This is a genomic window from Sphingomonas sp. CFBP 13720 (assembly GCF_014842075.1).
In the GTDB taxonomy this organism is placed as follows: Bacteria; Pseudomonadota; Alphaproteobacteria; order Sphingomonadales; family Sphingomonadaceae; genus Sphingomonas.
The window spans coordinates 399,263-625,516 of sequence record NZ_JACYVA010000001.1 but is presented as its reverse complement, the minus strand read 5'-3'; the positions used below and the strand labels follow the sequence as shown (position 1 = coordinate 625,516).

The 226,254-nt window shown below is 66.6% G+C and carries 214 protein-coding genes, 2 tRNA genes, 1 other RNA gene, 3 pseudogenes and 1 other annotated feature (2 of these 221 only partly in view); of the genes and pseudogenes, 126 read left to right on the top strand and 94 right to left on the bottom strand.

The annotated features are described in order from the left end of the window. Positions 1-503, top strand: the 3' portion of a protein-coding gene (locus IFT55_RS03065) for an AIM24 family protein (RefSeq protein ID WP_192088969.1). Its footprint begins 292 nt before the window's first position; the window shows 503 of its 795 coding nt (coding positions 293-795); its start codon lies beyond the left edge, outside the window; its stop codon occupies positions 501-503. Between the two features lie 3 nt (positions 504-506). On the opposite strand, the gene IFT55_RS03060 is transcribed toward IFT55_RS03065, so the two are convergent. Both IFT55_RS03060 and IFT55_RS03055 read right to left on the bottom strand, forming a co-directional pair. Beyond that, the gene (locus IFT55_RS03060) at positions 507-992 is read right to left on the bottom strand and encodes a hypothetical protein (protein WP_249403537.1); all 486 of its coding nucleotides are present in this window, start codon (positions 990-992) and stop codon (positions 507-509) included. Between the two features lie 132 nt (positions 993-1,124). Then, the gene (locus IFT55_RS03055; RefSeq protein WP_192088967.1) at positions 1,125-1,982 is read right to left on the bottom strand and encodes a toxic anion resistance protein; all 858 of its coding nucleotides are present in this window, start codon (positions 1,980-1,982) and stop codon (positions 1,125-1,127) included. 292 nt (positions 1,983-2,274) lie between these two features. Between IFT55_RS03055 and IFT55_RS03050 the strand changes: the two genes are divergently transcribed. Both IFT55_RS03050 and IFT55_RS03045 read left to right on the top strand, forming a co-directional pair. Further along, on the top strand, positions 2,275-4,317 hold the full coding sequence (locus tag IFT55_RS03050) for a TonB-dependent siderophore receptor (protein ID WP_192088965.1): 2,043 nt from the start codon (positions 2,275-2,277) through the stop codon (positions 4,315-4,317). An 85-nt stretch (positions 4,318-4,402) separates the two neighbouring features. After that, on the top strand, positions 4,403-4,669 hold the full coding sequence (locus tag IFT55_RS03045; protein ID WP_342029217.1) for a DUF3253 domain-containing protein: 267 nt from the start codon (positions 4,403-4,405) through the stop codon (positions 4,667-4,669). A gap of 368 nt (positions 4,670-5,037) precedes the next feature. Here the strand turns inward: IFT55_RS03045 and IFT55_RS03040 are convergent, their stop codons facing one another. From IFT55_RS03040 to IFT55_RS03025, 4 genes are read right to left on the bottom strand one after another with little or no spacing between them, the layout of a single operon-like run. Next, the gene (locus IFT55_RS03040; RefSeq protein ID WP_192088963.1) at positions 5,038-5,613 is read right to left on the bottom strand and encodes an SAM-dependent methyltransferase; all 576 of its coding nucleotides are present in this window, start codon (positions 5,611-5,613) and stop codon (positions 5,038-5,040) included. Beyond that, positions 5,610-6,215 (bottom strand): PIG-L deacetylase family protein, encoded by a 606-nt coding sequence (locus IFT55_RS03035; RefSeq protein ID WP_192088961.1) that lies wholly within the window; start codon positions 6,213-6,215, stop codon positions 5,610-5,612. Before IFT55_RS03035 ends, IFT55_RS03040 begins: the two co-directional genes overlap by 4 nt. Positions 6,216-6,244: 29 nt before the next feature. Next, on the bottom strand, positions 6,245-7,237 hold the full coding sequence (locus IFT55_RS03030; protein ID WP_192088959.1) for an acyl-CoA dehydrogenase: 993 nt from the start codon (positions 7,235-7,237) through the stop codon (positions 6,245-6,247). Next, positions 7,234-8,262, bottom strand: coding sequence for a glycosyltransferase (locus IFT55_RS03025; protein WP_192088958.1), 1,029 nt, complete (start codon positions 8,260-8,262; stop codon positions 7,234-7,236). Before IFT55_RS03025 ends, IFT55_RS03030 begins: the two co-directional genes overlap by 4 nt. 150 nt (positions 8,263-8,412) lie before the next feature. Here IFT55_RS03025 and IFT55_RS03020 point away from each other — a divergent pair, with 150 nt between their 5' ends. The 3 genes from IFT55_RS03020 to IFT55_RS03010 all read left to right on the top strand — a co-directional run bounded on the left by IFT55_RS03020 (position 8,413) and on the right by IFT55_RS03010 (position 11,063). Further along, positions 8,413-9,705 carry a cation:proton antiporter gene (locus IFT55_RS03020; protein ID WP_192088956.1) on the top strand — a complete coding sequence of 431 codons (1,293 nt, stop codon included), beginning with the start codon at positions 8,413-8,415 and terminating at the stop codon, positions 9,703-9,705. Between the two features lie 171 nt (positions 9,706-9,876). Then, a complete protein-coding gene (locus IFT55_RS03015) occupies positions 9,877-10,323 on the top strand; it encodes a hypothetical protein (protein WP_192088949.1) in 447 nt (148 codons plus the stop codon). After that, positions 10,320-11,063, top strand: coding sequence for a TorF family putative porin (locus IFT55_RS03010; RefSeq protein ID WP_192088947.1), 744 nt, complete (start codon positions 10,320-10,322; stop codon positions 11,061-11,063). Before IFT55_RS03015 ends, IFT55_RS03010 begins: the two co-directional genes overlap by 4 nt. A gap of 31 nt (positions 11,064-11,094) precedes the next feature. Here the strand turns inward: IFT55_RS03010 and IFT55_RS03005 are convergent, their stop codons facing one another. Both IFT55_RS03005 and IFT55_RS03000 read right to left on the bottom strand, forming a co-directional pair. Beyond that, the gene (locus tag IFT55_RS03005) at positions 11,095-11,958 is read right to left on the bottom strand and encodes an exonuclease domain-containing protein (protein WP_192088945.1); all 864 of its coding nucleotides are present in this window, start codon (positions 11,956-11,958) and stop codon (positions 11,095-11,097) included. 54 nt (positions 11,959-12,012) lie between these two features. Beyond that, positions 12,013-12,603: pseudogene (locus IFT55_RS03000) on the bottom strand (IS5 family transposase). Between the two features lie 837 nt (positions 12,604-13,440). Between IFT55_RS03000 and IFT55_RS02995 the strand changes: the two are divergent. Further along, positions 13,441-14,526 (top strand): metallophosphoesterase, encoded by a 1,086-nt coding sequence (locus IFT55_RS02995; protein ID WP_342029216.1) that lies wholly within the window; start codon positions 13,441-13,443, stop codon positions 14,524-14,526. A gap of 36 nt (positions 14,527-14,562) precedes the next feature. On the opposite strand, the gene IFT55_RS02990 is transcribed toward IFT55_RS02995, so the two are convergent. Further along, a complete protein-coding gene (locus IFT55_RS02990; RefSeq protein WP_192088943.1) occupies positions 14,563-16,044 on the bottom strand; it encodes a SulP family inorganic anion transporter in 1,482 nt (493 codons plus the stop codon). A 72-nt stretch (positions 16,045-16,116) separates the two neighbouring features. Further along, positions 16,117-16,172: a sequence feature (sul1 is cis-regulatory element that is thought to sense ions involved in sulfur or methionine metabolism; They are found in Alphaproteobacteria), on the bottom strand. Positions 16,173-16,613: 441 nt separating this feature from the next. On the opposite strand from IFT55_RS02990, the gene IFT55_RS02985 reads away from it, so the two are divergent. Genes IFT55_RS02985 through IFT55_RS02975 form a run of 3 tightly spaced genes read left to right on the top strand, consistent with a single transcriptional unit; the run spans position 16,614 to position 19,284 of the window. Continuing rightward, positions 16,614-18,368, top strand: coding sequence for a TadG family pilus assembly protein (locus tag IFT55_RS02985; protein ID WP_192088941.1), 1,755 nt, complete (start codon positions 16,614-16,616; stop codon positions 18,366-18,368). Continuing rightward, a complete protein-coding gene (locus tag IFT55_RS02980) occupies positions 18,365-18,874 on the top strand; it encodes a TadE/TadG family type IV pilus assembly protein (protein ID WP_192088939.1) in 510 nt (169 codons plus the stop codon). The genes IFT55_RS02985 and IFT55_RS02980 overlap by 4 nt, the downstream gene beginning before the upstream one ends. Continuing rightward, the gene (locus IFT55_RS02975) at positions 18,874-19,284 is read left to right on the top strand and encodes a TadE/TadG family type IV pilus assembly protein (protein ID WP_192088937.1); all 411 of its coding nucleotides are present in this window, start codon (positions 18,874-18,876) and stop codon (positions 19,282-19,284) included. Before IFT55_RS02980 ends, IFT55_RS02975 begins: the two co-directional genes overlap by 1 nt. Here IFT55_RS02975 and poxB read toward each other — a convergent pair. Beyond that, on the bottom strand, positions 19,281-21,029 hold the full coding sequence (gene poxB, locus IFT55_RS02970) for a ubiquinone-dependent pyruvate dehydrogenase (RefSeq protein ID WP_192088935.1): 1,749 nt from the start codon (positions 21,027-21,029) through the stop codon (positions 19,281-19,283). The two genes, IFT55_RS02975 and poxB, sit on opposite strands and share 4 nt — an antisense overlap. Positions 21,030-21,217: 188 nt before the next feature. Here poxB and IFT55_RS02965 point away from each other — a divergent pair, with 188 nt between their 5' ends. The 3 genes and pseudogenes from IFT55_RS02965 to IFT55_RS02955 form a co-directional block, all read left to right on the top strand. Then, a complete protein-coding gene (locus IFT55_RS02965; RefSeq protein WP_192088933.1) occupies positions 21,218-24,097 on the top strand; it encodes a TonB-dependent receptor in 2,880 nt (959 codons plus the stop codon). Positions 24,098-24,140: 43 nt separating this feature from the next. Next, positions 24,141-25,232 carry an arabinan endo-1,5-alpha-L-arabinosidase gene (locus IFT55_RS02960; protein ID WP_192088931.1) on the top strand — a complete coding sequence of 364 codons (1,092 nt, stop codon included), beginning with the start codon at positions 24,141-24,143 and terminating at the stop codon, positions 25,230-25,232. Positions 25,233-25,243: 11 nt separating this feature from the next. Then, a pseudogene (locus IFT55_RS02955) lies at positions 25,244-26,281 on the top strand (glycoside hydrolase family 43 protein); the annotation flags it as partial. Positions 26,282-26,314: 33 nt separating this feature from the next. Here IFT55_RS02955 and IFT55_RS02950 read toward each other — a convergent pair. Further along, entirely contained in the window at positions 26,315-27,031 is a 717-nt protein-coding gene (locus IFT55_RS02950; protein ID WP_342029215.1) for a FadR/GntR family transcriptional regulator, read from the bottom strand. 241 nt (positions 27,032-27,272) lie between these two features. On the opposite strand from IFT55_RS02950, the gene IFT55_RS02945 reads away from it, so the two are divergent. The 3 genes from IFT55_RS02945 to IFT55_RS02935 all read left to right on the top strand — a co-directional run bounded on the left by IFT55_RS02945 (position 27,273) and on the right by IFT55_RS02935 (position 33,882). Then, positions 27,273-29,501: a hypothetical protein gene (locus tag IFT55_RS02945; protein ID WP_342029214.1), complete on the top strand. Its 2,229-nt coding sequence runs from the start codon at positions 27,273-27,275 to the stop codon at positions 29,499-29,501. A gap of 17 nt (positions 29,502-29,518) precedes the next feature. Next, entirely contained in the window at positions 29,519-30,889 is a 1,371-nt protein-coding gene (locus IFT55_RS02940; protein ID WP_197976277.1) for an oligogalacturonate lyase family protein, read from the top strand. 161 nt (positions 30,890-31,050) lie between these two features. Then, complete coding sequence (locus IFT55_RS02935) at positions 31,051-33,882, top strand: TonB-dependent receptor (RefSeq protein WP_192088928.1); 2,832 nt, start codon at positions 31,051-31,053, stop codon at positions 33,880-33,882. A 33-nt stretch (positions 33,883-33,915) separates the two neighbouring features. Here the strand turns inward: IFT55_RS02935 and IFT55_RS02930 are convergent, their stop codons facing one another. Beyond that, positions 33,916-35,313 carry a glycoside hydrolase family 28 protein gene (locus tag IFT55_RS02930; RefSeq protein ID WP_192088927.1) on the bottom strand — a complete coding sequence of 466 codons (1,398 nt, stop codon included), beginning with the start codon at positions 35,311-35,313 and terminating at the stop codon, positions 33,916-33,918. A 136-nt stretch (positions 35,314-35,449) separates the two neighbouring features. Between IFT55_RS02930 and IFT55_RS02925 the strand changes: the two genes are divergently transcribed. The 4 genes from IFT55_RS02925 (at position 35,450) to IFT55_RS02910 (ending at position 39,807) form a co-directional block, all read left to right on the top strand. Then, positions 35,450-37,702, top strand: coding sequence for a glycoside hydrolase family 88 protein (locus IFT55_RS02925; protein WP_197976276.1), 2,253 nt, complete (start codon positions 35,450-35,452; stop codon positions 37,700-37,702). Positions 37,703-37,726: 24 nt separating this feature from the next. Then, a complete protein-coding gene (gene pelA, locus IFT55_RS02920) occupies positions 37,727-39,022 on the top strand; it encodes a pectate lyase (protein WP_192088925.1) in 1,296 nt (431 codons plus the stop codon). Positions 39,023-39,145: 123 nt separating this feature from the next. Further along, positions 39,146-39,221: transfer RNA gene (locus IFT55_RS02915), tRNA-Thr, on the top strand. 157 nt (positions 39,222-39,378) lie between these two features. Continuing rightward, a complete protein-coding gene (locus IFT55_RS02910; protein ID WP_192088918.1) occupies positions 39,379-39,807 on the top strand; it encodes a hypothetical protein in 429 nt (142 codons plus the stop codon). Between the two features lie 81 nt (positions 39,808-39,888). Here IFT55_RS02910 and IFT55_RS02905 read toward each other — a convergent pair whose 3' ends face one another. The 3 genes from IFT55_RS02905 to IFT55_RS02895 are packed head-to-tail and all read right to left on the bottom strand — an operon-like array spanning position 39,889 to position 42,424. After that, complete coding sequence (locus IFT55_RS02905) at positions 39,889-40,779, bottom strand: hypothetical protein (RefSeq protein ID WP_192088917.1); 891 nt, start codon at positions 40,777-40,779, stop codon at positions 39,889-39,891. Further along, a complete protein-coding gene (locus IFT55_RS02900; protein ID WP_192088915.1) occupies positions 40,779-41,150 on the bottom strand; it encodes a hypothetical protein in 372 nt (123 codons plus the stop codon). Before IFT55_RS02900 ends, IFT55_RS02905 begins: the two co-directional genes overlap by 1 nt. Next, entirely contained in the window at positions 41,120-42,424 is a 1,305-nt protein-coding gene (locus IFT55_RS02895) for a replication-associated recombination protein A (protein ID WP_192088914.1), read from the bottom strand. Before IFT55_RS02895 ends, IFT55_RS02900 begins: the two co-directional genes overlap by 31 nt. A 100-nt stretch (positions 42,425-42,524) precedes the next feature. Between IFT55_RS02895 and IFT55_RS02890 the strand changes: the two genes are divergently transcribed. From IFT55_RS02890 to IFT55_RS02880, 3 genes are read left to right on the top strand one after another with little or no spacing between them, the layout of a single operon-like run. Next, positions 42,525-43,064, top strand: a complete 540-nt coding sequence (locus IFT55_RS02890) for a PadR family transcriptional regulator (protein ID WP_192088913.1) — start codon at positions 42,525-42,527, stop codon at positions 43,062-43,064. Continuing rightward, positions 43,061-43,378 carry a DUF2218 domain-containing protein gene (locus IFT55_RS02885; protein ID WP_192088911.1) on the top strand — a complete coding sequence of 106 codons (318 nt, stop codon included), beginning with the start codon at positions 43,061-43,063 and terminating at the stop codon, positions 43,376-43,378. Before IFT55_RS02890 ends, IFT55_RS02885 begins: the two co-directional genes overlap by 4 nt. Before the next feature lie 31 nt (positions 43,379-43,409). Further along, positions 43,410-43,676, top strand: a complete 267-nt coding sequence (locus IFT55_RS02880; RefSeq protein ID WP_192088910.1) for a UvrB/UvrC motif-containing protein — start codon at positions 43,410-43,412, stop codon at positions 43,674-43,676. Positions 43,677-43,707: 31 nt separating this feature from the next. Here the strand turns inward: IFT55_RS02880 and IFT55_RS02875 are convergent, their stop codons facing one another. The 3 genes from IFT55_RS02875 to IFT55_RS02865 all read right to left on the bottom strand — a co-directional run bounded on the left by IFT55_RS02875 (position 43,708) and on the right by IFT55_RS02865 (position 45,256). Beyond that, entirely contained in the window at positions 43,708-44,664 is a 957-nt protein-coding gene (locus tag IFT55_RS02875) for an aldo/keto reductase (RefSeq protein WP_192088909.1), read from the bottom strand. After that, positions 44,661-44,843, bottom strand: coding sequence for a hypothetical protein (locus tag IFT55_RS02870; RefSeq protein ID WP_192088907.1), 183 nt, complete (start codon positions 44,841-44,843; stop codon positions 44,661-44,663). The genes IFT55_RS02875 and IFT55_RS02870 overlap by 4 nt, the downstream gene beginning before the upstream one ends. A gap of 71 nt (positions 44,844-44,914) precedes the next feature. After that, positions 44,915-45,256 (bottom strand): hypothetical protein, encoded by a 342-nt coding sequence (locus IFT55_RS02865; RefSeq protein WP_192088905.1) that lies wholly within the window; start codon positions 45,254-45,256, stop codon positions 44,915-44,917. A gap of 133 nt (positions 45,257-45,389) precedes the next feature. On the opposite strand from IFT55_RS02865, the gene IFT55_RS02860 reads away from it, so the two are divergent. The 10 genes from IFT55_RS02860 (at position 45,390) to IFT55_RS02815 (ending at position 55,518) form a co-directional block, all read left to right on the top strand. Beyond that, on the top strand, positions 45,390-46,337 hold the full coding sequence (locus tag IFT55_RS02860) for an ArsR/SmtB family transcription factor (RefSeq protein WP_192088903.1): 948 nt from the start codon (positions 45,390-45,392) through the stop codon (positions 46,335-46,337). After that, complete coding sequence (gene metF, locus IFT55_RS02855) at positions 46,334-47,275, top strand: methylenetetrahydrofolate reductase [NAD(P)H] (protein ID WP_192088894.1); 942 nt, start codon at positions 46,334-46,336, stop codon at positions 47,273-47,275. Before IFT55_RS02860 ends, metF begins: the two co-directional genes overlap by 4 nt. Positions 47,276-47,431: 156 nt before the next feature. Then, positions 47,432-48,481, top strand: coding sequence for a homocysteine S-methyltransferase family protein (locus IFT55_RS02850; RefSeq protein ID WP_192088891.1), 1,050 nt, complete (start codon positions 47,432-47,434; stop codon positions 48,479-48,481). A 171-nt stretch (positions 48,482-48,652) separates the two neighbouring features. Beyond that, the gene (gene metH / locus IFT55_RS02845; RefSeq protein WP_249403535.1) at positions 48,653-51,343 is read left to right on the top strand and encodes a methionine synthase; all 2,691 of its coding nucleotides are present in this window, start codon (positions 48,653-48,655) and stop codon (positions 51,341-51,343) included. 210 nt (positions 51,344-51,553) lie between these two features. Further along, positions 51,554-51,937: a MerC domain-containing protein gene (locus tag IFT55_RS02840; protein WP_249403534.1), complete on the top strand. Its 384-nt coding sequence runs from the start codon at positions 51,554-51,556 to the stop codon at positions 51,935-51,937. Between the two features lie 40 nt (positions 51,938-51,977). Next, on the top strand, positions 51,978-52,454 hold the full coding sequence (locus tag IFT55_RS02835) for a Fur family transcriptional regulator (protein WP_192088885.1): 477 nt from the start codon (positions 51,978-51,980) through the stop codon (positions 52,452-52,454). Positions 52,455-52,537: 83 nt separating this feature from the next. Continuing rightward, positions 52,538-54,460, top strand: coding sequence for a 1-deoxy-D-xylulose-5-phosphate synthase (gene dxs / locus IFT55_RS02830; RefSeq protein ID WP_192088883.1), 1,923 nt, complete (start codon positions 52,538-52,540; stop codon positions 54,458-54,460). Next, the gene (locus IFT55_RS02825) at positions 54,457-54,876 is read left to right on the top strand and encodes a hypothetical protein (protein ID WP_192088881.1); all 420 of its coding nucleotides are present in this window, start codon (positions 54,457-54,459) and stop codon (positions 54,874-54,876) included. The genes dxs and IFT55_RS02825 overlap by 4 nt, the downstream gene beginning before the upstream one ends. A gap of 28 nt (positions 54,877-54,904) precedes the next feature. Continuing rightward, entirely contained in the window at positions 54,905-55,123 is a 219-nt protein-coding gene (locus tag IFT55_RS02820) for an AbrB/MazE/SpoVT family DNA-binding domain-containing protein (protein WP_192088879.1), read from the top strand. After that, a complete protein-coding gene (locus IFT55_RS02815) occupies positions 55,120-55,518 on the top strand; it encodes a PIN domain-containing protein (RefSeq protein WP_192088877.1) in 399 nt (132 codons plus the stop codon). The genes IFT55_RS02820 and IFT55_RS02815 overlap by 4 nt, the downstream gene beginning before the upstream one ends. A 3-nt stretch (positions 55,519-55,521) precedes the next feature. Here the strand turns inward: IFT55_RS02815 and IFT55_RS02810 are convergent, their stop codons facing one another. Continuing rightward, positions 55,522-56,193 carry an RBBP9/YdeN family alpha/beta hydrolase gene (locus tag IFT55_RS02810; protein WP_192088875.1) on the bottom strand — a complete coding sequence of 224 codons (672 nt, stop codon included), beginning with the start codon at positions 56,191-56,193 and terminating at the stop codon, positions 55,522-55,524. 171 nt (positions 56,194-56,364) lie between these two features. Between IFT55_RS02810 and IFT55_RS02805 the strand changes: the two genes are divergently transcribed. From IFT55_RS02805 to proC, 5 genes are all read left to right on the top strand, one after another. Continuing rightward, positions 56,365-57,183 (top strand): TlyA family RNA methyltransferase, encoded by an 819-nt coding sequence (locus tag IFT55_RS02805; protein ID WP_192088873.1) that lies wholly within the window; start codon positions 56,365-56,367, stop codon positions 57,181-57,183. Next, positions 57,180-57,734 (top strand): TspO/MBR family protein, encoded by a 555-nt coding sequence (locus IFT55_RS02800; protein WP_192088871.1) that lies wholly within the window; start codon positions 57,180-57,182, stop codon positions 57,732-57,734. Before IFT55_RS02805 ends, IFT55_RS02800 begins: the two co-directional genes overlap by 4 nt. A gap of 39 nt (positions 57,735-57,773) precedes the next feature. Further along, positions 57,774-58,082 (top strand): accessory factor UbiK family protein, encoded by a 309-nt coding sequence (locus IFT55_RS02795; protein WP_192088869.1) that lies wholly within the window; start codon positions 57,774-57,776, stop codon positions 58,080-58,082. Positions 58,083-58,159: 77 nt separating this feature from the next. After that, positions 58,160-58,660 carry a YbjN domain-containing protein gene (locus IFT55_RS02790; protein ID WP_192088867.1) on the top strand — a complete coding sequence of 167 codons (501 nt, stop codon included), beginning with the start codon at positions 58,160-58,162 and terminating at the stop codon, positions 58,658-58,660. Further along, positions 58,657-59,460, top strand: a complete 804-nt coding sequence (gene proC, locus IFT55_RS02785; RefSeq protein WP_192088863.1) for a pyrroline-5-carboxylate reductase — start codon at positions 58,657-58,659, stop codon at positions 59,458-59,460. Before IFT55_RS02790 ends, proC begins: the two co-directional genes overlap by 4 nt. Positions 59,461-59,469: 9 nt before the next feature. On the opposite strand, the gene IFT55_RS02780 is transcribed toward proC, so the two are convergent. Further along, positions 59,470-60,252: a GDSL-type esterase/lipase family protein gene (locus tag IFT55_RS02780; RefSeq protein WP_192088861.1), complete on the bottom strand. Its 783-nt coding sequence runs from the start codon at positions 60,250-60,252 to the stop codon at positions 59,470-59,472. Between the two features lie 11 nt (positions 60,253-60,263). Continuing rightward, positions 60,264-60,764, bottom strand: a complete 501-nt coding sequence (locus IFT55_RS02775; RefSeq protein WP_249403533.1) for a MarR family winged helix-turn-helix transcriptional regulator — start codon at positions 60,762-60,764, stop codon at positions 60,264-60,266. A 58-nt stretch (positions 60,765-60,822) separates the two neighbouring features. On the opposite strand from IFT55_RS02775, the gene IFT55_RS02770 reads away from it, so the two are divergent. Beyond that, positions 60,823-61,911: a branched-chain amino acid aminotransferase gene (locus IFT55_RS02770; RefSeq protein ID WP_192088857.1), complete on the top strand. Its 1,089-nt coding sequence runs from the start codon at positions 60,823-60,825 to the stop codon at positions 61,909-61,911. 16 nt (positions 61,912-61,927) lie between these two features. Here the strand turns inward: IFT55_RS02770 and IFT55_RS02765 are convergent, their stop codons facing one another. The 3 genes from IFT55_RS02765 to IFT55_RS02755 form a co-directional block, all read right to left on the bottom strand. Continuing rightward, complete coding sequence (locus IFT55_RS02765; RefSeq protein ID WP_192088855.1) at positions 61,928-62,467, bottom strand: hypothetical protein; 540 nt, start codon at positions 62,465-62,467, stop codon at positions 61,928-61,930. A gap of 83 nt (positions 62,468-62,550) precedes the next feature. Then, on the bottom strand, positions 62,551-63,729 hold the full coding sequence (locus tag IFT55_RS02760; RefSeq protein WP_192088853.1) for an acetyl-CoA C-acyltransferase: 1,179 nt from the start codon (positions 63,727-63,729) through the stop codon (positions 62,551-62,553). Between the two features lie 129 nt (positions 63,730-63,858). After that, positions 63,859-64,887 (bottom strand): DNA topoisomerase IB, encoded by a 1,029-nt coding sequence (locus IFT55_RS02755; protein ID WP_192088851.1) that lies wholly within the window; start codon positions 64,885-64,887, stop codon positions 63,859-63,861. 110 nt (positions 64,888-64,997) lie between these two features. Here IFT55_RS02755 and IFT55_RS02750 point away from each other — a divergent pair, with 110 nt between their 5' ends. Next, positions 64,998-65,552: a type 1 glutamine amidotransferase domain-containing protein gene (locus tag IFT55_RS02750; RefSeq protein ID WP_192088849.1), complete on the top strand. Its 555-nt coding sequence runs from the start codon at positions 64,998-65,000 to the stop codon at positions 65,550-65,552. Here the strand turns inward: IFT55_RS02750 and IFT55_RS02745 are convergent. From IFT55_RS02745 to IFT55_RS02740, 3 genes are read right to left on the bottom strand one after another with little or no spacing between them, the layout of a single operon-like run. Next, positions 65,515-66,933 (bottom strand): DUF5935 domain-containing protein, encoded by a 1,419-nt coding sequence (locus IFT55_RS02745; protein WP_192088847.1) that lies wholly within the window; start codon positions 66,931-66,933, stop codon positions 65,515-65,517. The genes IFT55_RS02750 and IFT55_RS02745 overlap by 38 nt on opposite strands. Continuing rightward, positions 66,926-67,054 (bottom strand): hypothetical protein, encoded by a 129-nt coding sequence (locus IFT55_RS17555; RefSeq protein WP_274604013.1) that lies wholly within the window; start codon positions 67,052-67,054, stop codon positions 66,926-66,928. The genes IFT55_RS02745 and IFT55_RS17555 overlap by 8 nt, the downstream gene beginning before the upstream one ends. 36 nt (positions 67,055-67,090) lie before the next feature. Continuing rightward, entirely contained in the window at positions 67,091-68,239 is a 1,149-nt protein-coding gene (locus tag IFT55_RS02740; RefSeq protein WP_192088845.1) for a glycosyltransferase family 4 protein, read from the bottom strand. 100 nt (positions 68,240-68,339) lie between these two features. Between IFT55_RS02740 and IFT55_RS02735 the strand changes: the two genes are divergently transcribed. The 7 genes from IFT55_RS02735 (at position 68,340) to IFT55_RS02705 (ending at position 73,510) form a co-directional block, all read left to right on the top strand. Continuing rightward, the gene (locus IFT55_RS02735) at positions 68,340-68,555 is read left to right on the top strand and encodes a DUF2945 domain-containing protein (RefSeq protein ID WP_192088843.1); all 216 of its coding nucleotides are present in this window, start codon (positions 68,340-68,342) and stop codon (positions 68,553-68,555) included. A 49-nt stretch (positions 68,556-68,604) separates the two neighbouring features. Further along, positions 68,605-69,972 (top strand): DNA repair protein RadA, encoded by a 1,368-nt coding sequence (gene radA / locus IFT55_RS02730; protein ID WP_192088841.1) that lies wholly within the window; start codon positions 68,605-68,607, stop codon positions 69,970-69,972. 70 nt (positions 69,973-70,042) lie between these two features. Next, a complete protein-coding gene (locus IFT55_RS02725) occupies positions 70,043-70,564 on the top strand; it encodes a CvpA family protein (RefSeq protein WP_192088840.1) in 522 nt (173 codons plus the stop codon). Positions 70,565-70,603: 39 nt separating this feature from the next. Next, positions 70,604-71,041 (top strand): iron-sulfur cluster assembly scaffold protein, encoded by a 438-nt coding sequence (locus IFT55_RS02720; protein WP_192088838.1) that lies wholly within the window; start codon positions 70,604-70,606, stop codon positions 71,039-71,041. Further along, the gene (locus IFT55_RS02715; RefSeq protein ID WP_192088836.1) at positions 71,041-72,828 is read left to right on the top strand and encodes a cation:proton antiporter domain-containing protein; all 1,788 of its coding nucleotides are present in this window, start codon (positions 71,041-71,043) and stop codon (positions 72,826-72,828) included. Before IFT55_RS02720 ends, IFT55_RS02715 begins: the two co-directional genes overlap by 1 nt. Further along, positions 72,825-73,178 (top strand): diacylglycerol kinase, encoded by a 354-nt coding sequence (locus tag IFT55_RS02710; RefSeq protein ID WP_192088834.1) that lies wholly within the window; start codon positions 72,825-72,827, stop codon positions 73,176-73,178. Before IFT55_RS02715 ends, IFT55_RS02710 begins: the two co-directional genes overlap by 4 nt. Next, positions 73,175-73,510 (top strand): DUF423 domain-containing protein, encoded by a 336-nt coding sequence (locus tag IFT55_RS02705; protein WP_192088833.1) that lies wholly within the window; start codon positions 73,175-73,177, stop codon positions 73,508-73,510. The genes IFT55_RS02710 and IFT55_RS02705 overlap by 4 nt, the downstream gene beginning before the upstream one ends. Before the next feature lie 369 nt (positions 73,511-73,879). Here the strand turns inward: IFT55_RS02705 and trpE are convergent, their stop codons facing one another. After that, positions 73,880-75,379: an anthranilate synthase component I gene (gene trpE, locus IFT55_RS02700; protein ID WP_342029212.1), complete on the bottom strand. Its 1,500-nt coding sequence runs from the start codon at positions 75,377-75,379 to the stop codon at positions 73,880-73,882. Then, positions 75,376-77,325 carry a peptidylprolyl isomerase gene (locus IFT55_RS02695; RefSeq protein ID WP_192088832.1) on the bottom strand — a complete coding sequence of 650 codons (1,950 nt, stop codon included), beginning with the start codon at positions 77,323-77,325 and terminating at the stop codon, positions 75,376-75,378. The genes trpE and IFT55_RS02695 overlap by 4 nt, the downstream gene beginning before the upstream one ends. A gap of 127 nt (positions 77,326-77,452) precedes the next feature. Here IFT55_RS02695 and tpiA point away from each other — a divergent pair, with 127 nt between their 5' ends. The 3 genes from tpiA to ffs all read left to right on the top strand — a co-directional run bounded on the left by tpiA (position 77,453) and on the right by ffs (position 78,841). Beyond that, positions 77,453-78,208 carry a triose-phosphate isomerase gene (gene tpiA / locus IFT55_RS02690; protein WP_192088831.1) on the top strand — a complete coding sequence of 252 codons (756 nt, stop codon included), beginning with the start codon at positions 77,453-77,455 and terminating at the stop codon, positions 78,206-78,208. Positions 78,209-78,302: 94 nt separating this feature from the next. Next, a complete protein-coding gene (locus IFT55_RS02685) occupies positions 78,303-78,707 on the top strand; it encodes a hypothetical protein (RefSeq protein ID WP_192088830.1) in 405 nt (134 codons plus the stop codon). Positions 78,708-78,744: 37 nt separating this feature from the next. Next, positions 78,745-78,841, top strand: an RNA gene (ffs, locus tag IFT55_RS02680) — signal recognition particle sRNA small type. 1 nt (position 78,842) lies between these two features. On the opposite strand, the gene IFT55_RS02675 is transcribed toward ffs, so the two are convergent. The 3 genes from IFT55_RS02675 to IFT55_RS02665 form a co-directional block, all read right to left on the bottom strand. After that, on the bottom strand, positions 78,843-80,186 hold the full coding sequence (locus IFT55_RS02675; protein ID WP_192088829.1) for a serine hydrolase: 1,344 nt from the start codon (positions 80,184-80,186) through the stop codon (positions 78,843-78,845). A 62-nt stretch (positions 80,187-80,248) separates the two neighbouring features. Continuing rightward, positions 80,249-82,231, bottom strand: a complete 1,983-nt coding sequence (parE, locus tag IFT55_RS02670) for a DNA topoisomerase IV subunit B (protein ID WP_192088828.1) — start codon at positions 82,229-82,231, stop codon at positions 80,249-80,251. A gap of 166 nt (positions 82,232-82,397) precedes the next feature. After that, complete coding sequence (locus IFT55_RS02665) at positions 82,398-83,162, bottom strand: GcrA family cell cycle regulator (RefSeq protein WP_192088827.1); 765 nt, start codon at positions 83,160-83,162, stop codon at positions 82,398-82,400. A gap of 69 nt (positions 83,163-83,231) precedes the next feature. On the opposite strand from IFT55_RS02665, the gene IFT55_RS02660 reads away from it, so the two are divergent. The 7 genes from IFT55_RS02660 (at position 83,232) to queE (ending at position 89,444) form a co-directional block, all read left to right on the top strand. Beyond that, entirely contained in the window at positions 83,232-84,068 is an 837-nt protein-coding gene (locus tag IFT55_RS02660; RefSeq protein ID WP_192088826.1) for an ABC transporter permease, read from the top strand. Between the two features lie 103 nt (positions 84,069-84,171). After that, positions 84,172-85,362, top strand: a complete 1,191-nt coding sequence (locus IFT55_RS02655) for an aspartate aminotransferase family protein (protein WP_192088825.1) — start codon at positions 84,172-84,174, stop codon at positions 85,360-85,362. Between the two features lie 132 nt (positions 85,363-85,494). Next, positions 85,495-86,412 (top strand): ornithine carbamoyltransferase, encoded by a 918-nt coding sequence (gene argF / locus IFT55_RS02650; RefSeq protein WP_192088824.1) that lies wholly within the window; start codon positions 85,495-85,497, stop codon positions 86,410-86,412. A gap of 192 nt (positions 86,413-86,604) precedes the next feature. Then, entirely contained in the window at positions 86,605-87,519 is a 915-nt protein-coding gene (gene hslO, locus IFT55_RS02645) for an Hsp33 family molecular chaperone HslO (protein ID WP_192088823.1), read from the top strand. 22 nt (positions 87,520-87,541) lie between these two features. After that, complete coding sequence (locus tag IFT55_RS02640) at positions 87,542-87,964, top strand: hypothetical protein (protein ID WP_192088822.1); 423 nt, start codon at positions 87,542-87,544, stop codon at positions 87,962-87,964. A 149-nt stretch (positions 87,965-88,113) separates the two neighbouring features. Beyond that, positions 88,114-88,809: a 7-cyano-7-deazaguanine synthase QueC gene (queC, locus tag IFT55_RS02635; RefSeq protein WP_192088821.1), complete on the top strand. Its 696-nt coding sequence runs from the start codon at positions 88,114-88,116 to the stop codon at positions 88,807-88,809. Continuing rightward, positions 88,809-89,444: a 7-carboxy-7-deazaguanine synthase gene (gene queE, locus IFT55_RS02630; RefSeq protein WP_192088820.1), complete on the top strand. Its 636-nt coding sequence runs from the start codon at positions 88,809-88,811 to the stop codon at positions 89,442-89,444. Before queC ends, queE begins: the two co-directional genes overlap by 1 nt. 7 nt (positions 89,445-89,451) lie before the next feature. On the opposite strand, the gene IFT55_RS02625 is transcribed toward queE, so the two are convergent. Both IFT55_RS02625 and IFT55_RS02620 read right to left on the bottom strand, forming a co-directional pair. Further along, positions 89,452-90,975 carry a sensor histidine kinase gene (locus tag IFT55_RS02625; RefSeq protein WP_192088819.1) on the bottom strand — a complete coding sequence of 508 codons (1,524 nt, stop codon included), beginning with the start codon at positions 90,973-90,975 and terminating at the stop codon, positions 89,452-89,454. Between the two features lie 71 nt (positions 90,976-91,046). Beyond that, on the bottom strand, positions 91,047-91,220 hold the full coding sequence (locus IFT55_RS02620; protein ID WP_342029211.1) for a NepR family anti-sigma factor: 174 nt from the start codon (positions 91,218-91,220) through the stop codon (positions 91,047-91,049). A 242-nt stretch (positions 91,221-91,462) separates the two neighbouring features. Here IFT55_RS02620 and IFT55_RS02615 point away from each other — a divergent pair, with 242 nt between their 5' ends. The 3 genes from IFT55_RS02615 to IFT55_RS02605 all read left to right on the top strand — a co-directional run bounded on the left by IFT55_RS02615 (position 91,463) and on the right by IFT55_RS02605 (position 93,178). Continuing rightward, positions 91,463-92,266 carry a response regulator gene (locus tag IFT55_RS02615; protein ID WP_192088818.1) on the top strand — a complete coding sequence of 268 codons (804 nt, stop codon included), beginning with the start codon at positions 91,463-91,465 and terminating at the stop codon, positions 92,264-92,266. A gap of 41 nt (positions 92,267-92,307) precedes the next feature. Then, positions 92,308-92,445: a hypothetical protein gene (locus IFT55_RS02610; protein WP_192088817.1), complete on the top strand. Its 138-nt coding sequence runs from the start codon at positions 92,308-92,310 to the stop codon at positions 92,443-92,445. Between the two features lie 97 nt (positions 92,446-92,542). Continuing rightward, a complete protein-coding gene (locus tag IFT55_RS02605; protein ID WP_192088816.1) occupies positions 92,543-93,178 on the top strand; it encodes a sigma-70 family RNA polymerase sigma factor in 636 nt (211 codons plus the stop codon). Between the two features lie 300 nt (positions 93,179-93,478). Here IFT55_RS02605 and IFT55_RS02600 read toward each other — a convergent pair whose 3' ends face one another. Then, positions 93,479-93,652: a hypothetical protein gene (locus IFT55_RS02600; RefSeq protein WP_192088815.1), complete on the bottom strand. Its 174-nt coding sequence runs from the start codon at positions 93,650-93,652 to the stop codon at positions 93,479-93,481. A gap of 88 nt (positions 93,653-93,740) precedes the next feature. Between IFT55_RS02600 and IFT55_RS02595 the strand changes: the two genes are divergently transcribed. The 6 genes from IFT55_RS02595 to IFT55_RS02570 all read left to right on the top strand — a co-directional run bounded on the left by IFT55_RS02595 (position 93,741) and on the right by IFT55_RS02570 (position 100,187). After that, positions 93,741-96,422, top strand: a complete 2,682-nt coding sequence (locus IFT55_RS02595; RefSeq protein ID WP_192088814.1) for a bifunctional [glutamine synthetase] adenylyltransferase/[glutamine synthetase]-adenylyl-L-tyrosine phosphorylase — start codon at positions 93,741-93,743, stop codon at positions 96,420-96,422. Further along, the gene (locus IFT55_RS02590; protein ID WP_192088813.1) at positions 96,409-96,894 is read left to right on the top strand and encodes a peroxiredoxin; all 486 of its coding nucleotides are present in this window, start codon (positions 96,409-96,411) and stop codon (positions 96,892-96,894) included. Before IFT55_RS02595 ends, IFT55_RS02590 begins: the two co-directional genes overlap by 14 nt. Positions 96,895-97,075: 181 nt before the next feature. Further along, positions 97,076-98,269, top strand: a complete 1,194-nt coding sequence (locus IFT55_RS02585; protein WP_192088812.1) for a M23 family metallopeptidase — start codon at positions 97,076-97,078, stop codon at positions 98,267-98,269. Positions 98,270-98,315: 46 nt separating this feature from the next. Further along, entirely contained in the window at positions 98,316-98,657 is a 342-nt protein-coding gene (locus IFT55_RS02580; RefSeq protein ID WP_192088811.1) for a HesB/IscA family protein, read from the top strand. A gap of 1 nt (position 98,658) precedes the next feature. Next, positions 98,659-99,429: an exodeoxyribonuclease III gene (gene xth, locus IFT55_RS02575; RefSeq protein ID WP_192088810.1), complete on the top strand. Its 771-nt coding sequence runs from the start codon at positions 98,659-98,661 to the stop codon at positions 99,427-99,429. Next, the gene (locus IFT55_RS02570; RefSeq protein WP_192088809.1) at positions 99,411-100,187 is read left to right on the top strand and encodes a transporter; all 777 of its coding nucleotides are present in this window, start codon (positions 99,411-99,413) and stop codon (positions 100,185-100,187) included. Before xth ends, IFT55_RS02570 begins: the two co-directional genes overlap by 19 nt. Before the next feature lie 4 nt (positions 100,188-100,191). On the opposite strand, the gene IFT55_RS02565 is transcribed toward IFT55_RS02570, so the two are convergent. Continuing rightward, positions 100,192-101,127 carry a glutaminase gene (locus IFT55_RS02565; protein WP_192088808.1) on the bottom strand — a complete coding sequence of 312 codons (936 nt, stop codon included), beginning with the start codon at positions 101,125-101,127 and terminating at the stop codon, positions 100,192-100,194. Positions 101,128-101,225: 98 nt separating this feature from the next. Here IFT55_RS02565 and IFT55_RS02560 point away from each other — a divergent pair, with 98 nt between their 5' ends. Continuing rightward, complete coding sequence (locus IFT55_RS02560) at positions 101,226-102,224, top strand: glycosyl hydrolase (RefSeq protein ID WP_192088807.1); 999 nt, start codon at positions 101,226-101,228, stop codon at positions 102,222-102,224. 2 nt (positions 102,225-102,226) lie between these two features. On the opposite strand, the gene mutS is transcribed toward IFT55_RS02560, so the two are convergent. Further along, positions 102,227-104,797: a DNA mismatch repair protein MutS gene (gene mutS / locus IFT55_RS02555; protein ID WP_192089673.1), complete on the bottom strand. Its 2,571-nt coding sequence runs from the start codon at positions 104,795-104,797 to the stop codon at positions 102,227-102,229. Positions 104,798-105,023: 226 nt separating this feature from the next. Here mutS and IFT55_RS02550 point away from each other — a divergent pair. Beyond that, positions 105,024-107,239, top strand: a pseudogene (locus IFT55_RS02550) (NADP-dependent malic enzyme); the annotation flags it as partial. 178 nt (positions 107,240-107,417) lie between these two features. On the opposite strand, the gene IFT55_RS02545 reads toward IFT55_RS02550, so the two are convergent. Further along, on the bottom strand, positions 107,418-109,415 hold the full coding sequence (locus tag IFT55_RS02545) for a TonB-dependent receptor domain-containing protein (protein ID WP_192088806.1): 1,998 nt from the start codon (positions 109,413-109,415) through the stop codon (positions 107,418-107,420). A gap of 162 nt (positions 109,416-109,577) precedes the next feature. Here IFT55_RS02545 and IFT55_RS02540 point away from each other — a divergent pair, with 162 nt between their 5' ends. Both IFT55_RS02540 and IFT55_RS02535 read left to right on the top strand, forming a co-directional pair. Continuing rightward, entirely contained in the window at positions 109,578-110,789 is a 1,212-nt protein-coding gene (locus IFT55_RS02540; RefSeq protein ID WP_192088805.1) for a TIGR04063 family PEP-CTERM/XrtA system glycosyltransferase, read from the top strand. Further along, positions 110,786-111,655 (top strand): hypothetical protein, encoded by an 870-nt coding sequence (locus IFT55_RS02535; RefSeq protein WP_192088804.1) that lies wholly within the window; start codon positions 110,786-110,788, stop codon positions 111,653-111,655. Before IFT55_RS02540 ends, IFT55_RS02535 begins: the two co-directional genes overlap by 4 nt. 56 nt (positions 111,656-111,711) lie before the next feature. On the opposite strand, the gene IFT55_RS02530 is transcribed toward IFT55_RS02535, so the two are convergent. Next, on the bottom strand, positions 111,712-112,011 hold the full coding sequence (locus tag IFT55_RS02530; RefSeq protein WP_249403532.1) for a hypothetical protein: 300 nt from the start codon (positions 112,009-112,011) through the stop codon (positions 111,712-111,714). After that, positions 112,008-112,193 carry a hypothetical protein gene (locus tag IFT55_RS02525; protein WP_192089754.1) on the bottom strand — a complete coding sequence of 62 codons (186 nt, stop codon included), beginning with the start codon at positions 112,191-112,193 and terminating at the stop codon, positions 112,008-112,010. Before IFT55_RS02525 ends, IFT55_RS02530 begins: the two co-directional genes overlap by 4 nt. A 99-nt stretch (positions 112,194-112,292) precedes the next feature. Between IFT55_RS02525 and IFT55_RS02520 the strand changes: the two genes are divergently transcribed. Beyond that, positions 112,293-112,907, top strand: a complete 615-nt coding sequence (locus IFT55_RS02520) for a S24 family peptidase (protein ID WP_192088803.1) — start codon at positions 112,293-112,295, stop codon at positions 112,905-112,907. A 15-nt stretch (positions 112,908-112,922) separates the two neighbouring features. On the opposite strand, the gene IFT55_RS02515 is transcribed toward IFT55_RS02520, so the two are convergent. Beyond that, positions 112,923-113,213 (bottom strand): hypothetical protein, encoded by a 291-nt coding sequence (locus IFT55_RS02515; RefSeq protein ID WP_192089752.1) that lies wholly within the window; start codon positions 113,211-113,213, stop codon positions 112,923-112,925. A 57-nt stretch (positions 113,214-113,270) separates the two neighbouring features. Here IFT55_RS02515 and IFT55_RS02510 point away from each other — a divergent pair, with 57 nt between their 5' ends. From IFT55_RS02510 to IFT55_RS02500, 3 genes are read left to right on the top strand one after another with little or no spacing between them, the layout of a single operon-like run. After that, complete coding sequence (locus IFT55_RS02510) at positions 113,271-113,489, top strand: hypothetical protein (RefSeq protein ID WP_192088802.1); 219 nt, start codon at positions 113,271-113,273, stop codon at positions 113,487-113,489. 56 nt (positions 113,490-113,545) lie between these two features. Further along, complete coding sequence (locus IFT55_RS02505) at positions 113,546-115,468, top strand: autotransporter assembly complex protein TamA (RefSeq protein WP_192088801.1); 1,923 nt, start codon at positions 113,546-113,548, stop codon at positions 115,466-115,468. After that, positions 115,465-119,628 carry a translocation/assembly module TamB domain-containing protein gene (locus tag IFT55_RS02500; RefSeq protein WP_249403531.1) on the top strand — a complete coding sequence of 1,388 codons (4,164 nt, stop codon included), beginning with the start codon at positions 115,465-115,467 and terminating at the stop codon, positions 119,626-119,628. Before IFT55_RS02505 ends, IFT55_RS02500 begins: the two co-directional genes overlap by 4 nt. 548 nt (positions 119,629-120,176) lie before the next feature. Here the strand turns inward: IFT55_RS02500 and glnA are convergent. From glnA to map, 3 genes are all read right to left on the bottom strand, one after another. Then, a complete protein-coding gene (gene glnA / locus IFT55_RS02495; protein WP_192088800.1) occupies positions 120,177-121,589 on the bottom strand; it encodes a type I glutamate--ammonia ligase in 1,413 nt (470 codons plus the stop codon). Between the two features lie 89 nt (positions 121,590-121,678). Then, positions 121,679-122,017: a P-II family nitrogen regulator gene (locus IFT55_RS02490; protein ID WP_192088799.1), complete on the bottom strand. Its 339-nt coding sequence runs from the start codon at positions 122,015-122,017 to the stop codon at positions 121,679-121,681. Between the two features lie 213 nt (positions 122,018-122,230). Beyond that, positions 122,231-123,058 (bottom strand): type I methionyl aminopeptidase, encoded by an 828-nt coding sequence (map, locus tag IFT55_RS02485; RefSeq protein ID WP_192088798.1) that lies wholly within the window; start codon positions 123,056-123,058, stop codon positions 122,231-122,233. Positions 123,059-123,121: 63 nt separating this feature from the next. Between map and IFT55_RS02480 the strand changes: the two genes are divergently transcribed. The 3 genes from IFT55_RS02480 to IFT55_RS02470 all read left to right on the top strand — a co-directional run bounded on the left by IFT55_RS02480 (position 123,122) and on the right by IFT55_RS02470 (position 125,570). After that, on the top strand, positions 123,122-123,877 hold the full coding sequence (locus IFT55_RS02480) for a competence/damage-inducible protein A (protein WP_192088797.1): 756 nt from the start codon (positions 123,122-123,124) through the stop codon (positions 123,875-123,877). Positions 123,878-123,883: 6 nt separating this feature from the next. Continuing rightward, entirely contained in the window at positions 123,884-124,591 is a 708-nt protein-coding gene (locus IFT55_RS02475) for a FadR/GntR family transcriptional regulator (protein WP_192088796.1), read from the top strand. A 61-nt stretch (positions 124,592-124,652) separates the two neighbouring features. After that, entirely contained in the window at positions 124,653-125,570 is a 918-nt protein-coding gene (locus IFT55_RS02470) for a Gfo/Idh/MocA family protein (protein WP_192088795.1), read from the top strand. A gap of 260 nt (positions 125,571-125,830) precedes the next feature. On the opposite strand, the gene IFT55_RS02465 is transcribed toward IFT55_RS02470, so the two are convergent. The 7 genes from IFT55_RS02465 to IFT55_RS02435 all read right to left on the bottom strand — a co-directional run bounded on the left by IFT55_RS02465 (position 125,831) and on the right by IFT55_RS02435 (position 129,845). Beyond that, positions 125,831-126,562: a lysophospholipid acyltransferase family protein gene (locus tag IFT55_RS02465; protein WP_249403530.1), complete on the bottom strand. Its 732-nt coding sequence runs from the start codon at positions 126,560-126,562 to the stop codon at positions 125,831-125,833. 4 nt (positions 126,563-126,566) lie between these two features. Next, positions 126,567-126,989 (bottom strand): Fur family transcriptional regulator, encoded by a 423-nt coding sequence (locus IFT55_RS02460; protein ID WP_192088794.1) that lies wholly within the window; start codon positions 126,987-126,989, stop codon positions 126,567-126,569. A gap of 74 nt (positions 126,990-127,063) precedes the next feature. Further along, entirely contained in the window at positions 127,064-127,477 is a 414-nt protein-coding gene (locus IFT55_RS02455; protein WP_192088793.1) for a MucR family transcriptional regulator, read from the bottom strand. A gap of 104 nt (positions 127,478-127,581) precedes the next feature. After that, the gene (locus IFT55_RS02450; protein WP_192088792.1) at positions 127,582-128,061 is read right to left on the bottom strand and encodes a GNAT family N-acetyltransferase; all 480 of its coding nucleotides are present in this window, start codon (positions 128,059-128,061) and stop codon (positions 127,582-127,584) included. Then, positions 128,058-128,675 (bottom strand): tRNA (adenosine(37)-N6)-threonylcarbamoyltransferase complex dimerization subunit type 1 TsaB, encoded by a 618-nt coding sequence (gene tsaB, locus IFT55_RS02445; protein ID WP_342029210.1) that lies wholly within the window; start codon positions 128,673-128,675, stop codon positions 128,058-128,060. The genes IFT55_RS02450 and tsaB overlap by 4 nt, the downstream gene beginning before the upstream one ends. 4 nt (positions 128,676-128,679) lie before the next feature. Beyond that, on the bottom strand, positions 128,680-129,270 hold the full coding sequence (locus IFT55_RS02440) for a malonic semialdehyde reductase (protein ID WP_446740697.1): 591 nt from the start codon (positions 129,268-129,270) through the stop codon (positions 128,680-128,682). Continuing rightward, positions 129,270-129,845, bottom strand: a complete 576-nt coding sequence (locus IFT55_RS02435; RefSeq protein WP_192088790.1) for a NifU family protein — start codon at positions 129,843-129,845, stop codon at positions 129,270-129,272. The genes IFT55_RS02440 and IFT55_RS02435 overlap by 1 nt, the downstream gene beginning before the upstream one ends. Positions 129,846-129,968: 123 nt before the next feature. On the opposite strand from IFT55_RS02435, the gene IFT55_RS02430 reads away from it, so the two are divergent. Together IFT55_RS02430 and IFT55_RS02425 are read left to right on the top strand one after the other, a co-directional pair. After that, on the top strand, positions 129,969-130,688 hold the full coding sequence (locus IFT55_RS02430; protein ID WP_192088789.1) for a helix-turn-helix domain-containing protein: 720 nt from the start codon (positions 129,969-129,971) through the stop codon (positions 130,686-130,688). 136 nt (positions 130,689-130,824) lie between these two features. Then, positions 130,825-133,737 carry a M16 family metallopeptidase gene (locus IFT55_RS02425; protein WP_192088788.1) on the top strand — a complete coding sequence of 971 codons (2,913 nt, stop codon included), beginning with the start codon at positions 130,825-130,827 and terminating at the stop codon, positions 133,735-133,737. A 554-nt stretch (positions 133,738-134,291) separates the two neighbouring features. Here IFT55_RS02425 and IFT55_RS02420 read toward each other — a convergent pair. From IFT55_RS02420 to IFT55_RS02410, 3 genes are all read right to left on the bottom strand, one after another. Beyond that, positions 134,292-135,470 carry an MFS transporter gene (locus IFT55_RS02420; RefSeq protein WP_192088787.1) on the bottom strand — a complete coding sequence of 393 codons (1,179 nt, stop codon included), beginning with the start codon at positions 135,468-135,470 and terminating at the stop codon, positions 134,292-134,294. A 279-nt stretch (positions 135,471-135,749) separates the two neighbouring features. Continuing rightward, positions 135,750-136,070 (bottom strand): phosphotyrosine protein phosphatase, encoded by a 321-nt coding sequence (locus IFT55_RS02415; protein ID WP_192088786.1) that lies wholly within the window; start codon positions 136,068-136,070, stop codon positions 135,750-135,752. Further along, positions 136,067-137,860, bottom strand: a complete 1,794-nt coding sequence (locus IFT55_RS02410; protein WP_192088785.1) for an AMP-dependent synthetase/ligase — start codon at positions 137,858-137,860, stop codon at positions 136,067-136,069. Before IFT55_RS02410 ends, IFT55_RS02415 begins: the two co-directional genes overlap by 4 nt. A 156-nt stretch (positions 137,861-138,016) precedes the next feature. Between IFT55_RS02410 and IFT55_RS02405 the strand changes: the two genes are divergently transcribed. Next, the gene (locus IFT55_RS02405; protein ID WP_192088784.1) at positions 138,017-139,738 is read left to right on the top strand and encodes a gamma-glutamyltransferase family protein; all 1,722 of its coding nucleotides are present in this window, start codon (positions 138,017-138,019) and stop codon (positions 139,736-139,738) included. 232 nt (positions 139,739-139,970) lie between these two features. Here the strand turns inward: IFT55_RS02405 and IFT55_RS02400 are convergent, their stop codons facing one another. Then, on the bottom strand, positions 139,971-140,957 hold the full coding sequence (locus IFT55_RS02400; protein ID WP_192088783.1) for a quinone-dependent dihydroorotate dehydrogenase: 987 nt from the start codon (positions 140,955-140,957) through the stop codon (positions 139,971-139,973). A gap of 294 nt (positions 140,958-141,251) precedes the next feature. Between IFT55_RS02400 and IFT55_RS02395 the strand changes: the two genes are divergently transcribed. The 11 genes from IFT55_RS02395 (at position 141,252) to IFT55_RS02345 (ending at position 150,050) form a co-directional block, all read left to right on the top strand. Beyond that, on the top strand, positions 141,252-141,680 hold the full coding sequence (locus IFT55_RS02395; protein WP_192088782.1) for an SUF system Fe-S cluster assembly regulator: 429 nt from the start codon (positions 141,252-141,254) through the stop codon (positions 141,678-141,680). Continuing rightward, entirely contained in the window at positions 141,680-143,152 is a 1,473-nt protein-coding gene (gene sufB / locus IFT55_RS02390; protein ID WP_192088781.1) for a Fe-S cluster assembly protein SufB, read from the top strand. The genes IFT55_RS02395 and sufB overlap by 1 nt, the downstream gene beginning before the upstream one ends. After that, positions 143,149-143,445, top strand: a complete 297-nt coding sequence (locus tag IFT55_RS02385; protein ID WP_192088780.1) for a hypothetical protein — start codon at positions 143,149-143,151, stop codon at positions 143,443-143,445. Before sufB ends, IFT55_RS02385 begins: the two co-directional genes overlap by 4 nt. Before the next feature lie 37 nt (positions 143,446-143,482). After that, on the top strand, positions 143,483-144,226 hold the full coding sequence (gene sufC / locus IFT55_RS02380; RefSeq protein ID WP_192088779.1) for a Fe-S cluster assembly ATPase SufC: 744 nt from the start codon (positions 143,483-143,485) through the stop codon (positions 144,224-144,226). Further along, positions 144,223-144,561, top strand: a complete 339-nt coding sequence (locus tag IFT55_RS02375) for a hypothetical protein (RefSeq protein WP_192088778.1) — start codon at positions 144,223-144,225, stop codon at positions 144,559-144,561. Before sufC ends, IFT55_RS02375 begins: the two co-directional genes overlap by 4 nt. Next, on the top strand, positions 144,558-145,640 hold the full coding sequence (locus IFT55_RS02370; RefSeq protein WP_192088777.1) for a SufB/SufD family protein: 1,083 nt from the start codon (positions 144,558-144,560) through the stop codon (positions 145,638-145,640). The genes IFT55_RS02375 and IFT55_RS02370 overlap by 4 nt, the downstream gene beginning before the upstream one ends. A gap of 136 nt (positions 145,641-145,776) precedes the next feature. Beyond that, complete coding sequence (locus IFT55_RS02365) at positions 145,777-146,991, top strand: cysteine desulfurase (protein WP_192088776.1); 1,215 nt, start codon at positions 145,777-145,779, stop codon at positions 146,989-146,991. Further along, positions 146,988-147,449: an SUF system Fe-S cluster assembly protein gene (locus IFT55_RS02360; protein ID WP_192088775.1), complete on the top strand. Its 462-nt coding sequence runs from the start codon at positions 146,988-146,990 to the stop codon at positions 147,447-147,449. Before IFT55_RS02365 ends, IFT55_RS02360 begins: the two co-directional genes overlap by 4 nt. After that, positions 147,449-147,796, top strand: a complete 348-nt coding sequence (locus tag IFT55_RS02355) for a HesB/IscA family protein (protein ID WP_192088774.1) — start codon at positions 147,449-147,451, stop codon at positions 147,794-147,796. Before IFT55_RS02360 ends, IFT55_RS02355 begins: the two co-directional genes overlap by 1 nt. 23 nt (positions 147,797-147,819) lie before the next feature. After that, the gene (locus IFT55_RS02350; protein WP_342029209.1) at positions 147,820-149,850 is read left to right on the top strand and encodes a TonB-dependent receptor; all 2,031 of its coding nucleotides are present in this window, start codon (positions 147,820-147,822) and stop codon (positions 149,848-149,850) included. 47 nt (positions 149,851-149,897) lie between these two features. Beyond that, complete coding sequence (locus IFT55_RS02345) at positions 149,898-150,050, top strand: hypothetical protein (RefSeq protein ID WP_192088773.1); 153 nt, start codon at positions 149,898-149,900, stop codon at positions 150,048-150,050. 4 nt (positions 150,051-150,054) lie between these two features. On the opposite strand, the gene IFT55_RS02340 is transcribed toward IFT55_RS02345, so the two are convergent. From IFT55_RS02340 to IFT55_RS02310, 7 genes are all read right to left on the bottom strand, one after another. Continuing rightward, a complete protein-coding gene (locus tag IFT55_RS02340) occupies positions 150,055-150,411 on the bottom strand; it encodes a hypothetical protein (RefSeq protein ID WP_192088772.1) in 357 nt (118 codons plus the stop codon). A gap of 47 nt (positions 150,412-150,458) precedes the next feature. Continuing rightward, positions 150,459-150,668, bottom strand: coding sequence for a hypothetical protein (locus IFT55_RS02335; RefSeq protein WP_192088771.1), 210 nt, complete (start codon positions 150,666-150,668; stop codon positions 150,459-150,461). A 62-nt stretch (positions 150,669-150,730) separates the two neighbouring features. Beyond that, positions 150,731-150,943: a cold-shock protein gene (locus tag IFT55_RS02330; RefSeq protein WP_192088770.1), complete on the bottom strand. Its 213-nt coding sequence runs from the start codon at positions 150,941-150,943 to the stop codon at positions 150,731-150,733. 225 nt (positions 150,944-151,168) lie between these two features. Continuing rightward, complete coding sequence (locus IFT55_RS02325) at positions 151,169-151,594, bottom strand: hypothetical protein (protein WP_192088769.1); 426 nt, start codon at positions 151,592-151,594, stop codon at positions 151,169-151,171. A gap of 273 nt (positions 151,595-151,867) precedes the next feature. Further along, positions 151,868-154,828, bottom strand: a complete 2,961-nt coding sequence (gene uvrA / locus IFT55_RS02320) for an excinuclease ABC subunit UvrA (protein WP_192088768.1) — start codon at positions 154,826-154,828, stop codon at positions 151,868-151,870. Between the two features lie 65 nt (positions 154,829-154,893). Further along, positions 154,894-155,199: a GCN5-related N-acetyltransferase gene (locus IFT55_RS02315; protein ID WP_192088767.1), complete on the bottom strand. Its 306-nt coding sequence runs from the start codon at positions 155,197-155,199 to the stop codon at positions 154,894-154,896. A 3-nt stretch (positions 155,200-155,202) separates the two neighbouring features. After that, complete coding sequence (locus IFT55_RS02310; RefSeq protein ID WP_192088766.1) at positions 155,203-156,012, bottom strand: DUF1206 domain-containing protein; 810 nt, start codon at positions 156,010-156,012, stop codon at positions 155,203-155,205. A 121-nt stretch (positions 156,013-156,133) separates the two neighbouring features. Here IFT55_RS02310 and IFT55_RS02305 point away from each other — a divergent pair, with 121 nt between their 5' ends. After that, positions 156,134-156,940, top strand: a complete 807-nt coding sequence (locus IFT55_RS02305) for an energy transducer TonB (RefSeq protein ID WP_192088765.1) — start codon at positions 156,134-156,136, stop codon at positions 156,938-156,940. A 1-nt stretch (position 156,941) separates the two neighbouring features. On the opposite strand, the gene IFT55_RS02300 is transcribed toward IFT55_RS02305, so the two are convergent. Next, entirely contained in the window at positions 156,942-157,412 is a 471-nt protein-coding gene (locus IFT55_RS02300) for a vgr related protein (protein WP_192088764.1), read from the bottom strand. A gap of 140 nt (positions 157,413-157,552) precedes the next feature. Further along, positions 157,553-158,242: a hypothetical protein gene (locus IFT55_RS02295; RefSeq protein WP_192088763.1), complete on the bottom strand. Its 690-nt coding sequence runs from the start codon at positions 158,240-158,242 to the stop codon at positions 157,553-157,555. A 172-nt stretch (positions 158,243-158,414) separates the two neighbouring features. Between IFT55_RS02295 and IFT55_RS02290 the strand changes: the two genes are divergently transcribed. Beyond that, a complete protein-coding gene (locus IFT55_RS02290) occupies positions 158,415-159,497 on the top strand; it encodes a helix-turn-helix transcriptional regulator (protein ID WP_192088762.1) in 1,083 nt (360 codons plus the stop codon). 26 nt (positions 159,498-159,523) lie between these two features. On the opposite strand, the gene IFT55_RS02285 is transcribed toward IFT55_RS02290, so the two are convergent. Beyond that, entirely contained in the window at positions 159,524-159,958 is a 435-nt protein-coding gene (locus IFT55_RS02285; RefSeq protein WP_192088761.1) for a copper chaperone PCu(A)C, read from the bottom strand. Between the two features lie 158 nt (positions 159,959-160,116). Here IFT55_RS02285 and dnaK point away from each other — a divergent pair, with 158 nt between their 5' ends. The 3 genes from dnaK to IFT55_RS02270 all read left to right on the top strand — a co-directional run bounded on the left by dnaK (position 160,117) and on the right by IFT55_RS02270 (position 163,751). Continuing rightward, positions 160,117-162,024: a molecular chaperone DnaK gene (gene dnaK / locus IFT55_RS02280; protein ID WP_192088760.1), complete on the top strand. Its 1,908-nt coding sequence runs from the start codon at positions 160,117-160,119 to the stop codon at positions 162,022-162,024. A gap of 127 nt (positions 162,025-162,151) precedes the next feature. Further along, entirely contained in the window at positions 162,152-163,276 is a 1,125-nt protein-coding gene (dnaJ, locus tag IFT55_RS02275) for a molecular chaperone DnaJ (RefSeq protein ID WP_192088759.1), read from the top strand. Next, positions 163,269-163,751: a GNAT family N-acetyltransferase gene (locus IFT55_RS02270; protein WP_192088758.1), complete on the top strand. Its 483-nt coding sequence runs from the start codon at positions 163,269-163,271 to the stop codon at positions 163,749-163,751. The genes dnaJ and IFT55_RS02270 overlap by 8 nt, the downstream gene beginning before the upstream one ends. A gap of 18 nt (positions 163,752-163,769) precedes the next feature. Here IFT55_RS02270 and IFT55_RS02265 read toward each other — a convergent pair whose 3' ends face one another. Then, positions 163,770-165,299 (bottom strand): DUF389 domain-containing protein, encoded by a 1,530-nt coding sequence (locus tag IFT55_RS02265; RefSeq protein ID WP_249403528.1) that lies wholly within the window; start codon positions 165,297-165,299, stop codon positions 163,770-163,772. Positions 165,300-165,349: 50 nt separating this feature from the next. Continuing rightward, positions 165,350-166,660 carry an adenylosuccinate lyase gene (purB, locus tag IFT55_RS02260; RefSeq protein WP_192088757.1) on the bottom strand — a complete coding sequence of 437 codons (1,311 nt, stop codon included), beginning with the start codon at positions 166,658-166,660 and terminating at the stop codon, positions 165,350-165,352. A gap of 209 nt (positions 166,661-166,869) precedes the next feature. On the opposite strand from purB, the gene IFT55_RS02255 reads away from it, so the two are divergent. Continuing rightward, on the top strand, positions 166,870-167,358 hold the full coding sequence (locus IFT55_RS02255; RefSeq protein WP_192088756.1) for an EF-hand domain-containing protein: 489 nt from the start codon (positions 166,870-166,872) through the stop codon (positions 167,356-167,358). A gap of 59 nt (positions 167,359-167,417) precedes the next feature. Here the strand turns inward: IFT55_RS02255 and IFT55_RS02250 are convergent, their stop codons facing one another. Together IFT55_RS02250 and radC are read right to left on the bottom strand one after the other, a co-directional pair. Continuing rightward, on the bottom strand, positions 167,418-167,996 hold the full coding sequence (locus IFT55_RS02250) for a sugar O-acetyltransferase (protein WP_192088755.1): 579 nt from the start codon (positions 167,994-167,996) through the stop codon (positions 167,418-167,420). Further along, positions 167,993-168,676: a RadC family protein gene (gene radC, locus IFT55_RS02245; protein WP_192088754.1), complete on the bottom strand. Its 684-nt coding sequence runs from the start codon at positions 168,674-168,676 to the stop codon at positions 167,993-167,995. Before radC ends, IFT55_RS02250 begins: the two co-directional genes overlap by 4 nt. A gap of 139 nt (positions 168,677-168,815) precedes the next feature. Between radC and IFT55_RS02240 the strand changes: the two genes are divergently transcribed. The 12 genes from IFT55_RS02240 (at position 168,816) to uvrC (ending at position 179,797) form a co-directional block, all read left to right on the top strand. Next, entirely contained in the window at positions 168,816-171,980 is a 3,165-nt protein-coding gene (locus tag IFT55_RS02240) for a YdbH domain-containing protein (protein ID WP_342029208.1), read from the top strand. A 29-nt stretch (positions 171,981-172,009) separates the two neighbouring features. After that, positions 172,010-172,171: a YnbE family lipoprotein gene (locus IFT55_RS02235; protein WP_249403527.1), complete on the top strand. Its 162-nt coding sequence runs from the start codon at positions 172,010-172,012 to the stop codon at positions 172,169-172,171. 2 nt (positions 172,172-172,173) lie between these two features. Continuing rightward, positions 172,174-172,557, top strand: coding sequence for a YdbL family protein (locus IFT55_RS02230; protein ID WP_192088752.1), 384 nt, complete (start codon positions 172,174-172,176; stop codon positions 172,555-172,557). A gap of 245 nt (positions 172,558-172,802) precedes the next feature. Further along, positions 172,803-173,123: an AtpZ/AtpI family protein gene (locus IFT55_RS02225; protein WP_192088751.1), complete on the top strand. Its 321-nt coding sequence runs from the start codon at positions 172,803-172,805 to the stop codon at positions 173,121-173,123. Positions 173,124-173,159: 36 nt separating this feature from the next. Further along, positions 173,160-173,945: a F0F1 ATP synthase subunit A gene (locus tag IFT55_RS02220; protein WP_192088750.1), complete on the top strand. Its 786-nt coding sequence runs from the start codon at positions 173,160-173,162 to the stop codon at positions 173,943-173,945. Between the two features lie 40 nt (positions 173,946-173,985). Further along, positions 173,986-174,213: a F0F1 ATP synthase subunit C gene (locus IFT55_RS02215; RefSeq protein WP_192088749.1), complete on the top strand. Its 228-nt coding sequence runs from the start codon at positions 173,986-173,988 to the stop codon at positions 174,211-174,213. Between the two features lie 116 nt (positions 174,214-174,329). Continuing rightward, entirely contained in the window at positions 174,330-174,821 is a 492-nt protein-coding gene (locus tag IFT55_RS02210) for a F0F1 ATP synthase subunit B family protein (protein WP_192088748.1), read from the top strand. Beyond that, positions 174,814-175,446 (top strand): F0F1 ATP synthase subunit B family protein, encoded by a 633-nt coding sequence (locus IFT55_RS02205; protein ID WP_192088747.1) that lies wholly within the window; start codon positions 174,814-174,816, stop codon positions 175,444-175,446. Before IFT55_RS02210 ends, IFT55_RS02205 begins: the two co-directional genes overlap by 8 nt. 123 nt (positions 175,447-175,569) lie before the next feature. Then, entirely contained in the window at positions 175,570-175,890 is a 321-nt protein-coding gene (locus IFT55_RS02200) for a DMT family transporter (protein ID WP_192088746.1), read from the top strand. A gap of 599 nt (positions 175,891-176,489) precedes the next feature. Further along, positions 176,490-176,807, top strand: a complete 318-nt coding sequence (locus IFT55_RS02195; protein WP_192088745.1) for a hypothetical protein — start codon at positions 176,490-176,492, stop codon at positions 176,805-176,807. Between the two features lie 4 nt (positions 176,808-176,811). Beyond that, complete coding sequence (locus IFT55_RS02190) at positions 176,812-177,801, top strand: oxidoreductase (RefSeq protein WP_192088744.1); 990 nt, start codon at positions 176,812-176,814, stop codon at positions 177,799-177,801. 58 nt (positions 177,802-177,859) lie between these two features. Further along, entirely contained in the window at positions 177,860-179,797 is a 1,938-nt protein-coding gene (gene uvrC / locus IFT55_RS02185; RefSeq protein WP_192088743.1) for an excinuclease ABC subunit UvrC, read from the top strand. A gap of 13 nt (positions 179,798-179,810) precedes the next feature. Here uvrC and IFT55_RS02180 read toward each other — a convergent pair whose 3' ends face one another. Further along, a complete protein-coding gene (locus tag IFT55_RS02180; protein WP_192088742.1) occupies positions 179,811-179,981 on the bottom strand; it encodes a hypothetical protein in 171 nt (56 codons plus the stop codon). 248 nt (positions 179,982-180,229) lie between these two features. Between IFT55_RS02180 and IFT55_RS02175 the strand changes: the two genes are divergently transcribed. Together IFT55_RS02175 and IFT55_RS02170 are read left to right on the top strand one after the other, a co-directional pair. Further along, the gene (locus tag IFT55_RS02175; protein WP_446740696.1) at positions 180,230-182,548 is read left to right on the top strand and encodes a TonB-dependent receptor; all 2,319 of its coding nucleotides are present in this window, start codon (positions 180,230-180,232) and stop codon (positions 182,546-182,548) included. Between the two features lie 35 nt (positions 182,549-182,583). After that, positions 182,584-184,236, top strand: a complete 1,653-nt coding sequence (locus tag IFT55_RS02170; RefSeq protein WP_192088740.1) for an alkaline phosphatase D family protein — start codon at positions 182,584-182,586, stop codon at positions 184,234-184,236. A 3-nt stretch (positions 184,237-184,239) separates the two neighbouring features. Here the strand turns inward: IFT55_RS02170 and IFT55_RS02165 are convergent, their stop codons facing one another. Continuing rightward, complete coding sequence (locus IFT55_RS02165) at positions 184,240-185,100, bottom strand: glutamine amidotransferase-related protein (RefSeq protein ID WP_192088739.1); 861 nt, start codon at positions 185,098-185,100, stop codon at positions 184,240-184,242. Between the two features lie 153 nt (positions 185,101-185,253). Here IFT55_RS02165 and IFT55_RS02160 point away from each other — a divergent pair, with 153 nt between their 5' ends. Further along, on the top strand, positions 185,254-185,625 hold the full coding sequence (locus IFT55_RS02160; RefSeq protein ID WP_192088738.1) for a cupin domain-containing protein: 372 nt from the start codon (positions 185,254-185,256) through the stop codon (positions 185,623-185,625). A gap of 57 nt (positions 185,626-185,682) precedes the next feature. On the opposite strand, the gene IFT55_RS02155 is transcribed toward IFT55_RS02160, so the two are convergent. From IFT55_RS02155 to IFT55_RS02110, 10 genes are all read right to left on the bottom strand, one after another. Next, a complete protein-coding gene (locus tag IFT55_RS02155) occupies positions 185,683-186,309 on the bottom strand; it encodes a DUF4198 domain-containing protein (protein WP_192088737.1) in 627 nt (208 codons plus the stop codon). 138 nt (positions 186,310-186,447) lie between these two features. Then, positions 186,448-187,245: a hypothetical protein gene (locus tag IFT55_RS02150; RefSeq protein WP_192088736.1), complete on the bottom strand. Its 798-nt coding sequence runs from the start codon at positions 187,243-187,245 to the stop codon at positions 186,448-186,450. A gap of 350 nt (positions 187,246-187,595) precedes the next feature. Then, on the bottom strand, positions 187,596-188,558 hold the full coding sequence (locus IFT55_RS02145) for a Csu type fimbrial protein (protein ID WP_192088735.1): 963 nt from the start codon (positions 188,556-188,558) through the stop codon (positions 187,596-187,598). After that, a complete protein-coding gene (locus tag IFT55_RS02140; protein WP_192088734.1) occupies positions 188,555-190,969 on the bottom strand; it encodes a fimbria/pilus outer membrane usher protein in 2,415 nt (804 codons plus the stop codon). Before IFT55_RS02140 ends, IFT55_RS02145 begins: the two co-directional genes overlap by 4 nt. Continuing rightward, positions 190,947-191,678 carry a fimbrial biogenesis chaperone gene (locus IFT55_RS02135; RefSeq protein ID WP_192088733.1) on the bottom strand — a complete coding sequence of 244 codons (732 nt, stop codon included), beginning with the start codon at positions 191,676-191,678 and terminating at the stop codon, positions 190,947-190,949. Before IFT55_RS02135 ends, IFT55_RS02140 begins: the two co-directional genes overlap by 23 nt. A 19-nt stretch (positions 191,679-191,697) precedes the next feature. Continuing rightward, positions 191,698-192,195 carry a Csu type fimbrial protein gene (locus IFT55_RS02130; protein WP_192088732.1) on the bottom strand — a complete coding sequence of 166 codons (498 nt, stop codon included), beginning with the start codon at positions 192,193-192,195 and terminating at the stop codon, positions 191,698-191,700. 448 nt (positions 192,196-192,643) lie between these two features. Continuing rightward, on the bottom strand, positions 192,644-192,988 hold the full coding sequence (locus tag IFT55_RS02125; RefSeq protein ID WP_192088731.1) for a hypothetical protein: 345 nt from the start codon (positions 192,986-192,988) through the stop codon (positions 192,644-192,646). Between the two features lie 139 nt (positions 192,989-193,127). Next, a complete protein-coding gene (locus IFT55_RS02120) occupies positions 193,128-194,879 on the bottom strand; it encodes an NAD-dependent malic enzyme (RefSeq protein ID WP_342029207.1) in 1,752 nt (583 codons plus the stop codon). Then, positions 194,809-196,371: an alginate export family protein gene (locus IFT55_RS02115; protein WP_192088730.1), complete on the bottom strand. Its 1,563-nt coding sequence runs from the start codon at positions 196,369-196,371 to the stop codon at positions 194,809-194,811. Before IFT55_RS02115 ends, IFT55_RS02120 begins: the two co-directional genes overlap by 71 nt. Positions 196,372-196,453: 82 nt before the next feature. Next, the gene (locus IFT55_RS02110; protein ID WP_192088729.1) at positions 196,454-197,791 is read right to left on the bottom strand and encodes a dicarboxylate/amino acid:cation symporter; all 1,338 of its coding nucleotides are present in this window, start codon (positions 197,789-197,791) and stop codon (positions 196,454-196,456) included. Between the two features lie 239 nt (positions 197,792-198,030). Between IFT55_RS02110 and IFT55_RS02105 the strand changes: the two genes are divergently transcribed. From IFT55_RS02105 to IFT55_RS02090, 4 genes are all read left to right on the top strand, one after another. Beyond that, the gene (locus IFT55_RS02105) at positions 198,031-199,746 is read left to right on the top strand and encodes a sensor histidine kinase (protein WP_192088728.1); all 1,716 of its coding nucleotides are present in this window, start codon (positions 198,031-198,033) and stop codon (positions 199,744-199,746) included. After that, a complete protein-coding gene (locus IFT55_RS02100) occupies positions 199,743-201,044 on the top strand; it encodes a sigma-54-dependent transcriptional regulator (protein ID WP_192088727.1) in 1,302 nt (433 codons plus the stop codon). Before IFT55_RS02105 ends, IFT55_RS02100 begins: the two co-directional genes overlap by 4 nt. A gap of 158 nt (positions 201,045-201,202) precedes the next feature. Further along, positions 201,203-201,763: a sigma-70 family RNA polymerase sigma factor gene (locus IFT55_RS02095; protein WP_249403526.1), complete on the top strand. Its 561-nt coding sequence runs from the start codon at positions 201,203-201,205 to the stop codon at positions 201,761-201,763. Next, positions 201,756-202,466 carry an anti-sigma factor gene (locus tag IFT55_RS02090; RefSeq protein WP_192088726.1) on the top strand — a complete coding sequence of 237 codons (711 nt, stop codon included), beginning with the start codon at positions 201,756-201,758 and terminating at the stop codon, positions 202,464-202,466. Before IFT55_RS02095 ends, IFT55_RS02090 begins: the two co-directional genes overlap by 8 nt. An 87-nt stretch (positions 202,467-202,553) precedes the next feature. Here the strand turns inward: IFT55_RS02090 and IFT55_RS17660 are convergent, their stop codons facing one another. After that, entirely contained in the window at positions 202,554-203,279 is a 726-nt protein-coding gene (locus IFT55_RS17660) for a helix-turn-helix domain-containing protein (RefSeq protein WP_192088725.1), read from the bottom strand. Positions 203,280-203,430: 151 nt separating this feature from the next. Here IFT55_RS17660 and IFT55_RS02080 point away from each other — a divergent pair, with 151 nt between their 5' ends. The 4 genes from IFT55_RS02080 to IFT55_RS02065 all read left to right on the top strand — a co-directional run bounded on the left by IFT55_RS02080 (position 203,431) and on the right by IFT55_RS02065 (position 206,895). Further along, entirely contained in the window at positions 203,431-204,396 is a 966-nt protein-coding gene (locus IFT55_RS02080) for a ferritin-like domain-containing protein (RefSeq protein ID WP_192088724.1), read from the top strand. A 17-nt stretch (positions 204,397-204,413) separates the two neighbouring features. Continuing rightward, the gene (locus IFT55_RS02075) at positions 204,414-205,415 is read left to right on the top strand and encodes a ferritin-like domain-containing protein (RefSeq protein ID WP_192088723.1); all 1,002 of its coding nucleotides are present in this window, start codon (positions 204,414-204,416) and stop codon (positions 205,413-205,415) included. A 169-nt stretch (positions 205,416-205,584) separates the two neighbouring features. Further along, on the top strand, positions 205,585-206,196 hold the full coding sequence (locus IFT55_RS02070) for a TetR/AcrR family transcriptional regulator (protein WP_192088722.1): 612 nt from the start codon (positions 205,585-205,587) through the stop codon (positions 206,194-206,196). 309 nt (positions 206,197-206,505) lie between these two features. Continuing rightward, positions 206,506-206,895 (top strand): hypothetical protein, encoded by a 390-nt coding sequence (locus IFT55_RS02065; protein ID WP_192088721.1) that lies wholly within the window; start codon positions 206,506-206,508, stop codon positions 206,893-206,895. 95 nt (positions 206,896-206,990) lie between these two features. On the opposite strand, the gene IFT55_RS02060 is transcribed toward IFT55_RS02065, so the two are convergent. Beyond that, positions 206,991-207,067 (bottom strand) — tRNA-Arg (locus tag IFT55_RS02060). A 56-nt stretch (positions 207,068-207,123) separates the two neighbouring features. Here IFT55_RS02060 and IFT55_RS02055 point away from each other — a divergent pair. Further along, complete coding sequence (locus tag IFT55_RS02055; protein ID WP_192088720.1) at positions 207,124-207,852, top strand: queuosine precursor transporter; 729 nt, start codon at positions 207,124-207,126, stop codon at positions 207,850-207,852. On the opposite strand, the gene purQ is transcribed toward IFT55_RS02055, so the two are convergent. After that, positions 207,853-208,521, bottom strand: coding sequence for a phosphoribosylformylglycinamidine synthase subunit PurQ (gene purQ, locus IFT55_RS02050; protein WP_192088719.1), 669 nt, complete (start codon positions 208,519-208,521; stop codon positions 207,853-207,855). Next, a complete protein-coding gene (gene purS, locus IFT55_RS02045; RefSeq protein ID WP_192088718.1) occupies positions 208,518-208,748 on the bottom strand; it encodes a phosphoribosylformylglycinamidine synthase subunit PurS in 231 nt (76 codons plus the stop codon). The genes purQ and purS overlap by 4 nt, the downstream gene beginning before the upstream one ends. Before the next feature lie 124 nt (positions 208,749-208,872). Between purS and IFT55_RS02040 the strand changes: the two genes are divergently transcribed. Both IFT55_RS02040 and IFT55_RS02035 read left to right on the top strand, forming a co-directional pair. After that, positions 208,873-209,343, top strand: coding sequence for a PH domain-containing protein (locus IFT55_RS02040; RefSeq protein WP_192088717.1), 471 nt, complete (start codon positions 208,873-208,875; stop codon positions 209,341-209,343). Then, on the top strand, positions 209,337-210,773 hold the full coding sequence (locus IFT55_RS02035) for a PH domain-containing protein (protein WP_192088716.1): 1,437 nt from the start codon (positions 209,337-209,339) through the stop codon (positions 210,771-210,773). Before IFT55_RS02040 ends, IFT55_RS02035 begins: the two co-directional genes overlap by 7 nt. Before the next feature lie 18 nt (positions 210,774-210,791). Here the strand turns inward: IFT55_RS02035 and IFT55_RS02030 are convergent, their stop codons facing one another. The 6 genes from IFT55_RS02030 to IFT55_RS02005 form a co-directional block, all read right to left on the bottom strand. Further along, the gene (locus IFT55_RS02030) at positions 210,792-212,105 is read right to left on the bottom strand and encodes a cell wall hydrolase (protein WP_192088715.1); all 1,314 of its coding nucleotides are present in this window, start codon (positions 212,103-212,105) and stop codon (positions 210,792-210,794) included. After that, on the bottom strand, positions 212,102-213,022 hold the full coding sequence (cysK, locus tag IFT55_RS02025; protein WP_192088714.1) for a cysteine synthase A: 921 nt from the start codon (positions 213,020-213,022) through the stop codon (positions 212,102-212,104). The genes IFT55_RS02030 and cysK overlap by 4 nt, the downstream gene beginning before the upstream one ends. Continuing rightward, a complete protein-coding gene (locus IFT55_RS02020) occupies positions 213,019-214,356 on the bottom strand; it encodes an MFS transporter (RefSeq protein ID WP_192088713.1) in 1,338 nt (445 codons plus the stop codon). Before IFT55_RS02020 ends, cysK begins: the two co-directional genes overlap by 4 nt. A gap of 109 nt (positions 214,357-214,465) precedes the next feature. Continuing rightward, the gene (locus IFT55_RS02015; protein ID WP_192088712.1) at positions 214,466-215,293 is read right to left on the bottom strand and encodes an alpha/beta fold hydrolase; all 828 of its coding nucleotides are present in this window, start codon (positions 215,291-215,293) and stop codon (positions 214,466-214,468) included. A gap of 86 nt (positions 215,294-215,379) precedes the next feature. Beyond that, positions 215,380-215,580 carry a hypothetical protein gene (locus tag IFT55_RS02010; protein WP_192088711.1) on the bottom strand — a complete coding sequence of 67 codons (201 nt, stop codon included), beginning with the start codon at positions 215,578-215,580 and terminating at the stop codon, positions 215,380-215,382. Positions 215,581-215,682: 102 nt separating this feature from the next. After that, positions 215,683-217,971 carry an ATP-dependent helicase gene (locus IFT55_RS02005; RefSeq protein WP_192088710.1) on the bottom strand — a complete coding sequence of 763 codons (2,289 nt, stop codon included), beginning with the start codon at positions 217,969-217,971 and terminating at the stop codon, positions 215,683-215,685. Between the two features lie 192 nt (positions 217,972-218,163). On the opposite strand from IFT55_RS02005, the gene IFT55_RS02000 reads away from it, so the two are divergent. Next, positions 218,164-218,472, top strand: a complete 309-nt coding sequence (locus IFT55_RS02000; protein ID WP_192088709.1) for a UrcA family protein — start codon at positions 218,164-218,166, stop codon at positions 218,470-218,472. Positions 218,473-218,534: 62 nt separating this feature from the next. Here the strand turns inward: IFT55_RS02000 and rsmD are convergent, their stop codons facing one another. Both rsmD and IFT55_RS01990 read right to left on the bottom strand, forming a co-directional pair. Then, positions 218,535-219,074 carry a 16S rRNA (guanine(966)-N(2))-methyltransferase RsmD gene (gene rsmD, locus IFT55_RS01995; protein ID WP_192088708.1) on the bottom strand — a complete coding sequence of 180 codons (540 nt, stop codon included), beginning with the start codon at positions 219,072-219,074 and terminating at the stop codon, positions 218,535-218,537. Next, the gene (locus IFT55_RS01990) at positions 219,074-220,720 is read right to left on the bottom strand and encodes a pseudouridine synthase (protein WP_342029206.1); all 1,647 of its coding nucleotides are present in this window, start codon (positions 220,718-220,720) and stop codon (positions 219,074-219,076) included. The genes rsmD and IFT55_RS01990 overlap by 1 nt, the downstream gene beginning before the upstream one ends. A 200-nt stretch (positions 220,721-220,920) precedes the next feature. Between IFT55_RS01990 and IFT55_RS01985 the strand changes: the two genes are divergently transcribed. Beyond that, positions 220,921-221,358 carry a response regulator gene (locus tag IFT55_RS01985; protein WP_192088707.1) on the top strand — a complete coding sequence of 146 codons (438 nt, stop codon included), beginning with the start codon at positions 220,921-220,923 and terminating at the stop codon, positions 221,356-221,358. Positions 221,359-221,401: 43 nt separating this feature from the next. On the opposite strand, the gene IFT55_RS01980 is transcribed toward IFT55_RS01985, so the two are convergent. After that, positions 221,402-225,952: a Calx-beta domain-containing protein gene (locus IFT55_RS01980; protein WP_192088706.1), complete on the bottom strand. Its 4,551-nt coding sequence runs from the start codon at positions 225,950-225,952 to the stop codon at positions 221,402-221,404. A 168-nt stretch (positions 225,953-226,120) separates the two neighbouring features. On the opposite strand from IFT55_RS01980, the gene IFT55_RS01975 reads away from it, so the two are divergent. After that, positions 226,121-226,254: the start of an AmpG family muropeptide MFS transporter gene (locus IFT55_RS01975; protein WP_249403524.1), read on the top strand. 1,498 nt of this gene lie beyond the right edge of the window; the window shows 134 of its 1,632 coding nt (coding positions 1-134); its start codon is at positions 226,121-226,123; its stop codon lies off the right edge, out of view.

Below are 226,254 nucleotides of genomic sequence, written 5' to 3'. Positions count from 1 at the left end.
TCTTCTCGCGTGCGATGACCTCTGCCGGGTCGGGCGAAAGCGCCTTCGCGACGCGCTATGCCGGGCATGGCGAAGTCTGGACCGATGTCACGACCAAGCATTTCATCCTCGCGGCAATGGACGGCCCGCAGGACTCGTTGATCCTCGATGACGGTGCATTCTATGCCTGCGACGCCAATGTCGCGGTATCGACCCACGTCCACCGGTCGGTGCAAGGCATGCTGTCGGGCAACGGCCTGATGCAGCCCAAACTGACCGGGGCGGGCGCGTTCGTGGTCGAATCGCCGGTGCCGGTCGACGAGATCGAGGTCATCGAACTCGATGGGCAGAAGGAACTGATCGTCGATGGCGACCTGATGCTGATGTTCTCGGCCGGACTGCAGGTCGAACTGCGACCGCTGGTGCGCGGCCTGCGCAACGCGATGCGCACCGGCGAAGGGCTGGTCTATGTCTTCAACGGTCGTGGGACGGTGTGGCTGACGCCGACGAAGCGGCTGGGCTAGGGCTTACCGCGACGGATCGTCGTTGCCGTACCGGTGCTCGATGAAGCGCAGATTGTCGGCGAAGCTGTCGATATCGTCTTGCGCGAGCGACCGCGACAGCGTTTCGAGCCGTTCGATCATCCGCTCGAACCCCTGATTCAGGTTGTAGCTTGCCGACCGGCCCGTCCTGCGGAAAATCTCCGCACGGTGCGCGGCGGGAATTTCGGCATAGCTCGTCACCAGCCGGGGGAGATGATCGTCGCGCATCTGGCGCACTTCGGTCAGCGCGGACACCAGCACCGCGTCGTCCTGCGTGCGGGCCTCGATATCGGCAATCAGCGACAGCAACCGGGCGACCAGCGGGCGCGACGCTTCGGGCAGGCGTGCGTCGTCGGGCAGGATGGACGGACGTGACGGCACCGCAGCCGCCGATACCGGTTCGGGCAGGCCCGACGGCGGCGGTGGCGGTCCGCCGAGCCATGTTACCAATCTGTCGAGAAATCCGGCCAATCCGACGTCCTGTACCAGCGCCTTGCCCGGACACGATAAAGCATCGCATCGGGGCGGCGCTAGAGCGCTTTTGAATCAGGTCGCGTCATCGGCAAGCAGTGCCGGACAGCATGCGATGACGCCCCGGTAAATTTACGGAGCGGGATCCTGCGCAGCGATGGCGCGTCGTGCCTGCGCGATCGCGTCGTCCAGCGCACGATGCAACGCTGGGCGCACATGCCCCTCACGCTCCGCCGCCGCGGCAGTCTGGTCGAGTGCCGCCGCCTGTGCGGCGAGCGAGGCGCTGCCCGTGATCGCACCGCGCGCGGCGATCGCGGTACGCAACGCCGCGATGCTCGTATCGCGGGCACGGCCAAGAGCCTGCAACAGTGCATCATGACTTTCGACCAGCAGGCCCAGTGTCAGGACCCCCTGTTCGGTGACCGCTGCCTGAGTGACGATGTCCTGCTCGCGCGCAAGCAGGCGCGCTGTCGCCACGTCGCGCAGAAAGTCCGCCCGCGCCGGGCGATCGCGGACGATCTCGCGCGCCGCCGCTTCCACGGCGGCGGCGCAGGCGCGGACCAGCGCCAGCGCTTCGGCCAGCGCGTCGGCGGCTGCGCGTAACCGCGTCCGATCCGTCTCGATCCCCAGCAGCGCGCGTGCGACGTTGTCACGCTCACGCTCAAGCTGGCCGACCAGCGCTTCGATCGTCGGGCCGGGTGATGCGACCGGATCGGGAGCGCGTCCGAAAAACGATCGTGGCCGGGGCGGGGGCGCGTCGATATCGCGGGCCAGCGCCTCCAGATTGCGTAGCCCCTGTTCCGACGCCTGCAACAGCGCGACGCCCCGGCCCAGCCGCGCGCTGGCGTCTGCCGCCGATGCGATCGCGCGACGTCCGACCGCATCGATCGCGGGCAGCATGTCGGCATCCGGCATCGCCAGCCATTGCCGCAGCAACGCTCGCGCGTCGGCGCGGAAATCACGGTGCGGTGGCGATGCGGGGGCGGGCACGGGTTCGGGTCTCTCGGCGGATCGACATGGGGCTGCACCTATCATGGTGCCGCGAGCGGCGGTCCGCAATCCGCCGCCGCCGGCAGGATGCGGCGGTCGCGCCACGTGCCTGCCATCGTACCGGCGGCATTTTGACCTTGCGTACGTGAAGCAGCTGACTATGAGATAATGTAACATATCGCGAGGCGGAGCGTCCTGCGTCTTCCAGAAAATCAAGAAAAGGGTAATCGTGCCAGTGTTCAGTATTGCGCGGAAATCAGGGCAGGCACGCTATTCGTCGGTTGCAAGTGCCATGCGCATCGCGTTGTGTGCGATCGCCGTCCCGTATGGGTCGGCTTCCGCGCAGGAAATCGCCGGGCCGGAATTGACGGCGGACGATGAGATCGTCGTGCTCGGTACGCGCAACACGGTGGATCGCACCCTTTCGTCCGATCGCGTGACCGAACGCATGTCGCAGTCGAGCCGATCGATCGAGCGGGACATCCTCGATGCAGCCGGAACGTATCGGCTCAGCGATGCGCTGGAACTGGTCAGCGGCTTCAGCCAGCAGAATAATCGCGGCGGGGTGATCGATAATTTCGCGGTTCGCGGGTTTCTGGGCACGCCGGACGGCGGCGCGGAATATTATGTGAACGGCTTCCTCGCCAACCGCGGCATGGCACCGCCGCGCGATCCCGCTACCACCGAACGGATCGAAGTTCTGAAAGGGCCGGCAGGCGCGCTGTTCGGGGATATCGACCCCGGCGGCCGGGTAAACATCGTGACCAAGGTGCCGCGTTTCACGCCGCATGCCGCCGCCGTCGTCCGGTACGGATCGTTCGATACCCGCCGGATCGAACTGGATGCCACCGGGCCGCTGACCCGAACGCTGGCGGCGCGGATCGTGGTGGCCGGGGAGGACAGCGACGGGTGGCGCGACACCGTTTCGATCCGGCGGCGCGTCGTTTCGCCGTCGCTGACGTGGCAGCCGTCCGACGCGGTGCGGATCACCTACACCGGCGAATTCAGCCGGTTCGATACGCCGTTCGATCGCGGCATTCCGGCGATCGATGGCGACGCGAACGCGCTGCCGCGATCGAATTACTACGGCGAACCGTCGAACGGGATCACCCGGTCGAGCAACGACCAGCATCAGCTCACCGGGTTGGGGGAACTCGGTGGCGGATGGACGCTGAACGGCGGGGTCGTCTGGCGCACGGGAACGCTGAAGGGGCTGTCGGCGGACCAGTCGCGGATCGTCGGTACGGCACTGTGGCGACAGCGCCGGTCGCGCGATTTCCGCGTCGACGATCTGTCGGCACGGCTGGAGCTTGCCGGCCAGCTCGGTCGGCATCGCGTCAGCGTCGGCGTGAAAGGCTATCGTTTCCGCTATGGCGAACGCTGGATGCGGATCAATCCGTCGGTCGACGCGCCCTATGCGATCGATTTGTTCGATCCGGTCTATGGATCGGTCGCCGCACCGCTTCGCCCGTTCACGAATAACGACGAGGATCGCGTTGCGGGCACCGTCTATGTGCAGGACATGTGGGACGTCACCGACCGGCTGACGCTGGTCGGCGGCGCGCGGATCGACCCGTACCGGCAGCAGATCGTGAACAACAACACCGGCAGTAAAGGGCGCGGGGTTGCCGAACCGGTGAACTTCCGCCTTGGCGGTCGGTATCGCGTGACCGACGTGATCGCGGTGCATGCAAACTGGGGTCAGAACTTCTCGTTGAACACCGGCACCGACCGCAACGGCATCGGCTTCGGCCCGGAAACCGGCAGCGGGTATGAAGCTGGCGTCGCCGCCAGCCTGCCCGGCATCGACGTGGCGCTGACATGGTTCGATATCCGAAAGCAGGATATCCTCACGACCGATCCGGTGGACGCCAACTTCCTCGCACCGGTGGGCAGTCTGGCCAGTCGTGGGATCGAACTCGACGCTTCGGTGCGGGTCGGGGACCGGTGGCAGGTCGTGGCGAACTATGCGTGGATCGATGCGCGGGCGGACGACACCGCCTTCCCAGCGCCCGACGTCCTCGGCGTGGCCGAGCATGCGGCCACGTTGCTGGTCGTGCATCGGATACCGACGGCGATCGGCGACTGGCGGTTGAGCGGCGGCGTGGCCTATGTCGGCGACCGCGCCGGATCGCTGACGGCGACGCCACTGGTCCTGCCCGAATATGCGAAAGCGAAAGCGGCCATAGAAGCCCCGCTTGTCAATGGGCTACGGGCGCGGATCGAGGCCGACAACCTGTTCGACGCCCGCTATGCCGCGAGCTCCTACAGCGCGCTGTGGATCTATCCCGGTGCGCCACGGACGGTGCGGGCGTCGCTTAGCTACGAGCTTTGAGGCGGGTTCGTGCGGGGGGCGTTTCGTTGCGCCCTGAACCCCCGAACGGGGCTGCCCGTCCATTGAAGCGCGGAACCAGTCCGGTATGACTGCGGCGATGGATGCGCAAACTGCCATACGGACGTTACTCTCCGCCCGCGCACCGAAGGCTACGATCTGTCCCAGCGAGGCTGCGCGGGTATTGGCCACTGCCGCCGGTGGCGGCACGGACTGGCGTATGATGATGCCCACCGTGCACGCGGCAGTCGATCGACTGGTGTTGGAGGGCACGGTCCGTTTGAGCTGGAAGGGGCAGGCGTTGCGATCGCGCGTTGGCCCGTACCGGATCGGCCGCGGCACGGGGGAGGATTGATCGCCGGTCCCGAGGGCAGCGGCATCCCGGCGCCTGTGTCCGGTTCGAGGCGAACCCATCATCGCCGCAACCCTCGAAACGATTCCTCCTGCCCGAGCACGTCCAGCGGAATCCACTTACCGGGCTTTCACGCGCCGCCAGCGAGTGATGGTGGACCACGACCAGATCGAACGCCTTCCCGAACAGATCGGAATACTGCCGACTGATCACCCTGCACGGGCCGGTGGGTCAGCGCGGCCGTGCGATGCTGCTGTCGACGATCGGCACCCGACATATCCCGTTCGGTGTCGAGGCTTCCGACCGGGTCGCGCCTGTATTCCGCCGCGCTGGCGTCGAAGGCCGGCCCAACGTTGGCATAATGATGCGATCTACACCCGTGTTGCGGACAGCACCTGCCAACGGGTGTTATGCGCCACTTCGCGAACCAGCCATTCGCGACCGGTCTCGTGCAGGAACCGGTGCTGGATATGCCGCGATCGCTGGACGAAGTCGTAAAAGTCGATTTGATGATGCGCAAGGACCAGCCGTCCGCCGGGGGCAAGTGCCGCCGCACAGTCGCGCGCGACCCGTGCCATCGCGCGGGGTGACAGGTAATAGAGCAGCTCGGCCACTACGATGGCATCGTATCGGCGGCGCGGCAGGTGCGCGGGTAGGGCGAGGCGGATCGCCCGCGCGCGCGGCTGGCCGTCCAGCGCGCGAACGGTCAGCCGTGTACCCTCGATGGTTCCTTCGGTCGCATCCAGCCGCAGTGCGCGTCGGGCGATCGCGACGCTGTTCGATCCGTTGCCCGACGCCAGTTCCAGCACCCGGCCCACCGGTCCCGGTCCCAGCGCGTGCAGTATCGCCGCGCGCTTGGTCGCCTCGTCACGGTCGGTGAACGTCCGCCACGGATCGTCCGCCTCCGCGAACTTCCGCTCGAAGCCATCCAGCGTGATCGCGCTCATCGGTGGAAGCCGTGACGTTCGGGCGACCGGGCGAAGGCGTCCAGTTCGTGCCGCGCGATCGTGAAGCCCGTTGGATCGTCGCCGATCGCCCCCAACTGCGTCCGGTGCACCCGGATCAGCGATCGTTTGGTGGCCACCGCGATCGGCAGCGCCAGTATCGGCCCCGCCATCCGCGTGGCGGGCGGCCATACCTGATGGCTCAGGCGCCGGGCGGGATGCCTGCAGGTCCGCAGCGCGGCGGCAACCGCGCGGTGATCGGGATGCCCGTCCGCCGCCGCTGGCCCCGCGATCAGGTCGAGCCGCCCGGTCCGCCGCACTTCGCGATGAAGCGCGCGGTCGCATGCCATTTGGTCGACCCGTCCGTCGGTCAGCGACAGAAACGTCACGTCATCCGCCCTGATGCCCAGCCGCCGTAGCGCCAGCCGGCTTTCGCGCCGTCGGGCTGCGACCAGCCGCCGCCGTGGCCAGCGCACGCTGCCGGGATGCGACGCCGCACCGTCGGTCACCACGACGACGCGGACCGTCGTGCCCCGCCGCGTCAGGGCGCGGATCAGCGCGGCGGCGCCGATCACTTCGTCATCCGGGTGCGGTGCCACGATCATCGCGACCCGTGGCCGGCCGACCCCAAAGGTCACAGCGCGGGCGACAGCAGCCGCGCGGCGACCGCACCGCCGACGCGCAGCCGCTGTGCATCGGGGGCCGGCTGACGCAGATAGACCGAAAGGTCGGCGATGGTCGCGGCCAGCGGATGGCCGACGAACATTCCCGCCAGTCCGACCGCTTCCCGCGCAACGACGATCGCCCGTTCGGCGGCGGCCGTCACCGTCAATCGTGCGGCGGCGACCCGAGCCAGACGCGCCTCCCCGTCCTCCTCGAACCACCGTGACGCAACGTGCCGCACCGCCGCCGCCGCAGTATCGGCAAGCGCAAACAGCTCCGCCAACCTAACCGACTGGAACGGATCGCCGGCCCGGTCCGTCGCCACCAGATGGTCGCACGTCCGGTCGCACAATGCCGCCACGCCACCGGCATGGACTGCAACGAAGCGCAGCGCACCGCCGCTGAAAAACGGCTCGCGCGGATAGTCGCCCGGGCGACCGATCGGATCGTTCTCGCGTAGCGGTGCATCCTGCCACCGGACCAGATGCGTTTCGGATCGCTGCATGCCGGTCGTCTTCCACCAGTCGCGATCGATCGTCGGTGGGACGCGCGCAAGATCGAGGAGCAGCAATTGCGGACCGTCCGGGGTGTCGGTCGTCGCCAGCGCATGGCTGAGCGTGCCGGCACCCGACGCGTGACTTTTCCCGCCGGTCAGCCGGCGATCTTCCATCCGAAGTCCTGCACCGGGCAGACCGGCGTTCCACACGCCCAACGTCGCGCCGCCGGCCAGCGCCGCCAGCAACGCCGCAACCTGCACGTCGCTGCCATAGCGCTGCACGATCTGCACGGCATCGACATGTCCTTCCAGCAAGCGGCCGAGCGGAAGGTCGCGCCGCCCGGTGGCATAGAGCGTACGCAACAGCGTCAGCCACTCGAAGGAATCCACCGGGTCGGCGACGGGCTGAACGTCCCATTCGGCATCGCGGATCGCGTCGCGCAGAGCTTGCCCGATCGGCACCGTCATGCCGCCAGCACGCAGCGCGCCGCTTCGATCCGGGTCAGCGCGACCTCCGCATCCGCCAACTGCACGCGGACCCCGGCATCGGGCGCGGCGGGGACCACCCTCATGCAGAATGCCTCCGCGTTCGGGCAATCGCGCGCGACGCCCAGCACATGGTCGCCGTTCGATCCGATCACCTGGCCCAGCCGTTCGCGCGTTTCCCGGTCGCCGATGGTTGCGAAGGTCCGGCGAGCCAACGCCTGCATCCGATACTGCCAATCGGCCGCCATGGGGTGTTCCACCAGCGGAAGCCCGTTCGCATCGATGTCGTTCAGCGCGGTCGCGAGGCCGCCCATCGCGCGACCCGTCCGCCGGGAAGAGGTGTGGACCCGCATCGCCGAGTCGTGGCGGACGCGCCAGCCAGCACGCGCGGCATCGTCGAGTAGCAAGGCATCCTCGCCTGACGGTACCGGGCGGAACCCGCCCAGTGAGCGATAGGTGGATGCGCGGATCGCCATGTTCGCCCCGCCGCCGAAATGGCACCCTCCCATCTCCCACGCCACGGGGTCGGTCGCCCGGCGATGCGCGTGCAGGCGATCGTAATAGCGTTCGACCCGCGTCTGGCTCAGATCCGCCGCGCCATCAGACCGTATCACCCGTCCGGCGGCAACATCCGCCAGCGACAGTGCTACGAGCGCAGCTTGTACCCAGTCGGGTTCGGGCTGGCTGTCGGCGTCGGTCGACAGCAACACGCCGGCATCGTCGTCCAACAGGTCCAGCCCCAGCGCCATCGCCGCCGCCCGCGCCCGCCCGGCATTCGCCTCTGAATGACGATCACCCGACCGGCAGACGACCGGCAAGGACAACCTCTCCGCGCTTTCCTCGGCCAGCAACCGGCTGCCGTCGGTGCATCCGTCGAAATACAGGCACAGCGCGGCCGACGTACCGGCAACGTCGAGCGCACCGCAGGCGCGGAGCAAGTGCGGCAGCAACTCTTCTTCGTTCCGTACCGGAACACATATCGCGATTGCGGGCAGTGGCAGCTCCATCGTTGCGCGCAGCCCTTGCTGACTTTGCTCTAGGTTACAATGGGATGCCTGGTATGTGTTCGATCTGGACCAAGCGACTGGTGGCAACATCGCTGGCCCGCCGGAACGATGGTCCGGGTCCGATCCCGCTCGCCGGTCGTTTCGCTCCCCATGCCCATTCCGCCGTTAAGCCCCGATCCCTACATTCTTATTCTCACTGGCTTCGGCGCACTGACCGCGTTGGTCGTCTGGCTGCCCCTAGTCCTGCGTAAGTTGCCGTTATCGTTGCCTGTTGTTTGTGTTGGGCTTGGTGCGGCGATATTCTCGTTGCCGCAGGTGACGTTGCAGCCGCTGCCGTATCTTTATCCAGAGATTACAGAGCGTTTCAGCGAGTTCGTCGTCATCATCGCGTTGATGGGTGCGGGGCTGAAGATCGACCGCGTGTTCGATTGGCGGCGCTGGCGAGTGACGTGGCGACTATTGGCGATCACCATGCCGCTGGGAATCCTGGCCATCACCGCGATCGTCGGGTGGGGTCTGGGGATGCCATGGGCGATCGCGCTGCTGCTGGCGGCCAGCCTGGCCCCGACCGATCCGGTGCTGGCCGCCGACATCCAGGTCGGCCCGCCCAAGACCGGCGAAGAGGACGAAGTGCGGTTCGGGCTGACGTCCGAAGCCGGGCTGAACGACGGTTTCGCCTTCCCGTTCGTCCATCTGGCGATCGCACTGGCCGCCGTTGCCACGACCGGCGAACCATGGTTCGGCGAATGGCTGAGCTACCGCGTGCTGTGGGAAATCGGTGCGGGCGTCGGCGGAGGCTGGCTGATCGGACGGATGTTCGGATGGCTGACCTTCCATGTGTCCGCCGAATCGAAACTGGCGCAGACCGGTGACGGGCTGATCGCACTGGCGGCGACCTGCATCTCCTATGGCCTGACCGAGATCATCCATTGCTATGGCTTCCTCGCGGTCTTCGTCACCGCGCTGACGTTTCGCAGCACGCACCGCGACCATGATTTCCATCACGACATGCACGACGTGACCGAACAGATCGAACGGCTGGCGATGATGGTCCTGCTGCTGCTGTTCGGCGGTGCGATCGTCAGCGGACTGTTCGCGGCGGTGGGATGGACCGACGTCGTCGTGGCGATCGCCATCCTGCTGGTGGTGCGCCCGTTGACGGGACTGATCGGGCTGACGGGGCTTCGTGCGGACTGGTCCGAGAAGCTGACGCTGGCGTTCTTCGGCATTCGCGGGGTCGGTTCGATCTATTACCTTGCCTATGGATTGAACCATATGGAGGTGGCCGGCGCCGAACGACTGTGGGGGCTGGTCGGCATGGTCGTGCTGCTGTCGGTCGTGTTGCACGGGTTGACCGTGACGCCGATCATGCGCTCGCTCGACCGGATGCAGGGCCGCGATCCCGACCGCGACGATCCGATCGCGGGCGAGCACGCCGCCTGACAAGGTTGCAGCTCGGTACGTCGAACCGACAGCGCCAAGGCAGCAATTTTTCCAAGCCAGGGGAACCGCAGCCTGACGCAACAACCGTCCGTTTCGTACATTTATGGAGGCGTCGACCCGGTCGGCTTCGTCATCGGCCAACATAGGTCGAGGCACCGCAAGGAGAAGAAAATGAACGTTATCGCCACAGGGTTCGCGATGAGCATGTTGGCCGCGACCAGCGGATATGCCGCCGAACATCGCACGCAGATCCAGCATGCAACGGGCGCAACCGACGTCCAGTATCGAGGAAGCGTCGACATCCAGCACAAACAGTCCGGCGCGGTCGCACCCGGTGGTGCGCCATCAAGCCTGCGGTGCAGCTGGAAAGCGAACGTCACCGTCGAACGCGACGCGCGGCACGCGTCGGGCACGCGGATGGCGCGTTCCTTCGCAACGCCATATGTCATGCAGGGCAGCCGGCCGGGTTGGTGCACCGCGAACCGCGATCGCATCGCGCAGGAAGTCGCGCAGCGGACCGCCGATATCAAACGCTACCTGATGGCGGCGGCAGAGGACGACCATCCCGTACTGACCGCCGAGATCGATCGCCTGCACGGATCGGCGGAGGCGGGATGATCGACCGGATCTGGTTCGGGGCTGCGAGCGCCGTGTTGGCGATGCAGGCCGGCAGCCAAGCCTACGCCCAGTCGGCGACGGTCGTTGCCGTCGAGGCAACGACCGACGAAACGCGCCGTGGTTTGAGTTGGAGCGGCGGCAAGGCTTCGGTGTCGGGTGACATTTCCACCCGGATCGGCCCCGTCGAAGCATCGGCAAGGGTTGCCGCGCTGCGCGAGGCAGCGCGGCACGGCGATAGCGATGCCGTCGCCGATCTGAGTCTGGGCACCCGGTTCGACGTGTCGGCGCTGACACTTGGGTTGAAGGCGACAGGGTATGTGTTTGCCGGCGGCCGTGGTCCGCTGAACTATGCCGAGGTTTTGGGAAGTGCTGGCTACACCTATGGACCGGTACAGTTCGAGCTTGTCGCCGCATATGCGCCGGAACAGTCGGCGATCGGCGGCGACAACCTGTACCTGAGGGCGGAAGCGATTGCCGGGATACCGTCGACGCCGTTTACCGTCGTGGCGGCGCTCGGCCGTTCGTCGGGTAGCGACGACGGCAGCGGGCGATCGAACAGAGTACGGCCCGGCGGGGACTATTCGGATTGGCGGCTGGGTGTCGACTATGTTCGACGTCCGCTGGTGCTGACCGTCGAATATGTCGGGACGGACACGAATGACGACGCGATTCTACCCGGACGCTACGACGCCCGACATGACGGCGATCGGGTGCTGGGGCGCGTTCGCTACGCGTTCTGACGTCGAACGTCCCCGGTGCGACGGTTCCGGGTCAGGCGCTCACGGACTGGCCCAGCGCCGCGATCGTGGCGGCGGTCACGACGCGGATCGGACGGCCGGCGGCGGTAAGCTGTTGCACGCGTTGCCATAACGGGCTGCGTCGGATCGACAGCGGATAGGGTTCGGCGGCGGCGACGACCAGCATCGTCGTGGTCGATCCCGGCGCGGTCATCACGGTGCCGCCCATCGCCGCAACGGTCCGCGCCACTGCGCCGTCGCGCGGTTCGCCGAGGATCGCGATGCGTTCGCCGCGCAGCGGGCCATCGGCGGCGGGGCGGGGTGCCGGTCCCGGCGGGCGCGGCGGGGCCATCCAGTCGGCCAGCGACAGGCCGGTATGGTCGATCGCCTTGACGATCACCCAACCGGCGGCGCGGGCATCGCTCAGCGCGTCATGGTGGCGGTGCGCGATCCCCAGATAACGCGCCAGTCCGCCAAGGCGGTGGTTGGGAAGGTCGGGCCATGCCCGCTTCGCCACGCGCACGCTGTCCAGCCAGCGCGTCTCGATCGTCGGGCGATCATGGATGCGGCATGCGGCGGCGAGCGCGCCCTTGTCGAAATGCGAATGCGCCACGGTGATGCGCCCGGTCAGATGCCCGTCGATCGCCGCATGGAGTTGCGCGAAGGTCGGCTGGCCGATCACCCGTTCGGCAGCGATGCCATGGATGCGGATATTGGCGGCGTGAAATTCGTCGCAAGGGTCGACGAGCGTTTCATAGGCAAAGGTTTCGCGACCGTCGCGAAAGCCGACGATCCCGACCTGACAGATGCTGCTGACGCGCGAACAGGCGGTTTCAACGTCGATGACGACGAAATCGGGCGCCGGATCGGCAGCGGTCGCGAAGGGGGCAGGGCGCATTGCCCCCGATATAGCAACGTGCGCGCCGGGTGCCAGATCGGTGACGCCGCCGCGTTAGGCTGTAGTCTCATAAGCGCGCAGCCAAAGGCGTATCGAGGCAAGTTGGACCATAACGAGGAAGTTGGCAGCAAGCTTGTCGTAGCGAGTGGCTAGGTATCGGAAGCGCTTCAGCTTAGAGGAGAACCGTTCGACCAGGTTGCGGTCGCGGTAGAGCCGCTTGTTGAAGCACGGCTTTCATTTGCGTAGCGCCCTGATCCTGGATCAACTCGCGAATGCGGTCGGCGTGGATGTCGGTCGCGAGCCCGCGTCAGCTGCTGCCGAGACAATGATCTGGCCCCCCTTTTTTTGCCGTCCCGTTCTGCTGACCCGCTCGGATGAAGGTGCTGTCGATCATTTCAATTGGCCGTCGTGCGTTGCGATGATCGCGTTCATTAGCCGGTCCCACACAACTGCCCGCCGCCATCGGTTGAAGCGGTTGTAGCAGGTGGTGGGTGGACCATACCGCTCCGAAAGGTCGCGCCACGGCGCACCGGAGCGTAGCACCCAGAAGATGCCGTTCAGCAGGCGGCGATCATCGACGAGCGGCACGCCTCGCGGCTTGTCGGGCAGCAGCGGCTCGACCACGCGCCACCCGAAGTCGGTCAGATCCTATCGGCTCATACCGACGCTGAAGCAGAAGTCAGCGCACTGCGAAAGGTCCGCTGACGCGATTGCGGACAGTGAACGGGAGGGTATGGTGCACGTATGTGGAGACTCGCTGTCCTTTCTTTGGCGTCCATGGTCCCTTCCGGACAACACAATCTGACCTTCGACGGCGAAGCCTTCGGAGCGCGCCGCGCTCTTACCTGCACTTGGTTCACCAACTTTGAGAACAGTCGGTTCGAGCAATGTCAGGACACCACGGGAAAACTGCTGCAAGATGGCGATCACGCATCTATCAAGTGTGCCCGAGGTGTATGCGAACAATTGGACGCAGCGGCCCGCAAGTCAGCGCGGTGGAAAAAGCCTGAGCCACCATGGGGAACGTTCAAGGTGGTGCTGGTCGGGCGCGTAAGTCTCAACACCCACGAAAAACGCTATCTTGGCGATGCCACCAGAACCGTCCTCGTCGAGAAGCTCACAAGCGTCCGCCCGTCCAAATAACGGCGGAGGCGTTTATGGGTTCGCGACTTCGATGGCGAAGGTGGGCGGCGTCGAGGCCGGACTGACATTCGACGAGGGATCGGCCTCCTTTCATCACCTCTCAGGAGTTCCGGGGTCCACCCGACCGCAAGCGATGCTGACAGTGGGTCGACCGCCTACTATGGTTGCACGGTGGACTCCTGAACAGGTGCGGGGCAACGCTCGTACGGGCGGCAGAAGCACCCTCGCGCCGAATGGCGATCCGGCCTATTGCTCGCCATCGTGGTGGCCCCGCAGCATAGTGCGGCCGACCCGCCGCCAGCCGACCGGAGACGACCGATCTTTCACCTTGTTTTCGCCGTGCCCTGCCTGCTCGTCATCGTGCGATGGCTGTTGCCGCTGACGATGCTGGGTTCGGCGAAGGTCGCGATCGCGATCCTACTGCTGGCGGCATCGCAATATCATTTCTGGAGCCGCCTTTCGTCGGGATCGGTGTTCGCGCCGGAGTTTCCGCGCGAGGTCGTGATCGCGTTCAACTGGGCATTCGGCACGATGGTGCTGCTGGCGGTGTTGCAGCTGGTTCTGGACGTCGGAACGCTGGTGCTGCGCGGCGGAGCGGGCGTGCCCGATGCGGTCCGTTATACCATTGCGGGCGTCGCGGGGACGCTGGCCGCGATCGGTGTCGCCAATGCGTTGCGCGTGCCGCCGGTCCGCGACGTGGTGGTCGAGGTGCGCGGCCTGTCGCCCGCGTTCGACGGATATCGCGTGCTGCAACTGACCGACCTGCACCTCAGCCGGCTGTTCACCGCCGACTGGGCGACGCGGATGGTCGAGCGCGCGAACGGGGCGGGGGCCGACCTGATCGTCGTTACCGGCGACTTCATCGACGGATCGGTCGCGATGCGGCGCGACGAGGTGGCGCCGCTGCGCGCGCTGCGTGCCACGGACGGCATCTATGCCATTCCGGGCAATCATGAATATTTCTTCGATTACGGCGCATGGATGCGGCACCTGACCGGCCTTGGCTTTCGGATGCTGCCCAACCGGCATGTCGTGCTGCGGCGGGATGAGGGTCAGTTGACGCTGGCGGGTGTGACCGACCTGTCAGCGCCGTCGGTCGGAGAGGCCGGGCCGGACCTGAACGCGGCGCTGGCCGGTGCGCCGGCGGGGGTGCCGATCGTCCTGATGGACCACCAGCCGCGCGAGTCTCCGCGTGCGGCGGCACGCGGTGTCGCGCTTCAGATGTCGGGCCATACCCATGGCGGGATGATCGTCGGGCTCGACCGGATCGTCGCGCGCGCCAATGGCGGGTTCGTATCCGGGCGATATCAGGTCGGCGGCATGACGCTGTACGTCAGCAACGGCACCGCATTGTGGCCGGGCTTTGCGTTGCGCCTTGGCAAGCCGTCCGAAATGACCCGGTTCATCCTGCGCCCGGCACGCTGACCGCGACGGCGCTTCCCGCCGCGCGGCCGGCGCGGTTCAGATGGCGGGATCGCGCACCAGTGGCGCATGACGGTCGACGAGGATCGCGCTGGCGGCGTTCAGGCCGATGACCTCCACCGCGATGCCGTGTCGGCGCATGCGCGCGACGATATCCTCCAGCGCGCCGACCGCCGTGACGTCCCACAGATGCGCGTGCGTCAGGTCGATGCGGACGTGTGCCGCCGTGTCGCGCAGGTCGAAGCGGTCGGCGAAGATATCGGCGCTGGCGAAGAAGATCTGGCCGGTGACGCGGTAGGTCCGGCGGTCGGCGGTGGCGTCATAGTCGACCGCGACGTCCATCAGCCGCGTGACCTTGAACGCGAAGAAGACGCCGCTGAGCAGCACGCCGACCGCGACGCCCGCCGACAGGTCGTGCGTTGCGACCGTCACCGCCACCGTCGCCAGCATCACCACGCCCGACACGCGCGGGTGGCGGACCAGATCGCGCAGCGACGTCCATGAAAAGGTGCTGATCGACACCATGATCATGATCGCGACCAGCGCCGCGACCGGCACCTGCGCCACCCATGGGCGCAGCGGCACCATGACCACCAGCAGGAAAACTCCGGCGACCAGCGTCGACAGCCTTCCGCGTCCGCCATAGCGGATATTGCCGACCGTCTGGCCGATCATGCCGCACCCCGCGATGCCGCCAAACAGCCCGGCGGCGACGTTGGCGAGGCCGAGGCCGCTGCATTCGCGCGCCTTGGAACTGGTGGTTTCGGTCAGGTCGTCGACGACGCTGGCGGTCATCATCGATTCGAGCAGCCCGACCGCCGCCATCGCCAGCGCATAGGGCGCGACGATCACCAGCGTGTCCCATGCGGCGGGCACGGACGGCAGCGCGAACGCGGGCAGCGATGACGGCAGCCGGCCGAGATCGGCGATGGTCGGCAGCGACATGGGAAACGCGGTGGCGATCGCGGTCAGCACGACGATGCAGATCAGCGGCGACGGGATCGCGGTGGTCAGCCGAGGCAGCAGATAGATGATCGCGAGGCCCAGCGCGATCATCGCATAGCTGTGCCACGTCACGCCCAGCATCTGCGGCACCTGTGCCGAAAAGATCAGGATCGCCAGCGCGTTGACGAACCCGGTACGGACCGATCGCGACACGAAGCGCATCACCACGTCGAGGCCGATCAGCCCGAACACGATCTGGAACAGTCCGGCAAGGACCGTCGCGGCCAACAGATAGGGCAGGCCGTGCGCATGGACCAGCGCGGCGGCGACCAGCGCGACCGAACCCGCCGCGCCGGAGATCATCGCGGGTCGACCGCCCGCCACGGCGATAACGATGCCGATCACGAACGACGCGAACAGGCCGACTTCGGGATCGATGCCCGCGACGAACGAGAATGCGATGACTTCGGGGATCAGCGCGAAGGTGCCGACCATGCCGGCCAGCACGTCGCGCCGGGCGCCCGCCGCGCCGTCGAACCATTCGCGGCGATAGGTGGAAAGGGAAAAACTGGTCATCGAAATTAGGTCCGCATGAGCCGCACGGACGGACGCCGCCGATGGGCGGGGCGCGTCGTTCAGGGCGGTGTGCGTTGTCCGGCGGATCGGCGGCCGGAATAGCCACCCGGAATTGCACCGGGTCCATACGAATGATCGCCCGCTACCGCGAAGGACGCGCGGGCGCAAGGGCGGGGCGGGGTGTCCGCTACCCGTCGGACGCTTTCCGGTCGAGCGGGCGCGTCACCGGATCGATCGCGACGATCAAGCAACAGCGTAGTATTTCCGTTGTTATCGAATGATGTATCGCGACCATTCCGGCATATCGTCTGCTCCGGCATGAAATTCGCGACTCGGTGAATAAACCCGCAGGTTAGACCGGGTTTGGCGGCGCGCTGACGGCAGCGGCAACTGGATAGATCCGTTTTCGGTTTATTTACGACTGGCGGTTAACTTGACGTATGGACAGGCGCCCGGAAGATACGGATAGGAAACCGATTATTCGTCTTCCCGGATTCCTTGGTCTGGAATCCCTCGCGGCGGGATCGGCCGCCGGGATCGCGCGTCTGGCGAAGGATCGCAAGGGCGGGGTGAGCATCATCGGCGTCTTCTCGCTGGTCTCGATGATCGGCATCGCGGCATTTTCGATCGAGCTGGGGCAGGGGCACCAGAAGAAGATCCGGTTCCAGGGCGCGGCCGACGCCGCCGCGCTGGCCGCCGCCAACGCCTATGTCACCAACCCGGTCGACGCGACGCTGACGACGGCGGCGCAGGACGTGGCGCGGGCCAACGGCATCGCTTCGGGCGACGTGACGGTCAGCCACCTGACCAATTTCAGCGCGACGGTGGCCGATGCCGTACAGGTGACGATCCGACAGCCAGTGCCGCTGTATTTCGCGCGGATCTTCACGACCAGCGCGTCGTACGACGTCACCATCACCGCCGTGGCGTCGCTTTCCAGCGCGTCCGCCGTGCCCTGCATCCTCGCGCTGTCGGCGGGCACCGGCGTGTCGCTGTCGGGCGGGACGAAAATCAGCGCGCCCGACTGCGCCGTCATTTCGAACAGTTCTATCAGTGCCACAGGGGGATCGTCGATCACCGCGAAGGCGACTCAGTCGTCCGGCGCGACCAGTACGGCGGGCGGCAGCACGATCAAGGCGAGCGGGTCGATCACGTACGGAACCAGCGCCAGCGCGGAAGGCGGCAGCAGCCTTCAGGGCAAGCAGGTCAAGCGTTCCAACAGGACCGCCGACCCGCTTGCGTCGAGCGCCGCATTGGCGACGGCGTTCGGCAAGCTGGGCAGCTTCACCGCGCCGACGATGCCGACCGTGCCGGCGGGCAGCGACCTGTCGCTCGGCTATTATCCAACGACGATGACGTTCGAAGGGCGCACCGGAACGCTGGCGGACAATATCTGGACGTTCCCAGCGGGCACGTACAACATCCGTAACCTGAATACCGCCGGCCTGAAGCTGAAGATCCCCGGCCCCTCCACCGTGACGGTCAGCGGCAGCGTGAACGTGGGCGGCGGCGGCGGTCTCATTCTGGGCGACGGGCCGGTGACGATCGCGGGGCCGATCTCGCTCGGCGGGGGTACGTCGATGACGATCGGGGCCGGACGCCATTATTTCGGTCAGATATCGATCAGCGGCGGTGCCGTCGCGACGATCGGGGCGGGGGATCTGGATGTCACCGGGGCGATCCTCGTCGATGGCGGGGGGAGCAGCGTGTCGATCGGGGCAGGGAAATACGCGATCGGCAACAACGGTTCGGGTACCGCGATCAACCTGTCGGGGGGCAGCACGCTGACGTTCGGCGACGGGGCGTTCAGCGCGAACGGCGCGGTCACCACGTCGGGCGGCAGTACGCTGGTGTTCGGATCGACCGTCAATCACCTGATCAACGGCAACCTGAACCTGAACGGCAGTTCGACCTTCGGTGCCGGCATCTACACGATCAACGGCAGCTTCACGAACAACACGGGGGGCACGATGGCGGGAAGCAATGTCAGCTTCATTCTGGCAGGGACGCTCAACGCGTCGGGCGGCACGTCGATCGACCTTGCGGCACCCGCCGCCGGATCGTCGGTCGGCGTCGCGGAAATTCTGTTCGCGACCAAGTCGACGGCGGCGACCATATTGGGCGGCGGAACGCATGACCGGTATTCGGGCGTCATCTATGTCCCCAATTCGGATTTCCAGATGAGCGGGGGGGCGACCGCGACCGGTCCGTGTTTCTCGATCATCGCCAGCACGGTGACGCTGACCAGCGGCCCGAGCGCGGCTACGGCGTGTCCCAGCATGGGCAATGGCGGCGGGAGCGGCAATGTGAGTCTGGTTCGATGATCCGCCGTTTCCGGCGCTTCGTACACGACCGGCGCGGGGTCGCCGCCGTCGAGTTCGCGCTGTGGTCGGTGCTGATCCTCGGCGCGCTAGTCCCCTGTCTGGATTTCGCCAACTATCTGCTCCAGTCCGACCGGCTGAACGGCGCGGTCAGGCAGGCGTCGATCCTTGCCTACAACATGCGCGGCGGGGCGGTGGACACGCGACAGCTGTCGCAATATGTCGCCGCCAGCGCCGGGTCGGGGCTGGCGGTCAGCGCCACCGTGTCGTGCAACGGCAACCAGCAAAGCTGCGCGACGCCGCCGTCGGACCGCGCCTGCGCCTGTGTCGGTCCGGGCAAACCGGTCACGTTCGTCCCGACCGGCGTCTGCGGCGCGACGTGCGCCGGCGGGGCGACATCGGGCTTCTATCTGACGGTCGCGGGGACGCGGCCCTATCGGACGATCGTGCCGAACCGCTGGCTGAACGGGCAGATTATCGAAGGCACCACGACGGTACGGCTGCAATGATGCGCCTGCGATCCCTCCCCTCGAACCGGTCGGGCGCGAGCGCGGTCGAGTTCGCACTGGTCGCGCCGGTGCTGCTGGTCTTCATCCTGTTGCTGGTCGAGGGCGGCCGCATGCAATGGACCCGGCAGACGATACAGGAAATCGCCGTGAACAGCGCGCGCTGCATGGCGCTGGGCACCGCGAGTTGCAATTCCGACAGCGCGGTACAGGCCTATGCCCGGTCGCTCGCGATCGACCGGGGGGTTTCACTGGGCAAGGCGACCGTCACCACCGCCGCCAACCAGACGTGCAACGCGGTCAGCGGCATGAACCGCGTGTCGATCGCGCTGCCGTACCGTGTCGCCAGCGGCCTGCTGCCCGCCGGTCCGACCTCGCTGGAGGCGTCGGCCTGTTTCCCGACGGTAAGTTAGAACAAGCGTTTCAACAGACCGGCGTTGGTCTTGCCCAGTTCGATCACCTCGTCGCCGCGACCGCTCAGGATCGCTTTCGCCATATAGAGCGAAAATCCCCTCATCTGTTCGAGCGTGATCCTGGGCGGCATGGACAATTCGGTGCGTGCGGTCACGGCGTCGAGCAGCGCGGGGCCGGGATGGGCCAGCACCTCGCGCACGCCGGCCTCGATATCGCCGGGATCGGTGACGCGGACGCCGTGCAGCCCCATGGCGCGCGCCATCGCCGCGAAATCCGGATTGTCGAGCGCGACGCCGGTTTCGATCAGGCCCGCCGCCTTCATCTCCATTTCGACGAAGCCCAGCGTGCCGTTGTTGAACACCACGATCTTGACCGGCAATCCAAGCTGGCGAACGGTCAGCAACTCGCCCATCAGCATCGCCAGCCCGCCGTCGCCCGATAGCGTCACGACCTGTCGGTCGGGCAGCGCGGCCTGCACGCCGATCGCCTGCGGCAGGGCGTTCGCCATCGATCCGTGGTTGAACGATCCGATCAGTCGACGACGCCCGTTCATCGCCAGATAGCGCGCGGCCCATACCGTCGGTGTGCCGACATCGCAGGCGAAGACGGCATCGTCGGCGGCAAGGTCGCTGACGACGCGCGCGACATGCTGGGGGTGGAGGATGCCGCTGCCGGGGGTGCCGTGCGCCAGATCGTCCAGTCCGCGCCGCGCTTCGGCATAGTTCTCCAGCGCCGATTGCAGGAAGTCGCCGTCGCGCCCGCCGGTCAGGCGCGGCAGCAACCGGGCCAGCGTCGCGCCGACGTCGCCGGTCAGGCCGATATCGATCGCGGTGCGCCGGCCCAGATTTTCGGGACGCAGGTCGATCTGTGCGACCTTCGCCTCGGTCGGATAGAATTGGCGATAGGGAAAATCGGTGCCGAGCATCAACAGCACGTCGCATGCCATCATCGCGTCGTAGCCGCTGGAAAAGCCGATCAGTCCGGTCATGCCGACGTCATAGGGATTGTCGTATTCGACGAATTCCTTGCCGCCCAGCGCATGGACCACGGGCGCCTGAAGCGTCGCGGCGAGTTGCACCAGTTCGGCATGTGCCGTGCGGCATCCGCGTCCGGCGAGGATCGTCACCTTGCCCGCTCCGTTGAGCATCGCCGCCAGCCGATCCAGATCGGCATCCGCCGGAACGGTCACGGCGGCGGGCGGCAACAGCGCGTCGGCGGATCGCGCCGCCCCGGCCATCGCGGACCGCAACGCGACGTCGCCCGGCATCGCGATCACCGACACGCCGCGATGCCCGACGGCCGCACGGATCGCGGTTTCCAGCGTGCGCGGCATCTGATCCGCGTCGGAAACGGTTTCGCAATAGACGCTGCATTCGCGGAACAGCGCTTCGGGGCGCGTTTCCTGAAAATAGTTCGACCCGATCTCGGCGCTGGGAATCTGCGCGGCGATCGCGAGCACCGGTACGCGGGTGCGGTGGCAATCATACAGGCCGTTGATGAGGTGCAGGTTGCCCGGCCCGCACGACCCGGCACACACCGCCAGCCGGCCGGTCAACTGCGCCTCCGCCCCGGCGGCGAAGGCGGCTGCTTCCTCGTTGCGGACATGGACCCATTCGATCCTGCCCTGTCGCCGCAGGCTGTCGGTCAGTCCGTTCAGGCTGTCGCCGACGACGCCGTAGATCCGCTCGACTCCGGCAAGCGCGAGCGTTTCGGCGAACAGGTCGGCGACGGTGGGCTTGAACATGGCACGACTCCGCGGCGGTATTTTGAGGGGAACGATGCCGCAACGCACAAGGCGACGATCGGGGTGCAATCGCGTGCGTGGTCGTCCGGCGATCGAATACTCGTACTTTTCGCTGTACTCGCACCAATCCGTGTGTATTTGTGGGAGTATATCGAAATCCACAAAGGGTTCGTCCAGGGAGAGGGCATATGGTCGCCAGGACCGTTATTCTTGCATCGGTATCGTCGGTCGCGCTGTTGTGCTGCGCGCCCGCCATCGCGCAGGTCGCACCGCCGGCAAACACGCCCGACGGAATCGGCGCGCCGCTCGGCACGCCCACCGATGCGCCGGAACAGGCGTCGGACGGCACCCCGGCGCGCGAGGCGCAGGCGGACGATGCGGAAGAAATCATCGTCACTGGCGTGCGGGCGTCGATTGTCGGCGCGCTGAACGTCAAGCGCAACGCGACGCAGGTGGTCGACTCGATCGTCGCCGAGGATGTCGGCAAGCTGCCCGACAACAATGTGATCGAGGCGTTGCAGCGGCTGAGCGGCATCCAGGTGACCAACCGCGCGGGCGGCGAAGCGGCGGGCATTTCGATCCGCGGCCTGCCCGATGCGCTGACCACGATGAACGGGCGCAACATCTTCACCGCGTCGGGTCAGGCGTTCGCGCTGGCCGACATTCCGGCGAACCTCGTCAAGCGGATCGACGTGTACAAGACGCGCGCCGCCGACCAGATCGAAACCGGCATTGCGGGACAGATCGACGTGTTCACCCGGCGTCCGTTCGATTTCGACGGCTTCGCGATGTCGGGCGTCGCGCGCGGAATCTATAACGAACAGGCGGATACGTTTAATCCCAACCTGTCGGGCCTGATCAGCAACCGGTGGGAAACCGGGATCGGCGATATCGGCATCCTCGTCAGCGGCAGCTACGCCAAGACGAAGTATCGCGACATGAGCGTCACGTCGGGCGCGATGGTGCCGTTCGTGACTGAAAATCCGCCGCCGGGCTTCACCCCGTTGCAGCGCGTCTTCCCCGAAACCGGTGCATGGCAGCCCGGCACCGAACGCGGTCTGCCGACCGCCGCCGGATCGACCTTCCTGCTCGGCGGGCGTCAGGTGCCCTATTACCTGTCGCGCGACGCGGTGTTCAGCCCCGACGTGACCGGCACGCGCGAGCGCCCGGCGGTGAACGCGGCGGTGCAATGGTCGCCGAACAGCAGTTCGACCTACACCGCCGAATTCTTCTGGAACCAGTTCAAGTCGACGACGCAGAACAGCCTGTTCTTCAGCTTCGTCGACTGGTGGGGCGGGCTGGGCACCAATCCCGGATCGACGATCGAGCTGTTTCCCGACACCAACATCATCAAGGCGCGGTCGGTCGGCGACGTGTTCGGCTTCAACAGCGGCGATTATACCCGGTCGAAGACCGACAGCTTCGTCTATGCGCTGAACGGCAACTGGGAAGTGGGCGAGGGTGCCCGGATCGTCGCCGACCTGTCGTACCAGACCAGCCAGTTCGACACGCAGTTCCTCGCGATGCGGATCAGCCGGGTCGCGCGGCGGATCGACGTGGATTTCAACACCCGCGACGGCATCCCGGCCTATAATTTCGACGATAATGCGCTGCTGGTCGACCCGGCGCAGTGGGACGTCGGCGAATTCTACGACAACGCCAACCGGTCGAAGGGCGATGCGCTGACGCTGCATCTGGACGGTGAAAAGGCGTGGGAGGACGGGTTCCTGCGCAAGGTGAAGGCCGGTATCCGCGTCGACAATCGCAACGCGATGGATTCGGTTCGGACGCAGGACGCCCCCGGTCTGGGCCGCAAATTCTCGACGCTCGACCCCGGGCTGCAACTGACCAACAGCGACTTCTTCGACGGGCGCGCCAGCGTGCCGACCTCGTGGCTGGTCCCCAGCGGTCAGTATATTTACGAAAACGCCGATGCGATCCGGCAGCTGTACCGCGGATCGGTCGACCCCGGCATCCTGCTGTCCGATCAGTTGTCGATGATCGACGTGTTCGACATCAACGAGATATCGATGACCGCCTATGCGATGGCGGATGGGCAGTTCGACATGTTCGGCCGCGCGTTCCATGTGCAGGCGGGCGTGCGCTATGTCGATGTCGACACCGATCTGGTCTTTACCGACCGGCTGACCGGCGCGGTCACCGGCGCGTCGCAAGGCACCGAGCGTTTTCTGCCCAGCGTCACGCTGCGGTACGACGTGACGAGCGATTTCCGGGTGCGGTTCAATTACGGCGAAACGCTGCGTCGGCCGGGATTTGCCGATCTGAACCCCAATTTCAACCTTGCGGGCGATCTGACCGGAATCGGGCGTGGCACGGGCAGCGCGGGCAACCCCGGCCTGCGGCCGACCGTCGCCAAGAATTACGACCTGTCGGCCGAATGGTATTTCGACCGCAACAGCGCGATCTATGGCACGGTCTTCCGGCGCGAGATCGACGGGCTGGTCGTGCCGCTGACATCGGTGCTGACGATCCCGAACACCGGACAGAACACGAACGTCTTTGCCGTCACCCGCCCCGAAAACGCGTCGAACGGCGTGCTGAAGGGCATCGAACTGGGGCTGACCTACTTCCCGACCTATCTGCCGTCGTTCCTCGACGGGCTGGGCGTGCAGGGCAGCCTGACGCTGCTCGATTCCAAGCAGAACATTCCGTTGACCGATGCCGCCGGCGTCGTGACGGGCGAGACCGAATCGGCGTTCTTCGGCGTGTCCGACCTGTCGTACAACGCCACGCTGGCCTATGAGCGCGGCGGGCTGGGTGCCCGGCTGTCCTATGTGTGGCGCAAGGAGTTCCTTGCCAATAACGAGGCGCGGCTGTTCGCCAATCCGATCGGCGTGTGGCGTCGGCCCGAAAGCAGCCTCGATTTCCAGCTGACCTACGGCATCACCGACCGGCTGGGGCTGACGCTGGACGCGGTGAACCTGACCAACCGGACGCAGCAGAATTACTACCGGTTCGAGGATGCGGGCAACGCCGACCAGTTCAACCTCGGCACCACGCTGCTGTCGCGGACCTTCGCGGTCGGCCTGCGCTTCTCGCTCGACTGATCGACGCGCCGCTCGCGAACCCCCATTTCTTCGGAGAGACCCCATGATCCGGTCCACGCTTCCGCTTGCCGCCCTCGTCCTGCTCCTGACCGGTTGCGAAGGCATTTCGGGTGCCGATGCCAGCGGCAACATCCAGACGCCCGCCGCACCCGTGCCGACGCCGACCCCCACGCCGACCGCCACCGCGACGGCCGCACCCGCCCCGGTGGGCCTTGCGCTGACCGGCGATACGTCGCCGGTGCACGATCCCGCGATCCTGAAGGACGGCAATACCTATTACCTGTTCGCGACCGGCGCGGTCGCGGATCGCGAAGGGCTGCTCGCCACGCGCACCTCGACCGATCTGACCGCGTGGACGTTCCGTGGGCCAGCCTATACCGCGCTGCCGGCATGGGCGACGACCGCCGTCCCCGGCACCAGCGGCATCTGGGCGCCCGATATCGTCAAGCGCGGCAGCGAATACCGCCTCTATTATTCGGTATCGACGTTCGGCAGCAACCGGTCGGCGATCGGGCTGACCACCAACAGCGCGCTCAGCCTCAATTCGCCTGCTGCGGGCTGGACCGACAAGGGCGCGGTGATCCAGTCGACCAGCGCCGACACGTTCAACGCGATCGATCCGGCGGTGTTCACCGATGCAGAGGGCCGCGAATGGATGGCGTTCGGCAGCTTCTTCGCAGGGATCAAGCTGATCCGGCTGGACCCTGCCACCGGTCTGCGGCTGGCCAGCGAACCGACGATCCATTCGCTGGCGACGCGTCCCGCGCCGGGCGCGGTCGAGGCACCGTTCGTGGTGCGGCACGGCGACTATTATTACCTGTTCGCATCGTTCGACAGTTGCTGTCAGGGTGCGAACAGCACGTACAACACCGTCGTCGGCCGGTCGCGCACCGTGACCGGGCCGTATCTGGACAAGGCCGGCCGATCGATGCTCGACGGCGGCGGATCGGCGGTGCTGGCATCGGCGCAGGGAACCGGCGCGCGCTATGTCGGGCGCGGGCATGTCGCGATCCTTCAGGATACCGCCGGCGATCATATCGTCTATCACGCCTATGACACGCAGCGGAACGGCGCGCCGACCCTTCAGATCCAGCGGCTGACATGGGATGCCGACGGCTGGCCGGTGCCACAGTAAGGATTGAAAACATGACCGATATCCTCTCTCGCCGCCTGTTCATTGCCGGTGCCGCCGCCGTCGCCGCCACCCCTGCGTTGGCGCAGCGGCGGCGCGGCTCGAGCGCGGCCATCGTCAATCCGCTGGTCCGGCAGCGCGCCGATGCGCAGGTGTTCCGCCATACCGACGGCTGGTATTATCTGACCGGGTCGGTGCCCGAATATGACCGGCTGGTGCTGCGTCGTTCACGGACCATCGCCGGGCTGTCGACCGCACGCGAGGCGGTGTTGTGGCGGCATCCGGCGTCGGGGCCGATGTCGGGGTTCCTGTGGGCACCCGAACTTCACTGGATCGACGGCAAGTGGATCATGTATTTCGCCGCCGGACCCAGCGGCGGCGGGGAGGACGTGTTCCGCATCCGCACCTATGCGATCACGTGCGACGGCCCCGATCCGATGACCGGCACATGGTCGGTGCTGGGGCAGTTGCAGTTGCCATGGGACAGCTTCAACCTCGATTCGACCAGCTTCGTGCATCGCGGCACGCGCTATCTGTCGTGGGCGCAGCGCGAACCGGGAATCGAGACCAATTCGAACCTGTATCTGGCTCCGCTCGCCACCCCGCTGACGCTGGCGGCGAAACCGACGCGGCTGACCGTCCCGACGTTGCCGTGGGAAATCCGGGGATACAAGGTGGCGGAAGCGCCCGCGCTGCTGGCGCGCAACGGCCGGCTGTTCCTGACCTATTCGGCCAGCGCGACCGACGCGCGCTATTGCCTCGGCATGCTGATCGCGCGCGACGACGCCGATATCATGGACCCGGCGGCGTGGACCAAATCGCCGGTGCCCGTGATGAAGACGTCGGCCGAACACAAGATCTTCGGACCGGGCCACAACAGCTTCACGGTCGACGAGCGCGGGCGCGACATGCTGGTGTTCCACGCGCGCGACTATGAGAAGATCAACGGCGATCCGCTGCTCGACCCCAACCGCCACACGCGGGTCCAGCCGATCCGGTACAATGCCGCCGGGGTGCCGCAATTCGATCCGCCGGTGGCGAACGGTCCGTTGCGGTAAGCAAATCGAGACTCTGCGCGCGCGTCGTCATGGCGCGTGGCGCAGTGCCTCGTACCGCTGATAGCTTTTTTCCATATGCCGCCGTGCCGCCTCACGCGCGCCTTGCGCGTCCTGCGCGGCGATCGCGTCGAGGATCGCTTCGTGGTCGCGGTTGATCATCGCGGCATAGGCGCGATGCGCGTCCTCGTCGTTCGTCCCCAGATATAGTTTGCGCGAGGGGACGAAGCGGACGCCGAGAAACTCGGTAATCCGTACGTAATAGCTGTTGCGCGTGGCGTGCGCGATCGCCCCGTGGAACCGGGCGTCGGCGGCGACCGATGCGTCCATATCCTCGCTTTCCGACATCGCGGCTAGCGCGTCGCGCATCGCTGCCAGATCGGCGGCGGTACGGCGTTCGGCGGCCAGCGTCGCCATTTCCCCCTCCAGCGCGATCCGCATTTCCAGCAGCTTGAGCACGTCGTCGATCTCGCGCATCTCGTCAGCGGTGATCTGGAACGCGCGATAACGGGCGGTTTCGGCGACATAGGCGCCTGATCCGCGCCGGGACGTCAGCAACCCGCGTGCCGCCAGCCGCGCGAACGCTTCGCGCACCACGGTGCGGCTGACGGCGAAATCCTCCGTGATAGTCTTTTCGGTCGGGAAGCGTGCGCCGGGTTTCAGGTCGCCGTTCAGGATCTGGCGTTCGAAGCGTTGGACCAGTGCGTCGGCCAGCGACTCGGCCTTGGTTTCTTTCAGCAAGCTCACGTTCCGTACTCCCCCCGACGCCCGCGACGGGCCGTCATCAAACCGATTGCAGGGGGTGCGCGCAAGGCCGACCGTACTGCTTCGATCCGATTGTTGTATGACAGATTCATGGTTGAGTTTGACACCGGTAGCAAGCCCGATTACCCGAATGGCGCCCGACCAGACGGAGACGCAGATGCAACGCGGCAGGCAGAGGATGGCGTCAGGCCACTGGATTCGCACGATAATCGCGGGCGGGATCGTGCTGTTTCCAGCCGTTCCGGGCCAAAGTGCGCTGGCCACGCCGAAGAAGATCGACCGGAAGGCGCTGGTCGCGCGGCATGCGGTGGTGCAGTCGCGGATCGACCGCCATGCACCGGCGATGATCGGGAACGGACAGTTGGGCTTCACCGCCGACATCACCGGGTTGCAGACGTTTCCGCAGCAATATTCCGAACTCGCCCCGCTGCTGACCATGGCGCAATGGTCGTGGCACAGCTTTCCCAACCCCAAGGGCCATGTCGAGCGCGACGGGTTGCGGATAGTGCCGGTGCGCGGGCGGGGGGAGCAGCCCTATGCATGGATGCGCAGTTGGGCCGATGGTGACGCCAATCCGGCCTATACGTGGCTGCGCGCCAATCCGCATCGCATCTCGCTGGGCCGTATCGCGCTGACGCTGAACGGCATGGCACCCGACTTCGCGCAGGTCACCGATACCCGGCAGTCGCTGGACCTGTGGCGGGGGCAGCTGACCAGCAGTTTCCGCCTGAACGGACAACCGGTGACGGTGACGACGGCGGTGCATCCGACCGCCGATCTGATCGCGGTCGAGATCCGCTCGCCGCTGGTCGCGTCGGGCGGGCTGGGCGCGTCGGTGCGCTATCCCGGTGTCGATCCGGCGATCAATCCCGATCCGTCGGGCTGGCGTCCGCGCGCGTCGGAAACGATGCGCGTCGTGGCGCGCGATGCCCGGTCGGTGCAGGTCGAACGGACGCTGGACGCGACCCGCTATCGATCGCGGGTGGTCAGCGACGGGCGGGTGACGCCGGGCGACGGCGCGGCGCTGCGCATCGCCGGCGGCGGCAATGGCGACCGGCTGCGCTTCACGGTGCGGTTCGATGCGAACGCGCCGCGCGGGGCGGACCCGGACGTACCCAAGACGATCGCGGCGGCGGCGGCGCACTGGCAGCATTTCTGGACCGATGGCGCGGCGGTGGATTTTACCGGCAGCACCGATCCGCGCGCACGCGAGCTGGAGCGCCGGGTGGTCCTGTCGCAATATCTCTCCGCGATCAACGGCGCGGGATCGCTGCCCCCGCAGGAGGAAGGGCTGTTCTCCAACAGCTGGTACGGCAAGTTCCACCTTGAGATGCATCCGTGGCACGCCGCGTGGCAGGCGATGTGGGGGCGGCCCGCGCTGCTGGAGCGGAGCATGCCATGGTATGTCGCGCATCTGCCGAAGGCGCGGGCGGAAGCGGCGCGCCACAAGGTCCGGGGCGCATGGTGGCCCAAGATGGTCGGCCCGGAAGGGCGCAACAGCCCCAGCCTCGTCTCCCCGTTCCTGATGTGGCAACAGCCGCATCCGATCCTGCTGGGCGAGATGCTGTGGCGGGCGCGGCGCGATCCTGCCCTGCTCGCACGCTATGGCGAGGTGGTGGAGGCGACCGCCGACCTGCTGGCAAGCTGGCCGCTGGACGCGGGCGGGCGGCTGGACCTCGGGCCGCCGCTGATCCCGGCGCAGGAGAATTACGACCCGCTGACCACGCGCAACCCGACGTTCGAAGTCGAATATTTCCGCTGGGGATTGCAGACGGCGCAGGCATGGCGCGAGCGGCAGGGACAGCCGCGCAAGCCCGAATGGGACCGTGCGCTGGCCCGTATCGCACCGCCTGCAATCGAAGCCGGACTGTATCTGCCGACCGAATCGGCGACCGGGTTCTGGCGGACGGCGGCGTCGGCGGCGTGCAAGGGGACGGCCAGCGCGCCCGAGTGCAAGAACCGCGATCATCCGTCGTTCCTGATGGCATATGGTTTCATCCCCGGCGCGCGGATCGATGCCGCGACCATGCGGCGGACGTTCGATGCGATGGAAGCGACATGGGACCGCCGCCAGACATGGGGCTGGGATTTCCCGATGATCGCGATGACGGCGGCGCGTTTGGGCGAACGCGACAAGGCGGTCGACTGGCTGTTCGCGCCGCTGAAGAACAACCAGTGGGGCCCGACCGGCATGACGCCGCGCGTCCATCTGGACGAACATGCCAATGATCTGGTGCCGACGGTCGGCGGTGCGGGGGGCGTCGCGATGGCGCAGAACCCCGATGGGCCGGGATATCGTCGGGCCGCCGAAACCTATTTCCCGTCGAACGGCGCGCTGCTGCTGGCGGTGGGAATGATGGCGGGCGGATGGGACGGATCGCGCGGCCATGCGCCGGGCTTTCCCGAACGCGGATGGACGGTGCGTGCGGAGGGGCTGACCCCCGCTTTGTAAGCGTGAAGGATCGAACGATGGCAAATTGGACACGCCGCGAATGGATGCGCGGCACGGTCGCGACTTCGGCGGCGGCGATCGCCGCGCCGGTGCTGGCGCGGGCGGGGCAGGGTGCGCCGGCCACGCCGGGAACGGGCGCGGCGACGACTCGGGTACCGACCGACTGGGTCGATCCGCGCACCGGCCATCGTATCGTCCGGCTGTCTGGCGACGAAGGGGCAGGCAAGGCATATTTCTATCGCCCCACCTTCTCGCCGCAGGGCGACGTGATGGTGATGTCGACGCCGAAGGGCATTGTGACGGTCGACATGAAGACGGGGGCGCGGCGGATGCTGGTCGCCGATCCGCGTGCCGAACTAATCAGCACCGGCCGCAAGACCCGCACCGCTTTCTACTTCATTTCCGATCCCGGCGACGCGCAGCCGAGCGATCGGCCGCGCACGCTGTACGCCGTCGATCTGGACAGCCGGAAGGTGCGGCGGCTGGCGCGGATGGAACAGGGGCAATGCTGGTCGATCAACGCCGATGAGACGCTGGTCGTCTGCACCGTAGCCTATGGCGACACGCCGCTGCAGCCCGACGTGCCCGATCCGCGCAATCGCCGGTTCGGACAGGCGGAATATGCCGCAAACGGTCCCGATGGCCGTCCGCTGAACTTCGCCAAGGCGAAGGGCGTCCGCATGCTGCAACGCTGGGCCGCGCGGGTGCCGATGGAATTGTTCGTCATCGACCTGCGCACCGGCGCGCGGCGGGTGCTGCACAAGTCGACCGACTGGCTGAACCATGCCCAATTCTCCCCGACCGATCCGGGGCAGATCATCTTCTCGCACGAAGGACCGTGGCACCGGGTGACGCGGATGTGGCGCATCCGCGCGGATGGCGGCGCGCCCGAAGCGCTGCACGAGCGGACGATGAACATGGAGATATGGGGCCACGAGTTCTTCAGCCCCGACGGGAAATGGGTGTGGTACGACCTTCAGACCCCGCGCGGACAGGTATTCTGGGTTGCGGGGATCGAGCTGGCGACCGGACGGCGGCTGTGGCGGCGGGTCGAACAGAATGACTGGTCGGTGCATTTCAATGTGTCGCCCGACCAGACGTTGTTCGCGGGCGACGGCGGCGACCGCGACATGGTGGCACATGCGCCCGACGGGAAATGGATCGTGCTGCTCCGTCCAGAACCGGTCGTCGACGGCGATGTCGAGGTCTATGACCCGAAGTTCGTCACGCCCGAAGTTCTGCGCGGCGAACGGCTGGTCGATATGAGCGCGCATGATTACCGGCTGGAACCGAACCTGACCTTCACGCCGGACAATCGCTGGATCGTGTTCGGGTCGAACATGCACGGCGCGAATCACGTGTACATGGTGGAGGTGGCGAAACGATAGCCGCGCCATCGTCCCATTTGCCGGTACGAATATTCAATTAACGAAACGGCTTGCACCACTCCAAAGGTTGTCCTACAACTCTGCCGGTGCATTGGGGAGCGGCGACGCCAAGATCGCTGCCGTGATGACACCGGTAACATAGCGTTATGGTTGGAGTGGATATGCAGGCCCAGTTCGTTCGCCGCGTTCGGCATCTCATGGCGACGGTGTCCGCCCCGGCGATGCTGATCGCCGGACACGCGGCAGCCGCCACGGTGCAGGATCAGCCGGCCGCTCCGGCCGCCCCTTCGGATGCCGCACGGACCAGCACGGTGCCAGCCAGCCCCGCCACCGATCAGATCGCGCCCGACAGCACGGCGCAGGAAACCGCCGGCCCGGCTTCCGCGGCCGGGGGCGAGGAGGCGGTGCAGGAGATCGTCGTCACCGGTTTTCGCTCCAGCCTGCAAAAGGCGCTGAACATCAAGAAGACCGAAGCGGGTGCGGTCGACGCGATCCTTGCCGAGGACATGGCCGATTTCCCCGACCTGAACCTTGCCGAATCGATCCAGCGCCTGCCGGGTGTGACGATCGAGCGCGAGGCGGGGCAGGGCCGGTCGATCAGCGTGCGCGGGCTGGGTGCCGATTTCACCCGCGTCCGCATCAACGGGATCGAAGCGCAGGCGGCGGCCGGCGGCAATCGCGGGCGTGGCTTCGACTTTTCGGTGTTCGCATCCGAACTGTTCAACAGCATCACGGTGCGCAAGACGCAGTCGGCGGAGATCGAGGAAGGGTCGCTGGGCGCGACGGTCGATCTTCAGACCGGCCGGCCGCTCGATTTCAAGGCAGGGTTCGATTCGGCGGTGTCGGCGCAGGCATCGTATAACGACCTGTCGAAGCAGGTGCTGCCGCGCATTGCCACGCTGTTCAGCTGGTCGAACGAGGACCGGACATGGGGTGGCCTGATCTCGGTCGCCTATTCGGAACGCAAGCCGACCAGCGAAAGCTTCAACACCACGCGCTGGCAGAGCGGCAATGCCGCGCAGCCTTATGGCGCGAACCAGAATTTCGGCGGCTGCACCGCGTGCACCACGCCGGAATCGCGCGCGTCGCTGCTGAACGCATTCTATCCGCGCATCCCGCGCTATACCTATGGCCAGTTCGACGAGGACCGGCTGGGCCTGACCGCGTCGTTGCAGTGGAAGCCGACCGATACGAGCGAGGTCGTGATCGACGCGCTGCATTCGCGGTTCAACCAGGAATTCGAAAGCCCCAATGTCGGCGTGATCTCGTTCAGCCGGGGCACCGCGACCGGCGTGCGCGAAACGATCGTCCGCGACTTCGAGGTAAATGATCGCAACATGCTGGTGTACGGCGTGTTCGACAATGTCGATGTGCGGTCCGAAAATGGGTTCGATCGCAACGAAACCGAATTCACGCAGGTGTCGCTGAACGCAAAGCACGCCTTCACCGACCGGTTTCGCGGACAGTTGAAGATCGGCCGGTCGCGGTCGCAGGCACGGACGCCGACGTCGATTTCATATCAGTTCGATGCGAACAACGTGAACGGCTATACCTATGACTTCCGCGACAATGACCGCACGCCGCTCATCAAATACGGGTTCGATGTCGCCGATCCGGCGAATTACACGCTGACCGAATTCCGGTCGAGCGAGTCCGGGGCCGATTACGTACTGGACGCGATCGCGGGTGCGCTAGCCTATGATCTGGACGACCGGCTGACGGTGAAGATCGGCGGCGAGCGGCGCAATTACGATTTCAGCACGTTCGGCCGCAACCGCAACCGCGTGCTGTCGCCCGCCGAACAGATTCGCGGCGTCGACGGGCTGGGCAAGGTCGAATCGATCGACGGCGGGCTGAAGATCCCGGCCGGGTCCGACCTGAACTATTACACGCCCGACATCGGCAAGCTGACCGACGCGCTGGGATTGTTCGAGAATTATCCGATCAACCCGAATCTGAGCAGCGATCGCGAAGTGACGGAAAAGGATACCGGGCTGTACGCGCAGCTCGATTTCACGATGCCGTTCATGGGAATGACCGCGCGCGGCAATTTCGGGTTCCGCTATGCGCGCACCGAAACCGCATCGTCGGGCTTCCTGAACGCCAGCTACGTCACGGCGAACAATTCCTATGAGGATTACCTTCCGTCGGCGAACCTCGCACTCGACGTCACCGACACGCTGGTCGTCCGGTTCGGCACGGCCAAGGTGATGGCGCGGCCGCCGCTGGGCAACCTGACGCCCGGAGGATCGCTGAATACGTCGGGGCAGACGATCAATTACGGCAACCCGTTGCTGAACCCGTTCCGAGCCAAGAACGTCGACCTTTCGGCCGAATGGTATTTCGCGCCGGAAGCGCTGCTGGCGGTGGCCGGGTTCTACAAGAAGATCGATTCGTTCATCTCGACCGATATCTCGGTGGTGCCGTGGCGCGAACTGGGGCTGCCGGACTCGCTGCTGGTCGGTACGCCGTCGTCACCCGATCAGGATTTCCAGGTGACGCGCAACGTCAACGGCACCGGCGGCACGCTGAAGGGCATCGAGGTCCAGTATCAGCAGCCCTTTTCGTTCCTGCCCGCGCCGTTCGACGATTTCGGTTTCCTCGGCAACTATACCTATGTCCAGTCGCGGGTGAATTACGGCACGCCGCAGGCGCCGACGTTCAACCGGCTGACCGGCCAGTCGTCGAACATCTTCAACACGACCCTGTATTACGAGGGCAAGGGCTTTAGCGCGCGTGTCTCGGCTGCCTATCGCGACCGGTATCTGACCGCGTTTCCGGGCGGCAACGGCAATGACGAAGCCGGTCAGAACGGCACGACCAACATCGACGCGTCGATCCGCTACGACTTGACCGACAAGGTTTCGGTGACGCTGGAAGGCGTCAACCTGACCGACCAGTTTACCGACGCCTATGTCGACACGACCAATCGCGTGTCGAACTACCGGCACTTCGGACGTGAAATTCTTCTTGGGTTTCGCTGGCGATACTGACCCCTTTCCCGCGCCAGCGGCTGGCCCGCGACCTTATGGTCGCGGGTCTTTTTTCGTCACTCCGACCATGTTCGTGCTGTCGGTCACCTTGGGTCCGGTGCCGTCCAGCGTGTCGATCACGCAATCGTCGAACCGCCAGTCCCGCGCATTGGCGATGGTGCCGCCTTCGCGCACGTCCCAGCGCAGGCCGCGAAAGCGAAAGTCGCGCAGCGGCGCCTCCGGGTATGCCGCTGCCTCGAACGCGATCTTGCCCCCGATGGCGCGCACGTCGCTGACCTCGACCCCCTGAATGCGCGGGATGCCGCGTTCGCGGGGGACGGGGGTCGCCAGCGCGCGATAATGCGGTGGTACGTCGGTCAGTCCGGCGGGAATGCGGGCATAGCTGTAATTCGGATACCAGTTGAGGTTCACGCGGAACAGCGTCGCGACATCCTGAAGATGGATGCGCGACAGGCGGATGTTGCGGATCGTGCCGCCGCGCGTCGACCCGCTCTTGAAAAAGATGCCCAGCGGGACCGGATAGTCGATGCGCAACCCGGCGACGTCGATCCCGTCGAACCCGCCCGACGTTTCGCTGCCGAAGGTCATGCCGGCCAGCGCGTCGCGGACCACGCAGTCGCGGATCGTGACGTTGCGCGTCGGACGCGCGACGCGCAGCCCGTCCCAGTCGCGACCAGCCTTGATACAGATGGCGTCGTCGTTGACCGACAGGTCGCAGCGCGCGATCCGCACATCTTCCGATGAATCGATGTCGATCCCGTCGGTCGACGGTCCGCGCCCGCCAATGTTGTTGCGGATCAGCAGGTCCGACACCTCGACCCCCCGCGAATAGCAGACATGGACGGTCCAGAAGCCCGATCGCGTCAGCGTCAGTCCGGCGACGCGGGCATTGCGCGCCTCGTACAGCTGGATCAGCCGGGGACGTTGGCAGTCATAATCCGCCGCCCATCGCAGCCCGCGCGGGTCATAGTCGCGGCGCATCGCCCAGTACCGGTCCCAGAAGGGCTTGCCGTCGCCGTCGATCACGCCATCGCCGATGATCGCCGCATCGCGTTCGCGTACGATGTTCACCAGTGCGGCGGGCCATTCCATCTCGATCCCCGCGATGCGGGTACGCTGGACCGGATAGGCGGCGATGTCCTGCACCCCGCGCAGCGTCGCGCCGCGCGCGACCTCCAGCGTGCAGCCCGACTTCACGAACAGCGCGCCCGACCGGTACAGCCCCGGTCCCAGCCGCACGACCCCGCCGCCCGCACGATGCGCCGCGTCGATCGCCGCCTGGATCGCGCGGGTTTCGATCGTGACGCCGTCCCCGGTCGCGCCATGGTCGGCAACGTCGATCACGCGCCCCCGGTTCGGCTGTCGCGCGGGCAGGATGGTGGGAAAGGTCGCCGCGATCAGGGCGGACTGGATCAGGGTTCGGCGCTGCATCATACTTTCCCGACGCGCTTTTACGTGTTCTACAAAGTTGTCTGTCAACTTTGCAGCTGTTATGTCACCGGTTACCACGGCTGGATAGCCAGTCGTGGAAGCCGCTCCCCAGAAGCGGCAACATGGAGAAGTGCCGATGACCGTTCGCCGCCGGATGCCCGTGCGCCTGTCGATCGCCGCGCTGGCGCTGGCCGGTGCGGCCCTGCCGGTCGGGCCGGCCATCGCGCAGCCGCAACCGCCGGTATTGGGCGTCGACCCGGCATGGCTGACCGCGCCCGCACGGCCCGATCTGCGCTTCGCCGCCGACCGCCTACCCGACAGCCGCGCGGTGGTGCGCGCAATGGACTATGTCGCGGCGGCACAGATCGCGGACATGAGCCGCCGCCCGATCGCGCTGGCGACGGGCAGCGCGTTGCACGAAATCGGGTCGAACTGGGTGGCGGCGACTTTTTACGTCGGTGCCGCCCGGCTCGCGCGGATATCGGACCAGCCGCTCACGCTGCGGTTCCTGACCGCCACCGCCGAACATTATAACTATTCGATGCGCGGCGCGCGATCGGGGCGGACGCTGCTGAACGCCGACGATGTCGCGATCGGCGACCTCTACGCCGAACTATACGCACGGCGACGGCAGGAAGGCGTGCTGATGCCGCTGCAACAGCGGCTGGATTACAGCGTCCCGCATCTGGCGCGCAAGGCGGCGGCGACCGATCCGCTGGTGTGGTGGTGGTGCGACGCGCTGTTCATGGCGCCACCGGTGCTGGCACGCGCATCGGCGCTGACCGGCGATCCGAAATATCTGCGCGCGATGGACGCCGAATGGCGGCGGACCGATGCGCTGCTCTGGTCGCCCGAACACCGGCTTTATTACCGCGACGCACGCTTCAAGGACCGCCGTGCCGCCAATGGCCAGCCGATGATGTGGTCGCGCGGCAACGGATGGGTGCTGGCCGGTCTGGCCCGCACGATCGAGGCGATGCCGGCGACGTTCGAGGGACGCGACTTCTATGTCACGCGCTTCCGCGAACTGGCGGCGCGGATCGTCGAACTGCAACAGGCGGACGGGCTGTGGCGCGCCAGCCTGCTCGACCCCCAGGCGTTCCCGGAGGCAGAAACGTCGGGCAGCGCGCTGTTGACCTATGGGCTGGCATGGGGCGTCAACCACGGATTGCTGCCACGCGCGCGGTATCAGGCGGCGGTGACGCGCGGCTGGGCGGCGCTCAACCGCCATGTCCTGCCGAACGGCCTGATCGGCGCGGCGCAGAAGACCGGGGACCAGCCGGTAGCGACGCGCGCGGACGAGGTCGGGCTGTACGCGACCGGCGGCTATCTGCTGGCTGGAAGCGAGGTCGCGCGGCTGGGCGGAAAGACGCGGTCGCTACCCGAGGCCGAGCCGACGCGCGATGCCGATGCCGTCATCCTTGCGACGACCCCGCAACCGCCCGCGCCGGTCACCGTCAACACCCCCGAAGAACGCGCGCGTCGCGCCGCCGAGATGCAGGCGACGCAGGCGCTGGCCTATGATCCCGCCGCGTCGGGACGGCCATCGACGATCGAGCCGCTGACGCCGCCGACCGGCGATGCGCGTCGTCCGCGCGCGATCGCCTATCGCGCCGTCGAGCGGCTCGACGATATCCTGTGGGAGAATGATCGGGTGGCATTCCGCATCTATGGACCCGCGCTGGAGGCGAAGGAGCCGCCATCGGGATCGGGCATCGACGTATGGGCGAAGCGCGTCCGCTGGCCGTTCATGCAGCGCCAGTTGCGCTTTCCCAATTATCATGTCGATCGGGGCGAGGGATTGGACTTTTACGACGTCGGCAGCGGGCGCGGTGGCGGCGGTCTGGGCATCTGGCACGACAACAAGCTGTGGACGTCGCGCAACTGGGCGACGCATCGCATCCTGAAGACCGGCGGCGATACCGCGTCGTTCGAGGTGACGTACAAGCCGTTCCCGGTCGATGTCGGGCGCAAGGTGTGGGAGGATCGCCGCTTCGAACTGCCGATGGGGTCGAACTTCACGCGGATGACGTCGACGCTGCATTCTGACACCGCCGAACCGCTGGTCGTCGCGATCGGCATCGGCAAGCGGGCGAAGGGCAATGATCGCGGCCGGGTGGTGCGCGATGCCGCGCGCGGCGTGCTGACGTTCCACGAACCGGGCGATGCCGATCACGGTACGCTGTCGCTGACGATCGCCGCCGACCCGGCGATGGTGCAGGGATTTGCCGAAGACGCGAACAATTACCTGCTGCTGTTGCGCGTCCAGCCGGGCCGTCCCTTCACCTATTATTCGGGCGCGGCATGGGATCGGGGGCTGGATTTCGACAGCCCCGATGCGTGGGACCGGTTCGTCGCCGGCAACCGGTTCGATTTTCCGCGCCGCTGACATTCAAGAAACGAACGGGAGAGTATGATGAAGGCCATCCATGCCGGACTGGCGCTGTTGCTGGCGACTGCCGCCGCCGCGCCGCCGATCGCCGCACGGGTCATCGGGATGAACGTCCCCGCACCGTCGCTGACCCCCGACCGGGTGCGCGCCGTGCTGCCGCGCGCGCAACAAGCGGCGTGGCTCGCCTATCTCGACCGGTCGGAAAAGCAGATGCGGGCGGATCGCGCATCGCTGGTCGCCGAACTCAAGCCCGGCCAGACTCCGCCGCCACCCCCGACCGCCGTTGGCGGGGGCGACTACAACATGCCGCTCGACAAGCCCGCCGCATGGTATGCCGGCCCGGAAGCACGCACGATCGCCGAGGGGATCGTCAGTTTCCAGACCCCGGCCGGCGGGTGGAGCAAGAACCAGGACCGGTCGCGTCCGCCGCGCCTGCCCGGACAGCGTTACGCCAACGATGCGGAGACGATGGATCCCAATCGCTGGAACTTCGACGCGCCCGCCGACCGGTTCTGGACGTTCGTCGGCACGCTGGACAACGATGCGACCATTCAGGAAATGCGGTTCCTGACCAAGGTCATCGAACAATTTCCCGGCCGCGAAGGCGACCGGTATCGCGCCAGCTTCGTCAAGGGCGTGCAATATCTGCTGAACGCGCAATATCCCAATGGCGGATGGCCGCAGATATGGCCGCTGGAAGGAGGATTCCATGACGGCATCACCTTCAACGACAATGCTGTCGCCCATGCCGCGATGATGCTGCGCGACGTCCATGCGCAGCCGGTCTATCGCTTCGTGCCGGGACCGCTGCGCCAACAAGCGGCGAAGGCGGTGACGAAGGCGATCGACGTCATCCTCGCCGCGCAATACCGCATCGACGGCGTGCCGACCGGTTGGCCGCAACAGGTCGACGCGCTGACCCTCGCGCCGATTTCCGCACGCAATTACGAACCGCGATCGATCGCCAGCGGCGAGACGACCGACGTGCTGATGTTCCTGATGGACCAGCCCAACCCGTCGCCCGCCGTCCGTCGCGCGATCGATGCGGGGGTCGCGTGGCTGAAGGCGCGGGCCGTCACCGGCTATGCATGGGCGAAGGTTTCGCCCGCCGAAGGCCGCAAGCTGTTCCCGCGCGCCGGGGCCGGGCCGTTGTGGTCGCGTAACTACGATCTGGTGACGCAGAAGCCGATCTTCGGCGACAAGGACCAGCGGATCCATGACGACGTGAACGACATTTCGATCGGGCGTCGCAACGGCTATAACTGGTGGGTGACCCAGCCCGCGCGCGTGATCGCCCGCTACGACCGGCAGGGATGACGCGGCGGGCGGCGGGGTGACGGGCGCGACCATCGGACGCACGCGGCGTCGCCCCGTCGGCGAAGAAAGCGGTCACCGCCACGGTTGACCGCCCCGCCCCGCGATCATAGGGAACGCCGACGTGCCGGTTTAGCTCAGCTGGTAGAGCAGCGGTTTTGTAAACCGAAGGTCGCGGGTTCGATTCCTGCAACCGGCACCACTCCAACGCTGATAGAACACTTCCTATGGTGTCGCGTCCGGTATTCAGGGCGCGGGCCGAAGCGTTTCACCACCACGCCGCATTACCCTTGCCAGACCGGCTTTCGCTACTGGGAATCGTTCGCTAACGCACAACGGACGTTGGGGAAGGGGGGACGATGGATCTGTACGATAGCTCGGGCAACCGTGTCGGCTCGGTCGGCGGTGGCGGTATCGATCTGGCGGGATGCCTGACCCTTGGTATCGGGTTCATCATCGTTTCGACCATCATAAAAGTGGCGACGCCGGTCTGGGCGATCCTGCGCAGTCACGACATCCACCCGGTCTTCATCCTCGTGCTGTTCGCGGCGATCGTTGCTGCCGTCTTCTTCGTCATCGCGTGGCTGTTGCGGTTCGCGCCGGTCCGCGCGACGGCGGCGACTATGGTCGCGGCGGCGGGCGGGTACGGGATCTTCTATTGGATCATGGGCATGTCGGACTGGATCTGGGCCGCTGCCGGGCTGGCGATCTTTGCGGTCTTTGCCGTCCGGTTCGTGAAGTGGGCGTACACGCTGGAAGGCGGGTTGTCGGACGTATTCTTTCTGTAGGACCGATCGGCATGTGGCCATCGCCCTTCCCGTGCCGCGTCCGGCCGCGGACGCGCCGGGCCTATCCCCCGCCCGCAGCCGTCAGCCCGGCGCGCCCGATCCGGTCACGCCGAACGTCCATCCCTCCGTCCGGGCGAGGGCGTCGGTCAGTCCCGCCGGGTGCCATAGATCGGGCAGGGCCGTGGCGGTGCGCAGCCACGCGGCGGTGAGCAGCGCGTCGGTGATGTGGTCGTCATAGCCGTGAGACAGCGCCGCATGGGGTTCGCTGCCCAGAAACGCGAGGGCGGCGTCGAGGCTGACGGCGTCGCGCAATTTGCTGCGGCCCGCACGTATCCCAGCCGCGCGTGCGGCGATGGTGGTATAGATTTCGACGATCAGCGGGCCGGTGTCGGGCACCGGATCGAACGGCCAGACCGGTATCCGCCCCGCCAGCCGGTGCAGGACGCGCATGCCGGTCAGGCTGGATTTGCCGACCTGCGCCGCGCCGACGAGGTTGAAGCAACTGGTCGGCGACAGCCCCGTCGCGCGTTGCGCGTGCTCGCACAGGCGCAGCCGGCCGCGACCGGGTTCGAACCGGTCGCCGCATGCGCGTTGGCGGCGGAAATGGCGCGACAATTCGTCATGCGCGACCAGCGTCGTCGCGGCGAGATGCGGGTCGTCCGCGCACATCGCATCGACCATCGCCCATAGCGACCTGGCATCGGCGGGCGACGACGGCCATCCGGGAAAATAGCCCCCGCGATCGGCAAAGGGCAGCGCGGGCGACAGGTCGAGGCCGATCACGACATCCGCCTGCGTATCCGCCAGTTCCGTCAGCCAGTCGAGCAGATCGCCGCGCGACCAGCCGCCCGGCCGCATCACCGGCCCGGGGGGCGTCGTGCCCTCCAGCGCCTCGGCGACCGCCAGCCCCTTCGGGCGGGGCACCGCCTGTCCCGACCAGTCGATCGCGACGAAGCGGGTGAAAGCGCGCATCAGGGCCGGTCGCCCCATGCCCGCCGCTGCGCCCGTGTCGCGCGGTCCCACCATGTCCGGTGGAGCAGCGTCACGATCCGATCGCCCGCCCGCGTTCCGTATCGGACCAGCACGGCGGGCCAGCCGCGATAATGATCGGTCTGCCAAAAAGTCGCGGGATCGGTTTCGATCAGCATGTCCTTCGCATCGTCGGTCAGGTGCAGCACGAAACTGCCCGGATCGGGGGCGGTGGTGCCCGCCAGCACCCGGTGGCGAAAGCGCAACGCCGGCTCGCCATAGCTGGTGCCGGTTTCGACGCCGGGCAGGGTCAGCCCGATCGCGACCACGTCCGCCCAGCCGGTCAGGATGTCTGCCGCCGTTCGTCCCACCATGCCATTCGCTCCGCTATCCGTTTCTCGAACCCGCGTTCGGTCGGTTCGTAGAAGCGACGCGCGCCCATTTCCTCCGGCCAGTAATCCGCGCCCGAAAACCCGTCGGCCCGGTCATGGTCATAGGCGTAGTCCTTGCCATAGCCGATGTCCTTCATCAGCCGGGTCGGCGCGTTCAGGATCGACGGCGGCGGCATCAGCGACCCGGTTTCCCGCGCGGCCTTGAACGCTGCCTTCTGCGCCTTGTACGCAGCGTTCGATTTGGGCGCGGTGGCGAGATAGAGACACGCCTGAACGATCGCCAGTTCGCCTTCGGGGCTGCCGAGAAACTCGTATGCGTCCTTGGCGGCAAGGCACTGGACCAGCGCCTGCGGATCGGCCAGCCCGATATCTTCGCTGGCGAAGCGCGTCAGCCGCCGCAGCACGTAGAGCGGTTCCTCTCCCGCCGTCAGCATCCGCGCCATATAGTAGAGCGCGGCCTGCGGGTCCGATCCGCGCAGCGATTTATGCAGCGCGGAGATGAGGTTGTAATGGCCTTCGCGGTCCTTGTCGTACACCGCGACCCGACGTTGCAGCAGCGCCGACAGTCCGGCGGGGTCGAGCGGGGCGGGCAGCTCGATCGAAAACAGTGTCTCCGCCTGATTGAGCAGGAACCGGCCATCGCCATCGGCACTCGCGACCAGCGCCGCGCGCGCGGCAGCATCCAGCGGCAATGCGCGCCCCTCGACCGCTTCGCCGCGCGCGAGCAGTTCCTCCAGCGCAGCGGCATCGAGCCGGTGCAGGATCAGCACCTGTGCGCGGCTCATCAACGCGGCGTTGAGTTCGAACGACGGATTTTCGGTGGTCGCGCCGACCAGCGTCACGGTGCCGTCCTCGACATAGGGCAGGAAACCGTCCTGTTGCGCGCGGTTGAAGCGGTGGATCTCGTCCACGAACAACAGCGTGCGTTTGCCCAGCCGGACATGGTCGCGTGCTTCAGCGAACACCTTTTTCAGGTCCGCGACGCCGGAGAACACCGCTGATATCTGGGCGTAGCGCAACCCGACCGCAGCGGCGAGCAGGCGCGCGATCGTCGTCTTGCCGGTGCCGGGCGGTCCCCACAGGATCATCGACGACAGCTTTCCCGCCGCCACCATTCGCCCGATCGCACCGTCGGGACCGGTCAGATGCGCCTGTCCGACTACCTCCGCCAGCGTGGTCGGACGCAACCGGTCGGCCAACGGGCCGGCGGGGGCGGGAGCAGCGATGGATTCGGGTTCGGCAAAAAGGTCGGCCATCCGCGGCATATAGGGTGCGTGTAAAAATCGCGGAAGCCATGGTTGAAAAGCGATCCGTCCAAGATATATCTTCGCTATCAAGATATATCGGAGAATAAGAATGCAGTTTGGAATGGACTATGAGTCATGGACCGGCGGTCCGGGCATGGGTGGACGCGGCAGGCATCGCGGCGGACCGCGCGGACGGGTGTTCGACGGCGGCGAACTGAAGCTGGTGCTGCTGGCGCTGATCGCGCAGGCACCGCGCCATGGATACGACCTGATCCGCGAGATCGAGAGCCGCGCGGGAGGCAGCTATGCGCCAAGTCCCGGCGTGATCTACCCCACGCTGACGCTGTTGACCGACATGGGACTGATCGAGGAGCAGGCGACCGAGGGCACGCGCAAGCGGTTCGCGGTGACCGAAGCGGGGACGGCGCAACTGGCGGCGGACAGCGAACAGGTCGCCGATCTGTTCGCGCGGCTGGCGGCACTGGCCGATCGGCATGCGCGCACCGATGCCGGACCGATTCACCGTGCGCGCGCCAATCTGCGCGCCGCGATCCACCACCGTATGTCGGGTGCGAACGTCGACAGCGATACGCTACACGCCGTCGCGGCGATCCTCGACGATGCGGCACAGAAGGTCGAACGGCTGTGAGCGGCTTCACCACCACCGCGCGGGTGCCTACCGGACAGGCCAGCCGCTATCTGCAACAGCTGTGCAAGCACTGGCAGCATAATCTGACGGTCGAATTCACCCCCGATCACGGAACGGTCGTCTTTCCCCGTGACGCGCGTGGCGCGGATCATCCGGGCGATGCGCTGGTGACGTTCGATGCGGGGGATGCCGCGCTGGACGTACGGATCGATGCGACATCGGTCGAACAACTGGCCGGGTTGCAGGGCGCGGTCGCACGCCATCTCGACCGGTTCGCGTTCCGCGAAGCGCCGCTGGCGTTCGACTGGCGGTGATCCGTCCGGGCGTTCCGTGCGTTGCACGTCGATGACCGAAAGCATCGACACCCTGCATCAGCAGATGAAAGCCGCCGCCGCCGCGATGGATTTCGAGACGGCATCCCGCCTGCGCGACCGCATCGCGCTGTTGCGCGACGGGGCCAGCGCGGGCGAGGCGGCGTCGGCCGATACCAGTGGACTGACGCGGCAACAGCCGGGGCGGATGGGGCTGGGCACCAGCCGCCAGCGCGTCGAACCGCCCGAGGGATGGACGCCACCGCCAAAACCCGACCTGATGGTCGGGCGCAAGCGGTAGCGGGGACGGGGCGCCCTCTTAATGTAGGGCGTCAGACCCCGGCGTTGGTCAGCCGCTCCAACTGGTCGACGCTCAGCGTCACCCGCCACGATCCGACCAGTTCCTCCAACTGCTCCACGCTGGTCGCGCTCGCGATCGGGGCGGTAACGCCCTCTTGCTGCGCCAGCCATGCCAGCGCGAGTTGGGGCAACGTCGCGCCGGTTTCCGCCGCGACCGCATCCATCGCTGCCAGCACCGCCGCGCCTTTGCCGGCCAGCAAGTCGGCCATGCCGCCGCCGCGTACGCTTTTCGCCAGATCGGCGGTCGAGCGATATTTGCCGGTCAGGAAACCTGATGCGAGGCCATAATAGGGGGAAACCCCGATATTATGCTCGACGCACAGATTTTGCAGTTCGCCTTCGTATCGCTTGCGGCTGACCAGATTATATTCCGGCTGTAGGGCGTGGAAATGCGGCAGCCCTTGCGCCGTCGCGACGTCGATCGCCGATTTCAGCCGCATCGCGCCGAAATTGGATGCGCCCAGCCAGCCGATCTTGCCCGCATCGATCAGCCGCCCGAACGCCGCCAGATAGTCCGCCTGTGCGACGTCGCTATCGTCCTGATGCGCGTAGTACAGGTCGATCCGGTCGATGCCGAGCCGGGCGAGCGATGCGTCCGCCGCCGCCGCGATCCGCGCCGGGGCCAGCTTCTCCCCGCCTTCGCCCGGCAGCATGCCGACCTTCGTCGCGATCAGCACGCGGTCGCGCTTGCCCGACGATCGCAGCCATTCGCCGAGGATCGTTTCGGATTCACCGCCGCGATGGCCGTCGACCCATGCCGAATAGACATCGGCGGTGTCGATCATCGTCCCGCCCATATCGACGAACGCGTCCAGCACGCGAAAGCTTTGCGCACGGTCGATGGTCCAGCCGAACACGTTGCCGCCAAGGATCATTGGCGGGGTGGCAAGGTCGGTCGCGCCCAGCGTGCGCAGTGCAATGTCGGTCATCGTCGGTCCTTCGGTTCGGCGTCGATCGCGTTGGGCGACACCGCATCGGCGTCGAGCATCGCCGCCGCATCGTTGAGCGCGTCCGCCTCGCCCTGCGTCACGCCGCCCGGCGCGGTATCGCCATCGGTCCCCGAACAGGCGACCAGCAGCAGGGGCAGGGCAAGGGACAGTGCGCGCATGGAGTTCTCCCAACGAAAAAGGCCGCGTCCCGTTGCGACGGGCGCGGCCTTTCCCTTACTTCAAGCTTGGATCAACGCTGAAGGTCGCGTCCGGCCTCTTCCAGCTCCTGGCCGGTTTCGCGCTGGGCGTTGTCGGCGGCGGCATCGGCACGCGCCGCGCCGCGATCGATCGCAGCACCCGCACGGTCGGTGGCGTTCTCGATCTTCGCGCCTGCCGTGTCGGCGGCGTTTTCGGCCGCGCCGAACGCACGGTCGCCCGCGGCCTGTACGTCATCGACGGCGGCGCCCATCGTGGCGTTCACGTCCGATGCCACGGCATCGGCCGCTTCGCCCGTCTCGTTCTGCGCCTTTTCGGTGCATGCGGTCATGGTGAACGCTGCGGCCGCCAGCGGCAGGAGGAGAAGCTTCTTCATGGACGATCCCTTCGTAACAGAATGATGGGCCGGCAAACGCGCAAATCCGCCGCTAGTTTCATGAACGGAACGAAGGCACCGTACGAAGACGGGACGATTGACGCCATATAAAGATTTCTTTATATCGGTTGCCATGGTTCCGGCCCTCGATATCCTGCGCGCGGCGAGCGACGCGACCCGGTTGCGGGTACTGGCGCTGTTGCGCACGATGGAGCTGTCGGTGGGGGAACTGGCACAGGTGCTGGGGCAGAGCCAGCCGCGTGTCAGCCGTCACGTCAAGATCCTGTGCGACGCGGGTCTTGCGATCCGGCGCAAGGAAGGCAGCTGGGTGTTCGTCGCGTTGGGATCGCCCGCGATCGTCACGCCGTTGATCGAGGCGATCGACGCGTGGCTGCCGGAGGGGGATCACTGGCGGCTGGCCGATACCGCGCGGCTGGCGGCGGTGCGCGCCGACCGGGCGGCGGCGGCGGCGCAGTGGTTCGAGGCACATGCCGACGAATGGGACGCGATCCGTTCGCTCCATGTCGCGGAGGAAGCGGTGGAAGCCGCGATGGTCCGCGCGCTGGGACCGGGGGCGATCGACCTGCTGGTCGATATCGGCACCGGCACCGGGCGGATGATCGAACTGTTCGGAACACAGGCGCGGCAGGCGATCGGGATCGACCGCTCGTCCGAAATGCTGCGGCTGGCGCGGGCCAAGCTGTCGACGCTGGACCAGGTCGAGTTGCGACAGGCCGATCTGTACGCGCTGCCGCTGGCGGCGGGGGTCGCCGATGCGGCGGTGCTGCACCACGTACTGCATTTCGCGCAGCATCCCGGCGCGGCGATCGCGGAGGCGGCACGAGTGCTGGGTCCGGGCGGACGGTTGTTGATCTGCGATTTCGCGCCGCACGAGCGTGAGGAACTGCGGCTGCGCGACGCGCATGCGCGGCTGGGATTTTCGGACGAGCAGATGCTCGGCTGGTTCGCCGATGCCGGCCTCGCTCCCGTCTCGATCGAGACGCTGGAGGGGGCGGAGTTGACCGTGAAACTATGGATGGGACGCCGCAGCGACGGCGTACGAAAGGTGAAGGCGGCATGACGTTCTCGGTTCCGCAACTCGAAGAGGCGCGTCGCGCGCTCGACGCGCCACTGTTCGCCGATCTGGCGGGCGACTGCGCGGTCAGTTTCGAATTCTTTCCGCCCAAGAACGACCGGATGGAATCGGCGCTGTGGGAAACGGTGCGTGCGCTGGAACCGCTGGAACCGCGTTTCGTCTCAGTCACCTACGGTGCCGGCGGATCGACGCGCGAGCGGACGCATGCCACGGTCGCCCGTATCGCGCGCGAAACCGCGATGCCCGCCGCCGCGCACCTGACCTGCGTCGAGGCGACGAAAGCGGAGATCGATCAGGTCGCGCAGGAATATTGGGCGGCGGGCGTGCGCCACATCGTCGCACTGCGCGGCGATCCGCCCACGGCCGGCGCGGCATTCGCGGCACACCCCGACGGCTATGCCAATGCGGCGGCGCTGGTCGCGGGACTGAAGCGGCTGCACCCGTTCGAGATTTCGGTCGCGGCCTATCCCGAATGCCATCCCGATTCGGCGCATCAGGCGGCGGACCTCGACAATCTGCGCGCCAAGCTGGACGCCGGGGCGACGCGGGCGATCACGCAATTCTTCTTCACGCCCGAAGCGTTCTTCCGCTTCCGCGACGCCGCCGCCGCCGCGGGTATCTCGGCCGATATCGTGCCGGGCATCCTGCCGGTGTCGAACGTGGCGCAGGTCCGCAAGTTCGCCGGGCTGTGCGGCGCGGCGATCCCCGACTGGATGGACCGGCTGTTCGAGGGGCTGGACGATCATCCCGGCGCGCGGCAACTGGTCGCGGCGACCGTCGCAGCGGAAATGTGCCGCAAGCTATATGCCGGCGGGGTGCGCGATTTCCATTTCTACACGCTCAACCGCGCCGAACTGTCCTATGCGATCTGTCACCTGATGGGGTTGCGGCCAAAGGCGAAGCCGGTCGCCGTCGCGGCCTGACCTATAATTCCAGCAACGCCGTTCATGCTGGGTAGCGACTAAGCGCAGACGAAGGCCCGTATCGAAGCACTGTAGCAGTCCTTCGATACGCCCCTCCGACAGGCGCAGTGGCTACTCAGGACGAACGGGGTGGCTTAAACCATCTGGAACCGAACCATGACCACCGTCCGCCAACGACTGAACGCCGAAGCCGCCCAGCGCGTGCTCATCACCGATGGTGCGTTCGGGACAGAAATCCAGAACTGGAAACTGTCCGAAGCGGATTATGCCGGATCGCTGGGGCTGACCCACGATCAGAAGGGCAATAACGATATCCTCGCGCTGACGATGCCGACGGTGCCGGAGACGATCACCCGTGCCTATCTGGATGCCGGGTCGGATATCGTGTCGACCAACACGTTCAGCGCGAACGTCATCAGCCAGGCCGATTACGGCGCGGAGGCGCTGGTTGCGGACATCAACATCCAGAGCGCGCGGATCGCCCGCCGGCTGGCCGACGAATATCAGGATCGCGACGGGCGGCCGCGCTTCGTCGCCGGGGCGATCGGGCCGACCAACAAGACGCTGTCGCTGTCGCCCGACGTCAACGATCCCGGCTTCCGTGAGATCGACTTCGATTACCTGAAGGCCGTGTACCGCGAACAGGCCGACGCGCTGGTCGCGGGCGGCGTCGATTTCATCCTGATCGAAACGGTGTTCGATACGCTGAACGCGAAGGCCGGGGTGATGGCGGCGCTGGAAGCCGGCGATGCGCTGGGCCGCGATCTGCCGATCATGTTGTCGATGACGCTGACCGACCTGTCGGGGCGTAACCTGTCGGGGCATACGGTCGAGGCGTTCTGGCACGCGGTGCGCCATGCCCGGCCGGTGACGATCGGGCTGAACTGTTCGTTCGGCGCGGAGCAGTTGCGCCCGCACGTCAAGGTGCTGTCGGAAATCTGCGACACGCTCATCATGGTCTATCCCAATGCCGGCCTGCCCAACGAACTGGGCGCGTATGACGAGGAACCGGCGACAACCGCCGCGTTGGTCGGCGACTGGGCGGACCATGGGCAGGTCAACATCCTCGGCGGATGCTGCGGATCGACGCCCGCGCATATCAAGGCGATGGCGGAGCGGGTACGGGGCGTGACGCCGCGCCGGGTGCCGCAGGTCGCGGTGAAGACCCGGCTGGCCGGGCTGGAGCCGTTCACGATGGCGGCGTAAGGGCCGCTTCCGGGAGAAGACGCCAAGATCTTCCCCGGCACGGAGCAGGAGCCATCCGCACGATGGCGAAGGGGGGTCTTCGCCATCGCTACCGTTTCGTTCGTGGGAGACCCCCCTCCACCAGCAGAAGGCTGGTCCCCGCTCCGCCGTGCGGGGGGATTGGAACACCGAATGACCAACGCTTCGACCAACTTCGTCAATATCGGCGAACGCACCAACGTCACCGGCTCCGCCCGTTTCAAGAAGCTGGTGATGGCCGGCGATTATGCCGCCGCGGTCGAGGTCGCGTTGCAGCAGGTGGAGTCGGGTGCGCAGGTGCTCGACGTCAACATGGACGAAGGGCTGCTCGACGCGCACCACGCCATGACGACCTTCCTGAAACTGATCCAGGCCGAACCCGACATCGCGCGGATTCCGGTGATGGTCGACAGTTCGAAATGGGACGTGATCGAGGCGGGGCTGAAATGCGTCAGCGGCAAGCCGATCGTCAATTCGATCAGCATGAAGGAAGGCGAGGCACAGTTCCTCGACCATGCCCGCAAATGCATGAATTACGGCGCGGCGGTCGTCGTGATGGCGTTCGACGAGGTGGGGCAGGCGGATACCAAGGACCGCAAGGTCGAAATCTGCGCCCGCGCGTACGACCTGTTGATGACGATCGGCTTTCCGCCCGAAGATATCATCTTCGATCCCAACGTGTTCGCGGTGGCGACGGGGATCGAGGAGCATAACAATTACGGCGTCGACTTCATCGAGGCATGCCGCGAGATCAAGGCGCGCTGCCCGCATTGCCACATCTCGGGCGGGCTATCGAACCTGTCGTTCAGCTTTCGCGGGAACGAGCCGGTGCGCCGGGCGATGCATTCGATCTTCCTCTATCACGCCATTCCGGCGGGGATGGACATGGGGATCGTCAACGCCGGGCAGCTGGACGTGTACGACACGATCGACCCCGAACTGCGCACCGCGTGCGAGGACGTCATCCTCAACCGCGATCCGGGATCGACCGACCGGCTGATCGCGCTGGCGGAAAAGTACAAGGGCACCGACGCGGTCGCCGAAAAGGCCGCCGCCGAATGGCGCAGCCTGCCTGTGACGAAGCGGCTCGAATATGCCTTGGTCAAGGGGATCGACGCGCATGTCGTCGACGATACCGAGGAATGCCGCCAGCAGTTCGCCCGGCCGATCGAGGTGATCGAGGGGCCGTTGATGGACGGGATGAACGTCGTCGGCGACCTGTTCGGATCGGGCAAGATGTTCCTGCCACAGGTCGTCAAATCGGCGCGCGTGATGAAAAAGGCCGTCGCCCATCTGCTGCCCTTCATCGAAGCGGCGAAGGAACCCGGCGCCAAGGGCAAGGGCAAGATCATCATGGCGACCGTGAAAGGCGACGTGCATGACATCGGCAAGAACATCGTCGGCGTGGTGTTGCAGTGCAACGGGTTCGACGTGGTCGACCTGGGCGTCATGGTGCCGTGGACGCGTATTCTTGAGGCAGCGAACGAGAACGACGCTGACATGATCGGCCTGTCGGGCCTCATTACCCCGTCGCTGGACGAGATGGTGACGGTGGCCGAGGAGATGAAGCGCGCGGGGATGACGATGCCGCTGCTGATCGGCGGCGCGACCACGTCGAAAGTGCATACCGCGCTGCGCATCTCGCCCGCCTATGACGGACCGATCGTCCACGTCCTCGACGCGTCCCGGGCGGTGGGCGTGGCGACCACGCTGGTCAGCGATACCGGGCGCGACGCCTATGTCGATCAGATCGCGGCCGATTACGAAGCGGTGCGGGTCGCCCGCGCGGGCAAGGGGCAGAGCGAGCTGACCCCGATCGCCGCCGCGCGCGCCAATCGCTTCGCCGCCGATTTCTCGCAGAAGCCCGCCGCCCCCGCGATGCCCGGCCGGCACGTGTTCGACGATTGGGACCTTGCCGACCTGCGCCAGTATATCGACTGGACGCCGTTCTTTCGCGCATGGGAACTGGCGGGCAACTATCCCGCGATCCTGACCGACAAGGTCGTCGGCGAAAGCGCCACGTCGCTGTTCGAGGATGCGCAGGCGATGCTCGACCGGGTGATCGCGGAGAAATGGCTGACGGCGCGCGGGGTCGCGGCGCTGTGGCATTGCCGCGCGGTCGGCGACGACGTGGTGATCGACGTGCCCGCCGAACAGATCGAACCGGCGATCGAGGCGGGGCGGGTGTCGCCATTGTCGGGCGTGCCGCACGGCTTTTCGACGCCGCTCCAGATCGATCACGCGACCCACGCCATCCGCATGCCGTTCCTGCGGCAACAGGTGCAGAAGCGGGAAGGGCGGCCGAACATGTGCCTGTCCGACTTCATCGATCCGGCGGGCGACTGGATGGGCGGGTTCGCGGTCGGCATCCACGGCATCGATCCGCACATCGCGCGATTCAAGGCCGAGAACGATGATTATCAGGACATCCTGCTGAAAGCGCTGGCCGACCGGCTGGCGGAGGCGTTCGCCGAACGGCTGCACCATCATGTCCGTACCGTGCTGTGGGGCTATGCCCCCGACGAGCAATTGACCAACGAGGCGATGATCCGCGAGCAATATCGCGGCATCCGCCCCGCGCCCGGCTATCCGGCGTGCCCCGAACATAGCCAGAAACCGATCCTGTTCGAGATGCTGGGCGCTACCGAGGCGACCGGGATCACGCTGACCGACAGTTTCGCGATGCTACCGACGGCGGCGGTGTCGGGCTTCTATTTCGGCCATCCCGACAGCGCCTATTTCGGCGTGGCCCGGATCGGCCGCGACCAGTTGGAGGACTATGCGGCGCGGCGCGGCGTGAGCCACGAACAGGCGGAGCGGTGGCTGCGACCGAATCTGGACTGACGGGAGTGAGGGCGTTCGACGCATTCAAACCCGATGCGTCGATACATCCCGTTCTTGCTGAGTCGCCGTGAAGCCTGTCGGAATGGCTACTCGGCATGAACGGTTTGGTTGGTTTGTCGCTCGGTCTTCTGCGTAGAACGCACGACGCAACGCCCGAAAATTCGCCGACGATATGTTGTAACTTCGCCTTACCGATGCCATAACGGCGGGATGCAAGGTTCGACCGCCCGTTTCTCGATGCTGCACGACGGTCGACTCGACCGGCTGGGCATTGCGCTGTCGGGGCTGTGCGCGGTGCATTGCGTGATGAGCGTGATCCTGATGACGCTGGTCGCGTCGGTCGGTGGTGCGCTGTTGCATCCCGCGATCCACGAAGTCGGGCTGGTACTGGCGATCATCCTCGGTGCCGCCGCGCTGGGCATGGGCATCATCCGCCACGGCTATATGCTGCCGGCCGCGATCGGTGGGCTGGGGCTGGGCGTAATGGCCGGTGCCGCAAGCATCCCGCATGGCGATATGGAAACGGTGTGGACGCTGACGGGCGTCGCGCTGCTGGCGCTGGGGCACGATCTGAACCGGCGCGCCGCCGCCTGACCGGGTTGCCGCCGGGGGGCGGCACGCTTATCTTCGCCGTATGGCGCACGAACATCACGATACCAACGGTCCTGCCTGGAACAAGGCGGCCGAAACCGCGCTGACCCGCGCCGGCGAGCAATGGACCGCGATGCGCGCCAGCATCTTCGACGTGCTGGCCGGGTTCGACAAGCCCGCCTCCGCCTATGACATCGCCGATGCCGTATCGAAGGCGCAGGGGCGGCGCGTGGCACCCAACAGCGTCTATCGCATCCTCGACCTGTTCGTGAACGCCAACCTTGCGCGTCGGGTGGAGAGCGCCAACGCGTATCTGGCCAATACTCATCCCGATTGCATCCACGACTGCATCTTCCTCGTGTGCGACCAGTGTGGACAGACGACGCATCTGGACAACGATCCGATCACGCGCAGCGTGCGCGATGCGGCATCGGGTGCGGGCTTCCGGACCGCGCGGCCGGTCATCGAAGTGCGCGGCACCTGTGCGGAATGCGATGCAGCGCCGGTGCAGGTTTCTTGAAATTCCCGCGACGGGTGTGCGGTTTAGTACCCGGTAGGTCGCCGGCAATCGACAGGAACGAACGGCTGCGATAAGCACGGTCGATGGCCGATCCACTTAGCACGCCGCTGCTCGATACCGTACAGACCCCCGCCGACCTTCGGAAGCTCGCCCCCGGCGACTTGCGACAACTCGCGGACGAGTTGCGACAGGAAACCATCAGCGCGGTCGGAACGACCGGCGGGCACCTCGGATCGGGACTCGGCGTGGTCGAGCTGACCGTGGCGATCCATTATGTGTTCGACACGCCCGCCGACCGTTTGGTGTGGGACGTCGGGCATCAATGCTATCCGCACAAGATCCTGACCGGACGGCGCGACCGTATCCGCACGCTGCGGCAGGGCGGCGGGCTGTCGGGTTTCACCAAACGGTCCGAAAGCGAATACGACCCGTTCGGCGCAGCGCACAGTTCGACGTCGATTTCGGCCGCGCTTGGCTTTGCGATCGCAAACAAGATCGCGGGCACGTCGGGCAAGGGTATCGCCGTGATCGGCGACGGCGCAATGTCGGCGGGCATGGCGTATGAAGCGATGAACAACGCCGAACAGGCGGGCAACCGGCTGATCGTGATCCTGAACGACAACGACATGTCGATCGCGCCGCCGGTCGGCGGGCTGTCGGCCTATCTGTCGCGCATCGTGTCGAGCCGCGAGTTTCTCGGCATCCGCGAAACGTTGAAGAAGATCGTGCGCAAGCTGCCGCGTCCGCTGCACACCGCCGCGCGCAAGACCGACGAATTCGCGCGCGGCATGGCGACCGGCGGTACGTTGTTCGAGGAACTGGGCTTTTACTATGTCGGTCCGATCGACGGTCACAATCTCGACCATCTGATCCCGGTGCTGGAAAATGTGCGCGACGCGGAGGAAGGCCCGATCCTGATCCATGTCGTCACGAAGAAGGGCAAGGGATATGGCCCGGCAGAGGCGGCGGCGGACAAATATCACGGCGTCCAGAAGTTCGACGTGATCACCGGCACGCAGGTCAAGGCGCCCGCCGGCCCGCCGCAATATCAGAACGTGTTCGGCCACACGCTGGCGAAGCTGGCTGAGACCGACGATCGGCTGTGCGCGATCACGGCGGCGATGCCGTCGGGCACCGGGCTGGACCGGTTCGCGAAGGCGCATCCCGACCGGTTCTTCGACGTGGGCATCGCCGAACAGCATGCGGTGACCTTTGCCGCCGGGCTGGCCGCACAGGGGATGCGGCCGTTCTGCGCGATCTATTCGACGTTCCTGCAACGCGCATACGACCAGGTCGTCCACGACGTGTGTATCCAGAACCTGCCGGTGCGCTTCGCGATCGATCGCGCCGGGCTGGTCGGTGCCGACGGCGCGACGCATGCGGGCAGCTTCGACGTGACCTATCTTGCGACCCTTCCCAACATGGTGGTGATGGCGGCGGCGGACGAGGCCGAACTGGTCCACATGACTTACACTGCCGCTTGCTACGACAGCGGCCCGATCGCGGTGCGCTATCCGCGCGGCAACGGCGTCGGCATCGCACTGCCCGATGTTCCCCAGCGGCTGGAGATCGGCAAGGGGCGGCTGGTACGCGAAGGGCATAAGGTCGCGATCCTGTCGCTCGGCACCCGGCTGGAAGAAGCGATGAAGGCGGCCGAGGTGCTGGAGGCGAAGGGGCTGTCGACGACGGTCGCCGACTTGCGGTTCGCCAAGCCGTTGGACGAAGCGTTGATCCGCCGCCTGCTGACCAGCCACGAGGTCGCCGTGACGGTCGAGGAGGGCGCGATCGGCGGGCTGGGCGCACACGTGCTGACCTATGCCAGCGACTCGGGACTGATCGACGGCGGGCTGAAGCTGCGCACCATGCGCCTGCCCGATGTGTTCCAGGACCAGAACGGCCCGGCAAAGCAATATGACGAAGCCGGGCTGAACGCCCCGCAGATCGTCGATACCGTGCTGGCCGCGCTGCGCTGGAACGAGGCCGGGGCGACCGAAGTCCGCGCGTGACCGGCGGGCAGAAGGCCGCCGCGATCATCGCGCTGGTGGTGATCGCGATGGCGGCGTTCAACTGGTCGCTGTGGCGGCGGCTGAAGGCGGCGCAGACGCAGCGCATCGGGTGGACCGATGCAGACTTCGACGCGATGCTGGTGGCGGGCGGTGTCTCGCCGACGATCCCGCCGGTCGTCCGTGCGGTGGTCGCGCCTGCCTATGGCGCGGACATATCGCCGCATCCCGACGACGACTTCGCCCGGTTTCTGGCGGTCGACGTCGAAGAGGTGGAGGACATGGTGGCCGACGCCTTTCGCCGCCTCGGCCTGCCGATGCCGACCACTGCCGATCCCGAACGCCTGCCGGTGATGAAGGACGTCCGCGATCTGGCGGAGTATCTCGATTCGGTTGTCAGGCGGCAGCCGGCGACGTAGCATCGCGCCCGACGAAGGAGGCCGGCGCATGAAGATCGAACGGATCGGCGAGCAACTGGCGGTGATGATCCCCGCCGACGTGGCGGCGCAACTGGGGCTGCACGAAGGCGACGTGGTGGAGGTCCGGGCGGCGGACGATGTGGCGGGCCAGACCGACCGCGCTGCCGCGATCGATGTGATACGACGATTGGCGCGGCCGCTGCCGGCCGATTATCGGTTCGACCGGGATGAAGCGAACGCCCGGTGAGCCATGCTTTTTTCGACACCAACATTCTCATCTACGCATTCGGAACGACGGAAAAATCCGCACGCGCACAACAGGTGCTGTCGGCCGGCGGTGTCGTCGGCGTGCAGTCGCTCAACGAATTTACCGTGGTCGCCCTGCGCAAGCTGAAACTCGACTGGCCGACGATCCAACAGGGTCTGGCGGCGATCCGCGTCCTCTGCCCGACGATCATCCCACTGACCGACCCAATCCATCGCGACGGGCTACGCATCGCGCAACGCTATCGCCTTTCGATCTACGACAGCATGATCGTCTCGGCGGCGCTACAGGGCGGTTGTACCCGGCTGTGGAGCGAAGACCTGCAGGACGGCCTCCGCATCGACGAACGACTGACCGTCGCCAACCCGTTCGGCTGAGCGCTACCGCCCCAGATAATGCCCCTGCGCCGCGTCGGTCGCGCTGACCGCCAGTACAGACCGGGCTTCGGAGGGTGACCGCACGTGACCGCGACCATCGCCGGATGCCGCGACGACCCGGTCGAGCAGTTCCTGCCCCTCTTCCCACCATCCGATACCGCTGGCGGCGTTCAGATGACCCTGTGCGCCGGCATCGACGAAGTGGCTGCCCCAGTCGACCGCCATCGAATGCGCGCGTTCGATCGACACCCATGGGTCGTCGCTGGATGCCACGACGATCGACGGGAACGGCAGGGCGAGGCGGGGGGACGGAGCAAAGCCCTGCAATTCCTGCGGCGCACCGGCCCGGTCGACATCGGCGGGGGCGACGAGCAACGCACCCGCGACCGGCCAGCCATAGGGCTGTCCCGAAAGTTGCGCCCACCATGCGACCGCCAGACATCCCAGCGAATGCGCCGCCAGCACCACCGGGGCCTGTGCTTGCCGGATCGCCTGATCCAGTTTCGTCACCCATGCATTGCGATGCGGGCGCGACCACATGCCCAGTTCGACGCGGCCGGTGTCGGGCCGCGACTGTTCCCACAGCGTCTGCCAGTGCGAGGGGCCGGAGCCGTTGAGGCCGGGCACGGTGAGTACCGTCGGCATACCGGTCGGATCGGACGAAAACTGCGCCATCGTCATGCTCCATCGAAACGGTGGAAACCGCCCCGTCCGGCTTAGGGAACGGATTGGGCCGGGTCCGGTTTCCTGACACCGAAGATATTCCTACCGCGCGGATAGGCAATAGGGCGTTCGCCGAATCGAACGCCGCTTGCGGCGGGCGGAAAGCCGCGCCATGCACGCGCCATGGCAAAGGTGCGTGCAGACCAGCTTCTCGTCGATCGCGGCATGGCGGAAAGCCGGTCGCGGGCGCAGGCGCTGGTGATGGCCGGACTGGTGTTCGTCGGCACCCGCAAGATCGACAAGCCGGGGCAACAGGTCGCCGACGATGCGGTGCTCGACGTACGCGGGCGCGATCATCCATGGGTATCGCGCGGTGGGATCAAGCTGGCGCACGGGCTGGATCATTTCGGCTGGACCGTCGACGGCGCGGTCGCGATCGATGTCGGGTCGTCCACCGGCGGCTTCACCGACGTGCTGCTGACGCGCGGTGCGGCACGGGTGTACGCGGTCGACAGCGGCACGAACCAGCTTGCATGGAAGCTGCGGCAGGACCCGCGCGTGATCGTCCACGAACAGTTGAGCGCGCGGCTGCTGACCGATGCGCACATTCCCGAACCGGTCGATCTGGTCGTGTGCGACGCCAGTTTCATCGGTTTGGCGAAAGTGCTGGCAGTGCCGCTGGGTTTCGTACGGCCGGGCGGGCGGCTGCTGGCACTCATCAAGCCACAGTTCGAGGCGGGCCGCGGCGAAGTCGGCAAGGGCGGGGTGGTGCGCGACCCGGCGGTGCATGACCGGGTGTGTCGCGAAGTCGCCGAATGGTTGACGGGCCTTGGCTGGGAAGTCGTCGGCGTCGATCCCAGCCCGATTACCGGACCCGAAGGCAATATCGAGTTCCTGATCGCCGCTTCGTCGCCGGTGGACCACGCTTTGACTTGCAAAGAACCGTCGCAGCCAGCAAGCACGCGCCCGGACGACGGGACCGACGCTTGGGAGACGGCATGAGCGAGCTTGCATCGAAGGGTCAGTTACGGTCGGGCTTCTTGCGCTGGGCGGTCGTCATGGTGCCGTTGATCCTGTTGCTGGGGTTCGCGTCGGGACGATTGGTCCCGGTGGGCAGCGAAAACCGCTGGTATCAGATGCTGACGCTGCCGGCGGTGCGTCCGCCCGACTGGGCGTTCGGGGTCGCATGGACGATCATCTATATCCTGCTGGGCTTCGCGGTCGCGATCATCCTGAACGCGCGCGGCGCGCGGGGGCGGGGGATCGCCGTCGCGCTGTTCGTCGTGCAACTGGCGCTCAATCTGGCGTGGACGCCGTTGTTCTTCGGCGCGCATCAGGTGTCGTCGGCGCTGGTGCTGATCGAGGTGCTGTTCGTGCTGGTGCTGGCGACGACGTTCGCGTTCGGCCGCATCCGGCCGCTGGCGGCGTGGCTGCTGGTGCCATATCTGGCATGGCTGGTGATCGCGACCGCGCTGAACTGGCAGATCGACCGGCTCAATCCCGATGCGGAAACCCTTGCGTCGCCGCCCGCCTCCACCCAAATCGAGCTTTGAGGCCGGCGCGACGCCGCACCCGCTGAAAAGGATAGTTTCATGCAGTCCGACAACCGTCTGTTCGACGATTTCGCCAAGTTCGTGAACGGCGCGGCCGGCACCATCGCCGGCATGGCACGCGAAGGCGAGGCGGCGGCGCGTGAGCGGGCCAAGACGTTCCTCGGCGGCATGGACTTTGTCAGCCGCGACGAGTTCGAAGTGGTCAAGGCGATGGCGGTCGCGGCGCGTGACGAGGCGGATACGCTGCGTGCCCGTCTCGACGCGCTTGAGGCGAAGGACCGCCCGTCGCCCGCTCCGTTTGCCGGCGAACCGGCCGACAGCCCAGGCGCTGGCGAAGGCGCGCTCTGAAGTTATCCACGCTTTTCCGTTCTTCCGCCCGTGTCGCGACGCGTGACGACGCGTGCGCGGGCGGCTAGAACAGGGAAATGATGTTGGACGAAACGGAAGACGATGGCGACGACGCCGCGCCGATCGATACGCTGGAACGGTTCTTTTCGGCGCATGGATGGAAGCACGAGCGTGATGGCGACGAGATCGTCGGCCACGTAAAGGGCAGTTGGACCGAGTTCGAGCTGCGCGCGATCTGGCGGGCCGAGGACGGCGTGCTGCAGTTCCTCGCGCTGCCCGATATTCGCGTCGCGGACGAACGGCGGCAGGCGATCTACGAGACGATCGGCCTGATCAACGAACAATTATGGGTCGGCCATTTCGAGCTGTGGTCGTCCAGCGGCATCCTGTTGTACCGCCACGCCGCGATGCTCGGCGAGGAACCGGTGCTGACGATCGACCAGACCGAAGCGATGATCGACGCCGCGATCGACGAATGCGAACGCTTCTACCCGGTGTTCCAGTTCGTGCTGTGGGGCGGCAAGACCCCGGCGGAGGCGATTGCCGCATCGATGATCGAGACGCAGGGCGAAGCATGACCGGCGACGGCGCGCTGTGGCTGATCGGTTGCGGGAATATGGGCGGCGCGATGCTCGACCGGTGGATTGCCGACGGGATCGATCCGACGCGGATCACCGTCGTCACGCGCGGCGCCCGTTCGGTGCCCGCCGGGGTCACGCACGTCACGACGCTGCCCGACGGGCCGGCGCCTGCGATCGTGGTACTGGCGATCAAGCCTCAACAGATCGACGATATCGCGGCAATGCTGGCGCCGTCGATCGCGGGCGCGCCGTTGCTGGTCTCGATCCTCGCCGGGGTCGAGGAGCAGGCGCTGCGCCGCCGTTTTAATGTCGGCGCGATCGTCCGGGCAATGCCCAACCTGCCGGTCGCGATCGGACAGGGGGTGGTGGCGCTGCATTCGCATTCGGGCGATGCGTCGGCGCGGACGACGGCGGAGGCGCTGATGCGCCCGCTGGGGCTGGTCGAGTGGATAGACGATGCCGCGCTGTTCGATGCGGTGACGGCGTTGTCGGGCTGCGGTCCGGGCTTCGTGTTCCGCTTCATCGACGCGCTGGCCGCGGCGGGCGCGGCGTTGGGATTGCCGGCGGATCAGGCGCAGCGGCTGGCGATTGCCACCGTACAAGGGTCGGCGACGATGGCAGCTGGCGCGGACGTGCCGCCAGCGACGCTCGCCGACCGCGTAGCCAGCCCCGGCGGATCGACGCGCGAAGGGCTGAACGTGCTGGACGATGGCGACGCGCTGAAGCGTTTGTTGGCCGATACGCTGGCAGCGTCCGAACGGCGCAATGCGGCGATGGCGGCTGCGGCGCGCGGGTAGGGCACGGCGCTACCGCTGCAGCACCTTCTCCAGCGTGGCGGCGACGACTGGTGCCATCCGGGCATAGCCCGCCGCGATCGGATGGACGCCGTCGTCCGACCATGATCGTGCCAGCCGGCCGCGATCGTCGACCAGCACGGACCAGTAATCGGCATAGCCATAGCCCCGATCGCGGCAGAACGCGCGCAGCCAGTCGTTGAGCGCGATCAGTTCCGCCGGGTTGCGGTCGCTCAGCACCCCGCGCGCGGCGTCGGTATAGTCGTGGACCGGAAGGATCGATCCGAACACCACTCGAATGTGGTGCCGCTCGGCAAGGTCGGCCATCGCCGTCCAGTTGCGCTCGATCTGCTCGCGCGTCGGGCGTTGCAGCACGCCGTGGACATCGTTGATCCCGGCAAGGATCACGACCGCTTCGGGGTGCAGTGCGACGACATCCTGCTGAAAGCGCAACACCATCTGCGCCGTCACCTGACTGCCGATCCCGCGGTTCACATAGGGGCGTCCGGGAAAATATCGCGCAAGATCCCATCGGTCGGTGATCGAGTCGCCGATGAAGACCACCCGCCGTTCGCCCGCTCGTGGCAGGCCAAGCGCGCGGTTGGCGTCGGCGTACAGATATTGTTCGCCGAAATCGGTCATCAGGCTGGGGATCAGCGCCTGCCGGAACGGACCCAGCCATGGCCCCCAATCGCGTTCGGCGATGGTCTTGCGCGGCGGGGCGCTTTGATAGTCCGGTTCCTTGGCTGCCGCGCCGGACGCGATCAGCGCAAGCGCGGGCAGCAGGCGGAGCATCCGGCCCACCGCTACCGCCCCAGCCGGGCTACCGCCGCCTTGTCGCCCGGCGGGATCAGCCCTTCCAGCACCGCCCAGAAGCCGCTGACCGCATCCTGCCCCGCCCCCGAATAGGCGCGCGACAGTTTCGCGCTCAGCATGTCGTACAGCCGCGCTTCCAGCGCTTTCCCTTCGGTCGTGAGGCGCAACAGCCGGCGGCGGGCGTCACGGTCGCCCGCGCGGCTTTCGACCAATCCGCGCGTCGTCAGGTCGGTCAGCACCCGGCCGAGCGATTGCTTGGTGATCGCCAGCAATCGCAACAGGTCGCTGACCGACAGGTCGGGGCGTCGCGCGATGAAGTACAGCGCGCGGTGATGCGCCCGGCCCAGTTTATGCCGGTCCAGTTCCTCGTCGATCGTACGCGTCAGGTGGCTGTAGCCGAAGTACAGCAGTTCGATGCCGCGCCGGACTTCGGCTTCGCGCAGGAACAGGGCGGATGCGGCCTGGGGCGGGGACTGGGTTGGGGCAGTCATGTTGACCTGTTCTGCCATCCGTCCTACCCCGCCGCAAGCACGGATACAGAGAGACGCCATGACCCAGCCGACCTTCGCTTTCAGCCCACATGCGACCCCGGTCGAGGCGAGCGAGCGCGCGGGGCGGATCGTCAATCCGGGCTTCGGACGGGTGTTCACCGATCACATGGCGACGATGCGCTGGTCGGAAGGCAAGGGCTGGCACGATCCGCAGATCACCGCGCGCGCGCCGATCGTGATGGACCCGGCATCGGCGGTGCTGCACTATGCGCAGGAGATTTTCGAGGGGCTGAAAGCCTATTCACTCGACGATGGCGGCATCGCGCTGTTCCGGCCCGAAGCCAATGCGGCACGGTTCCAGCGGTCGGCGCACCGGCTGGCGATGGCCGAACTGCCCGAACGATATTTCCTCGATTCCTGCCGCGAACTGACGCTGGCCGAGCGCGACTGGATTCCGGGCGGAGAGGGCAGCGCGCTGTACCTGCGTCCGTTCATGATCGCGAGCGAGACGTTCCTCGGCGTCAAGCCGTCGGCCGAATATCTGTACTGCGTCATCGCGTCGGCGGTCGGCAATTACTGGCCCGGCGGCGCGAAAAGCGTGTCGCTCTGGGTGTCGCGCGAATTCACCCGCGCCGCGCCGGGCGGCACCGGCGATGCGAAGTGCGGCGGCAACTATGCCGCCAGCCTGCTGGCCCAGTCCGAAGCGATCCGGCAGGGCTGCGATCAGGTCGTGTTCCTCGATGCGGTCGAACGCCGCTGGGTCGAGGAACTGGGCGGCATGAACATCTTCTTCGTGTTCGACGACGGCACGATGCTGACCCCGCCACTGACCGGAACCATCCTGCCGGGCGTGACCCGCGATTCGATCCTGACGCTGGCGCGCGATCAGGGGATCACTGTCGCGGAGGAACGCTATTCGATCGACCAGTGGCAGGCCGATGCCGCCAGCGGCCGGTTGGTCGAGGCGTTCGCCTGCGGCACGGCGGCGGTGGTCACACCGATCGGCAAGGTGTCGTCGGCGGACTTCGCGTTCCAGATCGGCGACGGCCAGCCGGGCGCACGCACGTCGCAACTGTCGAAGCGGCTGACCGATATTCAGCGCGCGCGCAGCGACGATCCGCACGGCTGGGTCCAGCGGATCGCATAACGCGGCGGGCGTCCGGTCAGTCGAGCGGGCGCTTGTAGTAATGGAACGGCAAATAGCTTGCGACATGCGTCCATCCTGCCGCGTGCAGGCGGTCGGCGTCGCTGCCGGTGCCGATGCGGCGGCAATATTCCCATTTACGGTCGGACGGTCGAAAGATCAGCGTCAGCACACCGATGCCGACCAGTTCGTTTCCGTCGCGTCCCTCTTCGGCGAGAATGCGCATCTCGTTGAACGCGGTCGCGCCGCCCCTGATGATTTCGGACGGCTGGCGATCGTCGTCCCCGGCCGTCAGGCTGCGGAACCGCTGCTGTGCCGCTTGTTTGCTGATGCCCAGCGCGTCGCCGATCTCGGTCCAGCTCATTTCCGCCCGCCGCGCGGCGTCGATCCAGCGGTGCAGCGACAGCCGCGCTTCATCCGCAACGATATGCGCGGCAACGATCGCGTCGGCATAGCCCGCGCGATCCTCGCCGACGAACGGCGGCTGACGCTCGGCCGCCCAGTCGAGGACGATCTTGGTCGCGCGTTGCCGTAGCGCGGTTTCCTCGGCAATGTTCATGCTGTTCTCCGTCAATGAAAGGCTGACGAAACGTCAATCCTTCATTGACGTGCGATCGTCAACCGATTCCTGACGGGCAATCGTCACAGCACTTCGAACAGCCCCGCCGCGCCCATGCCGCCGCCGACGCACATCGTCACCACGACATGGCGCACGCCGCGCCGCTTTCCTTCGATCAGGGCGTGGCCGAACATCCGCGCGCCCGACATGCCATAGGGATGCCCGATCGCGATCGCGCCGCCATTCACGTTCAGCCGCTCGTCGGGAATCCCCAGCCGGTCCTGACAATATAGCACCTGCACCGCGAATGCCTCGTTCAGTTCCCACAGGCCGATATCGTCGGTCTTCAGCCCGAAGCGTTCGAGCAACTTCGGCACGGCGAATACCGGTCCGATGCCCATCTCGTCGGGCTTCGTCCCCGCCACCGCCATGCCGACATAGCGGCCGAGCGGCGTCCGTCCGCGCGCGACGGCGATCCTTTCCTCCATCAACGCGCAGGCGGACGATCCGTCGGACAACTGGCTGGCATTGCCGGCGGTGATGCACGCCGTATCGCCCAGCACGGGCTTGAGCGCGCGCAATCCGTCGAGCGTGGTGTCGGCGCGATTGCCTTCGTCCTGCGTCAGCGTCACTTCGTGCTGCGACACCTGCTTCGTCGCCTTGTCGGTCACCTGCATCGTGGCGGTGACGGGGACGATTTCCGCATCGAAGCGTCCGGCGGCCTGTGCGGCGGCGGTGCGCTGCTGTGACCGCAACGCATATTCGTCCTGCCTTTCGCGTGGGATCGCATAGCGTTGCGCCACGACCTCCGCCGTCTGGAGCATCGGCATATAGATGTCGGGGTGCATCGCGACCAGTTCGGGGTCGAAGCCGATCCGCATCTGCGGCGTCTGGACCATGCTGACCGATTCCACGCCGCCCGCGATACAGATATCCATCTGGTCATCGACGATCTGTTTGGCGGCGGTGGCGATCGCCATCAGTCCGCTGGCACATTGCCGGTCGATCGACATGCCCGCGACGCTGGAGGGAAGACCGGCGCGCAGCAGCGCCTGTCTCGCGATATTCCCCGCCTGATGCCCCTGCTGCAACGCCGCCCCGAACACCACGTCGTCGACCTCCGCCCCATCGATCCCTGCGCGTTCGACGGCGGCCCGGATCGCATGGCTGGCGAGCGTCTGCGCCGGCAACGCATTGAACGCCCCGCGATAGGCGCGACCGATCGGGGTGCGGGCGGTCGAGACGATGACGGCGGAGCGCATGGCAGATCCTTTGAAAGACGGACCGCCAGTCATAACGGCACTGGCGTCGGCCATGCAAGACGCGGCGCACCCGACTTCCGAAACAGCGGCAATGCTGCTGGTGAAGTAACCAGACCGATCGTTCGAAAACTACGCCGCCGCTGCGACCGGTAGGTCGGCTTCGAGAAATACGATCAGACCCCGTTCGTGCCGCGACAACCAGCGCGTCGATCGCGGCAACCGAAGCGCGTCGCGAAATGCTTGCTGTCCGTCCTTGACCAGATCGATCAGCCGGGGGTGGACATAGGATTTGCGCGCGATCGCCGGGGTATTGCCTAGCGCATCGACCACCGGCGCGAGCATGGTCTTCAGGCTGAGATCCTCGGTCGCATCGGCCAGCGCGGTGAAGGCCAGCACGCTCGCCCCCCAAGTGCGGAAATGCTTGGCGGTGAAGTCCGCGCCCATCGCGTCGCGGATATAGGCGTTGACGTCGCCCGAGGTCACGGGGTGCGTATCACCCGCGCCATCGACCCAGCGAAACAAATGCTGCCCCGGCAGATCCTGACATTTCCGCACGAACCGCGCGAGCGAATGGTCAGTGATCGTCAACACGCGCTGTTTGCCCGACTTGGCGCGATATTGCAGTTTCAGCTTCGATCCGCGCAGTTCGGCGTGGCGCTTGCGCAGCGTCGTCGCGCCGAAACTCTTGTTGTCGCGGGCATAGCCTTCGTTGCCGACCCGGACGCGACCCAGGTCGAGCAGCCGCACCACCGCCGCCACCGCCCGGTCGCGCGTCATCGCCCGCGCCGCCAGATCGGTCTCCACCCGCGCGCGCAGCCGGGGCAGGGCATCGCCGAATGCCGCGCACCGGTCGTATTTCGCCGCCTCCTGCGCTTCGCGGAACGCGGTGTGATAGCGATATTGCTTGCGACCCTTGTCGTCCCAACCGATCGCCTGAATGTGTCCCTGCGCATCGGGGCAGAACCATGCGTCGCGATAGGCGGGCGGCAACCCCACGGCGTTCAGCCGCTCGATCGTGTCGCGATCGGTGATGCGGTCGCCGCCGACCTCGTAATAGGCCCATCCGTTCCGCAGTTTGCGGCGGGTGATCCCCGGACCGTCGCATTCGGAAAAAACGCAGAGCGGCGGACAGGCCGAACGGACGGGCGATGGTTCCATGCACGGTTTCCTGACGATGTCCCGACCAATGCCCGGATCGTCGCTTCGTTCCGGAACCGCCCCGCCCGCGACCGGTTGAGGACACGACCTTGCCTTACAGGAGACTATCCATGGCCGATCTCGCCAACGCTCGCGTGCTGATACTGGCGACCGACGGGTTCGAGGAATCCGAACTGTTCGATCCGCGTCAGGCGCTGCTGGATGCCGGTGCGCAGGTGACGCTGGCATCGATCGCGACCGATCCGATTCAGGGCGTCGTCAGCGACGATGAAAAGGGGCGGACGATCACGCCCGACCTGACGCTCGATCAGGTAGACACTGAGGAATACGACATGCTGCTGCTGCCCGGCGGCGTCGGCAACCCCGACAAGCTGCGCATGCAGGACCGCGCGGTCGAGATAGTCAGCGAATTCATGGACGACGACAAGATCGTCGCCGCCATCTGCCACGCGCCGTGGCTGCTGGTCGAGGCCGACGTGGTCGACGGGCGTCGCGTGACGAGCTGGCCATCGGTGCGGACCGATCTGGAAAATGCCGGCGCGGACGTGGTGGACGAAGAAGTGGTGATCGACGAAAACCTCATCACCAGCCGCAAGCCCGACGATATCCCGGCCTTCTCGCGCGCGATCATCGCGGCGCTGGAAAGCGAACTGGCCGAAGCGTGACGTCGGGGGCGGGGGTGGCGATCGTCGCCCCCGCATCCGGTTGCGACCGGTCCCGGCGCAGCGGTCGCCATGCCTGTTCGCGGCGCAGGCGCGACGCGTAGGTATCCAGCCCGATCTGTGCGCCGATCAGCAGAAACACGAACGGCTGGAACGCGATCGCGACGAACGCGGCTCCGAACAGATAGATCAGATGCGCATGTTGCAGCGCCCCGGCCAGCGGCGCGATCCACGCCTCGCCGTCGGCGGACTTGGCGTAGCGCCGCCGTAACATTTCCATCCGCACCAGTCCGCCCAGATTGATTGCGAGCCACAGGAACAACCCCGGCCAGCCCTGTTCCCCCAGCATCTCGAAATAGGCCGAGTGATAGGCGCGCGCAGCATCGATCTCGGGAATGCGCTCGATCGTCTGGTTGTTGCCTTCGCCGACCACCGCGATCTTGTCGTAGCGGATGCGGTTCTGGCGATACGCCTCGAACCCGCCGCCGAACGGATGATCCTGCACATAGTCGAGCGTCCATTGCCACACCGCGATGCGGGTCGATGCCGATGCGTCGGCCTTGTATGTGCCGATCGTCTCCATCCGCTGGGTAAAAGCCGATGGCAGAAACGGCACCGCCATCGCCGCCGCCGCGCCCGCCAGCGCCAGATAGGTCAGCCGCCGCTTCACGTCGCGCAGCGCCAGCACGCCCAGCAGTCCGATACACAGCAACCCCGTCCGCGCCGACGTGCCGATCGGGATCAGCAGGCAGGAAAAGACCAGCGCGTAACAGAAGGTCCGCACCCGCCAGTCGGGCCGAAACACCGTGCCGTGCCGGGTGAACCACAGGATCAGCGGCACGATGGCGATCGAAACGGTCGAGATGATCGACCCTTCGTACAGCCCGGCATTGTTCGACACCATCAGGTTCAGCTCGCCATAGCCGCCGCCTGACCCCAGCGTCTTGATCCCGCCGACGATGATGATCGACGCGGCGGACAACAGCATGAACAGCAGCAGCGATTCGATCCGCAACCGCGTACGCAGCGTCAGCGGTAGGAAGATGGCGAAGGCCAGCGCCTTCCACACCCATTCCCATTTGAACTGCGCATCGACGGGAAAGTCCGCGCCCTTCGTCGTCCACAGGCAATAGAGCAGTAGCGCCAGCATCAGCCCCTGACGCGGCGCGACGCGCGTGTCGCGCTTGTCGTCCAGCACCAGCCACGCCCCGACCGACAGGCCCGCCGCCATCAGCGAGATCGGCACCGAATTGAGCAATAGATAGGTCAGCCGCTGTGGCGACACGATATCGATGTAGATATAGGTCAGCACGAACAGGAACGGCCGACGCAGCCCGAACCCGATCATCGCCATCAGGAACGCGATGAAGGCAAGTTCACGCACCGGAGCGGTCTTTCTCCGGTCCGGGGCGTTCCTCGCGGTCCAGATCGGGCCGCCGCAACAATCGCCACGCCGCCAGCAGCATCAACAGGTGCGTCAGGCCCAGCGAGAAATTGTCGATCATTCGCGACCCTTGTCTGCGATCGGGGTTGAGGCGGCGTTAAACCGGTTCGTGCACGATCTTCAGATAGGCGTCGAGCACCGCCTGATTGGCGCTGTCCCACTTATAGCCGCGCGCATCCTCGTGTCCGGCGATCCCCATTTCCCATCGCATCGCCGAATCCTCGCACAGCCGGGCGATTGCGTCGGCATAGGCGGGTACGTCGCGCGGCGGCACGAGGAACCCGGTGCGACGGTCGTCGACCAGCCCCACCGCGCCGCTGGCGCGCGCGGCGACCACCGGCACGCCCGCCGCCATTGCCTCCAGCGTGACGTTGCCGAACGTTTCGGTGATCGACGGATTGAAGAACACGTCCATCGACGCGACCGCACGGCCCAGATCGTCGCCTGACTGAAACCCCGCGAACACCGCATGCGGTACGCGTTCGGCGAACCAGTCGCGCGCCGGACCTTCGCCGATCACCAGAATGCGGTGCCGGACGCCGCGCCGCTGCAATTCGGCGGCGACGTCCGAAAAGATATCCAGCCCCTTTTCCAGCACCAGCCGCCCGAGAAAGCTGACCGCCACCTCGTCGTCGCCGATGCCCAGCGATCGGCGCCAGTCGAGATCGCGCATCCCCGGACTGAACCGCCGGTGGTCGACCCCGCGCGACCAAATGCCGACCGGGGAGGTGACACCCCATTCGTGCAACAGGTCGGCCATGCCGCGTCCGGGCACCATCACCTGATCGGCGCGATTGTAGAACCGCTTCGACACCGCAACCGCGGCGCGCTCCATAAAGCCGATCCCGTAATATTGGGGATAGGTTTCGAACCGCGTGTGCAGCGATGCGAGCGTCGCCACCTCGCGCTCGCGCGCCCAGCTCAGCGCGCGATGGCACATGATATCGGGGGCGGAGACATGGACGATGTTCGGGGCGAACGCGGCCAGATCGGCACGGGTCTTCGCCGGCAGCCCGCGCGCCAGCTTATATTCGCCGCGCCCGCCCGGCATGCCGAACGCGGGCACGCTGACCAGATCGCCGGTCGGCTCGAACGCCGGTGTCGGCACGGTCGGCGAATAGACGCGCAGCGTGACGCCGCGATCGAGCAGATGCCCGGCCAGCAGGTTCAGCGCCTGGTTCGCGCCGTCGCGCACATAGTTGTAGTTTCCGCTGAACATGGCGACGCGAAGTTGGGAGGGCTTCATGCAGGTCGCCCATAGCGGGACATGACGCGCGACGCCACCGGTCGGAACGCGGACACCATCCGAACGGTTGATCGCGCCGGACACGGGCAGGAGAGACAGGATGGCGAACGGCTTCCGCAAGGGCGATACCGTCGAATGGCATTGGGGTCAGGGTACGGCAAAGGGCAAGATCGCGGAGCGGTTCGACCGCCGCGTGCAACGCACCATCAAAGGGTCGAAGATCGTCAAGAACGGCACGGCGGACAACCCCGCCTATCTGGTCGAACAGGACGATGGTGGAAAGGTGCTCAAGCGCGGAAGCGAACTGAGCAAGTAGCCCCAAGCGGGATATTCCCCTTTCGTTCCGCACCTGCTAACCGGCGGACATGGCAAAACCCCAGAAGCGCTATGTCTGTCAGCAATGCGGGTCGGTTTCGTCCAAATGGGCGGGGCAATGCGTCGATTGCGGCGATTGGAACACGCTGGTCGAGGATGCGGCGAACGTCGCCACCCCGTTTTCGGCGAAGCATAATCTTCAGTCGGGCGGGCGCGCGATCCTGTTGTCCGGGCTGGACAGCGATGTCGCGCTGCCCGAACGGCTGACGACCGGCATCGCCGAACTCGACCGCGCGCTGGGCGGCGGCTTCGTCGAAGGATCGGCGATCCTGATCGGCGGCGATCCGGGCATCGGCAAGTCGACGCTGTTGCTACAGGCGGCGGCGAAGCAGGCGCTGGCCGGTCGCAACGTCGCCTATGTGTCGGGGGAGGAAGCGGCGGATCAGGTCCGGTTACGCGCGCGTCGGCTGGGGCTGGGCAATGCACCGGTGCAACTGGCGGCGGCGACGTCGGTGCGCGATATCCTCACGACCTTCGGCGGCGGCGCGGCCCCCGACCTGCTCATCATCGATTCGATCCAGACGATGCACAGCGACCTGATCGAGGGCGCGCCGGGCACCGTCAGCCAGGTGCGGGCATCGTCGGGTGAACTGATCCGCTTCGCCAAGGAACGCGGGACGGCCGTCGTGCTGGTCGGACACGTTACCAAGGACGGATCGATCGCCGGCCCGCGCGTGCTGGAACACATGGTCGACACCGTGCTGGCGTTCGAAGGCGAACGCAGCCATCAGTATCGCATCCTGCGCGCGGTCAAGAACCGCTTCGGCGGCACCGACGAGATCGGCGTGTTCGCGATGGAAAGCGAGGGATTGTCCGAAATCGCAAACCCTTCGTCGCTGTTCCTCACCAGCCGTGACGAAAACGTGACCGGCACCGTCGTCTTTCCCGCGCTGGAAGGCACGCGGCCGGTGCTGGTCGAGGTGCAGGCGCTGACGGTGCGGCTGGCATCGGGCGCGACGCCCCGGCGGGCGGTGGTCGGATGGGATTCGGGACGGCTGGCAATGATCCTCGCGGTGCTGGAGGCGCGGTGCGGCCTCGCGTTCGCGACGGCGGAAGTCTATCTGAACATCGCCGGCGGCTACCGCGTCACCGATCCGGCGGCCGACCTTGCGGTCGCGGCGGCGCTGGTATCGGCGCTGTCGGAGCGGCCCGTGCCCAGCGACGCGATCGTGTTCGGCGAAATCGCGCTGTCGGGCGAAATCCGTCCAGTGGCGCACGGCGCGCTGCGCATGAAGGAAGCCGGCAAGCTGGGGTTCGCCCGTGCGATGGTGCCGACCAGCCAGTCGGACAACGCCGCGCTGAAACTGTCGACGTTCAAGAACCTGCCGTCGTTCGTCGATCACATGCTCGGTCGCTGACGACCGCCCCCGGCACGCACCGGTCCCACCCGCCTCGACAAGCATCGCCCTGCGCGGCATAGCCTTGCCCATGGGACTGACCTCACTCGATATCGCGGTATTGTGCACCGTCGGCGGTGCGGCCGTGCTGGGCTTCCTGCGCGGATTCGTGACTGAAACCCTGTCGCTCGGCGCATGGGTGCTGGTCGTGGTCGCGCTCAAGCTGTTCCACACGCCGGTCGCCGCCGCGCTGGTCGGGCCGACCGGCACGGCGGGCGGGGCCGCGACGCTGGCCTTCGCGCTGATCGTGGGCATCGGCTATTTCGGCGGGCGGCTGGTCGCCAATGCGATCGGACGGCGCACGCGCGCGTCGGTGCTGGGGCCGGTCGACCGCGCGCTGGGGTTCGGATTCGGGGCGTTGAAAGGGCTGATCCTCGCCAGTCTCGGTTTCCTGCTGTTGCTGTTGGCCGCGGACTTCATCGGGGGCGGGCCGACCGGGCGTCCGGCATGGATCAAGCAGGCGCGCACCTATCCGCTGCTTAACGCCACCAGCGCCAGCGCGGTCGACTTCATCGACCGCCGCCGTCGCGGCGAACCGGTGTTCGGCGAATAGCGATGGCAACCGTCACGAACGCCGCCTACATCGCGTGACGTGACCGAGAAACTCTACAACACCGAAATCCTCCGCCTCGCCGCCGACACCGCGCGCGCGGTGCGCCTCACCGATCCGCAGGCGTCGGTCGAGAAACGATCGCCGGTCTGCGGCAGCCGCGTGACGGTCGACATCGATCTCGATCCCGATGGCCGCGTTGCTTCCGTCGGCATGCTGGTGCGGGCCTGCGCGTTGGGACAGGCATCGGCCGCGCTGATGGCAGCGCGGATCGTCGGGCAAACCCCTCACGAACTGGCGCTGGCCAGCGATACGCTGGGACGCTGGCTGGCGGGCGAGGGCGACGCGCCCGACTGGCCCGGGCTGACGCTGTTCGAACCGGCGCGCCCGCACAGCGCCCGCCACGCGTCGATCCGGCTCGCCTTCGAAGCAGCCGCCGAAGCCGCCGCGACCGCCGCATCGCACCGGCGCGCGGCATAATGGAGGAGCACGGCTCCGCCTCGCTGCTCCACGATTTCGCGCCGTTGCTGGGCGCGGCGCTGGTGTTCGTGCTGATCTTCCGCAAACTGGGGCTGGGTGCCACGCTCGGCTATCTCGTCGCCGGGTCGGTGGTCGGGCCACAGGTGCTGGGGCTGGTCGGCGATGCGGAGGCCAAGCTGGGCATCGCCGAACTCGGCATCACGCTGCTGCTGTTCCTCGTCGGGCTGGAACTCAGCCCGACGCGGTTGTGGCGGATGAAGCAGGATATCTTCGGCCTCGGGCTGGCGCAGGTCGTGCTGTGCGGCCTCGCGGTCACCGGCGTGGTGTGGCTGGCGAAGGATTTCAGCTGGGCGGCGGCGCTGGCGCTCGGCCTGCCGCTGGCATTGTCGTCGACGGCGCAGGTGTTGCCGATGCTGCAATCCGCCGGGCGCATGAAGACGCCGTTCGGCGAACGCGCCTTTGCGATCCTGCTGTTTCAGGATCTGTCGATCGTCCCGCTGATCACCATCATCGCCGCGATGTCGCGCAATCCGGCCGATGCCGGCGGCCCGCCGGGATGGCAATTGGGGTTGTGGACGCTGGGCGCGGTCGCGGGCCTGATCCTTGCCGGCCGGTTCCTGCTGCGCCCGATGTTCCGCCTGATCGGCAATATGGGCGAACGCGAGATGTTCGTGTTCGCCGGACTGTTCACCGTGATCGCCAGCGCGGCGGTGATGGAGTCGCTCGGCCTGTCGACCGCGCTCGGCGCGTTCGTCGCGGGCGTGATGCTGGCTGACAGCCCGTATCGCCATGAACTGGAAGCGGATGTCGAACCGTTCCGTTCGATCCTGCTGGGGCTGTTCTTTCTCGCGGTCGGCATGATGCTCGATCTGGGCGCGATCGCGGCGCAACCGGTGTTCGTGCTGGGCATGGCGCTGGCGCTGATCGCGACCAAGGGGCTGGTGATCTTCGGTCTGGGCCGCATGTTCGGCATGCCGTGGCGCGGCGCGCTGGCGCTGGGTCTGTTGCTCAGCCAGGGCGGCGAATTCGGCTTCGTCCTGTTCACGCAGGCACAGAACGCGCTGTTGATCGCACCGGAAGCGGCAAGCGTCTTCGGCGCGATCGTGACCGTGTCGATGGCGACCACGCCGTTCCTGATGATGGCCACCCGCCGCTTCCGCGCCGATCCCAAGAAGGTGGCGGGCGACACCCCCGAAGGTCCGCGCCATGACGGGGCCAGCGCGGTCGTCGTCGGCTATGGCCGGTTCGGCCAGACGGTGGCGCAGATGCTGCTGGCACAGGGGATCAGCGTCACCGTGATCGACCGCGACGTCGAGATGATCGAGATCGCTGGTTCGTTCGGGGCCAAGGTCTATTATGGCGACGGCCTGCGCATCGACCTGTTGCGGCTGGCGGGCGCGCAGGACGCCGCGCTGCTGCTGTTCTGCGTCGATGGCGACCAGCTGGAGGTCGAAGCGATCGAGGCGATCCATCAGGCCTTCCCTGTGCCGGGCATCTTCGTGCGTGCGTTCGATCGCCGTGCGGTCGTCAAGCTGGCGGGCGCTCCGGTCGAAGGCGTGTTCCGCGAAGTGCTCGATTCGGCAGTGACGATGGCACGCGCGGCGATGACCTGCGTCGGCGTCGACGATGGCGAGATCGACCGGACCGAGGATCTGTACCGCAAGACCGACGCCAAACGGCTGGTCCAGCAATCGGAAACCGGCGACCTGCGGCAGGGGCGCGAGATGATCTTCACCCACGCGCGGATCGCGTCGGCGCCGGGCACCGTGCGCGATCCGGGGAAGTGAAGGGCCGGCCGCTGTCCGAACGGATTGGCTTCGCGCTGGCGGGCCTGCGTACCGGATGGCGGCGCGAGGCCAGTTTCCGCAGCAACATCGGCTTCGCATCGGGGGCGGCGGTCGCGTTGTTGATCCTGCGACCCGTGCCGGTCTGGTGGGCGTTGGTCGCGGTGACGGTCGCGATCGTTCTCGCGCTTGAACTGCTCAATTCCGCGCTGGAGGGGGTGATCGACCTGCTCCACCCCGGCCTGCACCCGGAAATCGGCGCGGTGAAGGACATGCTGGCAGGCGCGGTGCTGATGGCCGCGCTGGTCGTCGCGGCGGCGATGGTGATCGATACGATGGAGTGGCTGGCATGAACGGATTGATGCTCGCGGCGGCGCTGTCCGGGGCGATGGCGGTCGCGGCGGGGGCGTTCGGCGCGCATGGTGCGAAGGGCGACGCCGCCGAATGGCTCCGGATCGGTGGCCAGTATCAACTGGTCCACGCCGTCGCCGCGCTGATCGCGCTGCAACTGGATGCGCGCGGGCCGGGCTGGCTGTTCGTCGTGGGCGGGCTGCTCTTCGCCGGGTCGCTCTACGGCATGGCGCTGGGCGGACCGCGCGGCGTGCTGGGGCCGGTCACGCCGCTCGGCGGACTGGCGATGATCGTCGGCTGGCTGTGGCTGGGGTGGATCGCGGTGCGCCGCTGAGGTTCGGCTTTCCTACATGGCGCGGTTCGGGCAGGGCGGGTCGGCTTTTTGACAGGTCCGTTTCCCGCCTCCCCGCCGCCACGGACCTGATCCGTGGGGATGACGCCGTCGGTCTTCCGTGCCGGGCTAGCGATCCGCTCTCGATAGTTCGCGGCGCGCCGCGCCTGAAATCGTAGTTCGACGATGCGCGGGACGGCGTCCATCCGAACGGTCACGCAGGGCGGCTGCTGCGGCTGACGTTACCGCGACAGACCGCTCCCTTGCGCACGCTGGACAAAGTCCTTTCCAGTCAGTCGCTTGCCAGAACCTGCCGGTCCCCGGCGGCAACCCTTCGCAACGTTGCGCGAGTGTGACTTTTGTGACCTTTGGTTATTGCCCGAAGCGTGCGTTTCCTGCCTGCCGCACCGCCTCACGCGCCGCCGCCAGCAGCGCACCGGCCTTCGCCTCGCATTCGCGCTGTTCGGATGCGGGGTCGCTGTCGGCGACGATGCCCGCGCCGGACTGGACGTGCATCATGCCGTCCTTGACCACGGCGGTGCGCAGCACGATGCACGAATCCATCGACCCGTCGGGGCTGAAATAGCCGACGCCGCCGGCATAGGCACCGCGCTTGTCGGCTTCGAGTTCGGCGATGACCTGACAGGCCCGGACCTTGGGCGCACCCGATACCGTGCCGGCGGGAAAGCCCGCGAACAGCGCGTCGAGCGCGTCGGCATCATCGCGCAACCGGCCGACCACGTTCGACACGATGTGCATGACGTGGCTGTACAGTTCGACGGTATAGCTGTCGGTGACGCGCACGCTGCCCGCCGCCGCCACGCGCCCGACGTCGTTGCGGCCCAGATCGAGCAGCATCAGATGTTCGGCGCGTTCCTTGGGATCGGCCAGCAGGCTGGTACGGTTCGCTTCGTCCTCGACGGCAGTCGCGCCGCGTGGCCGCGTGCCCGCAATCGGCCGGATCGTCACCTCGCCATCGCGCAGTCGCACGAGGATTTCGGGGCTGGACCCGGTCAGCGCAAAGCCCGGCAGATCGAGGTGATAGAGGAACGGCGACGGATTGATCCGCCGCAGCGCGCGGTACAGTTCGAACGGCGCGAGCGGGAAGGGGGCGGTGAACCGCTGCGCCAGCACTACCTGAAAGATGTCACCCGCCGCGATATAATCCTTCGCCGCCGCCACCATCTCGCCATAGCGTCCGGCCGGAAGCGTGGGGGTGAGCGACAGGTCGGGCACCGTGTCCAGCCGCGCAGGCGCGGGCAGCCGTGCGGCGTCGAGCGAGGCGGCGGTCGCCTCGATCCGCTCGACCGCGCGTTCCACGCCGGCACCGGGCCACACCGGCGCGACGACGAACAACGTGTCCGACAGGCGGTCGAACACCAGTAGCACCGTCGGCCGCACGAACATCATGTCGGGCAGTTCCAGCGGATCGTTCGCGGCGGCGGGCAGGCGTTCGACCAGCCCGACCGTCTCATAGCCGAAATAGCCGACCAGACACGCCAGCGCGCGCGGCAGCGCAGCGGGCACGTCCATCCGGCACTGGCCGACCAGCGTGCGCAGCGCCGCCAGCGTCGGTTCGTCGCAGGGTACGAAGGCGTCGCGATCGGTCAGCCATTCGGCGTTGATCGCGGCGTCATGCCCCTGCGCCCGAAAGACGAGATCGGGGGCGAGGCCGAGCAGGCTGTAGCGACCGCGCACCGAACCGCCCTCGACCGATTCGAGCAGGAAGTCGCCGCGCTCCGGCTCGATCAGCTTGAGCGCGGCGGCGACCGGCGTCTCGGTATCCGCGACGCGCGTCGTCCATACCAGCGCCGGCCGCCCCTCGGCCAGCGCGGCGCGGGCGGCGTCGATCCCCTCGATACCGCCGCTCACTGTGCGGCGGGGGCGGCACCGCCCGCCAGTTCGCTGCGGACGCGCGCAATCGTGGCGGCGTTCTTCGTCACGCCGATCTGCCGACGCACCGCCTCGACGAACTGTTCGGCATGTTCGTTGCCGATCAACTGCCCCAGCTCGCGCCCGACGCCCGCGACCGCCGCCTTGTCGTTGGCGGCGCTGCCACGCTGGATGTCGCCCAGATAGACGATGATCCAGCCCGACCCGTCGGGTGCAGCGGTCAGCTTCGCCTTTTTCGGTGCCATCGAGAACAGCAGCGACAGCGCGGGCGGCACCTGTCCGCCCATCCGGGCGAGATCGGCGCGCGACGCGGTGATCGGACGCGGGCCGGGGATGCGCGCGCCGGACTGGGTGATGGCGGCGTCCATCGGCGTGCCGCCATTGACCTTCGTCACGATCGCCTGCGCAACGGTCCGCGCCGCCTTCATCGCCTGATCCTGTCGGTACTGGCCGATCACCTGCTCACGGATCTCGGCCAGCGGCCGCGGTGCCGCCACTGTGACGTCACCGGTCGCGACCAGCGCGAAGGTGCCGTCCGCGCCGGTCTGCACCAGCTGCGGTGCGTCGCCCGTCTCTGCAGCGAACCCGGCCTGTACGATCGGCGCGAGCGTGGGATCGGGCTGGGCGGGCTTCAGCGGATCGATGCCCTGTGCGGTTACTGGTGCGGTCGCCTGTGCCGACAGTTTCGCATCGGCGACGATCTCGTCGAACGTCGCGCCATCGGTGATACCGCCGTCGATCTTCTCCTGAATCGCACCCAGCGCGGTCGCGCCCTTCGTCCGCGCCAGTTCAGCCGTGAGTTCGGGCTTCGCCTGCTCGAACGTCTTGCCCGCGACCGGGGTGATCGCATCGATGCGCAGGACGACGAAGCCCAGCGGTGCCCGGACGGGGCCGATGACCGCGCCCTGCTGTCCGGCAAAGGCCGCGTCGGCGACGGCGGGGGCAGTGCGCCCGGCAAGCTGCGCCTTGGTCTGGCCGGTCAGCACGGTCGCTTCCAGCCCGGCGGCGGTCGCGGCGGCGGACAGCGACTGGCCGCCGCGCACTGCCTGCGCGATGCGCGTCGCTCCCGCCTGATCGGCCACGACGACCTGGCTGACGTTGCGCGTCTGGGTGGCTGCGAAGCGTGCGGGGTTGGCGCGATATGCCTGTTGCAGTTCGGCGTCGGTCGGTGCGGACTGCGCCGCGACGGTCGCCGGGGTCACGATCGCATAGCGGATCACGCGCCGTTCGGGGATGGTGTAGCGCCCACGATTGGCGGTGTAATAGGCCTGAAGCTGCTGGTCGGTCGGTGCGGGCGTAGGCGGCAATGCGGCGATCGGCACCAGCGCGACCTGACCCGATCGTGCCTCCTTCGACAGCGATGCGTAGGGCAGTGCCAGCTGCGACGGCGCAAAGCTTGCCTCGATCGTGCGGGCCAGCATCAGCCGGGTGAACGTCGCGCGGCGGATATCGTCGCGCAACTGGGCCGGGGTGACCCGCGCACGGGCCAGTGCCTGTTCGAAGGTCCGCTGATCGAACTTGCCGTTCAGCCCCTGAAACGCCGGGATGCTGGCGATCTGTCCGTCGACATAGCGGTCGGACACGACCAGCCCGTGGTCGCGCGCGAACTGTTTGAGCGCCTCGTCAGTGATCATCCGTTCGAGCGACCCGTCGAAGCCGCCCGCGGCGATGTACTGCGCCATGTCTATGCCGGGCTGACGCTGCTGCGCCGTCTGAACGTCGTCGCGGACACGGTCGGTCAGCGCGGTATCGCTGATCGACTCACCGCCGACCGTCGCGACGGCGGCACCGGTGCCCCCCATCGACGCGGGGCGAAGGCCGTTGAGATCGGCGACCGCAAAGCCGATGGCGATGACCGCGAGGAGCAGCAGGCCGACGAACACGCCAACCTTCGACTTGGTCATGCGCCTGAAGAAACCCAGCATCCGTGCAACCGATCGTAAGGAAATGAACCGGGTCGCTTTAGAAGGCGGTTCGCGATGCTTCAAGGTTGCGTGCGCCGCCGGAAGCGCTATCGGCTGTAGAACATGTAAAACATGCCTGGAGGCACGGATGATTCGTCGCAAGCTGGTCGCCGGAAACTGGAAGATGCACGGGCTGCGCGGGCAGATGGCGGAGATCGCGGCGATCGATGCGGCGGCGGTGGCGGCGCCCGGCGTCGACGTGGCGCTGTGCGTGCCCGCCACGCTGGTCCATCACGCGGCCGAAGTCGTGAAGGCGGTGCGGATCGGTGGACAGGACGTCCACGCGAACGATCGCGGGGCGCATACCGGTTGCCTGTCCGCCGAAATGCTGCACGAGGCGGGGGCGAGCGTGGTGATCGTCGGCCATTCCGAACGCCGCGCCGACCAGAACGAGACCAGCCACGACGCATGGGCGAAGGCGGCGGCCGCGCGTCGCCACGGGCTGGACGTCATCCTGTGCTGCGGCGAGACGGAGGCGGAGCGCGACGCCGGCCGGGCCGAACGCGTGGTGCAGGCGCAGATCGAAAAGTCGGTGCCCGAAGGGGCGAGCGGCGACTGGTTCACGCTCGCCTACGAACCGCGCTGGGCGATCGGGACCGGTCGTACGCCGTCGGAGGAGGAGATCGCACAGGTCCATGCCATCGCCCGCGCCAAGCTGCGCCAGATGGTCGGCGACGCGGCGGACGGTATCCGCATCCTCTATGGCGGATCGGTGACCGGAGCCAATGTGACGGCGATCCTCGCGATCGACGACGTCGACGGCGCGCTGGTCGGCGGTGCCAGCCTGACCGCCGCGAAGTTCGTGCCGATCATCGAAGCGGCGGCAGCGGCGGCCGCAAACTGATCGCGGCGGAGGGGATCACCAAGGGGGCGGGCACGTTGTAAGCTTCGGTTCAGCCGGTTGCCGCTACGCCGGCTGCGTTCTTCGGAGAAAGCCCATGCGTCGTTCCCTGTTCGCCGCCGTGCTGGCAGCCGTCGCCCTCGCCACCATGCCTGCCGCCGCGCAGGACGCGCGGGGTGAGGCGTCGCTGGACAAGATCGTGGCGGGTCGCACCGTCGGTTCCCCGGTCAATTGCATCAACCTGCGCGATATCCGTTCGACCGAGATCGTCGACGATACCGCGATCGTCTATCGCATGAACAACGGCACGCTGTTCGTGAATCGTCCGGGGTCGGGCTCGATCCTCGATCGCGACGATATCCTCGTCACGCGGACGATCGGGACGCGGCTATGCCGGATCGATATCGTCAACCTGATCGATCGCGGGTCGCGCATGCCCAGCGGGTCGCTGTCGCTCGGCGATTTCGTGCCCTATTCGCGACTGCCGCGCACGCGCTCCTGACACGCTTGCATCGGCGCGGCGCTTCGCCCATATGGCGCGCGGGAGTCGGGCGGACGATGCCGTCGCCAACCCGGTCAGGTCCGGAAGGAAGCAGCCGCAACGATTTCGCAGCGGGTCGTCCGGCTCCCACCGCTGTTACCGTGGCGCGGCCAGTTCCAGCGTGCGGGTCATCAGTCCGGTGAAGCGCAGCGTATCGACCGACCGGTCGGGATCGTTCCATCCAGCCGACAGCGCATACCACTGACTGTCCTTTGCGCGCAGGACGAAGGTCATGTTGAGCACGCCCGGCTCCGACCCGCCCTTGTATCCGGCATAGTCCCATTTTGCGGCGGGTGCCGGAAGGCCGGGGTTCTTTGACAGGATCGCGCGTAGCTCCGTACCGCCGGGGCCGTCGCCGGCGCGTCGCAGCCAGTCCATCGTACGCACCAGATCGTCGGCGCTGGCGAACCATTCGATGTCGGCGATGTGGATCGGTTTGCCGTCCTGGAACAGCGTGGCGGGAATGGCCGCGATCGGTGCCGCAGCGACCGGCCCGTCGAGGAACGCCCGCCGCGCACCGGGCGGCGTCGCGAGGAAACGCGTGCCCAATGCCCCCTGATCGATCCCCTTCAGCTTGAACATCTCCAGCGTGCCTAGGAACGGCACGTTGCGGCGCGCGCCATCGGTCATGCCGACGACCGGCAACATCGCCTCCACCTTTTGCCGTCCCAGATGGAACAGCAGGATGTCGGTCGCGCTATTGTCGCTGACCGAGATCATCCGTTCGGCAAGGTCGCGGATCGGCACCGCCGTTCCCTTGGCCGCCTGCGTATAGAACCCGCTGGGAAGCGGGCGGCCATTGAGGGTCACCGTATCGGTCCATTTGCGCTCACCGGCCGCGATCGACCGGACGAGTTCGGACAGGATCACCAGCTTGAACGCCGATCCGATCGCCAGCGGCGTCGCCGACTCGCGACCGGCGATGCGTACCGGAGCGCCGGCACCCAGCCGTGCCAGCGTGAAGTTGGTCCGGCCGGGCAGGGTGGCCAGCGTGGCGACGATCGCGTCGATCGTGGTTTCGGCGGCCGCGCGCGGTTCGCTGCCGGTCGCGCGAAGCATGGTGACCGGGTGCGGCGCGGAACTATCGATCGCGATCTGCGCGTCCAGAATACCGTGTTCGAAACCGATCTTCAGCCTTGCCGCCCATGGCCCGTCGGCTGTGATCGATTCGACGCCGGTCGGCTTGCCCAGTTGTGCGACGATCTGCGCCGTCATCCCGTCGAACGTCGCCTTTAGCAGCGCGGTCCGAAAGCCGGTCGAGAAGGTCGCGTCATAATCGCCGCTGCCGCCCAGCAGCGTCACGACCTCGCGCACGCGCTGTTGCAGTTCGGGCGAGGCGACCGGCGCGGTCCGGGTCGGCTGGGGTTGAGGCGCGGGCGGCGCGGTCTGCGCCATGACGGGCGTTGCGGTCAGCACGGCGAAGGCGAGCAGCGACTTCATGATTTCCCCCGGTATGTTCGGGGAGTGTAGGCCGCGCGATCGATATCGGTCGAGCGGAAAGCTCAGGCGTCGATCACTTCGTCGTCCAGCCGTGCCGCATTCTCCTGAATGAACGCGAAGCGATGCGCCGGGTTGGTGCCCATCAGGCGATCGACCAGATCCTTTACCGCCGCGCGTTCCTCATATTCCTGCGGCAGCGTGATGCGGATCATGCTGCGCGACGCAGGGTCCATCGTCGTTTCGCGCAACTGCGACGGGTTCATCTCGCCCAGCCCCTTGAAGCGCGATACCTCGACCTTCTTTCCCCGGAACGCGGTGCGTTCCAGTTGTGCGCGATGCGCATCGTCGCGGGCATAGAGCGACTTCGCGCCGACGGTCAGGCGATAGAGCGGCGGCTGCGCCAGATACAGATGCCCCCGGCGGACGATGTCGGGCATCTCCTGAAAGAAGAACGTCATCAGCAGCGTGGCGATATGGGCGCCATCGACGTCGGCATCAGTCATGATGACGATCCGTTCGTAGCGCAGCGCATCGGGAAGGCAGTCCTTGCGCGTACCGCACCCCATGGCGAGGATCAGGTCGGCGATCTCCTGATTGGCAAAGATCTTGGCGCTGGTCGCCGACGCGACGTTCAGGATCTTTCCACGAATCGGCAGGATCGCCTGCGTCTTGCGGTCGCGCGCCTGCTTGGCCGAACCGCCCGCCGAATCGCCTTCGACGATGAACAATTCGGTGCCCTTGGGATCGTCCGACGCACAATCGGTCAGCTTGCCCGGCAGCCGCAGCTTGCGCGACGACGTCGCGGTCTTGCGCTTGACCTCACGCTCCGCCTTGCGGCGCAGGCGTTCGTCCATCCGGTCGAGCACGAGGCCGAGCAACGCCTTGCCCCGCTCCATATTGTCGCTCAGGAAATGGTCGAAATGGTCCCGCACCGCCTTCTCGACCAGCCCCGCCGCCTCGACACTGGTCAGTCGATCCTTCGTCTGGCTCTGGAACTGCGGATCGCGGACGAACACCGACAGCATCAATTCGCAGCCGACGGTCACGTCGTCGGCGGTCATGTCCTTGGCCTTTTTCTGCCCGATCAGGTCGGCGAACCCGCGCAACCCACGGACCAGCGCCTGTCGCAGTCCTTGTTCGTGCGTCCCGCCATCCGGGGTCGGGATCGTGTTGCAGTAATAGCTGTAGCTGCCGTCGCTCCATAGCGGCCACGCGACCGCCCATTCGACCCGGCCCTGCTCGCCCGGAAAATCCTGTCGCCCCGCGAAGAAGTCGGCCGTCGCACATTCGCGTCCGCCGACCTGTTCGCGCAGATGGTCGGCAAGGCCGCCGGGAAACTGGAACACCGCTTCCGCCGGGATGTCGGTTCCCGCGACCAACTCGGGCGTGCATTTCCAGCGGATTTCCACACCCGCGAACAGATACGCTTTCGACCGGACGAGCTTGTGCAGCCGGGCAGGCTTGAAGCTGAGTTCGGGTCCGAAAATTTCTGTGTCGGGGGTAAAGGCGACCAGCGTGCCGCGCCGGTTGGGGGCCGCGCCGACATGATCGAGCGGACCCAGCGTCTCCCCGCGCGCGAATCGCTGGCGATAAAGTTGCCGGTCGCGCGCGACCTCTACCACCGTATCGCTCGACAATGCGTTGACGACCGAAATACCGACGCCGTGCAGTCCGCCCGAGGTCGCATAGGCCTTGCCTGCGAACTTCCCGCCCGAATGGAGCGTCGACAGGATGACTTCCAGCGCCGACTTGTCGGGGAATTTCGGATGCGGATCGACCGGGATGCCGCGTCCATTGTCGGTGATCGTCAGGCGGTTGCCGGGTTCCAGCAGCACCTCGATCCGCGTCGCGTGGCCCGCGACCGCCTCGTCCATCGCATTGTCGAGCACTTCGGCGGCAAGATGGTGCAGCGCGCGTTCGTCGGTGCCGCCGATATACATGCCGGGCCGGCGGCGTACCGGTTCCAAGCCCTCCAGCACCTCGATCGACGATGCGTCATAGCTGGGCGTGGAGGGCAGGTTCGCGTCGAACAGATTGTCGGCCATGTCGGAACGTATGTAGATCAAACGCGGCGGGGGCAAGAGTGGTACTGGGACGTGCCGGTCGGGCGGTCACGGGCAACGCCCCTAACGTCGGTCGCGGCGTTGGGTCGCGCCGGCCGGTCGACCGCTGGTCGCGGCCGGGCGGTTGCCCGGGCGCGGACGGTCGACGTCAGCGGACGCGTGGACCGCCATAGGGCAGCGGCGGCGGCGGGCGGCGATCGCGACGCGGCAACTGCGCCTGATAGGCATGGCCGCAATGCGCGACGCAATACGGGAAGCCCGGGTTCACCTTGTCGCCACAAAAATGGAAGTCGGGTTCGCCCGGATGGCCGATCGGCCATTTGCAGATGCGGTCGTTCAGATCGAGCAGCGTCGTCTTGCCTGCGATCGCATCGCTGGGCCGTGCGGGGACCAGACGTCGCGGCGGCGCCGGCGTCAGCGGAGCCGACTGTTCGCCCGGATTCTGCCGCAGGAACCCGCCGGGGCCGACCGAACGCAGGACGGGAGCATCGGGCTTCGGCGGGGCGACGACCGGTGCCTCTTCTGCCTCGTCCGCTTCCTCCTCCTCGTCGTCCGCCACGTCTTCGGCATCGACCGCCAGCGGCGTGAACGGATCGTCGTCGACCGGCGCGGCTGCAACCGGTTCCGGCGCAGGGGGCGCGGCCACGACGGCCGGTTCGGGCACGACGGGCGCGGGTTCGGCAACCGGTTCCGGCGCGACGGTTGCCGGTTCGGGCGCGGGGGCCGCCGCTGCGGCCTTGCCGGCATCGTTCGACTTGACCGGCGAAGGGCGCGACTGGAGGCCGAGGCGATGGGCCTTGCCGATCACCGCGTTGCGGCTGATCCCGCCAAGTTCCTCCGCGATCTGGCTCGCGGTCATGCCCGATTCCCACATCTTGGCCAGGGTCGCGATGCGTTCTTCGGTCCAGCTCATGCTCGTCATTCGTCCTTCGATATCAGCGCGCCTTGCCTGACATGCCGCCAGCGATTAGGCGACACAGCCATGCAGGAACAATCCCCGTCGCGCGAGACATTCATCATCGCCGACCCCGGCGTGCCGGTCATCCGAAACGTCAACTGGGGTGGCGTGCGCACGCTCTATATCAAGGAGGTGCGCCGGTTCTTCAAGGTGCAACTCCAGACGATCTGGGCACCGGCGATCACGACGCTGCTGTTTCTCGTCATCTTTTCGGTGGCGATGGGCGGTGCTGCGCGCAATGTGCTGGGCGTGCCGTTCCCCGATTTCGTCGCGCCGGGGCTGATCGCGATGGCGATGCTCAACAACGCCTTCGCCAATTCCAGCTTCGCGCTGCTGGTCGGCAAGATTCAGGGGACGATCGTCGATTATCTGATGCCGCCGCTGTCGACCGGCGAGCTGCTGGCGGCGCTGGTCGGCGGGGCGGTCACGCGGGCGTTTCTCGTCGGAATCGTGCTGTGGGGGGCGATGCTGCTCTATCCCGGTGTCCACGTCATGCCGCGACATCCCGGCGCGGTGCTGTGGTTCGGGCTGTTCGGGTCGATCTTCCTCGCGCTGGCCGGCGTGCTGACGTCGATCTGGGCAGAGAAGTTCGACCATGCCGCCGCCGTCACCAATTTCGTGATCGGCCCGCTGACGCTGTTGTCCGGCACCTTCTATTCGGTCGACGCGCTGACCCCGACGTTCCGCGCGATCAGCCACCTCAATCCGTTTTTCTATATCATCTCCGGCTTCCGCTACGGCTTTCTCGAACGTGCTGATTCGCCGGTGCTGCTGGGCGGCGCGATCATTCTCGTGATCGATATCGTACTGGCGATGCTGTGTTATGCGCTGCTGCGATCGGGGTGGAAGCTCAAGAATTGACGGACGGGGCAGGGCGGCGGTAAAGCGTCGCTCCGGGCGGCCCGGTTGGCCGCCCTTTTGCGTTTCTACCGCTGGAAATCCCCAACGCCGAGGAGGCAGTTCGATGACGACCCCCGCACTGATGCCCGTTTACCCACGGTGCGGCGTGCGTCCGGTCCGAGGGGAAGGCTGCTATCTCTATGGCGAGGACGGGACCGAATATCTCGACTTCGCGGCGGGGATCGCGGTCAACGCGCTGGGCCACGGCCATCCACACCTGACGAAGGCGATTCAGGAACAGGCCGCGAAGCTGATGCACGTCAGCAACCTGTACGGATCGCCGCAGGGCGAGGCGCTGGCGCAGCGGATCGTCGACCACAGTTTCGCCGACACGGTGTTCTTCACCAATTCGGGGGCCGAAGCGGTCGAATGCGCGATCAAGACCGCGCGCCGTTATCACTATGCCAACGGCAATCCGCAGCGGCATACGCTCATCACCTTCAACCAGGCGTTCCATGGCCGGACGCTCGGGACCATTTCCGCCACCAATCAGGCGAAGATGCGCGACGGGTTCGAACCGTTGCTGCCCGGCTTCAAATACGCGGAATTCAACGATCTCGAAGGCGCGCTGGCGCTGATCGACGATCAGACTGCCGGCTTCCTCGTCGAGCCGGTGCAGGGTGAGGGCGGTCTGCGTACCGCGACACCCGAATTCCTGACGGGCCTTCGCAAGGCGTGCGACGAGCATGGCCTGTTGCTGGTGCTGGACGAGGTGCAGTGCGGCTATGGCCGGACCGGCACGCTGTTCGCGCACGAGCAATATGGCGTGGTCCCCGACATCGTGTCGGCGGCGAAGGGGATCGGCGGCGGCTTTCCGTTCGGCGCGTGCCTTGCCACCGAAAACGCGGCGAAGGGCATGGTGTTCGGTACGCACGGATCGACCTATGGTGGCAATCCGCTGGCCATGGCGGCGGGGCAGGCGGTGCTCGACGTGATGCTGGAACCCGAATTCTTCGCGCATGTGAAGGCAATGGGCGACCGGCTGCGACAGGGGCTGGAACAGATGATCCCGAACCACGATCACCTGTTTCAGGAAGTGCGCGGCATGGGCCTGATGCTCGGGATCAAGCTGAAGTCGGACAGCCGACGTTTCGTCGCGCATCTGCGCGATCAGCATCAATTGCTGACGGTCGCGGCGGGCGAGAATGTCGTTCGCGTCCTGCCGCCGCTGGTGATCGACGAGCGCCATATCGCGCAGGCGATCGAAAAGCTGTCCGCTGCCGCCCGCGTCTATGTGCCGGTAGCCGACGACTGATGTTACGTCCTCCCCGAACGGGGGAGGGACCATGCCACGCATGGGGAGCGCCCGGTCGATGGCGCGGTAGGAGGGACGTTCCCACCACCGCGTCGCGGAAAAGGTCTTTCCCCGTGCCGGGAGAATTCCGACATGCGCCATTTTCTAGATCTCGCCTCGGCCGGTGCCGACGGCATCGCCGCCATCCTCAACGACGCACTCGACGCGAAGGCGGCGCGCAAGGGCTGGCCCAGGGGACGGGCCGATGGCGACGCGTCGCTTGCCGGTCACACGCTCGCCTGCGTCTTCGAAAAATCATCGACCCGCACGCGTGTGTCGTTCGACATGGCGATGCGTCAGTTGGGCGGCAGCGCGCTGGTGCTAGACGCGGGCACGACCCAGCTTGGGCGCGGCGAGACGGTAGCGGATACCGCGCGCATCCTGTCAGGATATTGCGATGCCATCATGGTGCGCACCGACGATCCGGCGAAGCTGGACGAGATGGCGCATTATGCCAGCGTGCCCGTCGTCAACGGACTGACGGACGGATCGCATCCGTGCCAGATCGTCGCCGATCTGCTGACCGTGATCGAATCGGGCAAGACGTTGCCGGGCCTGAAATGGGCATGGCTGGGCGACGGCAACAACGTGCTGCATTCGATCGTCGAGGCGGGGGCGTTGCTGGGTTTCGACGTGATCGCGGCATGCCCCGAAGGCTATGATCCCGCCGCCGACGTGATCGAGGCAGCGGGCACCCGTGCCCGCATTACCCGCGATCCGGTAGAGGCAGTGCGCGATGCGGACGTCGTAGTCACAGATACGTGGATATCGATGGGACAGGCGCAGGCCGATGCCAAGCTGGCCGCGATGGCTCCCTATCAGGTGACGCGCGACCTGATGGCGCACGCGAAGTCGGACGCAGTGTTCCTGCACTGTCTGCCCGCGCATCGTGGCGAGGAAGTAACGACGGAGGTGATCGACGGACCGCAATCGCTGATCTGGCCGGAAGCCGAGAACCGGCTGCATGCGCAGAAGGCGATCCTGCGCTGGTGCTTCGGGCTGGTCGGGTAACCGACCCGGGCGTTACGCACTCCCACCCGCGTTGGCGGAACGCGATAGCGTTGCCCGACACAGGCGGGTTCGCGACGCTGACCGGCAATCGGTACGCTAACCTGCCGCAAACCGCTTGCGAAACGATGCGGCGGCTCCCATGTGAGCGATCGATCACATTTCGTCCGGTTTGCCGGACGTGGGAGCCGTTGCTTGACTGATACCGTACGCCTGCCCGATCTCGACCGTGCGATCGGCTTCACCATTCCCGATCGGCACGCGCGCGGACGCGTGGTCCGGCTGGGTTCGGTGGCGCAGTCGATCCTTGCCGCGCATGCCTATCCCCGCCCGATCGAACAGTTGCTGGCCGAAGCGCTCGCGCTCACCGCGCTGCTGGGATCGACGTTGAAGGATGCCGCCGGGCAACTGACGCTCCAGGCGCAGACGCAGGGTGGCATCGTCCGGCTGATGGTGTGCGATTACAAGAACGGCGAGTTGCGCGGTTATGTCGACTTCGATCGCGAGCGGCTGGCCGAACTGGGCGAAACGCCGTCGCTGTTCGCGCTGTTCGGGCAGGGATATCTGGCCATCACCTTCGATCAGGTGACGTCGGGCGAACGCTATCAGGGGATCGTGCCGCTGGACGGTGATTCGATCGCGGCGGCAGCTGAAAGCTATTTCCTGCAATCCGAACAAATCCCGTCGCTGGTGCGGCTGGGCCTCGGCTTCGACGAGGCAGGCGGCCGGATCGTCGGTGGCATGTTCCTCCAGCATCTTCCCGAAGGCGAGGATGGCCGCGAGCGGTTGCATACGCGGCTCGACCATCCCGAATGGGAGCATGTCGAGGCATTGGGCCGGACGATGGGCGCGGATGAACTCGCCGATCCGATGATCCCGCTGGAAACGATCGTGTGGCGTCTGTTCAACGAGGAACGCGAAGTGCGGGTGTTGGGCACCACCGACCTTATCCGTGGCTGTCGCTGTGACCGCGAATATATCGCCGGGGTGATCGCGCGGTTTCCGCCGGAGGAGCAGCGGGCGATGGCAGACGATGCAGGCATCATCACCGTCGACTGCGCCTTCTGCGCGACGAAGTTTCCGCTGCCGCTGGACGATGTAGTCGCCTGACCGGCGCTGAAAGGGATTGAAGATGGGGGGACTTGGCATGCGGTGGGGGATCGCGGTCGGGCTGATGGTCGCGTCAGTAGCGGCTGGTGCGCAGCCGGCGCATGCGCCGACGCTGAAGGCGATGCGCGGGGTCGTGGCGGGACGCTGGCTGCTACGTCCGGTGGGACAGGTTACGCCGCCCCGCGACAGTTGCGTCGCCGACCCAGCGGTGTTCCTGCGGTTGCGTCATCGCGGGGCGGAATGCAGCCGGTTCGTCATCGATGACGGCACCGACAGTGCGACGGTGCACTACACCTGTCCTGGCACGGGCCATGTCCGCACCGTGATCCGCGTCGATACGCCGCGATCATTGCGGATCGAGAGTGAAGGCTTTGCCGACGGCGCGCCCTTTTCCGACGCGATCATTGCGCGCCGCGTCGGCAATTGCGGATCGCCAGCCCGTTAATCCTGTGTTTACCAGTTGGGCACTACCGTATGACTGCGTCCTGACGGATGCAAAGTCTCCCTGAAAGAAGACTTCCTTCGGGCCGCTTGCGAGCGGCCCGTTCTTTGCCCGGGTTGCCTACATCCGGCGGAACGCCTAGCGAGCGCGTCATGTCGACTTCTCCGATCAGTGTGGTGCTCGTGTCCGGCGGGCTGGATTCGATGGTATCTGCCGCGCTTGCGCGGGAGGCAGGATACCGGCTGCTTGCGCTGTCGATCGATTATAACCAGCGGCATCAGATCGAACTGGCGGCGGCGCGACGGATTGCGACGCTGCTGGGGGCGGAGCGCCACGTCGTGCTGCCGCTCGATCTGCGTGCGTTCGGCGGATCGGCGCTGACCGACGATACGCTGGCGGTGCCGAAGGATGGCGTGGGCGACGATATTCCGGTTACCTACGTCCCGGCACGCAATACGATCTTTCTCAGCCTCGCGCTGGGCTGGGCCGAAGCAGCGGGGGCGCGCGACCTGTGGATCGGGGTCAATGCCCTTGATTATTCGGGATATCCGGATTGCCGGCCGGAATTCATCGCCGGGTTCGAGACGCTGGCCGAACTGGCGACGCGGGCCGGCGTCGAAGGCGATCGTTTCCGTATCCATGCCCCGCTGCAGCATATGACGAAGGCGGATATCGCGCGCGAAGCGGCGCGGCTGGGGCTGGATGCCGGCATCAGCTGGTCGTGTTACGATCCGGCCGGCGATCTCCACTGCGGACGCTGCGACAGTTGCCGCCTGCGTGCCAAGGGCTTTGCCGAAGCGGGCCTGCCCGACCCGACCCGCTATGCCGAAGCGCCGCTGGCCGACTGATGTCGTATTCGGTCAAGGAAATGTTCCTGACCCTGCAGGGGGAAGGGGTACATGCCGGCCGTCGCGCGGTGTTCGTGCGCTTCGCCGGCTGTAACCTGTGGACCGGGCGAGAGGTCGACCGCGCGCGGGCGATCTGCCGCTTCTGCGATACCGATTTCGTGGGAACCGACGGTCTGGGCGGTGGCAAGTTCGCCGATGCTGCGATGTTGGCCGCCGCCGTGGCCGGACATTGGGGACCGGGCAGCGAACGCCGCTTCGTGGTGCTCACCGGCGGGGAGCCGATGCTGCAGATCGACGACGCGTTGGTCGAGGCGCTGCACGGCGCGGGGTTCACCATCGCGATCGAAAGCAACGGCACGATCGCCGCGCATCTCGGCATCGACTGGATCTGCATCAGCCCCAAGGCGGGTAGTGAGGTCGTCCAGCGACAGGGTGACGAGCTGAAACTCGTATGGCCGCAGGACGGGATCGATCCCGATGCCTTCGCCGACTGGGACTTCGCACACCGGCTAGTCCAGCCGATGGACGCGATCGGGCTGGAGGCGGTGAACCGCGATGCCGCCGTGGCGTTTGCCATGGCCCGTCCCGAATGGCGATTGTCGTTACAGACCCACAAGATGCTAGGGCTGCGGTAACGCCCGTTCAGGCCGCCTTGGCGGCAATCGTGATCTCATAGGCGCCGGTCAACGGATCATGGTGCAGCGGCGCGCGCAACTGGCGCGACAGGCCGAGAATGATGCGGCCATAGCGAGTCGCAACCAGCGTATCGAACTCCGCCCCTTCGACCAGCGAGGGAGAGCTCGCGCGCAATACGGCGGTATCGGTGTTGCCGATGTGACGGAGCGATATGCCGATCTGAGCCTGCGGATTGACCGATGTCGCCAGCTCGATCAATTCGGTGAGAAGGAACGACACCGCGACCGCGACGTCCTGCGTCACGAGCACCTGATCGACGTTCAGCGCGATGCCCAGGCGGGCCGATGATTCCGGCGCGGTGGCGCGGATGTTCGACGCCAGTTCGCCGATCACCGATTTCAGCTCCAGCCCGCGATTTTCCTCCATTTCCGCATAATGGTTGCGATGGACGACCGCGAGCGCATCGACGCGGCGCTGGATGGTGGCATAGGCATCCGACGCCGCCGCGCCATGGGCGCTGCGGGCATGGAAATTGATAAGGCTGGCAATGACCTGAAGGTTGTTCTTTACCCGGTGATGCACTTCGCGGGTCAGCTTGGTCTGGCGGACCAGACCTTCGGCCATCGACTGTTCGTGGCGTTCGACAGTCAATGTCAGGTCCTGGAACGTCTCGCCCAGATCGGCGATCTCCTGCGCAGGGATCGCACCGAAATCGACGTCGGTGAACGGCTGTCCCGGCTGGTATTTCCCGATATCGCTGCGCAGCCGGCGCAAGGGACGGATCAGCAGACGGTCGACCACGAACCAACCGATTCCGGTCGCCGCGATCCACATCACCAGCGGCAGGACCATGGCGACGAGGAAGGGCGAGGTGATCGGTGCCTTCCGCACCGCCATGCTGAAATTCAGGTCGTCGACGCTCAGCGGAATGCGGACCCGTTCGAGCCGCTCCAAACCGCGTTCTTCGGGCAGCGCCCTCAACAGGATATCCTGTTCGTCGTCATGTTCGAGCGATGCGGCGAACGACGTGGCATAGCCGCTGGGCTGGGCCAGATCGCGCAGCATGTCGGTCGGGAAGAACGCGGTGGCGTGCGCGCGTTTGCCCGGACCGTCGATATCGAGCACCAGTCCCTGGTCCGGCAGAATCTGCGCCCGCAGTCCGCCAGCATCCGCCGTGCCGCGCGAAGGGCGGGGGACCGCGGTGCCGCACACAAGTCTCCCGTCGCGCGCGAAAATGCCGAAGCGCGCGCCTGCCGCCGATTGCTGTGCGAAGACCCCTTCGATCCGAGCGCAGCCCGGCGCATTGTCGGGATCCTCGGATAGCGCGTTCATCGCTGTGCGCAACGCTCTCATATCGCCGACAAGTTCGATCGCGATGGAACGTGAGGCCTCGATCGCAGCGACCCGCAACCGGGCACGCGTGTCCAGATCGGCGGTACGTGATGTCTGAAGCGTCGCGAACAACGCGATCAGCGCGAGCGGAAGCAATGCCGCACTGAGGATCAGCACGACCTTCGCGCCGGTAGGCATACGTCGAAATGCGGTCGCCGGGTGGGACGATCGCCAACGGTCGGAAGGGGATGTCGTCACGTGGACGACGACTATTTCAGCTTGCTGAGCAAATCGAGCATCTCATCGGGCACCGATTCACCGATCGCATCCTGATACACGGCACGCAACGCATTGCCCAAATTGGACGAATCTTTTCTATTGGCCTGCATCGCAGCCCGAGGCGTCGCACTGGACAGCTTCGCCTCCTGTTCACCATTCTTCACGAATGTATGCCTTCCCCCGATATCCGGACCAGTTCGCCCGTACGAAATGCGCCCGTCGAACAGCATTCGGACACGTGCGATACGGTACGTCGGGCAGGCAGGAAACAAAAGACGCGCTCGTTGGTTCCATGGCCTGACGCGAACTCGGGGGAGGCGTCTTCTCCGTGCCGTATCGACCCGTGTTGAATGTCCGCACGTCCGTCCCCCGGGACTGCCGCGCGTCGAAGGAGTTTTATCAGACTATGTCGCTCGGACAACAGCTTGCCCCGCATCTTCCCTTCCTGCGGCGCTATGGCCGTGCCCTTACCGGCAGCCAGAGCGAGGGCGACCAGTATGTCCGCGCCACGCTGGAGGCGATCGTCGCGGCACCGGAAGAATTTCCGCGCGAGGTCGATCCCCGGCTTGGCCTGTATCGCACGTTCCAGGCGATTTGGGCGTCGTCGCAGCCCGAAGTCTTCGGCGAGGGCAGCGATGCGGGATCGGACAACGAGGCCATCGCCCGTGCCCGGTTGTCGCGTATCGCCCCCTTGTCGCGACAGGCGTTGTTGCTGACGGCGATGGAAGGCTTCACGACCGAAGACACTGCATACCTGATCGATTCGACCCCCGAGGAAGTCGAGGAACTGGTCGCAGAGGCGATGCGCGAGATCGAGCAGCAGACCCGTTCGCGCGTGATGATCATTGAGGACGAGCCGCTGATTGCGATGGACCTTGAACAGATCGTCCGCGATCTGGGCCATGAGGTGACCGGCGTCGCCGTGACGCGCGACGAGGCAGTAGCGCTGGCGATGCAGGACCGGCCGGGCCTGGTGCTCGCCGATATCCAGTTGGCGGACGACAGCTCGGGCATCGATGCGGTGAAGGACATCCTGTCCGAATTCAACGTGCCGGTGATCTTCATCACCGCGTTCCCCGAGCGGTTGCTGACCGGCGAGCGTCCCGAACCGACGTTCCTGATCACGAAGCCGTTCCAGCGTTCGACGGTGAAGGCCGCGATCAGCCAGGCGTTGTTCTTCGACGATGCGACGGTTCCGGCGGAAGTCTGAAACGATACGGACCCAAAACGATAGTCGGGGGTTAAGCTGGCATGGCTGACGATCAAGAACGCATCCGGGTCAGCGCCACGCGCGCCCGAGCCGGTTCGACCCCCGGCATTACCCGTTACATTCTCGCGATCTCGCTGGTGGCGGTGATCGTTGTAATGGCGTACATTCTTCTGTCCTGAACGGACCGGCATCGTCAGGGGCATCGCTGGCATTCAGCGATGCCAACGCCTATGTCTGGAGCTGGCCCATGGCCGCCCGCGTATCGAACGGATAAGAATGACCGACCCCGAAACTACTGAAAACGCGGACGTCGAAGTTCAGGAGCATGTCGCCCTGTCCGACCCGGAGTTCAAGAAACAGCTGGCGCAGGTCATACCGCACCTGCGCGCGTTCGGCCGGTCATTGTCGGGCAGCCGCGATCTTGCCGACGATCTGGTACAGGAAACGCTGTTGAAGGCTTGGGCCGCGCGGCAGCGGTTTCAGGCCGGCACGAACATGCGGGCTTGGACCTTCATCATTCTGCGCAACCTGTATCTTTCGCAGATGCGCCGCGCACGGTTCAAGGGCGAGTGGGACGATCTGGTCGCCGACCGTATCCTTGCCGCGCCTGCCAGTCAGGATCGTCATGTCGAACTGGCGGACATGCAGCGCGCGCTGCTGCACCTGCCGCAACCGCAACGCGAGGCGCTGATCCTCGTCGGCGCGGGCGGGTTCGCGTACGAGGAAGCGGCCGAGATCTGCAACGTCGCGGTCGGAACGATCAAGAGCCGCGTCGCGCGCGGTCGCGTTGCGCTGGAAGCGTTGATGACCGACGGCCAGTTGCCGTCGCGGGCGTCGCAGCCGGATAATAATGGCCAGACCGTGCTCGATACGATCATGGGCGAGGTCGACGATCTGAGCAAGGATCGCTGAAAGTAGCGAGGAGCGTCGGTTGCGTTGAGCCGGCGTCCGGTCCGCTCCAGTGTCGATTCCGAGGAGTGTCCGACGGTACACCTCCGCGCGAACAAACGGCCGGTTTTGCCGCAAGACGGCGCCGATGATGTTAGAGTACCGCGTCATTCGTATTCTTCGATGCCACGCAGCGGTATCGAACATACTGACGGCTGCAATCGTAGGTCTCGTCTGATCGGCGATCGCGCTGCTGGCTTGCCGCTCAGGCGTCGCTTCTGATATCTTGACTGTGCCGGAGTTTCGGGCGCGCGAACGGTTCCGTCAGTGCCGGATAGCGTCCAGCCGCCGGATGCTTTCGAGCATGTCCGCTGTCAGTCCGGTGCCCCGGCCATAGCTTTGCCGTAACGCATGCCCGATGCCGTCGATCGACGACGGACATCGTACCGCGTATGTGGCGAACGGCGCGTGATGGGGAAGGGACGGGGGAAGCGTCATGCGGTTTCAACGTGCCGCCAGCCAATTCGTTCATCGCACGCATCTGGACCGACGATGATAAGGTTCGACGATAGGGGGTAGCCATACGATGCGTCTCGATTCCGAACTGCTGGCCCGCGTGCGGGACGGATCGCCGTTCCTGTCGACGCTGGTCGATCGCGAAGGCGATTTTCTGGACCGTCTGACCGGGTTCGATGTCGATGCGCTCGCCGTGATCGCGCTGGAGGATCCTGACGTGCCGCTGGCCCGGCGATTGCGGATCGAGCGGCGGCGACTGGCATTGCTGGTGGCACTTGGTGATCTCGGCGGCGCCTACGACCTGCGCCGCGTGACGCGGACGTTGAGCGATTTTGCCGATCACGCGCTCGACCGGGCCATCGCCGCCGCGATCGAGGAGCGGACACCGGGTGCCGCACCGATCGGCTTCACCGCGATCGCGCTGGGAAAACAGGGCAGCCGCGAACTCAACTATTCGTCCGATATCGACCCGATCCTGTTGTACGATCCCGCAATTCTTCCCCGGCGGGAGCGCGACGATCCGGCGGAGGCGGCGGTGCGCATCGCCCGGCGGGCGACCGAATTGTTGCAGGCGCGCGATGGCGATGGCTATGTCCTGCGCGTCGACCTTCGCCTGCGGCCTTCGTCCGAGGTGACGCCGATCGCGTTGCCGGTGGATGCGGCGATCGGCTATTATGAATCGGCGGCGCTGCCGTGGGAACGTGCGGCATTTATTCGCGCGCGCGCCGCCGCCGGCGATACCGCGCTGGGTGAACGCTTTCTCGACGCAATCCGACCGTTCGTGTGGCGACGGGCGCTGGATTTCGGTGCGATCGGCGAGATACGCGACATCACGCGCCGCATTCGCGACCATTATGCGCAGGGGCAGGCATTCGGTCCGGGATACGACCTGAAACGCGGGCGCGGCGGCATCCGCGAGGCGGAGTTCTTCGCGCAGGTCCACCAGCTGGTCCATGGCGGCCGCGATCCGCGATTGCGCGTACCGGCGACGCTGGACGCCCTGGAAGCGCTGGCGGCGGCCGGGCGGATCGCGGCGGACGAAGCGACGACGATGGCGTCGGGCTACACGCTGTTCCGCACGATCGAACACCGGTTGCAGATGGTCGATGATCGCCAGACCCACAGCCTGCCGGCGAAGGGCGAGGCGATCGACCGCGTGGCGCGGTTGCACGGCGTCGCCGATGGCGATGCGTTGCTGGCGTTGCTCGCGCCGCACGTCGCGGCGGTGGCGGGCGTGTATGATCGGCTGGACGGTGCGGCGACACCGCGGCTGCCCGCCGATCCCCGGCTGCTGGCCGGACGTCTGGCCGCGCTGGGGTTCGATCCGCCCGATGCGGCGGTGCGCCGGATCGCCGACTGGCGCGGCGGTGCCTATCCGGCGTTGCGCAGTCCGGCAGCGCGTAGTGCGCTGGAGGACAGCCTGCCGGGCGTGATCGCTGGACTGGCCGCCGCGTCCGATCACGACGCCGCGCTGCTGCGCCTCGATGCGATGCTCGCGAAGTTGCCCAGCGCGATCAACCTGTTCCGCCTGCTCGAAGCGCAGCCGGCGCTGGCGAAACTGCTCAGTACGATCCTGTGCCATGCGCCAACGCTGGCGGACGCGCTGGCGCGCCGTGCATCGTTGCTGGATGCGCTGATCGACGCCCGCGCGCTGGAACCGGTCGGATCGGTCGCCGAACTGGCGGCGGAAATGCGGATGCGGTCCGGCGAAGGCTATGAACGGCTGCTCGACCATGTCCGTGATGTGGTGAACGAAAAACGGTTCATGCTGGGCGTGCAAGTGGTGGCCGGAACCGGCGATCCGCTGGCGGTGGCGGCCGGCTATGCCCGGCTGGCGGAAGCGGCGGTCGAAGTCCTTGCGCGCGCGACGGCCGATGCCTTTGCCGAACGGCACGGCCGGGTGCCGGACAGCGAACTGGTCGTGCTGGCCCTCGGGCGGCTGGGCGGCGGCGCGCTGACGCATGCGTCCGACCTCGACCTGATCTATTGCTTCACCGGCGATTTCGCGGCGGAATCGGATGGCGACAAACCGTTGGGGGCAGTCCTCTATTACAATCGGCTGGCGCAGCGGCTGACCGCCGCCCTGTCGGTCCAGACCGCGTCGGGACCGTTGTACGAAGTCGACACCCGGTTGCGGCCATCGGGGGCGCAGGGGCCGCTGGTCGTCTCGCTGACCGGGTTCGAACGCTATCAGCGCGAGGATGCGTGGACGTGGGAGCATATGGCGCTGGCCCGCGCGCGTCCGATCGTCGGGTCGGCAGCGGCGCGCGAGCGGGCGGCGGCGATCATCGCGCGCGTGCTGGCGGGGGACCGGCCGGTGCGCGACGTGACTACCGAAGCGGTCGCGATGCGCGCGGAGATGGCGCGGCACAAGCCATCGGCCGGGCCGCTGGACGCGAAGCTGGGGGAGGGCGGTCTCGTCGACCTCGAATTCGCGGTGCATGTGCTGCAATTGCGGGAACGCACCGCCTTTTCGCCGCATCTGGGTGAAGCGGTTGATCTATTGATCGCGTGCGGCCTGTTGCCCGAAGCGATGCGCGACGCGCATGATTTCCTGACCCGGCTGATCGTCGCGGTGCGGCTGATCGCGCCGGGCGCGCAATTGCCGCCCGACACGACGCAGCCGATACTAGCGGCGGCGGTGGGGTGCGGTGACTGGGCAGAGGTGATGGCGACGCTGGACACGACCCGGCACGATGTACGCACGGCATGGGCCGATGTGATGGAGGGACGCTACGATGGAAACCGGTGACATGTTGCCGCCGCTGACGCTGGTTCTGGCAGACGGCGCGCCGATCGATCTGGCCGACAGGCACGGGCGGGGGCTGGTCCTGTACTTCTATCCCAAGGCAGACACGACCGGCTGTACCCGCGAGGCGCAGGAGTTCTCTCAACTGTCGGATGCGTTCGATCGGGCCGGCGTCGATGTGGTCGGCGTTTCGCGCGATGCACCGGCCCGCCTGGCGAAGTTCGCGGCGAAACACGCGCTGACGGTCAGGCTGGCGAGCGACGAGGACGGCACCGCGTCTGCCATGTTCGGGACATGGGTCGAAAAGCAGATGTATGGTCGCCGCTACATGGGCGTTGAACGCGCGACGTTCCGGTTCGACGCGGGCGGCACGCTGGTACGATCGTGGCAGAAAGTGAAGGTGCCGGGCCATGCGGCGGCAGTGTTCGAATCGATTGCGGACACCGGTCGCGGTGCCGGTTCGGATCATGATTAACGGCAACCCAACGGCTCGCCGTACGTCGATGCCGTTCTGACGCGCCGAACGCCCGATGCGCTTGCCACCGGCGTAGCGATTACGGCACGTTCAGGGGGTCAAGGCGCGGGGGCTGCTGTCTGGACAAAGGGTTCATCGATCGCGCCGTTGTTGCGATCGCAATTCTGGGTCGCGAAAACTGATGACGATACCGTCCGTATTGCAAGTCAACGCCACGATCGCCACGCGGTTCCGTTCGATCTTTCAGACTCGCAACATCCTGTTTCATGACGGCAGCCGGCTTCGCCGCTGCTCGATTTCCGGCCGGACCCAGGCCGTCGCCGCCGGGCTGGCGACGCTGACCGTGGCGTTCTCGGCCTATGGCATGGGGCAGGCCGCGATCGATACGGCCGTCGCGGGCGGCATCGTCGATGTCGAGACGTCGGCGGACAAGTTGGCCACGATGCAGCAGCAGGTCGCATCGATGCGCGCCGACGTAGCCCGGCTTCGCAACAACGCCCGCGAACACGCCGCCCGGGTCGACCGCCGTCAGGCCGCGCTGGCCGCGGTCCTGACCGGGTCGGACGATGCAGACGGACTGGCGCTGGCTGCGCTGGAGCCGCATGATGTTTCCGGCGATGCCCGCATCGTGACCCAGCCGTTCGACCGCGTGGTGCGGCGTCAGGCGACGATGGCAGCGCAGGCCCGTGCGATCGCCGATGCGCGCTATGCCGATACCGCCCGTTCGATGAAGCGGCTGGGCATCAACCCGCGCCGCGCCGTAGCCGCGATGGGCGGACCATATGAGCCGGTGGATGCCGCCGTGGCCGCTGCGGCGACCGCCGGTGCAGCAACTGCCGATGCCGCCGCCGACGCGCAGTTCCGCGCGCTGTTCCTGAGTTGGAAAAAGCTCGACACGATCGAGCAGGCGGCGATTTCGATCCCGTCGTTCCAGCCGGTCGCGCATCTATCGTTCACCAGCAATTTCGGCGTCCGTTCGGACCCGTTCCGCGGCACCGCCGCAATGCATGCCGGGGTCGATATCCCCGGTCCGCTCGGCACCCCGGTCTATGCGTCGGCTGATGGCATCATCGCCCGCGCCGAACGTGCCGGCGGGTACGGCAACCTGATCGAAGTGAACCATGGCAAGGGCATCGCGACCCGTTATGGCCATCTGTCGAAAATCCTCGTGGCCGACCATGCGCGGGTGCGGCGTGGCCAGTTGATCGGGCTGATGGGATCGACCGGGCGTTCGACCGGCAGCCACCTGCATTACGAAGTCCGCATCGACGGTGCGGCGGTCAATCCCGCGCCGTATCTTCAGGCAGGCGAACTGGCGCTGGCCGCCGATCGTGCGCAGCGGCAACGGCTGGCAATGGGTGGCCCCGCCAACTGATCAGGCAAGGTTGCCGATCGACTGCGGTGGGCCTATCTCCACCGTCATGACCGCCACCCTTTCCACCGACATTTCCCTGTCCGCCGCCGCCGCCGCGCGTGTCGCGGCGATCGCCGCCAAACAGGCCAAGCCCGCGATCCTGCGGCTGTCGGTCGAAGGCGGGGGATGTTCGGGATTTCAGTATCGCTTCGGTCTTGCCGACGCCCCCGACGGCGATGATCTAATCGCGGAAACCGATGGCGTGCGGCTGGTGGTCGATCCGGTCAGCATCGATCTGGTGCGCGGCGCAGAAGTCGATTTCGTCGAGTCGCTTGGCGGAGCGGCGTTCCGCGTCACCAATCCCCAGGCGGCATCGGGTTGCGGCTGCGGCACCAGCTTCGCGATCTGACGTGAAGATCGTCAGCTATAACGTCAACGGCATCAAGGCCCGCCTGCCACGATTGCTGGAGTATCTGGGCGAGCAACAGCCCGATGTGGTGTGCCTTCAGGAACTCAAGTCGAGCGACGAGACGTTCCCGGAGGCGGATATTCGCGCGGCGGGCTATGGTGCGCTGTGGCATGGACAGAAGGGCTTCAACGGTGTCGCAGTGCTGGCGCGGGGCGCCGACCCGATCGAACGCCAGCGCGGACTGGCGGGTGAGCCGGAGGACGAGCATAGCCGCTATCTGGAAACCGAGGTCGGCGGCGTGGTGATCGCGTCGATCTATCTGCCCAACGGCAACCCGCAACCCGGACCCAAGTTCGACTACAAGCTGCGCTGGATCGATCGGCTGCGCACGCGCGCGCTGGCACTGCTCGAAGCGGAGCAGCCGGTGGTGCTGGCCGGCGACTATAATGTCATCGCGAACGACGACGACGTCTATTCGGTGCGGGCGATGCAGGAAGACGCGCTGATGCAGCCGGAATCGCGCGCGGGGTATCGCACGTTGCTGGCGCAGGGGTGGACCGACGCGTTGCGGACCCGGTTTCCGAACGGCGGCGTGTGGACCTTCTGGGATTATCAGGCCGGCGCGTGGCAGCGTGACGCGGGGTTCCGCATCGATCACCTGTTGCTCAGTCCGATCGCCGCCGACCGCATGGTCGATGCCGGCGTGGACAAGGAATATCGTGGACGCGAAAAAGCCAGCGATCACGCCCCGACATGGGTGACGTTGCGTTGAGGCGGATCGCGGCGGCGGGGCTGTGCGTCGCGGGTCTGTCGATGGCGGGGCCGGCACTGGCGCGCGACTATTGCTCGACCCGCCCCAGCCTTGGCCAGTCGGCCTGCGTCCTCGACCCCGGCCGGACGGCGGTCGAGACCGCGCTGTCCGATTGGGAGCGCGACGACGACAGCGACACGGTGTTGTTCGCCGACACGTTGTTTCGCGTCGGGCTGACCGACCGGATCGAGGCGCAGATCGCGTGGACGCCGATCGGCGTGGCGCGCGACCGCAGCGACGGCAGCCGCACGATGCGGACCGGTGATCTGTCGATCGGCGGGCGGATCGCGTTGCGCAACCCCGATGGCAGCGGCCTGTCCTATGGCCTGCAACCGTCGGTAACACTGCCGGTCGGACGCGATCCGATCGGTGATGGCGACTGGTCGGCGTCGATGATTGCGCCCATCACCTATGACCTGAACGATACGCTCAACCTGCAATTCTCGCCCGAAGTCGCCTATGCGGCCGACGATGGCGGGGACGGGCATCATGTCGTGCCGGGCGCAACGCTGGGGTTGGGCATCGCGCTGGGCGAGGCGATCGACCTGACGGCAGAGGCGCAATGGATCGGCGCGACCGAGGCGGCGGAGACGCGCGCGGCACTGGCGGTCGCATGGCAGGTGTCGGGCGATCTGATCCTTGATGCGGGCGGGGCGGCGGGCCTCAATCACGCGACGCCATCGCTGCGCGTCTATGGCGGGGTTTCCCGGCGGTTCTGACCGGTCAGCCGCGCGGTTCGAATATCGACCAGCCGGTGCGTTGCACCAGTCGTTCGAGCGCCAGCGTGCCGAGTTGCGAATTGCCGCGTTCGTTCAGACCGGGCGACCATACCGCGATCGACGCGATGCCCGGCGCGATGGCGAGGATGCCGCCGCCCACGCCGCTCTTGCCCGGCAGGCCGACGCGATAGGCGAATTCGCCCGATCCGTCATAATGGCCGCAGGTCAGCATCAACGCATTGATACGGCGCGCCCGTTGCGCCGACACGATACTGTGCCCGGTCGTCGGATTGATCCCGCCGGCCATCAGATAGCGTCCGGTCAGCGCAAGCTGGCGACAACTCATCGCCAGCGCGCATTGATGGAAATAGACGCCCAGCGTCGCTTCGGGCGGATGATGCAGATTGCCGAACGCCCGCATGTAGTTCGCCAGCGCCATGTTGCGGTGGCCGGTATCCTGTTCGGCGCGCGCGACGGCTTCGTCGATGAAGATGCCGTCCTCGCCCGCCGCCGCCCGGACGAACCGGAGCAATTCGCCCAGTACCTCGCGCGGCTGGTTGCGGCCGAGCAGCACGTCGGCGACGACGATCGCACCGGCGTTGATGAACGGATTGCGCGGCACGCCATGTTCGGTTTCGAGCTGGACGATCGAGTTGAACGCGCTGCCCGACGGTTCGCGACCGACGCGCCGCCAGAGCTGATCGCCCACCGCACCCAAAGCGAGGGTGAGGGCGAACACCTTCGACACCGACTGGATCGAGAAGCTTTCGTCGGCATCCCCCGCGAGATGGCACGTCCCGTCGCGTTCGATCACGGCGATCCCGAAGCGGCCCGGATCGACCGCCGCCAGCGGCGGGATGTAATCGGCCGGGATACCGCGATCGGGGGCGGCGGCCATTTCGGCGGCGATATCGGAGACGATGGTCGACAGGTCGGGCATGGTCCATTCTATGACGACCGGACGGTCGGCGAAATAGAATGTTGATTTTCAGTATTAGTCCGGCCAGCCTGATCCCGACAACGATACGGGAGAGGGCGATGCGGATCACGCGGCGCGAAGGATTGGGCGGGCTGGCAGCACTGGGGCTGAGCGCCGCGCTACCGGCAGGGGCGACGACCCCGGCCCGGACGCTGAGCAACCCGAAGGCATCGCGCGAGGCACGGGCGGTCTATCGCTATCTATGGAGCGTGTACGGCAAACGGACGCTGACCGGTCAGCAGGAATCGAGCTGGACCCCGCGCGGCCCGCGCGCCGAACTGGACTTCCTGAGGAAGACGACGGGCAAGCTGCCCGCGATCCTTGGTCTCGATTACATCGATCCGAAGGACAATGCGAACGTCAACGCCCGCGCGATCCGGTGGTGGCGCGACGAAGGCGGGTTGCCCAGCATTTGCTGGCATTGGGGCGCACCCGACAAGGGGACGGGATACGAGAATTCGAAGCAGCCGTTCGACGTGAAGGCGGCGCTGACCGCCGGCACGCCGCAACATGCTGCGATGATGCGCGACATGGCGCAGATCGGCGATCTGCTGACCGAATTGCGCGACGCGCGCGTGCCGGTCCTGTGGCGCCCGTTTCATGAATTCACCGGCACATGGTTCTGGTGGGGACAATGGGGGGCGGAAGGGTTCAAGGCATTGTGGCGGACGATGTACCGTTACTTCGTCGACGACCGGAAACTGACCAATCTGATCTGGGTGCTGGGCTATGCCGACGTGCCCGATGTGGCCTATTACCCCGGACGCGATATGGTCGATATCGCGGGGGCCGACACCTATGTCGATCATCATGGCAACCTGTCGGCGATGTTCGCCGGGGTGAAGGCGATCGTCGGGGACAGCGTGCCGATCTGTCTGCACGAAAACGGTCCGATCCCCGATCCCGCCGGGCTGGGACCGCAGGCGGACTGGCTGTGGTTCCTGACTTGGCATACAAGGTGGCTGGAGGACGGGGTGCAGAACACCGCCGCCACGCTGAACGCGGCCTATAATTCGGAACGCTACGTGACGAAGGACGAGTTGCCGAAGTTCGCCTGAAATCAGGTCAGTGCCTTGAGCCGGTACAGCGATTCGAGTGCTTCGCGCGGGGTCATGGCGTCGATGTCCAGCGCGCCCAACGCCTCGCGCAGGGTGTCGACCGGCGCAGCCTCGACCGCCTGCACGGCGGCGAACAGCGGCAGGTCGTCCAACCCCGCCGCGATGCCCCCGGTCTTCGCGCGCCCTGCTTCGAGTTTCGACAGCACTGCTTTCGCCCGCGCCAGCGTCGTCGGCGGTAGGCCCGCCAGCCGCGCGACGGCGATGCCGTAGCTGCGATCGGCCGGCCCGTCGGACAGTTCGTGCAGCAGGACCAGATCGCCCTTCCATTCGCGCGCGCGGACGTGATGCAGCGACAGCGCGTCGCAGCGTTCCGATAGGCGGGTCAGTTCGTGATAATGTGTGGCGAACAGGCAGCGGCAGCGATTGTCCTCGTGAATCGCCTCGACCACCGCCCATGCGATGGCTAGGCCGTCATAGGTCGAGGTGCCGCGACCGACCTCGTCGAGGATGACGAACGAGCGCGGTGTCGCCTGGGCGAGAATCGCGGCGGTTTCGACCATCTCCACCATGAAGGTCGACCGGCCGCGCGCGAGGTTGTCGGACGCGCCGACCCGGCTGAACAACCGGTCGACCAGCCCGAGCGTCGCGCTGGTCGCGGGAACATAGCCGCCCGCCTGCGCCAGCACGACGATCAGCGCGTTCTGCCGCAGGAACGTCGACTTGCCGCCCATATTGGGACCGGTGACCAGCCATAGCCGCGATCGTTCGGACAGATGACAGTCATTGGCAACGAAGCGCCCGCCGCCGCGCGCGACCGCGCTTTCGACCACGGGATGACGGCCGCCCGCGATGTCGAGGCACGGATGGTCGACCAGTGTCGGACGCGCCCAGCCGCCTTCCGCCGCGCGTTCGGCCAGCGCCGCCGCAACGTCGATCCGGGCCAGCGCATCGGCGGTGGCGGCGATGGCCTCGCGACGCGACAGCGCGGCGTCGGTCAAGGCTTCCAGATGCGCGGCCTCGGCGGCCAGTGCGTGCGCGCCGGCCTGCGTCACCTTGATCGCGGCGTCATGCAGGTCGGGGGCGTTGAAGCGGACGACGCCGGCCAGCGTCTGGCGATGGGTAAAGCCGCTGTCGGCCGCCATCAATTTGTCGGCGACGCGCGCCGGCACCTCGACATGATAGCCCAGCACGCCGTTATGGCGGATCTTGAGCGCGGCGATGCCGGTGGCGGTGCGATATTGCGCTTCCAATGCAGCGATGGCGCGGCGGCCGCCCGCGCCGGTGTCGCGCAGCGCATCCAGCGCGGCGTCGAACCCTTCGGCGACATAGCCGCCCGCCGCCGCGTCGATCGGCGGCATCGGCACCAGCGCGCGGCGCAGCAGGTCGATCAACTCACCATGACCGCGCAGTTGCGGGGCCAGCCCGGCGACCAGCGGCGGCACGTCGGCCATGCCGCCCAGTTGCTGGCCCAGCGTCCATGCGGCATCCAGCCCGTCGCGCAACTGGCCCAGATCGCGCGGCGATCCGCGCCCGGCGGCGATCCGTCCGATCGCACGGCCGATGTCGGGTAGTGCGCGCAACGCATGACGCACCGTGTCGCGCAGGCCGGGATCGTCATGGAACCACGCGACCGCCGCCAGCCGCGCCTCGATCGCCATCCGGTCCATCAACGGCGCGCCGATATCGGCGGCGAGCAGCCGTGCGCCCGCACCGGTGACGGTCCGGTCGACTTCGGCCAGCAGGCTGCCGGCGCGCTGCCCGGCAGCGGTGCGGGTCAGTTCGAGGCTTTCGCGCGTCGCCGCGTCGATCGCCATGCACGCGCCATCGGCGGCGCAGACCGGCGGGCGCAGGAACGGCAACTGTCCCCGCGCGGTATGATCGAGATAGGCGACGAGCCCGCCCGCCGCCGCCAGCGCGGCACGGCTGAACTGACCATATCCATCGAGTGTGGCGACGCCGTGCAGCGTCTTAAGTCGCGCTTCCCCGGCGGCGCTGTCGAAGTCGCCCTTCGGACGCAACAGCGTGGCGATGTCGGCGAAGGCGGAGGATTCGGCGGCGACCACTTCGACCGCGTGCAGCCGGGCTAGCGCGGCGGTCAGCCCGGCGGCATCGGTTTCGATCACCTCGAACCGGCCAGTCGATACGTCGGCGGCAGCGATGGCGACGGCGCCGCCCGCTTCGCCGATACAGGCGCACCAGTTGGCCGCACGCGCGTCGAGCAACGCTTCCTCGGTCAGCGTGCCGGCGGTGACCACGCGGACGATCGCACGCGCCACCAGCGCCTTCGATCCGCGTGCGCGTTTGGCTTCTTCTGGGCTTTCGACCTGTTCGGCGATGGCGACGCGATGTCCCGCCTTGATGAGCCGCGCCAGATAGGCTTCCGCCGCATGGACCGGCACGCCGCACATCGGAATCCGTGCGCCTTCATGTTCGCCGCGCGAGGTCAACGCGATGTCGAGCACGGCGGCCGCGACCTTCGCGTCGTCGTGGAACAGTTCGAAGAAGTCGCCCATGCGATAGAAGAGCAGGCAATCCTGCGCCTCCGCCTTCAACGCCAGATACTGCACCATCATCGGGGTGGGGGCAGGGGTATCGCCCGCCGGAGCCTTCATCGCCATGACGGCGCGATACCGGGCGAGGCGCGGATGGGCAAATGCGCACGACGGCGGGGTCGTGGGGGAGCCAATCCCCGGCATGTCGAACAGGGCATGGTCATCGCCGCCCATCCCGCATTTCGGGACAAGAGCCTTGCCCCGCCTGCGACCAGCCGGGTACAGCCGCCCAAACGGGAGATTGCCAGTGTCCGAGGAAACCACCGTCCAGTTCTCCGAGCGCGAGGCGCTGCTGTTCCATTCGGAAGGGCGTCCGGGCAAGATCGAGATCATCGCATCGAAGCCGATGGCGACGCAGCGCGATCTTGCACTTGCATATTCGCCGGGCGTCGCCGTGCCGGTACAGGCGATCGCCGACGATCCCGCCACCGCCTATGACTATACGGCGAAGGGCAATCTGGTCGCCGTCATTTCCAACGGCACCGCGATCCTTGGCATGGGCAATCTGGGCGCGCTGGCGTCCAAGCCGGTGATGGAAGGCAAGGCGGTGCTGTTCAAACGGTTCGCCGACGTCGATTCGATCGATATCGAATTGAAGACCGAGGACGTCGACCGCTTCATCGACGCCGTCGAATTGATGGAACCGACCTTCGGCGGCATCAACCTTGAGGATATCAAGGCGCCCGAATGCTTCATCATCGAACAGACGTTGCGCGAACGGATGAACATTCCGGTCTTTCACGACGATCAGCACGGCACCGCGATCATCTGTGCCGCTGGGCTGATCAACGCATGCCTGCTGACCAACCGGAAGCTGGGCGAGGTCAGGGTCGTCGTGAACGGCGCGGGCGCGGCGGCGATCGCGTGCACCGAACTGATGAAGGCGATGGGCGTTGCCGCTGACAACGTGATCCTGTGCGACCGTACCGGCGTCATCTATCAGGGTCGCGACGACGTGAACCAGTGGCAGTCGGCGCATGCCGCCGCGACCGATCGGCGGACGCTGACCGAGGCGCTGCACGGAGCCGACGTGTTCCTCGGCCTGTCGGCGGCGGGCGCGCTGAAACCCGAAATGGTCAAGGACATGGCGCCGTCGCCGATCATCTTCGCGATGGCGAACCCGGAGCCGGAAATACGCCCCGAACTGGCGAAAGCGGCGCGGCCGGACGCGATCGTGGCGACCGGCCGGTCGGATTATCCGAACCAGGTCAACAACGTCATCGGTTTCCCGTTCATCTTCCGTGGCGCGCTCGACGTACGGGCGACCGGCATCAACGATGCGATGAAGATCGCCGCTGCCAACGCCATCGCCGAACTCGCACGGCAGCGCGTGCCGGAGGAAGTGGCGCTGGCATACGGTACGCAGCACAGCTTCGGCCCGGAATATATCATCCCGGCGCCGTTCGATCCGCGGCTGATGGAATTGGTGCCGTCGGCGGTGGCGAAGGCGGCGATGGATTCGGGCGTGGCGACGCGGCCGATCCTCGACATGGATGCCTATCGCCAGAAGCTGCGCGCGCGGCTCAACCCGACCACGTCGGTGCTGACCATGGCATATGAAGGCGCGCGCGCGCATCCCAAGCGCGTGCTGTTCGCGGAAGGCGAAGAGGAAGTCGTGCTGCGCGCGGCGATCGCGTTCAAGGAAGGCGGCTATGGCGTCCCCGTGCTGGTCGGGCGCGACGACGTGCATGACCGGCTGCGCGCGCTTGGCGTGGTCAATCCCGAGGAATATGAAGTCCATAACAGCCGCACCAGCGAGATGGTGCCGCAGATGGTCGACTTCCTCTATGCCCGGCTGCAACGGCGCGGGTTCCTGCGTCGCGATGCGGAGCGGATGATCAACCAGGATCGCAACACGTTCGGCGCGGTGCTGCTACAGCTTGGCGTCGCCGACGCGATGATTACCGGTATTACCCGCACCTATGCGCAGACGTTCCGCGACGTGCGGCGCGTGATCGACCCGGTCGACGGCAAGGTGCCGTTCGGCATCCACCTGCTGGTCGGGCAGAGCCACACGGTGTTCATGGCCGACACCACGATCAACGAACGCCCGGCGGCTGAAGAACTTGCCGATATCGCGGAACGCACCGCCGCCGTCGCGCGGCGGATGGGGCACGAACCACGGGTGGCGTTCCTCAGCTATTCGACGTTCGGCAACCCGTCGGGCCAGTGGATCGACAATGTCCGCGACGGCGTGGCAGCGCTCGACAAGCGTCAGGTCGGGTTCGAATATGAAGGGGAGATGGCGCCCGACGTCGCGCTGAACCCGAAACAGATGGCCAATTTCCCATTCGCGCGCCTGTCGGGTCCGGCCAACGTGCTCATCATGCCGGGGCTGCAATCGGCCAATATCTCCGCCAAGCTGCTGCGCGAGTTGGGCGGGGACGCCGTGATCGGTCCGATGCTGATCGGCATGGAAAAGCCGGTGCAGATCGCACCTATGACGAGCACCGCGAACGAGCTNCGCGGCGGGGGGGCGACGCCGTGTCTGGGCCGACCAGGGCGGATCGACGTTCAGATAATGACGTGCCGAAAACGGTGGTTTGGCGTGACCCGGAGCGCAGTGTACTAATGGTACGTGAGCACCGGAAGCGCGCAAAACCACCGTTTGCAGGCCGTCAGGACTGAACGTCGATCCGTCCTAGAAGTTCGCGCCCACGCCGAACCAGTAGGTACGGCCGTAATTGACCGTGCCATAGGTCGCGTCGTCGAGACGCTTGTCGTTCACATTGTACAGGCCTGCCTTCAGCGTCAGCGCGGGGGAAAGCTCATACGACCCCAGCACGTCGGCGGTCGCATAGGCCGGGGCGGTCGATCCGGTCGCGGTCGCTTCATATTCCTTTCCGTAATAGTTGAGTGAGGTCCACACCCGCGCCTTGGCCGTTACGTCCCAATCTGCGCGAAGATTGCCTTTCCATTTCGGGGTGAGCGCCAGCGGAGCGCCTGCGTCGGGGCCGCTTTTCTGTTCGGAATCGAGCCACGTCACGTTGCCGCGCACGGCGACGGCGGGCGCGATCCGCCAACGCCCGCTGACTTCCACGCCAAGGATCGTCGCCTTGTCGATGTTCACGCGGTCGAGGACCTGTAGTCCCTGCCAGATTCGGGTGGTGGTCACGGTCGACAGCCGGTCGCGGAAATCGTTGAAGAACACGGTCGCGCCAAGCGAAGCGCCGGCGCGGTTCGACCACATCACCGTCCCTTCGAAATTGGTGCTGGTTTCGGGTTTCAGATCAGGATTGCCGAACTGGACCAGCCGGTTACGCCGGATGACCGCGTATTCGGGAATGACCGCCCGAAGCTCTGGCGCCTTGAACCCACGCGCGACGCCGCCCTTGACGGTCCATTGCGGCGTCACTCGCCACACGGCATAGACGCGCGGGTTCACATGGCTGCCATAACGGTCGTGATGGTCGAGCCGGACGCCGCCGGTCAGCGTCAAGTCGCGCAGCGCGCGCCATTCATTTTCGGCGAACACGGCCTTCTGCACCACCGAATATCGTTCATAGTCGAATTCGGCCGGAGTGCCCCGATTGGACTGGTTCCAGTCGGTCAGCGTCGATTTGAGCCACTGGACGCCCAGCGAACTGGTGTTCGACCCGGTGGGGATAACCAGCTTTCCGTCGAACACCCGGTTATGGATTTCCGGCTTGCGACCGAACACATCGGTCTGGTCGGGAGTCGCCAGCGCTTCGCGGCTGGTCCGTTCGTCCAGATAGGAGAGGGTCGTCGATGCGACGCCGCTCCACCGGCCTTCGTGGGTGATCGACCAGTAATCGCGTGAATTGTCCTGCTGACGGGTCGCCCAGTTGGGGCTGACGCCCTCGCCGCTGCGCAGCCGGGAAATGCCGCCCTCCAGCGTGACGTCATGATCCTCCGACGGCGTCACCAGCACGCGGCCGGTGAAGTTGCGGTTCCGGGCGCGGGTGAAGCTGTTGTCGACGACCGGATCTTCATCGGCGGTGCGGGCGAGCCAGCCGCCCCATGCCTGTACCCCGATCAGACCGGGGACCAGCGGGCCGCCGATGAACGCCTGCGCATTCTGTGCATCACCCTGATCGTCCGAACCGCGCAGCGAATAGTCATAGGACAGGCTGCCGTTCCACTTCGTGCCGGTCTTGCGCGTGATGATGTTGATGACGCCGCCGATCGCATCCGACCCGTACAGCGACGACATGGGGCCGCGCACGACCTCGATCCGTTCGATCGCGGCGGCGGGGGGCGTGAAGCTCTGTTCGTATCCGCGATTGCCGTTGACGCGGGATTCCCGCCCGCTCTGACGCTTTCCGTCGACGAGGATCAGCGTGTAGTCGCCCGGCATGCCGCGCATCTGGATGTCGCTTTCGTTCGCGGCACCGTTGACGACGATTCCTTCGACGTCGCGCACCGCATCGGCAAGGCTCTGGATCGACCGACGCCGCAGGTCGTCGCCGTCGACGACGGTCACCGATGCCGGCGCATCCTCCTGTTTCTGGGCATAGCCGGTGGCGGTGACGACGATTTCGTCGGCGCCCGACGGCTCGGCCGGGCTTTGGGCGGTGCTCTGGGCGGCGGCCGGGAAGGTGGTAACGCCGAAGACAGCGACGGTAGCGAACAGGCGCAGAATGACCGCGCGACGACGCGCAAGGGGGATGGCTGGCATGACTTCCTCATGTGGAATGACGCCTCCCCCAAAACGCGCCCCGCCCCTAGCCGTGACGATAATGACTCGCAACAGCGTTAGTACGAATGGATGGTTGTTGGCGAATGGTCGTGCGCGAAAAGGTTACGCGTCGTTAACCCTGCCGTGGCAGGCAGGATTGCGATGCGTATCCTCCACATCCTCGATCACGGATTGCCGCTGCACAGCGGCTATAGTTTCCGCACGCGCGCGATCCTGACCGCGCAGATGGCACGCGGGTGGCAGGTCGCCGCCGTCACCGGGCCGCGACAGGGGCGGTGCGAGCGGACGGCGGAAACGATCGACGGCATTGATTTCCATCGCACCGTGCCGCCCCGGACGGCACCCGCGCCGCTGGGCGAATTGCGCGAGGTGCGTGCCTTCGCCGCGTCGATCGAACGGGTCGCGGCGGCATTTCGGCCCGATATCCTCCATGCGCATTCGCCGGTGCTGGACGCGCTGGCGGCGTTGCGCATCGCGCGGCGGCTGCGGTTGCCGCTGGTCTATGAGATCCGCGCATTCTGGGAAGACGCTTCGGTCGGCAACGGGACGGGTCGCGAGGGGTCGTTGCGCTACCGGGCGACGCGGGCGCTGGAGACATGGGCGGTGCGCCGCGCCGACGGGGTGGCGGTGATCTGCGACGGCCTGCGCCGCGATCTGCTGGCGCGCGGGATCGACGGTGGCAAGGTGATGGTATCGCCCAACGGCGTCGACCTGACCCTGTTCGGCGACCCGCCGCCGCCCGACCGGGCGCTGGCCGAGAAATTGGGGCTTGTCGGCAAGGACGTGCTGGGGTTCATCGGCAGCTTCTACGATTACGAAGGGCTGGACACGCTGATCGATGCGATGCCCGCGCTGGTCGCGGCGCGACCGGCGGTGCGGCTGGTGCTGGTCGGCGGCGGCCCGATGGAGGCGACGCTGCGGGCACGGGCGGAGGCATCGGGCGCGGCGCATGCAATCCGGTTCGTCGGCCGCGTGCCGCATCAACAGGTCGAACGCTATTACGGGCTGGTCGACCTGCTGGTCTATCCACGCAAGGCGATGCGGCTGACCGAACTGGTCACCCCGCTCAAGCCGCTGGAGGCGATGGCGCAGCGGCGGCTGGTCGCCGCGTCGGACGTTGGCGGACACCGAGAGTTGATCCGCGACGGCGATACGGGCATCCTGTTCGCGCCGGACGATCCGGCGGCGCTGGCGGCACGGGTCGCGGCGATGCTGGCGGATCGTGGCGGATGGGATGCGATGCGCGACCGGGGGCGGGCCTTTGTCGGGGCGGAGCGCGACTGGGCGACGAATGTGGCGCGGTATCAGCCGATGTACGAGCGGCTGGTTGCAGCGAAGGGGGGACGGACATGATCGGGGGGACGACCGAACGCAGCGCGACGACTGGCCGGATGGTCGCTCCGGTCGCAGCGGCCGTGGCGGGGCTGACGGTGGCGATCGCGATCGCGCTGGTGCCGACATGGCGGATCGAATCGGCGGTGCTGGCCAGCGGTCTGCCCGCCCTGCTGCCCGCTGCCGCCCCGCCGCTGGGTCTGTCGGCGCGGATCGCGCTGATGCTGGGGGCGGGCGGCGGCATCGCTGCCCTGCTCTGGACCGCACTCACCTTGCTGATGGGCGGTGCAACGGACACGCACGATGCGGACGACATGCCGCCGGTGGTACGCCGGGCCGATGCGCACCCGGACGCCGCGCCGCGCGCACCGGTTCGCGCGGGGCGCGATCTGGGAACGCCGTTCCTCGAAGCGGTGATCGCCGACGAACCGAAGCAGGCGCCGCCTGAGGAACTGGCATTGCCGCGTGATCTGGACGTCCCGATGGCGGCGTTCGATCCGGCGGCGGTGCCGGCCCAACCCGCCGCACCCGCGCCGACGTTGCGGGCATTGTATCGGCCCGAACCGATGATCGTTCCGGTATCCGGCGACCCGGAGTCGACGCCGGACCGTGCGGTCGCGCTGCCGATCGCGGAGGAGCCGCCGGTTGCGATGCAGCCCCCGGTCGCCGAAGAACGGCCTGCCATTGAAGAACTGTCGTTCGCCAAGGAGCGACCGGTCACGGTGGAGTCGCCGGGCGGGGCCGTTCCTGTGCCGTCGCTCGCGGCGCTGCTCGCGCGGTTGGACGAGGGGCTGGCACGTCGCCGACCGAGGCCCCGGCCGATCGTCGGGGAACGCGGGCTGGAATCCACGCTGGGCGCGCTGCGACGCATGGCAGTGCAGGACTGACCGGGGCCACCGCGATGGCGGATGGGCTTGGCGGTTCCCGGTCAACTCCCTCGTCTCTACCGTTCCTCGACGGTCAGTACGTCCAGATCGGCGGCCCCCGGTCGCCGTCCCGTCACGACCAGTTCGGCGACCAGATGACCGCGCATCGGCAGATCGGCGTCGGGCAGCGTGGCGAGCCATGGGGCCAGTCCGGCGTCGTCGCTCATCACCGTCACGCGGTGGCGCGCGCCGGAAAAGGTGGCGCTGGACCAGCGGACCCAGTCCGAATCGGTGATGGCGATCGTCACGCCCGCCGCTTCCGCCGCGATCCGCAACCGCCGGTCGAGCAGCGTGCCGGCATCGGGACCGCGGCTCATCGTGCCTGTTCCTGCCGGGCGATGAACGCCTCGATCTTGGCGACCATTTCGGGGCGCGGCTCGCGTCCGTTGCGCAGGTCGCCGACCAGCCGTGGGTCCCCCGCCGCGCGTCGTCCGAACAGCGTTTCGGGCATTCCCGTATCATGCAGATGCTGGTTGATCCGTTGCAATATGGTGTTCACGCGCACCTCCTAATTCCGTCCGGCGACTCATTGTAGTTCCTGAAATGTTCTCTCAAATCCAACTTGTCTAGGATTTTTCCTTCGCCTATGACCGCACCTATGGATGATACCGACCCGCGGGGGACGATTGCTGTGCTGGCGCGGGAGCGGGGGGTGAGCCTTGCCGAACTGTCGCGCGTGCTGGGGCGTAACCCCGCGTATATGCAGCAATATATCGATCGTGGGACGCCGCGCCGGCTGGCGGAGGCTGACCGGGCGACGCTGGCGCGATATCTGGGCGTACGCGAATCGGCACTGGGCGGGCCGGTGCGCGACGAACTGGTTGCCGTCCTGCGGATTGACGCAGCGGCGGCGGCGGGGCCGGGCGGACTGGTCGAGGACGATCGCGCAGACGGCGTGCTGCGGATCGATGCGGCGCTGCTACGGCAGTTGCGCGTCCGGCCCGACAACGCGTCGATGATCGAGGTTACGGGCGATTCGATGGAACCGGTGCTGGGCCACGGCGACACGATCCTCGTCGATCGCGGCGACCGGCGCGGTGTTTCGGGGGTAATCTATGTCGTGCGGTACGACGGCGCGCTGCTGGTCAAACGGCTGGCGCGGGTGCCGGGTGGGGTCGAACTGGTCAGCGACAACAGCGCCTATCCGCCGATCGCCGTCACCGGGACACCCGACATCGTCGGTCGGGTCGTGTGGCTGTCGCGACGATTATAAGCGGCCGCGACCGGCCTAACGCCGGTCGGATCGCCAGATCAGGACCGCAACCGCGATACCGAGCGCCAGCCCGACCAGCAACCCGATCGTCGCTTCGCCGGCAAGGGCTCCAAGGATCGCGCCGAACAACGTGCCGGCCGCGATCGGAAGGCCGCCGGCGCGCGGGTTATGGGGGGGCGTGGTCATCGCGCCGTCCTGCCACAGCCGCGCGGGGCGCGCCACCGCATCCCGCGCGTGCCGTCGCGGGACGGCGATCGTGCCGTAACGGGACCGGCGGGCAGGCGCGGCGAACGGGTTAACCACCATGTCCCGCCGTGGGGGCGGGGCGGCCCGAACGGGCATGGTTCGTGAACGGAATGGGCCATGACCTATCCCGCACCCTGCCTCAGCGACCCTGCCGACATCATCCTCGCGAACGATCTGATCGCCGGGCTGGGCGGCATTCCCGCACTGGAAGAAGCAGCCGGGCGGGCCGAATATGCCCGCGATCTGGGCAATGCCGTGTGCTTTCGCCAATGGCGGCGGGTGGCCCGGCTGGTCTCGATGATGGCGCGTCCGGGCGTGCGCGGTACGATTCACTGACGCGAACCGGGGTTAAGTGGTTGGCGCGGAGCCGCTCACCGCGCTAGGACGACCGAATGTCGAGCTACCGGCCTGTCTTGCTTTTCAGCGCCGCTTGGCTCGCGCTCGCCGGTCCCGCCGCGTTCGCGCAGGACGTGCCGCTCGATCCCGACACGCCGCTGGCAGACATGCCGGATATCGGCGTGGCATGGCCCGACCTGTCGCCCGCCCCCGGCGAGACCGCCACCGCCGCCGGGCCGCAGACCCAGGCGGCGGGCGAACTCCGGTACAATTACCGCATCGTGGGGATCGACGGGATCGGCGGCGACCTGTTCTGGCAGCGCTTCAACGATCTGTCGGTGCTGCGTGCGAACGAGGGGGAGCCGGCCAACGCCGCGCAGATCGACCGCCGCGCGCGCGAGGACGCTCGGACGCTGGACGAACTGCTGCGCAACGAGGGTTATTTCGACGCGCGCATCGCGACCAGCGTCCGGCCGGAAGGCGGCAAGCTGGTCGTGATGCTGGAGGTGGAGCCGGGTCAACTCTACCGCTTCGCACAGGTACGCACCCCGGGCATCGCGGCAGCGGGCAGCAAGGCCGAGGAACTGCGCGAGGCATTCCCGATCGCGCCCGAAGCGCCGGTACAGGGCGACACGGTGGTCGCGGCGCAGGAGCGGTTGACGCAGACGATCGGGCGCGAGGGGTTCCCGTTCGCGAAGGTCGACGATCCGGCGATCGTGGTCGATCACGCCACCCGCACCGCATCGATCGACGTGGCCGTCACGCCGGGCGGCGAGCGCCGGTTCGGGCGGATCGTCGCACGGCCCAACCGCATCTTCGACGGCGATCACGCACAGGATATCGCCCGGTTCGAACCGGGCGAACTATATGATTCGACGCTGGTGGACGATCTGCGTCGGGCGATCGTGCAGACCAGCCTTGTGTCGCAGGTGCGGCTGACCCCGGTCGAGGGGCAGGCACCGGGCACCGTCGATCTCGATCTGGCGATGGAGCCGGCACCGCCGCGCACGATCGCGGGCGAACTGGGGTATGGCACCGGCGAAGGTGCGCGTGCGGAAGTGAGCTGGACGCACCGCAACCTGTTCCCGCCTGAAGGGGCGCTGACGCTGCGCGGCGTGCTCGGCACGCGCGAACAGGTGGCGGCGGTGACGTTCCGGCGCAACAATTTCCATGGACGCGACCGGGTGCTGACCGGACAGGTCGCCGCGACGCATCTGGAACGCGACGCCTTCGTTGCCGATACGGTATCGCTGTCGGCCAGTCTGGAGCGGCAGACCAACATCTTCTTTCAAAAGACTTGGACATGGTCGCTGGGGGCCGAACTGGTCGCGACCGACGAGCGCGACGTGATCGTGGCGACCGGCGAACCGCGGCAGCGGACCTATTTCATCGGCGCGCTGCCCAGCAGCCTGACCTATGACGGGTCCGACGACCTGTTGAACCCGACGCGCGGGTTCCGGCTGGGCGGGCGGATCAGCCCCGAAGTATCGCTGCAGGGCGATGTGTTCGGCTATACCCGCGCCCAGATCGACGCCAGCGTGTACCGGCCGGTCACGTCGCGGGTGGTGCTGGCGGCACGGACGCGGATCGGATCGATCCTCGGGGCACCGCGCGATGCGGTGGCGCCGTCGCGGCGCTTCTATGCCGGTGGCGGCGCATCGGTGCGCGGCTATGGCTTCCAGAATATCGGTCCGCGCGATCCGAACAACGATCCGATCGGCGGGCGCAGCCTTGCCGAATTCTCGCTGGAGGCGCGGGTGCGTGCGTTCGGCAATTTCGGCGTGGTGCCGTTTCTCGACGCGGGTAACATCTATACCTCGGTGCTGCCGCGCTTCACCGGCATGCGCTACGGCGCCGGCATCGGCATGCGCTACTACAGCAATTTCGGGCCGATCCGCGTCGATGTCGGCACGCCGATCAACCCGCAGCGCGGCGATCCGCGCATCGCGGTCTATGTCTCGCTGGGGCAGGCGTTTTGACCGAAGGCGACGACGCACCGACTGCGCCGCTGCCGCCACCACGCCGCCGCGCCGGATGGGGGCGGCGGATCGTACAGCTGTTGGCGGCGGTCATCCTGCTGGCCGCCGCGCTGCTGTTCGCGATCGATACCGGGCCGGGGCACCGGCTGATCGCCAATCGCATCGCGACGCTGAAACCCGCCAACGGCATGCGGTATCGCATCGGGCGGATCGAAGGATCGATCTACAACCGCGCCCGCCTGGTCGACGTGCGGATCTATGATCCCAAGGGGCTGGTGCTGCGGGCACCGCTGGCGACGCTCGACTGGCGGCCATGGGACTATTTGTCGAACCGGTTGACGATCACCAGCCTGCACATGCCCCGCGCGGTCCTGAACAAGCTGCCGCAACCGCGCGCGACCGGGCGGACGGGGCCGATCCTGCCGGCGTTCGATATCCGCATCGGGCGGCTGGGCATCGACCGGCTGGAACTGGGCAAGGGCGTGACGGGGACGGCGCGGGTTGGGCGGCTGGCGGGGCAGGCCGATATCCGGTCGGGCCGCGCGCTGGTCGAACTGGCGCTGGACGTGGCGGGCAGCGACCGGTTGCGGCTGACGCTCGATGCCGAACCCGATCGCGACCGGTTCGATATCGACCTCCGCGCGCGCGGCACGGCGGACGGGCTGCTGGCGAGGGCGAGCGGACTGCGCCGGCCGCTGGCGATCGAAGTGACCGGCGACGGTCGCTGGTCGGCATGGAACGGGCGTGCGGTGGCGCAGGCGGGGACGGTACGCGTGGCCGACCTGCGGCTGGGCGCACAGGCCGGACGCTACACGCTGGGTGGAACGATCGCGCCCGCCAGCTTGCTGACCGGCAAGATGCAACGATTGAGCGCGCCTGCGATCCGGGTAAGCGGCACGACGACCTTCGCCGATCGGCGGTTCGACGGTGTGCTGGCGCTGCGCAGTCCGGCACTGGCGCTGGAGGCCGAAGGCGTCGTCGATCTCGGCAAATCGATGTTCCGCGACCTGCGCCTGCGTGCACGACTGCTGCGCCCGGCCGCGCCGTTCCCGAACATGACCGGACGCGATATCGAGCTTCGCGCGATCCTCGACGGGGCCTTCGCCACCGCACGCTTCGACTATCGGTTGCGGGCACAGCGCATCGCGTTCGACCAGACCGGCTTCGACCGCGTCGTCGCGGCGGGGCAGGGGCGGCTGTCGCCGGCTCCCGTCACCGTGCCGATCCGGCTAAGCGCGGCGCAGGTGACGGGCGTCGGCGACGTGGCCGGCGGCATCCTGCGCAACCTGTCGGTGACCGGCGCGCTGCGGGTCGATGCGAAGACGCTGGTCGGCAATGATCTGATCGTCCGGTCGGACAAGCTGAACGGGCGCATCATGCTGACGCTCGACATGACGACCGGGCGCTACGAAGTCGGCATCAGCGGCGCGCTGCAACGCTATCTGATCCCCGGGCTGGGTCTGGTCGACGTGCAGACGCGGCTGACGGCGATGCCGATCGCGGGCGGTGGCACGCGTATCGTCGGGCGCGGCGTGGCGCAGATGCGGCGGCTGGACAACGGTTTCTTCCGATCGCTGACGCAGGGGTTGCCACGGATCGAAACCGGGCTGGAACGCGGACGCGACGGCATCCTCTATCTCCGCGGCCTGCGACTGACGTCGCCGGGGCTGACACTGTCGGGCAATGGCTATCGTCGCCGCGACGGAACGTTCCATTTCGAAGGAAGCGGGCGACAGGCCACCTATGGTCCGGTGCAGATCGTCCTCGACGGCAATATTTCGAAACCGACGCTCGACCTGCGCTTCGCCGCGCCGAACGCGACGCTGGGGCTGGCCGACGTGCGCGCGCATCTCGATCCCGTGGCGGAAGGGTTCGCCTATCGCGCGGCGGGCGGATCGCGCCTGGGGCCGTTCACCGCGCAGGGCCGCATCCTGCTTCCCCCCGGCGGCGTCGCGCGGATCGTGGTCGAGGCGCTGGAGGTCAGCGGGACGCGGGCGACCGGCGGCATCGATATCGTCGAAAACGGCTTTCTGGGGCGGCTGTCGATCGGCGGCGGCGGGATCGACGGTTCGATCGACTTCCGGCCGCAGGGCGGCGACCAGCGGATCGACATCGCGCTGAATGCGCAGCGCGCGACGCTGGGCACGTTGGGATCGGTGCGGCGCGGGCGGCTGGAGGCCGGGATCGTGCTGGCCGATGGCGGCACCACGCTGGACGCGACCGTCACTGCGCAGGGGTTCCGGCGCGGTCAACTGTCGATCGCGCGGCTCGGCGGCAACGTCCGGTTGGTCGACGGCGTGGGCGAAGCGCGCGCATCGATCGCCGGATCGCGCGGGCGTGCCTTCGCGATCCAGAGCGTGATCCAGATCACGGCCGACGAATATCGCATCACTGCCGAAGGGACGCTCGACCGCCGACCCCTGAAACTTGAAACCCCTGCCGTGCTTCGGCGCGAGGGTGCAGGATGGCGGCTGGCCCCGACCCGGTTCAGCTTTGCCGGCGGCACCGCGACGATCGGCGGGGCGTTGAACGACACCACGACCGAAGTAGCGCTGGACGTGGCGCGGATGCCGCTGGCGGTGCTGGATATCGGCTATCCGGGGCTGGGTCTGGGCGGCACCGCGTCGGGCAAGGTCGCCTATTCCACCACCGGCGGCGTGCCGTCGGGGCGGGCCGATCTGACCATTCGCGGCCTTACCCGGTCGGGGCTGGTGCTATCGTCGACGCCGATCGATGTCGGCATCGCGGCGGTACTGGATGCCAACCGTGCCGGACTGCGCGCAGTGATGGCCAGCGGCGGGCGGACGATCGGACGGGCACAGGCGCGGCTGGCACCGCTCGGCACTGGCGATCTGGCAACGCGGGTCGCCAACGCGCCGCTGTTCGCGCAACTGCGCTACGGCGGACCGGCGGATACGCTGTGGCGGCTGACTGGGATCGAGCTGTTCGACCTGTCGGGGCCGGTCGCGGTCGGCGCGGATATCACCGGTCGGCTGAACGATCCGCGCATTCGCGGCGTGGTGCGTTCCAGCGGCGCGCGCATCGAAAGTTCGGTGACCGGTACGGTGCTGACCGGGGTCGAGGCGCAGGGACGTTTCGACGGATCGCGGCTGGTGATCGATCGCTTCGCGGCGGGCGACGGGCGACAGGGGCGGGTCAGCGGTGCCGGCGCGTTCGAGTTTGCGGCCGTGCGCGGTTTCGGCATCGATCTGCGCATGCAGGCCGATCGCGCGCGGCTCATCAACACCGATTCGATCGGTGCGACGGTGACCGGGCCGATCACGATCCGCAGCGACGGCGCGGGCGGCACGATCGCGGGCGAGGTGCGGCTCGACGGCAGCCGCTATCGGTTGGGCCGTGCGACCGCGACGGCCCCCCTGCCGCGCCTGAACATCCGCGAGATCAACCGCCCGGACGGCGAGGATGAGGGCGGCGCGCCGGTGCAACCATGGCGGCTCGACCTGAAGGCACGCGCGCCCGGCGGGCTGGTCGTTACCGGGCTGGGCCTGACCAGCGAATGGTCGGCCGACCTGTCGATCAGGGGCGAGCCGACCAACCCGGTCATCAACGGGCGCGCCGATCTGGTGCGCGGCGATTTCGAGTTTGCCGGCCGCGAGTTCCAGCTCGATCGCGGCGCGCTGCGCTTCAACGGCGAAGTGCCTGCCGACCCCGCGCTCGATATCGTGGCCAATGCCGATACGCAGGGGCTGAACGCCACCATCCGTGTCGCCGGCACTGCGACACGGCCCGAAATCACGTTCCAGAGCGTGCCTGCCTTGCCCGAGGACGAGCTGCTGTCGCGTCTGTTGTTCGGCACGTCGATCACCAACCTGTCTGCGCCGGAGGCGTTGCAGCTGGCGGCGGCTGTGGCGGCGTTGCAGAATGGGGAGGGTGGGCTGAACCCGATCAACGCGGTCCGCCGGGCGGCGGGGCTGGACCGTCTCCGCATCCTGCCGGCCGATCCGCAGACCGGACAGGGCACGTCGGTCGCGGCCGGCAAGTATCTGACGCGGCGTTTCTATGCGGAGATCGTGACCGACGGGCAGGGCTATTCCGCGACGCGGGTCGAGTTCCAGGTAACGCGCTGGCTGTCGCTGCTGGCGTCGATCTCCACGATCGGGCGGCAGAGCACTAACGTACGGGTGTCGCGGGATTATTGATCCTGCGCTGTGATGCGGGGCGTATTTGGCTGCTGTCGGTGCGATGACGGCTGTACGAAACGTCGGGCGATCTTCGAAGGACTGCCGCCGAGGCAACCCGCTCGCGTCATGGCGGCGCGTTTGTTTCGGGCAGCAATATGCCGCGGACGGATCGCGTCGGTCGGCGTCCCTGCATGCCCGTTTCTTTCATTGCATGAACAGTACAGCCCACCCGTTCGTGCTGAGTAGCGACCGAGCGAAGTCGAAGCCGCGTATCGAAGCATCCGTGGCAGTCCTTCGATACGCCATTTCGACAAGCTCAATGGCACTCTGGATACGCGGTCGCACCTATATCATCATGCTGCGGGAATGCCGGGTCTGTCGTGCGATCGGATCGTTGATCCGAAGTGACGGAACGTGAAAAGGGGCGCCCGGTTCGATACCGGACGCCCCTTTCCCTTATCGCGTAGCGCCGTGGCAAAGCCACGTCGTCGGTCCTTGCCGCCGGCAAGGCCGGCCGACAGCACCAGTGGCGTGCGCGCACGCCACTGGTCGCCGGCACGGCGACCTCAGGCGCTGTAGTACATATCATACTCGACCGGGCTGGGGGTCATTTCCCAGCGCGCGACTTCGCCATACTTGATCTCGATATAGGCTTCGATCTGGTCCTTCGAGAACACATCGCCCTTGAGAAGGAAGTCGTGATCGGCTTCGAGCGACTCCAGCGCTTCGCGGAGCGAGGCGCAGACGGTCGGCACGGCGGCGAGTTCGGCCGGCGGCAGATCGTACAGGTTCTTGTCCATCGCTTCGCCTGGATGGATCTTGTTCTGGATGCCGTCGAGGCCGGCCATCATCAGCGCCGCATAGGCGAGATACGGGTTGGCCATCGCGTCGGGGAAGCGGATCTCGACGCGCTTCGCCTTGGGGCCGGTGCCGTACGGAATGCGGCACGATGCCGACCGGTTGCGCGCGGAATATGCGAGCAACACGGGTGCCTCATAGCCCGGAACCAGTCGCTTGTAGCTGTTGGTCGACGGGTTGGTGAAGGCGTTGACCGCCTTGGCATGCTTGATGACGCCGCCGATGAAATACAGGCACATGTCCGACAGGCCGGCATAGCCGTCGCCGGCGAACAGCGGGTTGCCGCCGTTCCAGATCGAGAAATGCGTGTGCATGCCCGAACCGTTATCTTCCTTGATCGGCTTCGGCATGAACGTCGCGGTCTTGCCATAGGCATGCGCGACCTGATGTACGACGTACTTGTAGATCTGCATGCGATCGGCGGTGGTGGTCAGCGTGCCATAGGTCAGGCCCAGCTCGTGCTGCGCGGCGGCGACTTCATGGTGATGCTTGTCGCACGGCAGACCCATTTCGATCATGGTCGACACCATCTCGCCACGGATGTCGACGGCGCTGTCGACCGGCGCGACCGGAAAGTAACCGCCCTTGGCGCGCGGGCGGTGGCCCATGTTGCCGGCTTCATATTCGCGACCCGAATTGCCCGGCAGTTCGATGTCGTCGATCTTGTAATAGCTCGACGAATAGGTGTTCTCGAACCGCACGTCGTCGAACATGAAGAATTCGGCTTCCGGCCCGACATAGACGGTGTCGCCGATACCGGTGGTCTTCAGATACGCCTCGGCGCGTTTCGCGGTCGAGCGCGGGTCGCGGGCATAGAGTTCGCCGGTGACCGGATCGACCACGTCGCAGAACACGACCAGCATCGGGGTGGCCGAGAACGGGTCGGTATAGACGGCTTCCAGATCGGGCATGAGCGTCATGTCCGACTCGTTGATCGCCTTCCAGCCTTCGATCGAGCTGCCGTCGAACATCAGGCCGTCGGTGAACTCATCCTCGCCCAGAAGCGAGGCGACCATGGTCAGGTGCTGCCACTTGCCCTTGGGATCGGTGAAGCGAAGATCGACCCACTCGATCTCCTCGTCCTTGATGCGCTTCAGGATGGTGCTGGCGGTAGTGGCCATCGGAGACTGCCCTTTCTGGATGAAACCCCGCGTTCCGCGCAACGATGCGAACGGAAACGCCCTCTAATTCGATATTATGCTGCGTCGCGTCAGATCGCGTCGTCGTTGCGCTCTCCGGTACGGATGCGCAAGGCGGTCTCGACCGGGATCACGAAAATCTTGCCGTCGCCGATCCGCCCGGTCTGTGCCGCACTTGCAATCGCTTCGACCACGCGTTCGGCCAGACTGTCCTCGACCACGACTTCCAGCTTCACCTTGGGCAGGAAATCGACGACATATTCCGCGCCGCGATACAGTTCGGTATGGCCCTTCTGGCGGCCGAACCCCTTGGCTTCGGTCACGGTGATGCCGCTGACGCCGACTTCGTGCAGCGCTTCCTTCACCTCATCCAGCTTGAACGGCTTGATGATGGCTTCGATCTTTTTCATGGACTTGCCGATCCCCCCGGGCGTGGTCCCGCACCGCGGGCCATGCGTCTTGCCAAACAATTTCCGTGCCAACAGGCGAGTCGCCCTGCGGTCAACATCGGGCATCGGCACACGGATGTCGATATTGCCCGGCGAAGGGGCAGGGTGCCCGTTTTTAAGGCAATATTAGGGATTTGCGCGTCGCCCGGCGAAGGCGAACGACGCGCCCCGCGTTCATGCGTAGGGCGGTTTGGTGAAGCCGCGCGGACTGAGCGTGAAGATCTCGCACCCGTCTTCAGTGATGCCGATCGAATGTTCGAACTGCGCCGACAGCGACCGGTCGCGCGTCACCGCCGTCCATCCGTCGTCCAGCAGCTTCACGTCGGGACGGCCGATGTTGATCATCGGTTCGATCGTGAAGAACATGCCGGGCCGAAGCTCCGGCCCGGTGCCGGCGCGCCCCGCATGCACGACGTCGGGCGCATCGTGGAACAGCCGACCCAGACCATGGCCGCAAAAATCGCGGACCACGCCATACCGATGTGCTTCGGCATGACGCTGGATCGCATGGGCCACGTCGCCCATCCGGTTGCCCGGTTTCGCCTGTTCGATGCCCAGCATCAGACATTCGTAGGTCACGTCGACGAGCCGCCGCGCCTTGATCGGCACGTCTTCGACCAGATAGGTGCGGCTGCTGTCGCCGTGCCAACCGTCCAGCAACGGAGTGACGTCGATATTGGCGATGTCGCCGTCCTTCAGCGTCCGGTCCGACGGGATGCCGTGACACACGACATGGTTGATCGAGATGCAGGTCGAATGGGTATAGCCGCGATAGCCAAGTGTCGCGGGTACTCCGCCGCCTTCGCGTGTCAGTCGAAGAATGATCGCGTCGAGTTCGCCGGTGGTCACGCCGGGAACGACGTGCGGCGTGATTTCGTCTAGAATATGCGCGGCGAGCCGCCCGGCGCGGCGCATGCCTTCGAACCCGGCGGCGTCGTACAGTTTGATCGCGCCGGTACGGACCATCGGCGTATCGATGGTGACGGTATGATAATCGGTCATCGGGGTCATATAGGCAAAAATGTCGTGCTATGCGAGGGCGCGACCCCGCGCTATGCGTCGGCCATGACGAACCGCACCTGGACTGCCGCGCTGCTCGTAATCGGGGACGAGATCCTGTCGGGCCGGACGCAGGACCGGAACATCGCCCAACTGGCGACATGGCTGAACGTCCAGGGTATCCGACTGTCCGAAGTACGCGTCGTCGCCGACCGCGAAGCGGCGATCGTCGAGGCGGTCAACATCCTGCGCGCACGCAACGATTACCTGTTCACCACCGGCGGCATCGGGCCGACGCATGACGACATCACAGTCGATTCGATCGCGGCGGCGCTGGGCGTGCCGGTGGTCGTTCATCCGCAGGCGCGGGCCATTCTCGAAGAACATTATGCGACGCGCGGCGGATTGACCGAGGCACGGTTGCGCATGGCGCGCGTACCGGAAGGCAGCGGGCTGATCGAAAACCGCATGTCGGGCGCGCCGGGTATCCATATCGCAAACATCTTCATCATGGCGGGCGTGCCGCACATCGCCGCCGCGATGCTCGACAGCCTGACGGGCACGCTGGAGGGCGGATTGCCCGTCGTGTCGGCGACGCTGGGCTGCTGGGTCGGGGAGAGCGAGGTCGCCGACCTGTTACGCAATGTCGAGCGCGCGCATGACGGCGTCGCGATCGGCAGCTATCCGTTCTTTCGCGACGGCCGCACCGGCGCCAATTTCGTCGTCCGTGCGACCGACCGGGCGGTGGTCGATGCGTGCGTCGCCGATCTGGCCGGGCAACTGTCGGCGGGGGGCCGCGAACCGGTCAACGGGGGGATCTGATACGGCATGGCGATCATCCCGAAACCGCTGCGCATCCACGGCACGATCGCCCGCGATCTGGGCATCCGCATCGTATCGGGCGCAGTGGCGCCCGGCGACCTGCTGGACGGTGAGATCGCGGCCAGCGGCAGTCTGAACGTATCGCGCACCGCCTATCGGGAAGCGCTGCGCATGCTGGCGGCCAAGGGGCTGGTCGAATCGCGACCCAAGACCGGCACGCGTGTGTCCAGCCGCGACCAGTGGCAGTTGCTCGATCCCGACGTGCTGTCGTGGGTGTTCCACACCGAACCCGACGAACGGCTGATCGGCGCGCTGTTCGAACTGCGCAAGATCGTCGAGCCGGCCGCCGCGCAACTGGCGGCGCAACGCCGCAGCACCGCGCATGTCGACGCGATGCGCAATGCGCTGACCGACATGGCCGACCATACGCTGGCAACCGACGCCGGACGCGACGCGGACCAGCGGTTCCACGCGGCGCTGCTCGACGCATCGGGCAACCCGTTCCTCGTTACGCTGACCAGCGGCGTCGGCGCGGCCGTGGCGTGGACGACGGTGTTCAAACAGCGCAACAGCCCGCTACGCCGCGATCCGCAACCCGACCACGTCCGCGTGTTCGAAGCGGTCGCGGCGGGCGATCCGGCGGCGGCCTATGCCGCGATGACCGATCTGGTCGATATGGCGTTTCAGGACACGCGCGTCACCCTGCCTGCATGACGGCGCTTGCCACCGTTCGTTGGCACCGATATGTCCGAGTAATAACGTACAGGAGAGCGACATGACGCGCATCGCGCTGGCCGGTATCGGGAAGATCGCCCGCGACCAGCATATCCCGCACATCGCCGCCAGCCCGGATTTCGATCTGGTCGCGGCGGTGACCGGCCATACCCCGCCCGATGGCGTCCCCGGTTTCCGCACGATCGCCGACATGATGGCGGCGGTCCCCGACGTACAGGCGATATCGATCTGCACCCCGCCGCGCGGGAGGCTACCGCTGGTCGAGGAAGCGTTGGCGCACGGGCTGGACGTCATGATCGAAAAGCCACCCGCCGCGACGCTGACGGAGGCGCAGGCGTTCGCGACAGCGGCGGAGCGTGCGGGCAAGGTGCTGTTCGCGACATGGCATTCGCGTGAGGCGGCGGCGGTCGAACCGGCGCGCGCATGGCTGGCGACGCGCACGATCCGCCGGGTCGCCGTCAACTGGAAGGAAGACGTACGCGTCTGGCATCCCGGACAGGCATGGATATGGGAACCGGGCATCGGCGTCTTCGATCCGGGGATCAATGCGCTGTCGGTCATCACCCGCATCCTGCCGCGCCCGCTGCTGCTCGATGCGGCGGAGTTGCGTTTTCCCGCCAATCGCGATGCGCCGATCGCGGCCGATCTGGACTTCACCGATACGGCAGGCGTGCCGGTGCGCGTCGAGTTCGATTTCGACCAGACCGGGCCGCAGACATGGGATATCGACGTCGAGACCGACGACGGTACGCTGAAACTGTCGATGGGCGCGTCGCAAATGGCGGTCGATGGGGTCGCGGTGGATGTCGGCGACGAGGCCGAATATGCGCGGCTCTACCGGCGGTTCGCCGAATGTCTCCGTGATCGGACGAGCGATGTCGACCTGTCGCCGTTCGTGCATGTCAACGACGCGTTCCTGCTGGGACGGCGTGTGACGGTGGGCGACTTCAGCGAATAGTCAGGCGGGTCGGTTCACGCGAAGGGCGCGAAGACGCGAAGCGTATCAGAAGAATGTTTTTGCGCGAAGGCGCGAAGGCGCGGAGGAGCAGGGGGGCTCTGTAGTCCCCGACAGTTTCGCGCATTCGGAACCTTCCAGCTTAAGTTCGGTCGGGAATGCCGGATCGCTGGCGCGATCGGGTGAGGCCGGGCGAACCCCCTCTGCACCTCCGCGCCTCCGCGCGAAAACATCTTCTTCGCGTCATCGCGCCTTCGCGTGAATCAATCCCGCGATGCCATCGCAGCCTCGATCGCCGTCCGCGCCCGGTTCGCTACCGCCTTGCGACCCAACCCGGCGGGATCGAACGCTTCGAGAAAATGGATCGTCAGCTTGATGGTGCCGGCACGCGCCAGCACCCGTGCCGCATTGGCGGTGCCGGGTTCATCGCCGACCCACAGCACATCGCGTACCGCACCGTAATCGAGCCAGAGTGGCTGGACCTGCAATCCCGACGGCGGCGGATCGATCGCGCCCAACAACGCCGCCTTGAACGGCAACAACGTGGTGCCGTCGCTGGTCGTGCCTTCGGGAAAGACCGTCACGGGATGATCGGCCGCCAGCGCCTGACGCAGCGTATCGATCTGTCGCGCCACGCCCAGCCGGTCGCCACGATCCACGAACAAGGTGTGATTGAGCGTACACAGCCACCCGACCAGCGGCGCGTCGCGCAGTTCGCCCTTTGCGACGAACGCGCTACCGCTGGCCCCCGCGATGGCGAGAATGTCGATCCAGCTCTGATGATTGGCAAGGTACAATACGTCGCGCGCCACCGGCGTGCCGACGATCGTCACCCGCACACCGACGACCCGCGCGATCGCACCGAGGAACCGTGGCGGCCATGGCGACCGTGCACCGATCAGCCGCCACGATCCATGCAATATCAGATAGATCAACAGCGTCGCCAGCATCGCCGCCGCGCGCCCGATCAGGCGCAGGCGTGCGGTTGCCGGCAAGCGATCAGGCCTTGCGGTCGAGGCTGACGCCGTACAATTCCATGCGGTGGTCGACGAGGCGGAAGCCCAGCCGCTCGGCGATCTGCTTTTGCAGCAGTTCCAGTTCAGGATCGACGAATTCGATCACGCGCCCGCTTTCCACGTCGATCAGGTGGTCGTGATGCGCTTCGGGCGCGGGTTCGTACCGCGCGCGACCGTCGCCGAAATCGTGGCGGTCGAGAATGCCGGCCTCTTCGAACAGCCGGACGGTGCGGTACACTGTCGCGATCGAAATGCCCGGATCGATCGCCGACGACCGCTCATATACCTTCTCGACGTCGGGATGATCCTCCGCCTCCGACAGCACGCGCGCGATAACGCGACGCTGCTCGGTGATCCGCAGCCCCTTCTGGTGGCAAAGCGCTTCTAGGTCGATCTTGCGGGCCATGCGTTCCTGAATGTCCTGTCGGGTCGCGGCCTTGTAACGCGCCCGTCGATCGAGCGAAAGCCGCTAAACGCCGGTCAGCGCGTGCGGTGCTGCGTGCCCAGACCGATCTTCTTCGCCAGCGTGCGGCGCTGTTCGGCGTAATTGGGCGCGACCATTGGATAATCCGCGGGCAGGTTCCACTTCGCGCGATACTGGTCCGGCGTCAGATTATAGTGCGTCATCAGATGCCGCTTGAGCATCTTCAGCTTGCGACCGTCTTCGAGACACACGATGAAATCGGGTCGGATCGACGATCGGACCGGCACGGCGGGTTCGGCGCGCGGGGCCGTTTCGGGTTCGGGGCTGCCCAGATCGTTCAATGCTTCATGAACGCGGCGGATCAGGACCGGTATATCGGCCACATCGACGTTGTTGTTGCTTACATGGGCCGCGACGATGTCGGCGGTCAGGGCGATGAGCGTGTCGTCGCGCTCCGCTTGGAGTTCCATGATATTCCCTTGATACGCGGTGGCATGGACGATGCCGGTTACTGTCACTGCTATTGCCCGAACCCGCCCATTGCGCAACGCTGCATACGGTTTTTTTAGAATTTCTACGCGTCGCCCGACCATATGTAGGTGTGTGCGTCATGGCGTTCGCCCGCACGTCCGACGTAATAATCGCGTCGTTCGCCACGCTTGACGAAGCCTTCGCCCAGATACAGCCGGGTCGCAGGATTGTTCGCGCGCATTTCGAGGCACAGCCTCGGCGATCCACGCGCCACCGCTTCCGCCATGGCGGCGCGAAGCAGTGCGCGGCCGATACCCTTGCCCCGGTGTTCGGGCTTTACCGCAAGCAACAACAGCTCGGCATCGCCACCGATCGCGCGGGTGAGCGTGAACCCGACCGCCCCGGCATCGACTTTCGCGATCGTCAGCCACACGCCGGGCAGCGACAGCATCCCCAGCGTCTGTGCAGGCGTCCATGCCTCGCCATAGGCTGGATCGAACGCCGCGCGCATCACGCCGTCGACCGCATCGATATCCTTGGCACTGCCCCGGACCAGCACGGCGACCGGCGCAAGGCTGCTCATGCGGCCGCCTTCGGCACCGCATCGGGTGCGCGGCCATAGAGCGGGGCGGGGGGCAGCGCCGTCATCGCCGACGGCAGCAACACGGCGTTCGCGGCATCTGGCAACCGATCGTCCGCCGCGATCGACGAATCGGCGGTGCGCAGCCGCGCGACGCCTTGTCCCACCGCGCGTCGTCCCGCCAGCACCGCGACGGCATCGGTCGGCGCGCGCGACGCCATCGCATCGACCGGGGTCAGCGATGCCGCGAACGCCTGTTGAAACACTTCGCCATGCCCGCCGTCGAGCACCGCGACCACCACGTCATCGTCGGTATCGGCCATCGCGGCGGCCGCGACGATCGCCAGCGACGAATAGCCGCGTACCGGCACGCCCCATCCAATGCCGAGGCCGCGCGCGGCGGCCAGCCCGACACGGACGCCGGTAAAGCTGCCCGGTCCGCAGTCGACCAGTATCGAATCCGCTCGTCCGCCGTCCGGCAACGCGGCGATCATCGGCAGCAATCGTTCGGCATGACCGCGTCCGACCTCGACATGATCGCGTGCGATCACCACGCCGTCCTCTATCAATGCGACCGAGCAGGCGGCAGTGGCGGTTTCGATGACGAGCGTGCGCACGGGATCAGGCGATCCGGTTGAACTTGTCAAAATCCGGGCGCGGCGATCGCGGATGCAGCGAAGCGGTGTCACCATAGCCGATCGTCGTGATGAAATTGGCGTGGACCGACGGCGTGTCGGTGAAGAACGCCTTGTCGACGCCGCCCGCGTCGAAACCCGACATCGGTCCGCAATCCAGACCCAGCGCCCGGGCGGCGAGGATCAGGTACGCGCCCTGCAATGTCGAATTGCGGAACGCCGATGCCTGCCGCAATTCGGCATTGCCATCGAACCACGCCTTGGCATTCGCATGCGGATAGAGTTCGGGCAGATATTCGTGAAACTCGGTGTCCATGCCGATGATCGCGGTCACCGGCGCGGCGCGCACCTTGGCTGGATTGGCCCCGGTGCACTGTTCCGCCAGCCGGTCCTTCGCATCCTGCGTCGTGCACCACACGATCCGTGCCGGAAGCTGGTTCGCGCTGGTCGGACCCCATTTCAGCAGATCCCAGATCGCGCGCAGATCGGCCTCGGCGACGGGACGGTCGGTATAGTGGTTGAAGGTACGCGCAGTGCGGAACAGCGCGTCGAGAGCGTCGTCGGTCAGCATCGGCATCAGACCGCGCGAACCTCGGTCACTTCGGGAACATAGTATTTCAGCAGTTGTTCGATCCCGTTCTTCAACGTCGCGCTGGATGATGGACAGCCCGAACATGCGCCCTGCAACTGCAGATACACCTTACCCTGTTCGAACCCGCGATAGATGATATCGCCGCCATCGTTCGCGACCGCGGGGCGGACGCGCGTTTCGATCAGTTCCTTGATCTGTTCGACGATGTCGGCATCGGCCGGATCGTCGGTGAAACCGCTATCGACGGCGGGCACCGCGAACCCCGCCGCGCCGGTCGGACGGAACAGCGGCATGTTGCCCGCGAAGTGATCGAGCAGCAGGCCGAGAACGTCGGGCTTCAGGTCCGACCATTCGCTGCCCGGCGCCTTCGTCACCGACACGAAGTCGCGACCGAAGAACACGCCGACCACGTCGCCCAGCCCGAACAGTGCGTCGGCCAGCGGGGAAGCTTCCGCTTCCTCGGGGCTGGCGAAGTCGCGGGTGCCCGCGTCCATGACGGCACGTCCCGGAAGGAACTTGAGCGTCGCGGGATTGGGGGTGGATTCGGTTTCGATCAACATGCCTGTCATTTGGCGCGCAGGGGCGGCGGGATCAAGGGTACGGAACCGAAACGCATCGTCGCGCCGCCGTTGCCACGACGTTCCGCGCAACCTATCAGGCTGGTACATAAGTGGGGGAAGCAGGTGATCGAAGCACATCTGGCGAAGTTGCGCGCGCGCGACACTATTTCGGCAGAAGAGGAACGGGTGATCCGCGATTCGCTGGGTACCGTACGCGACATTCCGGCGCAGACCACCTGTATCCGCGCAGGCGAGCGGCTGCTCGTCAGTACGTTGCTGACCGACGGATTAATGTGTCGATACAAGGACTTGCCCGGCGGCGAGCGGCAGATCACCGAATTGCACGTCGCAGGTGACTTCGTCGATCTGCACAGTTTCTCGCTCAAGCAACTCGACCATAACGTCATGGCGCTGACGCCGTGCCGCGTCATCCTCGTGCCCCATGTGAAGCTGACCGCTATTACCGAGCAGCATCCGCATCTGGCACGGGTCTACTGGTTCCTGACCGCGCTCGACGCCGCGATCCACCGCGAATGGGTGTTGTCGCTGGGACGACGCTCCGCGATCGAGCGGATCGCGCATCTGATGTGCGAGCTGCGCGTGCGCTTGGGTCTGATCGGGCAGGCGGACGACAGCGGGTTCGACCTTGCGATCAAGCAATCGGACCTGTCGGACTGCACGGGGCTGACGCCGGTCCACGTCAACCGGACGCTGCGCGAACTGCGCGAACGCGGATTGATGGATTTCAAGGGCAAGCGGGTGGTGATCCACGATCTTGCCGGGCTGAAGGCATTGGCGGAATTCGACGAGGACTATCTGTACCTGCGCCGCGAGGAACGCTGATCGCGGCGTCCGTTCGTAGCGGACGGACGTCGACGAATCTGACCCTTGGCTGAACGCGCCGAACGTCCCGCCTTTATCTTTCGTCGCGACCGCCGATACTGGCCGAACCGTGACAATCCCGCTACACCCTGCGGTCATGGCATTTACCGTACGCTTGGCGACGGGTCTGTTTTCGACCCTCGCCCTGATCGCCGCGCCGCTCGTCGCGCAGACCGCTCCGCAGACCCCGCCTGCCGCTCCGGCGCGCGCGCCGCTGCCGCCGCTCGAACCGGTGGCGCAGGGACCCGACACGCCGTGGCTGTTCAAGGGCAGCGACATTCCGCCCGACCGGTCGTGGACCTATGGCGTGCTGCCCAACGGCCTGAAATACGCCGTGCGCCGCAACGGAGTACCGCCCGAACAGATTTCGATCCGCGTCGCGATCGGCACCGGATCGCTGATGGAAACCGACAGCGAGCGCGGCTTCGCGCACCTGATCGAACATCTCACCTTCCGCGGATCGGTCCATGTCCCCGACGGCGAATCGAAACGCGTGTGGCAGCGGCTGGGCGTCACCTTCGGGTCGGACAGCAACGCATCGACCAGCTTTACCCAGACGGTCTACAAGCTCGACCTGCCATCGGCCACGCCCGCCGGGCTGGACGAAAGCATGAAGATCCTGTCGGGGATGATGACCGAACCGACCCTCACGCAGCCAGCGCTGGACGCGGAGCGTCCGGTCGTCCTGTCCGAACAGCGCGAACAGCCGGGGCCGCAGGTGCGGCTGGGTGATGCCACCCGCGCGTTGTTCTTTGCCGGTCAGCCGCTGGCCGACCGCTCGCCGATCGGAAATGTCGATACGTTGCAGGCGGCGACCGCGACGGGGGTGAAGGCGTTCCACGACCGCTGGTATCGGCCCGACCGCGCGATCATCGTCATCGCGGGCGATGCCGATCCGGCGATCCTGCAGGCCGCGATCGTCAAGCATTTCTCCGCTTGGCAGGGTGCGGGACCGAACCCGTCCGAGCCGAAGTTCGGATCGCCCAAGGCGGGTGAGCCGACCGCCGCCGCGACCAGTGAGCCGGCGGTGCCGACGCTGGTCCAGATGGCGGTGCTGCGCCCATGGACCGTCGGCGACGACACGATCCTGTTCAATCAGGAACGGATGATCGACCAGATCGCGCTGCGGATTCTCAACCGCCGGCTGGAAAGCCGGGCGCGGTCGGGCGGGAGCTTCATTTCCGCCGGCGCCAATCTGGACGACGTGTCGCGATCGGCGAACATCACGCAGGTGTCGATCCTGCCGGTCGGTGACGACTGGGCGGCGGCGCTGCGCGACGTGCGCGGCAGCATCGCCGACCTGATCCGGGTCGCCCCCAGCCAGGCGGAAATCGACCGCGAGGTCGAGGAAATCCGCGCGGGCATGGAGAACGAGGTTCGCACCGCCCCGGTCGCGCCCGGCGCGCTGCTTGCCGACAATCTGGTGTCCGCGACCGACATCCGCGAAACGGTGGCCGGGTCCGAAACCTCGCTGCGCATCTTCGAAGGCGCGGTGACCAAGCGGTTCTTCACCCCGGCCCGGGTACAGGCCGCCGCCAAGAAGGTGTTCGACGGCACTGCGACCCGCGCGCTCGTCAACACCCGCACCCCTGACCCGACGGTGCAGGCAAAGCTGACCACTGCGCTCGCCACGACGGTCGCGGGCAGCACCGCGACACGGCGGGGGCAGGCGGCGATCAGCTTCGATCGGCTGCCCGCGCCGGGGAAGCCGGGCACGGTCGTCACCCGTGCCACCGCGCTGGCGCAGCCGCCGGTCGAGCGCGTCGACTTTTCGAATGGCGCGTCGCTGTTGCTGTTCCCGAACGATTCGGAGACGAACAAGGTCTATGTCCGCGTCCGCTTCGGCGGCGGGCTGAACGCGTTGCCCGCCGATCGCCGCACGCCGGCCTTCGCCGCCGACCTCGCGCTGGTCGCGTCGGGCATCGCCACGCCCAAGGGCGTGCTCGGGCAGGAGGAACTGGATCGCATGATCGGTGGGCGGCAGATCGGCCTGTCGTTCGGGATCGACGACGATGCGTTCATCCTGTCGGGCGTCACCACCGCTGCGGATCTGAAGGACCAGTTGCGGCTGATCGCGGCCAAGCTGCAATCGCCGGCATGGGATTCGCGCCCGGTCACGCGTGCGCGTGCGGTGATGCTGGCCAGCTATGACGGGGCCAATTCGTCGCCCGACGGCGTAATGGCGCGCGATCTGGACGGGCTGCTCCACGCGGGCGATCCGCGCTGGGTCACGCCCGACCGCGCCGCGATCGAGGCGCTGGACGCGAAGTCGTTCAAGGCGTTGTGGGCGCCGCTGCTCGCCACCGGCCCGATCGAGGTGCAGGTGTTCGGCGACGTGCCGCAACCGGCCGCCGTCGATGCCGTAGCCGCGACGCTCGGTGCTCTGCCCCCGCGCAAGGCCGCTGCCGGTCCGCCGCCACCGGTCCGCTTCCCCGCGCACGTCGCGCAGCCGGTCGTCCGCACGCATAGCGGCCAGCCGAACCAGGCCGCTGCCGCGATCGCATGGCCGACCGGTGCCGGTAGCGCCGGGCTGGCCGAAAGCCGCAAGCTGGAGGTGCTGTCGGCGGTGTTCCGGGACCGGTTGCTCGACCGGCTGCGCAGTCAGGCGGGGGTCAGCTATTCCCCCAATGTCGACAATGGCTGGCCGGTCGGGTTGCCCGGCGGCGGTCGCATCCTCGCCATCGGCATGGTCCCGCCCGATCGGACCCCGCTGTTCTTCGAACTGGTGCGCGGGATTGCCGCCGATCTGGTCAAGACCCCGATCCCGGCCGACGAACTCGACCGTGCCAAGCTGCCGGTCGCGCAGATGGTGGTACGCATGTCGAGCGGCAACATGTTCTGGATGAACCAGACGGCGGGCGGCACGCGCGATCCGGTCCGGCTGGCGGCGATCCCGTCGATCATCAACGACATCCGCAACACGACCCCCGCAGAGATGCAGGCGCTGGCGGCGAAGTACCTGACCCCCGACAAGGACTGGTCGATGGTCGTGCTGCCGGAGAAGAAGTAGGATCGTCCCCTGACCCGGGGACGGCCCGGGGGACAGTGGATGGGCACGGCGCATCCACTGGCGGGGCAGGGTGCGATCCGATCGGCCCGTTCGATCCGAACGGCTGGTTGGGCCGGACCTACAGCAGGATGATGGAAGATCCGGCCGCGCATCCTGCGTGCCATCGATCGTGTCGAAACGGCGTATCGAACGACGGCCAAGGATGCTTTGCTCATCACCGGGTCAACCTCGACAAGCGTGGTTCAGGGTCGTCCGGGGGACGATCCGACCCGATCATGTTTCGACGTCGCGCCGTCGCGACCCGGCACGAACGGGCGTGCCTGAACGCATCATGCTACAGGTTTGGCTGGATCGCGCCGCTGCCTCTCCGATGCGTCGCATTGTACCGGCGGACCGATGCCACGGAACAACGGCAAGTCGATCTCCTGCCGAACGTTGCTCCGTGGAACCCTGCACGCAGGCGGGGCAGGGTTCGCTACGTCGGGATCGAAGCATCGCGCGCCTACCCTCGATCGCCGGAGGTCCCGTCGGCTGTCATCCCGCCCGGATCAAGCTCACGCCGCCGCGCGTACCCGCATCGGTGCGCCGGCCAGCACCGCCAGCCCCCAGATCGCCAGCCCGCCCAGCGCCAGCCCGGCCCCGACGATCCCGGTCGAGGTCCAGCCATAGCCGCCCGCGATCGCCAGTCCGCCGGCCCACGGCCCGATGGCGTTGGCGGTATTGAACGCCGAATGGTTGAGCGATGCGGCAAGGCTCTGTCCGTCGCGCGCGACGTCCATCAACCGCGTCTGCAACACGGTGCCCAGCGCGCCGCCGATGCCGATCACGAACACGATCGCCAGCATCGACCATAATTGCCCTGCCGCCAGCGGATATAGCGCCAGCGCCCCCGCGCTCCACAATAGCAGCGCGCCTGCCGTCGGCATCAGCGCGCGGTCGGCGAAGCGCGGCACGACGATGTTGCCGATCGTCATGCCGATGCCGAACACCGCCAGCACTACCGGGACCATCGCCGGCCCGGTGCCGGTAACCTCGATCAGGGTGGAGGCGAGATAGGTATAGACCGCGAACATTCCCCCGAACCCGATCGCGCCGATCCCCAGCGTCAGCCACAATTGGGGGACCCGCAGCACACGCAGTTCGGCCAGCGGACTGGCGGTACGATCGGGGACGTCGCGCGGCGCGACCCATGCGATCATCGCCATCGTCGCGGCGGCCAGCACCGCGACCACGCCAAAGCCCCAGCGCCAGCCCAACGCCTGTCCCAGCCAGTTGGCGAACGGCACGCCGACGATCGTCGCGGTCGTGAGGCCCAGCATGACGCGGCCGATCGCCTGCGTCCGCTGTTCGGCCGGGACCAGCGACGCCGCGACCAGTGCGGCGATCCCGAAATAGGCGCCGTGCGGCAACCCGCTGAAGAACCGGGCGACCAGCATCGCGTCATAGCTGGACGCCAGCGCGCTGGCGGCGTTGGCGATGCCGAAACAGGCCATCAGCGCGATCAGCACGGTCCGCCGCGCCATCCGTGCCGACACCACTGCCAGCAACGGCGCGCCGACCACCACACCCAGCGCATAGGCGCTGATGACATGCCCCGCCGTCGGTTCGTCGATGCCAAGGCCGGGCGCAAAGAACGGGACGAGGCTCATCGTCGCGAACTCGGTCGTACCGATCGCGAACCCGCCCAGCGCGAGTGCGAGGTGGACGAGGGCAGGGCTGCGGGCTTGGGACATCGGACGCTCCTTGCTGCAACGCAGCATTTCGAGCGGGCCATATGGGGGCGGGCAGGGTGGGTTCAACCATGAAAAAGGATGCCCGGCACTGCGGTGAAGGACGTTCGCGCATGGCGATCGGCCGATCCGCTTTCCTACAACGCCGCCGTCATGCGATACCGACAGCCCGCTCTTTCACCCTGTCGATATGCGCACGTTGCCGTCCGGTCCGCCCACGCCGCCCGCGTTTCGCGCAAAAGCGGTGCGAGTGTGACTTTTGTGACCTTTGGCCGCGTGGTCCTATAAAAACCGCGCCATCCGCTTGGTCAGCAGGGCCATCAATGCCGGGTCCATGAAGGCATAATCGTCAGCAATATCAAGGCACACGACCCGTTTGCCGTTCAGATGCCGACGGAAGCGCCGTTGAATGCGCGTGCGATGTACGCGCTCCATGACGAAGATCGTGTCGGCCCATTCGACCAGTTCCCCGGTCAATGGACTGTCGGCGTCGTCCGCGGTTCCCGCCGATGCGGTCTCGACATCGGGAAGGTTGCCGAACATCGCTTCCGCAGTGGGGCTGCGCAGCCGGTTGCGGCTGCACACGAACAACCATTGCTTCACCCGTGGTACAGTGCGTCCAGCCGCTCGCCATACACGTCGCGCAGGACGTGCCGCCGGATCTTCAGGCTGGGGGTAAGCTGCTGATTCTCGATCGTGAACGGCGCATCGGCGATGATGAACCGCCGGATACGCTCGGTCACCGACAGGTCGCGATTGACCCGTTCCACCGCCGCGCCCAGCGCGGTGCGATACGCCGAATCCTCGCGCAGCCACGCAAAGTCGCACCGTGCGCCGCCCCGAGCGCAGAAACGCTGCGTCCATTCGGCATCGGGCACCAGCACCGCGACCATATAGGGCCGCCGGTCGCCCGCGATCATCGCCTGCGCGATCTCGTCCTGCAGCGTCAGCATCCCCTCGACCTTCTGCGGCGCGACATTGTCGCCCTTGTCGTTGACGATGATATCCTTCTTGCGATCGGTGATGCGGATGCGCCCGCGATCGTCGATCTCGCCGATATCGCCGGTGTGTAGCCACCCGTCCTTCAGCACCCGCGCCGTTTCCGCCTCGTTGCGCCAATATCCGTGCATAACCAGTTCGCCGCGCACCAGTATCTCGCCATCGGGTGCGATCCGCACCTCGGTCGCGGCCAGCGGCGGGCCGACCGTATCCATCTTCAGCCCCGCCGCCGGGCGGTTGCATGAAATGACCGGCGCGGCCTCGGTCTGGCCATAGCCTTGCAGGAACGTCAGCCCCAGCGACTGGAAGAAGATGCCCACCTCCGGGTTCAGCGGCGCACCGCCAGACACCATCGCCTTCATCCGGCCGCCGAAACGCTGCGCGATCTTGGGCTTGAGCAGCCGGTTCACCAGCAACTGCGCCGGCCGGTCGAGTAGTCCTACGCCATCCGCCGCGTCCTTCGCGCCGATCGCGACCGCGCGGTCGAGCAGCCATGCCGCGAACCGCCCCTGTTTCTCGATCCCCTTGGCGATCCGCGTCCGCAGCACTTCGAACAGACGCGGCACGACGACCATGATCGTCGGGCGCACTTCCTCGATATTGCTCGCCAGCTTGTCGAGGCCCTCGCTGTAATAGATTTGCGCGCCCAGGCCGATCGGGAAATGCTGTCCCCCCGTATGCTCATACGCGTGGGACAGCGGCAGGAACGACAGGAACACCTCGTCGCCCCAGCCGAAATCCTCCGAGATCACCGTGCAGCAACCGTTGACGTTGTGCAGGATCGCGCCGTGATGCTGCATCACCCCGCGCGGGGAGCCGCCCGTGCCCGACGTATAGATGATGCAGGCCAGATCGGTGCGTGCAAAGCCGGCGCGCGCTGCCACCTCACCCGGATCGGCGGGATGCCGCGCGATCAGATCGTGCCAGTCGTGAAACTCCAGCGCGCCCTGCTGCGCCGCGCGGATCGGTTCGATCGCGATGATCTTCTGCGACTGGCTGACGCGCAGGGCGGCCGGCAACAACGTGCGGGCCAGCTTTTCGGTCGACACGATGATCGCGCACGCGCCCGAATTCTCGATCACATGCTGATGATCGAGTTCGGTATTGGTGACATAGGTCGGCACGGTGACGCAGCCCGCCGCCATGATCGCCAGGTCGGAAATGCACCATTCGGGCCGATTCTCGCTGACCAGCATCACGCGGTCGCCGCGCTTCAGTCCGATCGCGGTCAGCGCGGTCGCCAGCGCCGCCACCTGTTGCGCCGCCTCCGCCCAGCTCGTCGATCGCCACGCCCCGTCCGCCTTGTCCCACAGGAACGGCGCATCGCCCCGCTCGCCCGCCCGCGCAAAGAACATCGCGACGAGATTGGGGAAATGTTCCAGCTGTCGTGCCATGCGTCATCCTTCTCCGCTGGACGGTGTAGGCAGCGGCAATGGTCGAGGCAATCGGATCATGCCGGGCGCTCAGGACGCAATGACACCGCCGGATTTTGGCGGCAGCAACGTCCATCGGACCGTGACGCCACGCCCGCGCCCCGCTAGACCCGGGCCATGAGGAAGCTCGCCCCCGCGCTGACCGCGCTCGTCGCCCTGACCGTCACGGCCTGTGCCCCGCGCACCCGGCCCGAAACGCCACCGCCCGTCGCTCCGGCTTCCGCCGCTACCGCGCAGAAGTTCGTCGTCACCGCCAATCCGCTGGCGAGCGAGGCCGGCATGGCGGTGCTGCGGCGCGGCGGCAGCGCGGTCGATGCGGCGATCGCGGTGCAGGCGATGCTGTCGCTGGTCGAACCGCAAAGTTCGGGCGTCGGTGGCGGTGCGTTCCTGACCTATTACAACGCCGCCACGCGCAAGGTCGAAATCTATGACGGGCGCGAGATCGCCCCGGCCGGTGCGACACCGACGATGTTCATGGGCGCGGACGGCAAGCCGCTGCCGTTCGGCGAAGCGGTGGTCGGCGGGCGCGCGACCGGCGTGCCCGGCGCGGTGCGGATGCTGGCGCAGGCGCATGACGATCACGGCGCGCTGGCGTGGAAGACACTGTTCGAGGATGCCGAACGCACCGCGCGCAAGGGCTTTACCGTTTCGCCCCGTCTGGGCCGGTTCCTGAACGGCAGCTTCCCGCAACTGGCGGTCGAGGATACGCGGCGGTACTTTACCGAGAAGGACGGGACGCTGGTCGATCCCGGTGACGTGCTGCGGAACAAGGATTATGCGGAATTCCTGCGCCGGCTGGCGAAGCGCGGCCCCGACGCGCTCTACACCGGCGAAACCGCGAAGCGCATCGTCGCGCGTACGAACACCGGCGCGCTGCCAGGCACGCTGACGCTGGCCGATCTGGCGGGCTATCGCGCAGTGAAGCGCGATCCGCTGTGCGGCAACTGGCACGTCTATGTCGTCTGCGTGCCGCCGCCACCGTCCAGCGGGGTCGGGCTGCTCGAACTGCTGGCGTTGCTGGGGCGGACTGATATCGAGAAGCGCGGTCCAGCCGATCCGCAGGCATGGTATCTGTTCGCGGAGGCCAGCCGGCTGATGTACGCGGATCGCGACCGTTATGTCGGCGATCCGGCGTTCGTGCGCGTGCCGGTCGCCGGGCTGCTCGCCCCGTCGTACATCGCCGATCGCGTGAAGCTGATCGCGCCGCTCGCCGGGCCTGCGCCGGTCGCGGGCGTACCGGCCGGCGCGGTGGTCGCGGGGGCGGATACCACGGTCGAACCGGTCGGCACGTCGCACTTCATCGTGGGCGACGCGCGCGGCAACGTGGTGTCGATGACCACCACGGTCGAATCGATCTTCGGCACCGGCCGGATGGTCGACGGCTTCTTCCTCAACAACCAGATGACCGATTTCGCCTTCTCGCCGGTCGACGCCGATGGTCGCCCCGCCGCCAACGCGGTCGCGGCGGGCAAGCGTCCGCGGTCCTCAATGACGCCGCTGGTCATGATCGACCGTCAGGGTCGCTTCGCCGGTGCGCTGGGATCGGCGGGCGGTAATTCGATCCTCGCCTATGTCGCCAAATCGATGGTCGCCTCGGTGGAATGGGGCCTGCCGATGCAGAACGCGCTGGCGCTGCCCAACCTCGTCGCGCGCGGTGACAGCTTTCAGGGCGAAATGACGAAGTTCACGCCCGGAATGTTGTCTGCACTGGCGGCGAAGGGTGTGGCGCTGAAGCCGGGGCAGGGGGAAGATTCGGGGTTGCACGGCGTGATCGTCCGCGATGGCCGGATCGACGGCGGCTACGATCCCCGACGTGAGGGCAAGGTGATCGTTGAGTAACGGTCGCTTCATCGGGCACCGTTTTGTCGGGGTCGGCAGAACTGGTTCACGCGAAGGCGCGAAGGCGCGAAGCAGGAAAACAGGGTTCGCGCAGAGGCTGGGAGGGTGCCTCGCTGCGCCAGCGGCCCTCTTGCCTGAGCGCGGCGTGAGGGCTTGCTGCGCAGGCTGACGCAAAACCTACTTCTACCTTCGCGTCTCCGCGCCTTCGCGTGAACCCACTTCTTCCCGAAACCTACAACCCGGCAACGATCCGCCCAGCCAGTCCCGGCCCCTCATACACAAGTGCGCTGTACAGCTGCACCAGACTGGCCCCGGCATCGATCCGCCGCCGCGCCTCGTCCGCCGATCCGATCCCGCCCGCCGATACCAGCGGGATGGCACCGCCCGAAATCTCCCCCGCCTCGATCAGCTTCGCCAGCGCCAGCGGGGCGAGCGGAGCGCCCGACAGTCCGCCCGTCTCCGAAGCATGCGCCGACCGCAACGTCGCCGGTCGGGAAATGGTCGTGTTCGACACGATCAGCGCGTCGATCCCGCCATCGATCGCCGCCCGCACCGCGGCTTCCATTCCCGCCCGCGACAAATCGGGCGCGACCTTCAGGAACAGCGGCACCCGCCTGCCGCCGACATGGCGCGCACCGTCGCTGGCGGCGATCAATTCGCCCAGTTCGGGCTGCGATTGCAGGTCGCGGAGGCCCGGCGTGTTCGGGCTGGAAATGTTGATCGTGACATAATCGGCCAGCGGCGCGGCCTTGCCTACGCCGGTCGCATAGTCGGCGATGCGGTCGACCGAATCCTTGTTCGCGCCGACGTTGATGCCGATCACGCCTGGCCGGGGCGTCAGTGCCGCGATCCGCGACAGCGCCGCATCGATCCCGCCATTGTTGAACCCCAACCGGTTCACCACCCCCCGATCGTCGGGCAGGCGGAATATCCGCGGTTTCGGATTGCCCGGCTGGGCCAACGGGGTCAGCGTACCGACCTCGACGAACCCGAATCCCAGACCGAGAAATCCACGTACGGCGCGGGCATCCTTGTCGACGCCCGCCGCCAGCCCGACGGGATTGGGAAAGCGCACGCCCGCCACCGTCACCGCATGCCGCGCATCGGTTTTGGGCGCGAGGGGCGTACCGGACCGGCCCCACGCCTCTAGCATCGCGATGGTCAGCGAATGCGCGCGTTCGGCGTCGAGCGCGAAGAGCAGGGGGTGATACCAGGCCATGCGCGGTGCTGTATCGGGCGTGTGTCGGCGAAGGAAGATGCTTGGTTCACGCGGAGGCACGAAGAGGATGGAGGTTCCGTTCATGCGGAGGCGCAGAGACAGTTGGCCGTCCCGGAGGCGGCATCGCGAGCATCGCCACTCCGCGCGAACCGGCGTTCCGCTTCGTGACTGCAGCGCATCGCGGGAACCGCATCGAAGTCGCAAACCGATCACACCGATCGAAACAAAGCCGGTTGACCACGCCCCCCTTCCGCACCACATGCCAATCCGACCGGATCGATCCGATTGGAGCATATGCGTCTTTCCAGCCTTGCCGACTATGCCGTCGTCCTGCTCGCCGCCACCGCGCGGCGGGGCGGGGACGCGCGTATCACGGCGACGGCGCTGGCAGAGGAAACCGGCCTGCCGCTGCCGACCGTGCAAAAGCTGGTCAGCCGCTTGTCCGCCGCCGGCCTGATCGAAACCGGACGCGGCACCGGGGGCGGCTTCCGTCTCGCCCGCGTCGCCGATGCGATCAGTCTGGCGGATATCATCGAGGCGATCGAAGGACCGATCGCGCTGACCACCTGCGTCGACACCACGCGCCACGACTGCGCGGTGGAAGCGGCCTGTGCGATTCGTCCGCATGCCAGCACCGTCAACGGCGTCGTCCGCGGCGCGCTGGCGGGTGTCAGTCTGGCGACTTTAGCGAACACCGGGGCGCGTCCCCAAGAGGTACTGTGATGGCCACGAAGAATGCCGAAGCGTATGCCGCCGCGAACAAGAAGTACGAATGGGGCTTTTCGTCCGATATCGAACAGGACTTCGCGCCGAAGGGGCTGAGCGAGGACACGGTCCGCTATATCAGCGCCAAGAAGAACGAGCCGCAATGGATGCTCGACTGGCGGCTGAAGGCGTTCCGCCTGTGGCAGACGATGGAAGCGCCCGATTGGTCGAAGCTGAACATCGATCCGATCGATTATCAGGACGCCTATTATTACGCCGAGCCGAAGGCGAAGCCGAAGCTGGGTTCGCTGGACGAGGTCGATCCCGAGATCCTGCGGGTCTATGCCAAGCTGGGCATCCCGATCGAAGAGCAGAAGGTTCTGGCGGGCGTCGAGGGCGCGGTGCCGCCGCGTCGGGTCGCGGTGGACGCGGTGTTCGACAGCGTGTCGGTCGCGACCACGTTCCGCAAGGAGCTGGAGGCGGCGGGCGTCATCTTCCGGTCGATCAGCGAGGCGATCCGCGAATATCCCGATCTCGTCCGCAAATGGCTGGGCAAGGTCGTGCCGCAGCGTGACAATTTCTTCGCGACGCTCAACAGTGCGGTCTTCAGCGACGGCACGTTCGTGTACATTCCCGAAGGCGTGCGCTGCCCGATGGAGCTGTCGACCTATTTCCGTATCAACGCGGAAAATACCGGCCAGTTCGAACGGACGCTGATCGTCGCCGACAAGGGGTCGTACGTCTCGTATCTCGAAGGCTGCACCGCCCCGATGCGCGACGAGAACCAGTTGCATGCCGCCGTCGTCGAACTCGTCGCGCTCGACGATGCGGAGATCAAGTACAGCACCGTCCAGAACTGGTATCCCGGCGACGAGAACGGCAAGGGCGGAATCTACAATTTCGTGACCAAGCGTGCGCTGTGTCAGGGAAAGAACAGCAAGGTATCGTGGACGCAGGTCGAGACTGGAAGCGCGATCACGTGGAAATACCCGTCCTGCGTCCTGGCCGGCGAAAACAGCGTCGGCGAATTCTACTCGGTCGCGGTCACCAACAACCGGCAACAGGCCGATACCGGCACCAAGATGATCCATCTGGGCAAGGGGTCGCGGTCGACCATCGTGTCGAAGGGGATTTCGGCGGGCCGCAGCGACAATACCTATCGTGGCCTCGTGCGCGTCGGTCCAATGGCGGAGGGCGTGCGCAACTTCACCCAGTGCGACAGCCTGTTGCTGGGCGACCAGTGCGGCGCGCATACCGTGCCGTACATCGAGGTCCGCAATCCGTCGGCGCAGATCGAGCATGAGGCGACCACGTCGAAGATCAGCGAGGACCAGATGTTCTACGCGATGCAGCGCGGTCTCGACAGCGAGGCGGCGGTCGCGCTGATCGTCAACGGCTTCGCGCGTGAGGTGCTGCAACAACTGCCGATGGAATTCGCCGTCGAGGCGCAGAAGCTGCTCGGCATCAGCCTCGAAGGGTCGGTGGGGTGATCATTCCGTTGTTGCTGGCGGTGCAGGCCCCGGCGACGGCGGTCTATGCCGATTGCCTGTCGGGGCACATCAACGCCGACGCACGCATGGTGAAGCCGCCCGCCGATGAAGCGGGTCGCCTCGCGATCTTCGACGATGCGGCAAAGACGTGCGCCACCGCTCGGGCGAAGGTGCCGAAGACGCAGACGGCGTTGCTCGACCGGATCGATGCCTCGCTGAAACAGGTGCTCGCCAATCCGCAGGCGGCGGAGGCCGAATTCGGCACCGACCCGCTGGAACGTGAAACGCCTTGAGATATTCGCGGCCGACGCCGCACGAACAGGACCGACGATGCTGAAAATCGAAAACCTTCACGCCGAAATCGACGGCAAGGAAATTCTCAAGGGGCTGTCCCTGACCGTGAACGCCGGTGAGGTCCATGCCATCATGGGCCCGAACGGCGCGGGCAAATCCACGCTAGGCTATGTGCTGGGCGGTCGTCCCGGCTATGAGGTCACGCAAGGCTCGGTGACCTTCGCGGGCGAGGACCTGCTGGAACAGGACCCCGACGCGCGCGCCGCCGCCGGCCTGTTCCTCGGCTTTCAGTATCCGGTCGAGATTCCCGGCGTATCGAACGTCCAGTTCCTGCGCGAGGCGCTCAACAGCCAGCGTCGCGCACGTGGCGAGACGCCGTTGTCGGGTGGCGAGTTCCTGAAACTCGCTCGGGCACAGGCCGATGGTCTCGGGATGGACCTCGACATGCTCAAGCGGCCGGTCAATGTCGGCTTTTCGGGCGGCGAAAAGAAGCGCAACGAGATGGTGCAGATGGGCATCCTCGACCCCGCGCTTGCGATCCTTGACGAAACCGACAGCGGTCTCGACATCGATGCACTTCGGATCGTCGGCGACGGTATCAACCGCATCATGCGCCAGCCGACCAAGGCGGTGATCCTCATCACACATTACCAGCGGCTGCTCGACTATGTCCGGCCCGACAATGTCCACGTGCTGGCCGATGGCCGTATCGTGCGGTCGGGCGGCCCGGAACTGGCGCACGAACTGGAACGCGAAGGATATGGAGCGATCGCGGCATGATCGCCATTGCCCTGCTGGCCGCGGCGCAAGCCGGTGGTCTGCCTGCTCCCGTTACGGAGGAAGAGATCATCGTAACTGCGCGCAAGATGCAATGGATCGAGGTCGATATGAAGGCTCCGAGACGCAACGGCGTGCTGACGATTGCACGATGCCGGGTAACGAAGCCAAGCGGTCATGCGGAATTGGATGCGATCCCGTGCGGCGTCGCGCATGAGTGCATCGCCGATGCCCCGGCGAGCCGGAAGCTGCTGGCGCGTTGCGTGGAAGAGCGTTCGCAAGGGCGGCTGGATGCCGTAGCCGCGGCTTGGCGGCAGGCGGCGGGAATCGTTCGATGACCGGACCCGTTCTTCCGTCGCCGCGTGACGAGGCCTGGCGCTGGGCCGATCTCGCCACGCTCTCCGCTGCTGCCGCCACCGTTCGGGGTCCGGCGCAGGTCGCCGACGCGCACTGGCTCGACATTCCGGGCGCGCGGATCGTGTTCATCGACGGCGTCTATCAGCCGCAGGCGAGCGATCCGCAGCATGTCGTGCTGTCGTCGCTGACGCTCGACACCGCGCATGCCTTGGGCGTGCAGGCGTCGGGCGCGACGGGCTGGTCGATCGACCTGTCCGCCAGCGAGATCGCGTCGCCGGTGCAGATCGTCCACATCGCCACCGGTGCGGAAAATCACCTCCCGGCGCAGATCGCGCTGGACGAGGATGCCGTCGCACAGGTCGTCGAAACCCATATCGGGACCGGCTGGACCAATCGCCTGACCCAGATCGATCTGGAGCGCGGTGCGCGGCTGATGCGCGCCGTGCGGCTGATGCAGGACGGCGGTTTCGTGTCGATCCGCGACGAAGCGGTGGTCGGTGAGGCAGCGAGTCTCGTCACGCAGTATCTCGGCGCGGGCGCGATGGGCACCCGCATCGATGCCACGCTGACACTCGATGGCGATGGCGCGTTCGTCGATTATGGCGGCGCGTTGCTGACCCGTGCCGAACAGCGGCAGGAATGCGCGGTTACCGTCCGGCATCAGGCGCTGAACGGATCGAGCCGCCAGACGTGGCGCGCCGTGGCCGCCGGTCGGAGCCAGGCGAGCCTCGCCGCACGCGTAGAGGTCGCGCGCGGCGCACAGAAGACCGATGGCGAACAGTCGCTGCGCGGGCTGTTGCTCGATCGTACCGCGACGGTGAACCTGAAGCCCGAGCTTGAGATCTTCGCAGACGATGTGAAGTGCGCGCATGGTGCGACCGTCGGTGAACTAGATCGCCGAGCGCTGTTCTATCTGCGCAGCCGCGGTTTGCCGGAAGCACGGGCGCGGGCGCTGCTGACCCGTGCGTTCGTAGCGGACGCACTCGACCGCATCGGCGACAACACTGTCCGTGATGCTTTTTCGGCCGATGCCGAGCGCTGGCTCGACGTCGCGCTGTGATCCGTCCGCCCGCCTTTGTCGCGCGATGCGTGCCGGGGGCGGGCGATCGCCCGGCTGCGATCGTCGGCGGATGCCGTACCCGTTTCGACGATCGCAGCACCGATCGCGTTGAGTTTACCTGTAGGAGCGCGGCCGCATGACCCTTCTCGCCGACACCCGCCCGCTCGATTACGTTGCCGATTTTCCCGCGATCCCCTCGGGCTGGGCGTATCTGGATACGGCTGCGACCGCGCAGAAGCCGCAGGTGGTGATCGACGCGATCACGCGCGGCTACGACACCAGCTATGCGACGGTCCATCGCGGCGTGTACCAGCGATCCGCCGACATGACGCTCGCCTATGAAGCGGCACGCCGCCGGGTTGCGGGCTTCATCGGTGCCGCCGCGCCGGAGGAATGTGTTTTCGTGCGTGGCGCGACGGAGGGGATCAACCTAGTCGCACAGGGTTGGGCGGCACGGCATCTGAAGGCGGGGGACCGTATCCTGCTGTCGATGCTCGAACATCATTCCAATATCGTGCCGTGGCAACTGGTCGCCGAACGGGTCGGAGCGGCGATCGACGTGGTGCCGCTGACTGCCGATGGCCGGATCGATCTGGATGCCATGGCGGCGATGATCCGTCCCGAACACCGGCTGGTCGCACTGGCACAGGTGTCGAACGTGCTCGGATCGGTCCTCGACGGGCGCCGCGCCGCAGATATCGCGCATTCGGTCGGGGCAAAGCTGCTGCTCGACGGATGTCAGGCGGTGCCGCGGATCGCAGTCGACGTCGCGGCACTCGACTGTGATTTCTACGTCTTTTCCGCGCACAAGCTGTACGGCCCGACCGGCATCGGCGTGCTGTGGGGCCGCGCCGAGCTGCTCGACGCGATGGACCCGGTGCAGGGTGGCGGCGCGATGATCGATCGCGTCACCTTCGCCCGCACCACCTATGCCCCACCGCCTGCACGGTTCGAGGCGGGGACACCGCATATCGTCGGCGCGCTGGGCCTGCATGCCGCGATCGACTATGTCGAGACGATCGGGCTGGGGGCGATCCATGCCCACGAAACCGCGTTGGTACGCATGACGCGCGAGGCGCTTGGCCGGATCAATTCGGTCCGTCTGCTGGGACCGGACGACAGCGCCGGAATCGTCAGTTTCGAGGTGGAGGGGGTGCATCCGCACGATGTCGGCACCATCTTGGACGAGGAACGCGTGGCGATCCGTGCCGGCCATCACTGCGCGCAACCGTTGATGGACGTGCTGGGTGTCCCCGCGACCGCCCGGGCCAGCTTTGGCGTGTATAACGGAGCGGGCGACGTCGATGCGCTGGTACGCGGACTGGAACGAGTGAGCAGGATTTTCGGATGAACGACGAACGCAGTTTCAGCGTCGAGGAAGTCGACGCGGTCGCCCCGCCACCCAAGGCACGGGTCGAGGACGTGACGCCCGAACCGCGTCGTCGCGACTATCTCGACGGTTTTCTTGCGCAGAAGCCCGAACCGGTCGGGTCGGGCGAACCCGGCGGCGATATCTACGAAGCGGTCGTCGCGTCGCTCAAGGAAATCTATGACCCGGAAATCCCGGTCAATATCTATGACCTCGGGCTGATCTACGGCGTCGAGGTGGCGGACAACGGCCATGTCGTCGTGTCGATGACGCTGACGACGCCCAATTGCCCGGTGGCGGAATCGATGCCGGCCGAAGTCGAACTGCGCGTCGGCGCGGTCGCCGGCGTGTCGACCGCCGACGTCAATCTCGTCTGGGACCCGCCGTGGGATCCGCAGAAAATGTCGGACGAAGCCAAGCTCGAACTGGGGATGCTGTAATGGCCACGCGCGTTCGCCCGGCGGCGATCAACCTGACATCCGGCGCACATCGTCGCATCGCCGACCTGATGGCACGCGCGCCGGCGGATGCCATCGGCGTCAAGCTGTCGACGCCGCGTCGCGGCTGTTCCGGCCTGGCGTATTCGGTCGACTATGTGACGGTCGCCGATCCGATGGACGAACGGATCGAGACCCCCGGCGGCACCTTCTTCGTCGATGGCGGATCGATCCTGTATCTAATCGGTTCGACGATGGACTGGGTGGAGGACGACTTCACTGCGGGGTTCGTCTTCGCCAACCCCAATGCCAAGGGCGCATGCGGGTGCGGGGAAAGCTTCACGGTCTGACCATCGGCCGTTCGGAGTATTTGTTGAAGAAAATCATGGGCTTGCTGGCGGTTCTTCCGACGTCGGCGATGGCGCAGAGCGTCGACGAACCGGAGATCGTCGTCACCGGACGCGGGCTGGATGATGCTCCAGGCGACCGCGTGTACGATATCGTCACCCTCGACCGCGCACGTATCCTCGACGCCGCGAGCGGGCGGCTGGAGGACGTTCTGCGTGACGTCGCGGGCCTGCAGCAGTTCCGCCGATCGGACTCGCGCACCGCCAACCCGACCAGTCAGGGGATCACCCTGCGCGGTCTTGGCGGAAACGCGTCCAGTCGCGCATTGCTGTTGCTCGACGGCGTTCCGCAGGCGGACCCGTTCGGCGGCTGGGTTGCGTTTCCGGCCTATGCAACCGATCGTCTGGGTCGCATCCGCGTGACCCGTGGCGGGGGTAGCGGTATCGCCGGCCCCGGCGCGCTGGCGGGCACGATCGAACTGGAAAGCATGACGCCCGGGGAACTCGCGCCTCTGTCGGGCAGCGTGGCGGCAGGCAGCCGCGGATCGATCGATGGCCGGGCCGCGGCGTCGCTGGTCCGCGACGGCGGCTTCGCGACCGTTTCGGGTGCCTATGTGCGTGGTGACGGGTTCGTGCCGGTGGTGGCGGGGGATCGCGGTGCGGCGGACCGGCCCGCGCCGTTCGAACAGGCGAGCGGCGCGGTACGCGCGGTGCTGTCGCTCGACAATGCGACCGAATTACAGGCGAATGTTTCCGCCTTCACCGACCGTCGCGACCGCGGACTGGATTTTACCGAGAACAGTAGCGAAGGGGCCGATGCCAGCCTGCGTCTGGTCGGGCGCGGCGCCGTCGGCTGGTCGCTGCTCGGCTATCTCCAGACGCGCGCGTTCGCCAGCCGTTTCGCAAGCGTAGGAGCCGGACGGGCGAGCACGACGATGACCCTCGATCAATATAATGTTCCCGCCACCGGATGGGGCGGGCGCGCGGAGATCGCGCCGACGTTCGGTGCGGTGGCCGTGCGGGCCGGCGGCGATCTGCGCGTGGTCGAAGGGCAGACGCAGGAACTTTACAGCTATGTCGCGGGAAACCCGACCCGTCGCCGGGCGGCGGGCGGACGGAACGTTACCGCCGGGGCGTTCGTCGACCTGAGCGCCGGACGGGAGTCGCTGACCTTCAGCCTCGGTGGGCGGATCGATCGATGGAGCGTGGCCAATGGCCGGTTGCTCGAAACGCCGCTGGTGGGCGGGGTGCTGACCGACAGCAGCTTTGCCGACCGGTCGGGGTGGCAGCCGACCGGCCGGGCAGGGGTAGCGTGGACCAAAGGCGCGATTACGCTGCGATCGGCAGGCTATCGCGGCTGGCGGCTGCCGACATTGAACGAACTATATCGACCGTTTCGTGTGGGAGCTGACGCCACCGCCGCAAACGCCGCACTTCGTCCCGAGACGATGTGGGGTGGTGAAGTCGGACTGGGGCTACGCCCGGCGCGTCAGGTTCGGATGGCCGCGACGGCGTTCGTCAACGACCTGCACGACGGTATCGCCAACGTCACGGTCGCCAACGGGCCGGGGACGTTCCCCGGCGTCGGCTTTGTATCGGCTGCCGGCGTGTTCCGGCGGCGGGCCAATCTGGACCGTATTCGGGTGCGCGGCGTCGAACTGGACGCGCAGGCGCAGTCGGGTCCGGTCGAAGCGCGCTTATCCTATGCCTATACCGACGCGGTCGTCCGCGATCCGACGCTGGACGGGTTGCGCCCTGCGCAGACGCCAGCACACAGCGCCGCCGCGACGATCGGTTGGCGGCGTGAACGGGCAGGGGTGTCGGCGACCGCACGCTATATCGGGCGGCAGTTCGAGGATGACGGCAATACGCGTTCGCTGGACGATGCGTTGACGTTCGACGGGGTGATAACGCTGCCAGTGACGCCCGGGCTGCGGATCGAGGCACGCGCCGAAAATCTCACCGATGTCCGGGTCGAAGCCGCTATCGGCGCGGACGGTGTCGTCGAGCGCGCGGTTCCACGCACGATCTGGATCGCGGCGCGGTTCGGGGGTTGATGCAACGAAGGCCCGGTCCGGTGGTTGATCGGTGGAGGAGAACGATCATGGCCGACGGTAATCTTTCGACCGAACATCAGAACAAGGGCGACGCCAAACAGCCGAGCGATACGCTGGATCGCCCGGCCGATAAGGTACATCCAGCACGCGATTTCGATCCGACGAACGATGTCGGGAAAGCCGAGCCGTCAGACGACTGACGGTTCAGCCACTGTTGCCGGCGGTTTGTGATGCCATGCTGCCGCGCGGTTCCACCATCGAAGGCGCAGGCCCGGTCGCAGGCCGGAGTGCGTCACGTTCCGACGCCGGAACTGCGGCGGTAGGATCGGGTCGGAATGCGTCCGGCGCCCGATCGTTCGAGCCGGGATGCGGCCGATCGAGCGCCAGATCCGGCGCTGGATGTCCCGTGTCACTGGTGGCAGTACGGTTGCGACGGGCGAGTAAAATCCCCGCCAGACCAATTACGACACCGGTCGCGGCGATAGCCACCGTGCGGATGGTCGAAACTCCGACATCACGGCGCACCGGCGGCTTCTGTTTGAATTTCTTGTGTTTTGCCATGGACTTCCCTTTCGTTGTTCATACCAACGACCGGGATCGTTCGTGGTTCAATCGGCGAGCGTCACGTCCACACGGCGTGCAGTGGCGGCTTCGCGGATCAGGCGCTGCTCGGTCGTGCGCTCTGCACGATCGGCCATGGCGGTCCATGCCTGTTCGGCACGACGGCAACGATCGCGGACATTGTCCAGCGTCGCGGCGTCGGCATTGGCGCGCTCTACGGCGGCGCGGCTGCGATAGGCTTCGGGATTATCGGCCATGCAGTGCCCCTTTCAAAAAGACTGGCGCGGGTGGCGGACGATCCGCCACCCGCGCCGGATCATCAGTCGGCAGCGGTCAGATTGACTGCGCTGGTCTTGCCGCGACGGTCCTGCTCCAGCTCATAGCCGACGCGCTGATTCTGGTTCAGCGTAACCATGCCGGCACGTTCGACTGCCGAAATGTGGACGAATGCGTCGCCGCCACCGTTATCGGGAGCGATGAAGCCGTAGCCCTTATCGACGTTGAAGAACTTGACGGTGCCGAGAATGGCCATGGTATTTCCTTCTTTGGTATCCGGACCACGGAAACGCCCGAGGCCCGTCGCGTTGGGCTGCAGGGAAAGAAGGAACGTGCCGCAAAGCAGGGAACCGTCGATTTGCGACTTTAGCAGAACCTCATATGGACCGGTCGCGCGATTTTTGCAAGTGCCGCGCGCCGACCTGAACGGTTACAGAGGTCAGCGGCGGAGTTGGTGCACTCCGCCGCCGTCTTCGGTCCGTTACCGGCAGCGGACGTTGCGATTGCCGCTGCTGCGATCGACCGCCTGACCTGCCGCCGCACCGCCGACGCCGCCCAGCAACGCCCCGAGCAGTCCGGATCCGCCCGGACGAAGCGCGGTGCCGAGCACGCCGCCTGCGATTCCGCCGACGATCAGACCGGTCGTTCCGTCGTTGCGGCGGCAGTAATAGCGACCGTCATTGCCGACATAGACGCGGTCGTTGTTCGACAGCCGGCGTTCGCGATAGCGGCGATCGTCACGATAATATCGTGCGGCATCGTACCCGTTATAGGCTGGGTCGGGCCGGTCATAGTCATAGCGGCTATAGCCGGCATCGGCATAACCGGGCCGGCCGCCCATGCCCAAATCGGAACAACCCGAAACGAGCGTAGCTGCGGCGACGACGCCGAGGGTGAGTGCGCGCATGGCAATCCTCTCCTTTATCTGGATCAAGATCGAATGCCGATCGCGCGTATAGGTTCCATGGACGTAGGCGTATCCGGCGGCCCCGTACGAAGGGCCAGCCTGGGTGTTGGAAATTCCGTCGGGCCGGGACCGGACCATGGGTTCGATCGCCTGCCTCGTCCGATCGGCACGGCAAAAGCAGGTGCCCGTCGGCTGCTTCCGCCCGGACAACGGCGGCAACCGGCAACCGGCAACCAGCAGCCGATCCCGCCCGCCCGCGCCGCCGCCGATCGCTTATTCCGCCGCCACGCGCTGCGTCAGCAACGGTTTCAGATATCGGCCGGTAAAGCTTCCCTCTACCTCCGCGACCACTTCCGGCACGCCTTCCGCGACCACGCGACCGCCCTTGACGCCGCCTTCGGGTCCCATGTCCAAAATCCAGTCGGCGGTCTTGATGACGTCGAGATTATGTTCGATCACGACGACGGTGTTGCCCTGCTCGACCAGTTGGTGGAGTACTTCAAGCAGTTTGCGAACATCCTCGAAATGCAGACCGGTGGTCGGTTCGTCGAGGATATACAGCGTGTTACCGGTCGCTCTTCGCGCGAGTTCCTTGGCGAGCTTCACCCGCTGCGCTTCGCCGCCCGACAGGGTCGTCGCCTGCTGCCCGACCTTGACGTAGCCGAGCCCGACTTCCGCCAGCATCGCCATCTTGTCGCGGATCGGCGGCACCGCCTTGAAGAACTCGACCGCGTCCTCGACGGTCAGGTCCAGCACATCGGCGATGCTGTGGCCCTTGAACTTCACCTCCAGCGTTTCGCGATTGTAGCGTGCGCCGTGGCACACATCGCATTCGACATAGACGTCGGGAAGGAAGTGCATTTCGATCTTGAGCACGCCGTCGCCCTGGCACGCCTCACACCGGCCGCCCTTGACGTTGAAGCTGAACCGGCCGGGCTTGTAGCCGCGCGCCTGGCTTTCCGGCAGTCCGGCGAACCAGTCGCGGATCTGCGTGAACGCACCGGTATAGGTGGCGGGATTGGACCGGGGGGTGCGGCCGATCGGCGACTGGTCGATATCGATGACCTTGTCGAGATATTGCAGGCCGGTGATCTTGTCGTGCTTTCCCTGCGGAATTCGCGCGCCGTTGAGTGTGCGCGCGGCGGCGGCATAGAGCGTATCGATCGTAAAGCTGGACTTGCCCGATCCCGACACGCCGGTGATGCAGGTAAAGGTGCCGAGCGGAAGCGACGCGGTGACGCCGGTCAGGTTGTTGGCCGTGGCGTTGTGGACGGTCAGCTTCTTGCCATTGCCCTTGCGGCGTTTCGCCGGCAGCGGAACGCTGCGGGTGCCGTTCAGGTAATCGGCGGTGACCGACCCCTTGGCCTTCAATATCTGTTTGAGCGTGCCCTTCGCCACGACCTCGCCGCCATGGACGCCCGCGCCCGGCCCCATGTCGATCACATAGTCGGCGGTGCGGATCGCATCCTCATCATGTTCGACGACCAGTACGGTGTTGCCTAGATCGCGCAGCCGGCGCAGCGTCTTGAGCAGCATGTCGTTGTCGCGCTGGTGCAGGCCGATCGACGGTTCGTCCAGCACGTAGAGCACGCCCGACAGCCCGCTGCCGATCTGCGAGGCGAGGCGGATGCGCTGGCTTTCGCCACCCGACAGCGTGCCGCTGGTTCGGTCCAGATTGAGATAATCGAGACCGACATTGTTCAGGAAGCCCAGCCGTTCGACGATCTCCTTCAGGATCGACGCAGCGATCGCGCGCTGCTGGTCATTGAAATGCGCCGGCATGTCGGTGAAGAACGCCAGCGCGTCGACCACCGACAGATGCGTGGCATAGGCGATGTCCTTCATCGCGATCTTGACCGCCAGCGCTTCCGGCTTGAGCCGTGCGCCGTGGCAAGTCTCGCACGGGTGCGATGCCTGATATTTCGACAGTTCCTCGCGCATCCATGCGCTTTCGGTCGACAGCATGCGGCGGTTGAGGTTGCCCAGCACGCCTTCGAACGGCTTCTTCACGTCGTACGACTTCTTGCCGTCGATGAAGGTCAGCGTGACCGGCTTGCCGGCGGTGCCGTGCAGGACGACGCGCTGGATGTCGTCGGGCAGATCCTTCCACGCGGTGTCGAGGTCGAAGCTGTAGGCGCGGGCGAGGCTCCCCAGCACCTGCATGTAATAGGGCGAGGGCGGGTTGGATTTCGCCCACGGGACGACCGCACCCTTCTTGATCGACAGTTCGTGGTTGGGGACGATCAAGTCCTCGTCGAACTCCAGCCGCTCGCCAAGGCCGTCGCACGACGGACAGGCTCCCTGCGGCGCGTTGAAGCTGAACAGCCGCGGCTCGATTTCCGCGATGGTGAAACCGGAGACGGGGCAGGCAAAGCGTTCGGAAAAGACGATACGGTTTTCGGGGATGCCGGCGCCTTTCAGCTTGCCGGTCTGCGGCGCTGCTTCGGTCGCGCGTCCTTCGATCTCGCTGGGAATGGATGGCGTGGTGCCCGCCTGAACATCCGCGACGGTCGTGTCGATCAGGTCGACATAGGCGAGGCCGTCCGCCAGTTTAAGCGCCGTTTCGAAGCTTTCCGCCAGTCGCGTCGCAATGTCCGCGTTCACGACCAGACGATCGACCACGACCTCGATATCGTGCTTGAACTTCTTGTCGAGCGCGGGTGCGTCCTCGATCAGAACGACCTCGCCATTGACGCGGACGCGCTGGAAGCCGGCCTTTTCCCATTCGGCCAGTTCCTTGCGATACTCGCCCTTGCGACCGCGCACGACGGGTGCCAGCAACAGCAGTCGCGTACCTTCGGGCAGCGCCATGACGCGGTCGACCATCTGGCTGACGGTCTGCGCACTGATCGGAAGGCCGGTGGCGGGCGAATAGGGAATGCCGACACGCGCCCACAACAGGCGCATATAGTCGTAGATCTCGGTCACGGTCGCGACCGTCGAGCGCGGGTTGCGGGACGTCGTTTTCTGCTCGATCGAGATGGCGGGGCTGAGCCCTTCGATATGCTCGACATTCGGCTTCTGCATCAGTTCAAGGAACTGGCGCGCATAAGCGGACAATGATTCGACGTACCGCCGCTGCCCCTCGGCATAGATGGTGTCGAAGGCGAGGCTGGACTTGCCCGATCCCGACAACCCCGTGATGACCGTCAGCGTATCGCGCGGGATGTCGATATCCACGCCCTTGAGGTTGTGTTCCCGCGCGCCGCGGACGGAGATATGGGTCAGGCTCATGGGGTCCGTTCTATCTTCGTTCTTCGGGTAATGCCAGTCGGGCAGATGGGGTCGCGATCCGGCGGTTACGAGGGGCGGCGGGTCCGGCGCCAGTCGAGCGACCGACGGTTCAATACGGCCAGATCGGCCGTTCCAGCCTGCACCGCGTCGGCCAGCGCGACCGCACGAGCAAGCGTGGCGGGATCGGCATGGACATAGGCGGGACGTCCGGTGATGTGATCGTACCAGCACCCGCCGCATGCGTTGTCGAGCAGGATGCGCTGGAAGCAGTGATCCGCCGATACCGGCCAGTTGCGCGACTCTGCCAGCGCGGGCAGCGTGCGGCGGGTCAGGTCAAGCCAGCGCCTGCGTAGCGCGTCGTCCGCGTCCATCGCTCAGCCCGGTAGATCGACCGAGATCCGCCGCCAGCGGGCTTCGACGAAGCTGTATGCCCCGAAGGCGATCAGCCCCAAGCCAGTCAGGCCGAGCAGCAACTGTCCGCCCGACTGACGCTGCAACGTGCCCAACGCCTGCGCCATACCGCCCGCCTCGTCCGCATCGGACGCATATGCGGCCGCCGCGAAGAACAGCGCGATCAGGGTGAAGACGAGCGCGCGTGCGCCGTAACCGATGCGACCGATGGTGCAGACATGATCGGGCACCGGCGTACCGGGCGACAGATCGCGAACGAATTTGCCGGTCCATGCCTTGGTTGCCTGCTGCACCGCCGCCGCCAGCAGTGCGCATGCGACGAGACCGACCAATATCTGGCCCAACGGCTGGCCAAGCAGCCATGCGGTCCAGTCCTGCGCGCTATCCTCTCCACCGGCACGCCCGCCGGCAGCCTTGCCTGCGTGCAGCGCGAGACGTGCGGCGGTCCAGGCAAGGATGACGTGGGCGATGCCGCTGACGGCGTGGCCTGCCCGGCGGAACGCCCCCTTTGCGGTGCCTCCCCGTGCCTCCGGATCGGTCACCGCTTCTGTCAGTCGCCAAAGTGCATAGCCGGCAAGTCCGGCCGCCATGACGCCGAGCAGGATTTCGCCGAACGGTTCGTCCACAAGGCTGGCAATCGCACCCTGATTGTCACCGACCTTGCCGCCGCGAAACGCCGCGTCGATCGCGAACCATCCGACGATGACATAAACGACGCCCCGCGCAGCAAAGCCGAGGCGGGCGAGCGCGGTAGCGCCGGTGCGGGTGGTCATGAGGCAGGACTTTCAAAATCGTTTCGCCGCCTCAACAGTTTGAGCCGACTTGCGGTTCCGGTGATTGCGAAGGGTATGGTCGGGTGGCATCCTCCGTGCCGGAAAGCGGCATAGGGGGACAATGATGCGGACGATCATGCTGGCGGCGCTGGTGGCGTGGGCGTCGGGTGGGGACCCGCCGGCGCTCCAACCTGCCGCACCATGGAATCTCGACTATGGCGACAGCCGTTGTTCGCTGACCCGAACCTACGGCGATACCGCAGCGCCGGTCACGCTGGTGTTCGAACCCGGCTTCTTCGGCGGTACGGTAACGACGCTCGTCACCGGCACACGCAAGCAACTGGGCAGGCAAGGTTCGACGAACGTGACGCTGACGGTTCCGGGGCGCGAGGCGCCGATCAAGACGGCCGGCACGCGGTTCCACCTGCCGACCGGCGACAGCGCCGTCCTGCGATATGTTCTGGCAAGCAACGAACTCGAATCGCTGGTAGACGCGCCCGCGATCACGATTGATGCGCCGAACGGCCCATCGGTCGTCGTCGCGCTCTCGCTCGGCAAATCGGCGATAGCGAGTTTACGGCGCTGCGAAGCCGATCTCCTTCGGAAATTCGGCTATGACGCGACGAAGGTTGCCCGCGTTGCCAAGCCGCCGCGTGGCAACCCCGGCACGTTCATGACAGACCGCGATTATCCCGAAGCTGCAGGGAAGGCGAAGGTGCAAGGGCCAACCTTCGTCGGGATGACCATCGCGGCCAACGGCCGGTTGTCCGACTGTCGGATACTGCGATCGTCCGGCGTGCCGTCCCTCGATCAGGCCACGTGCCTCATCCTGTCCGAACGCGGTCGTTTTCAGCCCGGACTGGATGCGGACGGGCAGCCGGTCGAATCCTACCAGGCGCTGAACTTCGACTGGAGGCTGCCGCGTTGACTCAAGCGCCTTGCCGCTCGAACGGCAGCAACGCTTCGTACACGTCGACCGGCGGCTTGTCCTTCACCGCAATCCCCTGCCGCAACAGAAAGGCATGACGGACGATCTCCGCCTGCTGTTCGATGCCATATGCGTCGAACGGTTTGCCGGGAACGATCGTGTAGCGATAGGTGCAGAACGGGTGGCGCATCAGTGGCAACCAGAAGCGGCCGCGATGCTGCGTCTGGTGGATATGCGTCATTTCGTGGAGGAACAGCGCGGCGAGATCGCGTCCGGCCTGCGCGAAATCGTCGCGGTAGAGCGTGCCGCCCGGATGGAAATGGATGCAGCCGGTGGGCGCCATCGCGACCTGTTTCGGCTGGAAGAACGCCCATTTGCGGTTGGCGATACGCGCTTCGTCATACCGGATCGTATCCCCGAACATGGTGCGGGCGAGCGTGACTTCTGAACTGGTCAGCGGGCGGGTGGCCATGCGGACTTCTGGCCGGTTCGCCGGTCGGGGTAAAGGGCGGGAGCGGATCGTTCCGTTCACCGGCCCTCGGGTTTTGCCAAGTCGGCGCAACAGCAGCCGGCGCCGGGAAACGTCACGCATGCCGTTCCCCGGCGGGCCCGTCAGAACCGATAGCCGATGGAGAGTTGCAGGATCGGGTACACCTTGACCTTGTCGACGTCGTCCTGAAGCGAGCGGCGCTCTTCCTCAAGGCTCGCGCGGAAGGTCGCGTCGTTCGCGGCAGTGCCGGTGGCGCGGAATTCGTCGATGCGCATCGCCCCCTGGAACATCGCGCCCGCTTCGAAGCCGACCATGAAGCCGCGGCGATTCTGCCCGGCCCAGCCCAGCGTCAAGGTCGGTGCGACCTTGCGGGCGTCGGCGCGACCGCTGAGCGTTCCGACCTGTTGCTGCGTGTATACCTCACCACCGATCTCGAACGTGCCGGTCGGGGTCGCAAGGATCTCGATCTCGTTCCGGTTGATGCGCGCACCGCCGGACAAGCGGAAATTGCCGCCGAAGGGATAGATGTCGACCATCGCCCCGAACGAGCGAAGCTTGAGTTCGCCGTCATATTCCAGATCGTCGGAATCGAACGATCCGTTGATCCCGAAGAACGTCGCATTGCCGCGGATCGCGACGGTATCGTTGATACGCCACCCGAACTCAGGCCCGATGCCGAGCGATCCGGCAGTGACGCCGGCTGCGATCGTCGATTTCGGTTCGGCGTCGGCCACCGGCTGCGGTTGCGTCTGCGCCAGTGCCGGAGTCGCCATGATGGTGCCCGCTAGTGCGGCGAGGATGATCTTGCGCATTACTGAACCCCCTTGTTGATATCCCACGGTTTTTCCGTTTGAATACCTTGCATGTACGGCGACGGACTTATCCGCGCGCCGCGCGTGACTTGCCTTGGTCGTTACGCTGCGACATCCCCCGAATGGGGGAATTATCGATCGAATCGAAGGAATTCCGGGGGAAGGGGATGCGATGCGTGATCCACAAGCGATCATCGAACGGTTCCGACAGGCCGCGTTTGGCGCGTGCGACTGGAACGAAGCCTTGGCGACTGCCGCAACGGCAATGTCGGCAAAAATGGTGCATCTGGTGGCTTTGGGGGAGGATGGTGCGCCGGCATTCAACCATATCGTTGGTGCGACCGACGACATGATCGCGGAGTATCTGGCGATCGGGGGGCTGAATCCGGCGATCAACCCGCGAACGCATGTCGCGTTGACCCATGCGACGAACCGCTGTTTCGTCGACGACGACGTGATCGACGCGCAGCAGCGGGCGCGCAGTCCGATGTACCAGTTGTTCCGCCGCAGCGATGCGGACCATTCGGCGATGGTTCCGATCGCGTGCGCCGGCGCGCGCGGCAGTTTCACCGCGATGCGCAGCCGCGCCCCCTATGACGAGGATGAGCGCCGGCTGGCCGCCACGATCGTGCCGGCGATCGCGGACATCTGTGCGCAGGCGGTCACGCTGGGCAGCGCCATCGACGGCGCGATGCTGACGGCGGTGGAAGCGCTGGCGGCGACCGTCATCCTGCTGGGCGAGGGGAGGCGGGTCGTGCGGATGTCGTGCGACGCCGAAGCGTTGCTGATGGACGGTGGCTATCTGAAGGTCCGGCGCGGGCGGATCGTCGCCGCTGATCCGGCCGAAGACGTCGCGCTGTCACGTGCGTTCGCACAGGCGACGGACCCGCGGCGGCAGCGCAGGACGGTGGGGCGAATCATACTGCGCGGCACCGGCGGCGACCTGCCGATGGTGGTCGAGTGCGGTCCGCTGCCCGACCGGCCGTCGGGACCGTTTTCGCAGGCGCGTGCGATGCTGTCGGTCCGGTCCGCGCCCCATGCGCGGACGGCGGCGTTGCTGGGCGAGTTGTACCCGCTGACCGCTGGAGAGGCGGCGGTCGCGGCGTCGCTGGCGACCGGCGCGGATCTGAAGACGATCGCGACCGCGCGCGGATGTTCGGTCGAAACGGTGCGGACGCAGGTCAAGGCGCTGTTCGACAAGACCGGCGCGCGGCGACAGGGCGAGTTGATCGCGCTGTTGCACCGGACGCGCTGACCATCGCAGGTGCAGCGTGTCCTTGGTTATTCGGGGGCGGGATCGCCCGCCGCGATCAGGCGGGCGGTCGTCGTGACCGGCGGGCCATCGGCGAAGCGGAAGGTAATGGGGACGGTGCCGCCGGGTTTCAGGTCGCCGCGCACGTCGAACAGCATGGCATGGTTGCCGCCGGGGGCGAGGCGGACGATGGCCCCGCGCGGGACGTCGAGCCGGTCGAGCGGCTGCATCGTCGCCATGCCGCCATGGCCGGTCATGCTGCGATGCAGTTCGACCCGCCCGGCGGCGGGCGTTTCGATCGACAGCAGCACGCGATCCGCCGAACCCGGCGTCAGCGTGGCATAGCCGGCGGCGGGGTGGCCGGGCAGGGCGGGCAGGCGGACCCATGCGTCGTCCACCCGTGGCGCCTGCTGACAGGCACCGATCGCCAGCGCCGCCGTCCATGCCGTCCACCGCATCCGCATCGTGTACACTCCCGTTCCGATACGATTGGTTCCCTATGCCCCGCATAATCTTGCGGCAAGGCGAACCCTGCCTATATCCGCCCTCGTAACGACCCGCCGCGCCCTCCCCTGGGCCGTGGGTTTCGCAATTCGTTCAACTTGGGGGCCAATGAGGGACCATGGCTAAAGTTATCGGCATCGATCTGGGCACGACCAACAGCTGCGTCGCGGTGATGGAGGGCGGAAGCCCCAAGGTCATCGAAAATGCGGAAGGGGCCCGCACCACGCCGTCGATCGTCGCGTTCGCCAAGGATGGCGAGCGGCTGATCGGACAGCCCGCCAAGCGGCAGGCGGTCACGAACGGCGACAACACGATCTTCGCGGTAAAGCGCCTGATCGGCCGGCGATTCGACGATCCGATCACCAAGAAGGATACCGAACTGGTCCCGTATTCGATCGCACGCGGGCCGAACGGCGACGCGTGGGTCAAGGCGGGCGGCGAGGAATATTCGCCGTCGCAGATCAGCGCGTTCATCCTTCAGAAGATGAAGGAAACCGCCGAATCCTATTTGGGTGAAACGGTGACGCAGGCGGTCATCACCGTCCCGGCATATTTCAACGACGCACAGCGTCAGGCGACCAAGGACGCGGGCAAGATCGCCGGTCTGGAAGTGCTGCGCATCATCAACGAGCCGACGGCGGCGGCGCTGGCGTACGGTCTCGATAAGGACAACAACAAGACCATCGCGGTCTATGACCTTGGCGGCGGTACGTTCGATATCTCCGTGCTGGAAATCGGCGACGGCGTGTTCGAGGTGAAGTCGACCAACGGCGACACGTTCCTCGGCGGCGAGGATTTCGACGCCAAGATCGTGCAGTTCCTGGCCGACGAGTTCAAGAAGGCCGAGGGCATCGACCTGACCAAGGACAAGCTGGCACTCCAGCGTCTGAAGGAAGCGGCCGAAAAGGCGAAGATCGAGCTGTCGTCGACGCAGACGACCGACGTGAACCTGCCGTTCATCACCGCCGATGCGACGGGTCCGAAGCATCTGGTCAAGTCGATCACCCGTGCCGATCTGGAACGGCTGGTCGAAGACCTCATCAAGCGGACGCTGGAGCCGTGCAAGAAGGCGCTGGCCGATGCCGGCGTGCAGGCGAGCGCGATCGACGAGGTCGTTCTGGTCGGCGGCATGACGCGCATGCCGCGCGTCCGTGAAGTGGTGAAGAACTTCTTCGGCAAGGAACCGCATACCGGCGTGAACCCCGACGAGGTCGTGGCGATCGGCGCGGCGATCCAGGCGGGCGTGTTGCAGGGCGACGTCAAGGACGTGCTGCTGCTCGACGTGACGCCGCTATCGCTGGGCATCGAGACGCTGGGCGGGATCATGACCAAGATGATCGACCGCAACACGACGATCCCGACGAAGAAGTCGCAGGTCTATTCGACCGCCGACGACAACCAGCAGGCGGTGACGATCCGCGTGTTCCAGGGCGAGCGCGAGATGGCGCAGGACAACAAGGTCCTTGGTCAGTTCGATCTGGTCGGTATTCCCCCCGCGCCGCGTGGCGTGCCGCAGATCGAGGTCACGTTCGACATCGACGCCAACGGCATCGTCAACGTCAGTGCGAAGGACAAGGGCACCGGCAAGGAACAGCAGATCCGCATCCAGGCGTCGGGCGGCCTGTCGGACGCCGACATCGACCAGATGGTGCGCGATGCCGAGCAGTTCGCCGAGGAAGACAAGAAGCGTCGTGCCGGAGCCGAAGCGAAGAACAACGCCGAATCGCTGATCCACACGACCGAGCGTCAGCTGGTCGATAACGGCGACAAGGTTGACGCGTCGCTGAAGGCCGAGATCGAGGCGGCGATCGCCGAGACGAAGGCTGCGGTCGAAAGCGACGACAGCGATCGCATGACCGAAAAGAGCGCCGCGCTGGCGCAGGTCGCGATGAAGCTGGGTCAGGCGATCTATGAGAAGCAGCAGCAGGCGGAGGCGTCGCCCGCCGCCGATGCTGCCGGGGACAAGGCCGATGACGATGTCGTCGACGCCGAATTCTCCGAAGTCGACGACAGCCGCAAGGCGTAACCTGTTATCCTCTCCCCGCCATCGCGGGGAGCGGACCGGGAAGCGGTAGCGCCGGTCGGCATCCGTCGGCTGCGCGTCCGCCTCCATGCCTCTTCGCGGACGGGAAGAGGGCTTTGAGGGCTGTTCGATGAGCACCGAAGTCGATTATTACGAGCTGCTCGAATGCGAGCGCACCGCCGACGCGGCGACGATCAAGACGTCGTACCGTCGTCTGGCGATGAAGTTCCACCCCGACAAGAATGCCGGGTGCAAGGACAGCGAAGCGAAATTCAAGGCGGTCAGCGAAGCCTATGACTGTCTGAAGGACCCGCAAAAGCGCGCGGCGTACGACCGGATGGGCCATGCGGCGTTCCGGCAGGGCGGGGCCGGCGGCGGCGGCGGTCAGGACTTCAACGGCTTTTCCGATATTTTCGAAAGCGTGTTCGGCGAATTCATGGGCGGCGGCGGCGGGCGACAGGGTCGTGCCGGGCCGCGTCGCGGGGCCGATCTGCGCTACGACATGGAAATCTCGCTGGACGAGGCGTATCACGGCAAGCGGACCGAAATCACGGTCGACGTGTCGACGCAGTGTGGTCCGTGCGGCGGCGGTGGTGCCGCGCCGGGTACGGCGGCGAGGATGTGCCAGACCTGTGCCGGACACGGCAAGGTCCGGGCGCAGCAGGGATTCTTCGTGGTCGAACGGGCGTGCCCGACGTGTCACGGCGCGGGGCAGGTCATCACTGATCCGTGTCCGGTCTGCCATGGCGAGGGCCGGGTCGAACAGACCAAGACGCTGGAAGTCAACGTGCCGCCCGGCGTGGACGAGGGCACGCGCATCCGGCTGACCGGCAATGGCGAGGCGGGCGCGCGCGGCGCACCGTCCGGCGACCTGTATATCTTCCTGCACATCAAGCGGCATGCGCTGTTCGAACGGGAAGGCACGACGTTGCATGCGCGCGCACCGATCAGCTTCACGACCGCTGCATTGGGTGGGGTGATCGACATCCCCGGACTGGACGGGGCCAAGCATACCGTCCGTATTCCGGCCGGCATCCAGTCGGGCAAGGAACTGCGCCAGCGCGGCGCGGGCATGCCGGTGCTGCAGGGGCGGGGTCATGGCGACATGGTTATCCATATCGAGGTCGAGACGCCGACCCGCCTGTCGTCGCGGCAGAAGGAACTGCTCGAAGCGTTCCGCGAAACCGAAACCGGCGAGGAATGCCCGGAATCGAGCGGCTTTTTCGGGCGGCTGAAAACGGCGCTTGGTGGCTGATTGGCGTAGGGCGATGGCGGCGGATGCGCCGGCCATCGCCACGCTCGCCCGCGCCGGACTGGGCGCGTATGGCGAGGCGGCCGAGCTGTATGCCGAACGCATCGCGCTGGCCCCGGACGGGTGTTTTGTCCTGACCGACGGCGACGCGATCCTCGGCCATTGCATCAGTCATCCATGGATGCGGTTCGCGCCGCCCGCGATGCACACCACGCTGGGCGCGATCCCGGCGGCGGCGGACTGCTGGTATCTTCATGACGTGGTCGTCGCGCCGGAGGGGCGGGGGGAACAGGCGGTCGAGCGCCTGCTGCCGACCCTTGCCGCCAATGCCGCCGATCAAAGTATTGCGACGCTGGCCCTGATCGCGGTCGGTGGTGCCGATGGTTATTGGGCGCGACAGGGTTTCGTCGCGGTCCCCGGTGGCGCGGCGGGGTTCGGGGACGATGCGGTTTATATGGAGCGCGCCGTCAAAGGGTGATCCGGTGGGTTCGCGTCGCTATCGCACCGTCGGAGGTTCCGGTCCGTCGTTCGGCGCAGTCGGTCGCGACGGGCCTTCCGGTTCATTCCATCGCAGTCGTATCGGACCGCCGGCCATGCCGGGGTCGGCACGCCCGCCGCGATCCGTGATCCCCGTTGCGATCGCACGACGTTGCGCCAAGGTTCCTCCATCGACGGCAAGCGGAAGGTCGCGCCGGGTCGATGCCCATGCCGCGACGCTCAACGCGGTGTCGTCGACGACCCCGGCCGTCACCGGAACCGGGGGCAGTTCCACGTCGACCGGCGGTGCGAGCAATACCTGCCAGTCGGGCAGTGCCTGCGCGGCGCGGGCTTCCAGCGCGCGATAGCCGGCCATGGGCAGGCCGGGCAACGCGCCCGCCGTTGCCGCCAGCAATCGTGACGCAGTGTCCGACCGGACCGTTTCGGGTGCGACTCCGGCGATCAGTGCTAGGTCGCTGACGGCGCGTTGCCGTCGCTGCGCCTCGCCCGCGCCCGCCGCGCTGCCGGCTCGGGCGATCTGTGCGGCTTCGACGCTGGCATCGTCGGGCATGACGTTGAGCTGATCGACGTGCATGTCGATCGGCTGCGACAGCCGTCGGCGCAGGGCCGCCGCCAGCACGCGGTCGGCGTCGGGATCGATGCGCGGAGTCAGGATGACCGCGCGGATACGGATCGGCCGGGCCGTGAAGTCGATGTCGAGCTGGCCCAGCCGCGACGCGTCGGGGAAGCGTTCGCTGATGGTTTCGCGGACCTGTCGCTGCGCCACCGCTTCGAACGCGATCTGGCGCAGCGCGGTGCCCAGCGGCACCGACAACAGGCCCAGCGCGACGACGAACAGGATTAGCTGCCAGCCGGTATGCTGCGGCGACAGGTGGCTGCCGAAGCCATAGACCCGCGCCACCAAAGCGGCGGTCAGCGCGATGGTGATGGCGTTGGTCAGGAACAGTAGCAGCGATCCGGCGAACACGGTCCAGTTGAGCGTCGCGATGCCGAACCCGACCACCACCAGCGGCGGCATCAGCGCGATGGCGATCGCGACGCCGACCACCGTGCCGCCACGGCCCCGGATCAGGGCATAGGCGCCGGCGACCGCCGACAGCAGCGCGACGAGCAGGTCGAACAGCGTCGGCCGCGTCCTGCCCGCGATCTCGCTGGTGATCGTCTGGATCGGCGACAGCGCAACGCAGACGACCGACAGCGCGACCGCGAGCAGTGCGCCGACCAGCAACGCGGTCGCCGCCCGGCGAATCTCGCGGGTATCGACGGTCGCGATGCCGAATCCGAGGCCGATGATCGGCATCATCAGCGGCGACAGCAGCATCGCGCCGATCAGCACCGCGACCGACGGCATCAACAGGCCGAGCAGCGAGATGGCGGCGGAGATGACGATCAGGAACGCGTACCGCCCGCTCCAACCCGAATCCTCCGCGATCTGGCGCAGGATCGCGTCGTGATCGACACCGCCGACCGCCCATAGCGACCACCAGCGCCGAAGGCGTCCGCGGTCCTGCACCGTCTCCATCGTCATCTGTCGTCGTTACCCGTTGTCCGGGGCGGGGCTGGTAGCCGGGCCATCGCTTACGCCGCCCCGAACACCCGCGCGAAGATCGTGTCGACGTGCTTGTAGTGGTAATCGAGGTCGAAGCGGCTCTCGATCTCCTCGACAGACAGCGCGGCCGCGACGTCGGCATCCGCCTTCAGCAGTTCGAGCAGCGACAGTTCGCCGTCCGATTCCCACACCTGCATCGCGTTGCGCTGGACATAGCGGTACGCGTCCTCGCGGCTGACGCCGGCCTGGGTCAGCGCCAGCAGCACACGCTGCGAATGGACGAGACCGCCCATCTTGTGCAGGTTCTTGGCCATGCGCGCAGGATAGACGACCAGCTTGTCGATCACACCGGTCAAGCGGGCGAGCGCGAAGTCGAGCGTGATGGTGGCGTCGGGACCGATATAGCGTTCGACCGACGAATGGCTGATGTCGCGTTCATGCCACAGCGCGACGTTTTCCAGCGCGGGTGTGACATAGCCGCGCACCATGCGGGCAAGGCCGGTCAGGTTTTCGGTCAGCACCGGATTGCGCTTGTGCGGCATCGCCGACGACCCCTTTTGCCCCGGCGAGAAATATTCCTCCGCCTCCAGCACTTCGGTGCGTTGCAGGTGACGAATCTCGGTGGCGAGCCGCTCGATCGAGCCGGCGATCACGCCCAGCGTCGCGAAATACATCGCATGCCGATCGCGCGGAATGACCTGTGTCGACACCGGTTCGACCGTCAGGCCCATCTTTGCCGCGACATGCGCCTCGACCGCGGGGTCGATATTGGCGAAGGTGCCGACCGCGCCCGAGATGGCGCAGGTCGCGACTTCGGCGCGCGCGTTGACGAGGCGGGTGCGGCAGCGGTCGAATTCGGCATAGGCCTGTGCCAGCTTCAGGCCGAACGTCACCGGTTCGGCATGGATGCCGTGGCTGCGCCCGATGGTCGGGGTCAGCTTGTGTTCGCGTGCGCGGCGTTCGATCACCACCAGCAGCGCGTCGAGATCGGCGAGCAGGATGTCAGACGCCCGGGCAAGCTGCACCGCCAGCGCGGTGTCGAGCACGTCGGAGCTGGTCATCCCCTGATGCAGGAAGCGCGCTTCGGGGCCGGTGCGTTCGGACACGTGCGTCAGGAAGGCGATGACGTCGTGCTTCGTTTCCGCTTCGATCGCATCGATCCGGTCGACGTCGAAGTCGGCGTCGTTCGATGCCCAGATCTTTGCCGCCGCCTCGCGCGGGACCACGCCCAGATCGGCGAGCGCGTCGGTGGCGTGCGCCTCAATCTCGAACCAGATGCGGAATCGGGTCTGGGGTTGCCACAGCGCGACCATGGCGGGGCGGGAATAGCGCGGAATCATCGGATGCCTTTCGGAAAGGGGCGAACGCTTGGCCGCGCCATAGCAACAGGTTGCGGGCGAATCGAGCCTGTCGTGCGATAGAAGAAGCTAAAAAAGGGGTTCAAACGAGACCGAAACGACCTAGATTGGTTGGGTCGTCGCATAGTCGTTCCGATGCATCGTCGGATTATGCGATAAGTACACGAACCAATCCGTAAAGGAGTAATTCGATGATGAAGCGTATTCTTCTCGCCAGTGCCGTCCTGATGTCGACCCCTGCATTTGCGCAGGATGCCGCACCGGCGCAGACCACTGTTGCCCCCGCACAGACGGTGCCCGGTGCACCCGCCACGACTGCACCCGAGGAAGCATCGGACGTGATCGGCGCGACACCGGCCGCCCCCGCTACGCAGCCCGATCCGGCAACGCAGACCGCGCAGACCACCGCCGAAGCGGGCCAGCCCGCCACTGGAACGCAGATCGCGCAGATCGTCGAGGCGGAATTCCCGAAGTACGACAAGGACGGGAAGGGCCAGCTGACCGAGCGACAGTTCGGCGAATGGATGGTCGCATTGCGATCGGCGAGCGAGCCGGAGGTGACCGCCGACAAGCCTGAGGTGAAGGCGTGGGTGAAGCAGGCGTTCGCATCGGCCGATGCAGACAAGTCGAAGGCGGTGTCAAAGGCAGAGTTGACGCAGTTCCTGAGCCGGAGCGCGTAACCGCCTGAGATCACCGAACGAGCATGGCCGCCGGGAGCGATCCCGGCGGCCGTTTCGCGTCAGCGGTCCGTGTCGGACCGGGCAGTTCCGGTCGGATTCAGCATTCTTGCCGGATTACCGACGACAGTCGCGCCCGGCGCGACATCGCGGGCGACGACCGCACCCGCGCCGATCAGGGCGTCGTCGCCGATGGTCACGCCGGGCAGTAGAATCGCGCCGCCACCGATCCAGACGTTCGCGCCGATCGTCACCGGCCGACCATATTCGACCATTTGCGCGCGGACGGCAGGATCGCGGGGATGGTCGGCGGCAAGGATCTGCACCCCCGGACCGATCTGGGTCTTCGCGCCGATCGTGACGGCACAGACATCGAGAATGATACAGCCGAAATTGATGAAGACGTCATCGCCGACAGTGATGTTGTACCCGTAATCGATGCGGAACGGCGGGCGGATCGTCACCCCGTCGCCGACCGATCCGAGTTGTTCGCGCAGCAACGAAAGCCGTTCCGCCATGCCGAGCGAGCGGGAAACGTCGTACCGATCCATCCAGCGACAGGCGGCGAGCACGTCGGCGACGAGTTCGGGATCGCTGGCGTCGTACAGTTCACCCGCAATCATCTTCTCCTTTTCGGTCATAGCATTCCCTGTGCGCGCAGGCTGGTATGGCCGCGTGCGCCGATGATGAGATGGTCGTGCACCGCGATGCCCAGCGGCTTGCCGGCGGCGGCAATGGTGCGGGTCAAATCGATGTCCGCGCGGCTGGGGCTGTGGTCCCCGCTAGGATGGTTGTGGACGAGGATCAAGGCGGCGGAACCGAGATCGAGCGCCCGGCGGATGACTTCGCGGGTGTAGAGCGGCGCTTCGTCCACCGTCCCTTCCGCCACCAGTTCGTCGCGGATCAGCAGGTTGCGGCTGTTCAAATGGAGCACGCGGATGCGTTCCACGACGTGATGCGCCATGTCGGCGTGAAGATAGTCGAGCAGCGCCTGCCAGTTCGACAGGACCGGACGAGGGGCGACCTGTGCATGCAGCATGCGGATGGCGGCGGCCTGTACGATGCGGATCGCGGCGACGGGGGAATCGCCCATGCCGCTCACCTTGCCCAGCGCGACCGAATCGGCGGACAGCAGGCCGCCGATGCCGCCGAATTCGTGCAGCAGTGTCTTGGCCAGCGGCTTCGTGTCCCGGCGCGGGATGGCGAGCGTCAGCAGATATTCGATCAGTTCGTGGTCCAGCAACGTTTCGCCGCCGTGCATGAGCAGGCGTCCGCGCAGGCGGGCACGGTGGCCGGTGCCGTCGGTGTCTGGCGCGGTCATGACGGTGGCGTAGCGGATCGGCGGGACGGATTGAAGGTGCCGGGAGCCCGATTTTCGTTGCGCTGGCGGAACCGGTTCGCGCGCGCCGCGCTTGACCCTGGCCGGCGTTGCGCCGACGAACGGCGGCGATGGGTGTGGAGTGCGGGGTCTGAGCAGCGACGAAGGAGTGCCGGAGACGCCCGCACGCCCCGCCGGGGGCCGGCGACGCACGTTCGCGCGTGTCCTATTGGTGGTCGTGCTGATCGTGCTGGCGCTGGCCGCGTTGCTGTGGACGCAGCGGCGGACGATCGCCGACGGGTTCGTGCGGCGGGAGCTGGAGCGGCGCGGGGTGCAGGCGCGCTACCGTGTCGCGCAGATCGGGCTGGGACGGCAGCGGCTGGTCGACGTGGTGCTGGGTGATCCGCGAGCGCCCGACCTGGTTGCCGACTGGATCGACGTCGATACTGATATCGGGCTGAACGGTGCCAGCGTGACCGGCGCACGCGCGGGGCAGGTCCGGTTGAACGCGACGTTGCGTCCCGACGGGACGGTATCGTTCGGACAGATCGACAAACTGCTGCCGCCACCGTCGGGCAAGCCTTTCACATTACCCGATCTGAACGTCGCAGTGAACGACGGACGTATCCGGCTGACGACCCCGTACGGCGTGGTGGGCATGAAGCTGGCTGGGCGCGGAAAGCTGTCGGACGGGTTCACCGGCCAACTGGCGGCGGTAGCCCCGCGGCTGGCGTGGAACGGCTGTGCAGTCGATGGGACGATGGCGGCACTGTCGGTTCGGATCGTTCGGGGACAGGCAAGCGTGACCGGGCCGGTGCGGGCGCAGCGCGCGGGTTGCGGCGCGGTGCAGGTCGCGCGGCCCGCCACGACGCTCGACCTGATGCTGGGCGACCGGTTCGACCGGTGGCGTGGACAGGCGGCGGTGACGCTGGCAGCCATCACCGCGCCGACGACGCGGGTGGCGGATGTCACGGGGCGGATCGGCTTCGACGGCGGACGCGACGCGACACGCGGTACGATCGACCTGGCGTCGGGCGCGTTCGCAGTGCCACAACTGTCCGCCCGGCGGCTGGCGGTGGCGGGCCGCTATTCGATCGGCGGCGTGCCGGCGTTCGAAGGGCGGATCGCGGCGGACGGTGCGCAGATCGATGCGGCGCAGGTCGCGCGGCTGAGCGACGCGGCGGCGGGCACGCCGGTCGATCCGCTGGTGCGGGCGATGGCGGCGGCGGCGGTGCGCGCGGCGCGGCGGTTCGATGTGTCGGCGCAGGTGGCGGCACGTCCCCTTGCAGCGCGAATCGACCGGCTGGCGTTCGCGAGCGACAGCGGCGTTCGTGCTACGCTCGATGGCGGGCCGGTGCGGTGGGTGTCGGGAAAAGGGGCGACGCTGAACGGCGCGCTTTCGCTGGGCGGCGGCGGGATGCCGGAGGCCCGCGTGCGTCTGGCGCAGGCGGGGCCGGGGGCGGCGGTGACCGGGGAGGCGGTGGTGCGGCCCTATGCGGCCGGGGGTGCGCGGCTGGCGCTGACCCCGGTGCGGTTCGAGCGGTCGGCGGATGGAACGACGCGCATCGATACGGTGGCGACGCTGTCCGGTCCGCTGGGCGACGGACGGATCAATGGGCTGCGGATGCCGGTTGCGGCACGATGGGACGGGGCGGGGCGGCTGGCGGTCAATGCCGATTGTTCGGCGGTCGGGTTCGATCGGTTGCAGGTGTCGGGACTGATCCTCGACCCCGCACGGTTGCGGTTGTGCCCGGTCGATGGTGCGATGGTGCGGGTGACCGACGGACGGATCGCAGGCGGCGTGACGACCGGCGAGGTGGCATTGCAGGGACGGCTGGGCGTGACGCCGATCGCGCTGGCGGCGGCGCGCGCTCGCTTCGGGTTCAGCGGACGCGATTTCGCGCTGTCGGGCGTGAAGACCCGGCTGGGAACTACGGAGCGGTTGAGCGTACTGGATATCGCCACGCTGACCGGGCGGATCGCCACCGGGACCGTCGCGGGACGGTTCGAGGGCGGCGAGGGGCAGATCGGCAACGTGCCGCTGTTGATCCGCGAGGCGGCGGGCGCGTGGCGGCTGGCGGGCGGCGTGCTGTCGCTTGACGGCGGGTTGGGTGTGCGCGATGCCGATGCCGCCCCGCGTTTCGAACCGCTGCGCAGCGACGATTTCCGCCTGACGCTGAACGGCAACGATATTCGGGCGGGCGGGTCGCTGAAACACCCGGCCAAGGGGGTGAAGGTCGCCGACGTCGCCATCGCTCATGATCTGGGCAAGGGGACCGGCGATGCCATGCTGGCCGTACCCGGCATCGCGTTCAGCGACGGGTTCCAGCCGAACGAACTGACGCGATTGACGTTCGGCGTGGTGGCCGAAGTGAAGGGCAGCGTGTCGGGTTGTGGTGATATCGCGTGGACGCCCGGCGGGGTGACCAGCACCGGCGTGTTCCGCACGGCGGGCACCGACCTGGCGGCGGCGTTCGGACCGGTCACCGGACTGTCGGGCGAGATGCGGTTCACCGACCTGCTGGGCTTCGTCACCGCGCCGGGACAAGTGGCGACGATCGCCGAGGTCAATCCGGGTATCCCGGTCCCCGACGGGGTGGTGCGATACCAGTTGATCGAAGGTCAGCGGGTACGGATCGAGGGCGGACGCTGGCCGCTGGGCGGCGGCGAGATGACGCTTGATCCGACCGTGCTGGATTTCGGCACTGACCGGGAACGGCGGATGACGTTCCATGTCGCCGGAGTCGATGGCGGGCTGTTCCTGCAACAGTTCGAATTCGACAATCTGAACGCGTCGGGCGTGTTCGACGGCGTGCTGCCGATGATCTTCGACGCGAATGGCGGACGGATCGAGGGCGGCAAGCTGGAATCGCGCGGCGGCGGCAATTTGTCCTATGTCGGCGAAGTGACGAAGGAGGATGTCGGTTTCTGGGGCAATCTGGCGTTTCAGGCGCTGAAATCGATCGATTATCGCCGGCTCAACATCGAGATGGACGGGCCGCTGGCGGGCGAGATGGTGACCGCGATCCGCTTCGCCGGGGTCAGCCAGGGCGAGGGGACCAGCAGCAATTTCCTGATCCGGCGGCTGGCGAAACTGCCGTTCGTGTTCAACGTGCGGGTAAAGGCGCCGTTTCGTCAGCTGATCGATTCGGTGCAGAGCTATTACGATCCCGGCCGGTTGATCGAGCGCAACCTGACCGCGTTGCAGGCCGAGCAGAAGCGCCGCGAACAGGGACTGCCCCCGGCGCCATTGCCGACGACGAAAGACCCCGTCATTCAGCCACCCGAAAGCGAGACTGTGCCATGAGCGAAACGGTGACGACGATGCGAGCCTTGATGACCGGAGCCGTCGCGCTGGCGGCGGGGGGGTGCGTCAACGTATCCGCGCCCGACAAGCCCATCGTCATCAATCTGAACATCAACATCACGCAGGAAGTGGTGTATCGTCTTGATGGAGAAGCGAAGACGCTGATCCAGGACAATCCGGGGATATTCTGACCATGCATGGTTTCGTGAAGTTCGGTATCGCCGCCGCCGTCCTCGTCTCAGTCGGCGGGATCGCGGGAACGGCGTGGGCGCAGCGCGACCCGGCCTATCAGGCGGCACGCGCCGCGGGGCAGGTCGGCGAACAGCCCGACGGCTATCTGGGCGTCGTCGGCGGCGGTACGCCCGAGCTGCGCGCGCTGGTCGCCAACATCAACATCCAGCGCAAGGCGGCTTATACTCGCGGCGCGCAGGCCGGCGCGACCGTGGAACAGTTCGCGTTCGTCAGCGGATGCAATCTGGTCGCGCAGACAAAGCCGGGCGAGAAGTACAAGACGCCCGGCGGATCATGGGAAACGCGCGGCAGCGGCCCGGCGCAGCGCGACCCGCGCTGCGTTTGACGATGGTAGGATAGCGGCTCTGTCGGCATCTGCGGGGACGGCTTTAGTGCGTTTCCGGTTGCGGCATCTGCCTCACGGACGGCCGCCCGCGGGCGGTCACCGTCGTCCCGTTCACCGTTCCGAAAGCTTGTCGCGCGAACGCTATGGTTGACTCGAAACCGTCACCTTCCTAAAGCGCGCCTGCCTTGGCGGGCTCGCCATCCGGCGTGTTCTTTGGCCCGACCGAATGGTCGTGGGGGGAGAGAATGGCGGAGAACGAGCCCGGACTGGACCCCTTGCCAGAAGATGCCCGCATCGCCGCGCTCGACGCACGGTTGAAGCAGGCGCAGACGGACGAGGCGATACGGAACGGCACGGCGCGCGAGGACGACGGGGAACGGAATTACCGCCTCGGCAATCGCGTGCTGGCCGAACTGATCGGGGGGATGGTCGGGGGAGCGGTGATCGGCGGTACGCTCGATTATCTGCTCGGCACCTCGCCATGGCTCCTGCTCGTGCTGCTGGCCCTCGGGATCGTCAGTGCGTTCAGGAACATCATCAGGATTTCGAACCGGCGTTCGGGCTAACATCCCGGGCGCCTTGGCATATCGGGGCGAAGCGACGTGGCGCAGGCAGGCAAGATCGATCCGATGCACCAGTTCGAGGTGCAGACGATCTTCAACATTCCGCTGGGCGACCACGTCGTGCCGTTCACCAATTCGGCATTGTGGATGATCGTTGCGGCGATCGCGCTGTTCGCGTTCATGATCGGCGGCCTTCGCCAGCAGGTCGTTCCGGGTCGCTGGCAGATGGCGGTCGAGGGCTTCACCGGCTTCATCGACAAGCTCCTGTACGCGAACATCGGCAAGGAAGGCCGCGCCTACCTGCCGTACGTCTTCTCGCTGTTCATGTTCATCCTGTTCGCCAACGTCGTCGGTCTGCTGCCGTTCGGCGTGGTCGGGCTGCATCCGTTCACCGTGACCAGCCACTTCACTGTTACCGGCGTGCTGGCGATCGCAAGCTTTTCGATCGTGCTGATCGTCGGGCTGTTCAAGCACGGCCTGCGTTTCTTCAGCCTGTTCGCGCCGAAGGGCACGCCGATCCCGGTGCTGCTGCTGGTCGCGCCGATCGAGTTCGTGTCGTTCATGGTGCGCCCGTTCAGCCTTGCGCTGCGGTTGTTCGTCGCGATGACCGCCGGGCACATCCTGCTGAAGGTGCTGGCGGGCTTCATCATCAATTCGACGAACACGGGCGTCGGCGTCGGCCTGTTGGTCAGCCTGCCTAGCTTCGCGCTGATGGTCGGCGTGTCCGCCCTCGAAATGCTGGTTGCCGGCGTGCAGGCATATGTCTTCGCGCTGCTGACCTCGCTGTACATCAACGATGCCGTGCACCTGCACGACCATCACTGATCCAACCCAACCTACCAATTTTTCCAAGGGAGTTTTCGACATGGAAGCAGACTCGATCAAGCTGCTCGGCGCCGGTCTGGCAGCGATCGGTGCGGGCCTCGCCGCACTGGGCGTGGGCAACGTGTTCGCCGCGTTCCTTCAGGGCGCGCTGCGCAATCCGTCGGCCGCTGCCAGCCAGCAGGGCAACATGTTCATCGGCTTCGCCGCAGCCGAGCTTCTCGGCCTGCTGGCGTTCGTCGTCGCCGTGCTGCTGATCTTCGTCGCCTGAACGCGACGTTCGGGGCGGGGCGCCGGCATCGGCGACCTGCCCCGGTTTCCGGTTCCTGACGGAACCGGTTTCGGCCGGGCATGTGTCCGGTCGACCAGAACAACACGGGACGTTTCATGCCGCAAATCGAGCAGCTCGCCGCGACCTGGGGGTCGCAGGTCTTCTGGCTGGTGCTGACCTTCGGCATCGTCTTCCTTGTCGTGGGCCTTGGCATGGTGCCGAAGGTACAGGGCACGGTCGACAAGCGGGACGACGGGATCGCCGCCGATCTCGCCGCCGCCGGACAGGCGCGCGCCGAAGCCGACGCGACCGAAGAGGCATGGCGCGTCCGCGAAAACGCGAGCCGGGAGGCGGCGCAGAAGCTGCTGGCCGAAGCTCGCGCCAAGGGTGCGGCGGCCACCGCCGAACGCCTTGCCGCCGCCAATGCCGAGGTGCAGGCGCGCGTCGATGCGGCGGAAGCCGACATCACCGCGCAGAAGCGCACCGCATTGGGCGAGATCGAGATCGTCGCCGCCCAGGCCACGCAGGACATCGTTGCCCGCGTTGCCGGGCTGAGCGTCAGCGAACAGGACGCGCACGGCGCGGTGAAGGCGGTGCTCCATGGCTAATCCGGCAAATCGCGGCGCGGGCGAACAGACGCTCAATCAGACGATCCACGACGAAGGTCTTCCGAAGACCGGGGTCGATGCCATCGAAAGCGAGCATGGCAGCACGGTCGGGGCGAACCACCCCGATCCGTCCGCGCTGGGCCTCGACGGCACCGGATGGGTCAGCGCGGCAATGCTGCTGTTCCTGATCGTGCTGGTGGTCAAGGGCGTGCCTGCGGTGATCGGTCGTCTGCTCGACGGACAGATCGCGGCGATCCGCAGCCGACTGGACGAAGCACGCACGCTGCGTGCCGAGGCCGAGGCGCTGCGCGATGAATATGCGTCGAAGATCGCCGGCATCGAGGCGCAGGCCGCGCAGATGGTCGCGCATGCCGAAGCGGAAGCACAGGGATTGCTGGCCAAGGCGGAGGCCGATGCCGCCGACCTGACCCAGCGTCGCGCACGGATGGCAACCGACAAGATCGCCGCCGCCGAACGTTCTGTCATCGCGGAGGTCCGCGCGACCGCAGCCGATGCGGCCGCAAAGGCAGCAACCGCGCTGATCGCCCAGCGCATGTCGGGCGATGCCGACCGCGCACTGGTCGACCGGACCATCGCCGGATTGGGCGGCAGCCGCCTGAACTGATCGTTTCTCCTGTTTGCGAAGACGCCGTCCCGCCGACCGGCCGGGCGGCGTTTCGCGTTCCGTGGCGTCTCTTCCGGGTTTCCGGCGCGCGGAATGGTTTCGAGCCCGCGCGAGGAGAATGACATGGCGTGGGCAATTCTGGCCGTTGCGGTCGTATGCGAGATCATCTGGGCGCTGAGCCTGAAATGGGCAGCGGGTCAGGGGACGCTGGCGGCGTCGGCGGTGCCGATCACGCTGTCGTTCGTGAATATGGGTCTGTTGGCGCTGGCGATGCGCGGCATTCCGGCGGGTACGGCCTATGCCGTATGGACCGGGTTGGGCGCGGTCGGGGTCATCATCGGCGGCGCGATCCTGTTTGGCGAACGTATTGCCCCGCTACAGGCCGGCTTTATGGTGCTGATCGTGATCGGCGTCGTGGGGACGAAGCTGTTCGCGCAGGCGTAGGGCCGACCGACGTTTGGCGCGGTGGGTGTCTGACACCTTGCATCGCCGTACCCCAGCCTGTCCCGCAGGAGAGACGACTTCAAGCCGGGTCCCCCGTCAGCGTGAACGGGTCGCCAGAGGCCCGCACGACCGTCACCCCGGACCGGTTCCTTGCTCGGATCAGCATTCAGCGCAGATGGCTTCCTTTCGTCACCGGCCCACGTACGGGGGCTGCCTGACCATCAGCGATGCGGATAGGGGCTGGACCGCCAACGAATACCTCGCGGTAGACCCGGGGAGCAGGTCCGGGGTGACAGTCCTGAAGGCAGTAGAAGCACCATCGCGCGGAATGTCGATCCGCGCGAGTGTGCTGGGCGGCGATCTTAGGTGGTCCAGCCGCTTGCCGCTTGCCGCTTGCCGCTTGCGGACTGGTGAGCCTGAAACCGGTCCGGGACGCCGGCATCAGGCCAATGTTGCACGGAATGGCAATCCGACGGAAAGCCGGGTTCCCGCTAAACGTCGATCCGCCCCGACGCGGATCGTCCGGGTGGCGCACTTGCGCGGCGCGGAACGTGCGTTACCGTGGCGCATGGATGTCGCGTCCACAGGAGAATTTCGTGATGAAGTTGCTATTCGCTGCCGCCGCGCTGATCGCCGCACCCGCAATGGCGCAGGATCACAGCGGCCATGCGCCCGCACCGGCTCCGGCAGCCGCGCCTGCCGCACCCGCCAAATTGACGGTCGACAGCACGATCGAGACGATCGCCGCCAACCCGAAGGGCAAGGCCGTGCTGGAAGCGCAGTTTCCCGGCATGATGGCGCATGAGTCGTATGCCATGTTCAAGGGGATGAGCCTGAAGCAGGTGCAACCCTATGCCAATGGCCGGATCACCGACGCCGATGTGGCGAAGGTCGCGGCCGAACTGGGCAAGCTGTAAGCCGATGGTGCGCGTCGGCCTGATCGGCTTCGGCCTTGCCGGCGCGTCCTTTCACGCGCCGTTGATCGCAGCCGTCGACGGCATGACGCTGACGGCGATCGCGACGTCGCGTGCGACCGATGCGTTCCCCGACGCACGGCGCGTCGCCGATCCGGCGGCGCTGATCGCGGACGCGACTATCGACCTGATCGTGATCGCAACCCCGAACGACAGCCATGCCCCGCTGGCACGTGCGGCAATCGCCGCGGGCCGGCACGTCGTCATCGACAAGCCGATCGTCCCGGATGCGGGGGAAGGGGATGCGCTGATCGCGGAAGCGGCGGCGGCGGGGCGGTTGCTCAGCGTGTTCCACAACCGGCGCTGGGACAGCGATTTCCGTACCGTCGAGCGGTTGGTGCGTGAAGACGCGCTGGGCGATGTGATGCTTGCCGAGTTTCGCTGGGATCGTTTCCGGCCCGCGATCAAGCCGGGCTGGCGCGAGCAGGCAGGACCGGGCAGCGGGCTGCTGTCGGATCTGGGACCGCATATGATCGATCAGGCGATCCGGTTGTTCGGAGCGCCGGACCACGCCGATGGCGACGTGGCGGTTCAGCGTGATGGCGCGGGCGTGGACGATTATTTCGAGATCGTGCTGCATTATGGCCGGCGGCGGCTGACGATCGGGTCGGCGTCGCTGGTCGCGGCCCCCCGACCGCGCTTTGCCTTGCACGGCACACGCGGCAGCTTCGTCAAATACGGCATCGATCCGCAGGAGGCAGTGTTGCGCGCGGGCGGCGCGCCGACCGATCCGGGATATGGCGTCGAGGACGTATCGGCATGGGGCGTGCGGACCGACGCCACCGGGCAGGAAACGCGCGTTCAGAGCGAAGTCGGCGACTGGCGGGCATTCTACGCCGGCATGCGCGATGCGATCCTGCACGGCGCGCCGGTGCCGGTCGATCCGGCCGACGCGGTGCTGGGACTGCGGATCATCGACGCAGTACGCGCTCGATAGACGTCGGGACGGTCGTCGACTCTGGCGGGCGCGGACGCGAGTCCCTAAATCGGTGACGATGTCGGAAACGCCCAACGCCCCCAATCGCTTCCATGAGGACAAGGCCAGTTACACGGTGCGCGGAAGCGACGCGCCCGATCTGGATGCCGGGGTCGCGGCGATCCGCAACGTGCTGGCGACGCTGCCGATCCGTCCGGGGGTGTACCGGATGCACGATGCGCGCGGCGACGTGCTGTATGTCGGAAAGGCGCGGGCGCTGCGCAATCGCGTCGCCAACTATACGCAGGTGTCGCGACTGACCAAGCGGTTGCAGCGGATGGTCGCGCAGACGCGGTCGATGACGATCGTGACGACGAACAACGAGGCCGAGGCGTTGCTGCTCGAAGCGCAGCTGATCAAACGCTATCGTCCGCCGTACAACGTGCTGTTGCGCGACGACAAAAGCTTTCCGTTCATCCTGTTGCGCGCGGACCACGACTTTCCGCGTATTCAGAAGCATCGTGGCGCGCGGCGGGCTAAGGGGGATTATTACGGCCCGTTCGCGTCGGCCGGGTCCGTGACGCAGACGCTGAACGCGTTGCAGAAACTGTTCCTGTTGCGATCGTGCACCGATGGCTTCTTCAAGACGCGCGATCGACCGTGCCTGCTGTATCAGATCAAGCGCTGCTCCGCGCCGTGCGTCGGGCGGATCGACGTCGCGGCCTATGCGGAACTGATCGGCGACGCGAAGGACTTTCTGGGCGGCAAATCGACCAAGGTGCAGGCGAAGCTTGGCCAGCAGATGCAGGCGGCGGCAGAGGCGATGGACTTCGAGCTGGCGGCGGTGCTGCGTGACCGGTTGAAGGCGCTGACCTTCATTCAGGGGTCGCAGGCGATCAATGCCGATGGCGTCGGCGATGCCGATGTGTTCGCCATGGCAGCACGCGAGGGGACGATCGGCATCCAGGCGTTCTTCATTCGCGGCGGACAGAATTGGGGGCATCGCAGCTTCTTTCCGGCGCATACCAGCGACGTGCCCGAGGACGAGGTGATGGCCGCGTTCCTGATGCAGTTCTATGAAGAAGTGCCGCCGCCGCGCAACGTGTTCGTCGATCGCGAACTGACGGAAGCCGGCATCCTGGCGGAAGCGATGGCCGAGCGTGCGGGGTTCAAGGTCGCGCTGTCGGTGCCCCAGCGCGGCGTACGGCGGCGGCTGCTCGATCAGGCGAAGCGCAATGCCGAGGAAGCGCTGGAACGGCGCAACGCCGAATCCACCACGCAGGCGAAACTGTTGCGCGAGGTCGCCGATTTGTTCGAACTGGAAGGACCGGCCGACCGGATCGAGGTCTATGACAACAGTCATATCCAGGGGTCGCATGCGCTGGGCGCGATGGTCGTCGCGGGGCCGGAAGGGTTCCGCAAAGGCCAGTATCGCAAGTTCAACATCCGCGACAAGGACACCATGCCGGGCGACGATTTCGGCATGATGCGTGAGGTGCTGACGCGCCGGTTTGCGCGCGCGCAGGAGGAAAACCCCGATCGGGTGCCGGATCGCGACGGCAATGGTTGGCCCGATCTGGTGCTGATCGACGGCGGTCGCGGACAGCTGAATGCGGCGAAGGCGGTGCTGGAGGATCTCGGGATCGAGGACGTGTGCATGGTCGGCGTCGCGAAGGGGCCGGACCATGGGCGCGAGGGGCGCGAGGTGTTCCACCTGATGGACGGGCGCGAACTGACGCTGCCGGTCAATTCACCGGTATTGTTCTATCTGCAACGGTTGCGCGACGAGGTGCATCGTTTCGTCATCGGCGCGCATCGCGACAAACGGTCGAAGGCGATCGGGGCCAGCCCGCTGGACGATGTGCCGGGTATCGGTCCGGCGCGGAAGAAGGCGCTGTTGATGCATTTCGGCACCGCGCGGGCGGTACGCAATGCCAGCCTGGAGGATCTGCAAAAGGCGCCGGGCGTGTCGAAGGCGATGGCGCAGGGCGTGTACGACTTTTTCCACGCCCGTTAGGATCAGGCACGTTTCAGGCGACGTGGCGGTGGATGTGACGGCGGATCATGCGCCAGCGCCGGGCTTCGTCGACATCGCCGTTGCGTGTTGCGGAAGCGACGCGGTGACCGGCGACCGTCTGGGCGGCGCGGCCGTGGCGGGCGACGAGGAAGATGGCATCCACTTGATCGGTCTGGTTCAGCATCGTTCTTCCTGGAAAGGTCGCGCAGTGAACGGTGCGGCCGCGTGCCTGTTCCCGCACGCGGCAAAGGTTCGTGGTTAACGCGAAGCCGTCGACGTGCGGGGAATGCCCGGCCTTCCGCGCGGTGCGATGGTTGAGGGCGACAGGCGGGTCGCACTGCCGACGCTGACCGTCGTCACGATGCCGTCATCGCCGCGTCGCGAAATCTTCACGCCGCACCGCCACTGCGCCCCTCATATCGATAGGGGTTGATGATGAAGCGTTTTTCGTTCGTTGCCGTGCTGCTTGCGTCCGCTGCGCCGGGTGCTGCGCTGGCGCAGGCATCGGTGCAGGACCGTGCCGCCGAGGAAGACGCGCGCGACGTCAACGAGATCCTCGTCACCGCGCAGAAGATCGAGCAGCGCGCCAAGGACGTGCCGATCACTATATCGGCGGTCACCGGCGAACGAATCGCCGAACTCGGCGTCGGCGATTTGGACGAATTGTCGAGCTACATCCCCGGGCTAAACATCCAGGAACAGAGCGCCAACAATCCCGGCATCGTCATCCGCGGCATCACGTCCGATTCGGGATCGTCGCAACAGGGGCCGCGCGTCACGCTATATTATAACGGCGTCGATATCTCGCGGTCGCGCGGGTCGTATCAGGCGATCTATGATCTGGAACGGGTCGAGGTCATCAAGGGGCCGCAAGCGACGTTGTTCGGCACCGCATCGGCGGTTGGCGCAATCAGCCTTACCTCCGCCCGCCCGCGCGAGGGATTTTCGGGCGCGCTGACCGGCGGGTACGGCAATTTCGACCAGACGCTGCTGTCCGGCTTCGTCAACGCCGGATCGGACGTGATCGCGGGTCGTGTGGCGTTCGAATGGAAGACGCGCGACGGCTATGTCGAAAACCTGTCGGCGCGGCAGGACGAGGATCTGTATGCGCAGGACCAGCTGGGCATTCGCGGCTCGCTGCGCTTCACGCCCGACGACGCGCTGACCGTCGACCTGATCGGGACGTTCGACCGCCAGCGGAACGGCGGCACCCCGTTCATATCGCGCGCGCTGCCGACTTCGGATGGTCCGGGCAACCCGTTCGGCCGCGCCAATCTGGACGGATCGCCGCTGTCGGCGGAGGTGCTGGGCGACGACCAGCTTGGGCTGAACCGCGAAGTGTACGACGTCAACGTGACTGCCAGCTACGACTTCGCCGACGGATGGAACTTCACCACGGTCAACGGCTATCGCCAGTTCGACAGCCGCGAAGTGTTCGATGCCGACGGGTCGGCGGCATGGTATCTCGAATTTGCCGAGAATGCGAAGGGATGGCAGGCCAGCCATGAAGGGCGGTTCAACTATGCCGACCCCCGCTGGCGCGCATCGTTCGGCTGGAACGTGTTCGTTGAGGACAATGCGCAGAGCGTGCCGTTTTCGTCGGAAGAGGGAACGTTCATCCAGTGCGCTACAGGCCGCATCGCCGATCTGGCCTGTATTGATGCCGCCGGTGTCGTTCAGGCGGTGGACGCCACACGAATATTGAGCGGTGGCCGGCTGACTGAGGTGCCCTACAGCTCGGTGTTCGAGAACAGCGGCGAGAATGACAGCTATTCGATGTTCGCCGACACGACGTGGATTCCCGTCCCCGCGCTGGAACTGACGGCGGGCGTCCGGGTGCTGATCGAACAGCGCAAGTCAGGCTATTTCGCGCGGGTGCCGCGCCCATTGCTCAACCCCACCGCGACTTCACTGGTCCCCGGCCAGATCGATACCGGCGGCCAGACTTTCGTCGCGCAACAAAGCTATGCCGCCGTGTTGCCGCGCTTCAACGCGCTGTTCCGCGTGTCCGATGCCGTCAACCTGTTCGCGACGGTATCGAAGGGGCGGCGTTCGCCGGTCGTGCAGCTCAGCGCCGCGCTGACAGGTGGCGTGCCGATCGCCAACCGACAACTGGTGCCCGAGGAGATCGTGTGGAACTACGAAGCCGGCGTAAAGGGCGGCATCGGCCCGGTGTCGGGATCGATCGGCGTCTATTACCAAAAATATGACGGGTTCCAGGTCAGCGTGCAGCAGGGCAACGGCACGTCGATCACGCAGAGCGCGGGATCGGCGGGCAATCTGGGCGTCGAGGGTGAGGTGAACCTCCGTGCCGCCCGCTGGCTGAACCTGTTCGGCAATGTCGGATACATCAAGGGCGGTATCGACAAGGACAACCGCTTCGCCCCGACCTTTTCGGGCGCGCGGTTCCGGTTGCAGCCCGAATGGCAGGCGGCGGCCGGCTTTACGCTCGACGCCCCGTTGGGCAACGGCATGCGCGTGTTCGCGACGCCCAGCGTGACGCATCGCAGCCGGATCTATTTCGAATTGCCCAACCGGATCGCGCTGTCGCAAGGGCCGGTAACGCTGGTCAACGCGCGCGCCGGGGTCAGCTTCGCCAACGACCGGTTCGAACTGGCCGGCTTCCTGCGCAACGCGTCCGACGAGGACTATCTGCTGGATGCGGGCAATACCGGTGGCGCGTTCAGCATTCCGACCTTCATCCCCGGCGAACCGCGCTTTTATGGCGCGCAACTGACCGCGCGGTTCTGATCCCAGACCTTCTTCGCACGAACGGAAGCACCGACATGACGATGATCGCACGACGCGGCGCACTGGCGCTGATCGGCAGCGGAACGGCGCTGGCCGTACCCGGTGCACTGACTGCACGCGACGGCGGAACCGGCCGCTTCGTGCACGGCGTGGCAAGCGGCGATCCTGCGCCCGACGGTGCGGTGTTGTGGACGCGGATCACGCCGGCGGCGGGCGGGGGGGACGTGCCGTTGCAATGGCATGTCGCCGATGGACCTGACGATGCCGCGCGCCGGTCGGGACAGGTCGTGGCACGCGCCACGGCGGATCATACCGCGAAGGTCGAGGTGGCCGGCCTGTCGCCCGGTCGCGAATATTGGTACTGGTTCACGACCGCGTCGGGCGATCGGTCCCCGGCGGGCCGGTTCCGTACCTTGCCGGTCGGTGCGGTCGGGCGGCTGGTGCTGGCGGTCGCGTCATGCCAGCTATATCCGGGCGGGTTGTTCAACGCCTATGCCGACATGGCGACGTTGCCGCAGCTGGATGCCGTCGTGCATCTGGGCGATTACATCTATGAATATGGGGCCGAAGGATATGGTGCGGAGATCGGGCGCAAGCTGAACCGGCTGCCCGATCCGCCGCACGAGATCGTCACGCTGGCGGACTATCGACGCCGCCATGCGCAGGTGAAGACCGACAGCGATCTTCAGGCGGCGCATGCCCGCGCGGCGTTCATCTGTGTGTGGGACGACCATGAAGTCGCGAACGACGGATGGGTCGGCGGTGCCGAGAATCACGATCCGGCGAAAGAAGGCGACTGGGCGGCGCGCAAGGCGGCGGCGATGCAGGCCTATTTCGAATGGATGCCGATCCGGGAGTCGCGCCGCGCCATGGGCCGGGCGGCGATCTATCGCAGTTTCGAATTCGGCGATCTGGCGACGCTGGCGATGGTCGAAACCCGGTTGCTCGCGCGATCCGAACAGGTCGCGTTCAAGGGGACGACGCCCGACCCGGCGCAGTTCGCCGCCGCCATCGCCGAACGCGCGCGGGGCGACCGGGAATTGCTGGGCGCGGAGCAGCACCGCTGGATGGAAGGCGTGCTGACCACATCGGTGCGCGCCGGCAAGCCGTGGCAGTTGCTGGGCAATCAGGTGGTGATGGCTCGCGTCGCCGGTCCCGATCCCCGCACGGTCGATGATGGCGGGCGGTTCGCGGGGCAGGTGGCCGCATTGCCACAGCCGTGGCGCACGCGGATCGAACAGTCGATCGCGGGCTATCGCGCCGGTCTGCCGTTTAATCTCGATGCATGGGACGGATATCCGGCGGCGCGCGAGCGGCTATATGCCGCGTTCCGTCGGGCAGGGACGCGCCCGATCGTGCTGTCGGGCGACAGTCATGCGGCGTGGTCGAACGATCTGTATGACGATGGCGGCACGCTGGTCGCGGCGGAATTCGGCGCGACGGCGGTCACCAGCCCGTCTTATGGATCGCTGCTGCCCGGACTGGGCGCGGTGCTGGCGAAGGCCAATCGCGAAGTGGCGTTCTGCGATCAGGATGCGAAGGGCTATACGATCGTGACGCTGACGCCCGACGCGGCGACCGCCGAGCATATTGCGCTGTCGACGGTGCTCGCCAAGCCGTTTACCCGGCAGATCGCCGCCGGGCACCGGATCATGGCGGGCAAGCGTGAACCGCTGACGCCGATGTGACCGTCAGTCCGTAGGCGGCACGGCTGCTTTCAGCGCAGGTGCGTGCGCGAGGAAGTTGCGCAGTTCGGTGCGGCGGCGGTGTTCCACCGCGAATTCGGCGTCGATGCCCAATATCCAGTGAAGCATTGGCCGGTCGGGCTCGCGGTGCAGCGCAGTCAAGCGGTCGGCGATTGCTGTCACGTCCGCCGGGCTTTCCGCCAGTCCTTGCTCGACCAGATCTTCCGCCTGCCGTTCGAGGGCAACGGCGATTTCACCCAGCGCCAGTTCGGGATGATATTGTACGCCCCAGAACACGCCGCGATCATGCCGAATCTCGACGGCCTGAACGGGTGTGACGGCATTGCCGGCCAGCAGCGTCGCACCGGATGGCAGGCGCTCGACCTCGTCGCCATGGATCGCGGGCGCGTCCCATGTTGGCGGGCGCCCCGCGAGTAACGGGTGCGCACGGCCCGCATCGGTCGCGGTGATGCGGCGACCGATGCCGGCTTCCATCCTGTGCGGCATCCGACGGACGGTGCCGCCGGCCGCCGCGACGGCGACTTGCAGCCCGGCGCACGAACCGAACGCTGGCGTACCGGACGCGAAGACTTGCCGCATGAAATCGATCTGGCGGTGGACCTCGGGGCGGTCCTCATACACGTGCAGCGGCGATCCGGTCAGGAACACTGCATCGAAGGCGGTCAGTTCGTGCGGTTCGTAGCGTTGCGCGTCCTCGTCCGCCGGTGCGACGATCGTGACGGTGCAGTCCGGGCTGAGCTGTTCGAGCGTGGCGGCATAGGTTTCGCCGGAACTCTTGCCAGCGCTTTCGCGGCGGGCTTCGCGTTCGTCGGGGGTTTCGCTTTCGGCAATCAGGAAATGGGGCACGATGGTCCTGCAACGATGGTGAACGGTGCGAACGCCGCAGCATCCGTTTTGTCCGACGCCGGCCCAAAAAAACTTTGCGAATCAGTATCCTGCCGCAACTGTGGAACTCCGCGCCCGTCCTTGCGCTGTGGCGTCTGCAACGGGAGACAGCGAATGGCCGTATTCAACAAGGATATCATCAAGTTGGTCGAGGCCAACGAATTCTTCCAGAAGGAAGTCTATCTGGACGAAAATTGCCAGGTGGTGATGATGCATATCGAGCCGGGCGACGAGATCGGCGAGGAAACGCACGATGCCGACCAGACGACCTTCTTCGTATCGGGCGAAGGTCAGACGCAGGTCGATGGCAGCCGTCAGAAGGTGAGCGAGAACCACCTGATCGTGATCCCGAAGGGCGCGAAGCACAACATCATCAACAAGGGTGACGGTCCGTTGAAGCTGTTCACCGTCTATTCGCCGCCGGCGGAAGAGCCGGGCGTCGCACACCGGACGAAAGCGGAAGCCGACGCGGCCGAAGAGGATTGATCGAAGGTCCCGAACCGGTTGCGATCGACGCGACCGGTTCGGGGCCGTCCGATCGGATCAGCCGACCACGAAACTGGTTGTCGTGATCCGGTGGACGGTATCGACCGCGCCGCCCGGCAGCGTCTGTCTACCGCTGTCCTTGGCAGCGGCGACCAGCAGGTAACGACCCTTCGCTGCCGTACCCACGTCGAGCATCCCGGCGGCATCGGTCGTCTGCTTGCTGGTCGACCGGTCGGGCGCGACGATCGTCACCTCGGTCGCGGCCATGGGCTTGCCGTCGCGCGTCACGGCGAAGCGATTGCCGCCGGCAGTGACCGGTGCGATTTCGAACGGGAGCCGTGCCGTGGCTTCGCTGCGGCCGGCGCGGGCATAATAGACCACGCCTTCGCGCGAGCCTGCCTCGCCCCACGGAGCAAACACATCGTCGTCCCATGCGCGGACGTCGCCCGGCGCAACGGCGACTTCGATGAAGCCGGTGCGGCGCTGCGACGCGCCGGTGGCGGGTGTCAGCAGACGTGGTGCCTTGAGCTTCGCGAATTCGGGATCGCCACCGGCGGGCGGCGCGTCGGCCGGTTCGCCCAGATAGATGCGGGCCGGACCGTCGCCGTCGCGTTCGATCCACACTTCGTGCGCCTGTGCCGTCGCGGGAAGGGCGAGCAGGGCGGCGAGCATCCAGGTTTTCATCGGCGGTTCTCCGGCGGCGGACGCACCATACGTCCGCGTCTGATATCGCGCCCTACGCCAAACAAGAATGCGAGTCATTAGCGATCACGTATAAGCCCGGGTGTCGCGCGGTACGGCGCGACACCCGGTTCACGCGGATCAGGCGGTAGGGTCGACCGATCCGGGGACGAAGGTCGAACCCGCCGTGCCGTAATAATAATAGGTTACGCCGTCGATGTCGTCCGATCCGAGATATTCGATCGAGCGCAGGCTGGATCCGGTGAAGCGAAGCTGGCCACCTGATCCGGCTTCCGCGTCGGTGACGTCGGGGCCGCCGACGCCCGACATGTCGAGCACGCGGTTGCGGGCGAATCCGATCGTGCCGTCGCCATTGCCGTCAAACAGCGCGCTGGTCGTGACCAGCAGGTCGTCGCTGCCGAAGTTCGCGATGGTGTCGCCGCCGAGGTTCAGGCCGAGCGCATTGTCCTGCAACAGGATCTTCGCACCGCCCGCCATGTCGAGCCGGTCGTTCGCGACCGTTCCCTCGACCACATTCTCCTGCCCGAACCGCGTCCACAACGCCCGCAGCGTTCCGCCGTCGGCATAGGCGAAACCGCCGTCCTTCGTGCCCAGATAGCGCAGTTCGGTGATCTCGTCGTTCCGGCCGGCGATCAGGATGTGATCGTTGCCGTCGAACCCGGGACCGGTGCGGTCGATGTCGATGATGCCATTGGGGCCAGCGGAAATAAAGTTGTCGCCGTTGCGATCATAGATCTGCACGCGCGTGATGATCGTGTCGTTGCTGTCGAAGCCAAGAAACGAATCATCGCCCACATTGCCATCGGCGAACACGAAGGTCGTTGCCCCGGCTGCGACATACACATCATCGGCATCGTTGGTGCCGATACCAACCACGCTGCTGCTGCGGATCAGCAGGCTATTGTCCCGAAATGCCATAAAACTCCCCATGATTCGATTGTTCTTCGCCCCGCCGCTACGTCGTTTTCACGCCGGTTGGTCGCACGGCCGGTGAACCGGGTGCGGCGTGCCTCGACGTGTTACGGTAAGCAGTCGCGGCGTTGATTAATCGATTTGTAACCATCGGTCGAGCGGTCGTGCGATATCAAATACTTGTGTGGCATTTGTGCACCGGGCCGGGGCATCCACCCTGTCTGGAAAGGTGTACGTCGGGCTGCATCGTCGGCCCGCCCGGCGGGCCCATTCGACGGAAAGCGTGCAAAGGACGCGATGCCGCCACATCGCGACCGACCGGCGGCGACGGTGATGCAGGCCTGCTGGAAACTGGCCTAGTAGGTGATCGTCGCCACCACGGTATCGACATAGGCACCGGGATTGGCCGCGCGCTGTACCGGCACCTGTCCGTACACGGTGATCCGTTGCGCCGATCCCGTGCCGGTGCCGGACACGGCCTGCGCGCCGCTTCCCCACCGCACGCTGAGTCCCGCATTGCCGTACAGGCCATAGGCGATCAGACCGCCCGATGGTCCCTTCATCCGCCGCGTCGACGCCGCATCGGGATTGCGCCCGGCGTCGAGCGCCACCGCCCAAAGCGTTTGCGCGGTGCAGGTCAGGGTGATCCGGCTTTGCGCCGCGACGGGGACCGCGAGTACGCCGACCGCCGGAAAGGCCAGATCGGTCGCGGCGATCGTGCAGCTTCTGGCCGGTGTCGCGGTCACGCTGAAGGTCGGGTACAACGTGCCCGTACCGACGAACCCGGTGCAGTCGGTGCTGGCACCCAGCAGCACCGCTCCATAGACGAAGCTGGTGGCATTACCCAGAAAGTCCGACCGATACTGGTCGGCCGGCGCGGTAGTCTGCGCACCCAACAGACGGCCATAGACCGGTCGCGTGATCGTGCCCGCCCCGGCCAGCGATCCGGCAAGGACCATTCCCGGCACCGACCCAAGCGCAGGGTTCGCGATCGATCCCCATGGCTGCGTCCGGGCGGCGTCCTGATAGAGTTGATAGCGCAGCGATCCCGATGGCGAGGTCATGAGCCGCGCCGATCCGTCGGTCCCGCCGCTGCCCGCCGGGATACCGGGGCAGATCTTGACGACGCTGAGCAACGGGATGCTGGTGCAGGTCACCGATATCGTGCCGGTCGCGTCCACGGCGTTGCCGTCCAGCAGGACAGGACTGCCGAAATCGATCGCGGAGACGGTCGCCGAACAGATTTGCGCATTGGCATTCGCCGGTGCGGCGACGGTGCCGAGGATCAGCAGCACGAGGACGAGAAACGCATGCCTCATACGGGTGCGCCCGGAACGGGACGACAGGTCGCGACCAACCGCACCTGTTCGCCGCGCCGGGGGGCGAAGCCGAACGTCGCACGGCATTGTCGGCCATCGGGATCGGTGACGAGCAACAGGTTGCGCGGTTCCAGCATGCCCAGATACGCGGCCCCGTCATATCCGACGACATCGTCGGGTTGCCCCGCCCGCGCGACGATCGATCCGACCGGCAGCGGCTGTCCGGCGTCGTCGACGATACGCACCAGCGCAGCATCGGACGTCGTGGCGATAGCGAAGCGGACCATCGCCGGTACTCGGGTAAAGGCGGCTACGTCGGCATGCGTCGTGTCGATCCGGGCATCGACCGGTAACGATGCCGGATCGATCGTGATCGCGCTTGGTTCGAAGGCCGCGAGATCGGGGACGAGCAACATGCCCGACCGGCCCGTCGTGCCGACCAGCCGGTTTTCGCGATAGACCCGGACGCCCGGCGCGGCGGCGTCGACCACCGCGAATGACTGGTCGAGCCGGCGGGCGGCATGCAGCCCGCCGCCGACCAAGGCGACGGCGCCTTCCGCCTGCATCGTGCCCGAAAATCGGCCGCCCGCGTACAGTCCGGTGGCCTCCAGCGCGGCCCATTGGGTGGAGTGGCGAACGATGGCGTGCGCGATCCGGTCGCGACCCTCGGCGACGCGCACCGACCAGCCCCAACTGCCCGGTTCATATGCGCCCTGACGCGATGCTTCGGCATAGACCGACCTGCGGCCCTGCGAGACATTGACCCCGGCGCTGGCGGACGTCCGCTCGCCCAGCGGCACGCTGGCACCGAGGAACAGGCCGAACGATCCGCCGCGACCCAGATCGGCGACCGCGCTGGCGATAATCGCCAGTCGGCCGACACTGGCGGTCGCCGACAGGTTGGCGAGCCGGTAGCGGTCGCCGGTCGCGGCGCGCGAGTTGACGAGGCTCAGCCCGAGCGAAGCGTCCAGCCGTCGCAGGGGAAGCGACAGCGAGAACTGGTCGACTTCGCGTGGTGCGCCGAAAACCCGCCGGTCGCCCGCCTGTACCGGGCCGAACGATGCGGTGCGCGACGCGAGATCCTGATAGGGTCCGATCGCCCGCATCGTGCGGAGCAGGATCACCAGATCGGCCCGTCGCGTTTCGAACGCCACGTCGATCAGCCCGCCGGTCCGTCCGCCGGCATAGCTTGCCGATCCCGCGACCGACAGCAAGGCGGCGTCGCGCAGGTTGAGCACGCCGCCTGCGCCGGCCTGCGTCACGCCCGCGCCCGCTTCGACATGTCCCTGCACGGTAAAGCGGTCGGACAGGCCGCGCCGGAGCGATGCCGATCCGATCGGCCGTCCGTCATAGTCGTTCGAGCGCGTGGCGAAGCCGCGCCGTGGGAAGCCGAGTTCGGCGCTGAAATCGGTCAGCCCCCGAGCCAGCAGTTGCGGCGACGCATAGAACGGCGTCGACGATATCGTTTCGCGACCCAGCGCATCGCGCACGACCACCGTCGCCTGTCCCGCGCCCTGAACCATCGGCGGATGCGCGATGGCATAGGGACCGGCGGGTAAATCGGCCGACAACGCACGGACCCGATCGATATACAGGTCGAGTGTCGATGGCGCCGCCGCACTGCCCGACAGGCGCGGGATGGGCAGCGTGACCAGATCGGGCCGGATGCCGAAACTGCGCTGCAACTGAATGCCCGCCATGCGGATCGGGCGCGTCCATGCCAGACCGCCGTTCACGACATCGCCCGCGCGTGCGGTGACGAGGCGTTCGGGGTCTTCGTAGCTGTAGGTGGTCGACAGCCGGGTGACGCGCAACCCGTCGCCGGTAACGCCGATCGCATCGCTTTCGACCAGTCCGAACGCCCCGAACATGCGCAGGCCGACCGCGCCCGACACCCCGCCGAAGCGCGGTCCGCCGGGCGTGTCGCTGGCGCTGGCGAACAAGGTGTAGTCCAGCGTCGCGCCGGGGGGCGGGCGAACCGCCGCCACACGGCGCGCGTCGCGATCCCCGCCGGCCGCATCGATGATCGTCGGGCGTTGCGCCGTGGGGCCGAGCGTCAGCCACATCGTCTGTCGCGCGTCGTCATAGCGATGGAACAGGCCGGGCACACGGTCGAGCATGACCTCGCCCGCCGCATCCGCGCTGACCGATTGCACGCCGATGGTGCGCAGTTCGGCGGCGGGCGAGCTGAACCGTCCGTTCGCCCGCCGCGTGAAGGACGCGACGTACCCGGTGGAATGATCGTTCAGATAGACTTCGAGTTGCAGATATTCGAGTTCCTGCGGCGCGGGATCGACCGCGACCTCCACGCCGAAGCCCGCGCGCGCTTCCTGCGCCGCGGCCGGGGCGGCGGCACAGGTTGCGGCGACCGCCAGCCCCCATGCGACGTCACTGCGCCGGCTGGACGACAAGCGGCAGGTCCAGCGCACCGCCGTCCGACAGGGCGGTCATCCGCAGTCCGGCCGTTCCGGCGTTAACGCCTGCGCCCAGCGGCAGGCGGAATTGCGATCCGGCAAGTACATAGCCGACCAGCCCGGCGCGGTCGAACAGCCGTCGTCCGCCGCCGGTGATCGCCAGATCGGCCAGCCGCAGCCGACGCGTGCCGCGATTTCGCCCGACCAGCGTGGTGCCATAGGCGGAGGTTTCCACGTGCCACGTCACGTCGGACGTCCGGCGTGGGATGTCGGAGAAGAACGCCGGAATCGACTGTCGCACGACCAGATTGACCGTCCCCGGCCGGGCGGCGGCAGGATCGGGCACTTCGTCGATCAGCACGCGGTAGGATTCCTCACCCACCGGCGGGGACTTCGCGGTGCGGACGACGCGGACCAGATATTGCTGTTGCGGAGTCAAGGTGGCGAAGGGCGGGCTGGCGACGACGCCATCGGCAGGCACCAGCGTATCGACCCCGTCCGGCGCGGTCCATCGCATTACCCGCACCTGCACGCGCACCGGCCGCTGTTCGGCGTTCACCAGTGTCAGCGAGGTCGTGCGTGCGCCCGGCAGCGGGTCGATCAACACCGGCGCGACGCGGATATCCGAAGCGGATGCAGGTCCGCCGATCGCAAGCGCAAGCGCGAGCGCGAGCATCCCCGCACGACGGGCCGGCGCGTTGGTCATGACCACTTCCTGCACCGGATCAATAGGTCACCGTGACCTGAACGGTATCGGTGTAGTTGCCCGCCGCCGGCGTGCCTTGCGCCGGTACGCGGCCATAGACGGTCAAGGTCTGGACCACGCCGGTGCCGGTTCCGGCCAGCGTATCGGTGCCGACGGTGTTGCCCCATTGTTGCGAACGGGAGGCATCGCGGAACAGTTCATAGGTGATCGTCGCGCCTGCGCCCGACGTCAGACGCCGCGCCGCAACGGTCGCACCCGCACCCGATCCGGCATTCAGCCCGATATTATATGGGGTCGTGTTGGTGCACTGTACCCCGATCGTGCTGGTCGATGTGATCGCGGTTTGAATGACGCCGGTATTCCCGAACGCCATGTCCGACGCGGACGTCAGCCGGCATTCCGCCTGTACGGTCAACGTCACCTGAAACTGTGTGCTTTGTTGGGCGGAAGCCGGCAGGGCGGTGGCGAGTATTGCGACGACCGACGCGGGTAACAGCCCGATCCAATAGCGTTTCATGACAGCTCCGTTTGCGGTTTGTCCTGTCGGGACATTAACCGCGAACGGAAGGGCAAAAGGATAACACTCCGTTTTCGGACGCAATTTCGCGAACTGGACGCGCCCGGGAGCAGCCGCCCGATCCTAGCGCGCGCAACCGGGTATCCTCGTTTGCAGGTCCGGTCGCCGTCCATCGCCTTCGACGATCTGGCCGCTACCCGAGGCTGGCGTGGCCGCTACCCCCGGGGGGGAACCACGTTCAACGAGACGCCGGCGTTTGGTCATCGCCGTCAACCTGTCCCGAATCTACCCGACCGCCGCCGGTGGCTGCGAAGGCACGATCGTCGACGATTTCCGCTGGTCGAACTCGGGACAGGCGCGGATGACGATCGGCATCACCGACGTGCAGGCCGGTCCGGCCCGGAACGATGCCGGTCCGCGATCTCGGACCGACGGCGTTCAGAACCGGTCAGCCGCAGACGCGGCGTCCGTTACGCACGACGTAGCGGCAGGGTCCACGATACTGGACGCCCATCGCCGCCGCCTCACGCGAGTTGCCGGGGATGATCCGTACGCGCTGGCCACGCCGATCGTCACGGCGGCGATCGCGCCGGACCTGCCGATCGCGCCGATCATCGCGGTAGCGTCGGTCGTCGCGGTAGCGGCGATCGTTGCGGACCTGCCGGTCGTCGACCCGCTGTCCGTCGCGATACCCTTGCGCATATTCACGCGATTGCGCCTGCGCGACAGGCGCGGTGCCCGCGATCGAACAGAGAAGACCGACGCCTGCGATCAGGCCGAACCAATGTTTCATGCTGTAATCCTTCCATGCGGATGCTGCATCCGCATGGCTGAACCGGCGCTGACGGATGCGGCGCTGCATGTTCAAGCCGCGCCGCGGTGCAAGGTTCCCGCGATGGTCGCGGGCCAAGACACGGCGGGGCGGCCCCGGGTCAGTAGGTCGGCGACCACATCCGCGCGGCAATCGCGTCGCGATCGATCGCGTCGGGCGTCGTCGCCACGCCGTCGGCGACCGCGCGCTGTGCCACGACGACCGCGATATCCAGTGCCACGTCGCGCAGCCGTTCGATCGGCGGCAACAGCGTCTCGTCGCCACCCATATCGCCCAACGCGCGTGCGGCGGCCATGAACATGCCGTCGGTGATCGCAGTCGCACCCGCCGCCAGCGCGCCCAGCCCGACGCCGGGGAAGATGTAGACGTTGTTGACCTGAGTCACGCCCGCGATGCCGAACGGGCTGCCCGTACCGACCAGCGCCCGGCCGGCGGTCCAGCGCAACAGGTCGGACGGATGCGCCTCCGCACGCGAAACGGGGTTCGACAGCGGGAAGATGACCGGCCGTTCCACGCCATGCGCCATCGTCCGCGCCACCGCTTCGCCGAACGCACCATGCTGGCCCGACGCACCGATCAGCACGGTCGGATGGACGTTGGCGACCGTGTCGAACAGGTCGACCGGTCCCGACGTCGTCCGCGTCCAGCCCGCAAGCTCGGCCGGGTCGCGCGCCAGCAAGGCCTGCGACTCGCTCAGCGCCGCCATGTCCGACAGGATCAGGCCGTCGCGATCGACCGCCCAGATGCGAGCGCGGGCGGCGGCTTCGTCCAGCCCTTCTTCCATCAATGCCTGGACCAGCATCGTCGCGATGCCCGTGCCCGCCGCGCCCGCGCCGAACAGCACGACACGCTGTTCGGTCAGCGGCGTGCCAGTACGCCCGATCGCCGACAGCAGCGTGCCGACGGCGGTCGCCGCCGTGCCCTGAATATCGTCGTTGAAGCTGAGAATACGGTCGCGATAGCGATCGAGCAGCCGATAGGCGTTGTGCCCCGCGAAATCCTCCCACTGCAACAGCACGCCGGGAAAGCGGTCCGCGACCGCCGCGACGAAATCCTCGACGAACGCGTCATATTCAGGACCGCGAATGCGGGCGTTGCGCCAGCCGACGTACAGCGGATCGTCGCGCCGCGCGGCATTGTCTGTGCCGACGTCGAGCAGGATCGGCAACACTTCGGACGGGCGGATTCCGGCGCAGGCGGTGTACAGCGCCAGCTTCCCGATCGGGATGCCCATGCCGCCGGCCCCCTGATCGCCCAGGCCGAGGATGCGTTCGCCGTCGCTGACCACGATCACCTTGACCCGGTCGAGCGCGGGATCGCCGAAGATCTCCGCGATCCGCTGGCGATTGGGCCATGACAGGAACAGGCCGCGCGACCGCCGCCATATTTCGCTGAACCGTTCGCAGCCTTCGCCGACCGCAGGCGTGTACACCAGCGGCAGCATGGCGGGCAGGTCGCGCTGGACGAGTGCGTGAAACAGCACCTCGTTCGAATCCTGCAATTCGCGCAGGAAGGAATAGCGGTGGAAGTCGTCCGGCATCCGCGCAAGCGCGCGGCGCCGACGTTCGACCTGACTGTCCAGCGTGCCGACATGCGGCGGCAACAGTCCATGCAGGCCCAGCCGGTCGCGTTCGGCTTCGGTAAAGGCGGTGCCCTTGTTGGTCAGCGGATCGGCGAGCAGGGCGCGCGCAGCGGCATGGACGGCGGGGGAAATGGCGATAATCCTTACAATCGTCCGCCGCCCGGCATCGAACCGGGGCGGCGGACAAGGGGGTGCGGGCTTACAGCCGGAAGCTGATCCAGCCCGCGAGAAAGTCCGAATTGCGGTATCCGGCGTCGGACAGCGCACCACGGGCGATCAGATGTTCGTAGCGCGTGGTCAGGTTGACGCGCGGGCTGATCGGATAGGTCGCCTGGAACCGGATGGTGTCGGCGACCTTGCGCGCATCGCCCAGCTGGGTGCCGGCGAACGCCTGTCCGTTGGCGCGATACACCGCGTCGTTCAGGCTGTCGCGCCACGACACCTGATACTCGCCCGTCACGCGCAGCTTGGGCGTGGCATTGACCGTCAGGCTGGGGGCCAGCGCGATCAGGTTGGTCGGCGTGGCGTACAACTGATAGCTGTAATAGATGTTGTTGCCGAACGGTGCGAGCGAGTTGCGCAGCGTGCCGGTGCCATAGGCGCCGCCGCCGCTGGCGTAATCAAAATGCAGTCCGATCCGTGGCGCGGTCTTCGACTTGCCCAGCTTGTAAGTCTGCTGCAGCAGGATCAGCCATGCTTCGATCGGGCGTCCGTTAAACTCGCCGCCCTGATAATTGACGGTCCAGTCCAGATTGACCGGTCCGACGTCGCCATACAGGTGCAGGCCATAGAATTTGCGGGTTTCGAGCGCGGTCGCCGACCCCCACACCGCCGCGCTGTTGCGCAACCGCCAGACGAAGGGATCGAGATACAGCTTCGATCCGCCGAACAGCGTCGTCGGCAACACCACGCCGCCCGAAACCCCGGAAAAGCGACGGTTGTCATCGACGATATCGTCGCCCGTGCCGCCGGTGGCCAGCCGCGTCGTCTTGAAGTCGAACACGTCGCCGCGCAGCGTGTCGCCCTTCGCCCATGCCCGCACGCCGTTGTACACGAAGAAGATCGTGTTGTTGTCGCGCGGCACGACCATCAGATTGGGACCATCGGCAAAGGTCTGACGGCCATAGCGCACGCCCAGATCGACACCGCCGACGGTGCCGGTCACGTCGACGAACGATTGCTGGACGACGAGGTCGTTCTGCAACTGTCCCGCCTTCACGCCTAGGTTGCGGCCCGACAGCCCGCCATGCGCCAGTTCGCCGAACAGCCGGACGTGATCGCCCAGATGCAGGTCGGCCCCGCCAACGATGCGGTTGATGTCCTGACGCTGCGCCTCGCGGTCGCGCAGGTTAGGGTTGGTCGTCTGGTTGACGCGCATGCGGAACTCGCCGGACAGCGTCAGATAGACGTCGTCGCCCGCGATCGGAATGTACTTCAACCGGTCGAGTACGTCGTCGCGCTTCTTCGGATCGCGGAACTTGGTCCAGTCTTCGGCCCAGCGCGACTGGTTGTAGCCACCGGCGGAAGCGCCGTCGCCACCGGCTTCGGACGGATATTCCTGAGCTGCGGGCCGGGCGCTTCCGCGCTGCGCGATCGGGCCGGGGCCGGGCGCGGTTTGCAGTACGGGCGCGTCGGTCGGGGTGGGGGTGGTGTCGCCGGGTGCTGCAACGGCAGCGACGGCGGCGGGGTCGCTAGGTGCCGCAAGCGCTGCGACGGGGGCGAGGGAAAGGGTTGCGGCGGTGAGCCGGATCAGCTTCTTCATCGGGCGGGCTTTCTTCCTGCGTTTGCAGGACCATTATACGACGGTCGCCGATCCAACCGGGCGACCGCCGTACAGGATTGGATCACTCGGCGGCGACAGCGCCCTCGGGCATCTGGTCGACGCGCACGCTGCGGCCTGCCAGCGCGGCATCGAACTGCGCCTTGTCGAGCTTGCCTTCCCACTTGGCCACGACCACCGTGGCGACGGCGTTGCCGATGAAGTTGGTCAGGCTGCGGCACTCGCTCATGAACCGGTCGACACCGAGGATCAGCGCCATGCCCGCCACCGGGACCGTCGGCACGATCGACAGCGTGGCGGCCAGCGTGATGAAGCCCGCGCCGGTCACGCCCGCCGCACCCTTCGACGACAGCATCGCGACTGCCAGCAGCAGCACCTGCTGTCCGATCGTCAGGTCGACATTGCATGCCTGTGCGATGAACAGCGCCGCCAGCGTCATGTAGATGTTGGTGCCGTCGAGGTTGAACGAATAGCCGGTCGGCACGACCAGTCCGACGATCGACTTGGGCGCACCGGCACGCTCCATCTTTTCGATGAGCGAGGGCAGGGCGCTTTCCGACGACGAGGTGCCCAGCACCAGCAGCAGTTCGGCCTTAAGGTACGAGATCAGCTTGAAGATCGAGAAACCGCACACCCGGGCGACCAGCCCAAGCACGACCACGACGAACAGCAGCGCGGTGAGATAGAAGGTGCCGACCAGTGCGGCGAGGCTGAACAGCGTCGCAATGCCGTATTTGCCGATGGTGAACGCCATCGCGCCGAATGCACCGACCGGTGCGGCCTTCATCACGATCGCCACGACCTTGAAGAACGCGATCGACACGTCGTTCAGCGCGTCGAGCACGCGTTCGCCCTTTTCACCGATCATGGCGAGGCCGATGCCGAACAGGATCGCGACGAACAGCGTTTGAAGGATGTTGCCTTCGGTCAGTGCCGACAGGAACGTGTCGGGAATGATGCCGGTCAGGAAGCCGGTGATCGTCGTGTCATGCGCCTTCGCCGCATATTCGGTGACCTTCGTCGCGTCGAGCGTGGCGGGGTCAATGTTCAGTCCGGCACCCGGCTGGACGATGTTGCCGACGATCATGCCGACGATCAGCGCGAGCGTGGAGAAGGTGAAGAAATAGAGGAACGCCTTGCCCGCGACGCGGCCGACCGACGCGAGGTCGCGCATGCCGGCGATGCCGGTGACGATCGTCAGGAAAATCACCGGTGCGATGATCATCTTCACCAGTTTGATGAACGCATCGCCGATCGGCTTCAGCGCTTCGCCGGTCGACGGATAGAAGTGTCCAACCAGCACGCCGGCGACGATCGCGACCAGCACCTGAAGATACAGGTGGGCGTACCATGGCTTGGCGGCGGGCGGTACGGCCGGGTGGTCGGTGGCGGTGATTATCATGGCGACAGCCTTTCATCCTCTGTGATGCACCTGCCCGACTCTTGACGACGGTCCGTGCGCTGGCAGCAGGATAGAATGTTGCACTCCTCGTTGTCCTAAATGCATCCGTAAGAAATTATCGCGTTAAATCAGTACTGTACCACGCGGCCATTGGATAGCTTGTGTCGAAATTGCTCCACCTGCGGCAGCGAGTGTGCAAGATGTTGCACATTGTGTGACGCGGGGATAAGGCTTGGCAGATGCGGACCCTACGCGCTTCACAGATCGGATGGATCCTTGCTGCGCTGGTGCTGAGCCTGTGCGTCGCGGTGCTGACCGGACGGATCGTCGAACGGCGTGCGCGGGCGGAACTGATCGCGTCGATGACCGCCGATGCGCGGCTGCGTCAGGTATTGCTCGCCAGTGAGATCGCCCGTTTCCGCCTGTTGCCGCTGGCGTTGGCCGACGATCGCGACGTCATCGGCGCGGTCGACGGGTCGGCGGGCGCACGAGGGGCGCTGGACCGCAAGCTGGAGGCGCTGGCGTCGGCGACCGGCGCGTCGGTGATCTATGTCGTCGACCGCAGCGGCGTGTCGATCGCCGCGAGCAATTGGCGCAGCGACGCGAGTTTCGTCGGGCGCGATTACCGCTTCCGTCGATATTATCGCGATGCGGTGCGCAACGGGTCGGCGACGCAATTCGCGCTGGGGACCGTCAGCCATCGTCCCGGCCTGTATCTCAGCCGGCGGACGCGGGGCGGGGGCGTAGTGGTCGTGAAGTTGGAGTTCGACCGGATCGAGCGCGAATGGCGAGCCGCTGGCGGCATCACCTTCGTGACCGATGCGTCGGGTGTTATCCTGATCTCCAGCCGCCCCGCATGGCGGTTTGCCGCGACCGGTCCGATTCCGGCCGCGCGCGCGGCGGCGGTGCGTGCGGACACGGGTACGGCGAAACTACAGCCGTCGCCGTTCGTGGTTCGCGGCGACGTGATTCGCGTAGGCGGCGAACTGGCACCGCGCGAACGCGTGACGACGTCGCCGGACGAAGCGGGGTGGCGGGTGCATCTGGCCATGGCGCAGCCGCGCACGATCGGCGGTGTCGTCCGTGCTGCGCAGGCGGCGGCGGCGCTGATCACGCTCGCGCTGCTGTCGCTGGCATGGGCGCTGCGGGAACGCGCCCGGCGCAGCGCATTACGGACCAGCGAACTGGAAGCGGCGGTGGCGGATCGCACCCGCTTGTTGCGTGCCGAAATCGAGGAACGGGCGGCGGCGGAGGCGCGCGCCGCCGACCTGCGCGAGGGGTTGAGACAGGCGAACCGGCTTGCCGCGCTGGGCCAGATCACCGCCAGCGTGGCACACGAGACCGCGCAGCCGGTGGCGGCGATCCGCAACTATGCCGCGGCGGCGCGACAGTTGCTGGACCGCGGGGATGCGGCGTCGGTCCATGACAATCTGATCGCGATCGCCCGACTGACCGAGCGGATCGGTGCGGTCACCGCCGAACTGCGCGGCTTCGCGCGCAAGGGCAGCGGGACCATCGGTCCGGTCTCCCTGGCAGGGATCGTCGAGGGCGCACGGCTGATCCTGAAGGAACGGTTGTCGCAAGTGACGCTGGAATTGCCGGAGATCGGTCCCGATCTGCTGGTCCTCGGTGGCCGGGTGCGGCTGGAACAGGTGCTGGTGAACCTGTTGCAGAACGCGATCGAAGCGCTGGCGACCCACCCCGATCCGCGCATCGCGATCCTGTTGTCGATCGAAGCGGAACTGGTGACGATCGCGGTAGCCGACAACGGTCCCGGTATCGCGACGGAGGTCGCCGACCGGATGTTCACGCCGTTCGTCACCAGCCGTCCGAACGGACTGGGGCTGGGGCTGGTGATCGCGCAGGATATCATGACCGATCTGGGCGGCTCGCTGCGGCTGGTGCCGTCGGAACGTGGGGCGCGGTTCGAACTGACGCTGCGGCGCGTGCCATGAGCGGGGCGGGGCGCGTCGCACTGGTCGAGGACGATGCCGACCTGCGGGCATCGACCGCGCAGTTGCTGACGCTGGCGGGGTTCGATGTCGTGCCGTTCGCATCGGCGCCCCCCGCGCTGCTGGCGATCGACGCCACGTTCGACGGGATCGTCGTCACCGATGTTCGCATGCCGCACATGTCGGGCATCGAACTGTTCCGCATTTTGCAGGAGCGCGATCCGACCCTGCCGGTGGTGCTGGTCACCGGCCATGCCGACGTCGAAATGGCGGTCGACGCCATCAAGGGCGGGGCGTGGGATTTCCTGTCCAAGCCGTTCGATCCCGACGCGCTGATCGCCGCCGCCACGCGCGCGATGGCGGCACGCACGCTTGCGCTGGACAACCGCCGGCTGCGCGCACTGGCGGTCGAGGATGATGCGTCGGGACTGGTCGGACGGTCGGACGCCATCCGTCGGTTGCGCGAGATGATCCCGGTGCTGGCCAACGCCGATATCGACCTGTTCGTCGAAGGCGAGACCGGCACCGGCAAGGAATTGCTGGCCCGGCTGATCCATCGTGCGGGGAAGCGGGCGCGGCACCGGTTCGTGGCGGTGGCGTGCGCGGCGTTGCCCGATACGCTGGTCGACAGCGACCTGTTCGTCGCGACCGGCGACCATGGGGTCGTCGCGGCGCATCGCGGCACCCTGTTCCTCGACGATATCGATCAGGCGTCGCGGCCGTTGCAGGCGCGGCTGACACAGTTGGTCGAGGAACGCGCGGTACGCGGGACGCGCGATACCGTGCCCGTCGACGTCCGCATCATCGCGACCGGCGCGGAAGAAGGTCAACGACCGCCCGATGCGATCGGCCCGGCGCTGCTGTACCGGCTGGCGGCGGTCCGGGTGCGCATGCCCCCGTTGCGCGAACGGCGCGAGGACGTGCCGTTGCTGTTCGCGCATCTGGTCGACCTGTCGGCGGCGCGGTTGCGGCGGGAAGTACCGGCGTTGACGCAGGCGTCGCGCGATTTCCTGACGCGTCACGACTGGCCGGGTAATGTCCGTGAACTGGCGCATTTCGCCGACCGGTTCGTGCTGGGACTGGATGCCGCGTCCGATCCCGTCGCGACGTCCGATGGCGATGCGATACCGCTGCCCGACCGGATCGCCGCGTTCGAGCGTCAGGCCATTCTTGCAGCGATCGCGGCTGCCGGCGGCGAGATCGGTACGGCGATCGATCGGCTGGGCATCCCGCGCAAGACATTTTATTACAAGGTCCAGCGGTTGGGGATCGATCTAAAATCGGTGCGACGGCCTTCATAACGTATCGGTAATGGAACGTCTTTGCCGATCGGGCATTCCCATGTCGCGGACCAGCACTGGCCATCCTGAACAGGGTGTCGGCATGATCGGGCCGGATAATCGTACAGTCGGCAACTTGACCGGCACCAGACGGGGTGGACGATGACGGACATGGTCGCTTGAACGACAATGAAGTGGATCGTCAGCGTCTGAAAAGCGCGCTGGGTGCCGTCGCCGCACAGGATCGGACCGCGATGCGGCTGATCTATGACCAGACCGCCGACAAATTATTCGCCGTGTGCCTGCGCGTGCTGAAAGACACCGCTGCGGCAGAGGATACGTTGCAGGACGTCTATCTGAAAGTGTGGCACCACGCCGCACGCTTCGATGCGTCGCGCGCCAGCCCAATCACTTGGCTGTGCAGCATCGCGCGCAACACCGCGATCGACCGGTTGCGATCGTCGCGACGGGTGCCGACCGGCGATGGCGAGGTGCCCGATCTTATCCCGGACGATGCGCCGACGGCCGACGTCGTGCTGGAACAGCGTCAGGCGCAGGCGCGCATGATCGATTGTATCGGTCTGCTGGATGGTGACCATGCCCGTTGCATACGGGCTGCTTTTTTCGACGGTCATACCTATGTGCAACTGGCGGATCGACATAATGTGCCGCTAGGAACGATGAAGAGCTGGATCCGCCGTGGCCTGCTCCGCCTGCGGGAATGCCTCGACGATGCCTGATAGCGCGACCATCGATGAGGATGATCTGGCAGCGGCCGAATTGATGCTCGGCGTGCCGACAGAGGCCGAGCGCGCCGTGTTGCAGGCACGTGCCGACCGCGATCCGACCTTTGCGGCGCGGGTCGAACGGTGGAATGAACGCTTGGCACCGCTGTTCATGGAAATCGCTCCGGTGCCCGCTCCCGCCGGGAGCTGGGATCGGATCGCGGCGCGGTTGCCCGTCGATCCGGCCCCGGTGTTGCAACGTCGGGTACGGCGTTGGCAATGGGCGACCGGCGCGGCGACGGCGGTCGCGGCGGGGCTGGCGGTGCTGCTTGCGATCCCGACGCCACCGGTCGTGGTCGAACGGCCGGCGCCGGTCATCGTACCGCAACTCGCCGTCGCCCAGCTTTCCGACGAGAGCGGTACGCCGCTGCTGGCGGTCGGGATCGAACGGCGCAGCGGACAGGTCAGCGTGCGGCTTCAGGACCTGCCGGCAGCGGCGCGTGTGCCCGAATTGTGGATCATCCCGTCGGGCGGTACACCGCGTTCACTGGGGCTGATCCGCGCCGACGGTACGATCGACGTCGCGATCCCGCATGATCTGCGCGCAAGCCTCGGCAAGGACGCGACGCTTGCCGTCAGCATGGAACTGCCGGAGGGTGCCCCACACGCCGCGCCCGCCGGACCGGTAGTCGCGACGGGCGCAGTGGTGACGCTTTGACGATGGTCTATCGTCGTCCGGTGGTGCCCGGCGTCCTAAGACGAGCGGCGTAGAACAGCCGTCACGTCGTGCGCCGACCGATCGGAGCTACCGGCCGCTGCCCATCACGCCGTCGGCCACGACATAGGCGAGGCTGGCGCAGGCCTCCAGCGCCGCCCGGTCGCGCATCGTTATCCGCCCACGGGTACACCGCACCATCCGCTCGCCTTCGAGGATGTGCAGGCAATCGGTGACCGTCGCCCGACGCAGGTTGAGTGTATCGGCGATCGCGGCATGGGTCACCGCCATCGTATCGCCGTCGATCCGGTCGTCGATCATCAGCAACAGTCGCGCGATGCGGCGTTCGGGGGCATCGCGCAACGCCGATGCCAGCGTCCGCGCCATCTGCATCGCGAACCGTTGCGAAAACTCCAGCAGTGCGGTCAGCACCGTCGGATCGTCGCGCACGACGTCCAGCATCGCATCGGCCGGTACGGTCAGGGCATGGCCCGACTGAATCCGCACGCTGGCGGTGAACGGCGCGGGCTGATCGCTCAACAGACGCGACCATCCGACTACGCCGTCCTTGCCGATCATGCCGACGTCCTGCAACTCGCTGCCCGTCGTCACGGCCAGCATCACCGGCGCGCTTTCGGGAAACACCAGCCGGTCGATCGGTTCGCCGCTACGCATCAGCGTGTCGCCGGGACGCAGTTCGATACGCGTCGCCGCCACGGCCAGCCGGCGGCGCGTGATAGCCGTCATCGCACCGATCAGTCCATTGTCGGTCGTGGGTAGTGGCGCTCCGCCACCTGCCGCCCCGTCTATCTTCACCGGTTCCACCTCACGCAAACCTTGCCTGCGCAAGGTTCGTCGCAATCGGCCGGACGGATGCACGTCGTACGGCCACGTACGGAAAATAATCCATGTGAGGCGTTCGCGCGTAGCTGCGGGTTGCAGGTCCATCAGAACGAAAGGGAGGCATATGACGGAACCCATGGCTGTCGCGGAGGCGTTCGACGCCCGCGTCAAACGGCGCGAGGAGCGTCGCGACTTCTTCAAAATGCTGGGCGGTGCGGCCGCAATCGGCGGTGCAGCCGTAATGGCGGGACGGGCGGACGTAGCGGTGGCGCAGTCCGCGCCAACCGATGCGGACGTGCTGAACTTCGCGTTGAATCTCGAATATCTCGAGGCGCAGTTCTATTATTTCGCGGCGTTCGGCAGCGGGTTGCCTACCAGCATTCTTAGCGGCACCGGTGTGCAGGGTGCGGTCACCGGCGGACGGCAGGTCACGTTTTCCGACCCGCTCGTGGGTCAATATGCCCGCGAAATCGCGGCGGACGAGCGTGCGCATGTCGAATTCCTGCGCACCGCGCTGGGCACGGCGGCGGTCGCGCAACCGGCGATCGACATTTCGGCAGCGCCAAGCGGCGCATTCTCGTCGGCGGCACGTGCGGCCGGGCTGGTCGGTGCCGGTGCGTCGTTCGATCCCTATGCCAGTGACGAAGCGTTCCTGCTCGGCGCGTTCATCTTCGAGGATGTCGGCGTGACTGCCTATAAGGGCGCTTCGCCGCTCTTGACCAACAAGACGTTCCTCGAAGCGGCAGCGGGTATTCTTGCAGTCGAGGCGTATCATGCCGCCATCGTGCGGACGACGCTGTATGCCAAGGGTATCGAAACGCCTTCGGCGCGGCTGATCGAAGCGACGGATGCGATCTCCGCCGCGCGCGACAGCCTCGACGGCACCAGCGACCTTGATCAGGGGCTGACCCCGGTTCCGGCCAGCACGACGCTGACCAACATCGTTCCGCTCGACGCAAACGGCATCGCGTACAGCCGGTCTGCCGGACAGGTGCTCAACATCGTCTACCTGAACCGTCTGCAGGTAACCGGCGGCGGGTTCTTCCCGAACGGTGTCAACGGCACCATCCGCGCCAGCGCCGCGAACTGAGGGCAGGGAGCCATATCATGACCACCAACGATCCGATCCTTCAGGTTCTCGAAGCCTGTGGCGAGCGTCGCAACGCCCGTCGCCAATTCATGCGCTATGCCGGAGGGGCGGCAGTCGCCACCGCCGGCGCGTCACTGCTCGCGGCATGCGACAAGGAGCGCGGGCCGATCCCCGCGCCGACTCCGACACCCACGCCGACCGGCACGGCGGCACTGACCGATGGCGACGTGCTGAACTTCGCGCTGAACCTCGAATATCTCGAAGCGCAGTTCTATTCCTTCGCCGCGACCGGTGCTGGTCTCCCTAATTCCAGCCTGACCGGGACCGGTACGCAGGGGGCAGTGACCGGCGGACAGATGGTGAAGTTCACCGATCCGCTGGTCGCCCGTTATGCGCGGGAAATCGCGCAGGACGAGATCGCGCACGTCAACTTTCTGCGTCAGGCGCTGGGAACGGCGGCGGTGGCGCAGCCGGCGATCGATATCGGCGTGACGGCGACCAGCGCCTTTTCGAACGCTGCGCGTGCGGCGGGGCTCATTGGCGCGGGCGCGGCGTTCGACGTCTATGCCACCGACGAGAATTTCCTGCTCGGTGCCTATATCTTCGAAGATGTCGGCGTCACCGCGTACAAGGGGGCGGTCGGTTTGATTACCAACAAGACCTTCCTCGAAGCGGCTGCAGGCATTCATGCGGCCGAGGCGTATCACGCCGGTCTGGTCCGCACGGTGCTGTACCGCAAGGGTGTGGCAGCGGTGGCGTTGATCGATGCGACCGAGGCGATCTCGACCGCACGCGACAGTCTGGATGGCAGTAGCGATCTCGATCAGGGCGTGCGTGCGACCGGGCCTGCGACGGCACTGGTGTCGAACCTCGTGCCGACCGATGCCAACGGCATCGCGTACAGCCGGACGGCGGGACAGGTTCTCAACATCGTCTATCTCGATCGCACGGCGAAGACGGCGGGCGGGTTTTTCCCCAACGGCGTCAACGGTACGATCCGATCCAGCGCCGCGAACTGATCGCGCAATTGCTGGTCTGACAGGATGCCGTCCCGCAAGGGGCGGCATTCTTCGTTCGCGACTGCGGCGCCGTGCAACCGGTCGCAACGCGGTTCGCACGACGCTGGCATCGGTGCCGCGGCGCGGGTTGCTTGGACATTGCGGACCGGCGGCTTATATACCGCCCGTTATGGAAACCAAGACCAGCATTGCGATCAAGGGTCGCCCCCGCGAATTCTGCGTCGATACCGCGCTGTCGGCGGCGCTGCGCGTGTTCTGGGCCAAGGGCTATGAGGGCGCGTCGATGACCGACCTCACCGAAGCCATGGGGATCACGCGCCCCAGCCTGTATGCCGCGTTCGGCAATAAGGAGGCGTTGTTCCGCAAGGCGCTCGACCTCTATGAATCGGAAAAGATGGACTATACCCGCTGCGCACTCGAAGCGCCGACCGCGCGGGGAGTGGTCGAACGGCTGATGCGTGGCGGCCTTGCGAACCAGACCGGCGACGGCGGAGCCAAGGGGTGTCTGGGCGTCATCAGCACCGTCGCCTGCGGGGAAGCCGCGCTGGGGATCAAGGACGAAGTGATCGCGCGCCGCGAATCATCTCGGCTGGCGTTGATCGAACGATTTTATCGGGCGCGGGACGACGGTGATTTCGGCGCTGACGTCGATGTCGACGGGCTGGTCAGTTACCTGTTCGCCATCCTGCAGGGGATGGCCGTACAGGCCGGGTCGGGCGCGTCGCGCGAGGATCTGGAGCGGATGACCGGGGTTGCACTGAAGCTGTGGCCGACCCGCTGAACGGTCGATAAAAATTCGTACCGACCGGTATAGAAGCCGTTGACGATCCTTCAACGCGTTTATATACTGCACGGTATAGAACAAGGGGTCTTTGGTCGGATGGTGACATTCCGCCAGTGATGACGGGTTCTGGAGCCTTCGACTGCAAACCGGTCGGGCCGATAGCCCGATCCTGAACGTACCATAGTTTAAATTACGACTGCCGGGCGCGCGATGGCGTGCGTCCGATCGACATTGTTCGGTCAGCGCCGGAGCATCGGGTTCCGGCGATCGCGGGTCTGCGCCCGGCCGACATCAGGGGAGACGACGATGGCATATCTGGCCTTTACCGAACTTGCCGGCGGCACCGACCAGCAACTGCCCGACGCGATGATCGCGCCGGTCGAACCGCGGCGCGCGGGGTTTTCCGCGCTCGAATGGTCGGTGGTTGCGATCGCACGCCGCGACCGGCTGTCCACGCTGCGACAGCCGGGCCGCATGTCGATGGCGATGGGCGCCTTGTTCGGCGGGGTCCGTGATCCGCGACTTGCAGACCCGCAATTGGAAGCGCTGCGGCGGATGGCGGTGCTGACATGGCATCGCGGCTATTCGGTGGCCCCGTCGGAAGTGGCAGCATTCAACGCGGCGGGATACTCGCTCGACCAGTATCATGCGCTGGTGGGTAGCTGTTCGGCCCGGAAACTGGCGGCGCGGAACTGACGTGATCCGGCGATTCGTCGCGACCGTCGTCCGGTCGACGCGCCGTGGAAGTCCGTGATCTCACGCTGCGGCATGATCTGCGCAGGACAGGAAAATGGCGCACCCGGAGGGATTTGAACCCCCGACCAAGGAGGTAGAAGCTCCTTGCTCTATCCAGCTGAGCTACGGGTGCCCGCCGCTTCGTTAGCGCGCATTGCGGCGAAGCGGAACCGCTATCATAACGGCGGCATGCAACCAGCGGACGATGAGCAACCGGTACGGGCCGACGCGGGTGGACGGACCGACTTCCGCCATTTCGACGCGGTGATGGCCGCGTTCGTAACCATCCTGCTGCTGTCGAACGTAGTCGGTGCGGGAAAGGTCGCGGCGATCGATATCGGGGGTGCGCCGTTCGTATTCGGTGCGGGCATCCTGTTCTTTCCGGTGTCGTACGTGCTGGGCGACGTGCTGACCGAAGTCTATGGCTATGCCCGCGCGCGGCGGTGCATCTGGGTCGGGTTCGTCGCGCTGCTGTTCATGGCGTTCATGTGCTTCGTCGTCGTCGCGATGCCGCCGGCCCCGGGCTGGGCGGGGCAGGGCGCGTACGAAGCGGTGTTCGGTCAGGTGCCACGCATCGTCTTCGCCTCGATCGCCGCTTTCTGGGCGGGCGAGTTCGTGAACGCCTATGTCCTGGCGCGCATGAAGCTGTGGACCGGCGGGCGGGCGCTGTGGTCGCGCACCATCGGGTCCACGATCGTAGGGCAGGCGGTCGACAGCGCGATCTTCTATCCGCTGGCGTTTCTGGGCGTGTGGTCGACGGAACAGGTCGTGACGGTCATGGTCACCAACTGGGCGATGAAGGTCGCGTGGGAAGTCGTGCTGACCCCGGCGACCTATGCCGTGGTCGGCTGGCTCAAGCGGCGCGAAGGGGTCGACCTGTTCGACGAGGCGACCGACTTCTCGCCGTTTGCGCGATGATTATGCGCCAACCTTCGCCAGCAGCCCTTCGAACAGCGCCCGCCCGTCGCGGCCGCCATGGGCCGCTTCGATGCGGCGTTCGGGATGCGGCATCATGCCCAGCACGTTGCCGTTAGCGTTGACCAGCCCGGCAATGTCGCGCGCCGATCCGTTGACCGGTTCGGCATAGCGGAACGCCACCTGTCCCTCGCCCTCGATCCGGTCGAGCGTCGCATCATCGGCGAAGAAATTGCCGTCGTGATGCGCCACCGGCACGCGAATGGTGTCGCCCGCGCGGTATCCGGCGGTAAAGTTCGACCGGGTGTCGCCGACCTTCAGCGCGACGTCGCGGCAAACGAAGTTCAGCCCGCGGTTGCGCATCAGCGCGCCCGGCAAAAGCCCGGCTTCGGTCAGGATCTGGAAGCCGTTGCAGATGCCGATCACCGGCAACCCCTTGCCCGCCGCGTCGATCACCGCCCGCATGACCGGGGATCGCGCCGCGATGGCGCCCGAACGCAGGTAATCGCCATAGGAAAAGCCCCCGGGCACGGCGACCAGCCCGATATCGTCGGGCAGGTCGCTGTCACGATGCCACACCATCGTCGGCGCGGTGCCGGTGACGGTTTCCAGCGCCACCGCGATGTCGCGGTCGCAGTTCGACCCCGGAAAGACGATGACGGCGGTCTTCATGCGCGTTCGACCCGATAGTTTTCGATGACGGTGTTGGCGAGCAGCTTGCGGCACATCGCGTCGACCGTTTCGTCGGTCGTGCCGTCGGCGACGTCGAGTTCGATCAGCTTGCCGACGCGCGCCTCGCCCACGCCTTCGAAGCCAAGCGAGCCGAGCGCGTGTTCGATCGCCTTGCCCTGCGGATCGAGCACGCCGTTCTTGAGCGTCACGACGATGCGGAGTTTCATGGGGAAGCCTCGACCAGTGCGGAATGAAATGTTGCGCGCGCTATGGCCTTCGACGCGCCGTGGCACAAGGGGGCGGTCCGGTTTCGCTTGTGCGGTGGCGTATTGGCTGCCTATCACACCCGATATGCACGACGCTCTCGACCCGCTCGATCCACGCTATCTCTCGGTCCTGCGCTGGCATGGCGCGATCACCGGCGCGTTGCTGTTGCTTCCTGCCGCGGGACTGGAAACCGGGCTGTACTTCAACGATCTGCCCAACGGCTTCGTCGTCGCGATCGCGCTGGCGGTGGCGGCATGGTTGACGGTCGTCGCGCCGCCGCGTCGCTTCCGGCACTGGGGGTTCCTGCTGACCGATCGCGAACTGCACGTCGCGCACGGATGGTGGACGCGGGTCCATACCATCGTGCCGGTCGGCCGCGTCCAGCATATCGACCTGACGCAAGGGCCGATCGAACGATCGCAGGGGGTCGCTACGCTGGTGCTGCATACCGCGGGCACCGAGCACAGCGAAGTGACGGTGCCCGGCCTGTCGCGCGAACGGGCGGAGGAGGTGCGCGACCGCATCCGCGCGGCGATCGAAGCATCGCCGTGGTAACCGCCGAGCCATCGGCCCCGCGTCGGCTGCACCCCGGTACGATCGGACTGCGCGCGCTGGCGCGAGGACCATCGACGCTGTTCGCGCTGCCGGCGATGATTGCTGCGACCGGGCGGGGGCATATCCTTGCCGCGCTGGGGATCGTTGTCGCGCTGTCGCTGGTCGTCATGGTGTTCGGCTGGATCAAATGGCGGATGTTCACCTATGCGATCGGCGCGGGGGAGGTGACCATCGCGTCGGGATTGCTCCATAAATCGCGGCGATCGATCCCGTTCGACCGGATTCAGGACGTGTCCATCGAACGCAAGCCGCTCGCCCGGCTGTTCGGCCTTGCCCGCGTGCGGATCGAGACCGGTGGCGGAGAGGCGGACGAGGCCGCGCTGGACAGCGTGTCGCTGGCGGAAGCTCAGCGGTTGCGCGCGGTGCTGCTGGGTCGCACCGCGCCCGCCGTCGATGCCGTCCCGGCGATGGAGGACCGAGAGACGGTGTTCGCCATGTCGCCCCGTCGCGTGCTGACGATGGGCGCGTTCGGCTTTTCACTGGTGTGGGTCGGGCTGCTGTTCGCCGCGCTCAACCAGTTGAGCGACGTCATCGACTTCGACTGGCGCGAGGTGCGCGACATGGCGGGCATCGCCCGGCAACAGGCGATGGCGCTGGTCACCCCGATCTTCGCGCTGCTCGCCTTCGCCGCCGCGCTGGTGATCGGAGCGGTCAGCGGCATCGTGCGCACGCTGCTGGTCGAACATGGCTTTCGGCTGGAGCGCGACGGTGACCGACTGCGCCGCACGCGCGGGCTGGCGACGCGGACCGAGGTGGTGGTGGTGCTGCGCCGGGTTCAGTTGGCGCTGATCGAACGTGGCATGCTCAGCGGCCGGTTCGGCTGGTCGAGCCTGAAGTTCCAGACCTTGGGCGGCAGCGACGATGTGGGCGGGCGTCAGGTCGTCGCGCCGTTCGCGCGCGACGGGGAAGTCGACGGACTGCTGTCGATCGCGGGCTATCCGCACTTCGATCCGCTGCCGCTGCGTCCGGTTGCGTTCGGCCATGCCGTGCGTGCGGGGTTGATGCGTGGGGGCGTGCCGCTGCTGGCGGTGTTGGTCGCGGCGATGGTCGTGCCGCTGGCCGGGCTGGCAGTGTTGCTGGTGCCCATTCCGGTCGTCCTTGCGCTCATGGCACGACGGCGGCACCGATATGCGATCGTCGGCGATACGGTGCAGGTGATGCGCGGCGTGCTGGCGAAGGAGGCGTGGATCGTGCCGTTGTCACGCATTCAGGCGGTGTCCGTAACGCGTACGCCGCTGCAACGGCTCCTCGGCATCGCGACGGTGCGCATCGGCACGGCGGGCGCGCGGGGAATGGCGCGGCCGAACGTCGTGGATCTGGCGGTCGAGGACGCGCGGGCGCTGGCGGCGGGACTGGTGCGCCCCGCCTGACCCGTTCGGCGCTTCGGATCAGCCGCGGGGCGGTGTCGGCGCGGGATCGGCAACCGGTTCGGCCCGCCGCCGCACACCGGGAAGCACTGCCGTGGGCGTGGCGGTCGGTGTCGGCGCAACGACGGGCGGTGCCACCGCGCGCTTCATGCACTGCGCTGCCGGACGCTGTACCTGCTGGCAGTTCCACAATTGCCGCTCGATCGGCTGTGCACGATCCCGGAAATAGCTGAACGTCATCGTCGCCTTCGCTTCCGGCTCGGTTGCCTCCGCGCCGGTCGCTGGAACCGCCTTCGCATCGCGCCAGCCCATGACCATGCACCATGGCCGCTCGCCGCAGGTCGCCAGCGCCGTTTTCGGCCATCCGTCCGGCGCGCCGCTTAGCGGCAGCAGGAACATGTTCGGATAATCCGCCGCCTCGCGCGACCCGCCCGTGCCCTGACCGGTCAACGTCGCGGTCAGTCCTGCGATTTCCTGTTCCACCGCCAGTTCCTGCGGCAGCTTATGCGCGTCGGACTGTGCCGCAAGCTGGACGATGCGCGGCTCGACGCTTTCGGGCGTACGGCGGAACGCGGGTGGCGTCCCCCACCATCCGGTCCAGCGGAAGAACAGATGCGTGTCGACCTTCGCGATCTTGTCGAGGCTCGATTGCCAGTACGGGACCACCCAGTCCGTATGGTAATGCGTCGCATAGCCGACTGGTGCGAACACATATCCCCCCAGCGCCGCCGTCGCCACCGCGCGCGCGCGTTGCCAGAAGGTCTCGGCATAGCTGCGCGTCAGCGCGCCGTCGCAGGTAAAGGTGAACTGGCACCCGGTTCGGCGTTCCGAACCCTGGAACACCACTGCGCAGACGCTTTTGGGAAAGGCGGGATGCCGCAACCGGTTCAGCACGACCTGCGCCACCGCACGCTGTCCAGTGCGGTCGTCGCCCGCTTCGTACAGTACGGCGGCGGCAAGGCAGTCGGTCGCGCGCGACAGGTCTTCGGCACCTCCGGCGAACCGGAACGATCGCGCGGCCGGCCGTGGACCGGTCGCGAACGGTACGCGCGCGTTGAACGTGCGCGCGTCTTCGGGGGCCAGCGCCTGATATTCGATCGGCTCGACCTCCGGGACGATCGTGGACGGTACGACACGGCGCGGACGCACGACACCTTCCGCCGTCATACGCAGCGGCGGCGTGGTGGTGACGACCACCGCCGGTATGGCGACGGCGGCCACCGCCAGCAGCACGAGTATGCCGTCGAGCGCGACCGAACCGGTGCGGATGCCGTCGCCTGCGTCCGTCCGCTCCGGGCCGGACGACCCGGCGCGGACGGGCAGGTCGATCGTCATTGTTCGGGCAGGAAGTCGGGCACCGACAGATAACGCTCGCCGGTATCGTAGTTGAAGCCCAGCACCCGCACGCCATCGGGCAGATCGGGCAGCTTTTGAAGTATCGCCGCGAGCGTTGCGCCGGAGGAAATTCCGACCAGCATCCCCTCTTCGGACGCGGAGCGACGCGCCATGTCCTTGGCGACGGCGGCGTCGACCTTGATGACGCCGTCGATCGCCTGCGTATGCAGGTTCGCCGGCACGAAGCCCGCACCGATGCCCTGGATCGGATGGGGCCCCGGCTGGCCGCCCGAAATGACCGGCGAAAGGTCGGGTTCGACCGCATAGACCTTCAGGTCCGGCCAAGCCTTCTTCAACGTTTCCGCCACGCCGGTGATGTGTCCGCCCGTGCCGACGCCGGTAATGATGACGTCGATCGGCGCATCGGCGAAGTCGGTCAGGATTTCCTGTGCGGTGGTACGGACATGCACGTCGATGTTCGCCGGGTTCTCGAACTGCTGCGGAATCCACGCGTCGGCGGTCTGCGCGGCCAGTTCGTGCGCACGCTCGATCGCGCCCTTCATTCCCTTCTCGCGCGGAGTCAGGTCGAAGCTGGCACCATAGGCGAGCATCAGCCGCCGCCGCTCAAGGCTCATGCTTTCGGGCATCACGAGGATCAGCTTGTAGCCCTTGACCGCCGCGACCATTGCCAGGCCGACGCCGGTATTGCCGCTGGTCGGTTCGATGATCGTGCCGCCGGGTTTCAGATCGCCCGACGCTTCCGCCGCCTCGATCATCGCCAACGCGATGCGATCCTTGATCGACCCGCCGGGGTTCGAGCGTTCGGACTTGATCCACACCTCGGCGTCGCCGAACAGCCGCTGGACGCGGATGTGCGGCGTGTTGCCGATGGTCTGCAGGATGGTATCGGCCTTCATGGCTGGCTCTCCTTGGGTACGACTTCTAACGTAGCAGGCGGCGTGAAGCTGCGTGCGGCACGTAATTCGGGGAACAGGCGCGACCACAGCATGGTGACACCGATCGCCAACACACCGCCGCCGGCGACCGCGACGACCGGTCCGACCAGCGCGGCGAGGAATCCGGAACGTGCCTCGCCCAGCTCGTTCGATCCCGATACGAACAGCGTCGACACCGCTCCCACGCGGCCGCGCATGGCATCGGGGGTGTGCAACTGGATCAGCGACTGGCGGACATAGACCGACACCATGTCGGTCGCCCCGACGACGAACAGCGCGCCCAGCGCCAGCAAGACCGCCGGCGCGAAATCGCTGCCGATCGCAGCGGAACCGAACACCGGCAATAGCAGCGGCGCGGACAGGCCGAACAACGCGGTCGCCGCGCCGAACGCCATCACCGACAACAGCATCTTGGCACCGACATCCTTCGACAGCGGCTTGATGGCGAAGACGCCTGCGACGACCACCGCGCCAAGCGCGGGCGCGGCGCGTAGATGGCCGAGGCCGTCGGCACCGATCTGAAGGATGTCGCGGGCATAAATCGGCAGCATTGCCGTCGCGCCGCCGAGCAGTACCGCGAACAGGTCGAGCGAAATAGCACCGAAGACCAGCCGGTTACGCCGGACATAGGCCAGTCCGTCAAGCATCTGACGCCATGGATTCGCAGCGCCAGTGATGGCCGGGCGCGGGATCGGCGGGATCGGCGGGATCAGGAATAGCCCGAACAGCCCGAACAGGAACAGCCCTGCGGACACCGCATAGGGCAGGAAATGTCCGGCGGCGTAAAGATAGCCGCCCATCGCGGGACCGAGCACCGATCCACCCTGCCAAGCGATCGAACTCATCGCGATCGCGGTCGGCAGCACGGCAGCGGGAACGAGGTTGGGGGCAAGTGCCTGCAACGCCGGACCGGCGAATGCCCGCGCCACCCCCAGCAACGAAGCGACGAAGAACAACCATGGCAAGGTGATGGCATCGGTATAGGTCAGCCATGCGAGCAGCAGCGCGCAGCAGCACTCCAGTGCGACCGATCCGCGTGCGATCCAGCGCCGGTCGATCCGGTCGGCTACCCATCCGGCGACAAGCGACAGGATCAGCAGCGGCAGGAACTGCGCGATCCCGATCAAGCCTAGCTGAAACGCCGACTCCTTCACTGTCATCGTCTCGCGCGCAATGTCGTACACCTGCCACCCGATCACCACGACCATCGCGATCTGCGCGAGCGTGTTCGACAGCCGCGCAAGGAAATAGGCGCGAAACGCCGGGATACGGAATGGATGGGGGGAAGCGGACATCGGGATGGGGCTTAGGTCCGCAGGAGGGCGGGTGCAATGCAGATCGGCTTGGGGGGATTATGCCAAAGCTTGGCGGGCACCGGAATGATGCCCGCCAAACCGCCGCCGATCAGTGCCGGCCGAGGAACGCCAGCAGATCCTGGGTCAGTCGATCGCTTTCGGTCGCGAACAGGCCATGGGGCGCACCATCATATTCGATCAGCGTCGCATTCGGCACCGCCTTCGCCACCGCTCGCCCTGTCGCGTCGATCGGCACCGTCTGGTCGGCCGTGCCATGGATCACCAGCGTGGGTACGGTGAACGACGAAAGGTCCGGACGGAAGTCCGTCGTCCCGAATGCCTCGGCGCACGCCAGCGTCGGCTTCAGCCCCGCCTGCATCGCCGTGTTCCACGACAGGTCGAGCGTTTCCTCGCTCACCGGGCTCGTGATGAAGCCTACGCCATAGAACTGGTCGAAGAAGGTGCGGAAGAATTTCGGGCGATCCGACTTGATGTTGTCGGCGATTTCCTGAAGCTGTTCCTGCGGCACGCCGTCGGGATTGTCGTCGGTCTTCAGCATGTACGGTACGACCGATCCGACCAGCGCGACCTGGCTGACGCCCTTGCCACGATGCCGCGACAGATAGCGCGCGACCTCGCCGCCGCCCATCGAAAAGCCGACTAGTGCCGCATCGTCGGTCACGCCGGTTTCCGCCATCACGTCGGCCAGGTCGTCGGACAACGTATCATAGTCGTAGCCCGACCATGGCTGATCCGAACGACCGAACCCGCGACGGTCATACGCGATCACCCGGTATCCCGCTTCCGCCAGCGCCATCGCCTGCGGATCCCAGCTATCGGCCGACAGCGGCCAGCCGTGTATCAGGATGACAGGCCGGCCCTGGCCCCAGTCCTTTACGAACAGGCTCGTTCCATCGCGGGTCTTGATATACGGCATCGACGAATTTCCTCATTCTGGAAGTCGTCAGCCCAACGAGCCAGTGTCGTTCGGGTTGCCTGTCCGCAGTGGCACGGTCCGGCGTGCTACCGGCCGCCGGTGACGACGCCGAGGGTCGGTCGCATAGCCGGACGCTCAGACCGCTCCGCCTCGATTACCAGTTGGGAGTAGCGCGCGGCCATTTCGGCATGGACGTGCCGTACCTCCGGCAGCATCGCATCGTCGGCATGGGCCTGACATTCGAGTGCACGACGGCGGTAATACTCGGCGTTGTTCAGATATGACACCGTATCCCTCCTGAGTTACGTAGTATCACCATCTTCATCGCACGATTCCGACGAATAGTCTCTTACCCACGTTAATTTGAAATTCATCCGCGCACTTGCGGGTTATTGCGCCGATTCGCCGGTGCTGACGAAACTGTCGAGCACGCGCTTGCGCCCGGCACTGTCGAACTCGACCTCCAGCTTGTTGCCTTCGATCGCGTCGATGATGCCGTATCCGAACTTCTGGTGAAACACGCGCTGACCCTTGGTCAGGTCGGCGCGCCCCTTGTTGCCCAGACTGATCGCACTTGCCCGCGCCTCTACGACGCGGGACGGGGCGGGGGTGAAGGTCGATCCCTGCGCCGCCGCACGCTGCCACCCCGGACCGCGACCGGTGCCACGCGCGAGATCGGCGAACGGATCGCCGCGTTCGGACCAGTTGGCGCGCCACAGGCTTTCGCCGCCCGCCATCGTCGTCTCGGTTTCGATATGCTCAGCGGGCAACTCGCCGACGAACCGCGAGGGTAGAGACGAATTCCACTGGCCGTAGATACGCCGGTTGGCGGCATGGAACACGACTGCCAGCCGCCGCGCACGCGTGATCGCGACATAGGCGAGCCGGCGTTCCTCCTCCAGCGACGCCGTGCCGCCTTCATCGAGCGAGCGTTGCGACGGGAACAGTCCTTCTTCCCATCCGACGCAGAAGACCGTGTCGAACTCCAGCCCCTTGGCTGCATGGATCGTCATGATCGTGACCTTCGGTTCTTCCGCCGCCGCCTCGTTGTCCATGACGAGGCTGACATGTTCGAGGAATGCGCCTAGCGATTCATATTCTTCCATCGCGCGGACCAGCTCGGTCAGGTTTTCCAGCCGTCCGGCCGCTTCCGCCGATTTTTCCAGCTGGTACATCGCGGTATAGCCGCTTTCGTCCAGCATCTGACGCGCCAGTTCGGCATGGGGCAGCGTCAGCGCCATGTCGCGCCAGCGCGCGAAGTCGCCGACCAGTCGGCCGAGCGACTTGCGTGCCGCGCCGGCCAGTTCGTCGGTGTCGAGGATGCGCGCAGCGGCGGTCATCAGCGACGATCCCGTGGCGCGGGCATAGCGGTGGATCGTCTGCACCGCCTTGTCGCCCAGACCGCGCTTCGGCACGTTGACGATACGCTCGAACGCCAGATCGTCCGCCGGCTGGTTGACGACGCGCAGATAAGCGAGCGCATCGCGGATTTCCGCGCGTTCGTAGAAGCGGAATCCGCCGACGATGCGATACGGCATGCCGATCCCGATGAAGCGTTCCTCGAACTCGCGCGTCTGGTGCTGCGCGCGGACGAGGATGGCACAGTCGTTCAGGCTCTTGCCCTGCCGTTGCACCTGTTCGATCGTGTCGGCGACCCGGCGGGCTTCTTCGGGTCCGTCCCACACCCCGACGACGCGGACTTTTTCGCCGACATCGGTTTCGGTCCACAGCGTCTTGCCCAGCCGCCCGCCATTATGGGCGATGACGCCCGATGCCGCGCCGAGGATGTGCGGAGTCGACCTGTAATTCTGTTCGAGCCGGACGATCTTGGCCCCCGGAAAATCACGCTCGAACCGCAGGATGTTCTCGACCTGCGCGCCACGCCACGAATAGATCGACTGATCGTCGTCGCCGACGCAGCACAGGTTGCGGCGTTCCTGCGCCAACAGTCGCAGCCATAAATACTGGACGCTGTTGGTGTCCTGATATTCGTCGACCATGATGTAGCGGAACCGTTGCTGATACTGTTCCAGCACGCCGCGATCCGTGCGCAGAACGGTTAAAACATGCAGCAACAGGTCGCCGAAGTCGCAGGCGTTCACGGCTTTCAAACGGTCCTGATATTGCTGGTACAGTTCGCCGCCGCGCCCGTTGGCAAAGCGCTCGCTTTCACCCGCGTCGACGTCCGCCGGGACCATGCCCTTGTTCTTCCAGCCGTCGATCAGCCCTGCCAGACTGCGCGCGGGCCAACGCTTCTCGTCGAGGTCGGCGGCGACGATCAACTGTTTGAGCAGCCGCAACTGGTCATCAGTGTCGAGGATCGTGAAATTGCTCTGCAATCCGACCAGTTCGGCATGCCGCCGCAGCATCTTGGCACCGATCGCGTGGAACGTGCCCAGCCACGGCATCCCCTCCACCGCATCGCCGACCAGCCGCCCGACGCGTTCGCGCATCTCACGCGCGGCCTTGTTGGTGAACGTCACCGACAGGATCTCGGACGGATACGCCTTGCGCGTGAACAACAGGTGCGCCAGCCGCGCGGTCAGCGCCGCCGTCTTGCCGGTGCCCGCGCCGGCCAGCACCAGTACAGGGCCGTCGGTGGTCAGCACCGCATCGCGCTGAGGTTCGTTCAGTCCGCGCAGATAAGGCGGTTCGGCGGTCGTCTGGGGCAGGGACATCGTCGAACAGGTAGGGAACGAAGCGTAACGCGACAAGCAATGTTATCGTTACGATACCGTCATCATCGTGACACGGGACTGTCGCGCGAACGCCATCCGCCGCGCGTAGGGGCCGCGTTGCCGGTGAACGACGGCGCCCGATCCCCGGGCGACCGACGTCGCGACGGGCACGCCTCTGCAGGAGCTATCCCGATGACCACCCGTTTCGCCGCGCTCGCGGCCGTTGCCCTTTGCCTGACGTCCACCGCCCATGCGCAGGTGCGCGAGCCGGTGACGATCCGTGTTTCCTATGCCGGCCTCGACCTGACCAGCGCGTCGGGCCGCGCCATGCTCGACGCCCGGATCGATCGTGCCTCGCGCTACGCCTGCCGTTCGGCGCTGACGGGCCTGCCCCGCGCGATGGACGAGGCACGTTGCCGGACCGAAATGCGCGACGACGCACGGGTTCGCGTTGCGCAGTTGCAGTCGTCGCGCGCGCGGGAAGTCGCCAGCGCGCAGTGATCTGCCGGGTCGATGGTTCCTGCCCCTTCGATCGAAGGGGCAGGTCGGCCTTCGCACCGGGATCAGGTCAGCCGAAGCAGCGTGACCTTCGCCTTGCCATATACCCGCTCGGCATCGACCGTGAACTGCGGCAGCGCCAGCGTTTCCGCCTTTGCCGTTTCGATGCTGACCCACGTCGCCGGGCCGATCCAGCCCAGCCGCGCCAGCTTGTCCGCCGCTACCGCCCCCGCGCCGCTGTCATAGGGCGGGTCCATCATCACGAGGTCCATCGGTTTGGCCGCCGCGCCCAGCGACAAGACCGACGTCGCCCGGACATCGCCGCCAGTGGCTTCCAGCTTGGCAAGGTTCGCGCGCAATGCGTCGAGCGCCGGCCGGTCCTGTTCGACGAACAGACAGCTTGCCGCACCGCGCGACAGCGCTTCGATTCCCAGCGCGCCCGACCCGGCGAACAGGTCGGCCACCGCCAGCCCCTCGAAACTGCCGATGCGGCTGACGAGCATCGAGAACAACGCCTCGCGCGTGCGATCAGCGGTGGGGCGGGTCGCATCGCCCTTCGGCGCGGCGATCGGACGACCGCGCCACTGGCCCGATATCACCCGCATCAGCGCTTGCCTGCCGGACCGGGACGCTTGGGACCGCTGCCCTTGGGCTTGCCGGGGCGCCGCGGACGGGTCGGTGCCGCTGCCTTGGCCCAGCCGATGCGTTTGCCCGGCTTATCCGCGAAGCTCGCACGATCGGCTTCGGAAGCCTCCGCCTGCGTCATGCGCCGGTCGACCGGGCCGTTACGCACCGGTTTCACCGGCTCGGCCTGCGTCGGTCGCCCGCCACGCGCGGGCCTGACCGGCTCGGCCACTGCCGTGCGCACCGGCCGCTGACCGCGTGGCGTCGCTTCGTCATAGCCCGGCCGTTCGGCATAGGCCGCCGCGCGTCTGGTCCGCGCATTGCCGGTATCGCGCGGCCCGTTGCCATAGGCCCGGCGGTCGCCCAGCCCCGGCTGCTTGCGTTCGGCCGGAGTCTGCCCCGCCTGCGCCAACGGATCGAACCCGTCGCGCCGGTCGACCGGACGTTCGGTCGCATGGCTGCGAAACCCCGTCGGTCGTGCGGGTTGCGAGGCACGCTGGCCGAAACCAGGCCGGTCGCCGTCGCGCTGTGGCCGGTTGCCGAATCCGGCCCGCGGCTCGTCGGTCCGAGGACGGGGTGTGAAGCCCGGCCGGTCGCCGTCGCGTTGTGGTCGGCTGCCGAATCCGGCCCGCGGCTCGTCGGCACGGGGGCGCGGTGCGAAGCCCGGCCGGTCGCCGTCGGGCCGTGGTCGGTTGCCGAACCCGGTACGCGGCTCGTCGGTCCGGGGACGGGGTGCGAAGCCAGACCGTTCGCCCTCATCGCGATCGGGCCGGCGGCCGGCGAACCCCGATCGTTGTCCGTCGCGCTCGACCCGGGGGCGGCGGTCGTCGCCGAATCGTGCGCGCGGTGCCGGTTCGACCGGTTCGGGGCGCGGCAACGGGGCGTTGCGCTTCCATGCCTTGAGCGCTGCCGGATCGGCACCTTCGGGAATCGGCTTGCTGGTCGGCTTGTTGGCCAGCGTCTTGCGGAACGCGACCAGTTCATGCTGCCGGATTTCGTCGACTTCGGCCTCGGGCAGGTCGTCGAGCAGGAACGGGCCATAGCGAACGCGGATCAGACGCGAAACCTTCAGCCCCAGATGTTCGAGCACGCGGCGAACCTCACGATTCTTGCCTTCGGTCAGCGTCATCTCGATCCACGTATTGGTGCCGGTCCGCCGTTCCAGATTGGCGTTGATCGGGCCGTAGCGCACGCCGTCGACCTCGATGCCCAACATCAGGTCTTCCAACTGCTGCTGGCTGACCTCGCCATATGCGCGCGCGCGATAAGTCCGTTCGACCCCCGTCGCGGGCAGTTCCAGCCGGCGCTTCAATTCGCCGTCGGTCGTCATCAGCAACAGACCCTCGGTATTCAGGTCGAGTCGCCCGACCGGGATCAGTCGCGGCAATCCTGCCGGCAACCGGTCGTAGATCGTCGGGCGGCCGCTCATGTCGCGTTCGGCGGTCAGCGTGCCGGCGGGCTTGTGAAAGCGGAACAGCCGGGTCGGCTCGGGCGCGGCCACCGGGCCTCCGTCCACGGTCACGCCCTTCAGGCTGGTCAGCACGGTCGCGGGCGTTTCGACGACGGTGCCGTCGATCGCGATGCGTCCGGCGGCGATCATCCGTTCGATATCGCGGCGCGAGGCCACCCCGGCACGCGCCAGCAATTTGGCGATGCGCTGGCCTTCGCGCGGCGATTCGGTCGAGTTGGTCGGGGGCGTAGCGATGATGTATATGTCCGTTTGCGGCGACGCGACGAAAGTTTCCGCCCAAGCGGTTCCTTCGTCGCCTTCGCGAGTTTGTCGCTTCGTATAGGGTGGATGCGGTTCAGTGGAAAGCGAGTGGGGTCATGTTGTTCGGGCGGAAGAAACGGAACATCACCCGGATACTCGTGGTCGAGGACGAACCGCTGGTCGCGTTCGACACCGAACACTTCCTCATCGCATCGGGTTTCGAGATCGCGGGGACGGTCGATACCGTCGCGGCGGCGCTGGCGGCGATCGAGGGTGAGGGCGAACTGGACCTGATTCTGGCCGACGTTAACCTGTCGGACGGCAGCGGGCTTGAAGTAGCGCGCATCGCGCATGCACGCGGCATCCCTGTGCTGCTGGTCACGGGTGCCTGCCCGGAAGGCGCCGATGGCGTTGCGGCGGGGTGGCTGGCCAAACCCTATCCGCAGAAGGATCTTCTGGGCGCGATCGATGCGATCGGCGCGGTGATTGGCGGAGAGAAGCTGCCAAGGCGTTTGCCGCAGGGATTCGACTTGTTCCCCCGGCCAGCCATGTAGGAACGGGGGGAGGGGGAATGCCCCCTCTCCCCCCGTCGGATGGTCAGAGCAGGTCGAGCGTTCCGGCCATGTCGGTCGTCGAGCCGACTGCGCTGTAGAGATAATAGGCGACTCCATCCTTCGTCAGCATGCCGTCATATTCCAGCTTGCGGATGCTGCCGCCGCTTGCGTTCTGCACCGTAATCGTGCCGCCGCCGGACAGGTCGAACACCCGGTTGCTGCCTGAATCGATAACGCCGTTGCGGTTCGTATCGCGCAGCCGCACCGTGCTGACGAGGAAGTCCTCGGCGGAAAAGTCGCGGATACGGTCATTCCCACCTGCGCCCGCCGCGTCGTAGAAGAACAGGTCCGTGCCCGCACCGCCCGACAACTGATCGGTACCCGCACCGCCGAACAGCAGGTCGCGACCGGTGCCCCCGAACAACGTGTCGTTGCCGGAACCACCGGACAGCCGGTCGTCGCCGCCGAAGCCTTCGATCGTATCGGCCCCGGCCGTGCCGCTCAGCAGCTCGCCAAAGCTGCGGAAGTCGAACTGCGCCAACGCCGGATCATGATCCGACAACGCCGGGTTGGTGCCGCCCAGATTATTGTATCCGGTATTGAGGTGCACGACGTCATAGTTCGCCACTGCGCTTAGCTGCTGGTCGACCACGATATGGTCGATCGCCTGGCTGCGCCCGTCAAAGGCATAGGTATAGCGTTCGGCTTCGGTCAGCTCGGTCACGGTCAGATTGTCGAAGCGCGCGCCGCCGTCGCGGGCAACACCGTCGGCGTCGACATAGCCGGTCGCGGCCTCCATGGTGCGGTTAAAGTAAAATTCGTTCCAGTCACCGCCCGCGACGATGCGGTTGTCGGTCGACCCCGACTGGATCGTATCGAGCATGTGCCAGATATCGTCGGCGACTGCGTTGCGCTTGGCCCACGCGGCATTTTCGGGTTGGCCATTGTCGATGTCCTGATCGATCTGCCAGAAACTGCCCGACCCGCCCTTCGAGGGCAGATGGTTGGCCGTGACATAGACGGCGTTGCCGTTGAACGTGAATTCGCCCAGCAACGATTTGCGGGTGTTGGCCCAGTCGGCAGCGTCGACCTGTCCGGCGATCATGCTGTCGTCGAACGCGATCTGGTCGCCGGCGTCGCGCACGCCGTCGCCGATCCGGTCGGTAAAGGCACGGCGCTGTTCGATGGTCGCATCGGCGGGCAGGTCGCCCAGCTGAACCCGGTTGGTGTTGTACAGGAACCCGACGCGGATATTGCCGCTCTGTTCGCCGCCTTCGGCATTGTAGACCGGCAGTTCGTCGACCCACTGATAGTTCTGGCCGGTGGCGGCGTTCACCGCGTCGGTCAGCATCTGCCACGTCATCGACGCATCGCTGCCGCGTGCCGACGCACCATCGCCCGCTGCTGCCCCGTTATTGTCCTGAATTTCCTCGATCGACAGGATGTCGGGCGAGTTCAGGTTGGTCGCGATCGCCTGCGCGAGCGCGGCAAAGCGCGCAGCGCCGTCGGTCGGATCGAGATTTTCGACGTTGAACGTCGCGACGGTCAGCGCGCGGGCATCGGCTGCGATCGTCGTGGACTCCGCGACCGGCGTCGTGTCCTCGACGATCGTCACCGCTTCGGTCACGAACAGCTTCAGGTCGGTGAAGTCGAATTCGACGATACCAGTCACGTCGCCCAGCCGGTCGCCCATCGACGCCGCCGTCGTCAGACCGGTGGGTGCCGCCACCGCGAAATCGGAGAAATCGAGTTCGAGGATGTCGGGGTTGACGTCGCCGTCGTGGATGTAGCGTCCGCCCGACTGCGTATCATCGCGCGGGTCGATCGTGTCGGGCGGCGACAGCGGCGGATCTCCCGCGATGGTATAGCCGCCGCGGCTGTTGATCTGGTCGGCATCGGCATGAACGGTCGAATACGCCTTGAAGAACGGATCGCCCCCCGACGTCCCGATGAAGCCGTCGGCGACGACCATGTCGGGAACGGTGACCTGCATCCCCTCGATCGTTTCGAAGAAATCCACTGCGTCGTTCTGCGGGTCGAAACCGGCGGCGGTGCCGGTGTTGAAATAGTTCGGCACCTCGTCCGTCAGGATCGCGCTGGGGATCGCCCGCCCGGCCGACCCGTCGAGCAGCAGCGTCGGCAGCGTCTGGTTCGATGCGTCGACCGTAATGCCGCTGATGCCGGTCAGCACCGTGCGCGGCAGGTTGGTGAACGACTGATATTCCATGATCTGCGCGGTCACGGTCACCAGGTCGCCGACCTGCAGCGCAGGCGCGACCGACCCGAGCGTCGCGCCTGCATTGGCATCGTCGCGCGTCATCACGAAGATTCCTTCGGACGTCAGCGCGTTCGCATCCCAGTCCGCGTTTTCCTCGGTCAGGTAGAAACCCTGCCGCGCGCCGACACCGTCCAGCGCGGTGACAACCGCCTGGATCGTCACGGTCAGCGTCGACCGGGTGTTGAAGCTGTTGACGCCGTCCGCCGACAGGATCGGGCTGAAATGCGCCGCGCCCTGCACATCATGGATACGGAACAGGTCGTCCGACACGATCGTGCCTTCACCTGATGCGTCCGCGATCACGGTATCGCCGGTCGCCGCCGACAGGTCGACGTAGAAGCTTTCGTTCGCTTCCGCTGCCGTATCGCCGTTGATGGCGACGGTTACGGTCTTGCTGTTCTCCCCGGCGGCGAACTCGATCTGTCCCGCCGTCGCATCGAAGTCTCTGTCCGACGTCGCGGTCCCGCCGCGCGTAGCATAGGCGACCGAAAATGGCTGGTCGCCGCCGGTGCGGATAATGGTGAAGGTCGCGAAGACCTGTCCGGCGTCGCCTTCGGTCACGGTTGCATCGCCGATCGAAACCGATGGCGGCAGTCCGTCGTCGTTACGGATGGTCGCCCGACCCTGCGAATCGCGTACTTCGGCGTCGCCGGTCGGATTGGACAGGTTAAGGAAGAAGGTTTCGTCGCCCTCCGCCACGGTATCGCCGTTCACGGTGACGGTGACGGTCGCGGTTTCCTGGCCGGCTTCGAACGATAGGGTGCCGCTGGTCGCGACATAGTCGGCGCCTGCCGTCGCGGTGCCGTCCGCAGTAGCGAAATCGACCGAGAACGCGCCGTCGGCTCCGTTGCGCATGACGGTGAACGATACGGTGCGCGTGCCGCCATCGCCTTCGCTGAAGCCGATATCGCTGACCGACAGTTGCGGAACGAGTGGGGTGAAGCTCTGCCCAACGTTCACCGCGCCTGCCGTATCGTCGGCGATCAGCGCGAAGGCGAAGTCGCCCGCCTCGCTGCCCGCGCCGACACGTCCGATCGACGTGCCGTCGGCATTGCCCGGCTCGCTCACGCCGACATCGATGCTCGTCAGTCCATCGGCGGGGCCACCGACCGCGGTGAAGGTGCCTTCATAGCTTAGAAACTCGATCACGCCCTCGGGACCGACCAGCGCCAGCGCATCCGGTGCGCCGTTCTGCAACCCGGTCGCCGCGACGCTGATGGTGCCGAACCCACCCTGCTGGTCGGCGATGATCCCGGCCAGCGTGATGGTCTGATACGCCGTGCCGTTCGACCCATTGTACAGCACCAGCGAATATCCGGTCAGGTCCAGCCCGGCCGGTCCGGCGATCTCGACGAACTCACCCTCGTCGGCACCAGCATCGTCATAATGGAACTCGTTGATCCATGGCTGGACGGTCGCGGGGCGGCTGTCGTCGTTCAGGATCGTGCCCGTCGCGCTCGCGGTGCTGATCGTCGCGCCGCCGGTCGCATCGGACAGGGTCAGGACGATGGTTTCGTCCGGTTCGAAGGCGGTATCCGCATTCACCTCGATCGTCACGGTACGGCTGGTCTCACCATCGGCGAAGGTCAGCGTGCCGGTGGGCAGGGCAGCGACATCGTCCGCCCCGGCGGTGCCGAACGCGGTGGCATAGTCGACGCTCGCCGCCCCGCTGCTGCCGCCAATGCGGTTGACCGTGAACACCAGCTCCACGGTCCCGGCATCGCCCTCCGTCACGGCCACGTCGGCGACGCCGAACGCGCCGGCATTGCCGGTTTCGACTGCGAAACTGCCGGCATAGGCGACGCCCGCCGTATCGTTCAGCGTCCAGTTGGCCTCGTCCGCGATCGCGGCGAGGATCTGTGCACGCGTCCCGGTCGTCGGGCCGGTATAGGCACCGTTGTCCTCGGCAAAGGCAATCGCGTCGGTGCCGAAGGTCAGGCCGGTCGGCACGGCGCTGCTGTTCGAATTGGTGGCGTCGCCGGCATAGTTCGTGTTGCCATCGGCGAAATCGACCGAAAACAGGAAGGTCGGGTCGGCGGCAGTGCCGACATAGGCGTGGATCTGATCCCCGCCGACCGCCGGATTGAACGATCCGGTCAGCCCGGAAATGGTCACGACCGTACCGATCGGGGTTCCAGCGGGGACGATATAGCTGACCACGCCTTCGCCGGTGCGGAACGCGCCCCCGGCGGTCCAGCCATTGTCGGTGAAGAAGATCGTTTCGCCCGACAGATCGGCCAGCAGCACGAACGCGAACGACTTGACGCCCGTATCGGCACCGAAGCCGACCAGTGCGATATCTCCGGGAAGTGCCATGTTTTTCTCCTGAACCTGTTCCGTGCCGTGGGTATCCGGCGCGGTCGATGCGTCGTCCTAAGGCGCGTCGATGACACTAATGTGGACGCGGCATCAACCATGTCGGGCGCGCCTTGCCCGCCCGCGCGCCGCTCTCTAGGGTCGCATCCCTGCCGGGAAGGGACTTTAATGACGCAAGCTGCGCCCAAGGGGCTGGCGCTGATCCGCATGGGGCTGGGCAACCGCAAGACGGGGGTAATGCTGGCGTTCGGCTTCGCTGCCGGGCTTCCCTACACGCTGTTGCTCGGCACGCTGAACGCATG

Bases quoted from the DNA above. Each gene is read 5' to 3' on its own strand.
- IFT55_RS03050 (WP_192088965.1), top strand. From the start codon at position 2,275: ATGCGCATCGCGTTGTGTGCGATCGCCGTCCCGTATGGGTCGGCTTCC.
- IFT55_RS02520 (WP_192088803.1), top strand. From the start codon at position 112,293: ATGGATGATACCGACCCGCGGGGGACGATTGCTGTGCTGGCGCGGGAG.
- IFT55_RS02305 (WP_192088765.1), top strand. From the start codon at position 156,134: ATGATGCGGACGATCATGCTGGCGGCGCTGGTGGCGTGGGCGTCGGGT.
- IFT55_RS02125 (WP_192088731.1), bottom strand. From the start codon at position 192,988: ATGAAACATTGGTTCGGCCTGATCGCAGGCGTCGGTCTTCTCTGTTCG.
- mutS (WP_192089673.1), bottom strand. From the start codon at position 104,797: ATGATGGTGCAGTATCTGGCGTTGAAGGCGGAGGCGCAGGATTGCCTG.
- IFT55_RS02460 (WP_192088794.1), bottom strand. From the start codon at position 126,989: ATGGCCCGCAAGATCGACCTAGAAGCGCTTTGCCACCAGAAGGGGCTG.
- IFT55_RS02850 (WP_192088891.1), top strand. From the start codon at position 47,432: ATGACCACCGTCCGCCAACGACTGAACGCCGAAGCCGCCCAGCGCGTG.
- IFT55_RS02205 (WP_192088747.1), top strand. From the start codon at position 174,814: ATGGCTAATCCGGCAAATCGCGGCGCGGGCGAACAGACGCTCAATCAG.
- IFT55_RS02600 (WP_192088815.1), bottom strand. From the start codon at position 93,652: ATGACGCTTCCCCCGTCCCTTCCCCATCACGCGCCGTTCGCCACATAC.
- IFT55_RS02505 (WP_192088801.1), top strand. From the start codon at position 113,546: ATGTCGAGCTACCGGCCTGTCTTGCTTTTCAGCGCCGCTTGGCTCGCG.
- purQ (WP_192088719.1), bottom strand. From the start codon at position 208,521: ATGAAGACCGCCGTCATCGTCTTTCCGGGGTCGAACTGCGACCGCGAC.
- IFT55_RS03045 (WP_342029217.1), top strand. From the start codon at position 4,403: ATGACTGCGGCGATGGATGCGCAAACTGCCATACGGACGTTACTCTCC.
- IFT55_RS02470 (WP_192088795.1), top strand. From the start codon at position 124,653: ATGACGCGCATCGCGCTGGCCGGTATCGGGAAGATCGCCCGCGACCAG.
- IFT55_RS02560 (WP_192088807.1), top strand. From the start codon at position 101,226: ATGCGGATCACGCGGCGCGAAGGATTGGGCGGGCTGGCAGCACTGGGG.
- IFT55_RS02250 (WP_192088755.1), bottom strand. From the start codon at position 167,996: ATGACCGAAAAGGAGAAGATGATTGCGGGTGAACTGTACGACGCCAGC.
- IFT55_RS02195 (WP_192088745.1), top strand. From the start codon at position 176,490: ATGAAGTTGCTATTCGCTGCCGCCGCGCTGATCGCCGCACCCGCAATG.
- IFT55_RS02475 (WP_192088796.1), top strand. From the start codon at position 123,884: ATGGCGATCATCCCGAAACCGCTGCGCATCCACGGCACGATCGCCCGC.
- IFT55_RS02435 (WP_192088790.1), bottom strand. From the start codon at position 129,845: ATGTTGATCGAAACCGAATCCACCCCCAATCCCGCGACGCTCAAGTTC.
- IFT55_RS02400 (WP_192088783.1), bottom strand. From the start codon at position 140,957: ATGGCCTGGTATCACCCCCTGCTCTTCGCGCTCGACGCCGAACGCGCG.
- IFT55_RS03015 (WP_192088949.1), top strand. From the start codon at position 9,877: ATGAACGTTATCGCCACAGGGTTCGCGATGAGCATGTTGGCCGCGACC.
- IFT55_RS02685 (WP_192088830.1), top strand. From the start codon at position 78,303: ATGCGTCGTTCCCTGTTCGCCGCCGTGCTGGCAGCCGTCGCCCTCGCC.
- glnA (WP_192088800.1), bottom strand. From the start codon at position 121,589: ATGGCCACTACCGCCAGCACCATCCTGAAGCGCATCAAGGACGAGGAG.
- IFT55_RS02370 (WP_192088777.1), top strand. From the start codon at position 144,558: ATGACCGGACCCGTTCTTCCGTCGCCGCGTGACGAGGCCTGGCGCTGG.
- IFT55_RS02115 (WP_192088730.1), bottom strand. From the start codon at position 196,371: ATGAAGAAGCTGATCCGGCTCACCGCCGCAACCCTTTCCCTCGCCCCC.
- IFT55_RS03010 (WP_192088947.1), top strand. From the start codon at position 10,320: ATGATCGACCGGATCTGGTTCGGGGCTGCGAGCGCCGTGTTGGCGATG.
- IFT55_RS02655 (WP_192088825.1), top strand. From the start codon at position 84,172: ATGACGACCCCCGCACTGATGCCCGTTTACCCACGGTGCGGCGTGCGT.
- IFT55_RS02000 (WP_192088709.1), top strand. From the start codon at position 218,164: ATGACCACCCGTTTCGCCGCGCTCGCGGCCGTTGCCCTTTGCCTGACG.
- IFT55_RS02355 (WP_192088774.1), top strand. From the start codon at position 147,449: ATGGCCACGCGCGTTCGCCCGGCGGCGATCAACCTGACATCCGGCGCA.
- IFT55_RS03030 (WP_192088959.1), bottom strand. From the start codon at position 7,237: ATGACGGTGCCGATCGGGCAAGCTCTGCGCGACGCGATCCGCGATGCC.
- IFT55_RS02595 (WP_192088814.1), top strand. From the start codon at position 93,741: ATGCGTCTCGATTCCGAACTGCTGGCCCGCGTGCGGGACGGATCGCCG.
- IFT55_RS02055 (WP_192088720.1), top strand. From the start codon at position 207,124: ATGCAACCAGCGGACGATGAGCAACCGGTACGGGCCGACGCGGGTGGA.
- IFT55_RS02565 (WP_192088808.1), bottom strand. From the start codon at position 101,127: ATGCCCGACCTGTCGACCATCGTCTCCGATATCGCCGCCGAAATGGCC.
- IFT55_RS02860 (WP_192088903.1), top strand. From the start codon at position 45,390: ATGGTTCCGGCCCTCGATATCCTGCGCGCGGCGAGCGACGCGACCCGG.
- IFT55_RS02290 (WP_192088762.1), top strand. From the start codon at position 158,415: ATGCGTGATCCACAAGCGATCATCGAACGGTTCCGACAGGCCGCGTTT.
- IFT55_RS02965 (WP_192088933.1), top strand. From the start codon at position 21,218: ATGGTCGCCAGGACCGTTATTCTTGCATCGGTATCGTCGGTCGCGCTG.
- IFT55_RS02235 (WP_249403527.1), top strand. From the start codon at position 172,010: ATGACCGGAGCCGTCGCGCTGGCGGCGGGGGGGTGCGTCAACGTATCC.
- IFT55_RS02365 (WP_192088776.1), top strand. From the start codon at position 145,777: ATGACCCTTCTCGCCGACACCCGCCCGCTCGATTACGTTGCCGATTTT.
- IFT55_RS02835 (WP_192088885.1), top strand. From the start codon at position 51,978: ATGGCGCACGAACATCACGATACCAACGGTCCTGCCTGGAACAAGGCG.
- IFT55_RS02265 (WP_249403528.1), bottom strand. From the start codon at position 165,299: ATGACGATGGAGACGGTGCAGGACCGCGGACGCCTTCGGCGCTGGTGG.
- IFT55_RS02105 (WP_192088728.1), top strand. From the start codon at position 198,031: ATGCGGACCCTACGCGCTTCACAGATCGGATGGATCCTTGCTGCGCTG.
- dnaK (WP_192088760.1), top strand. From the start codon at position 160,117: ATGGCTAAAGTTATCGGCATCGATCTGGGCACGACCAACAGCTGCGTC.
- IFT55_RS02175 (WP_446740696.1), top strand. From the start codon at position 180,230: ATGATGAAGCGTTTTTCGTTCGTTGCCGTGCTGCTTGCGTCCGCTGCG.
- IFT55_RS02335 (WP_192088771.1), bottom strand. From the start codon at position 150,668: ATGGCCGATAATCCCGAAGCCTATCGCAGCCGCGCCGCCGTAGAGCGC.
- IFT55_RS02795 (WP_192088869.1), top strand. From the start codon at position 57,774: ATGCAGTCCGACAACCGTCTGTTCGACGATTTCGCCAAGTTCGTGAAC.
- IFT55_RS02530 (WP_249403532.1), bottom strand. From the start codon at position 112,011: ATGAGCCGCGGTCCCGATGCCGGCACGCTGCTCGACCGGCGGTTGCGG.
- IFT55_RS02005 (WP_192088710.1), bottom strand. From the start codon at position 217,971: ATGTCCCTGCCCCAGACGACCGCCGAACCGCCTTATCTGCGCGGACTG.
- IFT55_RS02325 (WP_192088769.1), bottom strand. From the start codon at position 151,594: ATGCGCGCACTCACCCTCGGCGTCGTCGCCGCAGCTACGCTCGTTTCG.
- IFT55_RS02110 (WP_192088729.1), bottom strand. From the start codon at position 197,791: ATGATAATCACCGCCACCGACCACCCGGCCGTACCGCCCGCCGCCAAG.
- IFT55_RS02755 (WP_192088851.1), bottom strand. From the start codon at position 64,887: ATGGAACCATCGCCCGTCCGTTCGGCCTGTCCGCCGCTCTGCGTTTTT.
- IFT55_RS02070 (WP_192088722.1), top strand. From the start codon at position 205,585: ATGGAAACCAAGACCAGCATTGCGATCAAGGGTCGCCCCCGCGAATTC.
- IFT55_RS02935 (WP_192088928.1), top strand. From the start codon at position 31,051: ATGCAGGCCCAGTTCGTTCGCCGCGTTCGGCATCTCATGGCGACGGTG.
- IFT55_RS02315 (WP_192088767.1), bottom strand. From the start codon at position 155,199: ATGGACGCGGACGACGCGCTACGCAGGCGCTGGCTTGACCTGACCCGC.
- IFT55_RS02810 (WP_192088875.1), bottom strand. From the start codon at position 56,193: ATGGCGCAGTTTTCGTCCGATCCGACCGGTATGCCGACGGTACTCACC.
- IFT55_RS02200 (WP_192088746.1), top strand. From the start codon at position 175,570: ATGGCGTGGGCAATTCTGGCCGTTGCGGTCGTATGCGAGATCATCTGG.
- IFT55_RS03035 (WP_192088961.1), bottom strand. From the start codon at position 6,215: ATGATCGTGGCACCGCACCCGGATGACGAAGTGATCGGCGCCGCCGCG.
- IFT55_RS02660 (WP_192088826.1), top strand. From the start codon at position 83,232: ATGCAGGAACAATCCCCGTCGCGCGAGACATTCATCATCGCCGACCCC.
- IFT55_RS02760 (WP_192088853.1), bottom strand. From the start codon at position 63,729: ATGCGCTCCGCCGTCATCGTCTCGACCGCCCGCACCCCGATCGGTCGC.
- IFT55_RS02510 (WP_192088802.1), top strand. From the start codon at position 113,271: ATGACCTATCCCGCACCCTGCCTCAGCGACCCTGCCGACATCATCCTC.
- IFT55_RS02065 (WP_192088721.1), top strand. From the start codon at position 206,506: ATGGCATATCTGGCCTTTACCGAACTTGCCGGCGGCACCGACCAGCAA.
- IFT55_RS01980 (WP_192088706.1), bottom strand. From the start codon at position 225,952: ATGGCACTTCCCGGAGATATCGCACTGGTCGGCTTCGGTGCCGATACG.
- IFT55_RS02740 (WP_192088845.1), bottom strand. From the start codon at position 68,239: ATGAAGCCCTCCCAACTTCGCGTCGCCATGTTCAGCGGAAACTACAAC.
- IFT55_RS02170 (WP_192088740.1), top strand. From the start codon at position 182,584: ATGACGATGATCGCACGACGCGGCGCACTGGCGCTGATCGGCAGCGGA.
- IFT55_RS02875 (WP_192088909.1), bottom strand. From the start codon at position 44,664: ATGACCGACATTGCACTGCGCACGCTGGGCGCGACCGACCTTGCCACC.
- IFT55_RS02015 (WP_192088712.1), bottom strand. From the start codon at position 215,293: ATGCCGTATATCAAGACCCGCGATGGAACGAGCCTGTTCGTAAAGGAC.
- IFT55_RS02640 (WP_192088822.1), top strand. From the start codon at position 87,542: ATGGGGGGACTTGGCATGCGGTGGGGGATCGCGGTCGGGCTGATGGTC.
- poxB (WP_192088935.1), bottom strand. From the start codon at position 21,029: ATGTTCAAGCCCACCGTCGCCGACCTGTTCGCCGAAACGCTCGCGCTT.
- dxs (WP_192088883.1), top strand. From the start codon at position 52,538: ATGGCCGATCCACTTAGCACGCCGCTGCTCGATACCGTACAGACCCCC.
- IFT55_RS02285 (WP_192088761.1), bottom strand. From the start codon at position 159,958: ATGCGGATGCGGTGGACGGCATGGACGGCGGCGCTGGCGATCGGTGCC.
- IFT55_RS02420 (WP_192088787.1), bottom strand. From the start codon at position 135,470: ATGTCCCAAGCCCGCAGCCCTGCCCTCGTCCACCTCGCACTCGCGCTG.
- rsmD (WP_192088708.1), bottom strand. From the start codon at position 219,074: ATGCGGGTGATATCGGGCCAGTGGCGCGGTCGTCCGATCGCCGCGCCG.
- IFT55_RS02805 (WP_192088873.1), top strand. From the start codon at position 56,365: ATGGCAAAGGTGCGTGCAGACCAGCTTCTCGTCGATCGCGGCATGGCG.
- IFT55_RS02295 (WP_192088763.1), bottom strand. From the start codon at position 158,242: ATGCGCAAGATCATCCTCGCCGCACTAGCGGGCACCATCATGGCGACT.
- IFT55_RS02780 (WP_192088861.1), bottom strand. From the start codon at position 60,252: ATGCTCCGCCTGCTGCCCGCGCTTGCGCTGATCGCGTCCGGCGCGGCA.
- sufC (WP_192088779.1), top strand. From the start codon at position 143,483: ATGCTGAAAATCGAAAACCTTCACGCCGAAATCGACGGCAAGGAAATT.
- IFT55_RS02615 (WP_192088818.1), top strand. From the start codon at position 91,463: ATGTCGCTCGGACAACAGCTTGCCCCGCATCTTCCCTTCCTGCGGCGC.
- IFT55_RS02705 (WP_192088833.1), top strand. From the start codon at position 73,175: ATGAACGGATTGATGCTCGCGGCGGCGCTGTCCGGGGCGATGGCGGTC.
- IFT55_RS03025 (WP_192088958.1), bottom strand. From the start codon at position 8,262: ATGGAGCTGCCACTGCCCGCAATCGCGATATGTGTTCCGGTACGGAAC.
- IFT55_RS02230 (WP_192088752.1), top strand. From the start codon at position 172,174: ATGCATGGTTTCGTGAAGTTCGGTATCGCCGCCGCCGTCCTCGTCTCA.
- IFT55_RS02905 (WP_192088917.1), bottom strand. From the start codon at position 40,779: ATGCGCGCTTTCACCCGCTTCGTCGCGATCGACTGGTCGGGACAGGCG.
- IFT55_RS03040 (WP_192088963.1), bottom strand. From the start codon at position 5,613: ATGAGCGCGATCACGCTGGATGGCTTCGAGCGGAAGTTCGCGGAGGCG.
- map (WP_192088798.1), bottom strand. From the start codon at position 123,058: ATGACCGATTATCATACCGTCACCATCGATACGCCGATGGTCCGTACC.
- IFT55_RS02960 (WP_192088931.1), top strand. From the start codon at position 24,141: ATGATCCGGTCCACGCTTCCGCTTGCCGCCCTCGTCCTGCTCCTGACC.
- IFT55_RS02135 (WP_192088733.1), bottom strand. From the start codon at position 191,678: ATGACCAACGCGCCGGCCCGTCGTGCGGGGATGCTCGCGCTCGCGCTT.
- IFT55_RS02425 (WP_192088788.1), top strand. From the start codon at position 130,825: ATGGCATTTACCGTACGCTTGGCGACGGGTCTGTTTTCGACCCTCGCC.
- IFT55_RS02395 (WP_192088782.1), top strand. From the start codon at position 141,252: ATGCGTCTTTCCAGCCTTGCCGACTATGCCGTCGTCCTGCTCGCCGCC.
- IFT55_RS02890 (WP_192088913.1), top strand. From the start codon at position 42,525: ATGCAGTTTGGAATGGACTATGAGTCATGGACCGGCGGTCCGGGCATG.
- IFT55_RS02150 (WP_192088736.1), bottom strand. From the start codon at position 187,245: ATGGCATTTCGGGACAATAGCCTGCTGATCCGCAGCAGCAGCGTGGTT.
- IFT55_RS02715 (WP_192088836.1), top strand. From the start codon at position 71,041: ATGGAGGAGCACGGCTCCGCCTCGCTGCTCCACGATTTCGCGCCGTTG.
- uvrA (WP_192088768.1), bottom strand. From the start codon at position 154,828: ATGAGCCTGACCCATATCTCCGTCCGCGGCGCGCGGGAACACAACCTC.
- tpiA (WP_192088831.1), top strand. From the start codon at position 77,453: ATGATTCGTCGCAAGCTGGTCGCCGGAAACTGGAAGATGCACGGGCTG.
- IFT55_RS02310 (WP_192088766.1), bottom strand. From the start codon at position 156,012: ATGACCACCCGCACCGGCGCTACCGCGCTCGCCCGCCTCGGCTTTGCT.
- IFT55_RS02675 (WP_192088829.1), bottom strand. From the start codon at position 80,186: ATGAAGTCGCTGCTCGCCTTCGCCGTGCTGACCGCAACGCCCGTCATG.
- pelA (WP_192088925.1), top strand. From the start codon at position 37,727: ATGATGAAGGCCATCCATGCCGGACTGGCGCTGTTGCTGGCGACTGCC.
- IFT55_RS02535 (WP_192088804.1), top strand. From the start codon at position 110,786: ATGATCGGGGGGACGACCGAACGCAGCGCGACGACTGGCCGGATGGTC.
- IFT55_RS02610 (WP_192088817.1), top strand. From the start codon at position 92,308: ATGGCTGACGATCAAGAACGCATCCGGGTCAGCGCCACGCGCGCCCGA.
- IFT55_RS02040 (WP_192088717.1), top strand. From the start codon at position 208,873: ATGCACGACGCTCTCGACCCGCTCGATCCACGCTATCTCTCGGTCCTG.
- IFT55_RS02410 (WP_192088785.1), bottom strand. From the start codon at position 137,860: ATGGCACGACAGCTGGAACATTTCCCCAATCTCGTCGCGATGTTCTTT.
- dnaJ (WP_192088759.1), top strand. From the start codon at position 162,152: ATGAGCACCGAAGTCGATTATTACGAGCTGCTCGAATGCGAGCGCACC.
- IFT55_RS02570 (WP_192088809.1), top strand. From the start codon at position 99,411: ATGGGTGACGTTGCGTTGAGGCGGATCGCGGCGGCGGGGCTGTGCGTC.
- IFT55_RS02130 (WP_192088732.1), bottom strand. From the start codon at position 192,195: ATGAAACGCTATTGGATCGGGCTGTTACCCGCGTCGGTCGTCGCAATA.
- IFT55_RS02160 (WP_192088738.1), top strand. From the start codon at position 185,254: ATGGCCGTATTCAACAAGGATATCATCAAGTTGGTCGAGGCCAACGAA.
- IFT55_RS02980 (WP_192088939.1), top strand. From the start codon at position 18,365: ATGATCCGCCGTTTCCGGCGCTTCGTACACGACCGGCGCGGGGTCGCC.
- cysK (WP_192088714.1), bottom strand. From the start codon at position 213,022: ATGAAGGCCGATACCATCCTGCAGACCATCGGCAACACGCCGCACATC.
- IFT55_RS02180 (WP_192088742.1), bottom strand. From the start codon at position 179,981: ATGCTGAACCAGACCGATCAAGTGGATGCCATCTTCCTCGTCGCCCGC.
- IFT55_RS02925 (WP_197976276.1), top strand. From the start codon at position 35,450: ATGACCGTTCGCCGCCGGATGCCCGTGCGCCTGTCGATCGCCGCGCTG.
- IFT55_RS02605 (WP_192088816.1), top strand. From the start codon at position 92,543: ATGACCGACCCCGAAACTACTGAAAACGCGGACGTCGAAGTTCAGGAG.
- IFT55_RS02145 (WP_192088735.1), bottom strand. From the start codon at position 188,558: ATGAGGCATGCGTTTCTCGTCCTCGTGCTGCTGATCCTCGGCACCGTC.
- IFT55_RS02455 (WP_192088793.1), bottom strand. From the start codon at position 127,477: ATGGAACTCCAAGCGGAGCGCGACGACACGCTCATCGCCCTGACCGCC.
- IFT55_RS02515 (WP_192089752.1), bottom strand. From the start codon at position 113,213: ATGGTGGTTAACCCGTTCGCCGCGCCTGCCCGCCGGTCCCGTTACGGC.
- sufB (WP_192088781.1), top strand. From the start codon at position 141,680: ATGGCCACGAAGAATGCCGAAGCGTATGCCGCCGCGAACAAGAAGTAC.
- IFT55_RS03005 (WP_192088945.1), bottom strand. From the start codon at position 11,958: ATGCGCCCTGCCCCCTTCGCGACCGCTGCCGATCCGGCGCCCGATTTC.
- IFT55_RS02895 (WP_192088914.1), bottom strand. From the start codon at position 42,424: ATGGCCGACCTTTTTGCCGAACCCGAATCCATCGCTGCTCCCGCCCCC.
- IFT55_RS02695 (WP_192088832.1), bottom strand. From the start codon at position 77,325: ATGCTGGGTTTCTTCAGGCGCATGACCAAGTCGAAGGTTGGCGTGTTC.
- purS (WP_192088718.1), bottom strand. From the start codon at position 208,748: ATGAAACTCCGCATCGTCGTGACGCTCAAGAACGGCGTGCTCGATCCG.
- metF (WP_192088894.1), top strand. From the start codon at position 46,334: ATGACGTTCTCGGTTCCGCAACTCGAAGAGGCGCGTCGCGCGCTCGAC.
- IFT55_RS02405 (WP_192088784.1), top strand. From the start codon at position 138,017: ATGAGGAAGCTCGCCCCCGCGCTGACCGCGCTCGTCGCCCTGACCGTC.
- IFT55_RS02625 (WP_192088819.1), bottom strand. From the start codon at position 90,975: ATGCCTACCGGCGCGAAGGTCGTGCTGATCCTCAGTGCGGCATTGCTT.
- radA (WP_192088841.1), top strand. From the start codon at position 68,605: ATGGCAAAACCCCAGAAGCGCTATGTCTGTCAGCAATGCGGGTCGGTT.
- IFT55_RS02940 (WP_197976277.1), top strand. From the start codon at position 29,519: ATGGCAAATTGGACACGCCGCGAATGGATGCGCGGCACGGTCGCGACT.
- IFT55_RS02870 (WP_192088907.1), bottom strand. From the start codon at position 44,843: ATGCGCGCACTGTCCCTTGCCCTGCCCCTGCTGCTGGTCGCCTGTTCG.
- IFT55_RS02375 (WP_192088778.1), top strand. From the start codon at position 144,223: ATGATCGCCATTGCCCTGCTGGCCGCGGCGCAAGCCGGTGGTCTGCCT.
- IFT55_RS02225 (WP_192088751.1), top strand. From the start codon at position 172,803: ATGGCGGAGAACGAGCCCGGACTGGACCCCTTGCCAGAAGATGCCCGC.
- IFT55_RS02775 (WP_249403533.1), bottom strand. From the start codon at position 60,764: ATGACTGCCCCAACCCAGTCCCCGCCCCAGGCCGCATCCGCCCTGTTC.
- IFT55_RS01985 (WP_192088707.1), top strand. From the start codon at position 220,921: ATGTTGTTCGGGCGGAAGAAACGGAACATCACCCGGATACTCGTGGTC.
- IFT55_RS02840 (WP_249403534.1), top strand. From the start codon at position 51,554: ATGCAAGGTTCGACCGCCCGTTTCTCGATGCTGCACGACGGTCGACTC.
- IFT55_RS02765 (WP_192088855.1), bottom strand. From the start codon at position 62,467: ATGAACATTGCCGAGGAAACCGCGCTACGGCAACGCGCGACCAAGATC.
- queE (WP_192088820.1), top strand. From the start codon at position 88,809: ATGTCGTATTCGGTCAAGGAAATGTTCCTGACCCTGCAGGGGGAAGGG.
- IFT55_RS02480 (WP_192088797.1), top strand. From the start codon at position 123,122: ATGACGAACCGCACCTGGACTGCCGCGCTGCTCGTAATCGGGGACGAG.
- queC (WP_192088821.1), top strand. From the start codon at position 88,114: ATGTCGACTTCTCCGATCAGTGTGGTGCTCGTGTCCGGCGGGCTGGAT.
- IFT55_RS02540 (WP_192088805.1), top strand. From the start codon at position 109,578: ATGCGTATCCTCCACATCCTCGATCACGGATTGCCGCTGCACAGCGGC.
- IFT55_RS02075 (WP_192088723.1), top strand. From the start codon at position 204,414: ATGACCACCAACGATCCGATCCTTCAGGTTCTCGAAGCCTGTGGCGAG.
- IFT55_RS02590 (WP_192088813.1), top strand. From the start codon at position 96,409: ATGGAAACCGGTGACATGTTGCCGCCGCTGACGCTGGTTCTGGCAGAC.
- IFT55_RS02580 (WP_192088811.1), top strand. From the start codon at position 98,316: ATGACCGCCACCCTTTCCACCGACATTTCCCTGTCCGCCGCCGCCGCC.
- radC (WP_192088754.1), bottom strand. From the start codon at position 168,676: ATGACCGCGCCAGACACCGACGGCACCGGCCACCGTGCCCGCCTGCGC.
- IFT55_RS02255 (WP_192088756.1), top strand. From the start codon at position 166,870: ATGATGAAGCGTATTCTTCTCGCCAGTGCCGTCCTGATGTCGACCCCT.
- uvrC (WP_192088743.1), top strand. From the start codon at position 177,860: ATGTCGGAAACGCCCAACGCCCCCAATCGCTTCCATGAGGACAAGGCC.
- IFT55_RS02090 (WP_192088726.1), top strand. From the start codon at position 201,756: ATGCCTGATAGCGCGACCATCGATGAGGATGATCTGGCAGCGGCCGAA.
- IFT55_RS02585 (WP_192088812.1), top strand. From the start codon at position 97,076: ATGACGATACCGTCCGTATTGCAAGTCAACGCCACGATCGCCACGCGG.
- IFT55_RS02975 (WP_192088937.1), top strand. From the start codon at position 18,874: ATGCGCCTGCGATCCCTCCCCTCGAACCGGTCGGGCGCGAGCGCGGTC.
- IFT55_RS02345 (WP_192088773.1), top strand. From the start codon at position 149,898: ATGGCCGACGGTAATCTTTCGACCGAACATCAGAACAAGGGCGACGCC.
- proC (WP_192088863.1), top strand. From the start codon at position 58,657: ATGACCGGCGACGGCGCGCTGTGGCTGATCGGTTGCGGGAATATGGGC.
- IFT55_RS02665 (WP_192088827.1), bottom strand. From the start codon at position 83,162: ATGAGCTGGACCGAAGAACGCATCGCGACCCTGGCCAAGATGTGGGAA.
- IFT55_RS02440 (WP_446740697.1), bottom strand. From the start codon at position 129,270: ATGCCGATGCTGACCGACGACGCTCTCGACGCGCTGTTCCGCACTGCG.
- IFT55_RS02340 (WP_192088772.1), bottom strand. From the start codon at position 150,411: ATGGCAAAACACAAGAAATTCAAACAGAAGCCGCCGGTGCGCCGTGAT.
- IFT55_RS02865 (WP_192088905.1), bottom strand. From the start codon at position 45,256: ATGAAGAAGCTTCTCCTCCTGCCGCTGGCGGCCGCAGCGTTCACCATG.
- argF (WP_192088824.1), top strand. From the start codon at position 85,495: ATGCGCCATTTTCTAGATCTCGCCTCGGCCGGTGCCGACGGCATCGCC.
- IFT55_RS02735 (WP_192088843.1), top strand. From the start codon at position 68,340: ATGGCGAACGGCTTCCGCAAGGGCGATACCGTCGAATGGCATTGGGGT.
- IFT55_RS02910 (WP_192088918.1), top strand. From the start codon at position 39,379: ATGGATCTGTACGATAGCTCGGGCAACCGTGTCGGCTCGGTCGGCGGT.
- IFT55_RS02930 (WP_192088927.1), bottom strand. From the start codon at position 35,313: ATGCAGCGCCGAACCCTGATCCAGTCCGCCCTGATCGCGGCGACCTTT.
- IFT55_RS02030 (WP_192088715.1), bottom strand. From the start codon at position 212,105: ATGACGATCGACCTGCCCGTCCGCGCCGGGTCGTCCGGCCCGGAGCGG.
- IFT55_RS02450 (WP_192088792.1), bottom strand. From the start codon at position 128,061: ATGAGCAGCCTTGCGCCGGTCGCCGTGCTGGTCCGGGGCAGTGCCAAG.
- IFT55_RS03020 (WP_192088956.1), top strand. From the start codon at position 8,413: ATGCCCATTCCGCCGTTAAGCCCCGATCCCTACATTCTTATTCTCACT.
- IFT55_RS02300 (WP_192088764.1), bottom strand. From the start codon at position 157,412: ATGGCCACCCGCCCGCTGACCAGTTCAGAAGTCACGCTCGCCCGCACC.
- parE (WP_192088828.1), bottom strand. From the start codon at position 82,231: ATGGCCGACAATCTGTTCGACGCGAACCTGCCCTCCACGCCCAGCTAT.
- IFT55_RS02900 (WP_192088915.1), bottom strand. From the start codon at position 41,150: ATGGTGGGACGAACGGCGGCAGACATCCTGACCGGCTGGGCGGACGTG.
- IFT55_RS02880 (WP_192088910.1), top strand. From the start codon at position 43,410: ATGACCGAAAGCATCGACACCCTGCATCAGCAGATGAAAGCCGCCGCC.
- IFT55_RS02190 (WP_192088744.1), top strand. From the start codon at position 176,812: ATGGTGCGCGTCGGCCTGATCGGCTTCGGCCTTGCCGGCGCGTCCTTT.
- IFT55_RS02155 (WP_192088737.1), bottom strand. From the start codon at position 186,309: ATGAAAACCTGGATGCTCGCCGCCCTGCTCGCCCTTCCCGCGACGGCA.
- IFT55_RS02545 (WP_192088806.1), bottom strand. From the start codon at position 109,415: ATGCCAGCCATCCCCCTTGCGCGTCGTCGCGCGGTCATTCTGCGCCTG.
- IFT55_RS17555 (WP_274604013.1), bottom strand. From the start codon at position 67,054: ATGATCGACAATTTCTCGCTGGGCCTGACGCACCTGTTGATGCTGCTG.
- IFT55_RS02800 (WP_192088871.1), top strand. From the start codon at position 57,180: ATGAGCGAGCTTGCATCGAAGGGTCAGTTACGGTCGGGCTTCTTGCGC.
- metH (WP_249403535.1), top strand. From the start codon at position 48,653: ATGACCAACGCTTCGACCAACTTCGTCAATATCGGCGAACGCACCAAC.
- IFT55_RS02080 (WP_192088724.1), top strand. From the start codon at position 203,431: ATGACGGAACCCATGGCTGTCGCGGAGGCGTTCGACGCCCGCGTCAAA.
- IFT55_RS02020 (WP_192088713.1), bottom strand. From the start codon at position 214,356: ATGTCCGCTTCCCCCCATCCATTCCGTATCCCGGCGTTTCGCGCCTAT.
- purB (WP_192088757.1), bottom strand. From the start codon at position 166,660: ATGATTCCGCGCTATTCCCGCCCCGCCATGGTCGCGCTGTGGCAACCC.
- IFT55_RS02360 (WP_192088775.1), top strand. From the start codon at position 146,988: ATGAACGACGAACGCAGTTTCAGCGTCGAGGAAGTCGACGCGGTCGCC.
- IFT55_RS02790 (WP_192088867.1), top strand. From the start codon at position 58,160: ATGATGTTGGACGAAACGGAAGACGATGGCGACGACGCCGCGCCGATC.
- IFT55_RS02100 (WP_192088727.1), top strand. From the start codon at position 199,743: ATGAGCGGGGCGGGGCGCGTCGCACTGGTCGAGGACGATGCCGACCTG.
- IFT55_RS02210 (WP_192088748.1), top strand. From the start codon at position 174,330: ATGCCGCAAATCGAGCAGCTCGCCGCGACCTGGGGGTCGCAGGTCTTC.
- IFT55_RS02750 (WP_192088849.1), top strand. From the start codon at position 64,998: ATGGCCGATCTCGCCAACGCTCGCGTGCTGATACTGGCGACCGACGGG.
- IFT55_RS02330 (WP_192088770.1), bottom strand. From the start codon at position 150,943: ATGGCCATTCTCGGCACCGTCAAGTTCTTCAACGTCGATAAGGGCTAC.
- IFT55_RS02990 (WP_192088943.1), bottom strand. From the start codon at position 16,044: ATGACCAGTTTTTCCCTTTCCACCTATCGCCGCGAATGGTTCGACGGC.
- IFT55_RS02725 (WP_192088840.1), top strand. From the start codon at position 70,043: ATGGGACTGACCTCACTCGATATCGCGGTATTGTGCACCGTCGGCGGT.
- IFT55_RS02820 (WP_192088879.1), top strand. From the start codon at position 54,905: ATGAAGATCGAACGGATCGGCGAGCAACTGGCGGTGATGATCCCCGCC.
- IFT55_RS02770 (WP_192088857.1), top strand. From the start codon at position 60,823: ATGACCCAGCCGACCTTCGCTTTCAGCCCACATGCGACCCCGGTCGAG.
- IFT55_RS02215 (WP_192088749.1), top strand. From the start codon at position 173,986: ATGGAAGCAGACTCGATCAAGCTGCTCGGCGCCGGTCTGGCAGCGATC.
- IFT55_RS02490 (WP_192088799.1), bottom strand. From the start codon at position 122,017: ATGAAAAAGATCGAAGCCATCATCAAGCCGTTCAAGCTGGATGAGGTG.